This is a genomic window from Sphingomonas guangdongensis, assembly GCF_900199185.1.
Lineage (GTDB): Bacteria > Pseudomonadota > Alphaproteobacteria > Sphingomonadales > Sphingomonadaceae > Sphingomonas > Sphingomonas guangdongensis.
The window spans coordinates 1,230,914-1,456,983 of sequence record NZ_OBMI01000001.1 but is presented as its reverse complement, the minus strand read 5'-3'; the positions used below and the strand labels follow the sequence as shown (position 1 = coordinate 1,456,983).

The window sequence follows — 226,070 nt, the reverse complement described above, 5'->3', positions numbered from 1 at the left end:
GCGCCTGCAGCCGCGCGATGGCGGCGGGCGCGCGCTCGACCACGAACTCGACAACACCGCGATCGTTCAGGCCGGTGCCCGCGATCATGGTATCCTCGACATGGTTGTCGAAGGTGTCGCCCGGCTCCAGCACCGCCGCGATGCCGCCCTGTGCCCAGGCGGTCGAGCCCTCGTCGAAGCCGCCCTTCGCGAGCACGGTCACGCGGCACCGGTCGGCCAGATTGAGCGCGGCGGTGAGCCCCGCGGCACCCGACCCGATGATCAGGACGTCGGCGGTCTGCGGGTCTGACGTCGCCATCAACCGGCGCTATTCGTCATGCTGAGGAAGACGTCCTCCAGGTCTGGTTCCTTGGTCGAGACGTCGACGATGCCGTAGCCGTCGCGGGTCACGGCCGCGAGCACCTCGCCCGCGTTCGCCACGTCCTTGCGGTAGGTGATGGAGAGCACCCGCCCTCTCGCCTCGACCCGCTCGAAGCAGCTGGCCGACGGCGTGTCGGTCAGCTCGCGATCGACGGTCACGTCGACTACCTTCTCCTGCGCGCGGCCGACCAGCTCGGTGGTCGGCTCATTGGCGACCAGCCGCCCGCCGTTGATGATGGCGATCCGGTCGCAGAGCTCCTCCGCCTCCTCGAGATAGTGCGTCGTCAGCACCACCGTGGTGCCCGCGGCATTGAGTTCGCGGACATAGGCCCACAGCTGCTGGCGGAGCTGGATGTCGACGCCGGCGGTCGGCTCGTCGAGCACCAGGACCGGGGGGCGGTGGACCAACGCCTTGGCAACCATCAGCCGCCGCTTCATGCCGCCGGACAGCGTGCGAGCATAGGCGTTGGCCTTGTCCTCCAGATGCACCGCGCGCAGCAGCTCCAGGCTGCGGCGCTCCGACTTGGGCACGCCGTACAGCCCGGCCTGGATCTCCAGTGTCTCGACCGGCGTGAAAAACGGATCGAACAAAATCTCCTGATTGACGATGCCGATCGACGCCTTGGCATTGCGCGGGTGCGCGTCGATGTCGAAGCCCCAGATGCTCGCCGTTCCGCTCGTCTTGTTGACCAGCCCGGCCAGGATGTTGATCAGCGTCGACTTGCCCGCGCCGTTCGGCCCAAGCAGCCCAAAGATTGTTCCCTGCGGTACGTCGAAGCTCACCCCGTCGAGCGCGCGCTTGCCGCCCGCGTACGTCTTGCACAGGTCGCGGATGCTGATCGCGGCGTAGGTCATGGACGGTGCGATACGGCCGGTCGCCGCAAAGTCCAAGAGCAGGCGGTAACCAGGTCGCAACGGGTGCATCGGTAGGACGACGGCATGACCGTGCAGCTGCCGATCATAGCCGCCGACATCGGTCGCGCCCGCTGGGCACGGGCGAAGGCGGCGGCACATGCCTGGCGTGGAGAGATGATCGATGTGTTCGCGCAGGGCGAGCGCGCGGTGACGGACACGCTTGTGCTGATCGGACCCGCGCTGACACCGCCGCTGTCGTCGGCGCTCTTGTACGGCCAGCGACTTCAGTTGCTGTCCGCAGCCGTGGCGGCGGGTGGCTCGCATGCCGAGGTCGGTCAGCACGCCCGACATGCCCTGCAACGCTTCGCCGCGCTGACGGAACTGCGCCACGCCCTGTGTCACGGCGCAGCGACCCTGGCACTCGACGAAGCAAGTGCATGGATCCTCATCCTCGATCTGCTGGCGCTCCGGTCGGGTGGCGGTGCGAAAACGATGCACGTCGTCCGCGAGGCGGAAGCTGCCACGACGCTTGAGCGGGTGGCATCGGATGGTCGGATGCTGGCCGGGCAGCTGCGCCGCCTGCGCGAACTGGTCGCGGCGACAGGGTGACCCCGATCAAGCGTTTGCACCGGCATGGTCGCCTTGCTAGTCAGCCGGTCATGATCGCGCCGCCCGAAGTCACCCGCGTGTCCCACTCCCGCGTCGCGTGCGACGGGGCGCACGACGGCTTGCCGGCCGCACTCGGTCACCCGCGGGTGTGGCTGGAGATCGACGATCACGGCTATGTCGACTGCGGCTATTGCGATCGGCGCTTCGTGCTGATCGGTGGGGCTGCGGACGGCGCCGACCAGTCGTCCCTGCCGGACATCAGCGAGGGCGCGAGCCACTGAGCACCGTGCGCGCGCGCAGGCGGTAGCGCGACAGCCTTTGCCCTCCGCCGCCGCCCACCCTATCTTGGCGGGCATGACGCTTCAGCCCGACCCCCGCCAGTTCCTCTACCGCTCCGGGCTTGATCCCGATCAGGCGCAGGCGCTCACCATGCGCGCGCTCGCGAAGGCGGACGACGGTGAGCTCTACCTCCAGTACCGCAAGTCGGAGGCGTTCGGCTTGGACGACGGGCGGCTGAAGACCGCGAGCTACGACACGCACGCCGGCTTCGGCCTTCGTGCCGTGTCGGGCGAGACCACCGCCTTCGCCCACGCCAACGAGCTGTCGGCCGCCGCGATCGAGCGGGCGACCGCGACCATGGCGCTGATCGATCCGGCGACGGGCGTGCGCGCCGCGCCGCCGACCGGCACCAACCGCCACCTCTACACCGACGCCGATCCGCTCGACCTGGTTCCCTTCGCCGACAAGGTGAACCTGTGCCAGACGATCGACGCCGCCGCGCGCGCCCGCGACCCGCGCGTCGCGCAGGTCTCCGTCGCGCTGATGGGATCGTGGAGCGTGGTGGAGATCGTCCGCGCCGACGGCTTCGTCGCCACCGACGTGCGCCCGCTCGTCCGGCTCAATGTCACGATCGTCGTGGAAGCGAACGGCCGTCGCGAAACCGGTACCTTCGGCACCGGCGGGCGAACCACCTATGACCGGCTGCTCTCCCCTGAGACCTGGAACCGCGCGATCGACGAGGCGCTGGCCCAGGCGCTGGTCAACCTCGAGTCGGTCGACGCGCCGGCTGGCGAGATGACGGTGCTGCTCGGCCCGGGCTGGCCGGGGGTGCTGCTCCACGAGGCGATCGGTCACGGGCTGGAGGGTGACTTCAACCGCAAGGGCACGTCCGCCTTCTCCGGCCGCATCGGCGAGCGGGTGGCGGCGCCGGGCGTCACCGTCGTCGACGACGGGTCGATCCACGACCGCCGCGGGTCGCTGTCGATCGATGACGAGGGGACGCCGACGCAGGAGAACGTCCTGATCGAGGATGGCATCCTCAAGGGTTACATCCAGGACCGCCTCAACGCCCGGCTGATGGGTGTCGCGCCGACCGGCAACGGGCGCCGCGAGAGCTTCGCGCACGCGCCGATGCCGCGCATGACCAACACCTTCATGCGGGGCGGCAGCGACGATCCCGCCGAACTGCTGTCGCGCGTCAAGAAGGGCATCTTCGCCAAGTCGTTCGGCGGCGGTCAGGTCGACATCGTCTCGGGCAAGTTCGTGTTCGGCTGCACGGAGGCCTATCTGGTCGAGAACGGCCGGCTGGGCGCGCCGATCAAGGGCGCTACGCTGATCGGCGACGGGCCCTCCGTGCTGACCAAGGTCACCGGAATCGGCAACGACATGGCGCTCGACGAGGGCATCGGCATGTGCGGCAAGGGCGGACAGAGCGTGCCCGCGGGCGTCGGCCAGCCGACGCTGCTGGTTGCCGGCCTGACCGTCGGCGGCACCGCGGTCTAGGCTCGGTGGCGCTCGTCGAGGTCGGGCGGTTCGACCGAAACCTCGCCAACATCATCGTCGGGCGACTCGAGAGCGACGGCATTCCCGCGCTCGCCTTCGACGGTGGCGCCAGCATCGCCGACGGGAGCTGGCTGCTTATCCCGGTTCGCGTCATGGTGGATGAAGCGGACGAGGCGAAGGCGCGGGCGGTGATCGGCACCGCTGCCTGATTTTGCGGCAGCTGCTCGCAACTGCACAAAAAGTTACCGTTTCGTGAACCTCGGGGCGTGCGTGGGCGCATGATCCTCTAACGCCTCGCAACTGGCACGCCGCTTGCTCAGCTCTCTCGCGGGACTGCGAAGGGGGCGCGAGTGAAGCTGATCATCGCCATCATCAAGCCATTCAAGCTCGACGAGGTGCGCGAGGCGCTGACTGAGCTCGGCGTCGCGGGCATGACCGTGACCGAGGTCAAGGGCTTCGGTCGCCAGAAGGGCCAGACCGAGATCTACCGGGGGGCCGAGTACAGCACCAACATGGTGCCCAAGATCAAGATCGAGGTGGTCTGCGCATCCGATCTGGCGCCGCGGGTGGTGGAGGCGGTGCAGGCCTCCGCCAACACCGGCGCGATCGGCGACGGCAAGATCTTCGTGCTCGACGTCGGCCAGGCGGTGCGGATCCGCACCGGCGAGACCGACCAGACCGCGCTGTGAGAGGGGGACAGATGAAGCAGCTTTGCAAGTTTATCGCGGGCGCGGGCGCGGCGGCGCTGCTTTCGCACCCTGCGCTCGCGGCGGCACCGGCCGCGCCGTTCACGCCGACCGCGGAGATGGTGAACAAGGGCGATGTCGCCTGGATGCTGATCTCGTCGGCGCTGGTGCTGATGATGTCGGTGCCCGCGCTCGCGCTGTTCTACGGCGGGCTGGTCCGCACCAAGAACATGCTGTCGGTGCTGATGCAGGTGCTGACCATCGTCTGCGTCGCGGCGCTGGTCTGGTTCTGCTGGGGCTACTCGATGGCCTTCACCTCGACCGGCACGCCGTTCCCGAAGCTGTTCGGCGGGCTCGACAAGGCGTTCCTGGCCGGCGTGTCACCGACCACCTTCGCCGCGACCTTCTCCAACTCGGTGTACCTGCCGGAATACGTCTTCGTCATTTTCCAGACGACCTTTGCCTGCATCACCCCGGCGCTGATCGTCGGCGCGTTCGCGGAACGGGTGAAGTTCACGCCGCTGATCATCTTCACCGTGCTGTGGCTGACGCTCGCCTATTTCCCGATCGCGCACATGGTCTGGTACTGGGCAGGCCCGGACTTCCTTGCAGCAACCATCGTCAAGGATGCGGCCGGCAACATCGTGTCGCAGGACGCTGGCCTGCTGTGGGGCTGGGGCGCACTCGATTTCGCCGGCGGCACGGTGGTCCACATCAACGCAGGCATTGCCGGGCTGATCGGCTGCCTCGTGATCGGCCCGCGCAAGGGCTTCCTGCATGAGCCGATGCCCCCGCACAGCCTGACCATGACAATGATCGGCGCGTCGCTGCTGTGGATCGGCTGGTTCGGGTTCAACGCCGGCTCGGGGCTGGAGGCGAACGCCTTCGGAGCCCTCGCCTTCATCAACACGTTTACCGCCACCGCCGCGGCGGGCGCTACCTGGGCGATCATCGAGCAGGTCGTTCACAAGAAGCCATCGCTGCTCGGCGCCGCCTCGGGCGTCGTTGCCGGACTGGTCGCGATCACCCCGGCGGCAGGCTTCGCCCACCCGGGCACCGCGATCCTGCTCGGCGCGGTCGCGAGCCTGGTCTGCTTCGTCTTCGTGACGCGGGTGAAGACCGCGCTCAAGTACGACGACTCGCTCGACGTGTTCGGCATTCACTGCGTCGGCGGCATCATCGGCGCGATCGGAACCGGCATCGTCGCCGACCCGGCGCTCGGCGGACAGGGCTGGATCGACTACACCGCGCCGGTCGCGAAGGCGGGCGTCTACGATCTCGGCGGACAGGTCGTGACCCAGATCTGGGCGGTCGGCACCACCGTGCTGTGGACCGGCATCGTCTCCGCCGTGCTGTTCCTCGGCCTCAAGTACACGATCGGCCTGCGCCCCTCGCTCGAGGTCGAGACGGAAGGTCTCGACATTAACGAACACGGCGAGCGCGCCTACAATTATTGAGAGTTCCTCCTGCGGAAACCTGGGCCGGTGCGGCAACGCACCGGCCCATTTTTTTGTCGGCTGCGCTGAGCTTCTGAAACTGCTATGATGTGGACGCTCAAGTAGGAGATCGGCGATGATCCTTTGCTTCGCGCTTGCCGCTCTGATCGGCGCCCCCGCCCCACGCCCGCAGCAGTCGACCGCGCCCATGGCGGAGTCGCGCGCGGCCGATGAAACTGCGATCAAACGCCTCGGCTCCGCCTGGCAGGCAGCCTGGAACGCCCGTGACGCCGCCGGACTGGCGGCGATCATGGATCCGCAGATCGTCTTCGTATCGGTCCTCGGTCCCGACACGCCGGGCTTCGGCCGCGGCGGCCGCGAGGCGTTCCGCGCCGCCCACGCCGCGGTCCTGGCGAGCCCGATGTTCGCCGAGAGCCGCTGGGTGACCCGCGACGTGACGGTCGTCCGCTGGCTCACGCCCGACGTCGCGGTCGCGCACGTGGTTTGGGAAACGACCGGCGACCGCGTCCGCCATCTCGCACCCGGTACGCCGCGACGCCGGCTGTTCACCTGGGTGGTTCAGCGTCAGGCTGGCGAGTGGCGGGTCACCGCGTCGCAGAACACCGAGGCTCCGCCGCCGCTACCCGGTCGTTGATCCCGCCGAACAACCGACTTCACGCACCCGCCGCAAGCGCATCCTCGGCAAGCGCATCGATCAGCCAGCGGGGCCGCAGCGCATCGCCGAGTGCCTCGACCCGCCGGTGCGTCACCATCAGGCCGAGCTCGGGGTAACGAACCCGCGCCCGGTCGTCCTCGCCGATCCGGGCGACCACCAACCGCCGGTTTACCTTCATCCGGTGGTGCATCCGCGCGGTATTCTCCTGCCCGACGTAGCAGCCCTTGGTGAAACTCACCCCGCCGAGCTCGCGCGCATTGCATTCGAGCCACAGCGTCTGGTCCTGCCCCAGCTCCGCCACACCCTCCGCCACGCCGTAGCGCAACCGGGTCTCCAGCCAGCCGGTCGCGGGCGCCCCCGTCGCATCCCCCAGCCACCGGTAACCAAGGTCGGCGAGCCGCGGATCGGCGACGCCCCACCCGGGCTCGGGCGACCAGTGGACCCGCAGCTCCGTCGGCTCGATCGTGATCGCGCGGCGCAGGCGATAGAGCGAGAGCCGCCGCGCCAGCGCCTCCGCCTGCGCGGCCTCGCAGTCGATCAGCAGGCTACCGTCTCCGCCGTCCCACAGGATGAAGTCGAACAGCGCCTTGCCCTGTGGGGTGAGCAGCCCGGACCAGCGCGGCGCATCGGGTGCGATCGCCGAGTCCTGCGTCACCAGCCCCATCAGGAAGCCGCGGGGGTCGTCGCCGGCGACGCGCAGCACCGCGCGGTCGGCGAGCAGGGTGGCGCTGCTGGTGTCGGACATGCGCTTTGAGGTAGGGAGCGGCCATGGCAAGCGGAAGGGCAGAGATGGGCTACGACCTCAGGCTGAGCGGCGGCACGGTGCACCTGCCGAGCGGGCCCGTGCAGACCGACGTCGCAGTGTCCGGCGGGCGGATCGTCGCGATCGGATCGGTCGGTGACGCGGGCGAGACCATCGACTGCACCGGCCTCGACGTGCTCCCGGGCGTCATCGACACCCAGGTCCACTTTCGCGAGCCCGGCCTCGTCCACAAGGAGGATCTGGAGAGCGGCAGCCGCGCCGCGGTGCTGGGCGGCGTCACCGCCGTGTTCGAAATGCCGAACACCAAGCCCAACACCGACAGTGCGGAGGCGATCGCCGACAAGCTCGCGCGCGCAAAGGACCGGATGTGGTGCGACCACGCCTTCTACGTCGGCGCGACGGCGGCAAACGCCGAACAGCTCGGCGAGCTGGAGCGGCTGCCCGGGACCGCCGGCGTCAAAATCTTCATGGGTGCCTCGACCGGCGACCTGCTGGTGGCGGAGGACGCGGAGCTCGCCCGCGTGCTGGCGCATGGCAGTCGCCGGGTCGCGATCCACGCCGAGGACGAGGGGCGGATGGGGGAGCGCGCGCACCTGCGCGTGGCGGGTGACCCCTCCAGCCACCCGGTGTGGCGCGATGACGAGAGCGCGTTGCTCGCGACGACCCGCATCCTGCGGCTCGCGCGGGCGGCGCGGCGGCGGATCCACGTGCTCCATGTGACCACGCCGGCCGAGCTGGAGCTGCTCGGCCGCAACCGCGACATCGCGACCGCCGAGACGACGCCGCAGCACCTGACGCTCGCGGGCGAGGAGGCTTATCCCCGGCTCGGCAGCCACGCCCAGATGAACCCGCCGATCCGGTCGGGCGCGCACCGTGACGGGCTGTGGCACTGGCTGCGCCAGGGCGTCGTCGACGTGATCGGATCGGACCACGCGCCCCACACGCTGGAGGAGAAGGCGAAACCCTATCCCGACAGCCCGAGCGGCATGCCCGGCGTGCAGACGCTACTGCCGCTGCTGCTCGATCACGTCGCCGAGGGGCGGCTGACGATGCAGCGGCTGATCGACCTCACCAGCGCCGGGGCGCAGCGCATCTTCGGGCTGGTCGGCAAGGGCCGGATCGCGATCGGCTACGACGCCGACTTCACGGTCGTCGACCGGAATGCACGTTGGACGATTGAGGACAGCTGGCTCGCGTCGCGGGCCGGATGGTCGCCCTTCACCGGCATGATCCTGACGGGCCGGCCGGTCGGCACGGTGATCCGCGGCACGCGCGTGATGTGGGACGGCGAGCTGGCCGCCCAGGCAATCGGCGCCCCGATCCGCTTCGAGGCGACCGACTTCCCGGGCCATTGAGGACGGGCTCGCGCTATGGTGCGTCGCCACGCTGTCCTGCCGGACCCGCTCTGTCGATAGCTGCCGTTTACAGTGGCTTGACGCAAGGTCGGCGGCGCTATTCGGCGTTGTTTTCTCACTTGATGATCAGGGTTCGTCGGCATCGTGCCGCGCCACGCGCGTTGGCGACGAGCTGCTCGCCGTTTTTCTGCATCCGATGTGCTGACGTGGTTTGCGCAACGCTTTAGCTTTCAGGCACCAGATCGACACAGGCCCGAGCATCGCTCGCACGCCACATGAGCAATCGTCGCGTCTGAGTGCGCCGTTCGATTTGCCCAGCTTCAGCAACAGAGATGCTCAAGCTCCAGGGCTCGGCGCGATCATGGCGATTCCCGCCTGCAGGATTGCACACCTCCGCGAGAACTCTGGAAATGGCACGGTCGTGATGTCGTGCGGACTTGGTGACCCTGTCGCCTGAGTAGCGCCAGTGCCTCCGGGCCTATGGCACTACCGTAGCGCGCCTGCCTCGTCCGAATGCCGGATGCGCGGTAAGCCTGCGCAGCAGCGCTGATGTACCGTCACGGAGCGGGGCGACGATGACGGATCCGCTGCCAGCGACAGCGATGCCGGAAGGCGATCAGAAGCATTCGATCGGTCTAAACACCGAAGTTCAGGGGATACTCGCGTGCGAGCAGCACGGTCGGCAATGATGATACCAGAAGCTGCGAAGGCAAGAAGGCCACTTCTGGCACTTGCCGGCAGGGCCGATCATGAAGACCTTCCGGCGGCGCGTCTTTGTCTTCCGCCGGGAACTCGCCCCCATGGCTGGAGAGCAACACGTCGGGTGCAATCGCCGCCAGTCGATCCACCGATCGCGTCAGCGAAACGGCAAGCCCAAGGCTGGACAGCCAGCGCACGCCGACCCGACGACGACTCGCCAACAGCGTCCACCGCTACCCCGAACGAAAAAGGGAGGCCGGATCGCTCCGACCTCCCCAATTCTGTACGTCCAGATTGGACGCGTTGGAATTACATCCCCGAGCCAGGCCCGTAGGTGATTTCCACGCGACGGTTCTGGAGCTCGCGGACGCCATCGGCGGTCTCGACGCGCGGACGGCCTTCGCCGAACGCCTCGCTCGTGATCACGCCGTCGCCGATGCCGCGCGACGTCAGGTAGCCACGGACCGCGTCGGCACGACGCTGCGACAGACCGACGTTGTAGCTCGCCGAGCCCGACCGGTCGGCGTGGCCGGCCAGCATGACCTGCGCGTTGCCGCACGACTGGTACGCCGACACGGCGTTGTCCAGGATGCCGGCGGCCTCCGGCGTGATGTCCGAGCGATCCCACTCGAAGAACACGATGTACGGCCCGGGCGTGCAGACGACCTGCGGCGGCGGGGGCGGAGGAGGCGGCGGGGGCGGCGGCGGCGGCGGCGGCGGGGGCGGCGGTGCGGCCTCCTCCGGTGCGCCGAAGTTGTAGATCAGGCCACCCAGCAGCGAGTGCGACCGGAAGCGTGCATCCGCAGTGCGGCCGGTCACGTCAACCAGGCGAACGTCGTCCGCGTTGAAGAAGCGATACTTCAGCGAGACGTCGACGTTGTCGCCGAGCGGCGCGCGGATGCCCGCGATCGCCTGCCAGGCGAAGACCGTGTCGGAGTCGTCTAGGAACGGACCGTTGCCGTTCAGGCGATAGTCCTCGGCCTTGACGCGGGCGACACCCGCACCACCGCCGACGAAGCCCTGCACGCCGTCGTCCTCGCCGAAGTCGAGCAGGCCGTTGATCATGAAGCTGAGCGCCGACGTCGCGCCGCGCGCGCTGTCGTAGTTGCCCGGCGCGGCTGCGCCGATGGCACCGGCCGAGTTCAGCAGCGGCGTGGTCACGGCAGAGCGGAAGCCCTCCAGATACGCCTTCTTGTACCCGACCTCGGCCTCGGCGCGAAACACGCCGAAGTCATAGCCGATGATGCCGTCGAAGTCGTAACCATAGTCGTGATCGGCAGTTGCCGCGGTCGCGGTGGTCACACCGGCGGGAGTGGTGATGTCGAAGTCGATGTCCTCGACGATCATCGCGCCACCTTCGACGCCCACGTACCACGAATCATCGCGGGCCAGGGCGGGAGTGGTGAGCGCGGTTGAGGCGAGCGCCAGTGCGACGGCAAGCTTCCGCATAAATTCCCCTTTCTTCGATTGTCACTACGGACAGCGCAAACTCACTAAACTCGGCTTGGTTTCGGCGCAAGCGCACAAAAACTGGGGACTGTTGCCGAAGCGTCACAGTTTCGATCAGGCGATCAGGCGATGGTGTTGAAGAACCTCGATAATCGTGAGGAGCGTCGCGCGGCACTGTTCGTCGATTAACATGCCGCCGCTCGGCGCGGCGATCGCGGGAGCACGCGGACCTAAGATCGACTCGCCCGCAATGGCGAGCGAGCCGCCGCTCAGCGGCTCCGCCGCCCACGCACCATCGAGGAATCGGAGCGAGTGCCCCTCGTCCCGTATCCACAGCTGCATGCCCTCGCGCGGCTGGACGAAGCGCCAGCCACCGCTCGTCCAGCCGGCCAGTGCGTGCGCCTGCCCGCTCCACGCCGCGGTCGGTGCGGCGCCGACGATCCAGCACGTCCCCGGCACCGGCGCCCTGGGCGGCGTATCGAGGGGGGCGGTCTCGACCGTCGCCGCGACCATCAGGTCGAGCCGCGCCAGCGCCTCATTGTGGGTCATCTCCTTCTGCGCCTGTCCCGGAACGATCATCGGCAGCGCCCAGCGGGCGGTCTCCTCGGTCATGCATCCTCCTTTGTTGCTTGCGTCGGCCACGGCGTGATCGCCGGGCGGGACAGCCCCTGCAGGCCAACCTGCTGCACCTGCACGCCGCTCGCTCCGGCAAGGCTGGCGGCGGGCAGCGCGGCCACGGGTCCGTCGCTGGCCGTCAGTTGCGCGTTCCCATCGGCACGCAGCACGTAGCGTTCCCGCTCCTCGACCAGCGGCGCGTCGATGCCGTCGAGCCAGGCCCAGCCCGCCCGGCTCCGCCGCACCCACCGCGCCTGCGCGCCACCCGCACCATCGGCGGTGACCCTCAGGTGGACGGGCGATGGCGGCACCACCGACGCGCCGCTCACCAGCACGTCGGTTTCGATCGGCGCGTCGCCGTCGCCGACGCCGCTCGCGATCACCCGCACCCGGCTGCCGATCGCCGCCAGCGGCAGCGGCACCTCCAGCAGCGCACCGGGCTGGAGCACGACGAAGCGGTCGCCCGCCGCCTGTTGCCCGCACGCCCACTCGGTGCCGCGTCGCCCGCGCCACAGGCGCGTCAGCCGCCAGCGCGTGTCGCCCAGCCACTCGGCACGCTCCCACTGGAGCAGCTCGTCACCGACCAGTGCCAGGTTCGCGCCCGCTGCCACCGCGAGCGGGTCCGAGTTCGTGAGCGTCATGCCCTTGTGCGCCAGCACCACTTCGATGACGGCATGTCGGTCGACCAGGGTCGACGACCCGGCCCCCGGCGACATCGCAAGCGTGCCGAGCACCGCCGCCGACCGCAGCTCTGGCAGCGGGTGGAAGGACACGCCGCCGTCGGTGCTCAGCTGCGCCCGCGCGCTGCGCCACCCCGCGCCGCTCCCCGCCGCCGCGATCGAGAGCCGCGGCGACGCCAGCACCGTGTCGTCGACTGGCGGAATCTCGAACGCGTGGAGCAGCGTCCGCCCGATCGCCGCGTCGCTGTCCGACAGCACGCGCCCCGACGTCGCCGCCGCTGCCGACATCGTCGCCCGCGCGATTTGGACCAGGTCGAGCGTCAGCACCATCGCATCGAGCGTCCAGTCGACGATCCGCCAGCTGCCAGGCTCGCCCGCCAGCGCGACGCGGTCGCCCGGGCTCAGGTCGGCTTGCCGCCAGTCGAGCGTGACCTGAGCCCACAGCCGCTCGCGATCCTCGCTCAGTGCCGGCACCCGGTCGACCTCGACCCGCAGGCTTGCGTCCTCCAGCCACCCGCTCAGACCCTGCGACAGTCCGCTCAGCACCGTGTCGGTCAGCGGCAGCACCGCGAGCCGCCACAACGCTTTGTTCGCCTCGCGGTAATTGGCATAGGTCGCATCGCCCGGTAGCCCGAGCAGCATCGGCGGCACGCCGAACGCCAGCGCGATCTCGCGCGCCGCCGCCGCCTTCAGCCCGACGAAGTCCATGTCGGCAGGGGTCAGGCTCATCGCCTGCCATTTGAGCCCACCCTCCAGTAGCATCGGGCGCCCCGCGTTGGCCGCGCCCGCGAACCCCGCCTCCATCTCGGTGCGCAGCCGGGCGAACTGGTCCGCCGACAGCGCCGCTCCGTCCGGCGCGTCATAGACCAGCGCGCCCGATGGCCGCGCGGCATTGTCCAGCAGCGCCTTGTTCCACCGCGTCGCCGCATTGTGGATCGCGATCGCCCCCGCCGCCGCGCCCAGGCAGCCCAGGCCATAGTGATCGTCGAGCGGGTTGAAGCTGCGGACGTGGATGATCTCGGGCAGGGGCCCGTCCGCCGCCAGCCGTGCGGTCCGCTCCCCTACCTTGTAGCGGTACGCGACCGGCCAGCCGCGCGCGTCCGCCTCCACGCTCACCCGCTCGGGGCGCAGCGCGTAGAGCTCGGCCACCCCACCTGCCCCGTCGCCGATCACCTGGACATAGGCGTTGCCGTGCAGCAGCAGCTGCGCGGCGAGCGTCTCCAGCAGCGCCTGCCCCGCCGACCGCGCCGCCACCAGCGCCGCCGCCCCGCCCGCGATCGGCGCCGCGCCTGCATTCTGCGCGATCAGCCGCACCGCACGCTGCGCCACCGGGTTCGCCGCATAGCCCTCACGCAGCTGCGCCTCGTAGCTGCGCGGCCACTCGCCCATCACCCCGGCGCCCGCGCTCGCACGCCCCAGCGCCGGCCGCGCGTCCTCACGCGCGGACTTGCGTCCCCACAGCTTCATGTCTCGTCCTTTCTGCTGTTCCGCGGTCGCAACCAGGTGCCGCTAAGCTCGCGTACAGCCGTATCACCCGTTCTGCCGGCTGCGACACTTCGAGCCGCGGCCGATCTTCAATTCGCAAAGTCGTCCGTCTTTAGTCTGATTGCGTATTGAGCGTTTCCGCTTGTCGAATCACTTGCAGGTCTACGGCTCTGCAGTCACTCTCCCCGTTGGACGGGGGAGATCAGCAATGTCGTATCTTGATGTCATGGACGTCGATACCGGCTTCATTCGGGCGGGCGCGACACGCGACAAGGGATCGGAGCTTCAGGCGCAGTATAACGCCGCCGACCCATTTCCCTCGATCGTCATCGATGATTTTCTACCTGAGCGAGTCGCGAACGGCATCCTGGATCACTTTGGCCCGGGCTCGACCGACGAAGGCCTGAACGCCTCCTACGAGCGCGCGCAGGAGCGGCTGAAGAGCAGCTACCACCCCGACACGCTCGATGATTACGCCCCGCTCGCTGTTCTACAGCTTCAACTCGCGTCCGTTCATCAAGCTCATCGAGAACATCACCGGGATAAGGGGCCTGATACCCGATCCTTATTTCTCGGGTGCAGGGTTCCATGAGGTAAAGAATGGCGGCCATCTGTCGATCCACGCCGACTTCAACCATCACAAGATGATGAACGTGGAACGTCGCATCAACGTCCTCATCTACCTCAACAAGGACTGGAAGCCGGAGTATGGCGGACAGATCGAGCTGTGGGACACAGCCATGACCCGGCGCGCGCAATCACATGATCCGATCTTCAATCGATGCCTCATTTTCAACACCACGTCGGACAGCATGCACGGCAATCCGCAGGTCGTGAACCATCCTGACGGTGTTTCCCGGAAGTCGATCGCGTTGTATTACTACACAGCGACGTGGGATGACCTGAAGCGATCGCACACCACCCAGTTCAAGGTTCGGCCAGGGACCGAGGACCGAACCGACTGGAAGATCAAGCTGCGCGAGCTGAAGAGCGACTTGCTCCCGCCATTTGTCATCCGCAATCTGGGCAAGGCCAAGCGTCAGCTGACCGGAGCGAAGCAGCTTCCGAATCCTGTTGATGCCGAATAAGAAGGTCTTTGCACTCGGTTGAAGCCGCAGCCGCCGATATCGCTGGGCCACATGAGCTACGAGCCCTTTCCAGCAAGTCGCTCGAGCGGTCGGCCGACCGGCGGCTAACCCGCCTTCGCCGCGATCTGCTCGCTGTCCCACAGCGCGCGGAACGGCGTCGTGTCGAGCGCATAAGCCCCCATCGTCACGCCGACTTGGATGCCCGCCGTGAAGCGGACACCTGTCGATCGCTTGACGCACTCGGCGACCGCGAAGTCCTGCCCGGTCGGCCTGCTCGTCAGCTGAACGGTGTAGCCGTTGCTCCCGAGCGTGCCGATCGCCCGTCCGCCGCACCTACGGACGATCCTGGCGAAGCTGCTGGTCGACCAAGTCTTCGGCCCCATGCCGGTCCCGGTGATGATGGTGCGCGAACTGGCGAACCCCCGGCCCTTGCCGTTACGGTAGAAGGTAAACCGCAGCTCGTTCTCGGCGGTTGCGACACGCGGCGGTAGCTCCGGCGCGGCGAGAAGCATGGCGGCAAACAGCACGACGCTCATGATCCGTCTCCCTGCCGATCACGAACCAAAGAACGCCACGGCTGCACCCCATGTAGGCGTCGTCGCGAACCCGGTAAAGGAGCCCGGCCCCCGCGCGCACGGCAGTCGTCCCTCACACCGCCCGCACGCCCACCGCTCCACGCCGCCCCACCAGCAGTGCCGTCACCGCCCACACCAGCGCGTCCGCCCGGTCCGGCGAGCGGCCCGGCCCGCCATAGCCGCCCCCGACCGAGAGCCCGCACAGCTCGTCCTCCAGTTCTGGCCACGCGCCGACGTGATGCACCCGCCCGCGCTCGTACAGCGCCGCCACCGGCTCCGCCCGCGCGACCTTGCCGCGGCTGGCATGGACCAGTCGCACCAACGCCTCACACGGTCGTCACTCCGGCTGTGTTCCGGGGTCCACTAAACCGCTTGCGGTGTGTCCGGTTGCTATCGCCAGCGCCCTGCGGGGTGGGCTCGGACCATCGAGTGCGTGACAATTGGGAGCGAACGTCCGCTTTCGCCCAATAGCGGACAAGGACGCGGCGCATTAGGCTCTGAGGACTTGGAGGCTGCATGTTCGGCTGGATCAGAAAGTGGACGCAACGTCCTCAACCGGAAGCCCTGTGGACTGTGTCGATTGAGCCCGACCACGTTCGCGTGACCGACGACGCGGGCCAAACGAAGACGCTCGCAAAGTCCGACATGGCTGGGGTGGCGATCGAGACCAACGACACCGGTCCCTGGAGAGCAGACGTTTGGTGGCTCCTATTCGGATCAGACGGACAGCTCGCGTGCGTATATCCACAAGGAGCGACTGGGGAGAGCGTCATGCTCGACTAACTCACGAGCCTTCCCGCCTTCGGTAACGAGCAGATGGTGAAAGCGATGGGCTCTACCGAGAACGCCGTCTTTCCCGTGTGGACGAAAGTCCGCTAACGCCCACTTGCGGACATTCTTGACGCGTGTTGTTCTGACGTATGCGCCGTGGGCTACCAGTCCTCTTTGTTGTCCTTCTAGCCGCATGCGGCACCCTTACGGGTCTTTGGCTAACTGCGGAAAACCGCCTACGCCGACTGCAGCAAGAAGTCCGTTACTCGCCGGATGCGCCGTTAGAACAGCGCGCCTATGCGATTAAAGCTCGCGAAGAACGGAGCACGACCAAGAAAATCGAGAACTTGAACCTGCCCGTGACGGTGTCCTTCCCGGACCGCAATTGCGTCGAGCTTCGCCCGCGATGGGCGGTCGCTTGCGGCACCAGCATCACCTGCTTCTCTAATCGGACCGGCAAACTTCTGTACCACGCCAGCATCGGCGAATGAACGTCCGCTATCCACCAGTAGCGGACATTCGGTCGTTCACTGACGAGGCGAACGAGCGAACCCTGCCCCCCCCCCCCGCTAGACCGCCCGCACGCCCACCGTCCCGCGCCGCCCCACCAGCAGTGCCGTCACCGCCCACACAAGCGCATCCGCGCGGTCCGGCGAGCGCCCCGGCCCGCCATAGCCGCCGCCGACCATCAGCCCGCACAGCTCCTCCTCCAGCGCCGGCCACGCCCCCACGTGACGCACTCGCCCCCGCTCGTAGAACGCCGCCACCGGCTCCGCCCGCGCGACCTTGCCCCGGCTCGCATGGACCAGCCGCACCGGCAGCGCGGTGTCGGCGGCCTGCAGCACGCTCCTGACCATGTCGCCGCCCTGGTTCGCCTCCGCCACCACCCGGTCGGCGCCGTGCCGCGCCGCCGCCGCCGCCACGGTCCGCGCCCAGCCCTCCGGCGACTGGCCCGCCACGCTCGCGTCCTCCAGCACATAGGCATCGCCGTCCGCGCCCAGTCCCGCCACGACGATCCCGCACGCGTCGCCGCTCGCGCTCGCCGGCGGATCGACGCCCACCACCACGCGGGTGAGCGCCGGCGCCACCGCGACCCGGCAACCCTCCACCGTCGCCCGCGTCCACAGCGCGCCCTCGACATCGTCGATCAGCTCGCCGTCCAGCTCCTGCCGCCCCAGCCGGGTGCCGCCGTACTGCGCCGCCATCGCCGCGACGAAGCTTTGCGGCAGGTGCGGGTTGTCCCGCGTCGCCCCGCGCGTCTCGACCAGGTCGGGCAGCGCCAGCACCCGCCGCATCAGCGCGGTCGGCCGCGGCGTCGTCGTCACCAGCACCCGCGGCCGCTCTCCCAGCCTGAGGCCCATCAGCAGATTGTCCCAGGCCGCGTCGCCGCGCCGCCACTTGGCGAGCTCGTCGCACCACGCCAGGTGGTGCTCCGGCCCGCGCAGCGACTCGGACGCCTCCGCCGAGTAGACCCATGCCTGCGCGCCGGAGGCAAAGGTCAGCCGGCCGCTAGCGGGCGCCCAGTCGATCGCCTCGCCGTCTCTGGCAACGGCCAGCAGCCCGCTCGCGCCCTCCACCATGACGCGTCGTGCCTCGTCCCCGCTGCTGCCGATCAACGCAATTCGGGCTTGCGGCATCGTCCGTGCGCACGCGCTCAGCCACTCCGCGCCGGCCCGCGTCTTGCCGAACCCGCGACCGGCACGGATCAGCCACACGCGCCAGTCGCCCGGCGGCGCTACTTGCCCGGCGTGCGCCCACAGATGCCAAGCATCGTTGAGCGCGCGTCGCTCGACCGGCGACAGCTTGCGCAGCAGCACGCCGATCTCGTCGGCAGGCAGGATCGCCAATCGGGCAAGCAGCGCCCGGACGTCGGTGCTCATGCGGGCTCCGACGGCGGGATCAGCTTGCCCAGCTTGGCAAGCAATGCCGCATCGATCTCCTCGTTGGTCAGCAGCTTGCGCCGTGGTCCGCCGCGCCGCTGCGGCGGTGCTTTGGCGCCGTGCTGCCGCCCGAGCAGGCGCATCGCCTGATCGAAATCGATTACCGTACCCGGCCCCACGCCCCCCGTATCGATGGCGCTCTCGCCGGAGAGGGCCATCGCCAGCAGGTGCGTTTCCAGGATCTCGTACGCTTGCGCGATCGCCACGCCCCAGTCGGCGGCGAACTGCTCGTCCTTCCGCCGCAGGGTGTATGCGGAGCGCGGATCGATCCCGATCGCGTGCGCAGACGCCTTTACATTGCCCGTGGTGGTCAGGTGATTGAAGAAGCTTTCCTTCATCGCTTTCGTCCACCGCACACGCTTGTGACCGATGCGCCGCGCTGCGCTACCCGCCGTCCCCGCCTCGCCCATCCGCACCCTCCCCGAAACGCGATCGGGCCGGACAGCGCCCCCGCGCGCCGGCCCGACCCGCAATTCCTCATCGTTCCCGTTATGTGCCATATCAGCGTGACGCTGTCAAGCAAAAATAACCTATCTGGTTACCAGCGCCTGCCAGGCGGTGACCTCGTGGTCCCGCCGCCGCGTGATCTCCAGATCGTGTGCCGTTTCGGCGGCCAGGTCGACCGTGATCTCGCCCTCCCACTCGAAGGTCGCGTTGCCGGCGATCGTCACCGGCGCGTCCGGCCCGGCGGCGCTCGCGCGCACCAGCCCGCCCGGATTGTGGACGGTGATCTCGCGTCCGAACGCGACCCGTCCGGTCAGCCCCGCCGCCTGGGTTGCCGCCGCCATCGCGCTGCCGCACGCGTCGGTCAGCCCGACTCCGCGCTCGAACGTCCGGACGAACAGCCCGTCCGCGCGCTCCGCGACGAACGACACATTGGCGCGGTCGACCAGCAGCTCGGGACCCGCCTCGCACCATGAACCGAGTGCGACCAGTTCCGCCTCGTCGATCCGCTCCACGAAGCTGATCAGGTGCGGGTTGCCCATCCCCACCCCGGTGAACGCCCGTTCGCTCGGCAGTCCAGGTACCCGCGCCTCGATAACCGGCGCCGCCACCCGCAGGCCGATCGCCGCCGGATCGGTCGTCGCCGGCCCGGCCCGCGTCCGCACGGTGTAGACACCCGGCGCCAGGTCCGCGACCCGCGCCGCCTCCGCCGTTCCCGCCTTCAGCCCGATCGTCGCCGCCTCACGTCCCAGCGCCTCGAACCCCGCCCGCGCCACGCAGCGCAGCCCGTTGAGGCACGTCCCCGCCTCCGATCCGTCGGCATTGAACATCCGCTGCGCGAACGCCTGATCGCCACCACCTTCGGCGAGCAGCAGCAGCCCGTCGCTCCCGACCGGTCCGGCGCGATCCGACAGCACCCGCGCCACCACCGCCCAGTCCGCGTCGGCCAAGGCGAGCCCGCGCGCATCGATCAGCGGAAAGTCGTTTCCGCTGCCATGGCATTTGGTGAAGGAAAGCCGCACCCGCGTCACGCCGCGCCTCCGATTGTGTCAGCGGATCGCCCTATCGCATCGCGCCACCGGCGGCCACTCACCCGAATCGGGCGGCCACGGCAATGCTCAACAGGCTCGAGAACTTGCCCATCGCGCCCGCGAACAGCACCAGTGCCCGCTCAGCACCGGCCCAGTCGGTGGGAAGGATGGCCGCGGCGAACACCAGCATCGGCAGCCCGACGACCAGGCCGATCCCCAGCAGACCGTCCGCCACGCCGATCGCACCGCGCTTCCCCGGCAATCCGCCGATCGGCGCCGCCGCCACGATCGCCAGCAGCCACGCCACCAGCATCTTCGCCGCGATTGGCATCATACCGCGCAGTGCCGCACCAGCCGGGTGTGATCGAGCCGCATCGCCCGCAGCTCCTCGGTCGGCAGCCATACGGACAGCCCGTACTCATGCTCGGAATCGGTCTCGATCAGCCGGTCGGCGTGCACGCTCAGCAGGCAGTCGTGACCGCGCAGATCCTCGCCATTGTTCGGGAACTCGGGCTCGACACCGTACAGCCGGTGCCCGCGCCAGTCGGTCACCTGCGCCGCGATGAAGCCGTGCAGGGCCGCCGGCGCGGCGCGCAGCCGCGCTGCCGGGCCCTCCAGCGTGCGCCACAGCGCCGTCGGATCACCCATCAGGCTTCGCTTCGTCCCGTAGTTCTCGACCAGCCGGCCTTCCATCGCCCGCCGTCGCCGGAACAGCGCGGCGAGCAGATCCGCCTCCACCGGTACCTCCGGCGGCTGCGACAGCGCATGGTCCCGCCATTCGATCAGGTCCGCCATCATCACCGAACCGAGCTCGACGATGACCGGGTAGTGGGCCGACTTCGCCACGATCACCGCATTGGCGAGCGCGCGGTCGTCCGCGGGCAGCGCGCCCCGCCAGGCAAGGAACCGCTCCGCCTCCCGCAGCTCGTTGCCGAGCACCCGGATGACCTCCTCCGCCTCCACCGCGGCAATGCCCCAGTTGGTGATCCACTGCTCCGGCCGCGCGAACAACTCGGGAAAGGCGGCGGGGCGTTCCTTGCCTTCGTCCCAGAACGCGCGCGGATCCACCGGCCAGTACGGAAACGCGGTTCCCTCACCCCAGAAGCCGTAGGTGCGGATGGCCGGAAGCTCGTCCGGGGGCGTCACCGGCCCGGCGCTCGCCATCGCCGCGGCCGTGATCAGGTGACAGGACGCCGCACTCCCGGCGAAGATCAGCAGCGCGCCCGACTCGGGCAGACCTTCTGGTCGCAGCCCCGTTCGCGGCTCGGGTGCGATCGCGGCCAGGTCGATCTGCGCCAGGAAAAGCTGCGGCGTCCCGTCGGGGTCGCGCGGCCAGCGGAAGTCGGCGGGCGCGTGTGGCACCCCGCCCAGCCACGACGATGCCCCCGTCCAGTCCGTAAAGGGTGACCGCAGCAGCAGCGCCCAGCCGGGCCGCGGCGTCTGGTTGTGCCCGCCCCCGAACAGAATCTCATCAAGGTCGAACCAATCGTCCGACGCGACCGGCGCCGACATCGGCCCCCCGGCTGCCGCCTTGGTACCGAAGCTCCGGCGCCGCTCGGGTACGATTTCCGGCTCGGCCCGCGTTGAGGCAGCCGCGCCGTGAGGGCGCGATCCGCTACCCCGGCGCGCGACCAGTCCGATCCCCGCCAGCCCCAGCGAACCGAAGGCGATGGCCGCACCGCCGGCGCCGAGCGGCCCGGCCAGCAGGTCCGCGGCCCACGCGAGCGCGCGCAGCCCGCGCGGCATCGGCGATCCGAACCAGGCTTCCGGAAAGTCGCTCCCGGCGCTCACCGCCAGCAGGGTGAAAAGGGCACCGATGCTGACCGCGCTTAAGATCTTCGACTGCATGAGACCACTCGCCGTTTGCTGCCGGTATAGCGGCGCTGCGTTAAGAAGCTCTGTGCGCCCATCCCGCACGTGCGCCGCGCCTCACAACCGGGCATAGGAGGACCGTGACAACCGACCTCCTGCTGTTGCTGCTCGGCGCCGTCGCGGTGGCGCTGCTGACCCGACGCATCGCCGCGCTGGAGCGGACCGTGGCCGCGCTCCGGAGCGAACTGCGAATTGCCGCGCTTGATCACGAACCGTCCGCCGCCGATGCGGAGCCGCTCGCCGCCGTCGCCGAGCCCGAGCCGCTCGCTGATGCGCTGCCGCTTGTACTGGCCGAGCCCGCGCCCACCCTCGCCGAGCGGTTGGAGGCGCTCGTCGCCGGCAAGCTGCCGATCTGGACCGGGGGCGCGGCGCTGGTCGTCGCCGGGCTGTTCCTCGTCCGCTACGGGATCGAGAGCGGCCTGATCGGGCCCGCCGTCCGCGTCGCGTTCGCCGCGCTGTTCTCCGCCGCGCTGCTTGCCGGCAGCGAGGCGACCCGCCGCCTCGCCGCCACGCGCGACGATCCGCGCCTAGCGCAGGTCCTCTCGGGCGCCGCGATCGCCAGCGCCTACGGCACACTCTACGTCGCAGCCGCACAATACCACCTAATCGCCCCGACCGCCGCCTTCGCGGCCACCGCCGCGATCACCGGCGGCGCGCTGTTCCTGTCCTTGCGCCACGGCGCCCCGACCGCCGTCATGGCGCTGGTCGGCGGCTTCGCCGCGCCGCTGGTGGCCGGCGTCGACGCAGCCGGAGTCACACCGCTGCTCGGCTACCTCGCGCTCCTGATCGCGGCACTGTTCGCACTCGCCGCCGCCCGCGGCTGGACCTGGCTGGCGATGGCCGCGGTGGTCGCGGGCTTCGGCTGGGCGAACCTGCTGGTGCTGCTGCTCGGCGGCTCGGAGAGCACGGGCGTTGCCGCCTTCGTCACCGCGCTCGCGATCGGAGCGACCCTGGCGCTGCCGCGGACAGGCCCGCTCAGGACGTGGCTGCGCGCACTACCGCTCGTCGCGGGGCTGGCGCAGCTGCTGGTGCTCGCGCCGACGCTCGACTTCACGCCGCTCGCCTGGGCCTACCATCTGACCCTCGCCGCGGCGGCAGTGGTGCTCGCACGGCGGGATGCGGTGCTGGAGGGCGCGGCGCTCGCCGCGGCCGTGCTCGTCACCGTGCTGCTGGCGCTGGCCTTCTCGGCCGCGACCGGCCCGTCTCCCGCAAGCCAGGTCGCTGTGGTCCTCGCGACCGCGCTGATTGCCGGCGCTGGGCTGCGCTGGTCCGGGCTCGGTCCTCGTTGGGCGGCGGTCGCGCTCGTGGGGCTGGCCGGGCCGGTCCTCGTCGCGCATCTATCGCGTCCTTCTTTGCTCCCCACCACCACCTGGTCGATCGTCGACCTGGTCCTCGCTGCCGCCGCTGCCTGGCTGTCCTGGCGACACCGGGCGGCGCAGGGGCGGGACGTCGGCCTTGTTGGCGGAGCCGCCATCGCTGCCCTGCTCGGCGGCGTTGCGCTTGCGGCGCCGGTGCCGCTCGCCGCCGCGCCCGCGATGCTCGTTCCGGCCCTCGCGATCCTGGTCTGGTGGGGCCGGCAGCGCGACCATCCGAGATTGCAGGCATTGCCCGCCTTCGTCGCACTGGCGATGCTGCTGCTCGCCGGCGGACCGCTCCTCAACCTGCTCGGTGCCGCTGCGGCCGCGATCGGCGGCGAGACGCTGATCTATCCCTACCTGCCGGCGCAACGTCGCCTGCTGCTGTCGCTCGCGCTGCCGCTCGTCGCCGTCGCGGCCGCGCTGCGCTTCGCACCGGACAGCTTCGGCCGCTGGCGCCCTGCCGTCACGCTCGCGGGCGGCGTGGTCGCCGCCGCGACGCTCTACGCGCTCGCCAAGCAGCCGCTGGCGCTCGCGACACCGTCCCGCTTCCTCGCACTCGGCTTCAGCGAGCGCGCCGCGATCACGTTCCTATTCGCGGGTGCAGGCGTGCTCCTCGCCCGACACGCGGCAACCAAGCGCCTCGGCCACGCGCTTGTCCTCGTGGCCTTCGCGCGCGCGCTCTGGTTCGATCTCGTGCTCTTCACCCCACTCGTCGTGCCGCAGGCGGTCGGATCGCTGCCGCTCCTGAACGCCGCCGTCCTCCTGCCCGCGCTCCTCGCCCTGGTCGCCCGAACCCTCCCGGGCCGCGGCTGGCGCTGGACGATGCTCCTGTCCATCCTGCTCGCGGTCGCCGCCGCAGTGCGGCAGCTGACGCACGGCAGCCTGCTCACCGGCCCGCTCTCCGTGGCCGAGAACTGGGGCTATTCCGCGGCCTTCCTGCTGCTCGCCGTGGTGTGGCTGTGGCGCGGCCTGACCGATCCGGGCAGCGGGCTGCGCACCGCGGGCCTGCTGCTGCTGACCGCCGTTACGTTGAAGGTCTTCCTGCTCGACGTCGCGGCGCTCGGCGGCGTGCTGCGGATCCTGAGCTTTCTCGGCCTCGGGCTCGCGCTGATCGGGATTGGCTGGTTCTACCGGCGGATGGTAGCGGTGCCGCCCAGCCGGTAGTGGTCCGCCAGCCGGTCGAGCGCCAGCCCGAGCACCAGCTTGCCCGCCCGCGCCGGCCAGCCGAGCGCCCGCTCCGCCGCGCCCAGTCCCTCGCCGGCGCAGACCACCCGCCACAACACGTCGGTCAGCCCCGGCCCGACGCTCGCCACCGCGGCGTCGAACCGCCGCTTGGCCGCGATCGTCGCGAGTGCTGGGTCCAGCGCCGGCGGCGTGCCCCGTGGCGTCCGCCCGGCGGGTGCCGCATCCCACGCCATGGTGACGCGGGCGCCCAGCTGTGCCGTCTCGTAATCGGCGCGCAGCCGCTCGCCCGCCTCGAACTGCCGGGCATCGACGTGGCCGCGCGACTGCAACCAAGACAGCGGCGACTCGCCCAGGTTGACCGTGACGCTGCGTCCCTTCCCGATCGTCCGTTCCACCAGCTCGCGCTTCACGCCTGATTCCTTGTCCCGAGTCGCAGCGACGCTTGCCACGCGCACCGGGTTGTAGGACAGAGAACCAGACAGGTTAGGGAGAACGGCCGATGATTACAGCCATCAGGGAGGTTCGCCGCGCCCGTGGCCTGACGCTGGACGATGTTGCGCGCGCCTGTTCGCCCCCGACGACCGCTCAGACGATCGGGCGATTGGAGACGGGCACGCGAACCGTTTCGGTTGCCTGGCTCAATCGTATTGCCGCAGCGCTCGGCGTGACCGCCGCCGATCTCGTGACCCTGCCGGCCCGCGCCGATGTGCCCGTGGCCGCGCTGCTCGGACCGGCGGGAGCGGTGGCGCCCACCCGCTCCGCAACGGTGGTTGCGCCGCACCCCGCTCCGGGCGCGCTTGCGATCACCGTCACCGCCGGGGTGGGAGACTACCGCGCAGGCGATGAGATCTGGTGCACGCGCCTCGCGCCCGAGCAGTTCGCCAGCGCCCTCAACCGCGACGTGCTGGTGCCGCGCCCGGCGGGTCGCTTCGCCTTTGGTCGGCTGATCGGGCGCGAGGGCGACAGGGTCCAGCTGCTCCCGCTCGGCGCCGGCGCACGCCAGCAGATCATCGCCAGCCCGCCCTGGATCGCGTCGGCGACCCGCCTGATCCGCGCACTGTGACTTGTCGGGGATGGTGGGCGCTGACGGGCTCGAACCGCCGACCCTCTCGGTGTAAACGAGATGCTCTACCAACTGAGCTAAGCGCCCGCTCTCGGGAACCCGCGGAATACCGCTAATTTCTGACGACGCAAGTGGTGCGCGAAGGGAATGGAGGAGAACGAAAAGGAACCGGTCGGAACGTCGAGTCCCGAACTATTCCCGAAGTAGGGGCCGCTTGCTTGGTACGTGTTCGGCATGGCAGGCTCGCACGTGATGACGGCTCCGCTCCGCCCCCTGCCGCGCCTGAAGCAGCTGGCCCGCGAGATCAACGTCACGGTGCCCACCCTCGCCCGCGTAATTGGCCGCAGCGAGACCTACTTCCGGAAGCGCTGGAACGCCGACACCTACCTGCTCGACCTGCCAGGTGAGGAGATCGAGACGTTGGCCAGATTTTTCGGCGTGCCCGCGAGCGAGCTAGGTGGTTAGATAGGGCGCTTTCATCGGGCGATTGGCGGTGAGACGCTTCGCTCATGGCTATGCTCGAAAACTTCGACCGGAACGATCTTGCTCGCGTGCTCCGGCACCTTCGCGACGCGGCAGAGGAGCGGCGCGCGCTTGACCACGAGGAAGCCGGAACAGGCGTCACAGATCCCGAGTGGCCCCACGGTGGCAGTTATGCCGACAGACTGCGGACCAGCATCGAGAGCAGCCGCCGAGCCGTCAGCGACCAGCAGGTGCTCGCGGCGTGGCAGATGACCACCGGAGAGGCTGGCGATCCCGATGCCGATCTGTTGATCGCGGAGATCGAGCGCAGGAACCTTGACCTGTGAGCCGGGCACCCAACGGGTTGGAGCCGGTCCGCCGCGCGGAGCTGTGGTGCTACGCCACGCTGATCGCGATCGGCACGATCACCACTGTCTCGATCTGGTTCGCGTAGCCGCGATGTTCCAGCTACGTTCCGCACTCATCGAGTCGGGAGCGAGCAGGCGTGAGGCAGGTAAACCGGGACGAACTGATCTGGCAGATCACGCAGGCGCTGCGCACCCTGCCCGCCCAGGTCCGCGCCGATATCGCCTGCAACATGCCTGATCGACGTCGCATGGCGGACAGCCGCCTTGCCGCGCACGTCGCGGGGCGAGGACTGCACCGGTTTGAAGTCCTGACCAGCGCTCCGGAGGGCCCGCCCTGCCCCGTGCTGCGCGAGAAGCAGGGCGGAGGCATTGCCGGGTTCGAGGATTAGAGCGCCTTCGCCACCTTCACGGCCGCGGCGACCTGCGCGATCTTGGGTGCGACCTTTGCCGCCAGCTTGGGCGCGGCGATGCCGAGGACGATCAGCGCCAGTTCGGGGTTCTCCTTCGCCTTCTTGGCGACGGACTTGAGCAGCTTGCCGAGGTTCATGCATGTTCTCCTGGTGGATGCCGCAAAGCCGCGCGGCGGCGGGTTAGGTCAGCGCGCGAAGTCGTGCGCGACGAAAGAAACTATATTGCGTTAGCGCTCACTCGATGTTTCAATCTGGAACAGAGTGCCAACGTTGCTCATTTTAGACTTACGGCGAACACGCCGGTTGCGAGGAGAGGAAGCGAGATGTTGAGGACTAATCCTCATCTCCCTGTCAGAACGTCGGGCGGGATCAGGGCAAGTGTTTGGATTGCAAGTTTTTCGTTGTCCCTACTGCTTTGGGCCGTCATAGCCGCGGGCGTTCGGGCGGTCGTTTGAGACCTTTAACGCGCCACCCGGAAGTGGGGGGCGCGTATGAGCCTTTGGTGCAAGCTCGGCATCCATCGGTGGGTGCGCAAAGCAGCTACTCTGCGACCGGGGACGACGGTTTGCCGCTGCAAGCGCTGCGGATGGGTCTCGGTGCGGCATGCGAAGAAGCGGCCCGTTGAGTGATTTAACGGATGGCTGCCTCGAAATTCTCAGGCAGGCTTCCAGTACCTAACCCAGTAGAGGTCGGTGCCCTCGTAGGTGGACGGCTTAACTGGCGACGCCAGCGCCTCCTGCAGCGACCCACCGGCACCGCCGAGCTCCATGTTGCAGGTGAAGCCGATCGGCCAGTCACGCATATAGTCCGGCCCCTCGCCGACCAGGTAAGCCGCCTCGCCTTGGTGCTGGTCCCACAATCGGAACCATCGACGTTCGTACCCCTGCCACTCGATCGTGAGCCGCTGAAGCGTGATGGTGCGGATGCCCTCTGTGACGCGGTAGGGGAAACTGACCTGGGGCTTGCCCTCGCCGCTGCCCTGGTCGTTGCCGTGGAAGGTCGCCGCCTGCCCGCCGCGGATCATCTCCAGGATGTCGAGCTCGGGCGGCCAGGAACCGTCGGCGTGGATGCCCCACCACGGCGCACTGTCGAGGTGTGGGAAGCCGCGCACCTGCATCTTCGCCTGCCAGATGCCGTCGACATAGGCGACCTTGTTGGTCTCGAACCCGGCAGCGACGTAGTTCCAGTCGATCCCGTCGTAGCGGATCGGCGCGTTGCTCACGTCGGCGATCCTGAAGCGGCGGAACCGCTCGGGACCGTCGATGATCGGGCACAGGTCGGCGGTGATGTCGCGGCCGTTCGCCAGCACCGTGCCCGGCGGCACGATCGGCAGGCTGCCGTTCAGCCGGTAGTGGTGGTCGTGCGAGGTGTCGCGATCCTCGAACAGCTGCACCTCATCGTCGTGCCGGCCGAGCTTGGGCAGCACCGGTTCGGGCGGCAGGGCTGCGTCGTCGTAGCGGTAGCCGTCCGGCGCGGGCGTGTTGAGGTGGATGACCGCGTTGACGATGAAGATGTTCTCGTTGCTGACCACCGCCGTGTTGACGGTGCCGCTGCGCCCGACCATCTCCACCGGGGCTTGCCACACCACCCGCATGATCGAGCCCTGCGTCGGGTGAGACCGCGCGGTCGCGAACGACTGCCCCGGCACGTTGAGCGACCCGCCCTGAACCTGAAAGCGACCCTCGAAGCTGCGCTCGCACGGCTTGCCGAAGCGGGTGACGCGCACTTTCAGTACGACCTCACGCGCGCCGGGTGGCGCGTACACGTCGGGGAAGTCCACCTCTGGCGCAGGCACCCACACCTCCGTTCCCGGCTCCAGCACGGACAGCGCCGGCGCGTCCTCATAGGCCGGCCAGCCTTCGAACCGACCGATCGCGCGCCAGTGCTCATCCAGCGCGACGCCCGCCGCGATCACATCTGGTCGAACCGACGCGTAGTAGGTCGGGTTCCAGCCGTCGAGGCGGCCAGGACCGCGGCCGTAAGGCGAGGACCGGTGATTGGGCGCGGCGGCGAGGTCACCAATCGCGTCGGCCCAGTACCGGCGGACCGGCCGGCCGGAGATGCGAGCAATGTCGGGGGCAATCGTCTTGAGGGTGGGCGCTGGCATGGATCAGCCTCCATTATGAGCCGGAAAGCACCGAATTGGCGATGATCAGTGATCGACGGTGCCGCTGCAGATCGTTAGCAAGGCACCGATGCGTACCATCCTGCCGCGCTGGTTGCTGGCGCTGTTCCTGCTACCTAGCCGCGCCGTGTCACGATGGTTGTCGGCGCCCTTCCTTCTCCCAAACACCATCGTCGAGGGCTGGAAGGAAGGCGACGAGCTGCTGCGTCGGAGTGCCGCGGAGACCACCGCCTCGACAATTTGCCCGCACTGTGACGGCGAGAAGCCCGCCGGCGTTCCGCTATGCGAGCCATGCGAGTGGGAGGATCGGAAGGCGATCTGATGCCTAACCCGCTCATCAACCGAGCTGTTCAGCTATTCCTTGCACCTGGCCGCTTGCTGGAGCGCATGTCCGAGGACAACCGCGCTTACTTGGCTGGCACCAAGTGCGCGTGCGGCGAGCCGAAAGAACCTGGCCGTCAAGACTGCCCCGCCTGCACCAGCTCGGTGCCGTAAATCTTCTTCACGAGGCGAGCGCCTTGACGCACGACCAGAGACAGGCGGCGATGTCGGCGTAGTAGACGCTCCAATTCACATCGGCTGCCGCGCGGATGGCTGCGACGGTCGGCGCCGCCTTTGCCGCCAGCTTGGCGCGGCGCGCCTTGCCCTCGATCTTCATGACCTTGCCTTCGCTCGCCTGCTTACCCGTCAGCACCTCGCCGGCCACCGCGGCGAGGTTGGCGGCGCTCACCGCCATTCCGCGTTCCTCGATCTCCGCGACCAACCAAGGGAAGCGGGCGCGGCGCTTCGCGATGCTGTCGATCGTCAGCAGCAGCGTGCTGGTCAGCCCCGAATAGTCGAGCGCCTCGGCGCCTTTACCCGGAGCAGCGGACGCCCGTATCCGCTGCTCCGGAGGCCTCAGTTATGCCGACCGCGTGAGGGTCGGCCCCGAGCTTACGTGCAGTGCCGCTTGAGAGCGCCATTGAACCGCTCCCAGTCGGCAAGGAACGCCCGGTGCATCTCAGCGGGGGGATCGTCGAACACTTCGTGAACTTGGCCCCATCCACTGATCCGGTGCACGCGGGCGAGCGTCAGGATGTGGACATGCGGCGCTCGGGCTGAGCGGATGTCACCCGGCATATGCTGGACGATCAGGCTCGAGAGCCGCTTCGGATGCAGCGTGAGTGACGCATACAGATAGGCATGCTGCATCATGGTGTGCCGCGGTAGATCGGGATCGAACCGAAGCGTTTGCACAACCGCTAGCAGGTTTTGGTTCGCGCAAACGTCAGCATCGTAGCTGTCGAACAGCACCTTGGGGCTTGCGATGTCAGGGGTGCCTGCAGCCAGTAGAAGCCGGTGATCGGATGCGGTCACCGCCCAAGTTTCGTCCTTTTGCACGCCCTCGCCTTTCGGCTTGGCGGGCTGGAGCTTGGCGCAGGCAAGATCGGCCGTTTTGGCTCGCTCCCCGCGGTTTTCAGCCCAGAGGATCGCGAACCCAAAGTGGGAGCCACTGCCGAGCCGGGCCGGATCATCAAACACCATGTCGGCAGCAGCTGCCGGGCTTGTCCACTTCGCCATGCTCAACCTCCCAGCGCTTGATCGATGAAGGCGCGGGCAGCGGTGAGGCCGCGGTCCTGGTCCAGCGCATCGGTGTAGGGTGCTGCCGTGTCGCTCAGCCCCAGCAGGTCGAGGCTGAACGCGGGCTCGTCCGCTGCGAGCGCTCGCGGATCGGGCGTAAGCCAGAGCTGATCGCCCGAGGCGGAAAGCCATGGCAGGTGCGGTCCGTGCCAGCGAGCACCGTTAGACGACCAGCGGATCACTGTCGCATAGGTCTGGCGCGCGCCATCGCTCGTCTGACCAGCCGAGAGGATGATCGCGTCGCAGCGTGCCTCGCGGCATGCGCCCATAACGTCGAGCCGGACACGCCCATGGCTTGCGCCTGTCGGCACGAGCAGAAGCTCGGCTTGTGGCACATACTGGTACTCCCAGTAAGCAGGCGAGAGTGCAACCAGCATGCTGTTGTCGACGTGCCATCCAAGTTTCAGATTGATGGCAATCATAATCCCGATTGCCTCCTGATCGGCATCATTCACTTCATAATTCTTGGTCATTGTAGTCCAGTGTTTACGCGAGGTCGCCGGCTGCAGGCGCTGACGCGCGGAAACTTTCACCTCTCGGCACAGCCACTGGCTGCACCCTCAATCTTCCACTAGGTCCTCTCCCTGATTGTCGAGGCGATGCTACAGGGAAGTACGGAAGGTCCTCAGCATGGAGCGATAGAGCAACATCTCGCACGCTCTTGTAAACGACATGGTGCCACTCGACCTTACGGCCGAGCGGGCGGCCGCATAGCGCGCAGGTGAGCGGCCCGGTCACGGCAACGGGGATCGCGCCGGCGGCGAGCGCCGCCTTGCGCTTAACCCGCCCCGACGTCACGCGGCCTTCAGCGCCTCGGTGATCTTCTTGACCTCCTGGCTGCGCCCGCGCGGCAGGATCAGCACGTCGTTCCCGCTCGCGACCACGATCAGGTCCTCGACCCCGACCAGCGCCACCGCACGCCGTCGGTCTTGACGAAGCAGCCGTGGTGTCGACCGCGATCACCTCACCCGCATGGGCATTGCCGCTATCGTCGCGGTCGCTGATCGCGTGCAGCGCGTCCCAGCCGCCGAGATCGCTTCATCCCATCGAGACGGGCACCACCGCCACGCGGTTCGCCTTCTCCATGACCGCATAGTCGATCGAGTTGGAGGGCGAGCGCGCAAAGGCGTCGGCATCGGGCCGCACGCGTGCACCCTCCCGCCTGGCCTGCTCCATCGCGCTGGTCGCCGCCTCCACCATCGGTGCCAACTCGCGACCGAACACCTCCAGGTAGCGGTCGGCGCAAAACAGAAAGATGCCGCCGTTTCAGATATGGCCGCCTCGTCCAGCATCGCCTGCGCGCGGTCGAGCGGCGGCTTTTCCACAAAGCGCTCGACGCTGTGGACGCCGCCGGCGATTTCTTTCTCGATCTTGATCCAGCCATAGCCTGCTAAGTCATGCATTGTGTCTGCTCCGAACGCTTGAACTCGGCGCAATTCCATCGGGCACGCTCAAAGTTGAACGCGCGGTCGCGTAGGTAGCTGAACGACATCGCGCGCTGCTGCACCGGCGTGATCGGAAGCGTCGCAGGTGTTCCCTCCCTGCTGCTCCACGCCATGAACTTGCAGAAGATGCGCTTGCCGCATGTCTCGATGGCGAGCGCAAGGAAACTGTCGGGTGACGCTCGCTCGTCAAGAGTGACGACAAAGGTGTCCTTGTCTTGCTCCACAACCAGAGGCAGCACGGTCGCCTCGACTGTTGGAGCAATCTCGCTGAACTGTTCGGGTGAAGGAGGCTTCACGGCTTCCGCGCCGCTGCGATGCGCCTCAGACAGACGGGCGAGCTGCGGCACGATCGGCTCCGCACCCGTGTAGAGACTGCGAAACGCGGCCGGCGTGCCCCACCAGCCGCTCCAGCGGAAGAACAGGTGGGTGTGCACCTCCGTGATCTTGTCGAGGCTGGAGCTCCAGTACGGCACCACCCAGTCGGTGTGGTAGTGGGTTGCGTGGCCAACGCGCTTATCGACTGTGCCGGTCAGCGCCGCGCGGGCGATCGCACGGGCGCGTTCCCACACCTCCGGCCGCACCGCGCGCATGATCGCGCCGTCGCAAGTGAAGGTGAACTGGCAGCCGGTGCGCCGCTCCGCCCCCTGGAACACCACGGCGCAGACGCTGTTCGGGAAAGCGGGGTGGCGAACGCGGTTGAGCACCACCTGCGCGACGGCACGCTCCCCCGTGGCATCGTCACCCGCCTCGAAGAGCACGGCCGCCGCGAGGCAGTCGACCGCACGGGCACGGTTCGCCTCGTCACCGAAGATGGCGAAGGGACGCGCGGCGGGGTTGGGCGCGGTCGAGAAAGGGATCGTGGCGTTGAACGCCCGCGCGTCCTGCGGCGCCAGGTCCTGGAACGTGATCGGCTCGACCGCCGGCAGCTCCGCCTTCGGCACCACCCGTTGCGGGCGGACGACCCGCTTGGCGAGGGAAATGGCGTCCGGAGCGCGAGACATAAACGTTGCCGTGATGGCGACCGCCAACACCGCCACGAGTGGCAGGACAACGTAAATCCAGTTCGAGCGTAGGAAAGTGAGTACGTTCATGCAGATGAGGACTGCCAAGCAACGGCGAAAGTCGGGACCGCTGTGATCGCGCTCCGTTGCGTTCTACCGAAGATCCTTAGGACGCGCAGCGACCGGGTCAAGCGGTCAGAGGTCTGCGGTCAGCAGCAGCCGCGGCCCGGTGTCTCCGGGTGGCACGGTTAGCGCCGACCTTGCAGCCGCCACCTTGTCGCGCGCCACGCCACCGACCACTGCCCACCACGCCGCGGGACGCGGGGCAAGCCAGCGTAGTCCTGCCGACAGACCGCCCTCTCGCTTCGCATCCAAGAAGGCTCGCAGCGCATGCTTCGCTGCGGTATCCGCGACGCGCCGCCGCAGGCTGGCGGCCGCGGGGCTGCTGCTGGGAAGCTCAGCGAGCAGCGCCCGTTCGGCATGCCGCAGCGCGGCGAGGTCCGCGGTTCGGTGACGCGCGGTGAGTGAGTTGGACCGCTCCACCGCGACGTAGCCGACGTCCGGAGTAAGCATGAACCGCGCGCCGCGGCGCAGCAGCTCGACATAGAGCACGGTGTCCTCGCCGAGCCGCACCCCCTCATCGTAGCGCAGGCGAGGATCCTACAGCAGTGTGCGCCGAATCACCGATTTAAGGAAGCCGAGCTTGGTGCGCGTGCGGCTGCGCCCCTGAACGCTGCCGTCGATAAACGCATCCAGCCTGATCGCGCGCGGCGTGCCGGCGACCTGCGGCACCGCCGTCGCGGTCGGATCGATGGTGTTGGAGACGAACAACAGATTGTCGGCGATCATGTCCCAGTCCGGCACCGCGAACAGCCGGGCGAACCGGCCAGGGACCAGCACATCGTCGGAGTCGACGATAGCAACGGCGTCCGCCGTCGCCAGCGCCAGCGCCAGCGCGTGGTTTCGCGCCGCCGATGGTCCGCGATTGGCAGGCAGCCGCTCGACGATCAGCCGCCCACTGCCGTCGTCGGCGGCCCGCGCCGAGTTGGCGGTGTTGTCGCTCGACCCGTCATCGACGACGATCACCTGCGACACCTCGACCTGTGCGAGCGCGGACCGGACGGCGCGCGCGATCGTCGCGGCGGCGTTATAGGCGCCGACGATCACCGCGACGCTCACGAGTAGAGCTCTAAGTCGCGTTTGCCGAACGCGCGTGCCACCGCGCCCGCGTGAAGCGCGCCGCGTACCAGAGAGCGCCGCCAGCGCGGGCCCGACCACGCTGCCCCAGCCGCCAGCACAGCGCAGGCCGCCGCTTTCGCGCCCGCCCGCTCCGCCAGGGTGGCGGGAGCATCGCCGGTGGCGATGCGTACCGCGCCATAGGTCTGGCCGTTGCGGAACGCGCGGCGCAGCAGCCAGCGAAGGCGCGCGCCCCGACGGCACCAGTTCGTCGAGCACTGCCGTCGGCGCATAGGAAATGCGGTGGCCGCGACGGTGAGGCTCGGCATAAGAAGGCGTCGTCTCCGCCTCCCGTGCGTCAGCCTGCTTGAAGATCAGTAGCGTTGCACAGACATCGACGGTACGACGTCGGCGACCGTCACAACCGAAAGCGCCTATGCAGAACATACTGCTGCTGACCGCGACTATCGCGCCGAAGAGCGGAACGCAGAGCCTCACTCACGCCAATCCGATCGCCCGGCTGCAGAACTACGTCGACGCGCTGAACATCTATCTTGGCGAACTGGACCGTGGGACAATGGATCACCTCGTGTTCGCTGAGAACTCCGGTCATCCTCTTGCCGCTTTGGAGGCGCAGGTTGCGGCGAAGGGCCTGACCGAACGGGTCACCTTCCTGTCTTCCGTTTCGCCGCTCGGTCCGGACAACCCCCGGTTCTTTCTCGAACTGGATCTGCTGTGCGCCGCGTTTTCAGACGCGCGGCTACCCGCATTCCCGCCCGATGCGCGTTTTTGGAAGGTGACCGGGCGCTACGTGATCCGAAACGTGCGCGAGATCGTCCGCACGGCTCCCGCAGACGCGGATATCTACGTCAACAGCCGCACTTATCCCGTGAAATGGTCGGAATTCTTTATCGCGGCTTTCAATCAGCGGGCATTCGATCTGGTGTTCGCGCATAATCTCGAACGCTTTCGAACCATCAATAATGGTGAAGAACTGCTGTTCCATCTTCTCAATGAAGAGCCGCCAGCCGCGCTCACGATTGTTCAGCGCTTCCGCCGGGTCGTCAGCTTGTCGGGGCAGAGGGGATGGGACGGCCGGCGGTACGATGACCTGCGTGGGAGATTCGGACGCGCGGTGCGCATTGTCGCCAATCGCCTCGCTCCGGGGCTGTGGATCTAAGCACGCGTAGGCGGTACGCGATATCGTCTCTATAAGGCCCGCGTCGCTTCCACTCTTTCGCGTCGCAGCCCGAACCTTCCGACGAGAATCGTTCGAGCGCGCCGGTTGTACCAGCGTCCAGCGACTGCCGCGACGACAAAGGTCATCGGAAACGCGCCTAGCAAGAGTGCCGTATTAGGCAATCCTTCCTTCAGTCCCGCGGTCTGAACCGTCAGCAGTACCGCATAGTGCACCATGTATAGAGTATACGATAGGTCGCCGAGCCACGTGAACACCTGCGTTGCGCGCCGACCGGGGCTGGACTGCACCGCGACCCAAACAAGGAAAAAGAAGACGACAACTGCCCAGGAGGTGAGGCCCGTGGGCAACGCGAGCGTTAGGAGGAACAGAACCGGCGCGAGCAGCGTCGAAAATTGCCAGTCCGGCAAGCGTCTCATCTGCCACAGCCGATAGACGAGCACGCCGATCGCGAATGGACAGCCGGCCCTCGCCAATCCCCAGGTCAGTTCCCACCCGCCGGTCCCAAAGTTGAGGCCGCCGAAGAGCGACGCTGCGATGGCCAGCGTCACAGCCGACGCGCCGACGATCACGCCGAGCAACCGGAGCGTCAGATAGGGAAGGACCAGTACGTAGAGGGCATTCACAACGCATTCGAGAAACAGGCTCCATGCGGCCGGATTGAGCATGAATGAGTGCTCGGGTTCGGGCACCGGCTTGGGCAGCAGCAGCAGCCCCCACGGCAACAGCCATTCGACCAGCGGGATCCGCAAGCGCCAGACCCCCTCGTACCAAGCCCAGATGATGTGAGGAATCAACCCGAGCGCAACGCCCAGGATATAGAGCGGATATAGCCGGACGAAGCGGATCATCGCGAAGCGCGCGGCGGAAAGACCCGACTTCAGCTGCTCCTCGTAGGCGAACGGGATGACGAACCCGCTGATCATGAAGAACAGATCGACCGCCAGCATCGACGGGAAAGCGGGCCACCGCAACTTTGCCAGTGTGTGCGCGATCAGCACGACCACTGCCGCCACGCCGCGCAATCCATCGAGCACCACGAGCCGCGGCCTGGTCACGTAGTTCACCAGCAATCATCCTTTGCCGTGGCAAAGAATGACTCAGGTACTGCAGCAATGGCAGGCTCACCGACACACCGGATCCGGTCGGGACGCGCAGGCATCAAGAGCGTCCGCCGCTGTTCGCTGCGATCTCTGCCGCCTCGCGCAGACGCCTGACATAATCGTCGAGCGAGAACCGCGTCCGCATCAGCGCTGCGGCGGCGACGCCCATCCTAGCCGCACGGTCAGGGTCGTCGATCAGCGCCAGAATTGCGGCGCGCATCGCGTCGACGTCTCCTGGTGGCACGAGCAGACCGGTCACGCCATCCTCGATGAAATCCGACAACACGCGGCCGGCCGTGGCAATCACCGGCGTTCCCGTCGCCAGCGCCTCGGCGATCACTGCGAACCCCGCCGCATAAGGAACGTCTCGGGTTGGCACCACCACCACGCGGGCGCGACGGTAGAGCGCGCGCAGATCGTCATACCCGCTACATGCGCGTACCTCGACATGATCGGGAACCGGCACGCCGATCGCGGCCGCCGCACCTACCCAGGTGCTGTGTGCGGCGATGCGGGTGTGCAGGTCCGTTCCCGCCAGCGCCCGCACGAGCGTCTCGTAATCGCGGTTGGAGGTGCCGGCGCTCGCCACCAGCGGCTCCGTTGATCCCTCGGCGCTGCGATAATAGTCGGTGTCGACGCCGTACCCGACTGCGGAGCACCGACGCGGATCGATGCCGTGGCCGGTCGACAGCAGTGTGGCGAGCGACTGTGACAGACACGCGAACACCAGGTTCGGCATTGACTTCACGAGGGCGAGTACCACTCGAAACTTCGCTGATCCGAACTGCGGTCCGTGCGTGATCACCACGAGCGGCGTACGGCGGCGCCGCGCGCGCATAGCCAGCGCGACCAGGATGCCGATGTCCTCGCCAGAGGCGACGATCGCATCATACCGCCCCGCTCGCGCTGCCACCAACGCCGCCAGACGCGCGCGCTGAACGAGCAGCGCTTTGGCGAGACGCGCCGGAACCACTCGTTGGCCAAGTGCGAGCGTCGCCAGGCTGACGACGTCCGCGCCGGTCTCCTCGACGAAGCGATGGTATTCGAATGCCGGGCCATCGGACGGAGCGCGCAGCACGCCGTCGTCGGCGTAACCGCTCAGCACGTACAGGTATCGCATCGCCGGCTGCACCATCAGCCGCGCACGATCGTCTGCTGTTCGGGCAGCAGCAGCCGCGGCGCGGCCGGCGCGGGCACTGGTCGCCGCTCGGTAAGCGCGGCCGTAACCTTATCTCGCGCAACACCGCCGATCACCGCGCGCCAGCTTCTCGGGCGCTCCGCCAGCCACGCGAGCGCCGGCAGCAGCCCGTCCGCCCGCTTCTTGTCCAGAAACGCGCGCAGCGCGTGCTTGCCCGCCGTGTCGGCGATGCGGCTGCGCATCTTCTCGGCCGCCGGCGTCCCGCGCGGCAAACCTGCCAGGAGCGCACGCTCGGCATCGAGCAGGGCGGCAAGATCGGCGGTTCGATGCCGCGCGCTGAGCGAGGTCGCGCGCTCCACCGCGACATAGCCCACCGATCGGGTAAGCAGAAAGCATGCGCCGCGGCGCAGCAGCTCCACATAGAGCAGGAAATCTTCTCCCAACCGGATCCGCTCGTCATAGCCGAGGCCGGTCTCCGCGATCAGGCTACGTCGGATCACGGGCTTGAGGAAGCCGAGTTGCGACCGTGTGCGGCTGCGCCGCTGGACACACCCCTCGATGAAATCAGCGAGATCGAGCGCTTCGACCACCGTCGTTGGCTGTGGCACCGCAAGGGCGTCGAGATCGGTGCCGTCGGCGACAAACAGGATATTGTCGCCAATCATGTCCCACTCCGGGACGGCGAGAAGGCGCGCGAAGCGACCCGGAAGTATGATGTCGTCGCTGTCGAGTACCGCGACATAGTCGGCGGTGGCGAGCGTCAGCGCGTGGTTGCGGGCGGCCGAGGGCCCGCGGTTCTCGGCCAGCCGCTCGACGATCAGCCGACCGCTTGCGTCATCTGCGGCGCGGGCGGCGCGGGCGGTCTCGTCAGCTGATCCGTCGTCGACGACGATCACTTGGGAGACTTGTGACTCGGCAAGCGCCGAGGCGATAGAACGCCCAATTGTGGCCGCGGCGTCCTTCGCCGCGATCAGGACAGCGACGCTCATGAGTAGAGTCGAAGGTCGCGCTTGCCAAGAACGCGGGCGACGGTGCCGGCGTGAAGCGCACCCCGGACCAGCGCGCGTCGCCAGCGGGGGCCAGACCATACATTCGCCGCCGCCGCCGCCCCGCATGTCGCACCCTTTGCCCCGGCGCGCGTTGCGAGTGCGATCCGCCAGTCTCCCGCCGCCAATCGGATGGACGCATAGGTCTGCCCATTGCGAAACGCGCGGCGCAGCAGCCAGCGGAGCTGCGCGCGGTGCGGCGGCACCACCTCTTCGAGCATCGCATCGGCGGCAAAGGCGATGCGGTGTCCGCGGCGGTACAGCTGACTGAAGAAGGCGTCGTCCTCGCCACCAGTCACCCCGCGCGCAGGATCGAAACGGAGACCGTTCAGGATGTCGCGGCGGAACAGCACGTTGCAGCTGTAGCCGGTATCGATCGTGCCGTCGCGCCGGATCGCCGGGCGCGTCGAATGCAGATCTGCCGCCTTCAGCCAGGCCGGCAGGTCATCCCCGTACTGGGCGCGTACGGGACCCAACACGATCGGCGCCCCCGTCTGCTCCATCGTCGTCAGCAGCGCCCTCAGCCAGGTAGGCGGCGCGACCTCGTCGTCGTCCAGAAAGGCGATGGCCGGGGCGGTAGCGGCCTCGAGACACGCATTGCGCGCGACCGAGATGTTGCGCGCCGGCGCGTGAACGTAGTGCAGCGTAAGCCCCGCACCCGCGGCGAGCACGCGCTCCCTAGCCGACGGTTCGTCGTCATTGTCCGCGACGATGACTCGCATCGACACTCCCGTCGGTAGCACCTGCGCCGCGAGCGACTGCAGCGTCGCGGCCACGCCAGGGCGCCGATAAGTGCACAGCGCAACGTCGATTGCGAACAGGTGTAAGTCTCCTCAACGATGGGACGTCACATCGTACGTCGAGCGCCCAGCTAGCCGCTTTATTCGATAACGAGACCATTCGGACAAGATCGTCAGGGCGGCAAGCGGCAACAGCCACGATAGGCGACTTTGATAGCGATCATGCACGCCCGACAGCGTCGCGCAGACCGCAGCGTTGCAGAGGAATGCACCGAGCGCGAAGACGGGAAAAGTTGAGGAACGCCACCCAAGCGGGATCAAGCCAAATGCTACTGTCGGCACTGCCAACGTAAGGCCGATCAAGACGAGCAGATTGAACGTGCCGCGCGGAAAGGCATCGTGCATCTGCAGACTCTGCGCGAACTGCCGCCGGGTGCTCTCGCCATAGACCTCCGCGATCACGCCGCCGACCGAGGGTTTGTGCGGTACGATATCATCAGCGCTGTTGATTGCCGCCACTGCGTGAATCGTTTGCCGGGTTGCAAAGGCGATCACCTGTCCCGGGCGATGTCGCAAGGTGTCGCCGACCAAGCGGTTCGACTCGTCGCGCATCGCTGCGAACCCGCCGAGCTCATTGACGACGCCGTTTTCCCACAAGATAGCGTTCGCGTCGCGGGGCAGACTGTTACGGTACCCACATAGCCGAAACTCTTCGTTCGGACAGATCTGTCCGAGCTCTTCGCGAGCGGGGCCTGTCGCCAATAGATTAGCCAAGAAGAAGGTGGAGCCAGCTGGGCTAACCGAGAAGATACCGAAAACCGTCAAGTTATAGAACAGAAAGGCGCTTGCCGAAGCGACGCAAGCCATCAGGGCCGTCGTCAAGCCTGCGATGGCAGCCCGATGCTCACCGCGGATATACAGCAGCAGAAACGATGCTGCGACCGTGATGAGCGCCATCGTCAGATGCGACAGATGAACCGTGATTGCGACTAGGACTGCCAACCCCATCGCCGCACGCTGCCAGCGCAACAGGTCTGCCCACCGAATGATTAGAAGGTACAATGCAACGAACATCACACCGGTGAACACATCCGGCATGACAAAGCTGGCGAATACCGGCAAGCTGGAAGAAAGGCAGAGAAGCGTGACCGCAGCAAAAGAGCCGATCAGCGACAAACGCGCCTCAACCGTAAGAAAAACTCCGAGCACCCATCCGGCAATCAGCGCCTGTGAAATTACCGGCATCCAGATGCTGTACTTCATCCCGGTCAGATAGAAAAAAAGCTGATAGAACGGGCTCCGATAGAGGCGCGGTGTCAAAAGGACATAATCGACACTATCGGGGAAAATGAACGGAAAGCCGTTGATCAACGCCGGTGTCAAGAACGCTACAGCGCCAAATATCGTGAGCACTATTGAGCCAAGCGGTGCTCCATGCCTGAAAACTAAGGTCATCGCCGAGCCCCCTTGTCTTCGAGATTGAAACAAGGCGCTTGATCTGTCAATCTGACTCTACAGCTGACGTCTGCGAGCCTGAAAATACTCGCCTACGACTATTGTTGACGCGCGCGGCAGTCGTGTACCTTGCCCTCGATCGTAATGATCGTTGCCTTTCCCGGCCAGTGGGCGTCGATTAACGTCGTTGGGCCGCTCAGCCGCAGGTCGGGCCACATCCGCCTGCCTGATTGATCAATTCATGCTCCCGAAACGAGGAAGCGAACGTGCCAAAATTGTCGATTATCTTGCCCACCTACAATGGTGCGCGCTTTCTGCCCGAGCAGATCGGGTCGGTTCTGAAGCAGGACGATGAAGACTTCGAACTGCTTATCACCGATGACGGTTCGACGGACGACACCCGCTCGGTCACAGCCGAGCTGGCGGCAACCGACGCGCGAATCCGCGTGATCGCGTCGTCCGGCAACCTCGGCCAGAACAATCGGCTGGCACAGCTGATCGGCGAGGCGACGGGTGACTATGTCGCGATCTGCGATCAGGACGATCGTTGGGCGCCCGACCGAAACCGGCTGCTTTTCGCCGCCATGGGCGACCGACCGATGGCGTTCGGACGCTCCGAGTTGATCGACGGCGACGGCACTGCGATGGGCAAGTCGCTACTGGAGGCACTGCTGCTTGAGCCTGGCCCCGAGTCCAAGCTGCGCGGGCTGATCCGGCCGATGTACTCGGCGCATGCGACGATTACCGAGCGTGGACATCTGGGTGTCGCCGGTCTCTGGGCACCGCTGCCGTTTGACTGGATGATGGCGCTCGAGTGCCTGTTTTCTCGCGGCCTCGTCTACGTCGACGAAGCGGTCACGTTTCACCGCCTTCACGGCGGCAACCAAGCCAATCACCTGCAGTCGGACGAGGGTAAATACTCGGCATCGTACTTCCGATGGCTGTTTCTCTTCCGCCGGATCGGTCGGCTCAGGCTGTGGCTAGTCTTCGATTTTCTCGGCCGTTCCGCGCTGCTGGACTCAGAAACGCGACGCCTGTTCGCGCACCTTGCCAATCGCTGTCAGACGGTATGGTTTGCTGAATGGCGCGCGTTGCGGAACGACGGAGGGCTGCGCGCCGACATCAAGGAAGCGCTTCGCCCGCTGTCCGGCGGTACGGCGGACTGGAATTATTTCGCGAACGAGATCGATATCCTGACGAGCCCCAAGCTCGGACGGCCGATGCGCCAGGAGGTGCGGCGCCGCTACCAGATGTGAGGCGGCGCCGGCAGTTCCCATGGACGCGCCAGGTTCCGCGCTCGTCTCGCGATGCGGACGGCGATTCGGTAAACTAACCGGTTGACACGGTGGCCCAATCCCGGTTGCGAGCGAGCGAAGTCGCGACGGACAAATCCCTGCAGTTCGGGCCATAGAAAAGGATTGCTCTCGCTGAGCGTCGAGCGCCACTTGTGCCGCGCACCAACACCTGACTCCGCGCCGCGTACTGCCAGGTCTGCGGCGATCGCGTCGCGTAATGCGGCGTTCCGCGCGCCGACAACGGCGGGCCATTCCGCGATGTTCCCGATCCGCGCCGGGTTATCGCGCAAGAGCTGTATCTTGAGGAACGGAAGTTCGCCGCCCTCGATAAGCTCCCGCCACAGCAGATGCCCTGCATTCAGAGAATCCTGTTTCACGAGCAGGCCCTGGCGAGCCTGACTGTAAGCGGCGTGGTACGTCAGGCCGGCAGCGGCCAGCCGCCCAGTCAGACCGACTTCATAAATCTTGATAATCTCGAGCTTGCTCATGTCGGCAGGGATCGAGCTGGCAAAGAGTTCAGTGAAGGCTTCCGACCGGTAAGCGCTTGGTCGGAACAGCAGGAACCAGCTCTGCAAATGGGGTCCCCACTCGAAACTCTCGATCGCGCCGTAGAAGTCGGCCGGGACGGCGGTCAGGTTGGCGATGAACGAGGTCAGGTCACCGACTGGCGCGTACACGCTGTCGTTGGCGAACAGCAGTAATTCAGCGTTGATCGGGAAAAATCGGCGCACGGCCGAGCCCCAGCCTTCGAAATCGAGCCCGACGTTATCGCGCATGATGAGGAGCGAGCACTCGGCCGCGAGCTCGGCCTGCGCCTCGTCCGACATCGTGGCGGTGGACAGCACCACGACAGCGAAGCCAGCGCTGGCGAGTGCGCGCAGATGCAGCCGGACATGTTCCGCGACGATGCCGAGCGGATGGTAATGGGCAAAGAAGCACAGACGCGGCGCTCGCCTGATCGCCTCATCATCGACAACCATCACTTCGTGTCCTTCCGACTAGGCTTTGCCGCTCACCGGAAATGGTGAATTCAGGCCTGATTGTATCAGGGCCGGACAAGCGCGAGGCGCTGGTTTCCACCTTCTTGCTGCGCTGCGCAATCGCCGATAAAGCGCGTGAAGGCGGACGGGAGAACAGTTGTGCGCAAGGGAATAATCCTGGCCGGTGGGTCCGGAACGCGGTTATACCCGCTGACCAAGGCTGTGTCGAAGCAGCTTATGCCCGTCTACGACAAGCCGATGATCTACTACCCGCTGTCGGTGCTGATGCTTGCCCGGATCCGCGAGATCATGATCATCACCACGCCGACCGACCAGCCCGCGTTCCAGGCGCTGCTCGGCGACGGCAGCGACTGGGGCCTGTCGCTGACCTATGCGGTACAGCCGCATCCCGGCGGGCTCGCCCAGGCTTACCACATCGGCGCGGACTTCGTCGGTGACGGACCGTCCGCGCTCGTGCTCGGCGACAACATCTTCTATGGTCACGGCCTAACCGACCTGCTGGTCAACGCTGATGCTCGGCCGGACGGTGCGACCGTCTTCGGCTACTACGTCAGCGATCCGACTGCCTACGGCGTGGTTTCGTTTGACGCGAACGGTCGTGCCGAGACGATCGAGGAGAAGCCCGCGGCGCCGAAGTCGAACTATGCGGTGACCGGCCTATACTTCTACGATGGTCGCGCGGTCGAATACGCTTATGCAATATCGCAGAGTTTACGGGGCGAACTGGAGATCACCGACCTCAACCGCAAGTATCTGGAAGCGGGCAACCTGCACGTCGAAATCATGGGTCGCGGCTATGCCTGGCTCGATACCGGCACCCACGGGTCGCTGATCGACGCCGCGCAATATGTCCAGGTCACCGAAAACCGCCAGGGTCTCAAGATCTGCTGCCCGGAGGAGATCGCCTGGCGGAGCGGCTTCATCGATGACGCCGGGCTGGAGCGGGTGGCCGCGCCGCTCCGCAAGAGTGGCTATGGCGAATATCTGATGCAGCTACTCTCGGGTCAGGCGAACCCGCTGTGAACTTGGTCGAAACCGCGCTGCCCGGCGTTCTGCTGCTTGAGCCACGGGTGTTCGGTGACTATCGTGGCTTCTTCTACGAGAGCTGGAACGCGCAGACCTTCGCCGAGGCGGGACTCGATCTCACTTTCGTGCAGGACAACCATAGCAAGTCGGCCAAAGGGGTGCTGCGCGGGCTGCACTACCAGAACCCGGATCCGCAAGGTAAGCTGGTCCGCGTGGTCGCGGGCGCGGTATACGATGTCGCGGTCGACCTGCGCCGATCGTCCCACACCTTCGGTCAGTGGGTCGGCTATGAGCTGAGCGCTGCCAACAAGCGGATGCTGTGGGTGCCGCCCGGGTTCGCACACGGCTTCCTCAGCCTAACCAACGGGACCGAGTTCCTCTACAAGTGCACCGCCTTGTACGCGCCGGCGCACGAGCAATCCCTGCTATGGAACGACCCGGCGATCGGCATCGAGTGGCCACTCGATGGTGCCGAGCCCCTGCTCGCGGCGAAGGATGCAGCGGGTCACCCGCTTGCCGATGCAAAGGTGTTTGCATGAAGGCGCTCGTCACCGGGGCGAACGGCCAGCTCGGCACCGCGTTGCAGCGCGCCGTACCCGCCGACGCCCACGTCGTCGCGGTCGATATGGACGTGCTCGACATCACCGATCAGGCGGCGGTCGACGCGTTCGTTCGCGATGTGGCGCCGAACGTGATCTTCAACGCCGCGGCCTATACGGCGGTGGACCGCGCCGAACAGGACGAAGCGCTCGCGCTCGCCGTGAATGCGACCGCAGTCGGTTATCTGTCGCAGGCGGCCGCGGCGGGTGGGGCGCGACTGGTCCACGTCTCGACCGACTTCGTGTTCGAAGGCTTGCTGGGCGTGCCTTACACGCCAGAGGAGCGCCCCACGCCGCTCAGCGTCTACGGCCGCACTAAGCGCGAGGGTGAGTGGCAGGCCGGTGGCAATGCGCTGATCCTGCGCACCGCCTGGGTTTACGCGCCGACCGGCGGCAATTTCGTCCGTACGATGCTTCGCGTCATGGCCGAACGTGATGAAGTTCGCGTCGTCGCCGACCAGATCGGCACACCAACCTATGCGCCCGGGCTCGCCGATGCGATGTGGCAATTGGCGGCTCAGGATCACAACGGCATCTATCACTACACCGATTCGGGCGTCGCGAGCTGGTACGACTTCGCGATCGCGATCCAGGAGGAAGCGCTCGCGCTCGGACTGCTGAACCGCGCGGTGCCGGTGGTGCCGATCCGCACCGCCGATTACCCGACTCCGGCGAAGCGGCCGCACTACTCGGTACTCGACAAATCAAAGACCATTGCGGCGCTAGGCTACGCACCGCCCCACTGGCGCAGCAACCTGCGCGTCATGCTCAGCGAGATCAAAGCGAATGGCTAATCTGCTCATCACCGGCGGCGCCGGCTTCATCGGCGCGAACTTCGTTCACCACTGGCGGGGTAGCCATTCCGCCGACGCTATCGTCGTGCTCGATGCGCTGACCTACGCCGGCAACCGCGCGAACCTTGATGGTCTTGACAGCGTCGAGCTGGTTGAGGGTGATATCTGCGACACAGCGCTGGTCGACCGGCTGATGGTCGATCACGACATCGACACCATCGTTCACTTTGCCGCCGAGAGCCACGTCGATCGCTCGATCACCGGGCCGGACGCCTTTGTTCAAACCAACGTCGTCGGCACTCACAGCCTGCTCAAGGCGGCAAAGACGCGCTGGCTGGGCGGTAGCGGCCAACCCCACCGTTTTCACCACGTGTCCACGGACGAGGTGTACGGCTCGCTCGCTCCCGACGATCCCGCCTTCAGCGAGACGACGCCCTATCAGCCAAACTCGCCGTACTCGGCGTCGAAGGCGGGTTCGGATCACCTCGTGCGCGCCTATCACCACACCTATGGTTTGGATACGACCACGAGCAATTGTTCGAACAACTATGGACCGTATCAATTTCCGGAGAAGCTCATTCCGCTGTTCACCCTCAATGCGCTGTCCGGACGCAGCCTGCCGATCTACGGCGACGGGATGAATGTTCGCGACTGGCTGCACGTGGAGGATCACTGCCGCGGGATCGAATTGGTGATCGAGAAGGGTCGCTCGGGCGAAACATACAACATCGGTGGCGGGCAGGAACTGCTCAACCTCACGGTCGTGGAGGAGATCTGCCGCGGGGTCGATGCGGCGTTTGCGGCGGATCCCTCGCTCGCTGCGCGCTACCCCGATGCGCCGGCGGCGAAGGGCGGCAGCACGGCGGAGCTCAAGACCTATGTCACTGACCGCCCCGGTCACGATCGCCGCTACGCGATTGACGAGACAAAAGTACGCTCGGAACTCGGCTACGCGCCCGCGCGCGATTTCCCGACCGGTTTCGCCGAGACGCTCGGTTGGTACCTCGCCAACGAAGGCTGGTGGCAGCCCCTTGTCGAACGCGCGCGAACCGCGCGGGGCTGACGCAGGCAGCCGAACCGTCGATGTTACTGATCGGTCCTCGCGTCGGTGTCGTGATCGTCAACTGGAATGGGTGGCGCGATACGCTCGATGCGTTCGCGTCGCTTCAACGCGCGCACTTTTCCAACTGGACGCTGTTTGTCGTCGACAATGCCTCGAGTGATGAATCGGTCGCTCGCCTGTCCGACCTCTCTCCCCGCCTGCGGCTGATCCGCAGTACCGCCAACCTCGGTTTCGCCGGGGGCTGCAATGCCGGCATTGCCGCCGCTCGCGCCGCCGAGATGGAAGCGGTCTTTCTGCTCAACAGTGACGCGGCCGTGCGCGCGGACACGCTCGACGCTCTGGTCACGGCGCACGCCGGCGCGCCCGACGCGGTACTAGGCGCGGTGGTGCGCTATGCCGATGGCGGCAAGCTCCAGTTCTTCGGTAGCCGCACCGCGAGTGGCACCGGAGCACCAGAATGGTTTGACGCAGACGCGGACGCCCACGAACTCGACCGCTCCCTGATTCCAAGCGATTTTGCCTTTGGAGCCGCGCTGTTCGCGCCGGTTACGGTGTTCGATCGCGTCGGACCGTTCGATGAACGCTTCTTCCTGACCTATGAGGAGACAGACTGGTGCTACCGCGCACGCAGCCTTGGTCACCGCTGCTTTATTGTTCGGGATGCGGTGGTTGATCATCTCGGCAGCGCATCACTAGGGGCGGCGACATCGCCGCTTCAGGCCTATTTTCTGCAGCGGAATCGGCTGCTGTTCTGGGAAAAGCACGCTGGCACCCGGCGCCTGCTACGCGGCGCCAAGACGGATTTGCGGTGGCTGGCGCGAGGGTTCAGGGATGACGCGCGGGCACTGGTGCGCGGCCGGAGCATCGCTCCAACCCGACGCGCGCTGTTTGCGGCGTGGCGCGACTACCTACTACGCCGCTTCGGTGATTGTCCGGCGAGCGTCCGGCGGCTGCGAACGTTGCCGGGCACATGATCGAGCGCGAGGCACATCACGCCTCGGTCGCGGTGGTGATCCCCTATTATCAGCGGAAGACAGCGCTGCTCCGTCGAGCGGTGGAAAGTGTGGCATCACAGTCCGAACTTACGGCGACGCAAGTACGCGTGATCGTCGTCGACGATGGGTCACCCCTGCCGCCTGCCGGTGACCTCGCCGAGCTGCGCCTACCCGATCATCTGACGATCGAAATAGTGGCGCGAGCCAACGGCGGCGCCGGGGCCGCACGCAACACCGGCATCATCCATGCGCTGGCGCTTGGTTGTACGCATCTGGCGTTTCTCGATTCGGATGATCACTGGGCGCCTTCTCATTTGTCGGCCGCCCTCTCGGCTCTGGAGGACGCGTCCTTCTACTTCGCCAACAGCATGCACGATGAGGTGCCGTCCTTTTCTTACTTCAAGGCCATGAAGGACAGGCGCGGCGACGGATTGATCACCGGTGCCGAAGCCTTCGACCTCATCCTCGATGAGTGCGTTCCTCATACCTCGCAGGTGGTCTACCGCCTCGCTGCGTTCGCCGACATTCGCTTTGATGAGACGATGCGCCGGACTGGCGAAGACCATCTGTTCTGGCTGACGATCGCCAGCCGCGGCGCGGCGCTGGCGTACTCCAGCCAGATCATGGGCCACCGTGGTAGCGGCATCTCAATCTACCGCGAAGCGCTCGCTTGGGACTCGCCGACCTTCATTCCGCGGCTGCTCGATGCCTTTCGGTTTCGCTCGCTCGTGGCGGCGCGCTTCGGACTGACGGCTGCGCAGGCGCGCGTCAACAGTGGGCACCGGCAGCGGGCAGCCGATGAAATCGCCTTCGCGCTCGCCAGGCGAGCGCTCCACTCGCCGCACACGGTCGCGAGGGAAGTTAAGCAAGTGCTGCGCGTCGGTCCCGCACTGTGGCGGGCGATCGCTGCTGCCATACCGCGCCTGCCCCTCATCCGACGCCGAATGGTCAACGCTTGAGGATCCTGTTCGCGTCCGCCCACCCCTATCTGCCGCAACTGAGCGGCGGAACGCAGGCCAACACGCACGAGATGGCGGAACGCCTGATTGCGCGGGGGCACGAGGTAGCGGTGCTCGCCGGACTTACGAGCTGTGGCTGGATCGGGCTGCGCGGTCGCGTTCTGATGAAGGTTGGGCACGGCCGATCGGCCGTCGATACGGCGCTAGGCTACCGCGTCTACCGCGCGTGGTTCGCGTGGGACGGTGCGGCCGATTGCGTGGCACGGTTCCGCCCCGACGTTGCGGTCGTGCAATCGGGCGCGATCCTGCGCGTCGCAGACGCGCTGAGGACGTCAGGAACGCCGATCCTGATCTACAACCACAACGTCGATTTCGACGATCACGGCTCCGACATCTGCTCCTTCCGCGATGAGATCTTCATCGCGAACTCAACCTACACCGCTGCCGCCTACGAGCAGGGGTTCGGGATCAGCAGCGCCGTCATCGTGCCGCTGTTCGATCGCGCGCGCTACGTGGTCGAACCGCGCCGGCGGGAGGTGCTGTTCGTCAACCCGCATCCGCACAAGGGCGTCGACATAGCGCTGCGGCTAGCCACCGACTGTCCTCACATACCGTTCCGCTTCGTCCGCGGATGGCCCTTGTCCGAGGGTGACGCGGCTCGGCTGAACCAGGGCGTGGCAGCGTGCCCGAATGTTCGCCTGTTTCCGAAAACCGATCGTATGGCCCAGCACTATGCCGAGGCTCGGGTGCTCCTCGCGCCGAGCCGGTGGAAGGAAACCTGGGGACGCGTCGCTACCGAAGCGCAATTCAGCGGCATTCCAGTGCTCGCCAGCAACATTGGGGGCCTACCCGAAGCGGTGGGCCCGGGGGGGCTGCTGGTTGAACCGGATGCGCCAGCTTCGGCCTGGCGCGACGCGCTCGAGCAGCTTTGGGAGGATACTGAGCTCCACGATCGGCTCGCCGCAGCAGCGCTCGATCATTCTCGCCGCGCGGAGATCGACCCGGATCGACAGATCCGAGCGCTGGAGTCGATGGCCGAGCGCGCGATCGCGGATCGACGCCGCTCGCCCTGAGGGCCGTCCGCTTTTTCCCCGGCATCGCCGATGCTATGGGCGGCGACGCCTCGCTCGTCATTCAGGATATCGCGCATGACCCGCAGCATCGGCCTCGCCGCATTGGCACTGGTCCTGACCGGAGGCGTGGCGCTCGCCGCCATGCTGCCACAGGAGCCGAGCGAAGCGGTCGACACCAGCCTGCTCAAACCGCTGTTCAGCGAAGAGTTCAACAACGGTCGCCTCGACCCCAAGCGCTGGACCCAGGGAGAGCCGAACGATCCGGTGACCGAGCGGACGATCCCGACCAACGCCGAGCGCCAGGTCTATCTTAGCCCCGACTGGCTCGACCTCGGCATACAGCCGGTCTCGATCCGGAATGGCGCGCTCACCATCACCGCGCGCGCAATGACCGCAGCCGAGCGTGCCGTCGTCGCCGCGAACGTCGCCGGGCTGCCGCCTGCACAGCAAACGCCCGCGCTCGCCGAGCTCAGCTATGTCTCGGGACGGGTCATGACCCGCAACCGTTTCGCGCAGCGCTACGGCTATTTCGAAACGCGTCTTCGCTATAGCCCCGGACGCGGGATCTGGCCGGCGGTGTGGCTGCTGCCGGCGGATCGAGGCTGGCCACCGGAAATCGACATCATGGAGGGGCTCGGGCACGAACCCGCCGTGGCCTATCAGACGATCCATTCCGCCACGCAGGAGCGCCAGGGCATCAAGGTGAACCTGAAGGCGTCCGATAGCGGCTATCACCGCTTCGGCGTCATGTGGGGTCCCGAGACGATCGAGACCTTTGTCGACGGGGAAAGGACCGGAACGTTCCCCACCCCGTCGGACGCGCACAAGCCGATGTACCTGATCGTCAACCTGGCCGTCGGCGGCCACTGGCCGGGCTACCCGGATGCTGCGACCAGGTTCCCGGCAACCATGGACGTAGACTACATCAGGGTGTGGCGTCACCCCGGCCGGTAAGGAGACCGGCCCGGCGCTTTGGCGCCGAGCCGCTACCCCTTTCTCACCTGGTCCGCTCAGACGATCGGCACGAGGCTCACGTCGACGGGGTCGACCGCCATCAGCGCCACCGGCTCGGCCAGCGAAATGAGCGCCGCATCATGAGCATCGACGCCCATCAGCACGATCGACTCACCGCCGGAGAAGCGGATCATGCTCCCCGACGCCCAGTTGATGTCGGAGATCGTCGGTGCGCCATACGCCGTGATCAGGGCCGAGAGGTCGAGATGGTCTTCGCTCAATTTGAAGTCGGCGATGACCTCCACGCCCACTCCCTTGGTGAAGGTGAAGGTGTCGGCGCCATCACCGCCCGTGATCAGGCGAACCGTACCGTTTGCAATGACGAAGTGATCGTCACCGCTGGTTCCGACTAGATCCTCGCGGCCCGAACCATCGTCATACCCCATGCGCCCTTCGGTCTTGCCATGGTTCAGCCAATGGTCGAGCAGGTTCACGCCCGCGGCGACGACGTCGGCATTGTGCGCGGCATAATAGGCAGCGTTGAACCCGCCGGGCATGTCCACGATCGCGCTCCAGTCGGGGTGATTGGCGGCGCTCAGCGTGTCAGCCGGATCATAGGCGAGCCGCCCCTCTGCCTTGCCGAACGTCTGCCAGTGGAACAACAGGTCCATGCCCGAGGCGACGACGTCCGGGTTGCGCGAGGCATAATAAATGGCGTTGAAGCCCCCTGGCGTACCCAGCTCCGCGCCCATGTAGACGTCGTCTAGAACGGCGCCCGCATACGGCAGCCGCCCTTCGGAGAAGCCGTAGCGGATCCAGTGCGCGAGCAGGTCGACACCCGCGGCCACCACATGCGGATTCTGCGCGGCGTAGTAGTCGGCATTGAACCCGCCGGGCATTCCCGCCTTTGCGCCCATGTCGAGGTGCATAGGTTCTGCCCCTTCGTACGGCAGCCGCCCTTCTGCCTTGCCGTGGCGGATCCAGTGACCCAGGAGATCAAGGCCGGCGGCAACAACGTCGGGGTACGTCTTCGCGTAATAGTCCGCATTGAAACCATCCGGCATGTCGGCCCGTGCGCCCAAGTCGATGGGGTTGACCGCACCCGGCTGCGGGGCCGGAGCGACATCGGGTTTGGACGGCGCGGCTGGCGTAGGCGCGATCGGTGGAGTGGGCGCCGGTGTGGTCACGGGCGCTGACGGTTTCACGGGCGCCGGCTCAGCGGAGGGCGGTTCCACCGTCGGGGGTGGCGTGACCGGCGGCGTCGGGGCCGGCGTTGACGGCGCGGCCACTGATTCGGCCGCAATAGGCGCCGATGCCGGATCAAACGGCAGTCGGCCCTCGCGCTTGCCGTAGTTCAGATAATGCTGAACCAGATCGGTGTTCGACAGCACCACGTCAGGATTGTGCGAAGCGTAAAACGCGAGGTTGAGCCCGTCGGGCATACCCTCTGTCGCGCCCCACGCCGGGCTGCTCAGCTCGTACGCCGGATCGAACGGCAAACGTCCCTCCGCCTTGCCGTACTTTACATAGTGATAGAATGCATCAAGCCCGGTCTGCGCGAGATCGGGGTTGGTGCTGAGGTAATAGACTTCGTTGAACCCATCGAGCCGGTCGGCTGAGGGTCCTCCATAAGGTGCGCCGGCACCTTCGTAGGGCAGACGACCTTCGCTCAGCCCGAAGTAGCGATAGTGTTTGGCGAGATCGACCCCGGCCGCGACCAGATCAGGGTTCTCTGCGGCGTAGTAGGTGAGGTTCAAGCCGTTGAACATGCCCTCGACGGGGCCGAGGTACGGATCGGCTCCAACGCCTCTGCCGGCAGTGCTTTCGAGCGCCGTTTCGGCAGGGTGCACGACTCCCAGCCCCTTGGGAAGATCGCCAAGCGCATAAGCGCGCACATGGTCGACCTTCAGCTGCTCGTGGAACTCAGGATTGGTCGCCGAGGTCGTGATCGCGAGGTTGAGGATCATGTACATCGGCGAGTGCATGTCCGCCGGCGTCGACTGGGAGAAAACCTCCACGCCGTCGAGGTACCAAGTCAGCTTCTCCGCAGTCCACAGCAGGCCATAGTCGTGGAAGCTGGTGTCGCCATCGGGCACCCAGCTCCGGGCCGACGCCATTCGATGCGCGCCCTGATCCGCCGAGTGCAGCGTCTGCACCGCCGTGGTGTCGTTCCACGCCTCCATGATGTCGAGCTCGGGCGGCCACACGCCATCCTCCCGGAACAGCCAGAAAGCGGGCCAGGTACCGGCCTCTGCCGGCAGCTGCAGTCGGGCTTCGAAGTACCCGTAGGTCTGCGAGAAGGTGTCGCGGGTCGAGATATAGCCGGACGTGAAGTCGAAGCCGTGAAAAGCGCTCTCCAGCTCCTGCGGTGTGCGCTGCGCCGTGATCGACAGAACTCCGTCTTCGACGCTGAAGGGATTGATCGTGACGGCATTGCCGTGGGCGTCCTTCATGTTGACGTCCACGTAGATCTGCTGCTCGTTGTTACCGACGAGCGTCCGGGACATGACTGAATCATAACCCCGCGAGTCGCCAAGCTCGGTCGACCAGATCGCCGTGCCGTCGGTGCGGCTCGCTCGCGCGCTGAAGCTGTTGAAATCGTCGCTGAACGACAATTTGAGCGACGTCGGGTCGAACCGGTACTGAAAGTTGCCCTCGTAGAAGTTCGAGATCGTCGTGTTAAGGAACGTGACACTGTTGTTCGAGTCGAGCTTCAGAACGACGTTGCTGCCGTCCTGCGTCATCGCAGCCTTTACCTCAGCGAGGCTCTGAAAGGCGTCGTAGCTGGTGAAGCGGACCTTGTTGCCCGCACTCCAATCAGCAATCGTGTCGTGGCCCGACGCCTGGGTGAACTGGAATACGGACGAGCCGCCGCCGCCGCGCAGCAGGTCATTGCCCCAACCGCCATCGATCAGGTTGCTGCCATATCCGGTGATTACATTGTCGAGGTCGTTGCCGAAGCCTGCCGCGCCCATCCAGAGCTCGAGAGCTTCGACATTGTCGGGCAGCTTGAAACTAGAGACGGTGCGCACGGTGTCCCAGCCGCCATCGGCCAGTTCGATGACCTTCACGCCCGCGCCGACGAAATAGAAATCGTTACCCTTTCCGCCGGCGAGATTTACCTCTGTCGAGCGGATCGGGTTGATCCCGGGAGCAAGGAACGACTCGTCTGCGTCCGTTCCGACGAAGGTACCAGTTTGCTTATCAACGAAGATATCGACCATGACGCGGGGATCCTGCTTAATTCCACGTCATCGACTTTTATGCTGCGGGAGCTAACGAAAGGTGGACGCGCACGCGTCATTGACGAACTTTGTGAGATTGATTGGTTACCGTTTTGTTAGCCTTTTCAACGGGTAGCGGCTTAGGAACCCGACTCCCCAGGCCACATGCATGATCATCGCCGCGACGCCGCTTGCCCCCATGCACCCGTCTCGCGCTGCGAGGCCAAGGACTAGCCCATAGCCGAGTGACGCCAACGTCCACGCGACGGCGGGCAGGGCGGCGATCGGCAGCCACGGTGCCGCGCACGCGAGCACGAGCGCGAGCGGTGGCGCGAGCGGGAGCAGCTGGCGAAGCTTTGGACGCATGCGATGCCGCCTGATCGTTAGGGCGCGCCCCTGACCATAACGCAGATACTGGCGAAACAGCGCGGGCGGTGTGGCGCGCGGCAAATAATCGAGCGCCAGCCTGGGCTCCAGCCAGATGCGCGCGCCCGACATCGTCTGACGGTGATCGAATTCGGCATCCTCGTTGGTCGGAAAACGCTCGTCATAGCCGCCGAGCGCTTGGAACCGCTCCATTTCGAACAGGGCATGGTGGCCGTGATCTACGAAAGCACCGACTCCTACGTGGCGGTGCGGCGATCCGCCGGTGCCGAGTCGCGAGTTCTGCGCCGTCGCCGCCGCGCGCTGGAAACAGCCGCCCCCAATTGACCGCATCGGCACCACCACCGAATTGGCGCCGGTCCGCTCCGCCGCGGTGATCAACCCCGCGACATAGTTGCGGGGGTAATGGCAGTGCGCATCGACGCGCACCAACCAGCGCTTGTTCTCGCCCAGCCGGGCCGCGGCGCGATTGACCCCGGCGCTCTGCAGCCGATCCGGATTGTCGACCAGCCGGACCGCCGGGTGACGCTCGGCTGCGGCCGAAACGATCGCGCGGCTGGCATCGCTACTGCCACCATCGGCGACCGCGATGGTTGCGCCGGGCGTGTCGCGCAGCAGCACCTCTAAGAGGCCGGGCAGATGCGCTTCCTCGTTGAGGCACGGGATCACCACCAGAACGTCGGCGAAGTCGCGGGTCACGTGCTCGTTCCGGTGCCGAGCACCGCGTTTGTCAGCGCTCGGCAGTCCGCCGCGTCGGCGACCACCAGGCGCCGCGGCAGCGCGGTGACAGCGTCGCGCAGCCTGGCAAGCTTCGTACTCGTGAGCGTCGCAAGCGTAGGCGCGAGATCCGTATCGAGATCGTCGAGCAGCATGCCGACGCCGTGGTCGGCACACCAGCGTCCAGTATCCAACCCGGCGAGCGCGATCGGCACCGCCGAAAAGGCCAGGCTCTCGTAGAGGCGATTGGGCAGCAGCCAGGCGGAGTTCTGCCCTTCCTCGAAGAAGTCGATCGCCCAGGCGAAATCGACCGATCCGTACAGGGCAGGCAAGTCCCCCGCCCCGTACCGCCCGACAAACCGCAGGCCGGGGGTCGCGGCGACGTCGCGATCGAAGTCGTCGAACTCGGTGTAGGCGGGTATGCCGGCGATCGTGACCTCGACCAGGTCGGGGTGCGCGCGCGCGATCGCCGCCAGTATCGCAAGTGATCGGCGGCAGCGCAGCATCCCGAACCAGCCGATCCGCCAAGGTCGTCCGGCTGGCGTCGCCGGACAAGCTGGCGTCGGGGCGGGCGTGTCGATCTGGAGCAGCCTGTTCTCCTCCAGCCAGATCGGCCGGGTGAAGCCGCGACGCGCACGAAAGTAGCGGTCACGGAACGCGGGGGTGCTGGTCAGCACCATGTCGACCCGCGCGAGCAGCCGTCGCTCAATCGCCTGGAGCGCGCGCGCTGCCGCACCGTCCGAGAGCAGCAGCCGGTGAATGTCGAGACATTCATAGACAATCCGTTGTCGCGGACGCGCGACCCGAACGGCGATGGCCAGCATCTCCAGGTTCCGGGCAACAATCACGTCCGCACCCGCCACGATCTCGCCGACGCGCGCGGGGGCGGCGACGTGGCGCAGCACCACCGCCAGTCGGGCGAGCAGCCGCGCATCCCTGGTCTCGCCCAGGTCAACGGCCGTCACGCCCGCCACCGTGTCGGGCGGAGCGCGGCGGCGGAACCCGCCCAGCCGGACCGCCGCGCCGGCCGCACGAAACATGCGCACGCGGCGCGCCACGGCAGCATCGGTCGTGTCATGCACCAGATAACCGATCATCGCCATTCGCGCCCTCTGCCAACATCGTTGCCCCCGTGCAACGGCCGTTAACCGCGAATGACGATGGTATGGCGACGATTAAGGGCGTATGGCTCGGCTGCACTTTAGTGCAGCGCAGCATGACCGGCGCCGGAGTTGCAGATGAACGTGATGACCACAGACACGCTGGCCGACGACGACCAGCCGCCGGTGCAGGCAAAGGCGAAGACACCGCTTCTGCCCGATGCCTCGTTGCTGTGGGCGGTGTTCCGGCGGCGGTTGTGGCTGTTCCTCGCGGTTGCGGCGCTGGTCACGGCGGGAATTGCGGCGTGGACGCTGCAGAAAACACCGATCTACGCTGCGGCCGCGACGGTGCTGATCGAGCCGCAGCAGGCGAACGTCGTCGACAACGTGCGGGCGGTCAACGCGCCGATCTCCGGCGACGCCGCCGCCATCGAGACGGAAGTGCAGATCCTCAGCTCGGCCGGGCTGGCTGGGCGAGTCGCCGACGCGCTCAACCTGCAGCGCTATCCGGAGTTCGGCGGCGGCGCGGGCGCGATGATCGCCGAGCAGGACCGCGGCGGCGGTCCGGGCATGCACCCGCTGGCGCGCGCGGTGCAGTCGAAGGTTCGCATCAACCGCATCGGCCTTTCGTACCTGATCGGCATCACCGCCGAGTCGAGCAATCGCTTCCTCGCCGCGCAGATCGCCAACGAATATGCGCGACAGTACATTGCGCAGCAGGCCGAGGCGAAGAACAGCGAAGTGTCCTCGGTCAGCAGCGAGCTGCAGAAGCGGCTGAAAGATATGGAGGGCAAGGTGCTCGCCGCCGACCGCGCGGTGCAGCAGTACAAGATCGCCAACAATTTGATGAGCAGCCAGGGATCAACCCTGGCCGAGCAGGAAGTATCGAACCTCGGCGGGCAGATCGCCGGGGCGCGTGCCGAGCTCGCCAGCGCCAATGCGCGGCTGTCTGCGGCACGCACCCAGCTGTCGCGCGGCGGCGGCGGTGCCGATGTCGGCGCCGCACTCGGGTCGGGCACCGTCTCCGGACTGCGCCAGCGCGAGGCTGATACTACCCAGCGCCTCGCTGACCTCACCACCCGCTACGGCGATCGCCACCCGGACGTACAGCGCGCGCGTCAGGAGCTTGTCGACGTACGTGCCCAGCTTCAGCGCGAGATCGATCGCATCATCTCCAGCCTCTCCGCCGAGCAGCAGGCCGCGGCGTCGCGCCTGGCGTCGCTTTCAGGCAGCCAGTCGGCGGCCAAGGGGTCGCTGGCCTCGAACAACGCCGCCGCCGTCGGTCTGCTTGAATTGGAGCGCAAGGCCGATGCCGTCCGGTCGATCTACCAGTCGTTCCTCAATCGCTCCAAGGAGACGATGTCGCAGGAAGGGCTGGAGCGCGCCGATGCCCGGATCGATTCATTGTCGCGCGTGCCGCTGCTGCCGTTCACTCCCAACGTCCCGCTCGCGATTGCCTTCGCCCTGGTTTTCGCGCCCATAGCCGGGCTCGGCGCAATCGCCGTCGCCGAGTATCTTGACGGCAAGGTCAGCACCAAGCAGGATGTCGAGCACAAGCTGCGGGTTCGCTACATCGGTGCAATCCCGCAGCTCGAGTCGACTCTCGATAAGTCGCGCGTCGCGGAGGCGCCGGCCGACTATCTGCTCGAACATCCCGCCTCCGCCTTTGCCGAGGCGTTTCGGTCACTCAGGACCGCCACGTTGCTCAAGGGTCGCGTCGTCCCGCGCACCGTTGCGATAACCTCGGCACTGCCGCGCGAGGGCAAATCGACCACGTCGATCTGCCTTGCCCGGACCTTCGTCGGTGCTGGGTCGCGGACCGTGCTGGTCGATTGCGACATCCGCCGTCGCTCGACCAGCCAGGAATTCATGCCGGATAACTGGTCGGGACTGCTTGATTTTCTTGCCGGCACCAAGCCGCTCCAAGAGGCACTGTTCAAGGATCCGTACAGCGACCTCTACATCCTAGGCTCGACGGTTGCGCCGAGCTTCTCGCGTGACCTGTTCGCCGACCGGCCGATCGAGGACGTGCTCGCCGAGCTGCACCAGCACTTCGAGGTGGTCGTGCTCGACACTGCACCGGTGCTGGCAATCGCGGAAACCCGGACGATCGCCGCCGCCGCCGACTCAGTGGTGATGCTGGCACGGTGGCGTTCGACCTCGATGAAGGCAGCCGATGCAGCGGTCGAGATGCTGCTCGGCGCCCACGCCAAGCTGCGCGGCGTAGCGCTTAATCTTGTCGATATCCGGCGCTACGCCAGCACCGGCTACCAGGACGTCTACAGCTACCACAAGAAGTTTAAGGGCTATTACCAGAACTGATCGGTTCGGGCCGCGCGCGGTTCGGCGAGCCGCCTGGCGGACGCGTGCCGAACAGCGATGGTCAGCGCGCGGGCAGTCAGGGCCAAGCGAGTCGAGGTCTCGCCGGCTAGCCGTACCCAGGCCCGCACTTGGCGGTGCGCCTCTCAACGATGGGGTCGTACGACCAGCGGGCGCACGAGCTTTGATTTACCTTTGCCCGCATTGTGATTAATCCGGCGGGAAGAGAGGATTGCTGATGCTTAAGGGGCTCTTGCTCGCTGGAATTGGGATGGTGGCGCCGCACGCCGCCGAGGCGCAGGACGCCGTCTCGTCGGCAGCGCTGCCGACCAACGTCAGCATTGCGCAGCGCGCGCGACCCGATTATGACCCCATCGGTGGGCGGATCGGCAGTTTCTTCCTGTACCCGCGTCTCGATCTCACCGGCTATTACACGTCCAACCTGCGCGCGCAGGATAATAATGATGCGATCTCGGACGTGTTTCTCGACGTGCGCCCGTCGGCCCGGCTCGCGTCGGTCTGGTCGCGCCACAGCCTTCAGGCGGATGTGTATTACGCGCGCACGGTTCACGCGAATTACCCGCGCGAGGACTTCTCCCAGTATGGCGGGAATGTGACCGGCCGGTACGACATCGGCCGAAGCGGTTTTGCGAGCCTGACCGCTAATGCCGCGCGCATCGCCGAGCCGCGTACCGACATCAACAGCAATCTCGCCAGCCGGTCACCGATCACTTACTTAAACCTCAGCGCGTCGGGCCAGGTCAGCCAGGACTTCGCGCGATTCGGCGTTTCCGTCTCCGGCGGGTTGAACAAGCAGACCTTTGACAACGGCACTACCTTCAGCGGTCTCCCGCTGTCGCAGGAATTCCGCGATAACACCAACTACAATGGCCAGGTCGAGGGGCGGTATCGACTCGGCGCAAATACTCGGCTGCTGGCGCGCGTGGGCGGGGGGGGCATCCGCTACGATATCAATCCCTTCAACGGGTTCGATCGTGACTCCAACTTCTACCGTGTCGAGGGTGGCGTCGGGCTAACATTCAGCGAACTGCTTTCCGGAAGCGTCACCGCGGGCTTCTACCGCCAGGACAACGCAGATCCTCGTTTCCTCGACAGCTCCGGCCTGAGCTTCTCGGCCGACCTGCTCTACAGTCCCACGGCGCTGACGTCCGTTCGCCTTACCGCCGACCGCACCGTTGAGCCGGGTGGCTCGACGATCACCTCAGGAAACGTCCGGGGCACGGGAGCGGTCACCGTCGAGCACGAGTTGCGCCCCGACCTGATCCTGATCGGCAACGCACGCTACTCGCACGTCGAGCCGCAGGGCGCGATCCCTGGCGCGGACGAATATGGCGGCAGTGCGTCGGCGCTCTACTACCTCAGCCGTCGCTTTCGCTTCAACGCGAGCGTAGGCTACTCGGCGCGCAGCTCCGATTTCTTCCCGAAGTTTAATGCAGTGATCGCCTCGGCCGGAGTCACCGTTACCCTGTAAGTTCGACGCGGCGCGCGGCCCACCATTGTCGCTATTTGTTCACGTGTGCGGGTGTTAGCAGTTGCGGCATTTTGGGTGTAGCACAGCACCCGGGCTTCGGCGATGTGTCGAGTGGCACGGCGGTAGCGCCGCCGTCTAGGGTACGGAATCGACGCAGCTGATGGTTCGTAAGGCGCTCTTCTGGTCGTTCTCCGGCAACGGCGCGACGATGCTGGTGACGTTCGCCGGATCGATCGTCATCGCCCGTCTGCTCTCGCCCCGCGAAATGGGCGTCTATGCGGTCGCCATGGCGACGATCGGCATCATTCAATTGTTCGCCGCGTTCGGTGTCGGCTCCTACGTCATTCGCGAGATCGAGCTCACGTCGCGTAAGTTGGATGCGGCGTTCACGATCAATCTCGTCCTCAGCATCGCGCTGGCGATCGCCATCTTTTTGCTGGGTCGGTTCGGTGCGTTCCTGCTGAGCGAACCCACCGTCGCCTCGGTGCTGCAGCTGCTCGCGATCAACCCGATCCTCGGCGCATTGAGCTTCCGGTCGAGCGTCATGCTCCAGCGGGCGATGCTGTTCCGCGGCACATCGATCATCGGCGTCCTCGCCATGATGATCACGACCGGGGTGACGATCATCGCCGCCCTGCGCGGAGAGAGCTCGATGAGTCCCGCCTATGGGGCCGTGACCGGCGCGCTGTTCGGGACGCTAGGTACCATCCTGATCGCGCGCGAGCACTGGAGCATGCGTTTGTCCCTGTTCGAGTGGCGCAAGATTACCGCCTTCGGCCTCAGGATCATGTCGATCGGTGGCATCTCACAAGCGTCGGCGCGCGTCATGGACATTGTCGTCGCGCATTTCCTCGGGCTGGCGGCGCTGGGGCTCTACTCGCGCGCGCTCAACCTCAACAACCTGATCTTCGGCAACATCTATGCGCCGATGACCAGAGTGGTCTTCGCCAAGCTGTCGGAGGCGCAGCGCGAGGGTGACCGCGTGGCCGACGTATTCCTGCGCGGGCTCCGGATGATCATCGCGCTGATCGGGCCACTTGTGATCGGATTGGCGGTGCTGGCGAAGCCCGCCATCCTCCTGCTGTACGGCGAGCGGTGGATGGGCGCGGCGATCCCGCTGTCACTGATCCTGGTGTCGCATTTCATCACCCTGTCGTTCGCGATGAACTGGGAACTGTTCCTGGTCCGCGACGAGCTGAAGGTCCAAACGCGACTGGAAATCTCGCGATCGTTGTTCGGCGTGCTCACTCAGGTGATCGGCAGCCTGATTAGCCTGGTCGCCGTCGCGGCTTCGTCGATCGTGGACGCGATCTTCTCGCTCCTTCTGTACAGTCGCCACATGCCACGGCTCGCGCAGGTGGAGCAGTCCAGAATGATCGGCATCTATGCTGAGGGAACGCTGCTGACGGCGGTAGCTGCGTTACCTTGTTTCGTGCTGATGATGCTGACCGGATGGGACAGCCGGACTTCGCTACTGCCCATCGCCGGGACGATCGCGGTCGGTGTTGTCGCCTGGCTGCTGCTGCTCAAACAGATGAAGCACCCGCTGATGGACGAGATCGAGCTGCTGGTAAGCCAATTGGCAGGCAGGATCGCGAGAAGGCACAAGACGGGCGCGGCGGAACAGCAATGGCGACACTCGCCCGATGACGGAGACAGTTAGGTGATCGGATCGCGCGTCAAGACACTACTGCCGCGGCCGGTGCGCTCCGCCATCAAGCGCGCGATCGGCGTTCCGCCGCCAGGGCCGCTTGCGCCGGCAACGCCCGGCGAGATCCTGCGGCGGACCTTGTCGAATCTGGCACCGCTACGGGTACGGCGCGAGGAGGCAGCGCGACCGACGCTGTCGATGATCACCGATACGATCGCCGGCTCCCACCTGTTCGGCGGCGTCGGCACAGCCGTGCTGTTCGCCGTCGCACTCGCCGCGCGCAAGGGCATGGCGCTCAGGATCGTGACGCGGGACCGGCCCCCGGAAGAACGGGCCATCCACGGGCTGCTGAGCGTCTACAACGTCGAGTTTCCGCTAGACCTCGAGCTGCTGTTCTCCGCCGCGTCGGATGGATCGCCAGTTCCGCTAGGTCCCGACGACCTGGTGCTCACCACATCATGGTGGACCACGCACGCCGCCCTCCACGACGTACCCAAGCAGCAGATCGTCTACCTGATCCAGGAAGACGAACGCATGTTCTACCCCGGCGGCGACCAGCAGTTGCTCTGCAACGAGCTGCTACAGGAGAAGGAGCTGCGCTACGTGGTTAACACCAGTCTCCTGCTTCAGCACTTCCGGGAGAGCGGCGCAGCCGGTCCGGCCGCGAACGGCGTCGCGTTCGAGCCGGCGTTCCCCGATCACATCTACCGACCGGAGCCGGGCACTGGGCGTCGCAAGCTGCTGTTCTACGCTCGCCCGGGCCATCCGCGAAACCTGTTCCTGCGGGGATTGCAGGCGATCGCTGCAGCAACGGAGCACGGGCTATTCCCGTCCGATGCATGGGAGCTGCACTTCGCCGGTGTAGACATTCCACCGGTCGACCTGCCCGGGCGTGAGATCGCCTATCACGATTCGTTGCCCTGGCAGGACTATGCCGCACTGGTACGCGGAACCGACCTTGCGCTGTCGCTGATGTACACGCCGCATCCGTCCTACCCGCCACTTGACATCGCTGCGAGCGGGGGCGTGGTGGTGACCAACAGCTTCGGCGTGAAAAGCGACCTTAGTGGACGATCGGCCAACATCATCATCGTACCGACGACGCTCGACGGCATCCTGGATGGCCTGATGCGTGGATCGGTCCTGGCGATCGACGATGCGGCGCGTGCGCAGAACCGCAGCAGCGACACAATCGTGCGGTCATGGGACCAGAGTTTCGGGCCCGTATTCGACCGATTGTGATCGGGCGGCGTCGGCCTGCCGATGGTGTTGCTGTGGCTAACATAATCGCAGGTGCTGACGCGCGGGAAACCGCGCAGGTTCGGTCCGGCAGTCGGTCAATAAAGTTCGGTAGCGCGCGATCCCCGCTGTTGATCATTATGCCAACAGTAGAGTTATTAATCAGCAACTCCGGTGCGCAGGATCCTATCCAGGTGTTCAAGCTGAGAGACACAGCCAAGTCGATGGCGCAGCGCTTCGGCTACACTATTAGGCGAGCGCCACCTCCATTACCCTATCCGCAACTTGCCGGCGTGCCGCGCTATGTCGACGGGGAGGTGATGCTGAGTAATCACCCGTTACAGATCACCGATGCGCCCGAATTTCTTGCCAGTTACCGCGGAATCTTCCTTGAGGAAATCTACAGGTTCGTCACCCGCTCGACCGCTCCGGTGATCATCGACTGCGGTGCGAACACAGGTGTCAGCGTCGCCTATTTCAAGCGGACCTATCCCGACGCCAGCATCACAGCCGTCGAGGCCGATCCCGCCAACTCGCGGTCCTGAAGCACAATGTCGAGACTGCTGGCTATGCTGATGTCACGCTGATCAACAAGGCGGTATCGGAATCGACCGACCCGATCATGTTCCACCGGGAGGGCGCCGACGCGGGCGCCTGCACCACAACGACACGGCAGCCTGACACGTTCGCGTGGAGACGTGAGACTTGACGCGCTGATTGGCAGCGGCGCGGATCTCTTGAAGATTGACATTGAAGGCGCCGAGACCGACGTTCTTTGATCCTGTACCGGCCTCGACCGGGTGGAACAGATGTTCGTCGAAGATCATTCCTTCCGAACCTCCGAGCAACTACTCTCCATCCTGCTCGAGACGCTGAAGGCGTCCGGATACCGATACTACATCCACACGCAACTGTGCTCGCCGACGCCCCTGTCGGTCGATCAGGTGCACATGAGCATGGATCTGCAACTCAACATCTTCGCCAAGCGGCCTACAATCTGACCGAGATCAAGCGCCAGTGCGCCGGCCGGCCGAGCGCTCCCGCAGCCAGCGGGCCGTGGCAACCAGCCCGGCCTGCCAGTCGACGCTTGGTGCCCACCCCATCTCCCGACCGATGAGGTCAGGGTTGAGCACGTTGTACGGCACATCGACCGCACGACCGGGGCGGTGAACGATCCGGTCGCGCGGTAATCCTAGCAGCGCACAGACATCCTCCACGACCGCCCGAACCGTTCGGCCCTGACCCGACCCGACGTTAAACAACCACTGACCGCCATCGTACGTGCCAGCCGTAACCATGGCCGCCGCGACGTCGTCGATGTGCAGATAATCCCGCACGACAAGGCCATCGCCCCAGATCTCGATCGGCTCACCGGCGAGGGCGTGCGCCAGCGCCGTTCCGACCACCCCTTGTGCGCGGCGGGCGTGTTGAAAGGGACCATAGGGATTCGCCACGCGGAGCACGACCGCGTCGAAGCCGTGCAGGTGACGGAACAGTCCGAGGTACTTTTCCACCGCCAGCTTGTTGATGCCATAGGCGGTGATCGGGTTGGTCGGTGCGTCCTCGGTTATGCGGATGCCGGGCAGTGTCGGTCCGTAGACGGTGCCGCCCGACGATGCGAACACCAGCCGCCCGGTGCCCCCCGCCCGGCAGGCCTCGATTAGCCGCAGCGACGGCAGCAGGCTCCCGACCACGTCCGCCGCGGGTTCCGCGTTGGATTGAGCGGGAACACTGCCGCCGAGCAGATGATAGACAATGTCCTGCCCGCCGACCGCCTGCGCGATGGCAGCATGGTCGGCGAAATCGCCGTCGTACCACCTGAGATCGCTGGGAAGCGCCGAGCGGTCGTGCGGGCGGCGACCGTAGCCGGCGACCTCCGCACCGGCGGCGAGCAGCGCCCGGCACAGATTGATCCCGAGGAAGCCGCCACCGCCGAGGACGAGACACCGGGCTCCAGCGATGCTCAAGAGGCGAGGGCCGCGATGGTGTCGCGCAGCCGCGCCGCGAACACATCCTTGGAAAAGTGTCGGGCGAACACGGCGCGCCCCGCCGCAGCGATCGCCGGCCAGTCCTCGCGCCTGGCGAGCGCCTCCTTCAGCGCCGTCGCGATCGCCGCGGCCGTCGGCTCGCTCGCGACGAAGCCGCTGACTCCGTTCTCCAGATATGCCGCGGTGCCGGTCGTGCTCGTGCAAATCAGCACCCGCCCGACTCCCAAGGCATCCAGCGAAACAAGCGGCAGCGTGTCGTCACGCGACGGCACCACCACCGCATCGCAGGCCAGCACGGCCGCGCGGTACCCATCGCGATCGAGGCTGCCGGGGATTGTGACCGGCAGGCCCGCCGCCGCGGCGCACACATCGGCACCAAATTCGGGATGGGTCATGCGACCGTAGAGATCGACATGGATCGCCGCACGAACCGCCGGGGCCAGCATCGCGACCGCTGCGACCAGCAGGTCCTGCCCCTTGCGCGGCTCGATCGTTGCGAGCGAAGCAAGCCGCAAGAGCCGCTGCGACGGCGACGCGATCGGCTGAGCCGCCGCAATCGGATCGAGGCCGTATGGCACGACTTCGACATCGTCGCGCATCGGCCGCAGCAATGCCGCAGACAGCTCGCTTCCTGCCCAGAGCCGAGCCGGTAGCGCAAACGCCGCGCCGAGCGCCGGGTCTGCCGCCATCCGGTCCTGCAGCACCGACACTTCGTGAACATACCAGATCACCGGAGTACGCGGCGCCAGCGCGGTGACGGCGGCGGCGGTCACCACGGAGTTGCACAGCGCCCCGTCAACAGACCCGGCCAGCACCGACAACAGCCGCTCGGGCCGGCGCAGCAGCAGCGGGTCGACGATGACCGTCGCGCCGGCCTCCACCAGCGGAGTGCGCAAGGGTCCGTCCTCGGGGGTCATCAGCGTCACCGCCCTCCCGTCCGCCACCAGCAGCCGGGCAATTTCGAGGAGGAGCTGCGGCGCCCCGCTGAGACTGAGGTCGTGTCCGACCAGCAGGTACTGACGACCCGGCGCACCGGAACCATGCACCGTGGTCCGCGGCGGAACCCGGGCGGCCAGCCGGTGCAGGCGACCGGTCAGCGCGCCGGGCAGATGTCTCGAAAGTCGGTGACCAAGTGCCCCGTTGAGGAGCGCTGACACGCCACGCGCCGCGCGAGCCATCCAGCCGGCATCTAGTACGGCCGCAACAGCGGCGGGCGTGCGGCCATTCATGTCTTGCGCTGTCCCCATCGCGAAGCCTCCTCATCGCAAAGGACGGGCAAATCACCAACCGCCAAATACAAGAACGGAGTGCAAACATTTCGCTGTCCTACAGCGTGCCGGCGGAGGCAAAGGCCCAGCGCTGCTCGGAAAATTGGGCGACAAAGAGGTGCTTTCGAAGGGAAATGACATGGCGATCATCTGGTTGGCGGATAACAGTCCGCACTCTGCGCTTCCATGTCGACCGGTGCGGGGGCACGCGTGATGCTTGATCTCTCGCTGAGCTTCGCCACGCTTAATCAATCCGATCGGGATCTGGACGCGTCCGCTCCGCCGCCTCCCTTGCCGACCTATCTTCCCGTCCTCGCCACGCAGGATGCGAGCTACCACCTCGTCACATCGACCGAGCGGTTGATGCCGGGCTATGCGGGACCGCTGGTGAACGCGGGCGGGCTGGACCTGGGCGGGGAGCGTGTGTCGCCCGCCGCCGTGCAGGCTGCGCGCGGCGAAGCGGAGGCGATCCGCATCGCGACGCTCTACGACCAGACCGGGAGCGGGCGGAACTACACGCAATTGACCGCGCCGCAGCAGTTCGCCCTGTCCGATCTGGTCCGAATCGGCATCGCGCTGCCCGTGATTGTGGATGGTCGGCGGTCGGATGGTGCCGGTGGCGTGTTCCGGGCCATGTCGGCACCGGCTGCCCTGACAGGTCGCGGCTTCACCCGCGCGCTGGTGATGGAACCGACCGCCTCGATCATACCGCAACTACTCGGCGCTGTCGGCGGGCACCTGCTCTACACCTACTCGCTCGGACCCACCGATTCGCCCGGGTACGGATCGGTCGAGGGGGGCAAGGTCCAGCTTACCGCCGGTGGCGCGGTGTTCGACAAGATGCCGGCAAGCCCATGCGTCCTGATGCTACGCGAACGGGCGGACGGGTGCGACCTGTTCTTCAATGGCGCGAGGGTCGCATCGGCCGCTGTACCCTCGGCGGAAGCGCTGACGACGCTCAGTCTCGGCGCGAACACCGGACTGGAGACGTTCAACCCCAACGTGCGGGTGCTGGCCGACGTGGTGGTCGCCGGCACGCTGTCCGATGCAGACTGCATTGCCGTCGACGGTGCCTTGCGCGACCGTTTCGACATCGCGCCGTGGGGCACGAACGCGCGCGTGCTGCTGATCGGCGACAGCATCGCGGAGGGCGTGGCGACCACGCTGACCCGCGGCATCGGCCATTACGCCCGGCCGCTGATCGACGAAGCGACCGACTGGTACGTGTTTGCCAACGCCCGCAAGTTCCTGGCGCACTGCTATCGGGATAGTGTCGCCTATGAAGGGCAGGTCGACCTGCCCAGTTCCGGGCGGCCGATCGTCTCGGTCATTCAGGGCGGGATCAACGACATTCACGCGGGCGGTTCCGGTGGCGCTACGCTCTACACCGACACGACCATACCCTATGTCGCTTATCTGAAGTCGCTGGGGCACAAAGTGGTCGTATGCACACTGCTACCGCAGACTGCGAACGTGTCACCCGCGATCGAGGCCGAGCGGCAGGCGTACAACACCGCGGTCCGCGCGAATGGCGCTGGCGCGACCGCAGCCTGCGACCTGGCGTCCAACGCGGCGATGGGATCCTATCCGGCCGCGACCGGTGATCCGACGCTCTACCCGAACGGCATCCATCCGTCGTCACTGGGGTACAGCCATCTGGCGGCTACCTACGCCGCGGCGATCAACGCCGTCCTGCTCTGATTGAGGCAGTCCTGAGCCCGACAGCGACGATCAGGACGATCGTCGCTGTCTGCGCCCGCGCTGTTGTGAGTCGATCGCCGGTGGTGTATCCATTACGAACCCATAACGGATGCGCCTGCGAGCGACGGTGCGTCATGCCAACAGCCTCGATTTGCTCAGACTGATCGCCGCGTCTGCGGTGATCGTCGGTCACTCGTGGCCGATCCTCGGCCAGCCGGATCCGCCTCTGCTCGGCACCAGTGTCAACGCACTCGGCGTCTTCGCCTTCTTCGCGATCTCCGGCTACCTCATTACCAAGAGCTGGAGCGCGGACCGGAACCTCGCCCGCTTCTGGGCAAGCGCGCGCTCAGGATCTTCCCTGCGCTGGCGGTTGTCGTGGTGTTTGTCGGGCTTGTCGCCGGACCGATGCTCTCGACGCTTCCGGCGGGTGACTATTACGCTTCTGCGAAAACCTGGTCCTACGTCGGCCTGAACATGGTCCTGTTCACCGTCCACAAGCTTCCGGGCGTCTTCACGATCCTTCCCTATTCTCACTCGGTCAACTCGAGCTTGTGGACGCTGCCGATCGAAGTGACCATGTACGCCTCCACGCTCGTTCTGGTGCCCGCCGTCCTGTGGCGACCCAGGCTGGTCATGCCGGCTATGGTGGTCGCAGTTTTCGCCGCCCTGTTCGTGGTCGTGCGCCACCCCTGGGCGCTCCGGCCGATCAGCGAGATGCAACTATACAGTTTTCGCCTGTATGGCGGGCTGAGCTACATGTCCTGCTATCTGATCGGCATGTTGTTCGCCTTCACGGGTGCGGACAGGATGACGCAGCACGCAAAGGCGATGGCCGTAAAGCTGTGTGTCGTTGCGCTACTCTGCTCTCAGTTCATCTCAAGCAGGTACAATCTGCTGATCTCGACGGTTCCGTTCTGTGTGCTGACGCTGCTGGTGGGGCTGTCCAGCCGCTTCAGCCTGAAGCTGCTCTCCCGATTGGGCGACGTTTCCTACGGCACCTATCTGTGGGGGTTCTTTGTTCAGCAGCTTATCGTGTGGTCCCTCAATGGTGCCATCACGCCGATCGTGCTGGCAGCAGTCAGCCTGCCGGTCAGTTGGCTCCTGGGTGCGCTGTCGTGGCATCTGGTCGAGCAGCCGGCCTTGCGGCTGAAACCGCGCTCCGCCTCCGCGCTGCCACCGCAGCAGGTACCGATCGACCGTCGGGCAACGATGCGTCCTTCGGAACCGCCGATGCCGCCGCCTTCTAGGCTGGCGCAGCAGTGACATTCGCTGGCGTCGTTGCGAGCGACCGCATGCCGCTCCGTCGATCAGGATAGAGGCGAAGCCCGGGTTAGTCCCCTGAGTTCTGCACCCGGCCTGGCTTCAGGACGTACCAGATATAGGCAAGCGTCGCGAGGAATAGGGTGACGGCCGGCACAGGCCAGTCATTGTTTCCGAGCTGGTTGCCAATCGCGCAACCGAGCGCCGGCGGCAGGTAGTGCCAGATGCTGTCCACCTCGGTTTCCGCGATCGAACGCTGCAGGAACAAGGTGACGAGGCCGGCGAAGATCAGGATCGACACCCAGTCGTAGACGGTTTCCATCACACCCCCAACGATTGCGACCGGCCGTCGGCCCACCAGTTGCCCATGGGGAACACGCCGCGCGGACGCAACTGCCTTGCGGTGCAACCCTGTTCCGGTGCGTCATGCTCCGGGACAAGCGCGGACCTGCGAGGCCGAGGCTTCTCACCGAAGCATTTACGATCCGTTGACGTTTTTTCACCAGAACAGGAGGCGTCAGGAGACGGTCGATGTCAGCTCAATGGCGTTTTACCTCAGGGTCGGTGGATCACAACCATGTCGCGCGGGGCGCGCCGCATCTCGTGCCAGCCAGCGCCCGCCACGAGAGCGTCGACTCGCCCGCTGCGGCACTCCAGGCGCGAATCGATGCGGCGATGACCAGCGGCGCCTGGACAAGCGCTGCCATCGAGCCACATGTCGACCGCTGGCCGGGTGCCGCACGTGTCGCCGTGATTCTTATCGGTGCCGGAGCGAGCTGGGTTCTCGCCTGGCAGCTGTTCCGGCTCATCCTCCGAGGGTGAGCGATATGCGTCCGTCCAGACCGACCTGACGGGCAACAGGATCACTCTACCGAGCGGATCATTACGTTCTCGCAAGAAGAGATCAATCGGGCTGCAAGCGGGCGTCGACGGGTCCATCCACCTGAATGGCGCAGGGCGACGCTGTTGTTCCGGACTGCCAGCGGTTCTCGCCCGTTGCTCGGTCAAGAGCGCCATTCAGGCAGCCATAGCTTCTGCATCGCTCGTGCCCTCAAACCATCCTCTTCGGCTGCCGACCGGGGTTGACGGGGCATGGCACCTGTTGAGGCAGGGATAGGCGCCGCGGCTATCCAGTTGCCTCCCAGAAAAAATGCCTAGGGTCGCCTTAACCAGGACGCGCAATCCGGTGGTGAGAGCGCCGCTGGCATATTTCGGCATCAACTGCCGGACCTTGCCGCATGTCGCTTTCTCGTCTGATATCGTCGCGCTGCCTGAAAGGGCGCTTAGCTGCTGCCCTGGTCGCGCCCGCCCTACTCGGCGCGACTGACCTGACAGTCAATCTGGATGCACGCCTGCTTGCCGCGCACAACCGCGAACGAACGGCATCCGGGCTGCCGCCGCTCGACTGGAACCCTGCACTGGCGGCGTCAGCCACACGCTGGGCCGACCGGCTGGCCGCCACTGGCGCCTTTCACCACTACAGCCCTGATCCGCGTGATCGCGACCCGCAGGGCGAGAACCTCTGGGCGGGAACCCGTGGCGCTTTTGCTCCCGAGGCGATGGTGGCGGCCTGGGCGGCCGAGAAGCGGCACTATCGGCCCGCCGCGATCCCTTTTGCCAGCAAGACAGGCAATTTCGACGATGTCGGTCATTATACGCAGCTGATGTGGCGGCGCTCGACCGCAGTAGGCTGCGCGCTGGCGCGTGGGCGAGTGGAAGATGTGCTGGTGTGCCGATACAGTGAAGGCGGCAACGTGGTCGGTGAGCTCGCCTTCTAGTACGGCATCAACGTCCGCCGTAGCGCATAATCAGACCGGCGCGCTTCCGCCGAGCTGATCGCGCCGGCATCGAGCTGACGCGGGTACGCGGCGCCACCGAATGACTGCGCAACAGACGCTCGGATTTCTGGTGTGCTGCTAAACGGCCGGAACGGGATCGCCAGATATGACTTATTAGCAAGCACTTAAGACTTGCAAGCCGGTATGGCGAAGAGACGCCGTCCAGTTGCGATACAACAGGCGCTGGCAACGTCTATAAGCGCCTCACTCCGACAAGGTAGCGGTAGCCTCGTTGAGCCTACCCGACCCGCTTGAATTGGAAGGGGCGCGATGCGCCGCTCTGATGCTCGCCGGCGATCACGCGGCTCGCAGCCGTGCCGCTGCGAGTCGCTTCGGTTACGATTCTAAGGTCGTCGCAGGAGGGTCGCCCCTGGCAGGCGCCGCGGCGTTGCCCGAACTCGGTGCGAATTCGGGCAGGTAGTTGAGATCGGCGTTCTCGCGCAGCCGCTTCAACTCGTCCGCGATCGTCTTGTTCTGCACTTGCTGCGCGATCGCCTGCTCCGCCACCTTGTTCCACTGGTTCGACGGCAATGGCATCGGGCGCACGCTGCGCGGGGCCATGATGGTGAACGCGCTGCCGTCGTTGAGCGCCACCGGCTCTCCGCTTCCCGCCTGAGACAGCAGCTGGCGGACGAACGGCTTGGGCAGGGTTGCGGTGTCGACCGGACGATTAACGCGCCGGAACTGCTTCTTGTTGCTCGTCAGCCACGCTGCGATCGCGTCGTTGCTCTTGAGAGGCGCCAGCTGTTGCGCGGTGATGCTGTTCGCTGGAGTGACGATCGCATCGACCAGCACCGCCTTGCGTTCGCCGAACATCTGCGGGTTGTCTGCGATAAAGGCACGCACCGCTGCGGCCTCAGGTTTGGTCTGGCGGCCCATCCACGACTGCGCCAGCATGCGGACGAGCAGCAGATCGTTCGCGCGTTGCTGTTCGGCGAGAAACTGTGGATTTTTGTCAAGGTTCGATCGCTTGGCTTCCTGGACCAGCAACTTGCGATCGACGAGGCCCTGGACCAGCGCCGGCTGCGCAGCCTTGAGTTGCTCCTCGTTCAGATTGCCTCCGCCGATCGCGTTAACTTCGGAGACGAGCTCGCGGCGGGTGACTTCCTCGCCGTTCACCGTCGCGACCACCTGACCCACTGGCTTCCTGTCGCATCCCGTCAGCACCGCGCTGCCCAGCGTCGCAGCCAATGCCGCGCCAACGAAGCGCACCCCCGTTCTCATTGAACCGTCCTCTCTGATTTTGCTTCTGCCGACATTCATTGCGATGTCGGGCCGAAGAACAGCCTGCGACCCAAAGGATTGATGCTGCTGATCAACTCTCGGTTGAACGACTGCAATTGCGGCAACGCTTCCCGGCGGCTCGGCGAAATCGTCGACACGCGCACGAGTATACCGTCCGGTAGGGTGCGCGCCACATTTGCGCGGAATACGGCGAGTCGCTCACCAGTGAGGGTAGAGGGGTACTGCGCGCCGATCCGAACCCAGTAGAGCACCTGCTCGACAGTTCCGGCACGCTCAGCTGCTAGGAAGGTGGCGGTTTGAAGCGTGTCCCCAAGCTGGACAGGAACTCGGTCGAGGTCGGTCAGCGTGTAGCCTGACGAAGGGTAGCAAATCTCCGGCAGATGGGCCTGAAGCGTATAATCCTGTGCACTGCCATAGGCGATCAGGAGCATCAGCGGCAGCAGCCCGTCGGCCGCGTACACGCGGGTCAGCACCTGGTCGTAGATCTGTTCGGTAATCTCGTCCTGCGGCGGCAGAACAAGCCCGCTCGCGGTCAGGAAGCTGTACGGACCGATCCGCTTGGGCACGGCCGCATTCAGCAAGCCAGGTTCAAGCGGCGCGACGACCCGCTTCGGCTTCAGCACCACCGTCGCGGCGGCAGCGGCGAGCAGCGTCCCGCCGAGCACAAATTGCCGTCGGTCGAGCGCAGCGTCGGGCAGCGGGCGCGCAGCGTCCGTCATGCGGTCAACGCCGTGCGACCGAGTCGTCGGCGCAGCGGATCGAGCGCGGCGTCGATCGCGATCAGCAGCAGGAGCGCCAGCATGAACATGCTGAGCCCGGCCGCGTCGTGGAGGATGCCCTGTGCCACCTGATTGCCAAGATACTTGGTAATGAGCAGCAGCAGGATGACGCGCAACAGGTTGGCCGCGATCGCGATCGGGATCACCAACGCCGCGAGTACCACCGCGTAGCGCCACTCGCTGCGGTGGCGCAGGTAGATGTAGAACAGCCCGATCGCGAGCAGGCTGAACAGCGAGTTCATCCCGGCGCACGCGGCGGCTACCAAGAGTTCATATTGATCGATGAACAGGGTCGTGCCGCTGCTCGCTACATTGTAGCCGAACAACGTCAGGATCTCGACCGCGGCGGAGGAAATCCACAGCTTCAGCGCGCGGGTCAGCGCCAACATTACGCTGTAGGGCGGCGGGATCAGAAACAGCAGGTAGAAGAGCGGAAACCAAAGGCGTTTGAGCACCTGCCCGCCGGCGTAGGCATAACCGACCGCGACCAGCGCGCTGTAGGTAGCGGCCCATTGCAGCCACACCACGCCCAGCATGCTGGCGATCGCGTATGGCAGAAGGGAGGCGACGAGCCACGCGGCGACCAGACCGCGGCGACCAGGCTGCGGAATGCCGGATCGTAGCACCGGGATTGCCTCGATCGTGAGCAACCACAGGCCAGTCATCAGGATGATCGGTCCCTGCGCGCCCTGTTCCGTCGACCAGACGACGCGAGCGAGCGCCGCGAGCGGCGGGCCGGCGAAGGCGGCCGCAGCAAGCGCCAGGAACCATCCGTTTCTGATCAAGCCGAGCCAGCGCTGATCGAGCGCCATCGCACCCGCACGAGTTGCCATCGTATCCGGTCCTATATTCCACACAAGCGGCGCTAATCCGTCCGCGTACGCGTCGCCATGCGCCGGCGAGACATAGTCGAATAAGATTAAGGCCGCATCAACTTCCGACCGTTATCCCCTCACAACGTCCCGAGAGGCGGGCGGGAGGCGCGCGATGAACATGATGGCAACGACGGCGGAGGTCGCGGGACGTCCCGTGACGCCGTGCCCGTGGTGCGGGTCGGCCGCCAATCTCGAGCTCCGCGGTGACGGCATGGGGCGGATCGCGCTACATTGTGCGAACTGCGGCGCCTGCGGTCCAAGTGCGGCGCTCGCTAACGGCTTCGATGAGGCGGATGCCCGCGCCGTCGCGCTGTGGTGCGGACGACGGGTCGGGCGACCGGTTTCGCGCGAACTGCTGAACCGCGTCGGCACCGCGGTGCGGCTGCACTGCCTGGTCGGTCGACCTGACTCAGAGGCGATGATTGGAGTGGCGTGGGGCGATCTAGATAGCCTGCTGCGGTCGGTCGAACCGGCCGAGTCGCCCGTCCGCGATTGACGGTCCCGAGTTGACGCTTCGCGGCGTCCATGCATTGGTTCGGACATGATCCGGCGCCTCCTGAACCGCGGCGTGCCGCGTGTGCCGTCCGGCCACCGCATCTATGCCATTGGCGACATCCACGGCCGCTTCGACCTGTTGGCCGATCTGATCACGAAGATCGCCGACGAACAGAGCGCCTTGCTCCCGATGCGCACGCACATCGTCTTCCTCGGCGACCTGATCGATCGCGGACCGGACTCGCAGCAGGTGATCCAACTCGTCCGTTGGAACGAGCGCAACAAGGCGCGGATCATCGCCCTGAAGGGCAATCACGAGGAGATCATGGTGGACGCCTGGCGCGGCAATGCCGAGGCGTTGACGGGATGGCTCGCCTACGGCGGCATAGACACGCTGGTCAGCTTCGGCGCGGAGCGAGACGCCATCGATCCCGACCGAACCGAAGATATGCTCGCGCTTGTACGCCGGACGGTGCCCAAGGATCTCATCGACTGGGTCGATAGGCTGCCGCTGATATGGCAGTGCGGCGACTACGCGTTCGTTCATGCAGGGATCCGGCCTGGCCTGCCGCTTGACCGGCAGGAAGCGGCCGACCTGCTGTGGATTCGCAACGAGTTCCTTGACTTTGCCGACCGCCACGAACGCGTCATTGTTCACGGCCACACGGTCACCAAGAATGTCGAGATTCGCGTCAACCGGATCGGCATCGATACGGGTGCCTACGCGAGCGGGCGACTGTCGGCGCTGTGCCTGTGCGGCAGCGAGCAACGCGTGATCTGCACCGGACGGCCTGTTCTACCCGGTGAGGTGCGCGCGTGACCGGGGCGAGCGCGGCGCTGGCCGAGCCCATCGTTTCGGTAATCATCGCCAACTACAATGCAGCACCGTTCATAGAGGCCTGCCTGCGATCGGTCCTGGCGAGCGATCTGGCCGACATCGAAGTCGTGCTCGTCGACGACCTCTCCTCCGATGAGGGGCTAGCGCTTGCCCGCGCCATTGCCGCGACCGACCCCCGACTTCGCGTGATTGCCCGTGACACGAACGGCGGCCCGGCCGCAGTGCGCAACCAGGCGCTGGCTCAGGCGCGCGGACACTGGGTGGCAATCGTCGATAGCGACGATCTGGTCCATCCGCGCCGGTTCACCACCCTGGTTGCGGCGGGCGAGGCGTCGGGGGCCGCCATTGTCGCGGACGATCAGCTGGTCTTCGACGATGGGGTTGCGTCACCGCCGCGGCGATTCCTGAAGCCTGCCGACCGCACTGAACCCATTCGGCTTGATCTCGACAGTTATCTGAACCGCGCCGTCCTTTATGGGCCTGAACCTGATCCCGGCTTCCTGAAACCACTGATCCGCCGCGACCGGCTGATGAGCGCGCGGGTGCTGTATGACGAGACGCTGCGGATCGCCGAGGACACCGATTTCGCTATACGCCTGCTGCTCGCGGGACTCGACTATCTCGTGGTGCCCGAGCCGCTCTATTTCTATCGCAAGCACGGACGATCGATCTCGCACCGCTTGAGCCTTGCGGCGGTGGAGGCGATGCGCGCGGCCGATCGAGCCTTGTCCGCCCGCGTAATGTCGGCGTACCCGGCGCTTGCGAAACGCTGCCGCGCCCGCGCCCGCGCGCTGGACCGGGTGGCCGCGTTGGAGCGTCTGATCGCCGCGCTTAAACAACGCCGCCCGATCGCAGCGGCGGCAGAACTCGTTCGAAATCCGGCGGTAATCCCGCTGCTCCGCATGCCGATCATGGGGCTAGCCGGAAAGCTGCGAGGGAGCGCGCCTCCCGCAACGCTGTCACCCGCGGACCAGTTCAAGCACCTGCTGGCTGACGCTGACGCTGCCTAGTTGCGAAAGGCTGGCCGCGCGGGCCGACGCGACCGTGCCTCGACGGTCGGACGCTTCTGGCCGACTTCACGCCCGCGCATCGCCACGGACAAGAACATCAACAGGATGATGCTGTCGACCGACAGCGGGCCCACGCCCGTCGACTCTACCGGCATACGAACGAGGAAGTACGTTGTGTAGCCGAGCCCGACCGCCAGCAGCGGATCCCCGCTCACCAGACTCCGCCAGGCAAGACGGATGTAGGGGATACCGTTCGACGCGAAAAACAGGGCGAGACCAATCGCACCCGTGCCAATCAACGCTTCACGAAACGTATTGTGGAAGTTGAACCCGCTCATCGGAGCCACGCCCATCATCCGCCACAGCGTCCAGGCGTCGGGGTTCATCCAGTGCCAAAAGGCGCCCGAGCCGTAGCCGAGCCAGAAGCGCGTCTCGATCATGCGATCGGCATAGGCCCACAGGACTGTTCGCCCGGTCAGCGTTGTTTCCTTGTTGAAGGTTCGCAACACCTTCGCGAACACCTCGTCCTGCAAAGTCTGACCGAAGATCAGGAACAGTGCAAGCATACCTAGAACGGCGGCGAGCAGCACGACGCGGAACTGCCACGACAAACGGGGGAAGGAAACGGCCGAAACCATCACGACAAAAGCGATGGCGGCCGCCAAGATCGACCCGGTAGCGTGCGACTTGTACAGGGCAAATCCGGCGAGGAGCATGGTCGCGCCGGTGAACGCCAACCCCGGTCCTCGCCAACGTCCGGTAGCCAGCAACAGAAAGACTGGCGTCATCATCAGCGCGTTGGCGGCAAGGTGACCGAAGTAATTCTTGCCGCCCGTAACCCCCGCCAGCGCATCTCCGCCGCTTCCCGTATCCGCGAAGCCGACCATCCCACCCGAGCCGATCGAGTAGATGATATAAGCCGTGAGGGCGAGGGCTAGTCCGACACTCGCCCCCCGGCGGTCCAGCATGCCGCCAATCGCGATCCCAGCTGCGACCGTCGGCATAAAGAGCCTGAAACTGTGCAGCGTCTGCTCGGGGTTGATTGACCAGACGGCTGAGAACAAACCCCAGAATGGGAAGAGCCACAACAGCCAGTTCCGGAAGTTGCTGTGCAGAAAGCCGTGCGGGAAGAGGAGGGCAAGCACGACTGTCACGCCCAGGAACCCGACTGCACCGCTGCGACCGATCAGGTAAGCGGTTGGGCCCGCCGCCGACGACGCCAGCAGGCACAACCCCATAGCCAGCGCGAAGCCGAACGACAGCCAGACGCCCGGCAGGCGCGGCGCGAGATAGAGGAAATGCCGTTCGACCTTGAGCGCAACAGCCGGAAGGCGATCCATCTCGAAGGCAGCAACCGGATAAGCCCTGTTCACGTCACCGTCCTGACTTCGAAGAGCGTGAACGCGCTACCATATCGCAGCGGGTGCGAACAGTCATGCTGCACCCGCGCTGGAGCCCTGCAGTATATGCGGATCGCGTCTTGGCTGTGCCCTTACCGGACAATAGCGTCCCTTGCCTCGCTGAAGGGTGGCGCTTACTGCTGAGGCGGCGACGTGCGTGTTCAGGCAAGGGGAATTTCGATGGTGCAGCGCTTGGCGCAACTCTGGCTCGGGCTGCTCCTGGTGATGCTGGCAAGCGCTTGCGCAAACGATCCTCCGCCAGCTCCTCCCGCGCCGGTCGCCGGCGCAAGCGAGACCGTCCGGTCGAGCTATGTGCTGGCGCCGGGCGATCGCTTGCGGATCACCGTATTCAGCGAGGATCGGCTGAGCGGCGAATTCGGCGTTACCACGACTGGGCAGATCTCGTTTCCGCTGATCGGCAACCTGGATGTTGCGGGAAAGACGCTGGCCGATGTGCAATCAATGATTCGCACTCGGTTGGCCGACGGCTACGTCAACGACCCACGCGTCACGGCCGAGTTCGTGACCTTTCGGCCGTTCTTCGTCCTCGGCGAAGTCGCGCGGCCGGGCCAATTTCCCTACGCCGACGGCCTGACGCTGCGACAGGCGATCGCTTCGGCCGGAGGCTTCACCTATCGCGCCAAGCGCGACCGCGTCTTCATCCAGCTGCCCGGCGACACCAAGGAATACACGGTCGACCTGGAAGCGGAGTCGAACCGGCTGGTTAAACCCGGTGAGATCATTCGCGTCGGTGAGCGGTTCTTCTGACGACCGGACATCGGCTGCGGGTCAGCGGAACCACGATCGGCAGATCGCACCGGATGTCAGGTTCCTGATCGGGTGGCGCAGTTTGGGCGGCGACGTCCGACGACCTGCCAGGTGACCTAAGCACTTCTCTCGGCCGGCGCCAATGCGCCTCGGGACGGAGATGTGCCTTGGTGATCCGTTGGCCGAGTCGCACGACAGGCCGCTCGGTCTCGACGAACGACGTCGCGCGCCCTTCTGCACCAAGGGCGGCCTGCAACAGGAGGACCGGTCGGCAGCCTGTCGCCGACCAGCCACTAAAGCTTAGTTCGCCGGGTAGATGACGGGAAGGCTGGCTTGATCGCGTCCCGCGGTGCGCCGCCGACGGAGCACGTCGGCGCCGATGGCGAGCGCAAAAAAGGGAACGAGCCACGTCAATCGTGCCTGGTAGCGCTGGGCGTTTCCTGAGATGGCGCCGCAAATTATCGCGTTGAGGGCAATGCCGGCGAGTAGGACCGTGATCGCCCTGCCCCACTGCTCTCGAGCGACCGGCGACGCCAGCAGCACAGCCAGTGCAAGCCAGGACGTGAACAATACCGTACCGATCACTCGGTCGAGCGTCACGAGATCGAGCCGCGAGGCACAGCTCGCCGTGCCGGCGGCGCAGTCCTGCGTTCCCGGCACGATGCTTTTGAAGATCCTGAACTCCGGATCCTGAAATCGATCGCTCGGGTCACCCAACATCTCGTCGGTACCATATTGTAGAAACAGGTTGGCGACGTTGCGAACTGTGTTTGCGGCCACTTGCCCCGGGTAACGGGACAGCACCGCCAGCACGAATCGTGGCTGCTCGCGGATCATGCGGACGCGCAGATGGTAATCTGCGGCCTGAAAGGTCGCGACGGTAGGATCCGAGTCCCACAAGATCACGTTGACGTCCCGGAGCGGACGGTCGCGGTACGCGCACCAGCCCCATTCATCCCCGCGCTGGCAAGTTTGACGCAACAGCGCTCGGCCGGGCCCGTCGGCAATCAGCCGGGCGGACAGAAAAGGGGGAGCGTAGACCGGCTCGCCGCGGATGATCTGCACCGCCACGGGAAAGGCGATCGCGCCGGCTACGCCGACGATGGCCGCCGAGAAAACGGCCAACGCGGGGACAAACAGCTTACGATAGCGCCGCACGAGGCCGGCAATGACCGCTGTTCCGCCGCCCAGCGCGGCGAGCAGGAGCATATGCGAGGTGTGGAACAGCGCGCCTGCCGCCATCACGCTCAATGATATCGCCATCTCCGCGCGCGTGATCGCCACGCGCCGCCCGACGAGCGCGCCCGCTGCCACGATCGCCAGTCCGGCAAACAGGTCCGGCATCAGGAACATGACAGTCACCGGCAGGCTGGTGGCAAGCGCCAGCACCGCAACGATCGGAAGGTACGCGTGGGCGACACCGAATGCGCGTGCGGCCACCCACACCGTCGCGGCCGCCGTTAATGCCTGGAGTGCGACAACGAGCCATGCGGTGCCGAGTTCGACCGCAAGGTAGAATAGCCCGCTCCAGTATGGCGAGCGGGACGCGGCAACGGTGTATGCGAGCCGAGTCTCCGCCCGTGTCTCCGCTGCCGTCATCGATCGGCCGCGAAGCGACACGATCGTTTCGTCCATTTCGGCCGACGGGCGATGGGGGAGCAAGCCCCCGACCGCCCCCTGCCCCAATGCGTAATAGGCTTTGGTATCGGAGAACACCTGAGGTCGCCCTGATACGAAGCAGAGCAGCATAAGAAGGACCGAGCCAACGATTATGTTGCGGATCGCTGACCAGTTCATTCCGTCGTCATCCACTTAGCGCAACGCCGCATCACCAGGCTTCGGCGAACCATCATGACTGGTCACGATCCGAGGTGCATGCACGAGGCGCCATGACACGTTCATGCTGCTTCGCACAACGCGGTGGTCGTGGCAAACGGGTGAACAGCGGCGACCGTCTGTTCATCGTCTCGTCGAAGATGCGGGGAACACCGGTGCGCTGATTGCCGCAGCGCTAACCCCCCTGAATGATGCGCGATGATCGGGAACCGAACTTGCCTCCAAGCGTCTCACGCTCCGGCGGCATCGGACTCTTTGATCGTCGGTGACGCGTGAGTTTATCCTCGATAACTCTAGTGATATTTAGAAAATGTCTTGCAAGGCGCTGTAATGCTCGAATCTACGGCTGGTAAGTTCGAGTCGCCGCAGGTGCTTCGCCGCAGGTGCTTCGCCGCAGAAACTCTTTCCTCATCGGGCGGACGTCTCTCGTGCGACTCAAATGTCTAGAAGCGCAACTTGTACCATTTCGAACCATTACGGGTCCGGCAGCGGCGTGATCACGCGAGATTCCTAATTTTCGGTTTACAACGAAGCGTCGTTGTGTTTTTAGTGCACCTGCGAAGGAGCCGTGGTGGCTCACATCAACTAGGCAAAGGGGTAGAGACGATGCGCAAGCTATTGACTACCGCACTTCTGTCGGCGGCCGCGACGTTCGCGGTTCCGGCTGTGGCGGCTCCGACCATCATCTACAACCCGGGCAGCGCAGCGCTGCCGGGCTACGTCCAGTCTCCGACTGTGTTCCAGACCTTTTCGGGTGGCACAGACGGTGCACAGTACACGCCGACAGGCGCGCTGCTTGGGCCGTTCGGGGCGGTTGAGACCGTCACACCTCCGGCTGGTTCGGGATGTAACACTGGCAACGCGTTTGACGCGAGTTTGTGCACCTTCTCCGGCACCACGCCGAGCGTTACGGTCGATCCGGCTAATGCCGATGGCCTTTACCTGAACGTGACCGGGACGGGTGCGAGCTACACCGTGGTTTTCACTACTCCGGTGCAGTTCTTCTCCTTCGTGTTCGGCTCGCTCGACACGTACAACAAGCTGGTGCTCACCGACGCACTCGGTGGCGTCTTCGAGTACGCCGGTGCCGCGATCGTCGGTCAGGCCGTGTCGTTCCCGAACGGGCTGAACTCCAATGAGGGCGGTCGCGTCAGCTACGACTTCGGCGGCGCTGCCGGTCTTAGGAGTGCGACGTTTACGTCGAGCCAGTCGGCGTTCGAGATCGACTCGCTCGCAGCTGCGGTGCCTGAGCCGGCAAGCTGGGCGATGATGATCTTCGGGTTCGGTGCGGTTGGCGGTGCGCTGCGCAGCAACCGTCGTCGCAAGAGCGTCCTCGCGGCCGCCTGAAGTATCATAGCTAGTGAATTGGCGCCGCCGGGCTTCGCTCGGCGGCGCTCTCTTTTTGTCTAAACAACAAGCAAGACCAGCCTCGCGCAACGAAGTTGTTGGTCAAGTCGCGTTGAAAGCGGCTGCTCGAGGAAACGCAGACGTAGGATAGCCGCCGATGGCCTCTACGTGGCAACCGTGACCAGAGAATCTTTCCTGTGACGTCTGTCTCGCCAGCTACTACAGGGATTGAGAATTCCGAGCGGCACCCGACTATGTCCTTACCCTACGCTTTCTTCGATTTTCTAGTCCTCTGTCAAAGGTAAGTCCGTCCGGATCGACTCTAAGCTTTAGCCTGACTGTTTCTGAAGCTAAACATGCCGACCGCCTCCTGCGTCTGACGAGACGCTGCACTAGGGTGAGATGCGCCAATCAGCATCGCACAGAATACGTATCAGCGATCCGTCGTTGTCATTTCTCGGTTCACGGGTTGCAGTTACGGCAGTCGTCGATCCCGACGACAGCCCAAACGCCTGGTTGTCCAACTGCTGCGGTATTTGCCAACTGTTGTAGTTGGAGTGCGCCGCTGCTGACAAGCGATCATTTCACGTCAGTCGCGTGGCGAACTACGCCACGTTGTACCCAAAGTCCTGCAAACATAAGAGAGAAAGCTATCGCCCAGCGAGGTTACTCTTACGCAGTCGTTCCAGCATGCGGCGCTAAACTCGATCTGTGCGAAGATGGACCGCACGTCGATGTGGAGTCGACTGCTCGATCAGTAAGCGCCCTTCTGCAAGGCTACACTTGGTAAGGTTAGCGCCAAAATTTTGAAGTCCAAAAGTACCGATCGACGCCTGCTGTACACGACATCGAACGCCACCCGGCGACGGTAGCTCACGTCATTCCGGCCGCTGATCTGCCACAAGCCGGTAATTCCCGGCCGAACAGAACAATAGGCTTGGAAGTACCGCCCGTAGCGTTCGCATTCGGCAAGCACAATCGGGCGAGGACCAACCAGGCTCATTCGTCCCTGCAGAACGTTGATCAGCTGCGGCAGCTCATCAAGGCTAGTCTTTCGAAGAAGATAACCAACGCGCGTGATCCGCGGGTCGAATCGCAGCTTGTGGTCTCGAGCCCATTCGGCGCGTGCTGTTGCGTTACGGCTGAGCAGGTCGGTGAGTCGTTCCTCGGCATCGACCTGCATGGTGCGAAACTTCCAGCATTGGAATGGCACTCCGTCGCGCCCGATCCGCCGTTGTCTGAACACGATGGGGCCGCGGCTGGTAAGAGCTACTGTCACTGCGATCAGCGCGAGAAACGGAAGCAGCGCCAACACGATTACCGACGCTGCGATCAGATCGAATGCCCGTTGACCGAGATCGGAGGAGGTCGGCCGCTCAGGGTGCTTCATGTCCCGTCTAGCCAGCGTTCCAACCCCGATAATCGACCACTGCTGCGCACCCGACTCAATCAGTGTATGGGACATACCCCTCCGTCCTCGTCATCTACACTGCAGTGCAACATATAGAGCAGACCGCACCCGATGCACAGGTCCAAATCTCCCGTCGCAGCCGCGAAGGGACGTCCCGATCTGGGAGCAGGCACGCTTTACCTCTGACCCCTTAACATTTCCGACCCGGACGAGCTTTGAGGCGTTAGTTTCTTTCAGAAAGAGCTACTGAGTATCCTCACGTTCACAGCCATTAAGCGTCGACAACGCCGCTACCGTCTCGGATCGGAACGGGTCGCCGGCGGCCATTGCGCCAGTGCAACAATAGTACGCCTTGGTCGTTCAGTTCTGGTGAGCAACGGAAACCGTTGGTTTTCATTGCAGTAGTTTGCGCGTATGCACGGAAGCAGATTTGCACCTGGTGAGGCATACGGGAAGGATCTCGTGGACCGCGGATCGATGATGAAGGATGATACAGGACGTGCGGAGGGGGTTTTTCAGCAAGCGTAAAACCGTGCGCCACAGGGTGGCAGCTTGTGCGGTTACCTGTGCCCTTTCTTTGGGAGTTTTGGTCGGGCCTGGGCGGGAAATCGTCGGTCAGGTGCTGCGTGGCGAATCACTGAGCAAAATTCTCGCCGGCCGGTCGCCCGGCTTTCGCAGCGAGGCTGGCTTGATCAAGGTCAAAGGCAAGGATTTGGCTTTGCGGCGCACACCGCGTCAGCAGCGCGTGCTGCCGCTGCTCCGCACGAGAGACCCCATTTTTCCAGTCGAGGATGTGGATCTTTCCGGAAGCTCCTTCCTGCCAGTGACGGCTCCGATCGACCTGCCGGGTGGCACATTCACGGACTCGCCGGTCAATCCGGTCTACCCGGGCGGGCCGATCTTCCCGGGACCGTCCGGCTTTCCGATCTTGCCCCCGGGCATCCCCATGCCGCCGCCAAATACAGAACCGGCGATCCCGCAGCCAACGCCACCTATTCCGGAACCGGCCACGTGGGCGATGATGGTCATCGGGTTCGGCTCAATCGGTGCTGCACTTCGCCGAGCGCGAGCGCGCAAGACTGACGCTCATCGGTCGGTCTGATGCGACGGGCGTTGTCCGTGATTGCGGTCGCGTCGTCGATCGCCGTGGGCGTGGGAGCCGCGATCGGAGTCGGCGCCGCCGCGTTCAAGCTTGATCAGTCATTAGAAGCGTCGCGGCCCGATGGTCGAGCGGCTCTCTACCTACCGTCGGATACGGGACGTACATTTTTCGCCGGCGCTGCCCGGCCCGTCGCGGTGCTGCCAAGCGGTGAGCGCCGGCTGATCGACAGCGTGCTGAACGTCAGGGGCACGATGCACTATGGCGAGTTTGTCTGGAACGATGACAAGGTGCCGGCCGGACGTAGGTGGGTGCGAATCGACTTGGACGCCCAAATTATGTCGGTCTTCCGCGGCAATCACGAGGTCGGCACCGCCGTGGTGCTGTATGGTGCCGATCACAAGCCGACCCCACTAGGGTCTTTCCCGATCCTTGCAAAGTTTCGCGATCACGTCTCCAGCATTTATGATGCACCGATGCCCTACACGCTTCGGCTGACCGGAGACGGTGTGGCAATCCATGGCAGCAATGTACGCGCCGGCGCTGCCACGCACGGATGCATCGGCATCCCAACAGCCTTTGCTGCTCGCGTGTTCAAGGAGATGCGGTTGGGTGACCTAGTCGTGATCGTACGGGGAAGTCAGATTGGCGCCTTGAGGCCGCAAGAAAGCTGGACGGATTAAGCAGTCTTTCACGCAAGCTCCGTCGCTTTGTCATTGGCGTCGAATAAAATTGAGCATAGCTTAAGCCTCAAAGTATCTCATTTTATGCGTCTTTAGTGTGGAGCAGCAGTTGCGATCCACTGAGACTCCTACCAGCTTTCGCACCCGGTTCAGTTCGGACAAGCTGAGACAACTTTGCGGCATCAATCTCGTAGGTTCTGACGTGCTCCCCAAAGCTCTACCGGTCATAACTGGAGTCCGGGGTTGGTATGGTGCCGCTCGGGGCGGTGTTGCACAACCCGCTTGGCAGCATCGGCGGGCGTCAGCCCGCCAACACCACTATGTGGCCGCACATGGTTGTAGTCGTCGCGCCAGAGCCGCAGCACCGAGCGGGCATGGCCGAGCGACACGAACAGGGTCTCGTTGAGGCATTCGTCACGCAGACGACCGTTGAAGCTCTCGACGTAGCCGTTCTGCTGCGGCTTGCCCGGCGCGATGTAGTGCCATTCGACAGGGCGCTCCTGCGCCCAACTCAGGATCGCCAGACTGGTCAGCTCGGTGCCGTTGTCGCTGACGATCATCAGCGGCAGGCCGCACACAGCGATGACGGCGTCCAGCTCGCGAGCGACACGTGCGCCTGACAGCGAGGTGTCGGCTACCAACGCCAGGCACTCGCGCGTGAAGTCGTCGACCACCGCCAGGATGCGGATGCGACGGCCGCTGATCAGCGTGTCGCTGACGAAGTCGAGGCTCCAGCGCTGGTTCGGACCTTGCGGCAAGGCCATAGGCGCTCGCGTGCCCATGGCTCGCTTGCGGCCACGCCGGCGTCTGACCCGCAGGTTTTCCTCGCGGTACAGCCGCAGCAGCTTCTTGTGGTTCATGACCAGCCCCTCGCGGGCCAGCATGATCCCCAGCCGCCGGTAGCCAAAGCGCCGACGTTCCGCCGCGATCTCGCGCAGCCGCGACCGCAGGTCGCCATCATCACCACGCCGGGGCGCGTAGCGCACCGACGTCCGATCCACGCTGAAGATGGTACAGGCCCGACGCTCGCTGATGCCGAACAGCTGCCGAGCATGCTCGACAGCCTTCCGCTGAGCGGCAGGCCTCACCAGTTTTTTGCCGCGACTTCCTTCAGCACGGCATTGTCGAGCATGGCGTCCGCCAGCAGCCGTTTGAGCCGGCCGTTCTCCTCCTCGAGCACCTTTAGCTTGCGCGCCTGCGACACGTCCATGCCGCCGTATTTCGCCTTCCATGCATACAGCGTCGCGCTGCTGATGCCGTGCTTGCGGCATACGTCAGCGGTCTTGATCCCGCCCTCCTGCTCGCGCAGCACCGCGATGATCTGCTCCTCGCTGAACCTGGTCTTCTTCACGTCCATCTCCTCACGAAGGCGGACTCTAGCTCAAACTGGCAGCGTTCCAGGGGAGCACGTCAAGGTGCTTAAGTTCCGCAGCATGCGCGCGGAGAGCAGCGACGCGACCGGCACGCGCTCCGCGTCGCGCGATGACGATCGCATCACCCGGGTCGGCCGCATCATCCGCAAGACCAGCATCGACGAGCTGCCGCAGCTGTTTAACGTCCTGCTCGGCGACATGAGCCTGGTCGGCCCGCGCCCGCATGCGCTCGGCTCGCTCGCGGGCGACCAGCTGTTCTGGCAGGTCGACGAAACCTATTGGCTACGCCACCAGCTGAAGCCCGGCATCACCGGCCTGGCACAGGTCCGGGGCCACCGCGGCGCGACGCTCGAGCGCGTCGATCTGGTCGCTCGGCTCCAGTCGGACATGGAATATATTCACCGCTGGGACATCTGGCGCGACATCGTCATCCTGGCCAACACGCTGAAGGTCGTGCTCCACCGCAACGCCTTCTGAGCAGCGGGTCCTTTCCGCTACCCGCAGCGCTGCACGGCCAGTCCGCGCCGCTCAGTCGTCAGCCGTGACCTGAACGCTTCACCGCGTCGAGGATCGCGCGGCCGTAGCTGGTCTTGCGGAAGCGCTCGCCCGCCTCCCGAGCCTGATCCGGCGTGATGAAGCCCTGCAACAGCGCGATTTCCTCCAGACAGGCGATCTGCACGCCCTGGCGATGCTGGATGGTGCGGACGAACTCGGAAGCTTCGAGCAGGCTGTCATGGGTGCCGGTGTCGAGCCAGGCGTAGCCGCGCCCCATCTGCTCGACGAACAGGTCACCCGCGTCCATGTACAGCCGGTTGATGTCGGTGATCTCGAGCTCGCCGCGGGCGGAGGGCTGGAGGTTGCGCGCCATCTCGACCACGCGGTTGTCGTAGAAGTAGAGGCCGGTGACGGCGTGATTGGACTTTGGCGCCGCCGGCTTCTCCTCCAGGCTGATCGCGCGACCGTCGCCCGCCAGCTCGACCACGCCGTAGCGTTCCGGATCCTCGACCTGGTAGCTGAACACGGTGGCGCCGCTGGTCCGCGCGACAGCGCTCGCCAGCAGATCGGTCAGGTGCGCACCGAAGAAGATGTTGTCGCCCAGCACCAGCGCGACATGGTCGTCGCCGATGAAGTCCGCGCCAATCGTGAACGCCTGCGCCAGCCCCTCCGGCCGCGGCTGCTCGGCATAGCTGATCGCCAAGCCGATCGCCTCGCCCGACCCGAACAGTCGCTGGTAGTTGCCGAGGAACTCGGGTGACGAGATGATCAGCACGTCGCGGATGCCGGCCAGCATCAGCACCGACAGCGGATAGTAGATCATCGGCTTGTCGTAGACCGGCAGCAACTGCTTGTTGACCGCCAGCGTCGCGGGGTGGAGCCGCGTGCCCGATCCACCGGCCAGGATGATGCCCTTCACGTCGCTGCTCCGATCAGTTCGTCGAGGATGTCGCCGAGCGCCTGGCTCCAGGGCCGCGGCGTGATGCCGAACGCCGCCAGGCCGTCCGTTGCCAGCAGCGAGTTGGCCGGGCGGCGCGCCGGGGTCGGGTAGTCGGCCGTGGCGATCGGTTCGATCCGTGCGGTCGGTCCGCCACGCAACCCCGATTGCCGGAAGATCTCGCTTGCGAAGCCCGCCCAGCTGGTCGCGCCGGCGTTGGCGAAGTGAAAGGTGCCGGTTGGCGCATCCGGGTTCTCGGCTAGCCGCACCGCGATCGTGCGCAGCGCCGCGGCCAGGTCAGCCGCCCCGGTCGGGCTGCCGCGCTGATCGTCGACGACGCGCAGCACGTCGCGCTCGGCACCGACCCGCAGCATCGTCTTGACGAAATTGCTGCCGTGCGCGGATACCACCCAGGCGGTCCGAACGATCGCGTGGCGCGCGCCCGATGTCCGCACCGCGAGCTCGCCACCGAGCTTCGATGCGCCATAGACGCCGAGCGGGGCGACCGGATCGTCGACCGTCCACGCGGCGTCCTTGCTGCCGTCGAAGACGTAATCGGTGGAAACCTGGACCAGTGGCACGCCCGCTTCTTTGCACGCGGCGGCAAAGGCGGCGGGGGCGAGCGCGTTGACCTGCCACGCGGCGACCTGGTCGCCCTCGGCGCGGTCGACCGCGGTGTAGGCGGCCCCGTTGATGACCGCGGCCCAGTCGCGTGACGCAACGATTGTCGCGATCGCGGCGGGGTTGGTCAGGTCGAGTGCGGCACGGTCGAGAGCCACGACTTCATAGCCCGCCGGCCAGTCCGCGCGGGCGAGCTCGGTCCCGAGCTGTCCGGCCGCACCGGTAACGAGGACCGCGCCCGCCATGGCTCAGGCGATGCCGCGCCGCTCGGAAGCCTTGGCGGCGACCAGCGGCCGCCACCAGTCCTGGTGGTCGAGGTACCAGCGCACGGTCTTCTCGATCCCGCTCTCGAACGTCTCCTGCGGGCGCCAGCCGAGCTCCTCGCCGATCCGCGTCGCGTCAATCGCATAGCGCTTGTCGTGCCCGGGTCGGTCGGCGACGTGGGTGATCTGCGCGGCGTAGGGTCGCCCGTCGGCGCGTGGCGCGAGCCGGTCGAGGATGGCGCAGATCGTCTGCACCACCTGGATGTTCTGCTTCTCGTTATGGCCGCCGACATTGTAGGTGCGGCCGATCGCGCCGCGCTCGAACACCGCCTGCAGCGCGCGGACGTGATCCTCCACGAACAGCCAGTCGCGCACCTGATCTCCCGCACCGTAGACCGGCAGCGGCTCGCCATCGAGCGCCTTGGCGATCATCAGCGGGATCAGCTTTTCCGGAAAGTGGTACGGTCCGTAATTGTTCGAGCAATTGGTGATCAGGACCGGCAGACCATAGGTGTGCCCCCAGGCGGAGACGAGGTGGTCGGACCCGGCCTTCGACGCAGAATAGGGCGAACGCGGATCGTACGGCGTCTCCTCCGTGAACAGCCCGTCCTCACCCAGCGAACCGTACACCTCGTCGGTCGAGATGTGGTGAAAGCGGAACGGGTCCCGCGCGCCCTCGTCCAGGCCCTGCCAGTAGCTGCGTGCTTCGGACAGCATCACAAAGGTGCCGACCAGATTGGTCTGCACGAACGCGCCGGGCCCGTCGATCGAGCGATCGACGTGGCTCTCCGCCGCCAGATGGGTGATGACGTCCGGCCTGAACTCGGCGAGCGCGGCGCGCACCGCCGCCGCGTCGCAGATATCGCCCTGGACGAAGCCGTAGCGGTTCGATTCCGCTACTTCCTCGACCGTCGACAGCGTCCCCGCATAGGTCAGCTTGTCGAAGTTCAGCACCTCGTGGCTGGTGTTCGCGATCAGGTGACGGACCAGCGCCGAGCCGATGAAGCCGGCCCCGCCGGTGACGAGGATGCGCATCGCGATTCCTTCAGGCAAGCGGGCCGAGCGGGCGGCCGTCATAGGGGAAGGGGCTGTCGAACCCGACCAGTGACGGCTGCCTGCCGTCCTTTGCGCTCAGCTCCGGCGTTCGACCCGGCGGGAGCGGCCAGTCGACCGCGATGTCGGGATCGTCCCAGCTAAGCCCGCCATCCGCGTCAGGAGCATAAGTGTCCGAGCATTTGTAGGTCACCTCGCAGTCGGGCTCCAGCGTCACGAAGCCGTGAGCGAAGCCGACCGGGATGAACAGCTGGTCGCCATTCTCCGCCGACAGCTCGGCCCCGACCCACCGACCATAAGTAGGCGAGCCGCGTCGGACGTCGACCGCAACGTCAAAGATGCGCCCGCGGATGCAGCGGACCAGCTTGTCCTGCGCGCGCGGCGGCGCCTGGAAGTGCAGCCCGCGCAAGGTGAACGCCGGTCCCGAAAGCGAATGATTATCCTGCACGAACACGCAAGAGATGCCGAGCGCGGCAAAGGTGTCGCGGTTGTACGTCTCGGTGAACCAGCCGCGCGCATCGCCGTGGCGCTTGGGCCGGACGAGCTTGACGGGATTGTCGGTCATTGCGGTCGCATGCTCCAGCTTCACCCCGGGAATGCTGCTGTGCAGCAATTCCGCCGTCACCCTTACCAACGCGGAACTAACGGAAGCAAACGCTTTCAAGCGCGCGGCTCTGCGCTCATTCGGGACAAGGCCCGATGCTCAACCTCTTCCGTAAGCATCGAGGAACGGCTGCAAGTGCTTCCGGAAGGGTTGTGCTGCGCCGATCGCCCGCGTGTTGATCGGTGTCCGGACCTGCGTCACGCTCGCCGTGGTGACGGTTCGCCCGCTTCGCTCCGGTCGGAGCTGCTGCTGCTCCAGTGCTAACCCGCAGTGCTCGACGATCCGGGGAATCTGCTTTGCAGGATCGCTGACCAGTGCCGCATAGTCGACTGTCAGAATACGCTCCGGCCGCAGCGCGCGCCAGTGAGCATGTAGTGCATCCTCCAACCGCATCTGCTCGGCGATCTCTGCCAGGTCGAAGGTCCAGCTCAGGTTTGCCTGAAAGTAGGTGTGAAAGATCGACCAGGCGTTATCGAGCGGGTCGCGACGAACCCAGATGATCGGAGCGTCTGGCATCAAGGCAGCAATCACGCCCATGTGCCGGCCGCCAAGCAGCGTCTTGTCGACGACGCGGCCGGCATTTCCGAAGCGTTGTGCAAGAAGATGATCATACAGCGTCCGCGCCTCCGTCAGGCGAGAGGCATTGGCAACGCCGATCGTATCCGGTCCGCTGCCACCAAGCATGCTGACGGATTGCCGCAGGATCGACAGCTCTTCTCCGCCCACAACGGCGCTGTGGGCCGCTAGGATCTGCTCGATCAGCGTGGTGCCGGAGCGAGGCAGCCCGGTCACGATGATCGTGCGCGTAGAGGCAGCACCAGTTGATGGCAGCGCGGCGAGTTGCGCGGACGTCCAAGCCAGTCCTCCCGCCGCGCCGTCGCGATCGATCCCACCCGCACCGCCTCGTGCCACCCGCTCTGCGGACGCCCCCGTCGCGTAAGCGGTGAAGGCGCGATCAGCATCCCCTTGCTCAGCCAAGGACTTGCCCAGGGCGTAGAAGAAGGCGCCCCGGTCGGCGAGCGGCGCAGATGCCATCACGTCCTCTAGGGCCAGCATCGCAGCGCCATCCTCTTCCGGAACCGGGCCGATCATCGCGAGCGTCAGCCAGCTGCGACCTGACGTAGGCGCCACCGTGACGGCCCGCTTGAGATGGGATCGAGCGCTTTCTAGGTCACCCTGGTTGAGGGCCAGCGTACCGCACAGATAGGCGTGGCGCAGTGGGTCGGGCACGTCAGCCGGCACGCTCGCGAGAATGGATTGCGCATCCGCCAGCCGGCCGGTCTGGGCGTACACCTCGGCCTGTGCAAAGCGGCCGAGCGCGCTGTGACCGGTGGCGGCGGCGAGGAGGTCGATGGCACGGCGCGCATCGCTAAGTTCGCCGTTCTCTATCAGAACGGTAGCAATTGCACGCCATTGCCCGCCGAGCGGTGCACGCAGGCGGATGAGGTCGCGGGCGGCGCGGTTCACGCCCGATCGGTCGCGAGTGGCAAGCGCCGCCTTGAGCCCGGAGAGTGCGGCTGGAATACTGGTCATGCCGTCGCTCGTACAAAAGAAAGGGGCGACGCCAAAGGCGCCGCCCCATGCTTGGCCTAATCAAGCTGATCAGTTGGTGTTCGAATCGCCACCACGTGATGCTGAACCACCACCGAAGCGGAGGCCGAGCGTAAACCGGACTGCTCGCGGAGCCTGGTAACCGATCGGCTGACCGAAGCGGGAGTTAATCTCGCCGTCCGCATTCTCGCCGAATTCATTGTAGTCGATCTTGGATTTGAAGTTGAAGACGTTGAAAACGTCGATGCTGACAAAGCTGCCTGGCAATGCGGCGATGTCATAGCCGAGGTTGACGTCAATCTGCTTACGCCAGTTGCTCTGGAACGCGCTACCGCGCTGAACGGGATAGCGCACCTGTCCGTTGAGGCCGAAATAGTCCGGATCGCCGAAAAGCGGCAGATTGGTGGTTACTCCGCCGTTGCTGGAGAACTGCGGCTGACGGCAGTAGTAGCTCGCCTCACCGTAGATCGCGGCGAATGCATCGGTCGGGTGATAACCGTAGCAGGAGAACTTACGGGGCGACTCGAAGAACAGGTTCGCACCGAATCGCACGCCCTCAAACAGCTTGACCGCCCCGAACAACTTGAACGCGTGCTCGCGACCGTTTGCCAGCGGGCCGTAAGAGTTGTCGAGTAGACCCGGCTGGTCGAAGTCCTGCGTCAGACCCGCATCGTCTTGGCCAATATCCGACTTGACCGCACCTTCGTAGTTGCCGCGCAAACGGGTCCACACATAAGAGCCGCCTACCTGCCATCCATCACGGAACGGCTTGTTGAACTGAAATTGTACGGAGTCATAGTTGCGGCTCGCCGCGGGAAAGCCGAGATCGTTCGCCGTCAGCGTTGCCACTTCGCACTGACGTGCGCTTACCGCGCAGTCTCCGTCGAGTCGTACTGTGATGTCGTCGCCCGGATTGGCGAGCACATACTGGTGGAAGCCGCTCCAAACGTCATCGCAGCCTGCGATGCCATTGGCAGCGCAATACTTCAGTACTGCCGCGTCGATGGCCACGTCATCCAAAGTGCGACCGAGGCGACGGTTGAGGTAGGTTAACGAGAAGTCCCAGTCGCCGATGCGGTGCTGAACACCCACCGACCACTCGTCCGTGTAACTTGGCGCAAGCGACGACGACACCAGAGTGTCGGTCGGTCCCTGCACGCCGTCGGAGGTAATCGAGAAGCAGGCCTGGCCGGCGTTCGGACCTCCCGCCGGACAAACACGCGATCCGGTGAGAGCGCCGAGACTAGTGATGTTGCCGTCCGCGCCGATCGTGAGACCCGCGGGCAAACCGTTGGCATCCCGGACGTCTGGACTCGCACCGGCCGGAAAGGCGAAGCGCTGCCGGTAATAAAGTTCGGCACCGCCAAGGCGGATGTTGGTGTTCGTCGCCACCGGCAGGAAGTAGCGGCTCCACGTCCCCCTGATGCTGGTCCGCTTGTCGCCGAAGACGTCGAACGAAGCGCCGAGACGCGGTCCCCACTGATCACCTGACTTGAAGTAGGTGGTGCCATCCAGCGCATCGTTGCTGAACTTGTCATTGCGAATGCCAAGTTGCAGCGTCAAGCGATCATCAAGGAGCGACCAGCTGTCCTGAATGTAGAAGCTCTCGTTCAGGCTTTTGAAGGTCCCGATGTTTTCGTAGAAATACCGATCGATAAAGGGAAACCGTGGGGCGGTGGTTGTCGCGGCTACGACACCGATCTCGTAGCGGTAGTCACCCGCGTACCGCGTGTCGGTGACAGAGGTGAGTTCCTCACGCTCGTATCCAGCGCGGAAATGGTGCGACCCGAGCAGGTTGACGTACACGTCTGCGTCCGCCCGGTAAAACTTGCGGGTGTCGTCGTCACGGTTGTTCGCCGAGTTAAACCCGCTCGCCGTCGTGGTAGTTCCGGTAAGAAAGCTTTGAGCAAACGCTCGGATCGGCGCGGGTTGCTGAACGCGCTCGTCATGATTTTCGCCATAAGCACCTGACAGGCTCAGCCAATCGGTAAACTGGCCCGTGTAGGTGACAACAAAATTGTCACCGCCCTGCTTCTCAATCAACGTTCCCTGGGGCGCGCCGATCGCTTGCGTGGTCCCGTTGAACGCGTCGTAGTTGGTGCGGAACGTCTGCTTGTTGCGGAAATATGTTCCTTCCAGGCGGTGCCCATCAGCGATGATGAAGTCAAGCTTTCCACCGAAAAACGGAGAACTGTTGACGGTCGTCAGCCGGTTACCCCCAGTTATGCTGCTGTCCTGCGTTCGCGTGTAATTAGGATTGTACAGAGCATAGAAAAACAGCCGATCCTTGATGATAGGACCGCTTAGGTAAAAGTTAGCCTCAACGTCCTCGGAGTAATCATTCTGATTGAAGGCGGCATAGGTGTTGGGCGAGTCGTCGCGTAGCGCATCGGGAGAGTAGGCGATGACCGCGCCCGCCTCCCAATCATTTGAGCCGGATTTGGTGACTACCGTAGTGAAGCCGCCGAGCGCCCGGCCAAATTCGGCCGACAGACCGAACGATTTAACGTCGATAGAGCGATAAAACTCAATCGGCGGGTTGTTCGCACCGACGAAGTTCCGGAAGTTAGTGACGTTCAGGCCGTTTACATAATAAGCATTCTCGGCGACCGTCGCTCCTCCGATTGAGGGCAGGTTGCCAAACGCGGTATCGCCAAGACTGACGCCCGGCGACAGGGCGATCAGCGCTGTCTGATTACGTGCGATCGGCGTGTTGTTGAGCAACTGACTTACGTCACCGATGTTGAGGCCACCGGTGTTGCTACCGAAGTCGTTGCCGCGCTGGACTGATCCAGTGACGACGATATCGTCGCCCGTTTCCGTGGTGGCGGTGCCCACGGACCCGCCCACGGTGAAGGTGTAGGTGTTGTTCGCGCCCGGATTGATCGACACCTGATCGGTCAGCGGGGGATTACCGCCGGCGGTTACCGTCACCGTGTACTGGCCCGTCGGCAGCGTCTGCACGCGGAACGAGCCGTCGCTGTTGATGCTGACCGTGCGGGTGAAGCCCTGCGCATTGGAGCGAACGGTAACAGTGCCTTCGGTCACGCGCGCACCAGACGCGTCCGTGACCGACCCGACGAGCGCGCCGGTCGTGAAATCCTGTGCCGCGGCCGGCGCTGCCGCAAGACCGCCTGCCGTCAGGCCAGCGCCGAGCAGCGCCAGTGCCTGCAGGGCCGCGCTTGCGCGCAGGCCGGAGCGCATGTTGTTGAAGTTGCTGATCACGAATGGTCCCTTTTCTGCGGCCTACCGCCTCCCTGAGGCGCGGCGTTGGCGGCCAGTGCGCGCGCCCGACGCGCAACAATTGTACGCGCGGGCGTCATAAGAGCGGGATGGAACCGAGCGAAAACGCTGTAAAGCTATCGTTTCAGGGAGATTGCTGGTTTTTTCGAACTGTAGCTGAAATGCCACAGGAATGTCACAGCTTCGATAGCTTGCAATTGATCCCGAGCAAGCCCGCAGTCGAACTCAGCGGCTCATCTCACCGGCGACCAGCAGCGGATCGATCCGCGCCTCGTTCCACTTCATGCCCCAGTGGAGGTGCGGTCCGGTGGCCCGGCCGGTTGCGCCGACCGCGCCGATCGACTGGCCCTGGCGGACCCGCTGGCCGACCGCCACATCGATGCGCGACAGGTGCAGGAACGCGCTGTTCAGTCCGTAACCGTGGTCGATCATCAGCAGATTGCCCTCCAGCGTGAAGGGCGTGTCCGCGGCGAGGATGACGACGCCGTCCGCTGGCGCGACCACCGGGGTGCCGGTCGGCACGGCGACGTCGACGCCCGAGTGGTAGCTGCCAGGCTCGCCGCGGTAGATGCGCTGCGCCCCGAACAGGCCGGAGATGTGGCCGGTCGCCGGCCAGACGAAGCGCTGCCGCCAGCCGTCAGCGTCGCCATCGATCCGCCGGGCGGCGGCGATCTGCGCGAGTTCGGCCGGACGGCGGCGCGCGAACTCGGCGGACGGCTGGCTAATCCGGGGCAGGCTGTCGAGCCGCTCGATCCGCCACCCACGCGAGGCGACGGTGAGCGTCCGCGTTACCGTTCGCCCGTCGGCGAGCGTCGCCACGAGCGCGGCGGACGCGCCCGCGTCACGATCGAAGCCGAGCAGGAAGCGACCATCGCCAGCCACCCGCACGGCCACGCCGTTCAGCGTCAGCGCGCGGGTGCCCGCAGGCGCCGTGCCGAGCACTACGCCGCCTTGAACCGCCGGCCCGTCCAGCACCACCGCGGCGGGCTGGTCGGCGTTCGACGGCTGGGGCAGAGGGGCCGCGGCGACCGCGGTCGGCGACCGCTCCTGCTCTCCTGCTGGGATCGCCGCGCAACCGCCGAGCAGCGGGACCAGCGGCAGTACGCCGGCGACGCGTGCGAGCCGCGCGGCCCGTCGCCTCATCGCGGCGCCATCGCCTCGCTCGCCGCCTGCGCGGTTGCGAAGGGCTGCTGTCGGAGCACGTCCCAGTAGCGCAGCTGGTCGAGCGGGATGCGCACGCCCGTCACGCCGCAGACGACGTGATCGCCGGGGGTCAGTACGCGAAAGCCGTTGGCCATGTAGTGCAGCCGGGCGGGCCGGTCGGTGTTGTTGACGAGCATGGGCCTGGTTCCGTCGGCTGTCAGAGGGTGTCTAGCAGGCTTGGCTGCTCGGGTCGGCCGCGATACGCCTTGCCGCCGCTGCGCTCAAGGCGCGCGTCAACCGCGCCGTCGTGGAAGTGGAGCGTGACGGCGCCCGCCGCCTGCGCCGCAGCCACGCCCGTCACGACGCGCCCGGTCGCGCGCGCCTCGATCCGGGCATAGCCGCGCTCCAGCGGCTTGTTAGGGTGCGCCGCCTCCAGCAGCCGGGCGAGCCCGTCGAGCCGGGTGCGCGCGGTGGCGAGCCGCTGGTCGAGCATGGCGGGCCGCAGCGCGCCACCCGCCCGATCCAGCGCCCGCCGGCCGACCGCCACCCGCCGCTCGAGCGCGAGGTTGAGCCGCTGTACCAGTTCATCGGTCCGCTGGCGCTGCGGCCCCAGGATCGCGTCGCGACGTGGCAGCACGCGAACCAGCGCCGCCAGCCGCTCGCGCGCGCGCTCGGCATAGCGGCGCGCGCAGCGCTCGGTGCGGAGCGACAGCGCGGCGACCGCGCTCTGCAGCTCGGCCCGGACCGGAACCGCGAGCTCGGCCGCCGCGGTGGGGGTCGGCGCGCGCAGGTCGGCGGCATGGTCGCACAGCGACGTGTCGGTTTCATGCCCGACCGCGGAGATGATCGGGATAGAGCAGGCGGCAACCGCGCGCACCACCGCCTCCTCGTTGAAGGCCCAGAGATCCTCGATCGAGCCGCCGCCGCGCGCGACGATCACCAGGTCGGGGCGCGGCACCGGACCGCCGGCCTCGATCGCGTCGAAGCCGCGCACGGCGCGCGCGACCTCCTGCGCAGCGCCCTCTCCCTGCACCTTCACGGGCCAGACCAGCACGTGGGTCGGACAGCGATCGGCCAGGCGGTGGAGGATGTCGCGGATCACCGCGCCGGTCGGTGAGGTCACCACGCCGATCGTCCGCGGCAGGAACGGCAGCGACTGCTTTCTCACCGGATCGAACAGCCCCTCGGCCGCGAGCCGCGCCTTGAGCTTCTCGAGCAGCGCCATCAGCGCGCCCTCGCCCGCCAGCTCCATGCGCTCGATGACGATCTGGTATTTGGAGCGGCCGGGGAAGGTGGTGAGCTTGCCGGTGGCGACCACCTCCACCCCGTCGGCCGGCGCGAAGGCGAGCTGCGACGCCTGGCCGCGCCAGATCACGCCGTCGATAACCGCCGCGTCGTCCTTCAGGCAAAGATAGGCGTGGCCCGAGGCCGCGCGCTTCCAGCCCGAAATCTCCCCGCGCAGCCGGACATGACCGAACTCGCCCTCCACCATGCGCTTCAGCTGACCCGACAGCTCGCTGACCGACAGCTCGGGCGCGTTGCTGCCCGGCACCGCCTCCGCTACCAGCCGGGCCGGTCGGAAGTCGTCGGAAAAGGGATCGGGCATGAACGTCCTGCTACTCGGGTCGGGAGGACGGGAACATGCGCTCGCCTGGAAGCTGGCGCAATCGCCCGGGCTCACCCGGTTGTTCGCCGCACCCGGCAATCCGGGCATCGCGGCGCACGCGACGCTGGTCGACTTGGCCGTCGGCGACCACCGCGCGGTGATCGATTTCTGCCGACGCGAGCACATCGGCTTCGTCGTGATCGGGCCGGAGGCGCCGCTGGTCGCGGGGCTCGCCGACAATCTGCGCGCCTGCCGGATCGGCGTGTTCGGCCCCGGCAAGGCGGCGGCACAGCTGGAGGGATCGAAGGGCTTCACCAAGGACCTGTGCGCGCGCGAGAACATCCCGACGGCGCGCTACGAGCGGGTCCATGCGCTCGACGGGGCCCGGGCCGTGGTGGGCGAGTTCGGGCTGCCGGTCGTGATCAAGGCCGACGGGCTCGCTGCCGGCAAGGGCGTCACCATCGCAACCAGCGCCGACGAAGCCGACGCCGCGCTCGTGTCGCTGTTCCGCGAGGGCGGTGCAGAGGCAGTGATCGAGGAGTTTCTGGAGGGCGAGGAAGCGAGCCTGTTCGTGCTGACCGACGGCACCCACCTGCTGCCCTTCGGCACCGCGCAGGACCACAAGCGCGTCGGCGACGGCGACACGGGCCCGAATACCGGCGGCATGGGCGCCTACAGCCCCGCGCGCGTCCTCACCCCCGCGCTGGAGCAGCGCGCGCTGGACGAGATCGTCGCGCCGACGGTGCGGGCGCTCGCGCGGATCGGCGCGCCGTTCCAGGGCGTGCTCTATGCCGGACTGATGCTGACGCCGGAGGGTCCCAAGCTGATCGAGTACAACGCGCGCTTCGGCGATCCGGAGTGTGAGGTGCTGATGCCGCGGCTCGACGGCGACCTGCTGGAAATACTGGTCGCGACCGATCGCGGCACGCTCGACCAGGTCACGGCGAACTGGCGAATTGACACGGCGCTCACCGTTGTGATGGCGGCTGACGGCTATCCGGGCGCGCCGGCGAGCGGCGGCGCGATCGCCGGGCTCGAGGCGGCCGCGGCGACCGGGGCTCTGATCTTTCACGCGGGTACCGCTACCCGCGGCGATGCGCTGGTGGCGAGCGGCGGGCGCGTGCTCGCCGTCACCGCGCTCGGCGTTAGCGTCGCGGAAGCACAGGGCACCGCCTATGCCGCCATCGACGCAATCGACTTTCCGACCGGCTTCGCCCGCCGCGACATCGGCTGGCGCGAGGTGGCGCGGGAGAAAAGCGCACGCTAACGGACCGGGGCGGTGGCGGCGCAGGACCCCGCCCGCTATCCTCCCCCACCTCGCGTAACCGGAGCAGCGTCCCCATGACCAACGCCACACCCGCCCCGACCGGCGGCGCGATCGCGTCGATGGAGGGGGTGACGACCACGACCCTGATCCTTATCGCGATCGGCGCGGTGATCGTGATCATGCTGATGATCGCGGGCGCGCGGATGAAGCGCCGGCGCAAGGCCGCCGAGCAGGAACTGCGCAACCAGGCGGAGACGGGCGTGGCCCCCGGCACGCTCACCGACGCCGACGCGCGGCCGGTTGTCGGCGCTCCAGCTGCCTCGGCTGTTGAGCCCGCACTCACTCCGGAGCATCCGGCGAACAGCGAGACCAGCGCTGCCCCGCCGCCGTCTGTCGAGCGTGCGAAGCCTATCGACAACGCGCCGGTCGCACCGGCGCCGCCGCCGCTTGCCGGCGACGACACACCCGTGGTCGCTGCCGCTCCCTTCGACGCCTCCCCGGCGAGCGTCGCCGCCGATCTCGCGACGCCGCCGGCCGCGCCGAACGCCGATCAGGACGACCTCACCGTGATGAAGGGCGTCGGGCCGCGTCTGGCGGTGCGGCTGGGGGAGCTCGGCGTGAGCCGCTACGCCGACCTCGCCGCACTCACCCCGGAACAGGCCGACGCGCTCGATGCGCAACTCGGCAACTTCCGTGGGCGTCTGGCCCGCGACCGCTGGATCGAGCAGGCAGCCTATCTCGCCCGTGGCGACCGAGCCGGCTTCGAAGCGGCGTTCGGCAAATTGTGAGCGGCCGGTTCTGAAGCGCTCGTGCTGAGTGGCGGCAGAGGGTCTTGGACAAGCTCAGCGGCCACTTACGACGAACGGAGGATATTTATCCCACGCGGCTGACGAGCAGCTTGTCGATCTTCCGCCCGTCCAGGTCGACGATCTCGAAGCGCCAGCCCTGCTCCTCGAAGGACTCGCCCTCGTCCGGCAGGTGCTTGAGCACCGCGAGCGCCAGGCCCGCGACGGTCGCATAGTCGCGGTCCTCCGGCAGCTCCAGGTCGAGCCGCTCGGCCAGCGCATCCGCGGCCATGCTGCCGGCGACCAGCAGCGATCCGTCGTCGCGCACGGTAATCGGCGGGTTGTCGAAGTCGTCGACGTCCGACACGAAATCGCCCGCGATCGCGGCGAGCAGATTGGCCGGTGTCACGACTCCCTCGAAATGGCCGTACTCGTCATGAACCAGGCCCATCGGTACTTCCGCGCGGCGGAGCACACCCAGCGCGTCCATCGCATCGAGCTGGTCGGGGAGCACCGGCGCCGGCCGCATCAGCTGGCGGAGCGACAGGGCCTGCCCGCGCACCAGCGCCTCCACGATGTCGCGCGCCTGGACTACGCCGACTACCGCGTCGACCGAGCCCTCCGCCACCGGCAGCCGGGTGTGCGGCGTTTCGAGCAGCTTGGCGCGCAGGTCGGCCTCGCTCAGGTCTACGTCCAGCCACTCGATGTCGGTGCGCGGCGTCATGACCTCGCGCACTGGTCGGTCGGCCAGGCGCACCACGCCCGAGATGATCGAGCGCTCATGCTCCTCGATCACCCCTGAGTTGCGCGCCTCCGCGACGATCAGATGCAGCTCTTCCGCCGTGACCTGGTTCTCCGAGTCGCGGCTGAGCCGAAGCAGGCGGAAGATCAGGGCGCTCGACGAGTCGAGCAGCCACACCAGCGGCGCGGTGATCCGCGCAAGCCAGATCATCGGCACCGCGACAATCGACGCGATCGTCTCCGGCACCCGCAATGCGAATTGCTTGGGCACCAGCTCGCCGACGATCAGCGAGGCGTAGGTGGTGAGCCCGATGACGATCGCGAACCCGACGTTTTCCGCCACTGCCGGCGACAAGCCAAACGCCTCCAGCCGCGCGGCGGTCGGTGTGCCGAGGCTCGCGCCCGAATAGGCGCCGTTGATGATGCCGATCAGCGTAATCCCGATCTGCACGGTTGACAGGAACTTGCCCGGATCCTCGCCCAACCGCAGCGCGGCGGATGCGCCGCGGTGCCCCGCCTTCACCATCGCCTCCAGCCGCGCCTTGCGCGAGGAAACGACCGCGAGCTCGCTCATCGCAAAGACGCCGTTCAGCGCGACCAGCATCAGGATGATGAGGACATCGATCCACGGAAAAGGGGGGAGCGGGGGCATGGTGGTCCCCTGCCCATATCCGCTGTGCCACCGCTTCCACAACTGCCCGCGTCATCAGGCGTTCAGTTCGCTGGCGGAACAAGGGCGCGGACGGGTGGGTTTAGGTCCAAACGAAAGGGAGTTACCGATGATTCGATCGAAACTGCTGCTCGCCGCCGGGCTGGCGTCGATGACGCTGACATCTGCGTGCGTCACCGATCCGGAAACGGGCGAGCGGACGATTTCGAAGGCGGCAATCGGCGGCCTGGGCGGCGCGGTCGGCGGCTATCTGCTGGGCGACCTGGTAGGCGGGCGACGCGACCGGACGGAGAAGATTCTGGGCGCCGGTATCGGCGCGATCGCCGGCGCGGGCATCGGCGCCTATATGGACCAGCAGGAGCGCGAGCTGCGGGCCCGGACCGCGGGCACGGACGTACAGGTGATCCGCCAGGGCGACGAGCTGGTCCTCAACATGCCGTCCGGCATTACCTTCGCGCTCGATCAGGCATCGATCCAGCCGCAATTCCGCCCGACGCTGGACGAGGTCGCGCGGGTGCTGTCGCAGTACGAGCAGACCTATGTCGACGTCTACGGTCACACCGATTCGAGCGGGTCGGACGCCTACAACCAGGGCCTGTCCGAGCGTCGGGCGACCGCGGTCGCCGATTACCTGTCGAGCCACGGCGTGCAGTCCGCCCGCCTCGGCACTCGCGGCTTCGGCGAGACCCAGCCGGTCGCGTCGAACGACACGGAGGACGGCCGTGCGGCCAATCGCCGCGTCGAGATAAAGATCGTTCCGGTGACGCGCGAGGGGTGAGCTTAATGGCCCGGCGATGCAGGGTCGTTACCGCCGCCCTGCAAAGAACCCGCGCAGCAGCGCCGCCGCTTCCGCCTCACCGATCCCGCCGTACACCTCCGGCCGGTGGTGGCAGGTCGGCTGGGTGAAGAAGCGCGGGCCATGCTCGACCGCTCCACCCTTCGGGTCGGCGGCACCATAGTAGAGCCGGGCGAGCCGCGCGTGACTGATCGCGCCGGCGCACATCGCGCAGGGCTCCAGCGTCACCCACAGGTCGCATCCCTCAAGCCGATCCCGCCCCAGCACCGCGGCGGCTTCCCGGATCGCGACGATCTCGGCGTGCGCGGTCGGATCGTGGCGCGCACGCGGCGCATTGCCGCCGGTCCCCACGATCCGGTCGCCCAGCGTCACCACCGCGCCTACCGGGACTTCGCCCTGCGCGGCAGCCGCTTCAGCCGCGACGAGTGCGGCACGCATCGGGGCGGGGAAGCGGAACATCGGCCGCGGCTTAGCCGCGAGCCGGCGATGCGTCACCCTCCCGACGTAGCACGGTCCACAGCGCGAAGACGACGCCGGGCACCCAAGCGAGCAGCGTCAGCGCGGCCGCGGTCCAGAACGGTCGGCCGCCGCCGCGGCGCAGATAAACGCCGAGCGGCGGCACCAGCATCGCGGCTGCGACCTGGCCTCCGGTCGCGCTCACTTAGGCGCGGCGGCGTTGTCCGCCTTCTGCACGTCGACGACCGGAACCTGGACCGTCTTGTTGACCGTGCCGACATCGATCGTGCCGACATCGACCTTGGGTGCGGCGCCGCCCTTCACGCTGACCTCGGGCAAGCGTCCGCCGTCGATGGAGATCATGCCGAGCGAGAGCAGGACGATCAGCACGAGCGCGGCGAGGCCGAGCAGCACGAGAAGAGCACGCATCGACGATCCTTTCGAGATGGAGGGGAGTTCGGTTCGCTTGTGAAACCAACGCCGGCTGGTGCCGGAGGTTGCATCCGCCGCCACGTGAATCGGTTGACGTCGTCGCCTGCCTCCGCTAGGGGCGCGACCTTTCCGGATAGACCCGAGAGACAGGATTTAGAGCAATGTCGCGCATTTGCGAGCTGACCGGCAAGGGCCGGCAGGTGGGCCACAACGTGTCGCACGCCAACAACAAGACCAAGCGCACGTTCCTGCCCAACCTGCAGAACGTGACGCTCCTCTCCGACGCGCTCGGCACCAGCGTGCGGCTGCGCGTGTCGACGCACGGCCTGCGCTCGGTGGAGCATGTCGGCGGGCTGGACAACTGGCTGCTGAAGACCAGCAACGACGACCTGTCGCTGCGCGCGCGTCGCCTGAAGCGCGACGTCGCCAAGAAGCTCGCGAGCACGCAGGCGGCCTGAGCCCGCTCGCTCCCGCCTCGATTGCTACCGTGACGTGCCGCGCGGGAACACCGGTTCCCGCGCGGCGCTTCGTTCAGGCGCCGGCACGCAGGCGAAACTTGAGCAGCAGGGTGCGCTGCCACCGGCTGGTGTTGTCGTCGCTGGCGATCCAGACGATGGTGTTGCCCCCCTCGCGAGTGATGGCGAGCCCCTCCAGATTGTCGTGGAGTACGGGCGGCGCGAACGTTGCGATCTCCCGGCCCTCGACCCGCGCCCCCGCCCGGATCGCGGCGCGCTCGACCACCATCAGCTTGGCAGTGAAGAGCGGCGGAAAGCGCTGCAGCCGGCGGGTGAGCACCACCACCCGGCCGTCGGGCAGTTCGGCGGCGTCGGTCGCCTCGTAGCCGGCGGGCGGCACCAGCGTGAACGCCGCCACCCGCGCGTCCGGTTCGGTCGGGTCGCTATCGAAGCGGAGTGCGGGCGATCCGCCGTCCCCGCGAACACTCTCGGCGAACACCAGGAAGCTGCCGTCGCGCAGCCGCACCAGCGCCTCCGCCCCGCCGTTCGCATCCCAGCGCCGCATCTGCAGCGGCCGGCGCGACGCCTCGGCGCGGCGGAAGTCGCCGCTGTAGCGCCACACCGCATTGTCCCGCTCGAACCCCACCCAGGCGTGGCGGCCATCTGGACCGAGCGCCAGTGACTCGCTGTCGCGCTCGCGCTTTGACCAGCCGCGGCCCGGCCCGCGGGGCAGCACGCCGAACCAAGGATTGCGGGGGTTGAGGTCGGGTCCCATGCTGAAGCCGAACAACAGGCCGCCGTCGCTCAGCAGCGTGAAGCGACGGCCGCTCACCGCCAGCGCGGAGAAGCCGCCGAACGCCCTGTCGCCGCTGCGGAACTGTAGGCTTCCAAGGAAGTCGAGCGCGCCGAGCCGGGTCCGCGCGGGATCGCGCTCGTCCAGCGCGAGCCGCCGCACCCGGACCTCCGGCGTTCCCGCGTAGCGCGGCATGTGCTCCTCGTCGGTCCAGGTCGGCAGGAGCACGAGGACGAGAAGGACGACGAGCAGCAGGCGCACGCCGCCGCTCTTAGTCGCGGGCCTGTCCGGCGCCACCCCAATTCGCTGAACGCCGGCTGACAGCCACATTCAGGCTGCGGGAAGCGCCGATGTGCGAATCACATCCTTGTCGAAGCGGTTGATTCGCAGCCGCCTGAGAAGTTTGAAGCGAGGAGTGTACCCCATGTTCAAGAAGCTGACCCTTGCCGGTGCCGCGTTCGCGATGGGTGCCGTCAGCCTGGTTCCTGCGACCCCCGCGATGGCGCAGCGCTACGACCGCGGCTACTCCTATGATCGCGGTGACCGCTACGGCTACAACGATCGCCGCGTGTATCGCGGTGGCGACCGTCGCTACTACAACAACTACCGCGCGCGCCAGAAGTGCAACGACGGCGACGGCGGCACGATCATCGGCGGTGTCGCGGGCGGCCTGCTCGGCAACCAGATCGCCGGCCGCGGCGACCGGACGCTCGGCGCGATCCTGGGTGCGGCTGCCGGTGCGCTGGCCGGCCGGGCGATCGACCGCTCCGACCGCCCGAACTACTGCCGCTGACGATCGCAGGCGGCGAGGCCGACGCCTCGCCGCCGGTGACCCAGCGGGTCAGCGATCGGCACGGGCGGCGGGCGCTTAGCCCGGCCGACGGCAGCGGCTCTGCCGCTGTCCGCCGCACAAGCCCACACCCTTCACCAGTTTCCTCCCGGTAGCGTACCGGAGGAGCGATCCCCCGCGTGGCGTATCGGGGGCACGGGTCGGTCCTGAAAAGGGCCGGCCCGTGTTCGTTGGCGCGCAGGCGCGGCCACGACCGCGCCGATGCGGCGGCGAAGCCGCACGCAGCGCGCCAACCGCCCGGCGGGCCGCAGGCCCGACCGACGACGACGCGGGCTTTGCCCGCGGCGGGTTAAAGGTTGAACTTGGCAGGACTAGGCGGCCCCGCCGCGGGCGAAGCCCGCGTCGTCGGTCGCGCTGCGCGCGCCGGCCGTGCCGGGCCGTGCGCCGTCGGCACACCGCGCCGCGGCACGCGGCGCTCGGCCCGTCAGTACATATGCTGCCCGCCGTTGATGCTGAGCGTCGAACCCGTCACGAACCCGCCGTCCTCCGAGCACAGGAACGCCACCCCCCGCGCGATCTCGTTGGCCTGGCCGAGGCGCCCAACCGGGATCTTGGCGACGATCTTCTCCAGCACGTCGGCCGGTACCGCCGCGACCATGTCGGTGTCGATGTAGCCGGGCGCGATCGCGTTGACGGTGACACCGGCGCGCGCGCCCTCCTGCGCCAGTGCCTTGGTGAAGCCGTGGATGCCGCTCTTGGCCGCGGCATAGTTGACCTGACCGTATTGGCCCGCCTGGCCGTTGATCGATCCGATGTTGACGATCCGCCCCCACTTGCGATCGCGCATGCCCGGGAACACCGCCTTGGCCATGTTGAAGCAGCCGCCCAGATTGGTGTCGATTACCTCCTTCCACGCCTGGTACGTCAGCTTCAGGATGGTGCCATCGCGGGTGATGCCGGCGTTGTTGACCAGCACGTCGACCGGGCCGAGCTGCTCGGCGACCTGCTGCACCCCCGTCTGGCACGCGTCATAATCGGCGACGTCCCACTGGTACGCGGCAATTCCGGTTCGATCGGTAAAGGCGCGCGCGCGCTCCTCATTGCCGGCAAAGTTGGCGGCGACGGTCATGCCTGCCTCCTGGAGCGCCAGGCTGATCGCCTCGCCGATGCCGCGCGTACCTCCGGTGACGATCGCTACCCGTGCCATCCATGCCTCTCCTGTGTTGTGCGTTTACGCTACGGAACGTCCACCCAGCCGGCAAGCTCCCGGCTGAGGATGCTGCGCAACATTTCGATACCGCCGGTACTGTCGTTCAGGCACGGCAGATAGGCGAAATCGGTCCCGCCCGCCGCCTCGAAGGTCTCGCGGCCGCGGATCGCGAGCTCCTCCAGCGTCTCGAGGCAATCGGCGGAGAAACCCGGCGCCAGGATCGCGACGCGGCGCGTACCGCTCGCCGCCAGCTCGGCAAGCACCGTGTCGGTCGCGGGCCCGAGCCACTTGGCCGGGCCGAAGCGGGACTGGAAGGTGACGGTGAGCGGCCGTCCGAGCGCCTCCGACAACAGGCGCGCGGTCTTCTGGCAGTGGCAGTGATAGGGGTCGCCTAGCGGCAGCGTGCGCGCCGGCATGCCGTGGAAGCTCGCGATCACCACCTCCGGCGCGAAGGGGAGCGCCGCCAGGCCGGCCTCCACCGCCGCCCGCAGCGCGGCGATATAGGCCGGGTCGTCGTGGTAGGGCGGCAGCGTCCGGATCGCCGGCTGCCAGCGCATGCCCGCGAGCGCCAGGAATGCCTTGTCATTGGCGGTGGCGGTCGTCGCCGCGCAATATTGCGGGTAGAGCGGCGCCAGCAGGATCCGCTCGCAACCCGCTTGTTTCAGCGCGGCGAGCCGGTCGGCGATCGCGGGCCGGCCATAGCGCATCGCATAGTCGACGATCACCCCCGGTCCGAACGCATCGGCGAGCGCGACCGTCTGCGCCCGCGTGATCGCGGCGAGCGGAGAGCCGTCCTCGCGCCACACCTGGCGATAGGCGTGGGCCGACTTCTTCGGCCGGGTGGTCAGCACCGCGCCGCGCAGGATCGGCTGCCAGACGAGCTGAGGTATCTCGACCACCCGGCGGTCGGACAGGAACTCGCGCAGGTAGCGGCGCACCGCGCGGGTATCCGGCGCGTCGGGGGTGCCGAGGTTGATCAGCAGGACGCCGACCTTGCGTGGCGGAATCGGCGGGTGGTCGGGGGGCATCATCACAAGGGTAGACTCCGCAGCCGCCGTCCGGTTGCGGCGACGATGGCATTGGCGAGCGCGGGCGCGACCACCGGTTGCGCCAGCTCGCTCGCACCGCCGGGCGCGGCGTCGCTCTCGATTAGTTCGACGGTGATGTCGGGCGTGGTGGCGAGCCGCGGCAGCGCGAGGTCGCGGAAACCGCGGACGTCGAGCAGCCCGCTCACCAGCGACGCCGACGCGCCGGTCGCGCCCGCCAGCCCCTGGATCAGCCCGCCCTCGATCACCTGGCGCACCAGGTCGGGGTTGATCACGCGGCCGACGTCGACCGCCGCCACCATCCGCTCGACGCGCGGAACGCCGCCGTCGCCGAGCCCACCCTCCACCATCAGTGCGATGTGGCTGCCCCACAGCGCGGCACAGGCGATCCCCTGTCCGCTGCCCGCGACACCGCCCTGCCAGCCACCAAGCGAGGCGACCGTCGAGAGGCAGCGGGCGAGCCGCGGCGCGCCGCCCAACATGCCGATCCGGTAGGACAGCGGCTCCGCTCCGCCCGCCCGGGCGAGTTCGTCGACGAAGCTCTCGGTTGCGAAGACATTGGCGATCGCGGCGCCGCCGGGCAGCCGCCCGGTCTTCATCGGCAACGTCGCGACGTGGTGGTCGATCGCGACCGCCGGCAGGCGATACGGCGTGGTCGCCCCCTCCCCCGCCGGACGATCGCCGGCCCCCTCCAGCAGCGCGCGGCGTCCGGTCTGCCGCGCCCGGAGCGCCGCCCCGATCGGCACTGCGGCGAGCTGCGCCCGCCAGCCGAGGATCGCGCCGCCGCCGATCGCCCGCGCGGTCATGCGGATCAGCGCGGGAGCGGCGGGCGGCGTCTGGATCAGGCTCTCGGCGCGCGACCAGCTGAGCTGCACCGGGCGCTCCAGCAGCTTGGCGAGCAGCGCCGCCTGCTCGATCGCGCGCACCTCCAGGTTCGCGCCGAACGATCCGCCGGCCATCAGCGGGTGGAGTACGACATCGTCCTCCGCCAGTCCGGTGATCCGCGCTGCCGCCGCGCGCGCCAGCCCCGGCGCCTGGGTTGCCGCCCAGACGATCAGCCGCCCCGCGTCCCAGGTCGCGGTGGCGGCGACCGGCTCGATTGCGGCGGGGAGCGACAGCCCGGTGCGATAGTCGGCCCGGGTCAGCGTGCCCGCGGCGAGGATGTTCGCAACGTCGCCGACTGCGGCGAGCGGCTGGCCGGGCTGGCCGAGCGCCGCCATCAGCGCGCGGGCGATCGCGGCATCGTCGAGCGCCGGCTCGGGCCGCGCGAAGCGGGGCGACAGCGCCGCCAGCCCGCGGTTCGCCGCCCACCAGTTGCTTCCGATCGCCGCGACCCAGCCGGGGTTCTCGACGACGCGCAGCATGCCCGGCACCGCCTCCGCCGCAGCGCGATCGACCCCGGCGAGCGTGCCGCCGACGGGGCCCTGGCGGATGCTGGCGAAGACCATGCCCGGCAGGCGCACGTCGGCGGCGAAGTTGACGCTGCCGTCGACCTTGGCGGGCGCGTCCAGCCGCGGCACGACCGTGCCCGCCAGCCGACGGTCGCCACCGGTCCGGAACGCGGCCTCGTCGCCCGACGCCGTCTCGGCTGCGGCATCGGCGGCGAGCTCGCCGAAGCGGGCGCGGTTGCCGCCCAGCGTCACCAGCCCGTCGGCGGCGGTGCACGCGGCCCAGTCGCCGCCCCAGCGCCTGACCGCCGCCTTGCACAGCAACACCCGGGTGACCGCTGCCGCGCGCCGCATTGGCTCCTCGAAGTGGCGAACCGAGCTTGCCCCGCCGGTCAACATCGGGGCGCCCGGCGCGATCGCGCGGGTGACCGCATCCGCTTCGCCCCACAGCGCCGCGGCGGCGAGCGGGTTGGCGTAGAGCGCGTTCGGCACCGCCGCTTCCACCCCCACCGTGCGCCAGTCGGCCCCCATCTCGTCCGCGACGATCTGCGGCAGCGCGGTGTAGGCGCCCTGCCCGTACTCGAGGGCCGGCACCGCGACCACCACGTGGCCGTCCGTGCCGATCTTGATCCACCCGCCGAAGCCTGTCTCGCCGTCGGCCAGCGGCAGCTGCACGACGCCCGCGTCCGGCCACCGCCGCCAGGCGACGACCAGCCCGGCCGCCACTCCGCCGACGATCAGCGCGCGACGGGTGATCAGCATGGGGTGCGGGACCGGCGCAGCATCGCGCCCGCTCTATCGTCGCGCCGCGGGGCGGGCTAGAGGGGCAGCCGCAACTGACCGGGGATCACCATTGCTGCTGCCCATGATCGCCGCCGCGGCCGGCCACATCAGGTTCGAGGAGCTGGGGCTCGATCCGGTCGCCTACGACTTCGGCTTCTTCACGCTCAAATGGTACTCGCTGGCCTACATCTTCGGCATCGTCGGCGGCTGGTGGTACCTGCTGAAGCTGATCGACCAGCCTGGTGCCCCGATGGCGCGGCGTCACGTCGACGACCTGGTGTTCTACGCGACGCTCGGCATCATCCTCGGCGGGCGGATCGGCTATGTCCTCTTCTACCAGCCGAAGCTGCTCACCCAGCCGCTCGCAGCGCTGCGGCTGTGGGACGGGGGCATGTCCTTTCACGGCGGGTTGGTCGGGCTGATGCTCGCGATCGCCTATCTGTGCCGACGCGAGGACCTGCGGCTGCTGCGCGTCCTCGACTACGTCGGCTGTGTCGCTTCGATCGGGCAGTTTCTGGGGCGTCTCGCCAACTTCACCAACGGCGAGCTGTGGGGCAAGCCGAGCGACGTGCCTTGGGCGATCGTCTTCCCGAACACGGTGGCGTTCGGCGCCGATCCAGCGCGTCACCCGAGCCAGCTCTACGAGGCGATCGGGGAGGGGCTGATCCCCTTTCTCATCATGGCCTGGCTCTTCTGGCGCACCGATGCCCGCTACAAGCCCGGCTTCCTGACCGGCTTCGGGCTCGCCTTCTTCGGCACCGCACGCTTCTTCATCGAGTTCTTTCGTGAGCCCGACCAGCAGTTCGAGGGGACGTTCTTCGCCAACGTCCTCCACATGGGCCAGCTGCTCTGCCTGCCGATGATCGCGATCGGCGCGTACCTGATGTGGACCGCCAAGCGCCGCCGTCAGCGGGTCGAGCCGATCGCGGGCACGCAGAGCATCGCCTGAGGCAGGCCCACGTGACGGAGACCAGCACCGCGGCCGAGCCGCTGCTGCCCGAGCGGCTGGCGCGGGCGATCACGCTCGGCGGCGCCATTCCGCTGTCGCAGTTCATGGGCGCGGCGAACGCGCACTATTACGCAACTCGCGACCCGCTTGGGAGCCGCGGCGATTTCACCACCGCGCCCGAGATCAGCCAGATGTTCGGCGAGCTGATCGGCGCCTGGATCGCCGACCTTTGGGCCCGCGCGGATCGCCCGGCGCTCGACTTTGTCGAGCTGGGCCCGGGGCGCGGCACGCTCGCCGCCGACGCCCTCCGCGTGATGGCGCGCGCCGGGCTCGACCCCCGCGTCAACTTCGTCGAGACATCGCCCGTGCTGCGCGCCGAGCAGCGCACCCGCGTCGCGCGAGCGGAGTGGTGCGTCGACTTGGTCGGCCTGCCCGACGACCGCCCGCTGATCGCGGTCGCCAACGAGTTCTTCGACGCGCTGCCGATCCGCCAGTTGGTGAAGACCGCCGACGGCTGGCGCGAGCGCTTGGTCGCCTGCCAGGACACGCTGTTCGTGCCCGTTGTGGGCAACACCGTCTTCGATCCCGTGATCCCGACCGATCTGCGCGACTCGGACGACGGCGCCATTCTGGAGACGTCTCCCGCGGCTGTCGCGTTGATGCGCGCCCTCGCCCGGCGGGTGGTGGCGCAGGGCGGCGCGGCCCTTGTGATCGACTACGGCTACGCCGGCCCCGCGATCGGGGAGACGCTGCAGGCGGTGAAGGACCATGCGCCGGCCAATCCGTTCGACACGCCGGGCGAGGCCGACCTGACCGCCCATGTTGACTTCGCAACGCTGGCGGAGGCGGCGCGCGCCGAGGGGGCAGCGGTGCACGGGCCGGTCGCGCAGGGCAGCTTCCTGCGCGCGCTCGGCATCGACGCGCGCGCCGCGACGCTGTCGGTAAAGGGTGGCGAGCCGGTGATCGTCGCCCGCAACCGGCTGGTGAACGACGGGGAGATGGGCGACCTGTTCGCCGCGATGGCGATCACCGCGCCGACCTGGCCGAGCCCGGCGGGCTTTGCATGATCACGTACCGCGATGCCGTGACACAGGATGGCCCACAGCTCGCGCAGATGGCGCGGCGCTGTTTCACCGAGACCTTCGGCACGCTCTATCGCCAGAGCGATCTCGCCGCCTTCCTCGATCAGGCGTTCGGCGCAACCGGGCTGCCCGGCCAGATCGACGATCCCGCCTTCACCATCCGCCAGGCGTTCGATGGCGACCGCATCGTCGGCTTCGCGAAGCTCGGCCCCAACGCGCTCCCGCTCCCGTCCGACGCCGCGCGCGGCCACGTGGCCGAGCTATACCAGCTCTACGTGACGGGCGACCAGCACGGCGCCGGAGTCGGTCCGACGCTGCTCGAATGGGCCATCGCCACCGCGCGCTACGGCGGTGCCGACACGCTCGCGCTGTCGGTCTACGTCGATAATCACCGCGCCAAGCGCTTCTACGCGCGCTACGGCTTCGTCGATGTCGGTCGCTACGACTTCCCGGTCGGCGAGACGATCGACGAGGATCGGCTGATGGTGCTGGCGCTGTGAGCGGGGTTGAGGCGATTCGCGCGGTTGAGCTCGACGGCGTTCGCCACGGCTTCCTCGGTCGGCGCGGCGGCGTCTCGACGGGTATAATGGCGGGCCTCGACATGGGTCGACGCGGGCAGGAGGTGACGCCCGAACTGGTGGAGAACCGCCGGCGGGCGATCGCCGCGACCGTCCCCGGCGCGCGGCTGATCACCCTCTATCAGGTCCACTCGTCGGATTGCGTGACGGTGGTGGAGCCGTTCGACGACGCGCTGCGCCCCCGCGCCGACGCGCTGGTCACCGCGCGTCCCGGCCTGGCGCTCGGCATCCTCACCGCCGATTGTGCCCCCGTCCTGCTCGTCGACCGGGCGGCCGGCGTCGTCGGTGCGGCGCATGCCGGGTGGAAGGGTGCGCTCGGCGGCGTGACCGACGCAACCGTCGTCGCGATGGAAGCGCTGGGTGCGCGGCGTGAGGCGATCGTCGCCGCTGTCGGCCCCTGCATCGCGCAGCCGAGCTACGAGGTGGATGCCGCGTTCCGCGACCGTTTCGCCGTCGCCGATCCCGGCAACGACCGCTTCTTTCGCGACGGACGGGCCGGCCACGCCCACTTCGACCTGGAAGGTTATGTCGCCGCGCGCCTCGCCGCGTCCGGGGTCGGACGCGTCGCCTGCCTGGGCATGGACACCTATGCCGACGAGGCGCGTTTCTTCAGCTACCGGCGCAGCACTCACCGCGGCGAGCCCGACTATGGCCGCCAGATCGCGATCATCGGCCTTGGTGGTAACGACTGATACGATCGGCTAGGCGGCGTCCGACCCTTTTCAAGCGCGGAGACACCCGATGGCCGACCCTACCGAAGCCGAGATGAGCGGTGTTCCCGCGCCCGACGGGGCGGGCGACCCCGGCCCCACGTCGATCGGCGGTCGCAAGCTGAAGCCGTCCACGCTGATGATGGGCCACGGCTACGATCCGATGCTGTCGGAAGGGTCGCTCAAGCCGCCGATCTTCCTCACCTCCACCTTCGTCTTCCCGAACGCCGCCGCCGGCAAGCGCCACTTCGAGGGCGTGACCGGCAAGCGCCCGGGCGGGGCGGAGGGGCTGGTCTACTCCCGCTTTAACGGCCCCAACCAGGAGATACTGGAGGATCGCCTGGCGGTCTGGGAAGAGGCGGAGGACGCGCTCGCCTTCTCCAGCGGCATGTCGGCGATCGCGACCTTGTTCCTCTCGATGGTCAAGCCCGGCGACACGATTGTCCACTCCGGCCCGCTCTACGCCGCGACGGAGACGCTGATCGGGCGGATCCTCGGCAAGTTCGGGGTCAACTGGCTCGACTTCCCGGCCGGCGCCACGCGCGAGGAGATCGATGCCGTGCTGCGGCAGGCCGCGTCGGCGGGCACGGTTGCGCTGATCTACCTGGAAAGCCCGGCCAACCCGACCAACGCACTGGTCGACGTCGAGGCTGTGGCGGCCGCCCGCGACGCGATCTTCACCGGCGACAACAAGCCGCCGATCGCGATCGACAACACCTTCCTCGGACCACTTTGGGCGCAGCCGCTGAAGCAGGGCGCGGACCTGGTCGTCTACTCGCTGACCAAGTACGCGGGCGGCCATTCCGATCTGGTCGCGGGCGGCGTGCTGGGCACAAGCGCGCACATCAACACCATTCGCCTGATGCGCAACACCATCGGCACGATCTGCGACCCGAACACCGCGTGGATGCTGCTACGCAGCCTGGAAACGCTGGAGCTTCGGATGAGCCGCGCGGGCGAGAATGCCGCCAGGGTCTGCGAGTTCCTGGCCGCGCATCCGAAAGTGGAGAAGGTCGGCTATCTCGGCTTCCTCGAGCGCGGCGACGACGCCCGTCAGGCCGACATCTACCGTCGCCACTGCACCGGTGCCGGCTCCACCTTCTCGCTCTATCTCAGGGGCGGCGAGCGCGAAGCGTTCGCCTTCCTCGATCACCTGAAGATCGCCAAGCTCGCGGTCAGCCTGGGCGGGACGGAGACGCTCGCCTCCCACCCCGCCGGCATGACCCACCTGTCAGTGCCGGACGCGCGCAAGCAAGCGCTTGCCATCACCGACAACCTGGTGCGGATCTCGATCGGCGTGGAGGATGCCGACGACCTGATCGCGGACTTCGCCGCGGCGCTCGACGCGATCTGATCAGCGCCCGCGCGCGGGCCTCAGAGCTATAGCCCGCGCAGGTCGAGGGTGGCGCGCTGGCGCCCCGTGATCTCCGGGCGGGCATGCCCCAGCCGTCGCTCGCGGATGCGGGCGACCGCCAGGTCGGCGCCGCCGCGCAGCGCCGCTCGCTCGGCGATGTCGAGGCCGTCGCGCTGGCGCGGGTCGAAAGCGCAAAGGACGCCGATCGGCTGCCCGTTCTCGATTAGCGGTGCGGCGACGTAGAAACGGACGCGCGGGCCCTCGGTCACCACAGGATTGCCGGCGAAGCGGCGATCCCGGCGGGCGTCGGGCACGACGAACACCTCCTCGTCGCTCGCCACCGCGTGCCCGCAGAAGGATGTGCGCCGGCTGTCCACGCCGGGCGCCAGCCCGCACGCGGCGACCAGATACTGCCAGTCGCTGTGGATGATCGTGACCGCCGCCATCTGCGTGCGGAGCCCGCGGCGGACGTCCTCGGCGATCCGGGCGAGCACGGGATCGCCCATCAGCTCCAGAGCGCCGGAGGCGAGCACCGCTGCCTCGCGGACCCGCTCGTCCGGCCGCAGCGTGGGAGCTTCATAATAGGTCAGCGTCATGACAGAAGCCTCAATGCACAGGCTAACGCACGCCACCGCCCGTGGCCGAATCGTTACACGGCTATCGATCTCCAGCTATAAGTACTTGCACCACTTCGGTTCTTTGCTCTGGATCAATCAGTCGCCGACCCGTTCGATATCTGCGCCGACCGCCTGCAGCTTCTCTTCCAGCCGCTCGTAGCCGCGGTCGAGGTGATAGACCCGGCTGACCGCCGTCTCGCCCTCCGCCGCCAGCCCGGCGATGATCAGGCTCATCGACGCACGCAGGTCGGTCGCCATCACCGGCGCACCGGTCAGCCGGTCCATCCCGCGCACCACCGCCGAGCGTCCCGCAACGCTGATGTCCGCCCCCATCCGCGCGAGCTCGGGCACGTGCATGTAGCGGTTCTCGAAGATCGTCTCGGTCAGCATCGATGCACCGTCGGCGCGGGTCAGCATCGCCATGAACTGCGCCTGCATGTCGGTCGCGAAGCCAGGGAACGGCGCGGTCGATAGCGTCAGCGGCTGCAACCGCTCGGGCGCGGTCACGCCGATCGATCCCTTGCGCAGCTCCACGACCACGCCGGCGTCGGCCAGCGCGGAGAGCGTCGCGCCCATCGCGGCCGCGTCCGCCCCGACCAGCTCCACCGACCCGCCGGTGATCGCCGCCGCGCAGGCATAGCTGCCCGCCTCGATCCGGTCGGGCATCACGGCGTAGGTCGCGCCGTGCAGCCGCTCGCGCCCTTCGATCTCCAGCGTTTCCGTGCCGATCCCGTCGATCGACGCGCCCATCGCGACCAGCATCCGGCACAGGTCGACGATCTCCGGCTCGCGAGCGGCATTCTCCAGCCGGCTGCTGCCCTTCGCCGTGGCGGCGGCCATCAGCGCGTTCTCCGTCGCGCCGACCGACACCACCGGGAAGCGGAAGCGCCCGCCCGCCAGCCGCCCGCCGGGCGCGCGCGCCGTGACATAGCCCGCCGTCATCTCCAGCTCCGCGCCGAGCGCCTCCAGCGCCTTCAGGTGGAGGTCGATCGGGCGATTGCCGATCGCGCAGCCGCCGGGGAGCGACACCCGTGCCTCGCCGGCGCGTGCCAGGATCGGCCCCAGCACCAGGATCGACGCGCGCATCTTGCGCACGATGTCGTACGGTGCCTCCGTGGAGGTCAGCTGCCCGGCGCGGATCGTCATGACCCGCCCGAAGTCCTCCGGCCGCGATCCCTCGATCGCGGTCGACGCACCGAGCTGGTTGAGCAGGTGGCCGAAGCCGTCGACGTCGGCGAGCCGCGGCAGGTTGCGCAGCGTCAGCGGCTCGTCGGTGAGCAGCGCGCAGGGCATCAGCGTCAGCGCGGAGTTCTTGGCGCCCGAGATCGGGATGCGGCCCGACAGCTTGTTGCCGCCGCGAATGAGGATACGGTCCATGCGCGAGCTTCTACCGTGCTCGCCGCCGCTCGCAAGCGGTGCCGCCTGCATGCGGTTGATCGACTTTAATGCATTGATTCCGGGGCAATGCTTTGGGTCGCGTCGGCTGGGGGGAAGCGAGTACGTGCCTGCGAGTTATTTCGCCGAGGTGTTGGGCGAGCATGTCGAGCTGAGCGAGGGGGAGCGAAGCGCGCTCACCCGGCTCGAGGAGCGTACCCGCAGCCTGCGTCGCGGCGCGATCCTCCAGCGCGAGAACGAGGCAGGCGGAGAGCTCTATATCGTCCGCTCGGGCACGGTGATGAGCTACGTCCTGCTCGACGACGGCAGCCGCCAGATCCTCCGCTTCCACTACGCCGGCGCGATGCTGGGCGTGCCTGGCCTGATCTACCGCACCGCGCCGGAGACCATCGCGGCGCTGACCGACGCGGTCGTCTGCGTGTTCGACAAGGCGACCTTCAGCCGGCTGATCGCGGATCACCCGCGGATCGGGGCGCTGGTGCTCGCGCTTGCGCAGATCGAGCGCGTCGCGCTGACCGACCGGCTGGCCGCGATCGGCCGCACCTCCGCCAAGGCGCGGGTGGCGGCGCTGCTGCTCGACCTGCGCAACCGGATGCGCGCGGCCGACCGCTCGATCACGGACAGCTACCAGCTCGGGCTGACGCAGGAGGAGATCGGCGACGCGACCGGGCTGACCGCGGTGCACGTCAACCGCATGCTCCGCCAGGTGGAGGAGGACGGGCTGATCCGCCGCGAGGCGGGCCGCGTCACGATCCTGGACGAACGCGGGCTGACCCGCGCCGCCAACTACATCGACCGGTACGAGGACCTCGACCTCAGCTGGCTGCCGCCCCGCGATTGATCGGCCGCGGCGCCGCTCAGGCGGCGGCGACCGCCGCTTCACGCACCGGCCGAACGCCCAGCAGGTGGCAGATCGCGTAGCTCAGCTCGGCGCGGTTGAGCGTGTAGAAGTGGAAGGCGCGCTCGCCGCCCGCGTACAGCCGCCGGCACAGCTCGGCCGCGACCGTCACCGCTACCAGCTGGCGCATCTGCGGCTGGTCGTCCAGCCCCTCGAACAGCCGCTTCAGCCAGGCCGGCACCGCCGTGCCGCACATCGCCGACATGCGCGCGACGCTCGCGTAGTTGGTCACGGGCATGATGCCCGGCACGATCTCCGCCCCGATCCCGGCCGCCGCCGCCGCGTCGCGAAAGCGGAAGAAGGTGTCGGGCTCGAAGAAGAACTGGGTGATCGCCCGCGTCGCGCCGGCGTCGAGCTTGCGCTTGAGATTGTCGAGGTCGGCGACCGCGTGCTCGGAGTCCGGGTGGCACTCGGGATACGCCGCTACCGAGATCTCGAACGGGTGCAGCCGCCGCAGCCCCGCGACCAGCGCGGCGGCGTTCTCGTAACCGTCGGCGGGCGGGTGGTAGCGCTCGCCCGGCTGCGGCGAGTCACCGCGCAGCGCGACGATGTGGCGCACGCCGCTCGCCCAATATTCCTCCGCCACTGCCGCGATCTCATCGCGAGACGCCTCGACGCAGGTGAGGTGCGCCGCGGCGGGGATGCCGGTCTCGCGCACGATGCGTGCGACGGTGGCGTGCGTGCGCTCGCGGGTCGATCCGCCGGCACCATAGGTGACCGAGACGAAGCGCGGGTCCAGCGGGCGCAGGGTGGAAACCGCCTCCCACAGCGCGCCGTCGAGCTTGTCGGTCTTGGGCGGGAAGAACTCGAAGCTGACCGCGACATCGCCGGCTAGGTCGGCGAACAACGGCGCGGCGAGCGCGCGGTGCGCCTCGCTCAGCGTATAGGTGGGCGTAGTCATGCGGCACGCACCTTCTGCTCGGTCGCGGGGCGCTTGCCCGCGAGCCATAATTTGACGGTCAGCTCGCCGCCTTCCAGCGTCTCGATCCGCTCGGGCGCGAGCCCGGCCTCGGCAAACCAGCCGAGCACGGCGTCGTCGGCGAAGCCGAGCCGGACGTGCCCCTCGCTCGCGCGCAGCTCCTCCCGGTCGTGCGGCGCGAAGTCGGCGATCAGCAACCGGCCGGCGGGTGCGAGCACGCGCCCCGCCTCCGCGATCGCCGCCGCAGGCTGCTGCGCGAAGTGGAGCACGTGGTGGATGACTGCGACGTCCGCGGCATCGTCGGGCAGCGGCAGCGCGTAGAGATCGGCCTGGCGCAGGTCCGCCTCCACCCGCCCGTCGAGCTTCGCACGCGCGAGCCGCAACATCTCGGAACTGCGATCGATGCCGAGTGCCGTGTCCGCCGCCGGACCGAACAGCTCCAGCATCCGTCCGGTGCCGGTCCCGATATCAAGCAGGCGGCCGAGCCGCGCCGGCGCGTGGCCGCCGATACCGAGCACCCGCGCCATCGCCGCCTCCACCTCGGCATCGGCGACGTGGAGCGACCGGATCGCGTCCCACTCCGGGGCACGGGCCTGGAACCACTCGGCCGCGGCGGCGGCACGATCGGCCCGCACCGCCGCCAGCCGCGCGGTGTCGGCAACCGCCCAGTGATCCGGCGCGCCGCCGTTCCACGCATCGAGCGCCTGGAGCAGCGGCCGGACCCGCTCGCGCGCGCCCAGCACCACGAACACCCAGCTGCCCTCCTTGCGGCGCTCAACCAGGCCGGCATCGCCGAGGATCCTCACGTGGCGGCTGACCCGCGGCTGGCTCTGTCCCAGCACCTGCGCGAGCTCTCCCACCGACAGTTCCATCGCGCGCAGCAGCGCGAGGATGCGCAGCCGGGTCGGGTCGGCACCGGCACGCAGGATGTCGAGGGCAGCGCTCATACGAGCTCATATAAAGATATCTTTATATGGGTCAACGCGGCCGTCGATGCACCCTTCCTGCTTCGTTCGCGTTGTGCAACGGTTCTGACACCCAAACAGAGGGAGTGACTGATGAAGAAGACGCTGATGCTGCCGCTGGCCCTCGCCGCCGGCCTGACCCTCGCCGCCTGCGGCGAGCGGACCGAAAATGCCGCGGAGAACACCGGCGACGCCATCGCCGCCGACGCGAACGCGACCTTTGGTGAGGCCGCGAACGACGTCGATGCCGCGACCGACGATGCGCTGACCTCCGCCGAGAATGCGACCGATGCGGCGGGCGCCGCGCTCAGCAACGCCGGCGACGCGGTCGGCAACGCCGCAGACGCGACTGCTGACGCGACCGGCAATGCGCTGATCAGCGCGGGCAAGTCCGTCCGCGACTGACGATGATCCGGCGTCTCGCCCCGCTCACCGCTGTGCTCCTCCTTGCTGCCTGCGGCCGTGCGGAGGACACCGATCCGGGCGGGATCAGCGCGGGCGAGGCGCAGGAACTGAACGAGGCCGCGGCAATGCTTGATGCGAACGCCGTCGAGCTGAACCAGGTCACCGGCAACGAGGTGACGCCGTGACCCCGCGGCGGCTCGGCGCGACCGAGCTGGAGATTGCGCCGCTGGTGCTCGGCGGCAACGTCTTCGGCTGGACCGCGGACGAGGCGGCGAGCTTCGCGGTCCTCGACGCCTTTGTCGACGCGGGCGGCACCATGATCGACACCGCCGACGTCTACTCGGCCTGGGTGCCCGGGCATCAGGGCGGCGAGTCGGAGAGCGTGATCGGCCGCTGGCTGAAGGCGAGCGGCAAGCGCGACGCCGTGCTGATCGCAACCAAGGTCGGCATGCTGCCGGGCGAGGGCGGCGAGAAGCTGGCGCCAGCGCGGATCGCCGCCGCGGCGGAGGCGTCGCTCCGGCGGCTCGGAACCGACCGCATCGACCTCTACTACGCGCACCAGGACGACGACAGCGTTCCACAGGACGCGGTGCTGGAGGCGTTCGGCCGGCTGGTCGATGCCGGCAAGGTCCGCGTGGTCGGCGCGTCCAACTTCCACGCACGCCGGCTCAAATCGGCGAACGACATCGCGCGCACGGCCGGCTTGCCGCATTTTCACGTCCTGCAGCCCGAGTACAATCTCGTAAGCCGCACCGGCTTCGAGGGCGAGCTGCAGAGCTACTGTGTCGAGCACAACATCGCCGCCCTGCCCTATTACGGGCTCGCTTCGGGCTTCCTGACGGGCAAGTATCGGTCGACCGCGGACCTGGGAAAGAGCGTCCGCGGCGGGCGCATGGCGGAACTGCTGAACGGTCAGGGGACAGCCGTGCTCAGCGCGATGGACGCGGTTGCCGCCGAGACTGGCGCGACGCTCCCGCAGATCGCGCTGGCCTGGCTGATGGCGCAGCCCGGCGTCGTCGCTCCGATCGCAAGCGCGACCACTGCGGCGCAGCTCCACGACCTGATCGGCGCCTGGGACCTGGAGCTCAGCCCCGACCAGCTGGATCGATTGACGGCCGCCGGAAGCTGAAAACAGCATCCGGTTGGTTCGCCCACCACACCGGCGATTGATGCGGCGACGTATCGCTCGATGCTCACATACGTTGCTCATCAAGCGTGCTTGCGGCGTTTGTCGAAGCAGCCCGGCGACGGACACCTCGCGTAAGGGGATCGTGGTACACGCTTTCAGTTGCGCCCGTCGCTAATCGGCCTGAAGGCTTATAAGGGCTATTCGAAGTTCTGGTATGGCGTGGCAATACAGTTTTGCTATGCTGGAAGGACCAGTTCGGAAGATCACGCATGCCGCTCGACCCTGACACCTTCGATGCGCTCATCGATCACGTCCGCCGCTTCGTGACCGAGCGGCTGCGCCCGCTCGAGGCGCAGGTGGAGGCGGATGATGCGATCCCCGACGATGTCGTCGCCGAGATGAAGGCGATGGGGCTGTTCGGCCTGTCGATCGCGGAGGAGTATGGCGGCCTCGCGCTGTCGATGAGCGAGGAGGTGCGCCTCGCGATCGAGTTCGGGCGGACCACGCCCGCGTTCCGATCCGCCTTCGGCACCAATGTTGGGATCGGCAGCCAGGGGCTCGTGATCGCGGGCACGCCCGAGCAGAAGGCCGCGTGGCTGCCGCGGATCGCGAGCGGCGAGGTCATCACCAGCTTCGCCCTCACCGAGCCCGATGTCGGCTCCGACAGCGGCAGCGTGGGGACGCGCGCAGTGCGCGACGGCGACGGCTATCGCCTCTCCGGCACCAAGCGCTACATCACCAACGCGGACCGCGCCGACCTGTTCACGGTCATGGCGCGAACCGGCGACGAGCCCGGTGGGCGTGGCGTCTCCGCGTTCCTGGTCCCGCGCGACCTGCCCGGGATCAGCGTCGGCGAGCCCGAGCAGAAGATGGGGCAGAAGGGCGCCAAGGTCGCCGACGTCCACTTCGACGATGTGCGGGTCCCCGCCGCCAACCGGCTCGGGGCGGAAGGCGAAGGGTTCAAGATCGCGATGCGCGTGCTCGACCGCGGCCGCCTCCACATCGCCGCGGTCTGCGTCGGCGTCGCCGAGCGGCTCCTGGCCGACTGCGTCGCCTACGCGAGCGAGCGCCGCCAGTTCGGCAAGCCGATTGCCGAACACCAGCTGATCCAGGCGATGATCGCCGATTCGAAGACGGAGGCGCTTGCCGCGCGGGCCCTGGTGCTCGACGCTGCCGTGGCCAAGGATGCCGGACGCGACGTGGTGCTCGAGAGCGCCGCCGCCAAGTATTTCGCGTCCGAGATGGTCGGGCGGGTCGCCGACCGCGCGGTGCAGATCTACGGCGGGGCGGGCTACATCGCCGATTACGGGGTCGAGCGGTTGTACCGCGACGTGCGGCTGTTCCGCATCTATGAGGGGACCAGCCAAATCCAGCAGCTGATCATCGCGCGCGAGACGCTGAAGCGCGGCGGCTGAAACCGGAGGACGCGATCATGCCGCTACCCGTCGTGCTTGCCCTGCTCGCCGCTGTGCCCGCCCAGGCCGTGCCGCCGCCCCCTCCCCCCGCGCGCGCGGATCACCTGTCGTTGTCGGTCGCGGACGTCGACGCGAGTACTGCCTGGTATCAGCGGATCTTCGGCCTCGCGGAGTTGCCTGCGCCGGTGAAAGGGCCGCGCTGGCTCGATCTCGGTGGCGGAGTCGCGCTGCACCTGTCTCCGGGACGCACCGCGCCGGTCTCGCCCGACCGGCGCAACCATCTGGCGCTGCGCGTCAGCGACTTCGCCGCGTTCGTCCAGCGGCTGGAGCGCGAGGGCGTGGCGTTCACCGACTTCGAGGGTCGTCCCGCGACGGTGCAACGGGTTTGAAGCGACGGCGTGCGCCAGCTCTTCCTGCGCGACCCGACGGTTACTGGTTAGAAGTTAACGACATGGCCCGGTGAGCGGGCTGACCAAACAGGAGAGCATGCCCGTGGACACATCGACCCTTTTCCGCCTGGACGGCCGTGTCGCGCTCGTCACGGGGGGATCGCGCGGGATCGGCCGAATGATTGCGGCCGGCTTCGTCGCGCAGGGGGCGACCGTTTACATCTCCTCACGCAAGGCCGCAGCGTGCGAGGAGGCCGCCGCCGCGCTCGGGCCGAGCGCCCACGCGCTGCCGCACGACGTGTCGAGCGTCGAGGGATGCCGCGCGCTCGCCGCCGATCTCGCCGGCCGGACCGACCGGCTCGACATTCTCGTCAACAACGCGGGCGCCGCCTGGGGCGTGCCGTTCGAAGAGTTCCCGGAGAGCGGCTGGGACAAGGTCATGGACCTGAACGTCAAGTCGCCGTTCTTCCTGACCCAGGCGCTCCACGGCCTGCTGAGGGCAGCGGGCAGTCGCGAACGGCCGGCCAAGGTCATCAACATCACCTCGATCGACGGGATGCGGCTGAACGCCTGGGAAACCTACAGCTACCAGGCATCGAAGGCAGCGCTGATCCAGCTGACCAAGCGGATGGCGGCACGGCTGGTGCGCGACGGCATCAACGTCACCTCCATCGCGCCGGGCGCCTTCGCGAGCGACATGAACAAGGCCGCACGCGACCACGGCGACGTCGTCGCCCACACCATCCCCGCCGGCCGGATCGGCGCGGACGAGGACATGGCCGGCGCCGCCATCTACCTGGCGAGCCGCGCGGGCGATTACGTGATCGGGGAAACGATCACCGTCGACGGCGGGCTGGTCCACGCGGCGCTGGGGAACAGCATCGATCGCTAGCCAGCCCGCCGCCTTCCGGTTTGCGGTGCCGCTCCCCCCGGTGCGGCAGCGCACGCCGGATCAGAAGCGGTAGCCGATCCCGAACTGGAGGATCGGGTAGACCTTCACCTTGTCGACGTCGTCCTGCAGGCTTTGGCGCTCCCGCTCCAGGTCGGCGCGGAAAGTCGCGTTGTTCGCGGCGGTTCCGGTCGCGGTGAACTCGCGTATCCGCACCGTCCCCTGAAACAACACGCCCCCCTCCGTCATGAAGAAGAAGCCGCGACGCTTGCTGCCTGCCCAGCCGAGCGTCAGCGCCGGTGCAAAGTCCTTCACCTCGGCGCGGCCGCTCAGCGTGCCGACCTGGGCCTGGGTATAGGTCGCGTCGCCGAGCTCGAAGGTACCGGTCGGGGTTGCCCGCACCTCCGCCCGGTTTTTGTTGATGCGCGCACCACCGGAAATGCGGAAGGCGCCACCGAAGGGATAGACGTCGATCATCGCACCGAAGGAACGCAGCTTCAGGTCGCCGTCATACTCGATGTCGTCGGAGTCGAAGTCCGCGCCCACGCTCAGAAAGTTGGCGTTGGCGCGGATGCCGAGGTTGTCCGAGAAGCGCACGCCCACGTCTGGCCCGATCCCGAGCGTCCCCGCAGTCACTGCTGCGGTAATCACCGCGCCATCATCGGCTGAGGCATCCTGCGCCAGTGCCGGCGTGGCAAGGGCAAGGAATGCCGGAACCATCAGTGCCGCGTATATCTTCATGTACTGCCCCCGTTATTGTCGCGACAAGCGCTTCATCCCGCCCGTTCGCACCGCATGCGTCCGCCCCCTGCGGATGCCGCCGGGCTATTGTTATAGGCTGCGACTTACTGCATCCCCCTCTTGGGGGACGGAGCATGATTAGTAGCGATGATTCGCGCGTGGTTGTTGAGCACTTCCGCGATGCGGCACTTGGTCTATCTGACTGGAGCACCGCGCTCGTTCAACTGGGTGCCAGGCTTGACTCTCCGATCGTCCAGCTTGCCGGTACTGTCAAAGTCGGCACCGCCTCGCTGAACATCAGTTGCGGCGTGGATGAGGAGATGATGGGGATGTTCCTGTCGGCGCGTGGTTTCGATCCGACCGTCAATCCCCGCACGCACCGGCTGATCAACTCCGCCGCTTGGCAGAGCGTGACGGACGCCGACATCACTACTCCTGAGCGCGAGCGGTTGCCCATCTACGGTATTTTCGAGCGCGCTGAGTCCGATCATGCCGCGCTTGTTCGGATGCGGAACGTGGACGGTATTCTCGCCGGCCTGATCATGATGCGGAGCCGCCGCGCCGGGCCGCACGACGATCAGGCGATGCGGTTCCTGTCGGCGGTGACGCCGGGGGTTGAGGGCGCGGTGCGTGCCGGGCTGGCACTCGGCGGGATCGAGAACCGGGCCATGCTCGACACCGCGGAGCGGCTCGACACGGCTTGCATCCTGGTAAGTGCCGACAAAGTTATCGTCTCCTTGTCGCCGTCTGCCGAGCGGGAGCTGCGGCGCGGCACGCATTTCCACACTCACGCCGGCTGCCTGCACGCAGCCACCCCGCAGAGTGACGCGTGGCTCGATCAGGCCATTCGCGCGGCCGCGTTCCATGCACCTACCGGACAGGCCGGGCAGAGCGTCTCCGTGGTTGGCGCGGCCGGTGCCCCGCTAAGAACGGACGTGTTCGCGCTTCCGCGACGACTGTCCGGTGCACTGTCGCTCGCGCAGGCCATGGTGATTATCCGCACGGCGCGATCGACCGACCCGATGAGCCCCGCGGCGCTGCGGCACCGGTACGGGTTGACGGAGGCGGAGGCGGCGATTGCCGCGCTCATCGCCGCCGGTAAGACCCCGGCTGCCATCGCGGTGCAGCGCGGGAGCAGCGTGCAGACGGTGCGATCGCAGCTGAAGATGATCTTCGAGAAGACCGGCACCCATCGTCAGGCGGAGCTGGCGGTGCTGCTGCGCCAGCTCGGCTGACCGACCGGGATTTGACGACCGCGGCGGCGGGTGAGAACCTGCCCTCGATCACCATCTCGGGGGGCCGAGTCGATGCGTGTGACCATCAGCCTGCTGGCGAGCGCCCTGCTCGCGACCGTTGCCGCTCCAGCACAGACCGGCGCGCCGCAGCGCACGCCCGGGCCGGACGAGCAGCGCACGATCGATGCAGATCGAACGGCTCCACCGCCGACCGCCACGGTGCGCTACGGCGCGGACGCGCTCCGCTCGGGCGAGCTGCGGCTGCCCAAAGGTAAGGGGCCGTTCCCGGTCGCGATCCTGATCCACGGCGGCTGCTTCGTCGCGGAGATGGGCGGCACCGGGATGCAGGGTTTCGCCGAGATGCTGCGCGCCCGCGGTTTCGCGACCTGGGACATCGACTATCGCCGGGTCGGCCACGCCGGCGGCGGCTGGCCGGGCAGCTTTGAGGATGTAGCGGCCGGGGTCGACTATTTGCCGACCTTGGCGAAGCGCTACCCGCTCGACCTGTCGCGCGTGACAACGGTTGGCCACTCGGCAGGCGCGCTCTTCGCGCTCTGGGCGGCCTCTCGTCCCAAGCTGCCCGCACCTTGGACCCCCAGGGCCGGCAGACCGCCGATCCGGTCCGCCGTCGCGATCGACGGGCCGGGCACACTGGCCTCATTGGTCGGGCCGGACGTGCAGGTGTGCGGCAAGCCGGTGATCGTGCCCCTGATGGGCGGCACGCCGGCCGAGCGGCCGAAGCCGTACCGCATTGCGAGCGCGATGGACCACCTGCCGCTTGGCGTTACTCAGCTGCTGGTCTTCAGCGAGCTCGGGCCGTTCATGCAGCCCTATGCCGCCCGCGCCCGTGCCGCCGGCGATCCGGTGCTGACGCTTTCGCCGCCGAACGCCGATCACTTCGACATCGTGACCCGCGGTACCCCGAACGGCGAGGCGGTGGCTGATTGGGTCGCCGCCAACGCGTTCAAGACCACGCGCTGAACCGGATCGCAAGGCTGACGTTGAAGCGCCATGCCCCAGTTGCCAGCCATGCGCGGAGCGCAGCGCACCGCCCTCTCGCTTGAGGTGGGTGGCAGCCACTTCGACGCGGAGGTGATGGTCACGCCGGCGGGACTGCTTGCGATCGGCGCGCTGGTATCGTCGATCCTGCTCGCCAGCGCGGTCATCGTCCGCGCCGCGCGCGCCTCCCGCTAGCGCGCGATCCCGCCGGCGGCGAGCACGGCGAGCGTCACCAGCTCGCTCGCCGTCGACACCATGGGCGCGATCTGGACCGGCTTCTCCATCCCGATCAGCATCGGCCCGATCACCGAATCGCCACCCAGCTCGCGCAGCAGCTTGGCGGAGATGTGGGCCGACTGGAGCCCCGGCATGATCAGGATGTTGGCCGGGCCCGAGAGCCTGGCAAACGGATAGTTGGCGAGCTGGCGCGGGTTGAGCGCGACGTCGGGCGGCATCTCCCCCTCATATTCGAAGCCGGGCTGGCGACCGTCGAGCACGTCCACCGCGTCGCGGATGTTGTCCAGGAACGCGCCCTTCGGGTTGCCGAAGGTCGAGTAGCTGAGGAAGGCGACCCGCGGCTCATGCCCCATCCGCCGCGCGACCGCCGCTGTCTGCTCCGCGATGTCGGCGAGCTGTTCGGCGGTCGGCCGCTCGTTCACCGTCGTGTCGGCGATGAAGACGGTGTGGCTCTGCCCGACCATCACGTGGATGCCGAACGGCGTGCGGCCCGGCTCGGCGTCGATCACGCGCTTAACCTCGCGCATCGACATCGCCCAGGTCCGGGTGATGCCGGTGATCATCGCGTCGGCCTCGCCGAGCTGAAGCATCGCCGCGCCGAAGATGTTGCGGTCCTGGTTGACCATCCGCTCCACCTCACGGCGCAGATAGCCGCGACGCTGGAGCCGACCGTAGAGGAAGTCGACCATCTTGGGCACGAGCGGCGAATTGCGGCTGTTGTGCAGCTCATATTCGCTCGGATCGTTGACCCCCAGCGCCGCCAGCCGCTCGTAGACTTCCTCGCGCCCGACCAGCACGGGCGTGCCGTAGCCTCCTTCCTTGAAGGCGATGGCGGCGCGCAGCACCACCTCCTCCTCGCCCTCGGCGAACAGCACCCGCTTGGGATGTGCGCGCGCGCCCTCGTAGGCGAGCGAGAGGACGGAGGTGGTCGGGTTGAGCCGGGCCCGCAGCGACGTGCGGTACGCCGCCATGTCCATGATCGGCTTGGTTGCGACGCCCGAATCCATTGCCGCCTGGGCGACGGCTGCCGGCACCACCTCCATCAGGCGGGGGTCGAAGGGTGCGGGGATGATGTATTCGGGGCCGAAGACGTGCTGCGTGCCATAGGCCGCGGCGACCTCCTCCGGCACGCGCTCGCGCGCGAGCTCGGCGATCGCGTTGGCGGCGGCGATCTTCATTTCGTCGTTGATGCCGGTCGCGCGCACGTCGAGCGCGCCGCGGAAGATGAAGGGGAAGCCGAGCACGTTGTTGACCTGGTTCGGATAGTCCGACCGACCGGTCGCGATGATCGCGTCGGGGCGCGCCGCCTTGGCGAGCTCCGGGCGGATCTCCGGCTCCGGGTTCGCCATCGCGAAGATGATCGGGGCGGGCGCCATGTCCTTCACCATCTCGGGCTTCAGCGCGCCGGCGGCCGACAGCCCGAGGAACACATCGGCGCCGTGCAGCGCCTCCGTCAGCGTGCGGCGGTCGGTCGCGACCGCGTGCGCCGACTGCCACTGGTTGATGCCCTCGCGGTCCGGCGTGATCACGCCCGTGCGGTCGCACATCAGAACGTGGTCGTGGCGCACACCCATCGCCTTGATCAGCTCGGTGCAGGCGATCGCCGCCGCGCCCGCGCCGTTCACGACGATCCGGATGTCCTCCAGCCGCCGCCCGGTCACGCGGCAGGCGTTGATCAGCCCGGCCGCGGTGATAATCGCGGTGCCGTGCTGGTCGTCGTGGAAGACGGGAATGTTCATCCGCTCGCGCAGGGTCTGCTCGATGATGAAGCACTCGGGCGCCTTGATGTCCTCCAGGTTGATGCCGCCGAAGGTCGGTTCCATCAGCTCGACCGCGTCGATGAAGCGGTCGACGTCCTCCGTCTTCAGCTCGATGTCGATCGAATCGACGTCGGCGAAGCGCTTGAACAGCACCGCCTTGCCTTCCATCACCGGCTTGGACGCGAGCGCGCCGAGGTTGCCGAGCCCGAGAATAGCGGTGCCGTTCGAGATGACCGCGACCAGATTGCCCTTGGCGGTATAGTCGTAGGCGGTGGCGGGATCGTCGGCGATCGCCTGCACCGGCACCGCGACGCCCGGCGAATAGGCAAGCGCCAGGTCGCGCTGCGTCGCCATCGGCTTGGACGCGATAATCTCGATCTTGCCCGGACGCCCCTCCGAGTGGAACAGGAGCGCCTCGCGCTCGGAAAACTGGACACTCGCTTCGTCGGACATGCGTCTCTCCGGATACCGCTACCACCTTTAGGGAGCGGGGGCGGGATTGGGAACCGCTACGGCGCGCTTGGGTACGAGAAGAACAGCGGGGTCCAGCGAAGGCGCTGAGCGGTAGGACCGCGATCGAACACCGCCTTGCGCTCAACCTGCTGATCTGGCCATCTCACGCCGGGAGGAACGATGATGTGGATCGCGCTCGCGCTCTGGGTGCAGGCTGCCGCGATAGAGTGCCAGCCGGCGTCCGGCACCGCCGACGGAGCCGCGCTTGCCGCCACCAGCGTCGGCATCCGTGAGGCGTTCGCGCGGAGCGACGTGGCGGCGATCGCTCGTTACCATCATCCCGACATCACCAAATCGCTTGCCCCGGATCGCTTCTTCTCCGGTCAAGCAGCACTCGTCGCCGATCTTCGCGCGACCTTCGCCACCGTCCGCCTGCGCTTTGTCACGAACGACGTCGAGCGGCTCGACGTGTGCGGCGATACGGCGGTGGAAATGACCCGTTATGCGGTCGAGGTCACGCCCCGCGCGGGGGGCGCGGCTGCGACGGTCCGCGGCCGCGCGATGATCGTCTACGTCCGCTCGGCCACCGCCCCGAACGGCTGGCTCAGCCTCCGCGAGCTCGTCCAGCCGCACGGCTGAGCCGCGCCAGGCGCAGCCTTGTCTCGCCGCCACGGTGGGGTATGCGCGGTCGGATGGCGGATGCCCAGCCCACCCCGATGATGGCCCAGTACCTCAGCCTCAAGGCCGAGGCGCAGGACTGCCTGCTGTTCTACCGAATGGGCGACTTTTTCGAGCTGTTCTTCGACGATGCCCGGATCGCGAGCGGAGTGCTCGACATTGCGCTGACTGCGCGGGGCGAGCATGACGGTGCGAAGATCCCGATGTGCGGCGTCCCCGTCCACGCCGCGACGGGCTATCTCCAGCGGCTGATCAAGGTCGGTCACCGGGTCGCCATCGCCGAGCAGACCGAGAGCCCGGAGGCCGCGCGCAAGGCGCGTGGATCGAAGGCGCTGGTCGGCCGCGCGATCGTCCGGGTGGTGACCGCGGGCACGCTGACCGAGGAAGCGCTGCTCGATTCCCGCGCCGCCAATTGGTGCGCCGCGATTGCCGAAGCAGGCGGCGGCACGGCGATCGCCGCCGCCGACATCTCGACCGGCGAGTTCCTGGTGATCGAGACGAGCCGCGCGGGCCTCGCCGCCGAGCTCGCCCGACTGGGCGCGGCGGAGGTGATCGCGCCTGAGGACGCCGCGATCGCCGAGCATGCGACCGGCAGCCGCCCGCGCGCCGATTTCGACAGCGCGCGCGGCGAGGCGCGGCTGAAGGCGCTTCACGGCGTCGCGACGCTGGACGCGTTCGGCACCCTCTCGCGCGCCGGCCTGGCGGCGGCGGGCGGGCTGATCGCGTATCTCGACCACACCGCCAAGGGAGCGCTGCCCTTCCTTCGGCCGCCGCGTGTGGCCGCAAGCGCGCAGGTGATGGCGATCGACGCCGCCACCCGCGAGAGCCTGGAGCTGTGCGTCGCGAGCGGCGGCGCTCGCGCGGGATCGCTGCTCGACGCGGTCGACCGTACGGTCACGGGCGCGGGCGCGCGGCTGCTCGGGCAGGACATCGCGGCACCGCTGATGGACCGTGCCGCCATCGACGAGCGCTTGGCGCTCGTGCAGCACTTCTACGACGATGCCGGCGCACGCGAGCGGCTCCGCGGCGCGCTTCGCGCGCTGCCCGACATCGGCCGCGCGCTCGGGCGGCTGGCGGCGGGTCGCGGCAGCCCGCGCGATCTGGGGCAGCTGCGTGACGGACTCGACGGCGCGTGGCGGCTGGCGGAGGCACTGGCGCACACGCCGGAGCCGCCCGCGCTTCTTGCCGCGCTGCTCCCCACCCTGCGCGGTCACGGCGCGCTCATCGACCTGCTCACCCGCGCGCTGGTGCCCGCGCCACCGATCGACGCGAGTGCCGGCGGCTACATCGCCGCCGGCTACGACGCAGCGCTTGACGATCTGCGCGATGCAGGCGCGGGCGGCCGGCGCGCGATCGCCGCGCTGGAGGCCGAGTACCGCACCCGGACCGGCACGCCGACGCTCAAAATCCGCCACAACGGCGTGCTCGGCTACCATATCGAGGTGCCGGCCCGCGCCGCCGACGCGCTCCTGGCGGCGGACAGCGGCTTCACCCACCGGCAGACGCTCGCCGGCGTCGTCCGCTTCAACGCGCCCGAGCTGCACGAGGTCGCCGCCAAGGTCGCCCATGCCGGCGCCCACGCGCTCGCCGCCGAAGCCGCCCACCTGGAAGAGCTGGTCGCGGCGGCCCTCGCGCAGCGCGAGGTGATCGCGCGGACGGCCGACGCGCTCGCACGGATCGACGTGGCGGCGGGTCTGGCCGAGCGCGCGGCGGAGAGCGGCTGGGCGCGTCCCCGCCTGGTCGATCACGCCTGCTTCGAGGTGGAGGGCGGACGCCATCCTGTGGTCGAGGCGGCGGTTGCGAAGAGCGGCGGCCGGTTCGTCGCCAATGACTGCCGGCTGTCGGAGGATGCGCGCCTCTGGCTCGTGACCGGCCCCAACATGGGCGGCAAGTCGACCTTTCTGCGCCAGAACGCGTTGATCGCGGTGCTCGCGCAGGCCGGCAGCTTCGTTCCCGCGACCAGCGCGACGCTGGGGCTGGTCGACCGGCTGTTCAGCCGGGTCGGCGCGTCCGACAATCTCGCGCGCGGGCGATCGACCTTCATGGTCGAGATGGTGGAAACCGCCGCGATCCTCGCCCAGGCGACGCCCCGCTCGTTCGTGATCCTCGACGAGGTCGGGCGCGGCACCTCCACCTACGACGGGCTCGCGATCGCCTGGGCGGTGGTGGAGGCGATCCACGAGGACAATCGCTGCCGCTGCCTGTTCGCGACCCACTATCACGAGCTGACGCGCCTCGCCGAGCGCTGCGACGCGCTCTCGCTCCACCACGTCCGCGCGCGCGAGTGGAAGGGCGAGCTGGTGCTGCTCCACGAGGTGGCGGACGGACCCGCCGACCGCAGCTACGGCTTGGCGGTCGCGCGGCTCGCCGGGCTGCCGCCCGCGACGATCCGCCGCGCCAAGTCGGTGCTCGACCGGCTGGAGTCAGGGCGCGCCAAGACCGGCGGACTCGCGGCGGGCCTCGACGACCTGCCCCTCTTCGCCGCCGCTGCCCAGGCGGAGGAGGCGAAGGCGGTTGATGCGCTGCGCGAGGAGCTCGCACGTACCGACGTTGATGCACTGAGCCCGCGGGAGGCGCTGGAGCTGGTCTATCGGCTGAAGGGATTGGCGGCGGAGAGCTGACCGGACGCGAGGCCCTCCTGCCTTGTCAATTGCAGACCCGGGCGGCGGAGTACCGATCCGTTCGTGCTGAGTAGAGACTGAGTAGCTGCGCAGCAGCGTAGCGAAGGCTCGTATTGAAGCACCGACCGAACAATACCGTGCTGCGTCCAACACCCCAGAAATGAAAGAGGCCGCCGGGGCGTCTTCGCGACGACCCCGACGACCTCCGACATGGTCAGCGGCCGAAGAGCTCCAGCCCGGGAGACCATGCGGACCGCATCATGTGCTGACCTGCGTCTTCACGCAGACCCGGGCACGATCAGCGGCGCGTCTCCCGAACGAACTGAACCGACCCCACTGCTGAACCATGAGACATCGGATCACCTCCTTTCGCTTGTTGAACACGAGCGTACCGTGGCCGGTACAGCTTCTATGTGAATCGGCGAGTCGCACTATTCAAGTCTTGTAATATCGCCGGATCTCGTCAGAATTGATCACTCGGCCGCACGCAGCCGGTCCGCGCCGCCGAGGTCAACCGAGACCAGCCGGCTCACCCCCTGCTCGATCATGGTGACGCCAAACAGTCGGTGCATCCGGCTCATCGTCGCGGCATTGTGGGTGACGATCAGGTAGCGGGTCGCCGTCTCCGCCACCATCCGGTCGAGCAGGTCGCAGAACCGGTCGATATTCGCATCGTCAAGCGGCGCGTCGACCTCGTCCAGCACGCAGATCGGCGCGGGCGCGGTGAGGAACAGTGCAAAGATCAGCGCGACCGCGGTCAGCGCCTGCTCGCCGCCCGACAGCAGGGTCAGCGACTGGAGCCGCTTGCCCGGCGGCTGGGCCATGATCTCCAGCCCCGCCTCCAGCGGATCGTCGCTGTCGACGAGCGCCAAGTGCGCCTGCCCGCCGTTGAACAGCGTCCCGAACAGTCGGCGGAAGTGCTCGTCAACCGCGGCAAACGCGGCCGCCAGCCGCTCGCGCCCCTCGCGGTTCAGAGCCCCGATCGAGCCGCGCAGCCGGTGAACCGCCTGCACCAGCTCGTCGCGGTCGGCTGCCAGGGTGGAGGCGGAAGCCTCCAGCGCGGCCAGTTCCGCCTCGGCGACCAGGTTGACCGGGCCGATTCGCTCGCGGTCCGCCATCAGCCGCTCGTGCCTGGACGATTCCGCCGCGGGTACGCCGACCTCCTCGGCCGCGAAGCCCGCACGCTCAGGCAGCAGCGTTGGCGGGCACTGGAAGCGTTCGCCCGATAGCCGCCCCATCTCGATCCGCCGCGCCTCGCCGGCCTCGGCGCGCGCCACCGCGCCCGCCCGCGCCTCGCGCGCGGTGGCCAGCGCTTCCGCCGTTGCCCGTCCGGTGGCCTCGGCCTGGCGGAGCGTTTGCTCGGCCGCCTGCTCGCCACCGGCGGCCTCGTCCGCCGTCCGGCGAAGCGTGCGCGCCTCCGCCTCCGCCGACTCGATCGTCGCGGCAAGCGCCGCCGGACGCCCGGCTAGCGCGGCCGTCTCCGCCGCCAGCACGGCCTCGCGAGCGTCGAGATCGGTGATCCGACGCGCCGCCTCGCCCGCGCGCGCGCGCCAGCCCTTTGCCTCCGCCGCTGCCCCCGCCGCCCGCTCCCGCGCCGCGGCGAGCGTCCGCTCCAGCGCGAGCCGCTCGGCACGCAGCGTCGCCACCCTGGCTCGGGCCGCGTCCGCCGCGTGCGAGAACTCCGCGACTCGCCTGCCCGTCGCGTCTCCATCGGGCAGCGCCGCGGCGGCGGCGGTCGCCGCCTCCAGCTCCGCCGCAGCCTGGGCCAGCTCGGCATCGATCCGGGCGCGACGGACCGCCAGATCACGGCGCAGCCCGGCGAGCCGCTCGAGCTGTGCCGCCGCGCGATCCTCTGCCCGGAGCGCCTCGCGGACCGCCGTCTCGGCCGCCTGCAGCGCCTGCTCGGCCGCCGCCGCGGCGCGGCGCGCGGCCGTGATCCGCGCGTCGAGGTCGGCGAGCGCCGCATCGGCATCTGCCACCGCCGCGGCGGCCGTCGGCCGGGCCGCCGCGAGCGCCGCCTGCCGGTTGACCCGCTCCAGCCGCTCGGCCGCCGCGGCGCCACTGCCCCGCGCCCGGAAGCCGTCCCAGCGCCGCAGCACGCCGCAGGTGGTTACCAGCCGCTGCCCGGCGGCGAGCGCGACGCCGTCGTCCTGCTCGACCACGAACACCTGCACCAGCCGTCGGCCGAGCACCGCCGGCGCCTGGACATGCGCGGCAAGTGGAATCGTGCCGGCAGGCGGCGGCGGATCGCCTGCATCAATCGCCGCACCCGCCCAGTGGCGATCGGCCATGGAGTCGAGCCCCGCCTCGAGCTCGTCGCCCAGCGCCGCGGCGAGTGCGCGCTCGTAGCCCGGATCGGGGCGCACCCGCTCGAGCAGCCGGTCCTTGCCCGATGGCGCGGTGGAACGGGCGAGCGCTCGCGCCTCGCTGTCGATCGCGGCCAGTTCGGCATGCGCCGCCGCACGCGCCGACTGTGCGCCGTCGCGCGCGCCGCTCGCGCCTGCCTCACCCGAGCGCGCCTGCTCCAGCGCAGCGCGGGCGTCGACGGCCTCGCTTCGCGCCTTATCCGCCGCTGCCGCCGCGGCTTGGCGCGCAGCTTCGAGGGGCGCGGCGTCGCCCGCTGCTGCCTCCTCGCGCGCCAGCGTCGCACGATCAACCGCCAGGCGATCCGCCCGGGCGCGAGCCGCACTCACCGCTGCGGCGGCGACTCGCGCGTCGGCGAGCTCGCCTGCCTGCGCGGTCAGCGCCTGCGCGAGCGCGACCTCCGCATCGCGCGCCGCCGCCTCCGCATTGGCAAGGGTCGCGGCGAGTGCGGGCATTCGCTCGCCCTCGCCCGTGATCTGCGCCTGGAGCGCACCCGCTTCCGCCGCCAGCCGCTGAAGCGCGGCGGCGGCATCCTGCGCCAGCGTCCCCTCGCGCGCACGGTCCTCCGCCACGCGGCGGACCTGCTGGCCGAGCTCGGCCAGCCGCCGCGCCGCCGCCACCGCCTCGCTGCGGAGCGCGGCGACCTGGTGCCCGGCCGCCGACGCCGCCTCGCGAGCGGTGGCCGCAATGCTGCGCGCGTCCGCGAGCGCCGCGGTCGCGCCGTCCTGCGCCGCGATCGCCGCCGCATGCGCCTCCGCGCGGGTCGCGACCGTGGCCTCCGCCGCCTGCGCCTCGACCTGTGCCGCATCGGATGCGGCGGCCGCGTCGCGCCAGCGCGCGAAGATCATCCGCGCTTCCGCCACCTGGATCGCGGCGGAGAGCGTCCGGTAGCGTTCGGCTTGGCGCGCCTGGCGCCTAAGCGCTGCGGCTCGCGCCTCCTGATCGCCGATCAGCGTCGCGATCCGCTCCAAGTTCGCCTCCGTCGCGCGCAGCTTCGCCTCCGCATCGCGGCGGCGGACGTGGAGGCCGGCGATCCCTGCCGCTTCCTCCAGCATCGCCCGGCGCTCGGCCGGCTTGGCGGCGATGATCGCGCCGATCCGCCCCTGGCTGACCAGCGCCGGCGAGTGTGCGCCGGTCGCGGCATCGGCAAAGGCGAGCGCCACGTCCTTCGCCCGCACATCGCGGCCGTTGATGCGGTACGCGGAACCGGCACCCCGCTCGATCCGGCGCACCACCTCCAGTACGTCGTCACCTTCGACGCCGTCGGCCAGAACCGACACCTCGGCGAAGTCCCGCGCCGGCCGCGCCTGGGTGCCGGCAAAGATCACGTCCTCCATGCCGGCACCGCGCAGCGACTTGGCAGAGGTCTCGCCCATGACCCAGCGCAGCGCCTCCAGCAGGTTCGACTTGCCGCAGCCGTTCGGCCCGACCACGCCGGTCAGCCCCGGCTCGATGTGGAGCTCGGCCGGATCGACGAAGCTCTTGAACCCCGTCAGGCGCAGGCGCTTGATGCGCATGGGCGAGTTATGATGAGGAAGGGAGGCGTGGGAGCGGTGTCATGCCCGACTTTAACGCGATCGTTCCCCAGATCTACAACCGTCACCAGGCCCCGAGCCGAGGCCCACTAAGCCGCTCGCTTCGTTTTGGACCTCCGGCCTCAGCGCCTGCCGAGCCGTGAACCCCGGCTCAAGGCCGGGGTGACGGTTGAGTAGATCAGGCCCCGGCCGCCTTCAACGCCGTCTCGACCTGGCGCCAGTTGACCGTGTTCTCCAGCATCTTGCCGTTGAGCAGGAAGGTCGGCGTGCCCGGGATCGGATAGTCGTTGTTAGCCTTCTCGTTCATCTTGGTGAGCGCTTCCGCCGCCTTCGTGTCAGCGAGGCACGCGCGCGCCTGCGCTTCCGGAATGCCGCGCTGCTTGACGAAGTCGAGGTAGCCGGCCGCCTCGGCAAAGCGCTGCGTCTGCTGCGCGGGCGGCAGGCCGCCGAGCTGCTCGTAATAGCTCTGAGGCAGCTTCTGCAGGACGTCCAGCACGCGGTTCTGGTCGGCGTACATCTGGTTCAGCAGCGTGAAGAACGGCCCCGGTCCGCCGCAACCGCCGACCAGCGCCGCCGACAGATCCGCCCCGTTGCGGAGGAAGTCGCGGAACTCGTAGGAAACCTTGCCGGTCGCGACATAGTTGGCCGTGAGCGGCTGATAGCCCTGTTCGTCGAACTCGCGGCAGACATGGCAGGTGCGGCTGCCGAACTCGACCAGCTTGATCGGCGCAGCGGGATTGCCCATCAGCCAACCGCCCTCCGGCGTCCGGGTCACTGTCTCCACCCACGTCGTGCCGGCGGGCGCGGGCACCGCCGCGACCTTCTCGGCGGACGCGCTGACGTTGTTGACACTGGTGGTGTTGCCGCCTTCGCCGCAGGCGGCGAGCGCGAAAAGGGCAACGAGCGCGAGGGTGGAACGCATCGAAACACTAGCTCCTGTCATGATGGGATCAGCGCGCCCCCGCGGCACGCAGCTTGGGCTCCAGCGTCGCCCAGTCATAGCCGTCGACCAGCGTGCCGTTGACCTCGAACCCCGGCGTGCCGGGGATGCGGGCGAACGCCGCCTCCGTCATCTTGAGCAGCTGCGCCACCTGCGCGTCGGTCGCGAGGCACTTGGTAAGCGCCGCCGGCGTCACGCCCGCGCGCGCGCCGATTGCGGACAGGCCGGACTGGTCGGCGATCACGCGGATCTGCTGACGCTGCGGCAGCGACCGTACCTTGGCGAGGTTGGCGCTGGCGTACGCCTCCCCCTTCTTCATCCAGGCGGCCTGATCGGCGAAGATCGCGCGCGACAGGCCGGCGAACCGCGTCGGGCCGCCGCAGCGAGCGACCGACCAGGCGGCGAGGTCGTACGGATCGCGCACGGCGGCGCGGGTCTCGACCTGCACGCTGCCGCCGCGCACCATCTGGTCGACCAGCACCGGCTTCGACTGTTCGACGAAGTGGCCACAGTGCGGACAGGTGAAGCTCAGATACTCGACCAGCTTCACGCCCGCTGCCGGGTTGCCGTGGGTGAACGCACCCGCCGGCGTCGTCGCGGCGGTCAACCGCCAGTCCTTGACCGGAGGCGTCGCGGCGAGGGTCAGGAGCGCGGCGAGAGTGAGAAGGATACGCACGGGCGGGATACTCGTCAGGAGATCTTGCCGATGACCGGAATGTCGCGGACCGCCTCAACACCCGCGGCGAGCGAGGCGAGCACGGCCTTCAGCTCCGGATCGGCGATGGTGCGGAGCGACTCGCCGAGCTCGTGGCTGACCGGGCGGACGGCGGGCGGGGCAGTGCGGCCGGCGCTCCGCTTCACCTCACCTTGGCGGATGACGAGCTTGGCGACCGCGGCGTAGCCGAAGAAGCGGTTCACCCGCTCGACGATCTCGGGCGCGATGTGCTGCATCATCGGCGCGTGCGCACCCGCGACGGTCAGCGTCAGCGTGCCGTTCGCGCGCTCGCCCATCGGAAAGCGGATCGATTCGGGCGCGGATACCCGGGCGTAGCGCTCGCCGACGATCTCCGCCCAGCGCGTCACCACCGACGACTGGACGAAGCCGAAGCGCCGGAACGCCGCGCGGCCCACGTCGGGCAGCAGTTCCGCCACCTGGCGCGCGCGGTTGGCGCGCACCGGCTCGGGCGGCGGAACCTTGCCTGTCGATTTCGGCTGCTTCGGCATCGCGGGCTTCCATGCCATAGCGCGGGCGTGTCCGCCAAGCCGTTCGACATACCCCTGATCGCGCCTCGCCTGCTTGCCTGGTACGATGCGCATGCTCGAGCGCTGCCGTGGCGCGCGCCGCCGGGGGCGAACCGTACCGATCCGTACCGGGTGTGGTTGTCGGAGGTGATGCTCCAGCAGACCACCGTCGCCACCGTCCGCCCGCGGTTCGAGGCGTGGGTGGCGCGGTGGGACAGCGTCGCCGCGCTTGCCGCCGCCGACGAGGCGGAGGTGATGGCGGCCTGGGCGGGTCTCGGTTACTATGCCCGCGCCAGAAACCTCCACGCCTGCGCGCGGGCGATCATCGCGGAGCACGACGGCCGCTTCCCGGAGGAGGAAGCCGCGCTTCGGCGCTTGCCGGGGCTGGGCGACTATACTGCCGCCGCGATCGCCGCGATCGCGTTCGGCAAGCGCGCCGTCGTGATCGATTCGAACATCAAGCGGGTGGCGGCGCGACTCGCCGCACGCCCGACCGGCGAGGTGCGCGACGTCGTCGACGCGATCACGCCCGACGCCCGGGCGGGCGACTTCGCCCAAGCGCTGATGGACCTGGCAAACGCGCTCTGCACCGTGCGGGCGCCGAAATGCCTCGCCTGCCCGCTTCGCGAGAACTGCGCGGGGTTCGCGACCGGCGATCCGGCCGCCTTTCCCGCACGCAAGCCGAAGAAGGAGCGGCCGGTCCGCCACGGCACCCTCTTTTGGCTCCGCCGCGGCGACGACGTGCTGCTGGTTCGCCGCCCTACCAAAGGCCTGCTCGGCGGCATGCGCGCGCTGCCGACAGGACCGTGGAGCGAGGCGCCGCCCGACCTCTCGGACGCGCCTGCCGTCGCCGACTGGCGGATGCTGGATGAGGGCGTGAGCCACGGCTTCACCCACTTCCAGCTCGACCTCAGTCTTGCCTGCGCCACATATCGCGGACAGGAAGCACCGGACGGCGAATGGTGGCCGGTCGCCGATCTGGCGCGGGCCGGGCTGCCGACCGTCTTTGCCAAGGCTGCGGCCGTGTTCGGGAGAGTGGAATGCGCGTGAAACTGGTGACCGCCGCCCTGCTGATGATCGGCAGCACGATGGCGGCGCACGCCTGGGAACCGCAGGCTGCGCCCCAGCCCCGGCCCGCCCTGCCGGGCCCGTCCGCGACCAGTCTCCAGTCGCTGTTCGACAGCTACGTCGCGCAAAAGAAGATGCCGGGCATCGTCGCCGCGATCGGCCGCGGCGATGCCGAGCCGGTGATCACCACCGCCGGCCGTATCGCCGCCGAACCTACCGCAGCCGCCGCCAACGCCGACAGCTTGTGGCGGATCTATTCGATGACCAAGCCGATCACTGCCATGGCGGCGATGGCGCTGATCGAGGACGGCAAGCTCCGGCTCGACCAGCCGGTCAGCGACTTCATTCCGGCGTTCCGGACGATGCGGGTCGCCGTGAACCCGGAGGCATCGCTGGAGAGCGTGCCCGCGGTTCGCCCGATCACGATCCGAAACTTGCTGACCCACACCAGCGGGCTCAGCTACAACATCATCGCCAAGGGTGCGCTGCTGAAGGAGTACGAGCGTCTGGGGCTCATCCCCGCCGCGGTCAGCGCCGCGACCGAGCCGCAGATCCGCGCCGCCCGCCCGGCCACCCTCGCCGCCTTTGCAGAGCGCGCGGCCCAGGCACCGCTGATCGCACAGCCCGGGACGGCGTGGAACTATTCGATCAGCCTCGACGTGCTCGGCCGCGTGATCGAGGTCGCCTCGGGCATGCCGTTCGACCGTTTCGTGCAGACGCGGCTCCTAGACCCGCTCGGCATGCGATCGACCTACTGGACCGTGCCGGGGAGCGAGGTGAAGCGCTTCGCGACCAACTACGCCTTTGTCGGCGACGCGATGGTGCCGCTTGACCCGGCAGCCGGTTCGGCGTGGCTCACGCCGCCGAGCTTCTTCTATGGCGGCGCGGGACTCGTGTCGTCGGCGCGCGACTATGACCGCTTCCTGCGCATGTTGCTGAACGGCGGGACGCTCGCCGGGCGCCGGGTTCTGAAGGCGGAGACGGTGCGGCTTGCCATGTCGAACCTGCTGCCGGCCGGCGTCAGCTTCGGCGGTGTCGGCGCGGGGACCGGCGGCGATCGGAACGCCGTGCCGATGGGCTACGGCGCGGGCGGCTCCGTCTACCTGGCCGACGCGCCGGGCGGGGCGAGCAAGGGTACCTACGGCTGGGGCGGCGCGGCGGGCACGATCGCCTGGGTCGATCCGGTGCGGCGTATCCGCGGAACGGTGATGGTGAACTATTTTCCGGGCGAGAAGTGGCCGGTTCGCGCCGACGTCGTCCGCGCGCTCTACGCCGACGCTCGCTCGCGGTGATCGCGACCGGCTTCACCGGCAGCTGGCTCGACCGCGCCGACGCGGTGCGGCACGACGACGCGGCGCTCGCGGCGCTCGGCGCTGATCCGGGGGCGCGGCTGCTGGTGCTGGACGCGGGCGATCCGCAGGTCGGCGCCGACGGACGGCTCGCCTGGCAGCCCGTCGCGGAGTTGGGCGAACTGCTGTTCCTCGGCCTGCACGACGGCGTGCCCCACTTCGCGCCGCTCCTGGCGGCACACGGTACTGGTGCGGCACGCTCGCCCGCGCTCTTCGCGCTCCTCGACCGGCTCGCGCCCGGCGACGCCGCCGTGTTCGGGACGGCGCGCGCGCTGCTCTCCTGGCACACGCGACACCGTTTCTGCGCCAATTGTGGGGGCGTGACCGCGCCGATCCGCGGCGGCTGGGCACGGCGCTGCGCCGTGTGCGGGACCGAGCATTTCCCCCGCACCGACCCGGTCGTCATCATGGTGGTCGAGCACGACGGGCGCGCGCTGCTCGGGCGGCAGACAGCGTGGCCGCCGCGCCGCTACTCGGCGCTGGCGGGCTTCGTGGAGCCGGGCGAGTCGGTGGAGGAGGCGGTCGCGCGCGAGGTGCAGGAGGAGGCCGGCGTCCGCGTCCGCGACGTTCGCTACCTCGCCAGCCAGCCCTGGCCGTTCCCCGGCCAGCTGATGATCGGCGCGGTCGCGCAGGCCGACGATCCGACGCTCACCGTCGACACCCGCGAGCTGGAGGACGCGATCTGGGTCACCCGCGCCGAGCTGGCGGCGGCGCTCCGCGGCGACGCCGACGCCCGCTTCCTCCCGCCGCCCGCCTACGCGATCGCGCGGACGCTGCTGGAGGCGTGGGTCACCGACGCTCCCGCGCAGGCGGGAGCCTAGAGCCCGGAACGCCGCACTTCGCGGCCCTGGGCTCCCGCCTGCGCGGGAGCACGGTTACCCCCGCTCCATTGCCTGCCGGTACGTCCCCAGCAGCCGCACCCACTTGCTGTGAAAGCCCAGCTCCTCCAGCGCGCGGTCGGTGGCGGGATCGCCCGGCCGCCCGACGATGTCGGCGTAGAACTCGGTTGCGGCAAAGCTCGCGCCGCGCTGGTAGCTTTCCAGCTTGGTCATGTTGACCCCGTTGGTCGCGAACCCGCCCAGCGCCTTGTAGAGCGCGGCGGGTACGTTGCGTACCTCGAAGATCAGCGTGGTCATGAACGGACCGTCACCGCTCACCGGCTGGCTGCCGCGCGCCAGCGTCACGAAGCGGGTGACGTTGTGGGCGGCATCCGACACGTCCTCCTCCAAGAGGTCGAGCCCGTACAGCGCGGCCGCGGCAGGCGGCGCCAGCGCCGCGATCGCGGGGTCGCGCGCCTCTGCGACCATCGCCGCCGCCCCTGCCGTATCGGGATAGGCGACCGCGGCAATCCCCTGCGCACGCAGCCAGTGGCGGCACTGCCCGAGCGCCTGAGGATGGCTCATCACCTCGCGCACCTCCTCCTTCGGCCCGCAGGCGAGGAGCGCGTGGCGGATCGGCAGGAAGTGCTCGCCGGTGATCACCAGCCCCGATTCCGGCAGCAGGAAGTGGATATCGGCGACCCGGCCGTGAAGCGAGTTCTCGATCGGGATGATCGCACAGTCGGCGGCACCGGTCTGCACCGCCTCGATCGCGTCGGCGAAGTCGAAACAGGGCAGCGGCAGCCCGTCCGGGAACGCCTGTTCCGCCGCGACATGGCTGTTGGCGCCGGGCGCGCCCTGAAACGCGACCGCGCGCTCTGGCGCGGCGTCGGCGGCCTCCGTCATGCGCTGAACAATCGGGCGGGCGGGGGCGGCGAAGTTTTCCATCGGGGTTCGCCGCCTAATCGGCGTGCTTGCGATGGGCAATGCAGCACCTTATGGAACCCCGACTTTCTATCCTTCGAACAGCGGACACCCATGGACAATCGGAGCAACACCATCGCGGGCTGGGTGCTGGCAGGCTGCGTCGCGGCGCTGGGCCTGACAATCGCGAGCAGCATGGCGTTCAAGTCCGAGCGGCCGGAAAAGATGGGCTATCCGATCGAGGGCGTCGAGGAAGCGGGGGCCGGCGGCGGCGCCGCGGAGGAGCCGATCGCGGTGCGCCTGGCCGCGGCCGATGTCGCCAAGGGGCAGGCGAGCTTCGCCAAATGCGCGGCGTGCCACTCGATCAACGCGGGCGGCGCGAACGGCGTCGGTCCCAACCTCCACGGCGTGGTCGGCGAGCCGATCGGCAAGGGCCACGGCGGCTACGCCTTTTCCGCGGCGCTGTCGGGCAAGGGCGGCAACTGGACCTTTGACCAGCTCGATGCGTGGCTGAAGAGCCCGCGCAAGTTCGCTGACGGCACCAAGATGACCTTTGCCGGCCTCGGCAACGCGCAGGAGCGCGCGAACGTAATCGCGTACCTGAACAGCGAGGGCTCGAACCTGCCGCTGCCGGCCGCTCCGGCACCAGGCGCGGCCCCGGCTGCGGCTGGCGACGCCGCGGCCAACAAGGAGGGCACGGCCGTGCTCGGCAACACCGCCGATGTCCAGAACGCCGCCACGCCGGCGTCCGGCGCCCCCTCTATCGATCCCGCCGCCAAGAGCCGCGCGCCGAGCGAAGCGCCGAAGTAAGGCGACCGGGTTCGAGCTGGGCGGCACTTCACCGCCGCTGCGAAGCGACGCTACCGACACCTCACCCCGGCGATGTCCTGAGTTCGATCGCTCCTCACTCACGACCGTCACCCAACTGGCCCCCGGCTTTGCCGGGGTGGTAACGTACGAGTTGCGCGATGCTCCCGCACAGGCGGGAGGCCGGAGCCAAATAGCATGTCACTCGCGACCGTGAGCTTCCGCCGCCGCGGGGCGATGCCGCGCACACGTCACCCCGGCGAAGGCAGGGGTTCAATAGCGGTGTTGTTCGTCGCGGAGCGCTCCGTCTCGCCAACATCAGCGGCCCGCGATGCCGACCAGACCCGAACGACGGGTCGGAGTGCGCCTCACCCCTTCGCGCGGCCGAGCTCCTTGTTGATGCCAAGCGCCGCGAGCGTGCAGATCACGCCGGAGGCGAGGTACACGCCGACCGACCACAACCCGAACCGGCTCGCGAGCCCCAGCGCCACGAGCGGCGCGAACCCCGCGCCGATCAGCCACGCCATGTTCGCCACCGTCGCCGCGCCCGTGTAGCGGCGCTGGGGCGAGAAATTGCCGTTCACCACGCCCGAAGACTGTCCAAAGGCAAGGCCGAGCAGCACGAAGCCGCTCATCATGTATACCGTTTCGCCGAGCGGTCCGGCATCGAGCAGTTGCGGTGCGAAGCCGCTGTACACGCCGATCAGCACCGCCGACACGCCCAGCACCGCGCGCCGTCCGACCCGGTCGGCGATGAGGCCGGAGGCAAGCATGGCGGCGACGCACACCCCCGCCCCTATCATCTCGATGATGAGGAAACGCTCCGGCGCCTCCCCGCTCTTCAGCGTCACCCAGGAAAGCGGGAACACCGTTACGAGATGGAACAGCGCGAAGCTGGCGAGCGGCGCGAAAGACCCGAGCGCGATGGTGCGCCCCTCCGTGCGAACCGTCTCCCAGAACGGTGCGGGCTGCAATTCGCGGCTCTCGAACAAGCGGGTGAACTCTGGCGTAGCGACCAGTCGCAGCCGTGCGAACAGCGCGACCACGTTGATGGCAAAGGCGACAAAGAAGGGATAGCGCCAGCCCCAGCTGAGAAAGTCCGCCTGCGACAGCGTTGATAGGAAGAAGGCGAATAGCCCGCCTGCAACGATCAGGCCGAGTGGGGCGCCAAGCTGCGGTATCATCGCGTACCAGCCGCGGCGATCCTCCGGCACGTTGAGCGAGAGCAGCGAAGGCAACCCGTCCCACGTTCCACCGAGCGCGACACCCTGGCCGATCCGGAACAGCGCCAGCAGCCATACCGCCAGCATCCCGACCTGGCCGTAGCCGGGCAGGAAGGCGAGCGCCATGGTGGAGCCGCCGAGCAGGAACAGCGCGATCGTGAGCTTGACCCCACGGCCGTAGTTGCGGTCGACCTCGATGAAGATCGCCGATCCGAGCGGGCGGACGATGAAGGCGAGCGAGAAGACGGCGAACGAGAACAGCGTTCCCGTCACAGCGTCGACGAACGGAAAGACCAGCGCCGGGAACACCAGCACCGACGCGATCGCGTAGACGAAGAAGTCGAAGAATTCGGATGTCCGCCCGACAATGACCCCGATCGCGATCTCGCCCGGTGCGATCTTGTGGTCGCGCGCGTTGACCAGCCGCGCGTCGCGCTCGAGGGGCGTCGAACTCGACGCGGCGATCGGTGCAGTCATGGCGCTTCGCTCCACAGGCCAGTCCGGGTACAATCCCACCCAACGCCTGTGCACCAGAATCAGGGTGGTGCGGGATAGGACAAAATGTCCAATGTCGGCGACGGCGGGACTCGGACTAGGCGGACAACATGCGCGATCACCCTACCCTTGTCAGTTTCCGTCGCCTAGCCGCCCCGGCCGCGCTGCTGCTCGGTGCGGGGCTGCTCGCCGGGTGCAGCGGCGCGGTGCTCGATCCCGCGGGCGACGTCGCGCGGCAGCAGCGCGACATCATCTACATCTCGACCGCACTCATGCTGGTCATCATCGTGCCGGTGATGGCGCTGACCGCGATGTTCGCGTGGCGCTATCGCCGCAGCAACCAGGACGCGACCTACGATCCCGACTTCGATCATTCGACCGGGCTGGAGCTGGTGATCTGGTCGGCGCCGCTCCTGATCGTCATCGCGCTCGGCGCGCTCACCTGGTGGAGCACGCACCTGCTCGATCCCTACCGCCCGCTCGGCCGGGTGTCGGCGGAGAAGCCGATCGATCCCAAGGCTCGCCCGCTCGTCGTCCAGGTCGTCGCGCTCGACTGGAAGTGGCTGTTCATCTACCCCGAGCAGGGCGTTGCCAGCGTCAACGAGCTGGCGCTGCCGGTCGACCGGCAGGTCCGCTTCGACCTCACTTCTACCAACATGATGAACACCTTCTACGCGCCGACGCTTGCGGGGATGATCTACGTCATGCCGGGAATGCGCAGCACCATGCACGCGGTGCTGAACCGGCCGGGCAGCTACAAGGGCTATTCGGCGAACTACAGCGGGGCGGGCTTCTCGGGCATGCGCTTCCGCCTGCAGGGTGTCGATCAGGCCGGGTTCGACGGCTGGGTGGCCAAGGTGAAGTCGGCGCCGCGCGTGCTCGACTCCGGCACCTTCCTGAAGCTGGAGCAGCCGAGCGAGAAGGTGCCTGTCACCTATTTCGGCCGGGTTGCGCCCGCGCTGTTCGACCGCGCCTATCAGCGCTGCGTGAAGCCGGGCACGACCTGCATGGGAGAAGTGATGCTGCGCGACCAGCAGGCGGGTGGCGGTGGCGGCGGCGATCCGCGGCTCGGCACCGGCATGCCCGCCGGGCGTACTTCCGTGCCTCCGCCCGGGCAGAAGCCGGAGGGCGGCCTGTTCAAGGACGATGCCGGCCCGACCGGCACCCACAACACCGTGCCCAAGAAGAAGCCGTCGGGCAGCACCGCGCCTTCCGATTCCAACAACCGCGACATGTCCTTCCTTCCGTCCCGCCCCGCGGCGCCCGTCCGCGCGGCCGTCTGACGCTGGAGCCTCCTAATGTCCCACGCTCCCACCGAGACCTCCGCCATCTTCGGCCGGCTGTCCCTGCAGTCGTTCCCGATCCACGAACCGATCCTGATCGTCACCTTCGCGGTGGTAGTCCTGCTCGGCACCGGCATCCTCGCCGCCGTCACCAAGTATCGGCTGTGGGGCTGGCTGTGGCGCGAGTGGTTCACCAGCGTCGATCACAAGAAGATCGGGATCATGTACCTGATCCTCGGCATCATCATGCTGCTGCGCGGCTTCGCCGATGCGATCATGATGCGGTTGCAGCAGGCGCTCGCCTTCGGCGGCAGTGAGGGTTATCTCGACGCGCACCATTATGATCAGGTCTTCTCCGCGCACGGAACGATCATGATCTTCTTCGTGGCCATTCCGCTGGTCGCGGGCATCATCAACTACGTCCTCCCGCTTCAGATCGGCGCGCGCGACGTGGCCTTCCCCTTCCTCAACAACCTCAGCTTCTGGATGACGGCCGCGGGCGCGCTTCTCGTCATGATGTCGCTCTTCATCGGCGAGTTCACCCGCGCGGGCTGGCTGAACTACGTGCCCGTCTCCAATCTGCAGAACGCGCCCGATACCGGGCCGGACTATTACCTCTGGGCGCTCCAGATCGCGGGCATCGGCACGACGCTGTCGGGCATCAACATGGTGGTGACCGTCATCAAGATGCGCGCGCCCGGCATGACCATGATGAAGCTGCCGATCTTCGTGTGGACCGCGTTCTGCTCGAACATCCTGGTCACCGCGATCTTCCCGGTCCTGACCGCCGCCTTCGCCATGCTGATGCTCGATCGCTACGCCGGGTTCAACTTCTTCACCAACGACCTCGGCGGCAACCCGATGATGTACTGGAACCTGGTGTGGATCTGGGGCCATCCGGAGGTGTACGTCCTGATCCTCCCCGCCTTCGGCATCTATTCGGAAATCACCTCGACCTTCACCGGCAAGCGGCTGTTCGGCTACTCGTCGATGGTCTACGCGACCGTGGTCATCACGATCCTGTCGTGGCTGGTGTGGCTCCACCACTTCTTCACCATGGGGTCGGGCGCCAGCGTCAACAGCTTCTTCGGCATCGCCACCATGGTGATCTCGATCCCCACGGGGGCCAAGATCTTCAACTGGCTGTTCACCATGTACCGCGGCCGCATCCGCTACGAGCTGCCGATGATGTGGGTCGTCGCGTTCATGCTGACCTTCACGGTGGGGGGCATGACGGGCGTGCTGCTGGCGGTGCCGCCAGCCGACTTCGTGCTCCACAACTCGCTGTTCCTGGTCGCCCACTTCCACAACGTCATCATCGGCGGCGTGATCTTCGGGCTGTTCGCCGGCATCGACTACTGGTGGCCGAAGGCCTTCGGGTTCAAGCTTGACCGCTTCTGGGGCAAGATCCACTTTTGGGGTTGGGTGGTCGGTTACTGGGTCGCCTGGACGCCGATGTACGTCGTCGGGCTGATGGGCACCACGCGCCGCACCCGCTACTTCGAGGATCCGGAGCTGCAGATCTGGTTCGTGATCGCCGCGATCGGCGTCGCGATCATCGCGGTCGGCATCGCCGCCTTCCTGATCCAGATCTTTGTCAGCATCCGCAACCGCGAGCAGCTGCGCGACACCACCGGCGATCCGTGGAACGCCCGCACGTTGGAGTGGTCGACGTCGTCGCCGCCACCACCGTACAACTTCGCGCAGACGCCGGTCGTCCACGACCTGGATGCCTGGTACGACATGAAGGCGCAGCACGCCGAGCGGCCGGTGAGCGGGTTCCGCCCGATCCACATGCCCAAGAACACCGGCACGGGTGTGATCCTCTCGGCGCTCGCCCTCGTGCTCGGCTTCGCGATGGTGTGGTACATCTGGTGGCTGGCGATCGTCGCGGCGGTCGGGTTGCTCGCGGTCGGGATCGGCCACACCTTCAACTACGACCGTGACTACCACATCCCGGCCGAGGAGGTGACCGCGCTGGAGGACACGCGCACCCGCCTGCTCGCCCAGCCGGCAGGAGCAACGGCATGACCGATCACCCCCGCGGCGACGCGACCCGGCCGTCCTTCTACCTGGTGGAGGAGGACGGCCACGACCACGGCGACGATCACGCCGGCGGCGGCACGATCGTCGGCTTCTGGATCTACCTGATGAGCGACGCGCTCATCTTCGCGACGCTGTTCGCGACCTACGGCGTGATGAGCACCAGCTATGCCGGGGGGCCGACCCCACGCGAGATCTTCGAGCTGCCGCTGGTCGCGCTCAACACCGCAATCCTGCTCGTGTCGTCGATCACCTACGGCTTCGCGATGATCGCGATGCAGGAAGGGCGATTGAACGCCGTCCGGCTGTGGCTGGTGGTGACCGCGCTGCTCGGCATCGGCTTCGTCGGAGTCGAGCTGTTCGAGTTTGCGACGCTGGCGCACGAGGGCGCGGTGCCGCAGCGCAGCGGCTTCCTCTCCGCCTTCTTCACGCTGGTCGGTACCCACGGCCTCCACGTCACCGCCGGCATCGTCTGGATCGGGGTCATGCTGGTCCAGCTCGCCCAGCGCGGGCTGGTGGCGGAGAACCAGCGCCGGCTGATGTGCCTCAGCATGTTCTGGCACTTTCTGGACGTCATCTGGATCGGCGTCTTCACCTTTGTCTACCTGCTCGGGGTCGTGCGATGAGCGATGCAACCCACACCCATGCCTCTGCCCACGTCGACGCGGCGCATGACGGCGGCGACGCGCACGGCCACGGCACGCGGCGCGGCTACCTGATCGGCTTCGCGCTGTCGGTCGTGCTGACCGCCATTCCGTTCTGGCTGGTGATGACCGGCGTGCTGGCAAGCGCGACCGCGACCACCGCCGCGATCGTCGGCTTTGCGGTCGTGCAGATCGTGGTGCACACGGTCGCCTTCCTTCACGTCAATCCGCGCAGCGAAGGCGGGTGGACGCTGATGGCCTATGTTTTCACCGCCGTGCTGGTGGTCATCGTCCTCGCCGGGTCGCTGTGGATCATGTACCATCTCAACACCAACATGATGCCGATGCCGGGCCATGTGGAGGCCGCGTCGGGAACGCCGTGACGCGGCGGCGTCCGCTCCTCGTCGCGCTCGCGCTGCTCGCCGCGGCGGGGTTCGCGTGGCTCGGCGCGTGGCAGGTCGAGCGGCGCGCGTGGAAGCATGAGCTGATCGCCCGCGTCGCGGAACGCGTGGCGGCCGCACCCGCCCCGCTGCCCACGGACTGGAGCGATCCCGACGCGATCGAGTACCGTCGCGTCCGCGTCACCGGCCGCTTCCGCCACGACCGCGAGACCTTCGTCCAGGCGCTGACCGAGCGGGGTGCCGGCTTCTGGGTCATCACGCCGCTCCAGACCGCGCAGGGCTGGCTGCTGGTCAACCGCGGCTTCGTGCCGCCCGAGCGGCGTCGCCCGGTGACGCGCCAGGCGGCGCAGCTGCCCGGCGCGGTGACGATCACCGGGCTGCTCCGCCTGAGCGAGCCCGGCGGCGGGTTCCTGCGCCGCAACAATCCCGCCAACGACCGCTGGTACTCGCGCGACGTCGGCGCGATCGCGGCGGTCCGCGACGTCGCCCCCGTCCTGCCCTTCTTCCTCGACGCCGACGCGACGCCCAATTCGGGCGGCCTGCCGGTCGGGGGGCTGACCGTGATCCGGTTCGCCGACAACCACCTCGCCTACGCGCTCACCTGGTTCACGCTCGCGGCGATGAGCATCGCGGCCGCCGTGCTCCTGCTGCGGCAGCGCCGCTGATGGACTCGCCGCTCCTTGCGCTCACCCGGCGCGGCGCGGCAACGCTTGCCGACGGCACCGCGGCAGAGAACATGCGCCAACTCGTCCAGCTCCGCTGGATCGCGGTCGTCGGGCAGACCCTGGCCATCCTGTTCGTCCATTACGGCCTCGCCGTGCGGCTCCCGCTCGCGCAGATGCTCGGCATCGCTGGCACGCTCGGCGTCGCCAACCTGCTCACCACCTATGCCCTGTCGCGACATGAGGTGCGCAGCGCGGAGGTGATGGTTGCGCTGCTGATCGACATGGCGGTGCTGACGCTGCTGCTGTACTTCAGCGGCGGCGCGAGCAACCCGTTCATCTCGCTCTATCTGCTCCAGGTCGTGCTCGGCGCGATCCTGCTCCCGCCCGCCGCCGCCGCGCTGCTGCTGGGGGCGAGCGCGCTTGCCTACGCGCTGCTCTCCATCCGCTTCGTGCCACTGGTACTGCCGCCGACGCTCGACCCCGAACCGCTCTTCGCGCTCGGCCGCTGGATCGGCTTCGTCATGGTCGCGACCCTGCTGGTCATGTTCTCGACGCGGATCAGCAGCAACCTGCGCGCGCGCGATGCGTATCTCGCCGACCTGCGTCAGCGCGCGGTGGAGGAGGAAGGGATCGTGCGGATGGGGCTGTTCGCGTCCGGCGCCGCGCACGAGCTCGGCACGCCGCTCGGCACCCTGTCGGTCATCCTCGCCGACTGGCGGCGCGTGCCGGCGATCGCCAGCGACCCGGACCTGTCGGCCGAGCGCGCGGAAATGGAAGGGGAGGTCGCGCGCTGCAAGGCGATCGTGTCCGACATCCTCCAGTCCGCCGGCCAGCCGCGCGGCGAGGCGATGGAGCGCGCCGCACCCGAGCCGTTCCTGCGCGCGGTCGCCGATGCATGGGCACCGACCCACCCGCAGGTGCCGCTCGATTATCGCGCAACCGGCCTGGAGGGCGCGGTGCTCGCCGTCGAGCCGGCACTCCGCCAGGCGATCTGGAACCTGCTCGACAACGCCGCCGCCGCCTCCCCGGCGGGAATCGCGCTCACCGCTGGGATCGAGGACGGTCACGTCGCGATCGCGGTGCAGGACTGGGGCGACGGCTTCGCGGCCGCGGACCTTGCCCACGTCGGCGAGCGGATGCGCTCCAGCAAGGGTCCAGGCCACGGCGTCGGCCTGTTCCTCGCCGCGAGCGTCGCCCGACGGCTGGGCGGGCGGCTGGAGGCGCGCAACCGGACGGGCGGCGGGGCGGAGGTTCGCCTGCTGCTGCCGCTCGCTGGTGGAGGAGCATGATGGATAGCCCGAGCCTGGTGATTGTCGAGGACGACGAAACCTTTGCCCGCACGCTCCAGCGCTCGTTCGAGCGGCGCGGCTACCGCGTCCGCGTGGCGAGCAGCCCGGAGGCGCTCGACACCCTGCTCGCCGAGGAGGTGCCGACCCACGCGGTGGTCGACCTGAAGCTCGGCCAGGCGTCCGGGCTCACCTGCGTCCAGACGCTTCACGCGCGTTCACCGGCTACGCTGATCGTCGTCCTGACCGGCTTCGCCTCGATCGTGACGGCGGTGGAGGCGATCAAGCTCGGGGCGTCCCACTACCTCGTCAAACCGTCCAACACCGACGACATCGAGGCCGCGTTCACCCACACGAGCGGCGACCCCGACGTCCCCCTCGCCGTCCGCGCCGCGACGCCCAGAGTGCGCGAGTGGGAGCTGATCAACGAGACGCTGGCCAAGACCGGCTTCAACATTTCCGAGACCGCTCGCCAACTCGGCATGCACCGCCGCACGCTTGCGCGGAAACTGGAGAAGCGGCCGGTGAAGTGAGGGAGGCGAGCGACCTGCACCGTTCGTGTCGAGCGAAAGTCGAGACACCGCGTGCGGCGCTCCCGACAGGTGCCTCGACTACGCTCGCGACGAACGGCGCCGGGGTGGGCAGACGAGCAAACGGGCCTAAAGACCACCCATGCCCACCACCGACCGCATCCTGCCCGCCATCGCCTGCCGCCTGGGATCGGTGGTCGCGTTCGCGGCAATGGGCGCGCTGATCAAGCTGGCCAACACGCGCGGGGCGAGCATCCCCGAGTTGCTGTTCTTCCGTCAGGCGGCCTCCATACCCGTCGTGCTGCTGTGGGTCGCGGCCGGGCCGGGGCTGGCGAGTCTCAGGACCCGCAACATCGGCGCGCACGCGACACGCGCCGCGGTTGGGCTCACCTCCATGTCGTTCATGTTCCTGACGCTGTCGCTGCTGCCGCTGGCGGAGGCGACGACGCTCAACTTCACCGTGCCGATCTTCGCGACGATCCTGGGCGCGCTGGTGCTGGGCGAGCGGACCGGCATCCATCGCTGGAGCGCGGTTGTCGCCGGCTTCGTGGGCGTGCTGGTGGTGGCGCAGCCGGGCTCCGGGCACATTCCCGTGCTCGGCGCGACCGTGGGATTGGTCGCTTCGCTGCTCAATGCGCTGGTCTCGATCCTGGTGCGGCGAATGGGGGCGAGCGAGAAGGCGCCGACCATCGTCTTCTACTTCGCAACGCTGTCGATGGTGCCGCTGCTGCCCTTGTTCGTGTGGAGCGTGCGCCCGCACGACCCGGCGACCTGGGCGATGCTGGTCGCCACCGGCGTCACCGGCGCGGCGGGGCAGCTGCTGATGACCAGCGCGCTCAGGATGGCGCCGGTCTCCGTCGTGCTGCCGATGGACTATTCGGGGCTGCTGTGGGCGACGCTGTTCGGCTGGGCGCTGTTCGACGTGCTGCCAGGCACATCGACCTGGCTAGGCGCGCCGCTGATCGTCGGGAGCGGCCTCTACATCGTCTGGCGCGAGCACCGGCTCGCCCGCGGGATTGCGCGCAGTGCCCCGGCCGTCAGCGACTGACCAGTCCCACTGCCACGCGAACAGCCCAACCGTGAGCGGCAGCGTCGCATAGAGCCACGGCGCGATCAGTTGCGTCGCGGCGAACAGCGCGAGGATGGTCGAGAGCGCACCCGTCCAGGCGAGGATCGACCAGATCCACACCTGCCCGAGCGCCGCCTGCCGGGTCGCGGCGGGCAGGTCACGCGCGCGCAGCACGTCGCGGAACAGGAACGCCGTCACCACCGACATCGCGCAGAAGCCGATGCCGTAGATCACGAAAAGCTCGCCGATCGCCGTCGCGGTATCGGTCGGGTTGCCGCGCAGGAAATCGGCGAAGGCCGTCGCCATGGCGCGGAGCGGCACGACGTAGATCAGCGTCACGAACACGAGCAGCAGCGTCAGCACGGTCGCGCGACCGTCGCCCGGCCCGCGCAGCCGGCGCCACGCGACGTGCGCCAGCCAGAACATGGCGATGATCGCGAAGCCGATCGCGAACGCGGGGATCGCCGCCACCGTCTGGCGCAGCACGTCGCCGCCCGCCCCGCCGCCCGCGCCGACCACCAGCAGCGACACCGCAAAGGCGAACGCCGCGTCGGTGAAGGCGTCGATGCGGTGCGCAGGCTCCATCGTTGCCGAGCCTACCCCCTATTCGGCCGCATCCGCCAGCGGCGCCTTGTCCTTCCACACCAGCACGGGCTTGCGCGCGGCCAGCGTCTCGTCGAGGCGGCGGCGCGGGGCGAAGTGGGGCGCGGCCTTGAGGCTCGGATCACCCGCCTTGGCGCGCGTGGCAACGGAGCGCAGCGCGTCGATGAACTGGTCGAGCGTCGCCTTGGACTCGGTCTCGGTCGGCTCGACCAGCATCGCGCCGTGCACCACCAGCGGGAAATAGATCGTCATCGGATGAAAGCCCTCGTCGATCAGCCCCTTGGCGACGTCCAGCGTCGAGAAGCCGTCGGGGAAGCCGGCGTCGCTGAAGATCGCCTCGTGCATGCACGGCCCCGACGCGGCAAACGGCGCGTCGAGCACGTCCTCCAGCCGGCGCAACACGTAGTTGGCGTTGAGCACCGCGTCCTCCGCGACCTGGCGCAGGCCGTCGGCACCGTGGCTGAGAATGTAGGTCAGCGCGCGGGTGAACATCCCCATCTGGCCGTGGAACGCGGTCATGCGGCCGAAGCTGTCGTGCTTGCCACCGAAATGCTCGTCCGAGAACTCCTGCGCCCGCTCCTCCTCGATCAGGTGGATGTGCCCGTCCGCCGTTCGTGCGGTGTACGGCAGCGGGCCGTAGGGGGAGAGCGCTTCCGACAACACCACCGGCCCAGACCCCGGCCCGCCGCCCCCGTGGGGCGTGGAGAAGGTCTTGTGCAGATTGATGTGCATCGCGTCGATGCCGAGGTCGCCCGGCCGCACCCGCCCGACGATCGCGTTGAAGTTCGCCCCGTCGCAGTAGACGTAGCCGCCGGCCGCGTGAACCGCGTCGGAAATCTCCTTCAGCTCGGGCTCGAACAGGCCGCAGGTGTTCGGGTTGGTGATCATCACGCCGGCGACGTCCGGCCCGAGCCGCGCCTTGAGTGCCGCAAGGTCGACGCGGCCCGCCGCGGTCGCGGGAATGTCCTCCACCGTGAAGCCGGCGAAGGCGGCGGTCGCGGGGTTGGTCCCGTGCGCACTTTCCGGCACCAGCATCACGCGCCGCTCGGTGTCGCCGCGCGCCTCGAGCGCCGCCTTGATGCATAGCACGCCGCACAACTCGCCATGCGCCCCCGCCTTGGGGCTCATCGCGACGCCGTGCATGCCGGTCAGGTCGATCAGCCAGAAGGCAAGCTGGTTGATGACGCCGAGCGCGCCCTGCACCGTGTCGACAGGTTGGAGCGGGTGGACGTCGGCGAACCCCGGCAGCCGCGCGATCCGCTCGTTCAGCCGAGGATTGTGCTTCATGGTGCAGCTGCCGAGCGGGAACAGCCCCAGGTCGATCGCGTAGTTCTGCCGGCTGAGCCGCGTGTAGTGGCGCACCGTCTCCGGTTCCGACAGTCCGGGCAGGCCAATCGGCGTCTTGCGGGTGAGATCGCCCAAGCGGTCGTGACGCACGTCGCCGTCGGCGAAATCGACGCCGGTCGTCCTGGTGGAGCCGATTTCGAAGATCAGCGGCTCCTCCAGCATCAGCGCACGGTTGCCGGTGGCGGTGGCCGCACCCGCGTCCGCTGCCGAGGGGCGCTCCGGGCGCCAGCCGCTCTGGTTCACGCTCATGCCGCCATCTCCAGCTTCGCCGTTCGTCCTGAGTAGCCATTGAGCCTGTCGAGTTGGCGTACCGAAGGACAGTTCGCATGTGACGGTGCTTCGATACGAGCCCTCGATACGCTGCCGATAGCAGCTACTCGGTCTCTACTCAGCATGAACGGAAAGGTGCTCACGACAACACCTCCGTAAGTCCGTCCGCCAGCACGGCGACATCCTCTGGCGTCGTCGTCTCGGTCACCGCGACGACCAGCCCGTTCGCCAGCTCCGCCTCGCCCGGATAAAGCCGCCCGAGCGACACGCCCGCCAGGATCCCGCGGTCGGCGAGCTGCCGCACCACCGGCCGCGCTTCCTTGGACAGCTTCAACGTGAACTCGTTGAAGAAGCGGGACGTTATCAGCTCCACCCCCGGCACCGTCGCCAGCCGATCGGCGGCGTGGCATGCGCCGGCGTGGTTCAGCCCGGCGAGCCGCCGCAAGCCCGCCTCGCCCAGCAGGGTCATGTGGATCGAGAAGGCAAGCGCGCACAGCCCGGAGTTGGTGCAGATGTTCGACGTCGCCTTCTCGCGCCGGATATGCTGCTCGCGGGTCGAGAGCGTCAGCACGAAGCCGCGCTTGCCGTCGGCGTCCACCGTCTCGCCGCACAGCCGCCCCGGCATCTGGCGAACCAGCTTGTCCGAGCAGCCGAACAGCCCGACGTAGGGCCCACCGAACTGCAGCCCGACACCCAGCGACTGGCCCTCGCCGACCACGATGTCGGCGCCCATCTCGCCCGGTGCGCGCAGCGCGCCGAGCGCCACCGGCTCCGTGACCACGGCGATCAGCAGCGCCTTCTTCGCGTGGCACGCGTCGGCCAGCGCCGACAGGTCGCCGATCCGGCCGAGGATGTCCGGGTACTGGACGACGACGCAGGAGGTGTCGTCGTCGACCTGCGCGATCAGCGTGTCGGTATCCGGCTCACCGGTGAGCGTCGGCAGCGCGGTCTGGAGCTGGTCGCCGGTGAACCGCGCCATCGTCTTCGCGACCGACACATAATGCGGGTGGAGCCCGGCGGAGAGCACCGCCTTGCCGCGGCGCGTCACCCGCCTGGCCATGGTGATCGCTTCCCAGCACGCGGTCGAGCCGTCGTACATGCTGGCATTGGCGACATCGGTCCCGAACAGGCGCGCGACCTGCGTCTGGAACTCGAACAGCATCTGGAGCGTGCCCTGCGCGATTTCCGGCTGATAGGGCGTGTAGGCGGTCAGGAACTCGCCGCGCTGGATCAGGTGGTCGACGCTCGCCGGCACATGGTGGCGGTACGCGCCGCAGCCGAGAAAGAACGGCACCTCGCCCGCAACCGTGTTCTGCCGGGCGAGCGCCGTCATGTGGCGCTCGACCGCCAGCTCGGTCGCATGGAGCGGCAGTCCTTCGATCGGGCCGGGCAGGCGCGCATGCTCGGGCACGTCGGCGAACAGCGCGTCGATATGCGGCACGCCGATCGTGGCCAGCATTTCCTGGCGGTCGGACGGGGTGAGGGGCAGGTAGCGCATTCGATATACTCCCCCCCTCCCTTCTAGGGAGGGGTCGTGGGTGGGTACCATCCTGGAGATATGGTCGGTTCAGTGCCTGGCGGATTCGTACCACCAAGTCTCCATCCACCCCCAGCCCCTCCCTTCCAGGGAAGGGACTTTGTTCAAAGGCTCGCGACAAAGCTCTTGTAGGCGTCCTCGTCCATCAGCGTCGCGACCGCGTCGGGGTCGCTGAGCGTCAGGCGGAAGAACCAGCCCGCGCCCTCGGGATCGCTGTTGACCAGGTCGGGCTCCTCGGTGAGCGCGGCATTGCCCTCCGTCACCGTACCACCGACCGGCGCATAGACGTCCGACGCGGCCTTGACCGATTCGACCACTGCGGCCTCGTCCCCCTTCGCCAGCGTGCGGCCTTCGGCCGGCACCTCCACGAACACGATGTCGCCGAGCTGGCCCTGCGCATAGTCGGTGATGCCAACGGTGCCGGTCGTGCCGTCGACCTCAATCCACTCATGATCCTGTGTGAAGAAACGCGGCATCGTCAGCCTCCCTTGCGGACGTAGCGGTGGGGAACGAAGGGCAGCGGGGTGACCGTCGCCCGGTGGAGCTTGCCGCGCTGGACCAGCGTGACGGTGGTGCCCGGCACGGCGAGCGCGCTCGGCAGATAAGCCATGGCGATCGGCGCTCCGACGCTGGGCGCGAAGCCGCCGGAGGTCACCCGGCCGATCGTCGCGCCGGCGTCGTCGACCACCGACGCGCCCTCCCGCACCGGCTGACGACCCTCGACCAGCAGACCGACGCGCTTCGCCGCCGCGCCAGCGTCACGCTCGGCCATGATCCGGGCATGTCCTGGAAAGCCGCCTTCCTCTCGCCGACGCTTTGATAGCGCGAAGCCGAGATCGGCCATGATCGGCGTCGTCTCGGGATCGAGGTCATGTCCATAAAGCGGCAGACCCGCCTCCAGCCGCAGCGAATCGCGCGCGCCGAGCCCAATCGGCTTGATCAGCGGGCTGGCGCACAGCGCATCGACGACAGCTGCGGCGGCTTCCGCCGGGATCGAAATCTCGAACCCGTCCTCGCCCGTGTAGCCCGACCGGCTGATGTACGCCTCGACCCCGGCAAGGATGAATCGGCCGCCGCGCATGAACACCAGCCCATCCAGCGGGTATTCACCGGTGACCAGCGGCCACAGCGCGTCAACCGCACGAGGGCCTTGCAGCGCCAGCAGCGCGCGATCTTCCAGATGGTTGATCGTCGCTTCGTCCGGCAGGTGTTCGCGCAGATGAGCGATGTCGTCCCACTTGGTTGCACCGTTCACGACCATGTAGAAGCCGCTGGGCCAACGCGACACCATCACGTCGTCCAGGATGCCGCCGTTCTCTCCCAGCAGAAGCGAATAGCGGTGCTGCCCGACCGACAGTTCCGTCAGGTCGCCGGGCAGCAGGGCCTCCAGCGCGATGTCGATGCCATCGCCCGATAGCAGAAGCTGCCCCATATGGCTCACGTCGAACAGCCCGGCGGACTGCCGCACCCACAGGTGCTCGGCCATGATCCCTTCGTACTGGACCGGCATGATATGGCCTGCGAACGGCACCATGCGGGCGCCCCGCGCGCGATGCCACGCATCGAGCGGCAGCAGCAGCGGCTCGACCGCCTCCGCCTCGTCGACGGCGAGCGGATCGGCGGCAAGCTCCATCGCCTGCGGCGGCACGTCGATGTCGGGGGTCGTGATCGGGTCGGGGTCGCTCAACGGCCAGGCCTTTCCGCACCAAAGGTCACAACGGCAACGCCCGCCAGCGCGGTCGTATCCGTTGCCCCCTCTGTCACGGAACCTGAGAGCTTTCGCCTGCGGCACAGGCCGCACGCTTACCCCTTCGGTGGCATCCGCCGCACCGGCGGACGCGCTTTCCAGAGTGTCGTGGCCCCGCGCGGTCCTGGGTGCCTGAGAGATTCCGGGGCGGTTGCTCCTTCGGCGGTTCCGGTTGCCCGAAACACTCTCCCGCGCGTGCCTCGGCCCGGTTGCCCGGCCTTCGACGAAGAACGCTCTGGCTCCGCGCCGCGCTCAAGTCAATCGGCGAACGCCCGATGAATGAGGTCGCGGGTGGACGCGTCGAAGTCGCCGCCACCCTCGCCCGCCGCCTTGGCCATCTCCTTGCCGAGTTCGACCCCGAACTGGTCAAAGGGGTTGATGCCGAGCAGCGCGCCGCTGACAAAGGTGCGGTGCTCGTAGAAGGCGATCAGCGCGCCGAGTGTCCGCGGATCGAGCTGATCGAGCAGCAGCGTGGTCGACGGGCGGTCGCCGGGGTAGGCGCGCTGCGGATCGTCCGGGTTGGCGCGGCCGGCCATCAGCGCCGCACCCTGCGCAAACGCGTTGAGCAGCAGCGCGGAGTGGTGCGCCTCCGCCAGCGCGTCGCCGCCCTCCACCACCGCGACGAACTCGACGGGGACGAGGTGCGTGCCCTGATGGAGCAGCTGGAACACCGCGTGCTGCGCGTCCGTGCCGACGCCGCCCCAGGTGATCGGCGCCGACGGCCGGTCGAGCGCCACGCCGTCGCTCGTCACGCCCTTGCCGTTCGACTCCATCTCCAGCTGCTGGAGGTAGCTCGGCAGCAGCCGCAGCCGCTCGTCATAGGCAAAGGTCGCGCGCGTCTCGGCGTGTCGGACCTGCGTGTAGAACAGGTCGGCGAACGCGGCGAGCACCGGCGCGTTCTCATGGGAAGCCGTCAGCTTGAAGTGGCGGTCCATCTCGGCCGCGCCCTCCAGCAGCTCGGCGAACGCGTCCCAGCCGAGTGCGATCGCCGCGGGGAAGCCGATTGACGACCAAAGCGAGTAGCGCCCGCCGACCGAGTCGGCGAAGGGAAGCACCCGCGTCTCGTCCACGCCCCACTCGATCGCCTTCTCGGGCGCGGCGGTCAGCGCGATGACGCGGCCGTACGGGTCCTCGACGCCGTCCTCGGCCAGCCAGGCGAGCGCGCTTCCCGCGTTCTGGAGCGTCTCGGTCGTAGTGAAGGTCTTGGACGCGACCACCACCAGCGTCGCCTGCGGGTCGAACGCGTCGAACACCTCCTCCAACGCGACCCCATCGATGTTCGAAACGACCGCCACGTCGTAGCGGTCGGTGTCGCGGCCGAGCGCGTCAACCAGCAGCTCCGGCCCGAGCGCGGAGCCGCCGATCCCGATGTGGAGGATGTGGCGGACGGGCCCCAGCGCCTCGCCCTCGATCGCGTCGATCAGCGCGCGCATGCGGGCGTGGAGCTGCGCCGCCTTGGCTGAATCTTCCTCCGCGCCCTCGCCGCGCTCGGCGACGTGGGTGACCGCGCGGTCCTCGCTGGTGTTGACCTTGTCGCCCGCGAACAGCGCGTCGCGCTTGGCCGCCATGTTGGCCGACTTCGCGAGCGCGTCGAAGGCGGCGAGCGCCTCGGCGTCGAGGTGGGTCTTGCTGAAATCGAAGTGGATGCCGGCGACATCGACGGAGAAGCGCGAGACCCGTTCCGGATCGGCCGCGAACAGTTCCGTGAGCTTGGGGGGCGACAATGCCTCGACCCGCGACCAGTCCGTCATTCGCCACCTCGTCCGCTGTGTGCGTTGCCCCTCTAGCTGCTGGCGCTTGACGCGCAAGTCGCGCCGCCACATGCCCGGCGCATGGCAAGCACGATCAAACCTGCCGACACCGCGAAGACGTCGGAATGGCGCGAAACGCTGCGCTTCCTGCTGAAGCTCGCGATCGTCGTGTTCATCTTCCGCAGCTTCATCCTGTCGCCCTTCTCCATCCCGAGCGAGTCGATGCTGCCGCGGCTGATGATCGGCGACTTCCTGTTCGTTTCCAAATGGAACTACGGCTACTCGCGCCATTCGCTGCCGTGGAGCCTGCCGCTGATCCCCGGCCGCGTCTTCCCCAGCACCCCCGCGCGCGGCGACGTGGTGGTGTTCAAGGCGCCCCCGTCGGCGACCGCCGATTATATCAAGCGCGTGATCGGCATTCCGGGCGATCGCATCCAGGTACAGGACGGCCAGCTGCTCCTGAACGGCCGCCCCGTGCCGCGCCAGCGGGTCGCCGACTTCGTGATCCCGGTATCGCCGAACTACGCCTGCGAGGCGCAGTTCCGGGATTCGGTGAACGGCCGCCCTGTCTGCCGCTACGTCCAGTACCGGGAAACGCTGCCGGGCGGGCGCAGCTACAACGTGCTCGATCGTGGCAATTTTCCGGAGGCCGACGATACGCAGGTCTACACCGTTCCCGCGGGCCAGCTGTTCCTGATGGGCGACAACCGCGATGCGTCCGCCGACAGCCGCTTTCCGGCGAGCGAGGGCGGCGCGATCGGGCTCGTTCCGGTCGAGAATGTGGAGGGACGGGCGCTGGTCGGATTCTGGTCGACCGACGGCTCGGCCAGCTGGCTGCTGCCGTGGACCTGGTTCTCGGCCGCGCGGTGGGAGCGGATCGGGGAAGGCTTCTGAGCAGCGATCTCGACCCGTGGCTCGCCGCGACCTTTGGTGAGCCACCTGCCGATCGCGCACCGTTCGAGCGCGCGCTGACCCACGGCAGCCAGGCGGCGGACAATTACGAACGGCTGGAGTTCTTAGGGGACCGGGTGCTCGGCCTGGCGATGGCCGAGTGGCTGTACGAGCAATTCGGGAACGAGCCAGAGGGCCAGCTATCCAAGCGACTCAACGCGCTGGTGACCGGGCCGGTCTGCGCGGCGGTCGCGCGGGAGATCGGCGTGCCGCAACACCTCCGGCTGGGCAAGCAGGCGCGCGACGATGGCGCCGGCGACAGCGACAATGTGCTGGGCGACGTGCTGGAAGCGCTGCTGGGGGCACTCTACCTTCAGCGCGGCTACGCACCCGCGCGCGCGTTCGTGCGGGAACGCTGGGCAAGCCGGATCGACCACCGAGGCAAGGCTCCGCAGCACCCCAAATCGGCGCTCCAGGAATGGGCAGCCGCCAAGGGGCGGCGCGCGCCCGAGTACACGATCCTCGACCGCTCCGGGCCGCCGCACGCCCCGCGCTTCACGATTCGGGTCGCGATCGGCAGCTTCGCGGAAGCAACCGGCACCGGCACGTCGAAACACAATGCGGAGACCGCGGCAGCCGCGGCGCTGCTACAGCAGGTCTCGGGAGGCAGGTCATGAGCGATGAACAGCGCTGCGGGCTTATCGCAGTCGTCGGGGCGCCCAACGCGGGCAAGTCGACGCTGGTCAATGCGCTGGTCGGGCAGAAGGTCGCGATCGTCAGCCCCAAGGCGCAGACGACGCGTGCGCGGCTGATGGGGATCGCGCTGGAGGGGAGTGCGCAGCTGCTGCTGGTCGATACCCCCGGCATCTTCGAGCCCAAGCGCCGGCTCGACCGGGCGATGGTCTCGGCCGCTTGGGGCGGGACGGAAGGGGCCGACCTGATCGCGATGATGGTGGACGGCAGGGGCGGCGTGTCGTCGAAGGCGACCGGCATCATCGAGAGCCTGGCCGCGCGACCCGAGCCCAAGCTGCTGATCCTCAACAAGGTCGACATCGCCGACAAGCCGCGCCTGCTCGTCACCGCCGAGAAGCTGAACGCGCTTGCCGATTTCACCGAAACGTTCTTCGTGAGCGCCGCGACGGGGGACGGGATCTCGGAACTGAAGGCGGCACTTGCCGCGCGGTTGCCGGCGGGGCCGTGGCACTACCCGGACGACCAGGTCGCCGACGTGACCGACCGGATGCTGGCAGCCGAGGTGACGCGCGAGCAGCTCTACCTCCAGCTCCACGCCGAACTGCCGTACGACAGCGCGGTCGAGACCGAGCGCTACCAGGAGCGCGACGACGGCTCCGTCGAGATCCACCAGCAGATCCTGGTCGCGCGCGACACCCAACGCGCAATCGTGCTCGGCAAGGGCGGTGCCCGGATCAAGGAGATCGGCGCACGTGCGCGGGCCGAGCTGAAGGAGCTGCTCGGCGTACCGGTCCACCTCTACCTCCATGTCAAGGTCAACCCGCGCTGGGAAGAGGACCGCAGCCTCTACCGCGACATCGGGCTGGAATGGGTGGAGTAGAGCGCTTTACGCCTTACCCCGCCAACAACGTTCGTGCTGAGTAGTGACTGAGCGAAGGCGAAGGCGCGTGTCGAAGTACGGGTCGAGGGCATGTCCTTCGATACGCCACTTCGACTTTGCTCAGCGACTACTCAGGACGAACGGAGTGCTCTTAACCGTTCGTGCCGAGTAGCGACCGAGTAGCTGCTGCAAGCAGCGTATCGAGGTAGCGCGACGCCGCTTTCTCAATCGCTAAGCGCCACCACCTCAAACCGGCCCCGCTTCCACTGCGCCGCGAACAGCGACGCCTCGCGCGTTCCGAACCCCACCACCGGCCGCGCGAAGCGGACCCGCTTGACCGTGCAGTCCTTCACGTCGCCCGCACCCCGCGCGCAGGCGGTGGTGTACTCGCCCGCCGCGATCGGCTCGACGAACAGGTCCTCGTCCGGCGCAATCTGAGTGATGCGAATAGGCTTTGCCGGCGCCTTGGCGCGGTAGCCGACCAGCCAGCCGTTCTCCGCCACCACGCGGTCGGGGCGGCGGTCGCCGTCAAAGTCGATGGTGAGCGGGGCCGGCAGATCGGCGGCACCGAGCAGCGCGGCGACGAGCAGGGACAGGGTCATGAGCATACCTCCGTTCCCGCTCAACGTCTGGCCGCCCGTTTGGATCAGTAGGCGAGCGCCACCCCGTCCGCACGCATGTCGGTGGCGGCGGCGTAGACGCGGTCGGCGCCGTCCATCCGGTGCTCGATGCAGTGATACCGCCCGAACCCGCCGTCCGGCCCGGCGAGCTTCCAGCCGATCTCCGCCAGCCGCGCCTTGGTCGCGGAGGGCACGCCCGTCTCCAGCCGCAGGATGCCGGTCGGCCCGAGCCCGGCCGCATCCTCGCCCATCTGCTGGCTCGACCCCTCATGGTGCCAGCGCGGGCTGTCGCCCGCCGACTGGATCTCCAGCCCGTAGTCGACACGGTTGACGATGATCTGCGTCTGCCCCTGCGGCTGCATATCGCCGCCCATCACGCCGAAGCTCATCCAGGGCGCGCCGTTCCGCGTCGCAAAGCCCGGAATGATCGTCTGGAACGGCCGCTTGCCCGGCGCATAGCTGTTCGGGTGGCCGTCCTTCAGCACGAACAGCTGGCCGCGATCCTGGAACATGAAGCCGAGATCATCCGCCACCAGCCCCGATCCCATGCCGCGGAAGTTCGACTGAATCCACGACACCATCATCCCATCCTTGTCGGAGACGGTGAAGTAGGTAGTATCGCCCTTCGACGGCGCATCGCCGGGGCGCACGGGGGAGATGCGATCGGGGCGGATCAGCCTCGCTCGCTCGCGCGCATACTCCTTGGATACCAGCCACGCGGCCGGGACGCGCGCCATGCTCGAGTCTGCATAGTAGCGGGCGCGATCCTCGTAGGCGAGGCGCTTGGCCTCGGCCTGGAGGTGGATCGACAGCGCCGATTGAAAGGGTGCCGACGCGAGATCGAGCTCGTTCAGGATGCCGAGCATCTGCAAGGTCGCGATCCCTTGCGTGTTCTCGCCCAGACCGTGAACGGTGACGCCCTTGTAGTCGACGCTGAACGGGTCGGACCACACCCCCTGGTGCGCGGCGAGATCGGCCTTCGACAACCAGCCGCCGATCCGCTTGAAGTAGCGGTCGATGACGTCCGCGATCTCACCCTTGTAGAAGGCGTCGCGGCCGCCGCGCGCGATCAGGCGGTAGGTGCGGGCGAGATCGGGGTTGCGGAACACGCTCCCTGCGCTCGGCAGCTTGCCGCCCGGGGCGTAGGTCGCGAGCGCGTTCTCCGTTTCCTCGATCCCGCTGCCCGGCCGCTGGAATGCGGCAAGGCTGCGGCCGATGTACCAGGCCACCATGTCCGGGGTCGGCGCGCCCGCCTCCGCATGGTGGATCGCCGGCTCGAACAGCGCCTCCCACTTCAGCTTGCCGTAGCGCTGGTGCAGCATCCACCATGCGTCGACGGCTCCCGGGACCGACACGGTGACCGCGCCGAGCGGCGGTAGGAAGCCGTTCCGCGCGCGCGACCGCGCGATCTCCAAGCTCAGGGCCCGTGGCGACCGGCCGGAGCTCGCCAGCCCCACCACCTTCCGCGCCTTCGGGTCCCACAGCATCGCGTAAGCGTCGCCGCCGATCCCGCAGCTGGTCGGCTCCAGCAGTCCCAGGCACGCATTGACCGCGATCGCCGCGTCCGCCGCCGATCCTCCGCGGCGCAGGATGTCGATGCCCGCTTGAGTCGCGAGCGGATGCGCAGTCGCGCAGGCGCCGTTCAGGCCATAGGCGGCGGTCCGCGTCGCGAAGCTCGCGCCGACCGGCCGGTCGCCGGCGTGAACGTCCGGGCGATTGAAGCGCGCGTCACCCGCCGCCCAGCGCGGGGTCGGTGGCGGAGTGGCGGGCGCACCACCCTGTCCGGGGCCGGGTGCCGGATCATTCTGCTGCGCGAGGAGCGGCGCGGCGGCGCTGGCGGGAACGGCGGCAAGAAAGGTGCGACGGCGCATGCGGACTCCTGTGACGGGCGCATGGTCGATGACGGTTCAGGCGAATGCAACGCCTTATCGGGCTTGCGCGAACAGCCAGGAGCGGAGCGCGCTCGCAAGGTTGGGCGCGTCCGGTGCCGCGATCCGCAGCGCATCTACCTCCGCGATGAGCGCGCTGAGCGGCAGGCCGTGGGTGGCGGCGGCCTCCTCCAGCGCGCGCCAGAACAGCGGCTCTAGGCTGATCGAGGTGGCGTGACCGGCAATCGTCACCGAGCGCTTGACCGGCCCGACGAAGCCGCCGGGCGGTTGCTCGATCACTGCTGGTCGTCGAACAGCCCGGCGAGCTGCTCGATCATCGTGCCCGCCAGCTGTTCCACGTCCATGATCGTGACCGCGCGGCTGTAGTAGCGGGTGACGTCGTGGCCGATCCCGATCGCGACCAGCTCGATCGGTGACCGCGCCTCGATCCAGCCGATCACCTGGCGCAGGTGCCGCTCCAGGTAGGAGCCCGAGTTGACGCTGAGGGTCGAGTCGTCGACCGGCGCACCGTCGGAGATCACCATCAGGATGCGGCGATCCTCCGGGCGCGCGATCAGCCGACCGTGCGCCCACAGCAGCGCCTCGCCGTCGATATTCTCCTTCAGCAGCCCCTCGCGCATCATCAGCCCGAGCGACTTCTTGGCGCGCCGCCACGGCTCGTCCGCCTGCTTGTAGACGATGTGCCGAATGTCGTTGAGGCGGCCGGGCTGCGGCGGGCGGCCGGCGGCGAGCCACGCCTCGCGCGCCTGTCCGCCCTTCCACGCGCGGGTCGTGAAGCCGAGGATCTCGACCTTGACGCCGACCCGCTCCAGCGTGCGGGCGAGGATGTCGGCGCTGATCGCGGCGATGGAGATCGGCCGACCGCGCATCGACCCCGAGTTGTCGAGCAGCAGCGTGACCACCGTGTCCTTGAACTCGGTGTCGCGCTCGCGCTTGTACGACAGCGACTGCATCGGGTTGACGACCACGCGCGCCAGCCGGGCGGCGTCGAGCAGCCCTTCCTCCTGGTCGAAGTCCCACGAGCGCGACTGCTGCGCCATCAGCCGCCGCTGGAGCCGGTTGGCGAGCTTGGTGACGACCCCCTGCAAGTGGACGAGCTGCTGGTCCAGATAGGCGCGCAGGCGATCGAGTTCCTCCTCGTCGCAAAGGTCGGTCGCCGCCACCACCTCGTCGAAGCGGGTGGTAAAGGGCTTGTACTCGAACTGCGGCGGCAGGTCGGAGAGCGGGCGATTGGGCCGGGCCGGCACCGCGCCGGTGTCCTCGCCGTCACCGGGTTCACCGTCGAGGTCGTCGGGCGCATCATCGCCGTCCTCCGTGCCTTCGCCGTCCTCGTCCTCGCTCTCGCGCGCCTCGCCGCGTGCCTCCACCTGGCCCTCGCCGGTGTCGCCCGACTCCTCGCCCTCTTCGCCTTCCTCCTGCTGCTGCTCGTCCTCGGTGCCTTCGTCCTCGCTGCCGCCGTCGTCGTCCTCCTGCGGCAGCACCTCGCCCTCGACGAGCTCCAGATCCTCGAGCAGCTTGGTGGTGAGCCGCGCGAAGGCGCCCTGGTCATCGATCGCGAGCGCGAGTGCGTCGAGATCGCTGCCGGCCTTCTCCTCGACCCACTCGCGCACCAATGCGACACCCGCCGCCGCACTCGCCGGCGCCTCGCGCCCGGTCAGTCGCTCGCGCACCATCAGCCCGACCGCAGTGGAGAGCGGCACCTCGCCGGCGTTGCGCGCCCGTGCGATCGGATCCGACTTCATTCTTAGCCGGAGCGCTTGGTCTAGGTTTGCGGCGATGCCCGCGAAGCCCTTCGAGCCCAGCGCCTCGACCCGCGCCGTCTCCACCGCGTCGAACACGGCGCGCGCGACCGCTTCTCCCGGCGCGCCGCGGGCGTGGAGCGCGGTGTCGTGGTGGCGCAGGCGAAGCGCGAACGAGTCGGCGTAGCCCCGCGCCTCCGCAACCTGCTCGGCCGGCAGCGTCCGGGCGGGCATCGGCACCTTCAGGTGTCGCCCGGCCTGCATCGGCGCGTCGGAGGTGAAGGCAAGCTCCACGTCGTCCCGCGCCGAAAGGGCACGGGCCGTGCCGGCGAGAACTCCCTTGAGGCGATCGAGCGGCGTTTCGGCGGCCATACGTCAGGCCCTTGCGGCGATGCTCTCGGGCAGGTCCTTGCCGAACACGCGCTGGTAGTATTCCGCGACCATCGCCCGCTCGGCGTCGTCGCACTTGTTGAGGAACGACAGGCGGAACGCGAAGCCGATGTCACCGAAGATCAGCGCGTTCTGGGCCCAGGTGATGACGGTACGCGGGCTCATCACGGTCGAGATGTCGCCGTTGATGAAGCCGCGGCGGGTCAACTCCGCCACGCGGACCATGTTCTCCACGGCTTCCTTGCCGCCCGGCTTGTCATACTCGCCCGACTTGGCGAGCACGATCTGCGCCTCGGTCGCGGCGGGCAGGTAGTTGAGCGTGACCACGATGTTCCAGCGGTCCATCTGACCCTGGTTGATCTGCTGCGTGCCGTGGTAGAGCCCGCTGGTGTCGCCCAGCCCGATCGTGTTGGCGGTCGCGAACAGGCGAAAGAACGAGTTCGGGCGGATGACGCGGTTCTGGTCGAGCAGCGTCAGCTTGCCCTCCGTCTCCAGCACGCGCTGGATCACGAACATGACGTCCGGGCGACCGGCGTCGTACTCGTCGAAGACCAGCGCGGTCGGGGTCTGCAGCGCCCAGGGCAGCAGTCCTTCGCGGAATTCGGTCACCTGCTGCCCGTCCTTCAGCACGATCGCGTCGCGCCCGATCAGGTCGATGCGGCTGATGTGCGCGTCCAGGTTGATGCGGATGCACGGCCAGTTGAGCCGCGCGGCGACCTGCTCGATATGCGTCGACTTGCCGGTGCCGTGATAGCCCTGCACCATCACCCGCCGATTGTGCGCGAACCCCGCCAGGATCGCGAGCGTCGTGTCCGCGTCGAACACGTATGCCGGGTCGAGGTCTGGCACCCGTTCATCCGCCTCGCTGAAGGCTGGCACGTCCATGTCGACGTCGATCCCGAACAGGTCGCGGACGCTCACCCGCTTGTCGGGGGCGTCGAGGATGGTGGTTTCGCGGCTGTCGGGTTGCGTGTTCGGGAGGTCGGTCATGTTGAGAGCCTTAGGGCAAGCGCGTCGCCCTACTCAACTCCCGGTGCGGTGATCGTCTCCGGCAATTCGAACATCTCGACGAAGGCGTGCGCGGCCGCCGTATCACCGGCGAGCGCAAGACCGCCATTCGCGCCATCGGCGGTGAACGGTGCCTTGCCGTAGACGGTGACCCTCAGCGCCATCGTGTCGCCGGTGAATGTCACGTCGGCGTCCGCGCGCTCGCCGCGTTCGACGTGAAGGCGCCCGTTCTCCACCGACACCATGAAGCGGTCGTCGGGGAAGCGCAGTGCCACGGTCATCGCCTTGCCGGCGAGCCGCTCGGGCACCACCAGGGTTTCCAGCGACATGACCGCCGAGGCCGGCGACATGAAGGCGAACTTGTCATGGCGGGGCGAGCGCGCCGCCCAGGCGCCGAGCTGGCGCATCAGCGGAGCCGCCTCGCGTCCCCAATCGGTCAGGTCATAGACCTGGACGTTGGCCGGCGACGGCAGCCTGCGACGGACCACCACGCCCGCAGCTTCCAGCGATTCGAGCCGCTGCGTCAGGACGTTGGCGCTGATCCCGGGCAGGTTGGCGCGGACCTCGCCGAAGCGCCGGGGCCCGTAGACCAGCTCGCGCATGATGAGCAGTGCCCAGCGCTCGCCCACAATCTCCAGCGCGAGCGCCGTGCCGCACGCATCGTCGTACCACCGCTTCGCCCGGCCACTCTCAGTTACCTTTTCTAACTTCACGGTTGTCTTTCCTAACTAACTGCCGCATGTACGCCTTCATCGAGTCGCCTTCAAGGGAGCGTCCGTCATGCCGAGGGCCATCTTCGTGAACCTTCCTGTCCGTGACCTGGCGGCGGCGACCAGCTTCTACGAGGCGATCGGCTTCACCAAGGACCCGCTGTTCTCGAACGCGCAGGCGTCGGCGATGGCGTGGTCGGACACGATCATCGTGATGCTGCTCGACTGCGCCTTCTATGCGACGTTCACGGACAAGCGGATCATCGATGCCCGGGTCGACTCGGGCGCGTTGCTCGCCTTGTCATTCGACAACCGCGCCGACGTGGATGCGTTTGTGGAGGCCGGGATTGCAGCCGGCGGGCGTGACCTGCATCTGCCGGAGGATCTCGGCTTCATGTACAGCCGCGCGCTTGAGGACCTCGACGGCCACGGCTGGGGGCCGTTCTACATGGACCTGGCCGAAGCGGAACAGCACTTCTCGGCATCCGCCACGCAGCCCGCCTGAGCGCGCGGCATCGTGCTGCTACGCCACCGCCACACCATCGCGGGGCTGACAGCCTTTGTCGCGACCGCAATCGTCATCGCCGCCCGTGCCCTGGGCTGAGCAGCAGGAGAGGAACATGAAGCCGACCATCACCGCCTTCGACTGGGTGCCCGATTTTGCCAAGGGCCAGGTGCGCGATTTGCGCGTTCGCTGGGCGCTCGAGGAGGTCGGTCAGGACTATGACGTCCTCTACCTCTCGCAAGGCGCGCAGAAGGAGCCGCTTCACCGCACCCGCCAGCCGTTCGGACAGGTCCCGACCTATGAGGAGGGCGACCTGATCCTGTTCGAATCGGGCGCGATCGTGCACCATGTCGCGAGCACGCGCGCCGGGCTGCTCCCCGCCGATCCGGCCGCACGCGCCCGTGCGGTGGAGTGGATGTTCGCCGCGCTGAACACGGTGGAGCCGCCGATGATGGACCACGCCATTGCAACTCTGTTCGAGGCGGGCGACCCCTGGTCGAAGCCGCGGCTGCCCGCGATCATGGCCCGCATCGACGAGCGACTGAGCGAGCTCTCCGACCGACTCGGCGACAAGCAGTGGCTGGACGGCGACACCTTCACGGCGGGTGATCTGCTGATGATCGCGGTGCTGCGGATGTTCGAGGGGCAGGAGCCGCTGCTCAGCTATCCGAACCTCATCGCCTATGTGGAGCGCGGCGTCTCCCGCCCCGCGTTCGGGCGCGCGCTGGAGGCGCAGATGACCGGGTTCACCGGCAGCCCGCCGCCGCAGTTCGCGGCGTGGCTGGAGAAGCAGAAGGCCAGGCAGGCCCAGGTAGAAGGAGAGGCTGAGTGAGCTACATAGACGGCTTCCTGCTCGCGGTCCCGACCGCCAACAAGGACACCTATCGCCAGCATGCCGAGGCGGCGCTGCCGCTCTTCAAGGAGTTCGGCGCCACCCGAATGGTCGAGGGCTGGGGGGACGACGTGCCCCGCGGCAAGCTGAACGACCTCTACGGCGCGGTGCAGGCGACTGCCGACGAGACGGTGGTGTTCAGCTGGATCGAGTACCCGGACAAGGCGACCCGCGACGCGGCGGGGCAGAAGATGATGAGCGATCCGCGCATGGAGCAGCTCGGCGAGATGCCGTTCGACGGCAAGCGGATGATCTACTCAGGCTTTGAGCAGGCGTTCGAGGTCGGACCGGGCGGCACGCCGGGCTACGTCGACGGCATCGTGCTACCGGTGCCCGCGGGCAAGCGCGACGCGTACGTCGATTATGCTCGGCATGTGAACGACATCTTCGTCGAGCACGGCGCGCTGCGGGTGGTCGAGGGCTGGGGTGACGACCTGATGGAGGGCTCGCAGACCGACTTCCACAAGGCCAGCCACCGCACGCAGGACGAGACGGTCGTCTTCTCCTGGATCGAGTGGCCGTCCAAGGACGTGCGCGACGCCGCCTGGGGCAAGCTGATGGGTGATGAGCGGCTTACCGACACCAGCAAGCGCCCGTTCGACGGCGCACGGATGATGTTCGGCGGCTTCGTGCCGATCGTGAACGGCTGAGGAGAGGATCACGCGATGACCAACCCGCACGGTACACCGATCTGGTACGAGTTGCTGTCCGCCGACGCCGACGCCTCAAGCGATTTCTACGCAAAGGTCCTCGGCTGGACCGTTCATGACGCCGATGCGGGCGGCATGGATTACCGGATGATCGACACCGGCGGCGGCGACTTCGCGGGCGGACTGATGCAGCTGACGTCCGAGATGCAGGCCGGCGGGGCAAAGCCGGCCTGGCTGTTCTACATCGGGGTCGACGACGTCGATGCCGCGGTTGAGCAGGTCACGACGCTGGGCGGCGCGGTGCAGATGCCCGCGATCACGATGGAGGGTGTCGGGCGGATGGCGATGGTCACCGATCCGCACGGCATCCCGTTCTACGTCATGCGCGGCGCGAGCCCCGAAGCGAGCCGCGCGTTCGACTACAAGGGCGTCGGCAAGTGCAGCTGGAACGAGCTGGCGACGCCCGACCAGGCGGCGGCGCACGCCTTCTACGGCGCGGTCTTCGGTTGGACCTTCCCGGACAAGATGCCGATGGGACCGGCCGGGGATTATGTCTTCGTCCAGGCCGCCGATCAGACGATCGGTGCGATCATGCCGGCGAGCATGGGACCCGCGCCGGGCTGGCAGTTCTACTTCCGTGCAACCGACATCGATGCCGCTGCCGAGGCGGTGCGGGCCAATGGCGGCACCGTCCACGACGGACCGATGGAGGTGCCGGGCGGCGACTGGGCGCTGAACGCGAGCGATCCGGCGGGCGTCCGCTTCGGCGTGGTCGCGGCGGCACGAGGGGAGGGCTGATGCCGACCAACAAGATCGCCGCCTGCCTGTGGTACGACAGGGAAGCTGAGGAGGCCGCACGCTTCTACGCCGAGACGTTCGGAGGAGAGGTCACCGGCGTTCATCGCGCGCCCGCCGACTACCCGTCGGGCAAGGCCGGTGACGTCCTCACCGTCGAGTGGACGCTGTTCGGCCTCCAGTTCATCGGCCTGAACGGCGGCGATACCTTTCGCCCCAACGAGGCGACTTCGTTTCAGATCATGACCGAGGATCAGGCGGAGACCGACCGCTACTGGGACGCGATCGTCAGGAATGGGGGGCAGGAGAGCGCCTGCGGCTGGTGCAAGGACAAGTGGGGCCACTCGTGGCAGATCACCCCGCGCACGCTGACCGAGGCGATGGCCGCAGGCGGCGAGGAGGCGGCGCGCGCCTTTGCGGCGATGATGACGATGGGGCGGATCGACGTTGCCGCGATCGACGCCGCCCGACAGGTACCGGCATGAGCGATCTTCATGAGCTCCGCATCGAACGGCACATCGCCGCGCCGGTCGACGTCGTCTGGCGCGCCTGGGTCGACCATCAGGCCGAGTGGTTCTGCCCGCGGCCGTGGCGGGCGAGCGTGGAGGTCAGCGAGCTTCGCCCCGGCGGCCGCTCGGTCGTGGTGATGCACGGGCCGGCGGGCGAGGAGATGCGCCACGAGGGCGTGTATCTGGAGGTCGTGACGGGCGAGCGGATCGTCTCCACCGACGCCTTCACCGCCGGCTGGCGGCCGGCCGGGCCCTTCCTGGTCCGCATCGACGAGTTCGCCGCCGATGGCGCGGGCACCCGCTACGCCGCGGTCGCGCGCCATTGGACGGCCGAGGCGCGCGACCAGCACGCGGCGATGGGGTTCGAGGCCGGCTGGGGCGCCGCGGCGGACCAGTTGGAGGAGGTGGTGCGGCGGTTGGTGGCGGGCGGGTAGTCTTTCGATACGCGCCTTCGCCAGCGCTCAGTCGCTATTCAGGACGAACGGAGTGGCGGCGCAGGCGCCGAGCCGTTACCCACCCCCTTCCGTTTTTCCTGAGTAGGGGCTGAGCCCGGCGAAGACCCGTATCGAAGGACGGATAGCCGCTCAGGCAAACGCCGGTGCCGTCCGCAGGTGCTGGTACGCCTCCACCACCGCCTGAAGCGCGCTCTCGTGGCGGCGGTCGCCGCCGTTGCGGTCCGGGTGGAATTTGCGGACCAGCTCCGAGTAGCGCGCGCGCAGCGCGCGCCGGTCGGCGTCCGGCTTCAGATCAAGCGTCTTCAGCGCCTTGCGGTCCGCCGCCGACAGTGGCTTGCCGTCGGCGCGGCCCGCTTCCGCCGCCATGCGCTCGCGGAACCGGGCACCGATCGCGTCAAGCGGATCGCTGAAGTCGGCCCAACGCGGCGGCTGGTCGGCGCCGTTCGCGGCAAAGGCGCGCGTCTCCCGCTCCCAGCCGGCATAGGGGCGCTGCGCGGCGTGGATCTCCTCCGGCGTCATGCCGGTGAAGAAGTTGTAGCCGGCGTTGAACGCGCGGACATGCTCCAGGCACAGCCAGCGGAAGGTACCCGGCCCGTCGCCACCGGCCTGACCGGGGGCGAATGGCGCCCGGAACTCGCCGGGCTCGTCGCATCCGGGCTCCGCGCATAGCCGACCGTGCGCCTCCACGCGGCCGTGGAAGCGGGTGTTCGATCGATCCTTGCCGGTCGCTCGCGCCACATGAACTCCTGCGCAAACATGGCTATATAGGCGCCATGACCAGCCCCGCTACCGTCACCCTGGCCAATCAGATCACGGCTCGCCTCACCGCCACGCTCGCGCCGACGCGGCTGGAGGTGGTGAACGACAGCCACCACCACGCCGGCCACATGGGCGACGACGGCACCGGCGAAACGCACTTCACCGTGGGTGTCGAGAGCGCGGCGTTCGCAGGACTGAACCGCGTCGCACGCCAGCGGCTGGTGAACACCGCGCTGGCCGACCTGCTGGCGACCCGCATCCACGCGCTCGCGATCCGCGCCCGCGCACCCGGCGAGGCGTGAGCGTGCCCGCCTACCATCTCTGGTACTGGCCGACGATACAGGGCCGTGGCGAGTTCATTCGCCTCCCGCTTGAGGCCGCCGGCATCCGCTACCGCGACCGCGCCCGCGAGGACGGAGTGGAGGCGCTGCTCGCCGACATGGACTGGCGGCAGGGCCGCGCACCCTTCGCCCCGCCCTATCTCGCGCTTGATGGGCTGGTAGTGGCGCAGGTCGCCAACATCCTCGCCTATCTCGCGCAGATGCACGACCTCGCACCCACCACCCTCGCCGATCGGCTGTGGCTCCAGCAAGTGCAGCTGACGGTCGCGGATCTGGTGGCGGAGGTCCACAACGTCCATCATCCGGTGGCGGCGGGCGAGTATTACGAGGACCAGAAGGCCGAGGCTGCCCGCGCCGCCGCGCAGTTCCGCGCCGAGCGCATCCCTAAGTTCCTCGCCTATTTCGACGTCGCCGCCGCTGCGAACCCGCGCTCGCCGTGGCTGGTCGATGAGCGCTGGACCTATGCCGACTGCTCGCTGTTCCAGCTGGTGGAGGGGCTCCGCTACATGTTCCCGCGGCGGATGGCGGCGATCGAGGGCGATTACCCGCACCTCCTCGCGGTTCACGACGCGGTCGCCGCCCTGCCAGGGATCAAGGCGTATCGCGCGAGCGACCGGCGCCTGCCCTTCAATCAGGAAGGCATCTTCCGCCATTATCCGGAGCTCGACGCCGCATGACCAACGAAGACCTATTCGAGACGGTACTGACCCCGGTCTCCCATGACCTGGGCGGCTTCAAGGTGCACCGTACGCTTCCCGCCAAGTCGCGGACGATGGTCGGCCCCTTCCTGTTCTTCGACCAGATGGGCCCGGCGATCCTCGATGCCGGCACCGGTGTGGACGTCCGCCCTCACCCGCACATCAACCTGGCCACGGTCACCTACCTGTTCGGCGGTGCTCTCAACCACCGCGACTCGCTTGGCACGCAGGCGCGGATCGAGCCGGGTGCGGTGAACCTGATGACGGCCGGCCACGGCATCGTCCATTCCGAACGCACCCCTGGCGACGAGCGAATCAAAGGGCCGGAGCTGTCCGGCATCCAGACCTGGATCGCGCTGCCTGAGCACGTGGAGGAGATGGACCCGGCGTTCGAGCACGTCACCCGCGGTCAGCTGCCGGTGATCGAGGACGGCCGCGCCCAGGCGCGCGTCATCATGGGCGAGCTGTGGGGCCGGCGCTCCCCGACCACCACCTATGCGGGCACGATCTACGCAGACATTGTGCTGGGCGCCGGCGGATCGATCCCGATCGACGCGGACGCGGACGAGCGCGCGCTGTACCTGTGCTCGGGCGAGGCGAGCGTCGACGGCGTGGCGCTCGACGCCACCCACCTCTACGTCCTGCGTCCCGGCACCGCGGCAACGCTCACCACCACCCATGGAGCGCGCGTGATGCTGTGCGGGGGCGAGGCGATGACGCCGCGTCACGTCTGGTGGAACTTCGTGTCGTCGAGCCGCGAACGGATCAACGAGGCCAAGCGCGCGTGGAAGGCGGGCGAGTTTCCGGTCGTCCCCGGTGATGACAGGGAATGGATCCCGATTCCTGAAGTGCCAAAGACCGTGAGCTATCCGTGACCGAGGCGTTCCAGCGGGTCGCACTGCCGACCGGAGTCGAGCTCGACGTGAAGGTCGCGGGCGACTCGCGCGACCCGGCGGTGATCCTGCTCCACGGCTTTCCCGAGTCGCATCGCACCTGGCGCGACGTGCAGCCCGATCTCGCCCGAGACCATTTCGTGCTGGCGCCCGACCAGCGCGGCTACGCGCGCTCGTCCAAGCCGCCGCGGGTCGAGGATTATGCGGCGGATAAGATCGTCGCCGACCTGCTGGCACTCGCCGACCACTTCGGCTTGGACCGCTTCACGCTGGTCGGGCACGACTGGGGCGGCGCGGTTGCGTGGATGGCGGCGCTCCAGCACCCCACCCGCGTCGAGCGGCTGGTAATCGTCAACGCGCCCCACCCGCTCGTCTTTCAGCGCAGCCTGTTCGACGATGCCGAGCAGCGCCGCGCCAGCCAGTACATCACCCGCTTCCGCGACACCTCGATTGACCAGGGCCTGACCGGCAAGGGGCTGGAGGCGTTCTTCGCATCAGGCTTTGCGCGGCTGCTGACGCGCGCCGTGGGCGGTGAGGACAAGGCCGCCTACCTCGACGAGTGGAGCCAGTCGGGCGCGATGACCGCCATGCTCAACTGGTATCGCGCGTCCGCCATCATCGTCCCCGCGCCCGACGAGGACCCGCCCCGCCCCGCCTTCCTCGATGCGCCCTTTCCGCCGGTGACGCAGCCGACGCTGGTGATCTGGGGCATGGGCGACGAGGCGCTCCGCCCGGTGCAGCTCGACGGATTGGCGGCGTATGTGCCGGACCTGACGATCGCCCGGATCGAGGGCGCCGGCCACTTCGTGACCTGGGAGGACGCGCCCGCGGTCGTGCAGGCGGTGCGGGACTGGGGCATCTAGCTCGCCACGCTGCAAGGGAGGGAGGCTATAGCGGCGCGACCCCGCTCAGCGCGTAGTCCGTTGCTGGCTCCGGTGACGCCAGCCCCTCAACCCACGCCCCGTGCGCATGGGCGCGCGCGACCACCTCCATCGCTCCGCCAGGCCAGCCGCGCACCCGCACCTCATGCGCGGCAAGATCACGGTTGGGCTCCATCATTACCCAGCCGAATGGGCGCTCGCTGGTCGCGGCGGCACCGGCGGCGTGGAGGAGGTCGCGGATGCGCGCCTGTCGCGCGCGGCCGAGATATTGCCAGACGACCGAGTGTACCACGACGCGCATCGTGCCCGCTGCCTGCGTCTCGGCGAGCTGCGCTTCCACCCAGTCGGCGGCATCGCCGCGGTCGAGCCTGACCCCATGCGCGCGGACCAGCGCGATGGCGGCGGCGAGGCGGGCCTGCCGCTCGGCGGCGTCGACCCAGACATAGGCGGCGAGACGCTCGGCCGCAGCCGCGTCGGCGAGATCGATCGGCGCTACATCGCCTCCGCGGGTCGACGCGATCGTCACGGGCACGTCGGGCGGCGGCGTTCCGCGCCACGCGGGCGTGATCCGCACGGTCGCTGCTGCGGGTCCGACGAACACGCCGCCGAGATCGAAGCGATAATGCCCGAGCAGCAGGTTGAGTCCCGCGCTCGATCCGATCTCCAGCAGCTCGAACGGCAGGCCGTGCGCAGCGGCCAGGTGGAGCAGCCCGGTCATCAGCGCCGCCGAGCGTCCCGCTTCGTTGGTCTGCGGCGGTCCCGCAAGCCACGGCAGCAGCGCCGCATCGTGCCTCGCGAGCACCGCCGCCACGCTGCCCCGGCCAGCGAGCAGGGCGCGCACGTCCGCCGCGCCGCTCCGGTACAGCGCGTGGAGCCCGCCGATCAGCCGCAGCGGCAGTGCGTCGGCGACTGCGTCACCCGGCCAATCGAGCACGGCGCGCCCGGTCGCGCTGCTCCGGTCGACCCCGTCCGCCAGCGCCTCCGACAGCGCCGCGGTCACCGGCGCATTCATCGCGCGGCAGAACCCGGCCTGCTGCCGAAAGGCGTCGCGCACGTCCATCGCCGCCACGTTGCACCCCCTGCCCCCCTCCCGTAAAGCCGCGCGCGACATGGCCGAACCGATTATCATCGCGGTGCCGAAGGGCCGCATCCTTGACGAAGCGCTGCCGCTGCTCGCCCGCGTCGGGATCGAGCCGGAGCCCGCCTTTGCCGATCCGGACAGCCGGGCGCTCCGCTTCGCGACCAACCGCGCCGACATCGACCTGATCCGGGTTCGCGCCTTCGATGTCGCGACCTTTGTCGCGCACGGCGCCGCGCAGTTCGGCATCGTCGGATCGGACGTGCTGATGGAGTTCGACTATTCGGAGCTCTACGCTCCCGTCGACCTCGGCATCGGCCACTGCCGCCTGTCGGTCGCGGAGCCGGCGGCGCTCGCCGCCAAGGACGATCCGCGCGGCTGGAGCCATGTCCGGATTGCGACCAAATACCCGCACGTCACCCGCAGCCATTTCGCGCGGCGCGGGGTGGGCGCCGAGTGCGTCAAGCTGAACGGCGCGATGGAGCTGGCACCCGTGCTGGGCCTCGCGCCGCGGATCGTCGACCTCGTCTCCTCCGGGCGGACGCTCAAGGAAAACGGGCTGGTGGAAGTCGAGGTGATCGCCGAAGTGTCGAGTCGGCTGGTGGTCAACCGCGCGGCGTTCAAGACCCGCTCGGCGGTTGTGCCGCTGGTGGACGCCTTCCGCCGCGCGGTGGAGGCTCCCGCACCGGCGGGAGCCTGATGCCCGCGATCAGTCGCGGTCCGCCGAGAACGCGATGTCGCGCTGTGCCCGCAACTCGGCCAACCGCGCGGTGAGCGCCCGCTCGATGCTCTGATAGGCGGTGCTGCCGAGCGCCACCCGCCGGGTCGGCTCCGCCGCGTCGCCGGCCGCGATCATCGCGGCGACCGTGCGATCGGCATCGCCGACCAGCTCAAACGCCCCGCTCGTCACCGCGTGGCGCAGCGCCCCGGCCGGAGTCGCGTCATAGGCCGCCTGCGCCGGTGCCATATCGACCGCGCTGGCGAAACCGGTTCCGGTCGGACCCGGCTCGATCAGCGTAAAGCTGATCCCGAAGGGCGCGACCTCCTGCGCCACCGCCTCCACAAAGCCTTCGATCCCCCACTTGGTGGCGTGATAGAGCCCGAACGACGGGTAGGCGATCTGCCCGCCCTCCGACGACACCTGCAGCACCCGGCCGCCCCCCTGCGCGCGCAGGTGCGGCAGCACGGCGCGGATCAGCTGGATGGAGCCGGTGAGGTTGGTCGCGATCTGCCGGTCGATCTGCGTGTCCGACACCTCCTCCGCCGCGCCGAACAGGCCGTAGCCGGCGTTGCTGACCACCACATCAATGCGGTGGACGGCGAACGCCTCGTCGACCACCCGCCGCACCGCAGCCGTGTCGGTCACGTCAAGCGGCACGAGCTGGAGCCGATCGGCATATTGCTCGCTGAGCGCCACCAGCGGCTCCATCCGCCGCGCGGTCGCGATCACCGCGTCGCCGCGCGCCAGCAGCCGTTCCGTCATGCCGAGCCCCAGGCCCGAGGACGCACCAGTGATGAACCAGGTCTTCATGTCTCGTCTCCTTCGCCGAGCCAGATAGCGCCGGGCGACAGGTGCGATAAGGTCGTTCAATTGCACATGGTTGGTGTATGAGGCGAACCAATGATCGACGTGAGCCTTGCCGAACTCCGCGCCTTCGCCCTGGTCGCGCAGCATCGCAGCTTCCGCCGCGCGGCCGACGTCGCCGGCGTCGCGCGCCCGACGCTCAGCCACGCGCTGCGCGCGCTGGAGACGCGGCTCGGCACCCGCCTGCTTCACCGCACCACCCGCAGCGTCGCGCTGACAGAAGCGGGCGAGCGGCTGCTTCAGCGGCTCGCCCCGACTTTGCGCGACCTCGAAGACATGATCGCCGGCGTGGGCGCGGGCGGCGACGAGGTCGGCGGGACGCTGCGCATCAACGCGCCGGAGGGCGGCGCCCGCTGGCTGCTGCGTCGCGCCATCCCGCTCCTGCTCGAGCGGCACCCGCGTGTTGCCGTCGAACTGCTGACGGAGGGGCGACTGGTCGATATTGTTGCAGAGGGCTTCGACGCCGGCGTGCGGCTGCGCGAGGCGGTGCCGCAGGACATGGTGGCGGTGCCGCTCGGCGGCGACACCCGCTTCATCGCGGTCGCGGCACCCGCCTACCTCGCGCAGCACGGCGCGCCGGTGACGCCCGCCGACCTCGCCGTGCACCGCTGCATCCGCCAGCGGCTGCCGAGCGGCAAGGCGTACCGCTGGGAGTTCGAGCGTGACGGTGAGGAGGTGCTGGTCGACGTGCCGGGTGCGCTGACGCTCGACAACAGCGCGCTGATGGTCGAGGCAGCGGTCGGCGGGCTCGGCATCGCCTTCGTGGGCGAGCCCTATGCCGCCGACGCGCTGGGTGACGGGCGGCTGGTGACGCTGCTCGCCGACTGGTCACCGCCGTTCCCGGGCATCTGCCTCTATTACGCGAGGAACCGGCAGACGCCGCCCGCACTCCGCGCACTGATCGATATCGTCCGCGGCGGCTGAGGCTGTCGTCCGGACAGTTGGTTGGCTTTGCGCGGCCACCCGCGTAAGCGCGCCCCCATGCTGAAACTCGACGCCACCGACCCGCGCTTCGACGCGGACTTCACCCGGCTGGTCAACGCCCGGCGCGAAGCGGATGCCGATGTCGCGCGCGACGTCCGCACCATCGTCGCCGCGGTTCGTGACGAGGGCGACGCCGCACTTGCCGCCTATACGAAGCGGCTCGACGGGCACGACCTGCACGAGAGCGGCTGGCGGATCGAGCCCGCAGCCTGCCGCACGGCGTGGGAGGAGCTGGAGCCCGCCCTGCGCGACGCGCTGCAGCTCGCCGCCGACCGGATCGCTGCCTTTCACGCCAAGCAGGTGCCCGCCGACCGCGATGAGACCGACGCGGCGGGCGTGCGGATGGGCGCGCGCTGGCGGCCGGTCGATGCGGCCGGCATCTACGTGCCCGGCGGGCGCGCGGCCTACCCCTCCTCCGTGCTGATGAACGCGCTCCCCGCCAAGGCGGCGGGGGTTGAGCGGCTGGTGATGGTGACGCCGACACCCGGCGGCGAGGTCAACCCGCTGGTGCTCGCCGCCGCCCACCTGGCCGGGGTGGACGAAATGTGGCGCATCGGCGGCGCACAGGCGATCGCCGCGCTCGCCTATGGCACCGAGCGGATCCGGCCGGTCGACGTGGTCACCGGACCCGGCAACGCCTGGGTCGCGGAGGCCAAGCGCCAGCTCTACGGCGTGGTCGGGATCGACATGGTGGCGGGGCCGAGCGAGATCGTCGTGGTCGCCGACGGCCGCAACGATCCCGACTGGATCGCCGCCGACCTGCTCAGCCAGTCGGAACATGATCCGACTAGCCAGTCGATCCTGTTCACCGACGACGCCGCCTTCGCCGACGCGGTGGCGGCGACGGTCGATCAGCAGATCGGAACGCTCGCGACCGCGACGGTGGCGCGCGCCGCCTGGGACACGAATGGCGCGGTGGTGGTGGTGGAGACGCTGGACGACGCAGTGCCGCTCATCGACCGGCTCGCGCCTGAGCATCTGGAGCTCGCCTGCGACGGGCCGCTCGCCGACGCGCTGTTCGCGGCGGTCCGCCACGCCGGCTCGGTGTTCCTCGGCCGGCACACGCCCGAAGCCGTCGGCGACTATGTCGCAGGGCCGAACCACGTGCTCCCGACCGGCCGGCGCGCGCGCTTCGCCTCCGGGCTGTCGGTGCTCGACTTCATGAAGCGGACGAGTTTCCTCGCGTGCGACCCGGGCGCGCTCGCCGCGATCGGGCCGGCGGCGGTCGCGCTGGCAGAGGCGGAGGGGCTGCCCGCCCACGCGCGCTCGGTGGCGCTGCGGCTCGGCCGCTAGCTCGGTATGCGAGGGGCGGGCTGCGACCCTCGTGCGCCAAATTGACTGGTGACGAAGCGCCCGGGCGCACCTACATGGCGCGTCCCATGCCCCGCACCAAAGCCCGCTCCACCGCCCGCGCCGCCGCGCGGCTCGCCGCCGTTCAGGCGCTCTACCAGCACGACATGGAGGGGACGCCCGTCCCTACCCTCCTGCACGAATTCCACCACCACCGCCTCGGCGCGACGATCGAGGATGTCGAGTACGCCGAGGCCGACGTCGACTTCTTCGACGACGTGGTGAAGGGCGCCACCACCCGGCTGGAGGAGATCGACCGCCGCATCGCCGAGAAGCTGTCGAGCGGGTGGACGCTGGACCGCCTCGACAAGCCGATGCGCGGTATCCTGCGGGCCGGCGCCTATGAGCTGATCGCCCGTCCCGACGTGCCGGCGGGCGCGGTGATCAGCGAGTATCTGGACGTCGCCGACGCCTTCTACGAGAAGCGCGAGAAGGGCTTCGTCAACGGCTTGCTCGACGCCATCGCCAAGGAGGTGCGGCGCTGAGCGGTGACGATCGTCGGCAAATCGTCTAGCGTCCGCCAAGCCGATTTCGCGTAGGAATTGACGGCTATGTCCTGGATCCTCGCTACCCTGCTCCTCGCCGCGCCGCTGCCCGTCCAGGCGGCAGGTCAACCGCTCGCCGCCGCCGAGGCAGAGGCAGAACTCGCCGTCTACGCCGACTGCGTCGTCGCCAAGAAGGCCCACCGCGCGGCGGTCGCCGCCTTTCTCCGTACCCTGCCCGACAGCGCCGGCTTCTATACCGCCAGCATGAAGGCCGCGGACATGACCTGCCTCAACGAGGTGGCGGTGCGGCGGCGCGCGGCCAAGCTGGAGATGCGACTGCAACCCGCCAGCTTCCGCGACGCGCTCTACCCGGCACTCTACCGCCGTGCCTTCGCTCGCCGCGGCGCGCCGGCCGGGGTCGCGGGCCTGTCGCCGCTCGACCTCGGCCGCGAGTTTGACGGCGACAGTGCGCAGCTTTCCACCCAGTACCGGGCGCAGCGCGCGCTCGGCGACTGTGTCGCGCGCCAGGCGCCCGCGGCGGCGCACGCGCTGCTGCTGAGTGTCCCGCGCTCGGCTGAGGAGCGCGCGGCGACCATCCAGCTGACGCCGGCGATCGGCGGCTGCGTGGCGGACGGGCGCACCGTCCAGCTCAACCGGTCGGACCTGCGCGCGGCGGTTGGCGAGGCGCTGTACAAGCTGGCGGTGCAGGCCGGCGGCACCCCCGCGGCCTGACCCCGCCGGTGCTGCGGTGACCGAGGCGGAGCTGCTCGCCGCGCTGCGTCGGCTGCCGCTACACCCCGGTGCGCTCGAGCTTTCGGACGACGCCGCGCGGCTCGGCGAGCTGGTGCTCACGACCGACCTGCTGGTCGAGGGCGTGCATTTCCTCCCCGACGATCCGCCGGACGATGTCGCATGGAAGCTGGTCGCGACCAACCTGTCCGATCTCGCCGCCAAGGGTGCGGTGCCGGAAGGCGTGCTGCTCGGCATGCCGCTCCACGACGATGGCTGGGATCGTCCGTTCCTGGTCGGCCTGGCCGAGGTGCTCGCCGCTTATGCCTGCCCGCTGCTCGGCGGTGATACCGTGTCGGGCGGGCGGACCTATGCGCTGACCGCGATCGGGCGCGCCGCCGCAGCGCCGACCCGCGGCGGCGCGCGGGCAGGCGAGGCGCTCTGGGTCACCGGTACGATCGGTGACTCGGGCGCCGGCCTGGCGATCGCGCAGGGGCAGCCGGGCCCGGCGACGCTGCTCGCCCGTTATCGCCGACCGGAGCCGCGCCTGGCCGAAGGGCAGGCGCTCGCGGGCCTGGTGTCCGCCATGATGGACGTGTCCGACGGCCTCCTCATCGACGCGCAGCGGCTCGCCGCGGCGAGCGGGTGCGCAGTGGCCATCGACCTGGATGCGATCCCGCTCTCCGCCGATTACCTGGCGTGGAGCGGAGACCGTATGGCCGCGGCCACCGCCGGCGACGACTACGAGCTGCTCTTCACCCTGCCGGGCGCAATCCTTCCACCGGTCGCTGCCACCCGCATCGGCCGCTGCGACAGTGGTGCGGGATTAACCCTGATCAGCAACGGCGCACTCGTGCCGCTTCCCGCGACGCTCGGCTTCACGCACGGGTGACCAACGTGCTTGCGCCGCTCCTCCCGCGCCGATAGCCTTCGCTGACAAGCGCACCCGCCGCCAAGATGCGGGGCGCAGGGCCGATCAAGACGGCCGACAGGGGAAGGATCGCTTGATGACGATCGTCTATCTCGCTCTCGCGTGCGGCGTGATCGCCGTGCTCTACGGGCTGTTCACCAGCGGCCAGGTACTGCGCGCGCCCGCGGGCGACGCCCGCATGGCCGACATCGCCGCCGCCATTCAGGAGGGTGCGAAGGCCTATCTCGGGCGGCAGTACACCACCATCGCGATCGTCGGCGCGGCCGTCGCAATTATTCTGTTCCTGACGCTCGGCACGCTCTCGACCGTCGCCTTCCTCATCGGCGCGATCCTGTCGGGGGTCGCGGGCTACGTCGGCATGAACATCTCCGTTCGCGCCAACGTCCGCACGGCGGAGGCCGCGCGCGCGTCGCTGCAGGGTGGGCTCACCCTCGCGTTCCGGTCGGGGGCGATCACCGGCATGCTGGTCGCGGGGCTCGGCCTGCTCTCGATCGCGGGGCTGTTCTGGTACCTGGCCGGTCCGGCCGGCTACGCGCCCAACGCGCGGCCGATCATCGATGCGCTGACCGCGCTCGCGTTCGGCGCGTCGCTGATCTCGATCTTCGCGCGACTGGGCGGCGGCATCTTCACCAAGGCCGCCGACGTCGGCGCCGACCTCGTCGGGAAGGTGGAGGCCGGCATCCCGGAGGACGATCCCCGCAACCCGGCGGTGATCGCGGATAATGTCGGCGACAACGTCGGCGACTGCGCAGGAATGGCCGCCGACCTGTTCGAGACCTATGTGGTAACGATCGGCCTGACCATGGTGTCGATCGCGCTGCTGGTGAAGGCGCCATCAGCCGAGCTCCTGAACCTCATGGCTGTGCCGCTGCTCGTCGGCGGCGTGTGCATCATCACCTCCATCATCGGCACCTACTTCGTCCGGCTGGGCGCGAAGGGCTCGATCATGGGCGCGCTCTACAAGGGGTTCTGGGTCACCGTCGGCCTGTCGGTGCTCGCGATCTACGGCGTGCTCCAATGGGTCTTCGGCGACCTCAATGCCGTGATCGGCGGCGCCGGCTTCCTGGAGGGCGCGACCGACACGCTTACGACGGAGGCGGTGCTCGGCACGGAGGCGACGGCGGGCGCGCAGTTCACCGCGCTAGACCTGTTCTGGTGCATGATGATCGGCCTGGCGGTGACGGGCCTGCTGGTGTGGATCACCGAATACTACACCGGCACCAACTACCGCCCGGTCAAGTCGATCGCGCGAGCGTCGGCGACCGGTCACGGCACCAACGTCATCCAGGGCCTGGCGATCAGCCTGGAATCGACCGCGCTGCCTACCCTCGTCATCGTCGTCGCGGTGATCGCGACCTATCAGCTCGCCGGGATCATCGGCGTCGCCTTTGCCGCCACCGCGCTGCTGGCGCTCGCTGGTATGGTGGTGGCGCTCGACGCCTATGGACCGGTGACCGACAACGCCGGCGGCATCGCCGAGATGGCGGGGCTGCCGGACGAGGTGCGGCACAAGACCGACGCGCTCGACGCCGTCGGCAACACCACCAAGGCGGTGACCAAGGGTTACGCCATCGGCTCCGCCGCGCTCGCCGCGCTGGTGCTGTTCGGCGCCTACACCACCGACCTGAAGGAGTTCTTCCCCGACACGATCGTCGATTTCTCGCTCTCCAATCCGTACGTCATCGTCGGGCTGCTGCTCGGCGCGCTGCTTCCATACCTGTTCGGCGCGTTCGGGATGACCGCGGTCGGCCGCGCGGCGGGCCACGTCGTCACCGACGTGCGCGAGCAGTTTGCCGCCGACCAGGGCATCATGGCGGGCACCAGCCGCCCCAACTACGCCCGCACCGTCGACATCGTCACCCGCGCCGCGATCAAGGAGATGATCGTGCCGTCGCTGCTGCCGGTGGTGAGCCCGATCGCGGTCTACTTCATCATCACCGCGGTCGCCGGCCAGGGCGAGGGGTTCGCGGCGCTGGGCGCGATGCTGCTCGGCGTCATCGTCTCCGGCCTGTTCGTCGCGATCTCCATGACGAGCGGGGGCGGTGCCTGGGACAATGCCAAGAAGTACATCGAGGACGGCAACTACGGCGGCAAGGGGAGCGAGGCGCACAAGGCCGCGGTGACCGGCGACACGGTGGGCGATCCGTACAAGGACACCGCCGGCCCTGCGGTCAACCCGATGATCAAGATCACCAATATCGTCGCGCTGCTGCTGCTGGCGGCGCTGGCCGGCGGGTGAGCGGCAGGCCTGCAGGACGTCCGATCCGGAGAGCGTCAATCGGTTGACGCGGCCGCCGCTCGTCGCGAACATCCTCGCCGTCGTGTTGTCGGGGGACGTCGGAACATGAGCACCAAGGGCTGGATCGCCGTTGCGCTGGCGGCTGCGCAAGCCGCGTCGCCGGCCCCGGCGCAGGACCGTGGCACCAACCCCGCTGCCGCATGGGCCACCAAGCCGGTGCCGATCGAGGTCTCCGCGCAGTTCCCGCAACTCGCCGGACCCCGCCTGTCACCTGACGGAAAGATCGTCGCTGCCAAGGTCCGGGCCGGTGGCGGCCAGGTGCTGGCGCTGTTCCCGCTTGGCAACGACAGCAAGCCGGTGATCGTCGGCCGCGATGGAGCGGAAGGGCAGGACCGGCAAGGCGACCGTCAGATACGGGCGTGGCGCTGGGTCGACGACGACCATCTGCTGCTCACCATCACCTACCGCGACAACTACCTGGGCGATTGGTTCGACAACCTGCGCTACGTGATGGTGAACCGGGCGACCGGCCGCTCGGTGCCGCTGGGCTGGACAGACTCGCTCGGGCCGACCCAGCTGCTGTGGCCCTCACCCTCCGGCCCGCCGCGCGTCCTACTCCAGCGCGTGCCGACCACGACCAGCAGCGAACGCTTCGGCAACCCGGAAGTGATCGCCGTGGATGGCGAGACCGGCCGATCAAGCGTGGTCGTCCGCTCCAACCCGATCGTCTCGCGCTGGACGGCTGACTCCGCCGGCATCGTTCGGATCGGCAGCTCCTACAACCGCGAGAATGGCCGTCTGCGGCTGCTCTACCGCGCACGCGAGGACGAGCCATTCCGCACCTTCACCAACGAGACCGGCGACCGCTACGACGGAAGCCCTGCGCCCGACATGATCCTCGCGGGCCCGAACGCAAAGGCTTATTCCTACAGCCGAAAGGACGGGTTCCGCGCCCTGTACGAATATAACCTCGAGACCATGGCTCTTGGCAGCAAGGTCTACGGCGTCGCCGGGTACGACATCGGAAACGGCTTCCTCAACGCGGCGCGCGATCGGCTGGCGGGGGTGGTGGTGACGACCGATCGTGAGCGGACCACGTACTTCGATCCGCGCATGAAGGAGATCCAGGCGCTTTTGGAGAAGGCGGCGGGCGCCGGGAACATCTCGATCATCTCGAGCGACAAGGCGCAGGAAAAGATCATCTACGCGCAGGCGCGCTCCGGCCAGGCGCCCGGCTACTACCTGTTCGATACCGTGTCCGGCGACATCAAGCTGATCGGATGGGAGAACCGCACACTCGGCAACGCACAGCTGAACGCCGTCACCACCATCCGCTACCCGACGTCGGACGGGCGGCAGGTAGAGGCGGTGCTGACGATGCCGCGCCACCATGCCGGACGAAAGGCACTGCCGTTGGTCGTCATGCCGCACGGCGGTCCGCGGGCGCGCGACAGCGCCGACTGGGACCCGTACAACTGGTCGCAAGCGGTGGCCGAACTCGGGTATGTGGTAGTACAGCCCAATTTCCTCGGCTCGTCCGGCTATGGCCGCGAGTGGGAGAAGGGCGCGGAGGGCAAGTGGGGCTACCGCATGTCGGACGACCTGAACGAGGCTGTCGCCTTCCTGGCGCGACAGGGCACCGTTGATCCGGCGCGCACCTGCATCATGGGCTGGTCGTACGGCGGCTATGCCGCCGCGCGTGCCGCGCAGCGCGACGGCAAGACGTACCGCTGCGCGATCGCGGGGGCGGCTCCCGTCGACATGGCAGCGATGGTCGCCTACGACCGCGGGTACCTTGGCAGCTACGGTGCCAAGGCGGCGCTCGGCAGCGCAAGCAGCAACCTCGCCGATATCTCCGGCGCTCCACGCCGACCAGATCTCCATCCCACTGCTGATCGTCCACGGGGCCAAGGACGAACGCGTGCCGGTGGCGCAGGCGCGCGGCTTCGTTGCTCGGCTCAAGAAGGCGGGCAAGGTCGAGGGCCGCGACTTCACCTACCTCGAGCAGTCGGAGAACACGCACAATCTGCTGCGCGAAGAGGATCGCCGCGGGTTGCTGAACGCCATGAAGTCGTTCCTTGGGCGGCACAATCCGGTGTGAGGGCTTGCAGCTTTTTGCAGTGCAGCGCGTTGGATCGGCACCGTATCTATCTCGGATGACCGATGCCGCCCGCCGAACTGCTCGATCTGCGCCCGCCGCCCGCGCTCGACGGTGACGAAAGCCTGTTTCTCGACTTCGACGGCACGCTGGTCGAGCTGGCGGGGGCGCCCGACGCGATCGTCGTCGACGATGCGCTTCGCGACCTGCTGATCCGCCTCGGCGAGCGGCTCGACGGGCGCGTGGCGATCGTCAGTGGTCGCTCGGTCGAACAACTCGACGCGTTCCTGGGCGATGCGCTCGCCGGCGTCGCGGTGGTCGGCAGCCACGGCGCGGAAACCCGCGCGGCCGGCGGCGCACTGGTCGTGCCCGATCGTCCGGACGCGCTCGCCGCCGCGGAACGGGCGCTCGTCGACCATTTCGCGGATCGCGGCGGGGTGGTGATCGAGCGCAAGTCGCTGGGCGTGGCGGTACACTACCGCCACCAACCGGAGGCGGAGGCGGAGGCGAACGACCTGGTCGCCCGCTACGCCGGCCGCGCGGGCCTGGTCGCGCAGCCGGGCAAGATGATGGCGGAGCTGCGGTTGGGCGGTGCTGACAAGGGCAGCGCGATCGCGGCCCTGTTGCAGCAGCCGCCGTTCGCGGCCGGGCGTCCGGTCTTTCTCGGCGACGACGTGACGGACGAGGACGGTTTCCGCGCCGTGGCTGCGGCGGGTGGCGCGGGCGTGCTGGTCGGGGAAGCGCGCGCCACCGCCGCAACCCACCGGCTGGACGGTGTCGCCGCCGTCCGGCGCTGGCTCGCGGCGGCGGCATGACCGCGACGATGGATCTGTGGCCGGTCGGCAATTGCCAGGTCTCCGCGCTGGTTGACCGTTCAGGCCGCTTTGTCTGGGGCTGCGTGCCGCGGGTCGACGGCACGCCTGCCTTCTCCTCGCTGCTCGACAGCCGCCCCGCTGCCGGCGAGGGCGCGTTCGGCTTCTGGGAGATCGACCTGGAGGGCGCGACCCGCGTCACCCAGTCGTACCAGCGCAACACCCCAATCCTCGTCACCCGGCAGGAGGACGATGCCGGAAACGCGGTGGAGGTGATCGACTTCTGCCCCCGCTTCCACCGGCAGGGCCGCATGTACCGTCCCGTCGCCTTCGTCCGCATCGTTCGCCCGGTCGCGGGCGCGCCCCGCATCCGGGTGCGACTACGACCCGCACGCAACTGGGGCGAACGGATGGCGGACCGGACGGAGGGATCCAACCACATCCGCTACCTGCTCGGGAACATGACGCTGCGGCTCTCCACCACCGCCCCGGTCGGCTGGATCGCGGACGAGCGGCTGTTCCGGGTCGAGCGCCCGCTGCACTTCTTCCTTGGCCCGGACGAGAGCTTCTCCGACGACATCGCGGCATCGCTGGAGACGATGCTCGCGCGTACCGCCGACCACTGGCGGCACTGGGTGCGCGGGCTCGCCACCCCGGTCGAGTGGCAGGAGGCGGTGATCCGCGCCGCGATCACGCTGAAGCTCTGTCAGCACGAGGAGACGGGCGCGATCGTCGCCGCGCTCACCACCTCGCTCCCCGAGCATGCCGATTCGGGCCGCAACTGGGACTATCGCTACTGCTGGATTCGCGATGCGTACTACACGGTGCAGGCGCTCAACCGGTTGGGCGCACTCGACGTGCTGGAGAGCTATCTCGAGTATCTGCGCAACATCGTCGACAACGCGCGCGGCGGCCACATTCAACCGCTCTACGGTGTCGGTGGCGAGGCGACGCTGACGGAGGAAGTAGCCGAGTACCTCGACGGCTATCGCGGGATGGGTCCGGTGCGGGTCGGCAACCAGGCGTACGAGCAGGTCCAGCACGACGCCTACGGCCAGATCGTGCTGTCCAACACACAGGCCTTCTTCGACCAGCGGCTGCTCCGCGTCGCGACTCCGGCCGACTTCGCCGCGCTGGAGCCGATCGGCGACCGCGCCTTCGCCGTCTACGATCAGGCGGACGCCGGGCTGTGGGAACTCAGGACCAAGAGCCACATCCACACCTACTCGGCCGCGATGTGCTGGGCGGCGTGCGACCGGCTGGCGAACGCCGCGGAGGCACTCGGACTGGCGGAGCGCGCGACCTTCTGGCGCACCCGCGCCGACACGATGCGCGCGCGGATCGAGACGGCGGCGTGGCGCCCCGAAACGCGGCGCGTGTCGGCGACCTTCAACGGCGACGATCTCGACGCGAGCATCCTCCAGCTGCTCGAACTCCGCTTCCTCGCTCCCGACGATCCCCGCTTCACCGGTACGCTGACCGCGGTGGAGGAGGGTCTGCGCCGCGGCAGCCACATGCTGCGCTACGCGACGGAGGACGATTTCGGTCTGCCGCACACCGCCTTCAACGTCTGCACCTTCTGGCTGATCGAGGCGCTGCACTTCACCGGCCGCGACGCGGAGGCGCGGGAGCTATTCGAGGAGATGCTCAGCCGGCGCACGCCCGCCGGGCTTTTGTCGGAGGACATTGATCCAGGTACGGGCGAGCTGTGGGGAAACTATCCACAGACCTATTCGCTGGTCGGCCTCATCAACTGTGCCGTGCTGCTGAGCAAACCCTGGAGTGCCGTCCGATAGCCCGCCTGATCGTCATCTCGAACCGCGTGTCCGCGCCCTCCAAGGACGGCGGCGCCCAGGGCGGGCTCGCGGTCGCGCTGACCGCGGCGCTGCGCGAGGCGGACGGCATCTGGTTCGGCTGGTCGGGGGAGACGAGCGCGTCCCGTGAGCTCCGCTTCACGACCTTCGATGGCGTGACCTCGGGCGTGGTCGACCTGTCCGAACAGGACGTGGAGGAATATTACGACGGCTACGCCAACCGGACGCTGTGGCCGCTGTTCCACTACTTCCTTAGTCTCGCCGAATTCGAGCGGGACTTCCAAGGTGGCTATGAGCGGGTCAACCGCTTCTTCGCCGATGTCATCGACCCGCACCTGCGCGACGACGACCTCATCTGGGTCCACGACTATCACCTGATCCCGCTCGGCTGGCTGCTGCGCCAGCACGGCCGCACCAACCGGATCGGCTTCTTCCTCCACATCCCCTGGCCGCCGACCAACCTGCTGGTCGCGCTGCCCGATCACCAGCGGCTGGTCGACTCGCTGTTCGCCTATGATGTGGTTGGCTTCCAGACGCAGGAGTCGCTCGACAGCTTCCGCCACTATGTGGAGACACAGATGGCCGGCAGCTTCGACGCGGACGGGCACGTCACGGTCGGGGGTCGGACCATGTGCGCGATCGCCTGCCCAATCGGGGTCGATGCCGAACCGTTCATGGCCGCCGCCGCGAGCGAGGAAGCGCGCACCGTGCGCGAACGCGTGATCTACGGCGGCGCGGGCCGCCAGCTGATCGTCGGGGTCGACCGGCTCGACTATTCGAAGGGCCTGGAGGAGCGGTTCGCCGGCTACGAGCGCTTCTTGCAAAGCTACGCCGATCGCCGCGCGCTCGTCTACCTGCTCCAGATCGCGCCGCCGTCGCGGACCAGCGTCCAGAGCTACCGCGACATCCGCGCGAGCCTGGATGCCATGTCGGGGCGAATCAACGGCGAGTACGCCGACGTCGACTGGACGCCGATCCGCTACGTCAACCAGGGCTATCCCCGCGCGATGCTCGCCGGCATCTACCGCGCTGCGCGGATCGGACTGGTCACTCCCTTGCGCGACGGCATGAACCTGGTCGCGAAGGAGTATGTCGCCGCGCAGAACCCGGAGGACCCGGGCGTGCTGATCCTGTCCCGCTTCGCGGGCGCCGCCCAGCAGCTGACCGACGCGATCCTCATCAATCCCTACAGCGCCGACGAGATCGCCGACGCGATCGACGAGGCGCTCCGCATGCCGCGCGCCGAGCGCAAGCGCCGCTGGGAGAGGTTGATCGACAATGTCGTGCGCGAGGACGTGCAGTGGTGGCGCCGCCGCTTCACGGAAGCGCTCGCCGGCACCGACACGCTGGTCGACGCCTGACGCTTGCGCCGGTGCTTGTGCGCCCCTAAGTTTTCAGGGCGCGGTCGCTTCGGCACGCCGCTTCCCTTTACCGTGTCCGTCCGCTAAGGGCCGCGCCTGCGGCCGGGGGCGCCGCCTTGCACCAGAAAGAGGTTTGTTTGGCCAAGGAAGAACTGCTGGAAATGCGCGGCCAGGTGGTCGAGCTGCTGCCGAACGCCATGTTCCGCGTCCGGCTGGAGAATGATCACGAGATCCTGGGCCACACCGCAGGCAAGATGCGCAAGAACCGCATTCGCGTGCTGGTCGGCGACGAGGTGCTGGTGGAACTCACCCCTTATGACCTGACCAAGGGCCGCATCACCTATCGCTTCATGCCGGGTCGCGGCGGACCGGGGCCGCAGTCCTGACGACCGCCGGTGAGCCCCGGCTCGCTCCCGCGCTCGTCCTCGCCTCTACCTCGCCACGCCGCCGCGAGCTGCTCGGGCGGCTCGGGCTGACGCCCGCGCGCGTCGCCGCTCCCGACATCGACGAAACGCCGCTGACCGGCGAGCAGCCCGTCGCCTATGTCCGCCGCCTTGCCGAGCACAAGGCGCGTGCCGTCGAGCGGGCGTCGGACGAGGTCGTGCTCGCCGGCGACACGACGGTCGCGGTCGGCCGCCGCATCCTCGAGAAGCCAGCTGACGAGGCGGACCTGCGCCGCATGCTGGCGCTGCTCTCCGGGCGCCGTCACCAGTGCGTCTCCGGCGTCTGCGTGATCGACCGTGCAGGTACCGTTCGCGTCCGCCACGCCGCCACTACTGTGGCCTTCAAGCGGCTGAGCGCGGCCGAGGTCGACTGGTACGTCGCCAGCGGCGAGGGGATGGGCAAGGCCGGCGGCTACGCCATCCAGGGCCGCGCGGAGGCGTTCGTCCGCTTCCTGTCCGGCAGCCACTCCGCCGTGGTCGGCCTGCCACTGTTCGAGACGCGCGCGATGCTTGCGACCGCCGGGTTCGCGCTTGGCTGAGTGGTGGGTCGAGCACGGCATCGGGGAGACCCGCGCCGCGCTGATCGAAGGCGACCGCATCCTTGAGGCCCGAGTCCTGCCCGACGGAGACCTTCGTGCGGGCACGCTGATCGACGCGCGGCTGGTCGTCCGCTGGCCCGATCGCAATCAAGGCATCGTCGCGTGGGACGGCGGCGAGGCCATCGTCGCGCCTCTGCCCGCTGGCGTCACGCAGGGCGCGCTCACCCGCGTCGAGATCGTCCGCCCGGCGATCGGCGAGACCGGCAAGCCCAAGCGCGCGCGTGCCCGGCCGCCACGGGGCGAGGCCTCGCCGGACCCGGCAGTACCCGCCGACGCGCGCGTGCTGCGGCACACCGACACCGACGTTCTGGAAGCGGCCGGCTGGTCGGAGCTGCTGGAGCAGGCTGCGACCGGGCACGTCGACTTCACCGGCGGCAGCCTCGACGTCGCGCTCACCTCGGCAATGACGCTAATCGACGTCGACGGCACGCTCGCGCCGGCCGCTCTGGCACTCGCCGGCGCACGTGCGGGCGCGGAGGCGATCCGGCGGCTCGACCTCGCCGGGTCGATCGGCATGGACCTGCCCGACGCAGGCGACAAGGCGACGCGGCTCGCCGTCGCAGCCGTAGTCGATGCCGCCATGCCGCTCCCGTTCGAGCGGACCGCGGTTAACGGCTTCGGCTTCCTCCAGATCGTGCGACCGCGCCGCCGCCGCTCGCTGCCCGAGCTCTATGCGATGGAGCGTCCGCTTGCCGAAGCCCGCGCGCTGCTGCGCCAGGCCGAGCGCGCGACCGGCGCGGGCGAGCGGACGCTGGTTGCCGCGCCGGCGGTGATCGCGGCGCTGGAGGAAAGGCCGGCTTGGCTGCAGACGCTCGCCGCGCGGATCGGCGCTCCGGTCGCCTTGCGAGCCGATCCGGCGCGCGCCATATCGGCCGGGCATGTCCAGGCCCGCTACCCGTAACCGCTGCCCCGTCTGTAGCGCCGCCACCGCCGCAGCCCACGCCCCGTTCTGCAGCCAGGGCTGCCGCGATCGCGACCTGCTCCAGTGGCTCGGCGAGGGGTACAAGATTCCCGGGCCCGCCGCCGATCCGGGGCTGGACAGCGCCGGCGACCGCGACTAAGGCCCGCCTTCCGCTTCGCCGGAAACGCCTAGGTAGCTCAGTTGGTAGAGCATGCGACTGAAAATCGCAGTGTCGGCGGTTCGATCCCGTCCCTAGGCACCACCGCTCAATCCGGCTCGCACGTGACCGATCCCGTCCTCCCGATCCGTGTCGCCGCGCTGTACCGCTTCACCCCGCTTGATCCCGATGCGGTCCGCGCGCCGCTGCTCGCCGTCTGCCGCGCCCACGCGGTCCACGGCACGCTGCTGCTGGCGACGGAGGGGATCAACGGCACGATCGCGGGAAGTGACCGCGGGATCGACGCGGTGCTCGGTCACATCCGCTCGCTGCCGGGCTGTGCCGATCTGGACGTGCGGGAGTCGCGCACAGCGGCGCTGCCCTTTCACCGCATGAAGGTGCGGGTGAAGGCGGAGATCGTGACGATAGGCATGCCCGCGCTCGATCCTGCAACGGTCGGCACCCACGTCGCGCCAAGCGAGTGGAACGCGCTGATCGCCGATTCCGACACGGTCGTGATCGATACCCGCAACGCCTATGAGACGCGGATCGGCAGCTTCGCCGGCGCAATCGATCCAGAGCTCGCGACCTTTCGCGACTTCCCGGCCTGGCTTGAGGACCATCGCACGGCGCTGGAGGGCAAGCGGATCGCGATGTTCTGCACCGGCGGCATCCGCTGCGAGAAGGCGACTGCGCTTGCCCGAGCGGTGGGTCACGACCAGGTCTATCACCTGAAAGGCGGCATCCTGTCGTACCTGGAGCAGGTTCCCCCGCCCGAGAGCCGGTGGCAGGGCGAGTGCTTCGTGTTCGACGAGCGGGTCGCGCTCGGCCACGGGCTCACGCCCGGCACCCACAGCCAGTGCCGCGCCTGCCGCGAGCCGCTCGGCCCCGACGATCGCGCCTCACCCTTCTATGAGGAGGGCGTCGCCTGTCCCCACTGCCACGCCGATCGCGACGTACGCCAGCGCGCCGCGGCGGCCGAGCGGGCGCGCCAGTCCGCGCTCGCCGACGCGCGCGGTGAGCGCCACGTCGGCGCGACGATGGTCAGACGGTGAAGCTCTCGCCGCAGCCGCACGCGCCCTTGGCGTTGGGGTTGTCGAAGGTGAAGCCGGCGGTGAAGTCGTCCTCCACCCAGTCCATCGTCGATCCGATCAGGTAGAGGATCGACCCGCCGTCCACGTAGAAGGTGCCGGCCGGGGTTGCGATCGCCTCGTCGAAGGGCTTTGCTTCCGTCACATAGTCGACCGAGTAGGCGAGCCCCGAGCAGCCGCGGCGCGGCGTCGACAGCTTGACGCCGACGGCGCCCTCCGGTGCCTTCGCCATCAGGTCGGCAATGCGCGCCTCGGCCCGCGGGGTGAGCGTCAGCGCGGCGGGACGGACGCGGGTGGCGGTGGTCATAGCATCCCCAGTTCGAGCTTGGCCTCGTCCGACATCTTGGACGGGTCCCACGGCGGGTCCCACACCAGGTTGACGTCGACCGTGCCGACCCCCGGCACCGCGCCGACGCGCAGCTCGACCTCGGCCGGCATCGATTCCGCGACCGGGCAGTGCGGCGTGGTCAGCGTCATGGTGACCGCGGCATGGCCGTCCGCCGCCACCTCGACCCCGTAGATCAGGCCGAGTTCGTAGATGTTCACCGGGATCTCGGGATCGTAGATCTCGCGCAGCGCGGCGATGATCGCCTCGTAGGTCTCGCCCCCTGGCTCGCCCGCGGAGAGCTCGGCAGGCTTCTGGGCGAGGAAACCGGCGAGGTAATCCCGCTTGCGCTCCTGCGGCTCGACCGCGTCCTCGACGCGCGCGCGCGGCGGCGGGGCGACGCCCTCCACTTCCTCCACCACGATCCGATCACTCATCCGAAAATCCTCGTCACACGCTCGATACCCGCCACCAGCGCCGCGACATCGGCCGGGCCGTTGTAGACGCCGAAGCTCGCCCGCGCAGTCGCGGGGACGTCCAGCGTTTCCATCAGCGGCTGCGCGCAGTGGTGGCCGGCGCGGATCGCGACCCGCGCCTCGTCCAAGATGGTGCCGACGTCGTGCGGATGCACCCCCTCGACCGCGAAGGAAACGATCCCGGCCGCGTCCTCCGGCCCGAACAGCCGCACCGAGTTGAGCCCGGCAAGCGCCGCGCGCGTCTCCCGCACCAGGGCCGTCTCGTGCGCGTGGATGCGGTCGAGTCCGATCGCGTCGACGTAATTGATCGCGGCGTGGAGCCCGAGCGCGCCGACGATGTGCGGCGTGCCCGCCTCGAACCGGGTCGGCGGCGGCGCATAGGTCGTCCGCTCGAACGAGACGCGATCGATCATCGATCCGCCGCCCTGGTAAGGCGGCATCCGCTCCAGCAGCTCCGCGCGCCCCCACAGCACGCCGATCCCGGTCGGGCCGTAGAGCTTGTGGCCGGAGAAGACGTAGAAGTCGCAGCCGATGTCGGCGACATCGACCGGCAGGCGCGGCACGGCCTGGCACCCGTCGATCAGGATCGTCGCACCGACCCCGTGCGCCAGTTCGGTCGCGCGCTTCGCATCGAGCACCGAGCCGAGCACGTTGGAGACATGGGCGAGCGCGACCAGCTTGTGCCGGTCGGTCAGGATGCGCGCCATCGCGTCGAGGTCGATGCGGTGGTCGGGGGTGAGCGGCACGACGTCGATCGCCGCGCCGACCCGCTCGGCGGCCATCTGCCACGGCACGATGTTGCTGTGGTGCTCCAGCTGCGACAGCAGGATGCGGTCGCCCGCCTGGAGCCGCGTCGCGGCCCAGCACTCGGCGACCAGGTTGATCCCCTCCGTCGCGCCGCGGACGAAGACGATCTCCTCCGGCCTGCCGCCGATAAAGCGCGCGACGCGGGTACGCGCGGCCTCGTACGCCAGGGTCATGTCGGCCGAGCGCTGGTACACGCCGCGGTGGACGGTCGCGTAGGTTTCACCGTAGCCGCGGGTGATCGCGTCGATGACGGCCTGCGGCTTCTGCGAGGTGGCGGCGGTGTCGAGGTACGACCAGCCGGCCGGGATCGCCGGGAAGTCGGCGAGCAGATCGAGCGGCGCAGCGGCCGAAAGGTGAGGCAAAGGTGAGGCCAAGTTCGCCGGGCTCACAGCGCCTGCTCCAACCAGCGGTCGGCATCCTCGGCAAAGGCGTCGCGGATCGTTTCGTTTCCGATACGATCAAGCGCATCGGCGACGAATGCGCGCGTCAGCAGCGCCTTGGCGCGGGCCGGCGCGATGCCGCGCGAGGCCAGGTAGAACAGTGCGCGTGCGTCCAGTTCACCCACCGTTGCGCCATGCGCGCACTTCACGTCGTCGGCGAAGATCTCCAGCTCGGGCTTGAGGTTCACCGTCGCGGTGCGCTGGAGCAGCAGGCCGCGCAGGCTCTGCTCGCCATCGGTCTTCTGCGCGTGACGCGCGACCTCGACCGCGGCGGCAAGGCTCGCGACGCTGGTGTCGGCGGCGACCGCGCGCCAGGTCTGGTGCGACTGGCCGTTGGGGGCCGCGTGGCGGACGCGCACCGCGCACTCGTGCCGCTCCTCCTCGCGGGTCAGCAGCACGCCGCCCATCTCTCCATAAGCCTCATCACCGCCAAGCGTGATCGCCGCGTCGAACCGCACGCCGCTGCACCCGGCGGCGAGGGCGCAGGCGACATAGCTGCCACCCTGCCCGACCTGCACCTCGTCGCGGGTGGTCACGAAGCCGTCGCCGCCCAGCACGCGTACCGCGCGCTGCAGCCGCGCCGAGCGCGCTAGCTCGACCTGAAGCAGCCGGTTGGTCCAGCCAGGGCCGACGAAGGTTTCCACCACGCTCGCGACCGCATCCTCGCCGAGCACGATGCGCGCGGGCAGGTGGTTGGCGCCGCCGGTCGCGACGTGAACGATCTCGATCGGCGTCTCCGCCTGCGCCGCATCCAGCGTCAGCGACCAGCCGGTGCCCGTCGCCTGTCGGCCGAGCGGATGATCGGTGGCGAGCGACAGCGACGACACGCTGACGCGGCCGGGCGTGCTGGCCGCCTCGTCGAGCACGCCGTCGACGAACACGAGGCGCGCGCCGCCCAGATCGAGCAGCGGCACCGCCGGCGGCGCACCTGCGGGCGATGCCGCGACCGCGCGCAGCCGATCGAGCGCCGACCAGCGCCACGCCTCGCCGCGCGGGGCAGGCAATTCGAGCACGTCAGCCATTGGTCGCCTTTCGTGCGGCAGCGAGCGCCGCGATGCCGCGGCGGTGCTCGCCGTCGACGCAGTTCGTCAGCTCACCATTGAGCGCCGCGCGCATGACCTTCCTGGTCGACGCCTTCAGCCGCCGCTCACCGGTCGCCTGGTAGCGCGACTGGTACTGCGGGAAGCAGGTCTGCATCGCCTCGCACCCGATCCGATCGAGCGCGGCGTCCCCGGTCGACGTGCGGACCTTACAGCCGTTCGCCGTCAGCGACGCCTTGAAGCGCTCCAGACGCCCGGCCGTGACGACGATGTCGTCACTCGGCGCGGTCTGAAGCAGGAGGAGCGCGGCGAGGATCACGCCATCTGTTCCTCGGCGACCGCCCCGTAGCCTTCGCGCTCCAGCTCGTGCGCGAGCTCCGGTCCGCCCGAGCGCGTGATCCGCCCGTCGGCCAGCACGTGAACCACGTCCGGCTTCACGTAATCGAGCAGCCGCTGATAGTGGGTGATCAGCAGCACCGCCTTGGTGTGGGCGCGCATGATCCGGTTGATGCCGTCGCCGACGATGCGGAGCGCATCGATGTCGAGACCCGAGTCGGTCTCGTCCAGAATCGCGAAGGCGGGATCGATGATCCCCATCTGCACCATCTCGTTGCGCTTCTTCTCGCCGCCCGAGAAGCCGACGTTGACCGGGCGCTTCAGCATCTCGGCATCCATGCCGAGCTTGTCCGCCTCACCGCGCGCGAGCTTCAGGAACTCAGCCCCGGAGAGCGGCTTCTCGCCGCGCGCGCTGCGCTGGGCGTTTAGGGACTCGCGCAGGAACTGGACGTTCGACACGCCCGGGATTTCGACCGGGTACTGGAAGCCGAGAAACACGCCCGCGGCCGCACGCTCGTGCGGTTCGAGGGCGAGGAGGTCGATCCACTCGCCTTCTCCCCTCCCTGACAGGGAGGGGCCGGGGGTGGGTCGGTTCTTCGAGGAGCCGTCGTGAGTCTCACCACCCACCCCCGGCCCCTCCCTTGAAGGGAGGGGAGACAGGAAGTGCACGCTCCCATCCGTCACCTCATACCCCGGCCGCCCGCCGAGCACATAGCCGAGCGTCGACTTGCCCGCGCCGTTCGGGCCCATGATCGCATGCACCTCGCCCGCGTTCACGGTGAGCGAGAGGCCCTTGAGGATCGGCTTGCCGTCAATCTCGGCGTGGAGGTTTTCAATCTTGAGCATCATTCTGTATCCAGAGAGAAGACGCGTCCGGCCCGGTCGGTGTAACTGGTCGAGCGCAGTTGCGCTTGTCGTTCGTCAGTGCGCTGGATCAAGCAATCGCGCACGTCGGCGATCGCCAGCTTGCAGTCGGCATCGCGAAAGGTCAGCCAGACACGCTGCGCGGCGCGCAACGTCTGCCGGTCCTCGTCGCGCAGCCGAGCGAGCACGCGCTGGTAGTCGCTGTTCAGCCTGTCATTGGCGTCCGCCAGCTCAAACGGGCGTGTGTCCTGCGGCTCAAGAGGCGAAGGAGATGAGACCGGCGCGATTGCGATCGCGAAGGTGGACCAGAGCCCCAGGGTCACCCCACGCTCCCCTCAAGCGAAATCCCCAATAGCTTCTGTGCCTCGACCGCGAACTCCATCGGGAGCTGCTGAAGCACCTCGCGCGCGAAGCCGTTGACGATCAGGGCGACCGCCGCCTCCTGATCGAGGCCGCGGGACATGGCGTAGAACAGCTGGTCCTCGCTGATCTTGGACGTGGTCGCCTCGTGCTCGATCTGCGCGGAGGGGTTGCGGACCTCGATGTACGGCACGGTGTGGGCGCCGCACTGGTCGCCGAGCAGCAGCGAGTCGCACTGGGTGAAGTTGCGCACGCCCTCCGCGCCCGGCGCGACGCGGACGAGCCCGCGATAAGTGTTGTCGCTGCGGCCGGCGCTGATCCCCTTCGACACGATCGTCGAGCGGCTACCCTTGCCGTTGTGGATCATCTTGGTGCCGGTGTCGGCCTGCTGGCGGTTGTTGGTGACCGCAACCGAGTAGAATTCGCCGACCGAATCCTCGCCGTTCAGCACGCACGACGGATATTTCCACGTGATCGCGCTGCCGGTCTCGACCTGAGTCCACGACACCTTGCTCCGCGCGCCCTGGCACAGCGCGCGCTTGGTGACGAAATTGTAGATGCCGCCGACGCCGTTCTCGTCGCCCGGATACCAATTCTGGACCGTGCTGTACTTGATCTCGGCGTCGTCGAGCGCGACCAGCTCGACCACGGCCGCGTGGAGCTGGTTCTCGTCGCGCATCGGGGCGGTGCAGCCCTCCAGGTACGACACGTACGCACCCTTGTCGGCGACGATCAGCGTGCGTTCGAACTGGCCGGTGTTCTCCGCGTTGATGCGGAAGTAGGTGGACAGCTCCATCGGGCAGCGCACGCCCTCGGGAATGTAGACGAAGGTGCCGTCGGAGAAGACCGCGCTATTGAGCGTCGCGAAATAGTTGTCGCGCTGCGGCACCACCTTGCCGAGCCACTTGCGGACCAGATCCGGATACTCGCGGATCGCCTCGCTGATCGACAGGAAGATGACGCCCGCCGCCTTCAGCTCCTCGCGGAAGGTGGTCGCGACCGAGACGCTATCGAACACCGCGTCGACCGCGACTTTCCTTGCCCCCTCGACGCCGGCGAGCACTTCCTGCTCGGCGATCGGGATGCCGAGCTTCTCGTAGGTCCGGCGGATCTCGGGATCGAGCTCGTCGAGGCTCGCGATCGTCTTCTTCTGCTTGGGCTCGGCGTAGTAATAGGCGTCCTGATAGTCGATCGGGGGCACGTTCAGCTTCGACCAGTCGGGCGCCTCCAGCGTCTGCCACAGGCGGAACGCCTTCAGCCGCCAGTCTAGCATCCATTCCGGCTCGCCCTTCTTGGCGGAAATGTAGCGGACCGTGTCCTCGTTCAGCCCCTTGGGCGCGAAGTCCTGCTCGATCTCGGTGGCGAAGCCCCACTCGTACTTCTTGGATACGGCCGCATAGGCCTCGGCATTCTTGGTGGCCATTACGCGGGCACTCCGGCGGAAAGGGAAGCGAGGCTGACGCCCGCCAGCGCGCCGCGAACGGCGCCGTTGATCTGCGGCATGTGCGGCCGGACGCCGCAGCTGCCCTCCACCGCGCATTCGTGACGGTCGGCGTCGACGCAGGTGGTGAGGCCGATCGGCCCCTCGATCGCCTCGATGATGTCGGCGAGGGTGATGGACGCGGGCGGGCGCGCGAGGCGGAAGCCGCCGCCGGTCCCGCGCGACGATTCGATCAGCCCGGCCGCGGACAAGCGGCTCACCAGCTTCTGCACGGTGGGGAGCGGCAGCCCCGTCTCACCGGCGAGCGTCGTCGCGTTCAGCCGCGCCGCGCCGCCGCAATGGCGCGCGGCGGCCGACATCATCACGACGGCATAGTCTGCCTGGGCGGTGAGGCGCATGTTGCGAGACGTTCTCAAAATCGGACCAATATCGTCCGATTGGGCAGATGGGGGTTTCGCCGCGTGCCGTCAACCGGCAAGAGGCGCCTCCATGAAGTGGTACCATTCGCTGCTGTTCACGCTTGATGCCGAACGCGCGCACCGCCTGACGATCCGTGCGCTGTCGGCCGCGGGCAGCCGCACCGGCCGTGTCCACACCACCCCGCGGCTGGCGCAGGTCGTCGCCGGGCTGCACTTCCCCAACCCGGTCGGGCTCGCGGCCGGCGTCGACAAGGATGGCGAGGCGGTCGCCGGCTTCTTCGGCCTGGGCTTCGGCAGCGTCGAGGTCGGCACGCTCACCCCCAAGCCGCAGGCGGGCAACCCGCGCCCGCGGCTGTTCCGGCTGGTCGAGGATCGCGGCGTCATCAACCGCATGGGGTTCAACAACGGCGGGCTCGACGCCGCCATCCCGCGGCTCGGGAAGCGCTGGCCCGGGGTGCTTGGCGTCAACGTCGGCGCGAACAAGGACTCCGGCGACCGGGTCGCCGACTACGCCCACGGCGTCGCCTGCGCGGCCAAGGTCGCCGACTACGTCACCATCAATATCAGCTCGCCCAACACGCCGGGCCTGCGCGACCTGCAGAAGGGCGCGGCGCTGCGCGAGCTGCTGGTCGCGGCCACCGGCGCGCGCGGGCTGGTGCCCTTGTTCCTGAAGGTCGCGCCGGACCTGGAACCGGCGGAGATCGACGACATCGCGCGCGCGGCGGCGGACGCGCACATCGATGCGCTGATCGTCAGCAACACAACGGTATCGCGTCCGAAGCTCAGGTCGGCGAACGCGAAGGAAGGTGGCGGCCTGTCCGGTGCCCCGCTCGCGCCGCTCGCTCGCCAGCGACTGGTCGACTTCCGCCACGCGACCGGCGGCGCGATCCCGCTCGTCTCCGCCGGCGGGATCGGCAGCGCGGAGGAAGCGTACGCCCGCATCCGCGCGGGCGCGAGCCTGGTCCAGCTCTACTCGGCGCTGGTGTACGAGGGGCCGGGCCTTGCGCGGCGGATCGCGGAAGGGCTCGACCGGCTGCTCGCCCGCGACGGGTTCGCCCACGTCGCCGATGCAGTGGGAACAGCGTAGCGCGTTGACGTGCGGGAGCGCGGGCCTAGGGTCCCGCGCATGAGAGCTCTTGTTCTAGCGGCGGCCCTGCTCGCCGCCGCCTGCGCCCCCGTCGCCGATCGGGCAGCCCCCGTCGCTCCTGCGCCGCTGCCCACGCCCGCGGTGTCGCCGGCGCCCGCGCCCGCGAGCGCTCCCGGGATGGTCAGCGCCGCCGACCCGCGCGCCGTCGCGGCCGGAGTCGAGATCCTGCGCGCGGGCGGCAGCGCGACCGACGCCGCAATCGCGACCATGCTGGCGCTCGGCGTCGTCGAACCGCAAAGCTCGGGTCTGGGCGGCGGCAGCTTCTGGGTGCGGCAGGCGGCGGGCGGCGCGCTCGACACGATCGACGCGCGCGAGGCGGCGCCGATGGCGGCGGGGCCACGCCTGTTCTACGGCGCCGACGGCCGGCCGCTCGATCACCGCACCGCGGTCGCGGGCGGCACCAGCGTCGGCGTGCCGGGCGCGCTGCGCGGCATGGCTATGGCGCACGCGAGCGGCGGCAAGCTTCCCTGGGCACGGCTGTTCGCTCCCGCGATCCGGCTGGCGCAAGGGGGCTGGCAGCTCTCGCCCCGCTTCGTCGCCGGGCTCGCCCGCAACGGCACCCACATCGTGCCCGAACTGCGCGCGATCTTCTCGCCCGGCGGCACGCCGCTCCCGGCCGGCGCGACCGTCCGCAACCCCGCGCAGGCCGCGCTGCTGGAGCGGCTTGCGCAGCGCGGGGCCGACAGCTTCTACGTGGGGCCGGATGCGCAGGCGCTCGTCACTGCGGTCACCACCGCGCCGCGCAACCCGTCGAGCATGACGGCGGGCGACCTCGCGAGCTATGCCGCCAAGCCGCGTGACCCGGTCTGCGTGCCGTACCGCAGCTTCCGGATCTGCGGCATGGGCCCGCCGTCGTCGGGCGGCCTCACCGTGCTGATGATCCTGAAGCAGCTCGAGCGGTTCGACCTCGCACGGCTGGGCCGCGGCAGCGCGACCGCGTGGCACCTGTTCGCCGAATCGTCCCGCCTCGCCTATGCCGACCGCAACCTCTACATCGGCGATCCCGACCATGTGCAGGTGCCCGTCGCGGAACTGCTCGATCCCGCCTACCTCGCCAGCCGCTCCGCGCTGATCTCCCCCACCGCGACCATGGCGACGATCGCGGCCGGCACGCCGCCCGGTGCGCCGCCGCGGGTGCGTGCCGCGCCCGCCGAGACGCCCGGCACCACCAGCCTGTCGGTCGCGGACCGCGCCGGCAACGTGGTCGCGGTCACCACCACGATCGAGGGGGTGTTCGGCTCGGGGCTGACCGTGAACGGCATTGTCCTCAACAACGAACTGACCGACTTCGACACGGTGCCGGTCAAGGACGGCTACCTCGTCGCCAACCGGGTGGAGGGCGGCAAGCGGCCGCGCAGCTCGATGGCGCCGACCATCGTCTACGACGCGGACGGACGCGTACGGCTGGCGGTCGGCGCGGCCGGCGGCCCGACGATCATCGCGCAGATCGCCAAGGCGGTGATGGGCGTGGTCGATTTCGGCCTGACTGCGCAGGATGCGATCGCGATGGGCCTGCTCTACGCGCCGGGGCCGGGCGGCGTCGCGGAGGCGGGAACCGAGCGCGCGGCGATGGTGCCTGCGCTGGCGGCACTCGGCGAGCGGGTCACGGTCGCGCCGCTCGGGCTGAAGGCGAATGCGGTCGAGTGGGTCGGCGGGCGCTGGGTCGGCGGTGCCGATCCGCGCAGCGAAGGCGTGGCGGGTGACGAGACCGGGTTCGTCACGCGGATCACGCGCTTCGCCAAGGACCCGAACGCACCGCCGGAGTGACGGTCCCCATCGTTCGTGCTGAGTAGAGACTGAGCGAAGGCGAAGAGTGTCAGGTCGGATCGTCCCCCGGACGATCCTGAAACATGCGGGGCATGTTTCACCTGACACTGTATCGAAGCATCCTTCGATACGCCGCTTCGACAGGCTCAGCGGCTACTCAGGACGAACGGAGATGCTACAACAGGCGCAGGAGAGACAATGCCGCCACGCCAGCTCGAACACTTCCCCAACCTGGTCACGATGTTCTTTACGCGAGCGCGCGAGAAGGGCGACGCGCCGTTCCTGTGGGCGAAGTCGGGCGGCCGGTGGCAGTCGACGAGCTGGGCGGAAGCGGCGAAAGCGGTCGCGAGCCTCGCCGCCGCGCTCCGCGCGCTCGGTTTGCGCGCCGGCGACCGCGTCATGCTGGTCAGCGAGAACCGCCCGGAATGGTGCATCTCCGACCTCGGGATCATGGCCGCGGGCTGCGTCACCGTTCCCACCTACATCACCAATACCGAGCGCGATCACCAGCATGTGCTTGAGAATTCCGGCGCCTGCGCCGTGATCGTATCGACCGCGAAGCTCGCGCGGGTGCTGATGCCCGCGGTGCTGCGCGCGTCCAATGCCCGGATCGTGATCGGCATCGACGAGCAGAAGCCGCCACAGTCGGGCAGCACCGACTTTCACGACTGGCGGACGCTGATCGCCGAGCACACCGCCGATGTCGCTGCGGCCGAGGCGGCGGCGACGGCCACGCGCGACGACCTTGCCTGCATCATCTACACCAGCGGCACCGGTGGATCCCCGCGCGGCGTCATGCAGCACCACGGTGCGATCCTCCACAACGTCAACGGCTGCTGCACCGTGATCTCGGAGGATTTCGGCTGGGACGACGAGATCTTCCTGTCGTTCCTGCCGCTTTCCCACGCCTATGAGCACACCGGCGGACAGCATTTTCCGATCGGGCTCGGCGGGCAGATCTACTACAGCGAAGGCCTCGACAAGCTCGCCGCCAACATCGAGGAGGTGCGCCCCACCATCATGGTCGTGGTGCCGCGCCTGTTCGAGGTGCTGCGCACCCGCATCACCAAGGGCATCGAGAAGCAGGGGCGCCTCGCGACCTTCCTGCTCGACCGCGCGGTGGCGGTCGGGACCAGGCAGGCGGCGGGCACCGCGGGGCTGCTCGACTGGCCGTCGCGCCTGCTGGTCGATCGGTTGTTCAAGCCCAAGATCGGCAAGCGCTTCGGCGGGCGGCTGAAGGCGATGGTGTCGGGGGGCGCGCCGCTCAACCCGGAGGTCGGCACCTTCTTCTCCTCGCTCGGCCTCTGCTTCCTACAGGGCTATGGGCAGACGGAGGCCGCGCCCGTCATCTCGTGCAATCGCCCGGCCGCCGGCCTCAAGCACGACACGGTCGGCCCGCCGCTCGCCAACACGGAGGTCAGGATCGCCGACGACGGCGAGATCCTGGTGCGCGGCGAACTCGTCATGCACGGCTACTGGCGGAACGAGGAGGAGACGGCCCGCGTCCTCAAGGACGGCTGGCTCCACACCGGCGACATCGGGCTGATCGACGAGTGCGGGCGGATCAGGATAACGGACCGCAAGAAGGACATCATCGTCAACGACAAGGGCGACAATGTCGCGCCCCAGAAGATCGAGGGGATGCTGACCCTCCAGCCCGAGATCGCGCAGGCGATGATCGCGGGCGACCGCAAGCCGTACATGACCGCGGTGATCGTCCCCGATCCCGAGTGGACCGCGGAATGGTGTGCGAAGAACGGCGCCACCTGCAATTTCGCCGGGCTGGCCGGCAGCCACGACTACAAGGCCGCGATCGGCCAGGCGGTCGAGCGGGTCAACAAGGACCTGTCGGTGACCGAGCGGGTGCGCCGCTTCATCCTGGCGGACGAGCCCTTCTCCATCGAGAACCAGCAGCTGACCCCCAGCTTGAAGATCCGCCGCCACATCCTGCGCGAGACTTATGGCGGACGGCTGGACGCGCTCTACAAGTCATGATGATGCGACTGCTGCCTCTCCTCCTCGCCGCGCTGCTGGCGGCGCCCGCGGCGGCGCAGTCGCCGATCCGCGCGGACGCGATCCGCGCCGACGTCCGCACGCTGTCGAGTGATGCGTTCGAAGGCCGTGGCCCCGGCACGCGGGGCGAAACGCGGACGCTGGAACATCTGCGCCGCGCGTTCGCCGCTGCCGGGCTGAAGCCCGGCGGACCGAACGGCAGCTGGTTCCAGGACGTGCCGCTGACCCGCGTCGACACGCAGCGTACAGCGGTGGTCGCGCGCGCCGCGGGCAAGCCGGTCGCGCTCGTCACCTCGCGCGACTGGGTCGCCTCGCTCGGCCAGGCGGGCAGCGTCGCGCTCACCGACCTGCCGGTCGTGTTCGGCGGCTTCGGCATCCGCGCGCCCGAGCTCGGCTGGGACGACTTCGCCGGCGTCGACCTGACCGGCAAGGTGGTCCTGCTGCTCGCCAACGACCCCGACTACGACCAGCCGAGCGGCCCATTCGGGGGACCGGCGCGCAGCCCGCTTGCGCGAGCCAAGGCAGCCAACGCCTATGCCGCGGGCGCGGCGGCGGTGGTCCAGGTCCACCAGCAGGCGGCGACCAGGCGGCTGTGGTCGGCGACGGTCTTCTACGCCGCCGAGCCGCGCTACCGGCTGGCGGAGGCACCGGCGCCGACCGGACCGGCGCGGCTGGCGGTGACGCTGAGCGAAGCCGCGACCCGGCGGCTGGTCTCGGCCGCGGGACTCGACTTCGCCGCGCTGGAGGCGGCGGCGAAGCGCCCCGGATTTCGCGCGACGCCGCTCCCGGGCGTGACCCTGTCGCTGTCGGGCAGGGCGGCCGAGCGGCCTTTCCGCACCCGCAACATCCTCGCTCGCCTCGACGGAACGACGCGGGCCGCCGAGACGGTGGTGATCGGCGCGCATTGGGATGCCTATGGCACCGGCGTGCCCGACGAGCGCGGCGACACGATCCGCAACGGCGCGGTCGACAATGCGATCGGCACCGCGACGATGGTGGAGGTCGCCCGCGCCTTTGCCCGCGGACCGCGGCCGCAGCGCAGCCTGTTGTTCATCGGCTACACATCGGAAGAGGACGGGCTGCTCGGCGCTTATCACTACGCCGCGCATCCGGTCCGCCCGCTCGCCACCACCGCGGCGGTGTTCAACCTCGATCCGCACCTGGCGCTGTCCGCAACCCGGAGCATGGAGCTGATCGGTGCCGGGCGGACCGACCTGGAGGACCTGTTCGCAGAAGTGGTCCGGGGCGAGGGGCTGGCGGTCGAGCCCGAGCAGCTGCCGGACGAGAACTGGTACAGCCGTTCCGACCACCTCGCCTTTGCCGAGGCGGGCGTGCCGGCGATCTACTTCCGCGCCGGACGCGACCTGATCGACGGCGGCGCCGCGCGCGGGACCGCCTGGGTCGCGGACTATGACCTCAACCGCTATCATCAGCGCAGCGACGCGTTCGACCCCGCCTGGGACCTTGCCGCTGCCGCGCAGGAGGGGACAATCGTCTACCGCATGGCGCGCCGGGTGGCCGATGGCGGCGGCTGGCCGGCCTGGCGCGGCACGCTGGCGGCGGGCTATGCGGCCCGGCGAAGCGAGAGCGCGGCCGAGCGGCGGTGATTGCTGCGGCGCAATAATCGCGGCTCGACGCGAGGGTAGCGCGCCCCTACATCGCCCGCCATGGCCAGCGTCACTCCTTCTGTCGCCGACGACGGCGCCAACCAGGCGCCGATCGGGTTCGCCGAGTTCGTGTCGCTGATCGCGGCGATGATGGCGCTGACCGCACTCGGGATCGACTCGATGCTCCCGGCGCTGCCCGCGATCAGCGCGACGCTGGGCGTCGCGCACGCCAACGACCGGCAGTTCATCATCACCGCCTTCATGGTCGGCTTCGCCTGCGCGATGCTGGTGTACGGGCCGCTGACCGATCGCTTCGGCCGGCGACCGGTGCTGGCGGTGGCGCTGGTCGGCTATGTCGTCACCAACCTGCTGGCCGCCGTGTCCGGCAGCTTCGAACTGTTGCTGATCGCCCGCGCGGCGTCGGGCGCGATGGTGGCGGGGGCGCGCACCGTCACGATCGCGCTGGTGCGAGACTGCTACTCCGGGCGCGCCATGGCGCGGGTGATGAGCCTCGCCTTCATCGTCTTCATGGCGGCGCCCGTGCTCGCCCCGACCTTCGGCCAGATGGTGCTGCTGTTCGCCAACTGGCGCTGGATCTTTGCCGGGATCGCGCTGGTCACCGCCGTTATCCTGCTCTGGTTCCTCGTCCGCATGCCGGAAACGCTGCCGGTCGCCGAGCGCCGGCCGCTGCGGCTCAGCCTGCTCGTCGACGGCGCAGGCCGGGTCGTGCGCGACCGCTACGCCGTCGGCTACACGCTCGCGGCGACCGCGCTTCAGGGCGGGCTATTCGGGTTCATCGGATCGATCCAGCAGATCGTGACCGACGTGTTCGGCGTGCCGCACCTGCTCGCGCTGGTCTTCGCGGCGGTGGCGGGCACCATGGCGGTCGGCTCGTTCCTGAACTCGCGCATCGTCCTGCGCTACGGTACCCGCCTCATCTCGCACTCGGCGCTGGTCGGCTTCATCCTGCTCGCCGCGCTGCACCTCGTCATCGGGCTGTCGGGGTGGGAGAACCTCGCCAACTTCATCGTCGTGCAGGCGCTGATGATGGCGTGCTTCGCGCTCGCGACCTCCAACTTCTCGTCCATGGCGATGGAGAACATGGGCGACATCGCCGGCACCGCGGCGAGCCTGCAGGGCTTCGTCGCGACACTGGGGGCGGCGCTGATCGGCGCCTATGTCGGCCAGCAGTACAACGGCACCACCGTCCCGCTCTACATCGGCTTCACCGTCATGGGTGTGCTCGCGCTGATCGTCGTGCTGGTCGCCGAGAAGGGGCGCCTGTTCCGTCCCGCGCATGAGCCGGCGATTTCTGCCGGCTGAGCGGAACGCCGGCGCGCCGCCGCCGTTCGGTCCGTTGAACCGCCGCACCTGCGCGGCGCGAGCGTGAGGAACGATGATGGGCGGCTATCAGGTAGGCGAACAAGGTCCGAACGACGACGGGTTCGAAGAAGACGGCTTCGACGAGAGCCAGCGCGCCGAGATCCTGGAGGCGACGCGCGACGGGCCGAGTGACGGGACGCTGCTGACCGACATCGCGCCCGATCTGGGCGGTGATGCGCTGGACGACGACGACAGCGACGCGCTCCCGCTGCTCTCCGACGAGGTCGGCGAGGAGGATGAGGACGCCGATGCCGACGAGGAAGACCTGGACGAGGATGCGCTCCAGGAGGACTTCGAGGACGACGCCGAGGACCTGGACGAGGAGCTCGACGACGGCGACGAGGTCGCGCTCAATCCGTGATGCTTGACGCGGGTCGGTCGCCGCGGGCAGCCTTGCCCACGTGACCGACCCGCTCGTCGATGCCTATATCGCCGCGGCAGCACCGTTCGCGCGGCCGATCCTCGGCTGGCTCCGGGCACGCGTTCACGCCGCCTGTTTCGACGTCACCGAGTCGATCAAGTGGGGACGCCCCTTCTTCTCGGTGGCCGGCCGTCCGCTCGCCGGCATGGCCGCGTTCAGCGCGCACGCGAGTTTCCGCCTCTGGAACGGTGACGGCCAGTTCGGCCGGCTGATCACTCTGGGCGACCTGCCGGACGCGGCGACGATGGAGGCCATGATCGCGGCGGCGGCCGCTGCGGCGCCCAGGCCTCGTGTGAACCGAGTCGCCGACGGCGCCGCGGCGGACGCGGCGGTTCCGCCCGCCCTCGCCGCAGCGCTCGCCGACGATGCCGTCGCCCGCGCGACCTTTGACGCCTTCCCGCCCGGCCAGCGGCGCGAGTACTGCGAGTGGATCGGCGAGGCGAAGCGGCCGGAAACGCGCGACAAGCGGGTGGTCGAGGCGATCGCGTGGCTGCGCGAGGGCAAGCGCCGCAACTGGAAGTACGAGCGGCGCTGAGCCACCCGGATCAGTAACGCCGTGAATCGTATGACTTGAGCGGTAGACGTGGTGCGTCCGCCAAGCCATGCCGCTGCCATGACCGCCCGCACCCCCGCCGACCAGCCGCCGCCAGCCCTGGCGCCCCGCGACGTCGGCGTCGTCAAGCGGATCGGCAACGGCGTGGTGACCGGCGCCGCGGACGACGATCCTTCCGCGATCGGCACCTACGCCAGCGCCGGGGCCGCCTACGGGCTGTCGTTCCTCCCGATCGCGCCCGTCCTGCTGCCGATGATGTATGTCGTGACCTACCTCTCGGCGAAGATCGGGCAGGTCTACGGCAAGGGGCTGTTCGCCTGCATCCGCGAGCAGTTCCCGCGCTGGGTGCTGGTGCCAACGGTGGTGTTCGCAACCGTGGGCAACCTGATCGAGGCGGCGGCCGACCTGGGCGGCATGGGTGCCGCGCTCAACCTGCTGGTGCCGCTGCCGGTGCCCGCGATCGTGGTGGCGAGCGCCGCCATCGTCTTCGCGGTCCAGTACTGGGGGTCCTACGCGGCAATCCACCGGCTGTTCCGGTGGCTGGCGCTGTTCCTGTTCGCCTATGTGGTCGCGGCGGTGCTGGCCCGACCCGATCCGCTGGCGGTGCTCCGTGCGACCGTCATCCCGGACGTCAGCTGGAGCCCCGAGTTCCTGGCGCTGGTCGTCGCGTGCATCGGCACGTCGCTGTCGGCCTATGTCTACACCTGGCAGTCGAACCAGGAGGTGGAGGAACAGATCGCCGCCGGGCGCCGCCACCCGCGCCAGCGCCGCGGGGCGACCGCGCGCGAGATGAAGCGGACCAGCCGCGACGTGCTGATCGGGATGCTGTTCTCCAACGTCATCCTCTACTTCATCATCCTGTCGACCGCGCTGACGCTGCATCCGGCCGGGCAGCGGGAGATCGCATCGGCCGCCGACGCCGCATCGGCGCTGGAGCCGCTCGCCGGGGCCGCCGCCAAATATCTGTTCGCGGCCGGCGTGGTCGGCGTCGGCTTCCTGGCGGTGCCGATCATGACGACGGGGGCGGCCTACAACATCACCCAGGCGCTCGGCCGCGACGGCAGCCTGCACCAGGCGCCGAACGAGAACCGGCTGTTCTACGCCGTCATCGCCGCGACGACGGCGTTGGCGGCGGGGGCCAACTTCCTCGGCTTCAATCCGATGCGCATGCTGGTGTGGGCGGGCGTGGTGCAGGGCCTGCTGGTGCCGCCGCTCCTCCTCATGATGATGCTGCTCACCAACAGCCGCCGGGTGGTCGGCGCGCGCACCAACGGGTGGCGGACCAACACGCTCGGCTGGATCACCGTCGCGGTGACCGCCGCCTGCGCGGTCGCGCTGGTGGTCAGCTGGCTGCGCTGATTGCGTCGAATCGGCCGCAGGCTTATGGGGCGCGCATGGTCGAGGACCCCCACGCGCTGTTCGACGCCTGGCTCCACGAAGCGGAAGCCGGCGAACCGAACGACCCCAACGCCGTCGCGCTCGCGACCGCCGACGCGGCCGGCCGCCCATCGGTGCGGATGGTGCTGCTGAAGGGGCACGACGAGCGCGGCTTCGTCTTCTACACCAATCGCGAGAGCCGCAAGGGCGAGGAACTCGCCGCCAACCGGCACGCGTCGCTGCTCTTCCACTGGAAGTCGCTACGCCGGCAGGTCCGGATCGAGGGACCGGTGAGCCCGGTCAGCGACGCCGAGTCGGACGCCTATTTCGCCTCGCGCAGCCGGGCGTCGCAGCTGGGCGCCGTCGCCTCCGACCAGTCGCGCCCGCTCGATAGCCGTGAGACCTTCGAGGAGCGCTACGCCGCCGCCGACGCGCGCTTCCCGGACGTCGTGCCGCGCCCGGCGCACTGGGGCGGCTACCGCGTCAGCCCTGAGCGGATCGAGTTCTGGGAGGATCGACCCGGCCGGCTCCATCACCGCCGCCTGTTCGTGGCGGAAGGCGACGGCTGGCGCGAAGGGATGCTCTACCCGTGACGGAGAACGAGCGCCGCCGCGCCATTCCGCTCGCGATCCGCGCGGCGCTGCTCAGCGTCGCGACCGCCTGCTTCCTGCTCGCGCTGAAGGGGTTCGCGGCCTGGCACACCGGCTCGGTCGCGATGCTCGGCAGCCTCGCCGACACCGGGCTCGACCTGCTGGCGAGCCTCGTCACGCTCTACGGCGTCAAGGTCGCGGCCGAACCCGCCGACCATGACCACCGCTTCGGCCACGGCAAGGCGGAGGCGCTGGCCGCGCTGTTCCAGGTCGCGCTGATCACCGCCTCCGCGCTCGGGATCGGCTGGCGGGCGGTGGTCGCGTTCGGCGATCCGGCCCGCACGCAGGACGCCGATCTCGGCATCGGCGTCTCCGTCATCGCCATCGCCTGCACCGCGCTGCTGCTGATCTACCAGCGTCGCGTGATCCGCCACACCGGATCGGTCGCGATTGTCGCCGACAACATCCACTACCAGTCGGACGTGCTGCTCAACGCCGCCGTCATCGTCGCGCTGGTGCTCGACCAGGTGCTCGGCTGGCGCGGTGCCGACCCGCTGTTCGGAGTCGCGATCGCGCTGTGGCTGCTGTGGGGCGCGTTCAAGGCGTCGTCCAACGCCATCGACCAGCTGATGGACAAGGAGTGGCCGGAAGCGCAGCGCCGGGCGTTCATCGACGTCGCGGCGCAGCAGCCCGGCCTGCGGGGCATTCACGACTTCCGCACCCGCCGCTCGGGCGCGCACGACTTCGCGCAGTTCCACATGGAGGTCGACCCCCGCCTTTCCGTCTTCGCCGCGCATGAGATCGTCGAGCGGGTGGAGGACGCGCTGAAGCGCGCCTATCCGAAGGTCGAGGTGCTGATCCATCTCGACCCGGAAGGGCACGTCGACACCGACAACGAACTGGTCGAGGCCGACGTGACGCCACACTGGTTCGGGAAACGCATGTGACCATCCCCTTTGTCCAGATCGACGCCTTCGCCGACCGGCCGTTCACCGGCAATCCGGCGGCGGTGATGCCGCTCACCGCCTGGCTGGACGACGACGTGCTCCAGCGGATCGCGCAGGAGAACAACCTGAGCGAAACCGCCTTCCTGGTGCCGATCGCCGGCAGCGAGGACGACGGCGGCGACGGCGCGGACTTCGAGCTGCGCTGGTTCACGCCCGCGGCGGAGGTTGCGCTGTGCGGTCATGCTACGCTCGCGAGCGGGCACTACGTGCTCTCAGCCGATCCCCCGCGCGATCGGGTCCAGTTCCGCACGCGACGGGCGGGCGTGCTGGAGGTCGCGCGGGAAGGAAGCGGGTATGCGATGGCGCTCCCGGCGTGGCGGCCGCAGCCTGCCGACCTGCCGGAGATCGTCGCCGCGCTGGGCGTCACGCCGGTCGAGACGCTGTGGTACGACACCGGTTATGCACTGGTGGTGGTCGTCGGCGAGGCCGCGGTGCGCGCCGCCGCGCCGGACGGGCGCGCGGTCGCGGCACTCGGCCCTTACGTCCTGATCGTCGCGGCGCAGGGCGAGACCGCCGACGTCGTGAGCCGCGTCTTCACCCACGCCTTCGACATTCCCGAGGACCCGGTCACCGGCTCCGCCCACGCGGTCATGGTGCCCTATTTCGCCGAGAAGCTCGGTCGCACCCGCTTCACCGCCTATCAGGCGAGCGCGCGCGGCGGGCACGTCGGGTGCGAGCTCGCCGGCGAGCGGGTGATTCTGCGCGGCGATTGCGTCACGGTGATCGAGGGCAGCTTCCGATTGTAGCCGGGATCAACGTAGCGTAACCTGCGTTTACGATCCGGTGATCAGGAGGCGTACATGCTGTCCTTGTTGCTGATGCCGATGCTGGCGGCTGCGGCCGAGCCGGTCCAGGTCACGTTGAACTCGCAGGACCGCTGGGCACTGCTGCGCGGCCTGCACCGGGAGCTGGGTTCGCGCTACCTCATCCACAATCTCGCGAACGCCAAGGGCGATTGCGCCGCACTGAGCGTGTGCGAGACGGTTGCCGAGAGCGTCGCGCGCGGCGCCGCAACTACCGATCCGCGCGCGCTGATCGCGTCCAGCCGGGTGGGCGATCAGGCGCCGGCAACGATCGTCAGCATGCGCGGCGCCTATGGCCAGTATCGGTTCACCGGCCGAGTATTCGTCTCCGTCTACCACGCCGACGCCGCCAGCTGGCGTAACTACGTCGGCACACTGGCGACGGTCGCCGGCGGCCCTGGCGCTGATGGGTCGCGTCGCCTGATCAACTGGCGAGAGGTAGACCGCTTCCCCCTGCCCTCCAGGTAGGTCAGGCCGCGAGCGGCACCCGCGCCCGCTCAGTCGCCGCGATCCAGCCGCCGCCGAGCACGCGCTCCCCGGCGTAGAGTACCGCCGCCTGGCCCGGAGCGACGCCATATTCGGGCGCTTCGAACACCAGCCGGTCGCCGGCGAGCCGCGCCGCAACCGGCTTCGCCAGGCTGCGGACCTTGGCGGTGAGCGGTCCGCGGTGATCGCCACCCACCCAGTTGATGTCCGAGAGCCGCGCCGCCTCCACCGCGAGCGCAGCCTTGGGTCCCACCACCACCTGCCGCGCGGCCGCGTCGATGCGCACGACGTAGAGCGGATCGTGCCCCCCGCCGATCTCCAGGCCGCGGCGCTGCCCGACGGTGTAGTGGATCAGCCCGCGGTGACGCCCGAGCACGCGCCCGCCCTCGTCAACGATGTCGCCCGCGGTGTCGGCGTCCGGGCGGACCTTTCGCACGACGTCGGCGTAGTTGCCCTCCGGCACGAAGCAGATGTCCTGGCTGTCCGGCTTGGCCGCGACGCCGAGGCCGAGCTCAGCGGCGAGCGCGCGCACCTGCGCCTTTTCCATGCCGCCGAGCGGAAAGCGGAGATAGTCGAGCTGCGCGGCGGTGGTCGCGAAAAGGAAATAGCTCTGGTCGCGCGCCGGATCGATCGCGCGGTGCAGCTCCGCACCGTCCGCACCCTCCACCCGGCGGACATAATGACCGGTGGCGAGGCAATCCGCGCCGAGATCACGGGCGAGCGCGAACAGGTCGGTGAACTTTGGGCCCATGTTGCACTTGACGCACGGGATGGGGGTACGCCCCGCGAGGTACTCGTCGGCGAAGTCGTCGATCACCTGGGCCCGGAACGACGAGGCGTGATCGAAGACGTAGTGGGCGATCCCGAGTGCGTCGCAGACGGCGCGCGCGTCGCGGATGTCGCGCCCCGCGCAGCACGCGCCCGCACGCCCCACCGCCTCGCCGTGGTCGTAGAGCTGGAGGGTGACGCCGATCGTCTCTGCCCCTGTCCGCGCGGCGAGCGCGGCGACGACCGACGAGTCGACGCCGCCCGACATCGCCACGACGATCCGCCGCGCCCTGGCCGGGCCGGATAGCTGAAAGCCACTGATCTCCATGCGCCGCGTCCCTTAGCGGGACAGGCGCGCGCACGCAAAGTGCTCGCCCCTTTACCCCGCTTTCAGACGTGCTGCGCCACAGCGACGCCTCACCGTTCCCGCGTTGAAAGGCTTTTCTCCTGGATCTCAGCTTCGCCCGTGCCGACGCGCACCCGGTCACCGCGCTGCCGGTCCGGCTCGCGGTGCTGCTGGTCGGCGTCGCCGCGCGCCAGGCGGGAAGCAGCACTGCGCGCGCGCAAGCGTCGATCGGGCGTGCAGGCGCCGGAGCCGACCCGCTGGCACCCGCCGACGGGGCGTTCTGCGGCGCGACGGCGGCGGCGCTAAGACGATGGAAACACTCGTGAAGGCGGCGTTTACCGCACCGATTGAGGTAAGGTTCAAGCTCCCGCTCTAACGGTCGTTACACAGGGTTGTGTGTCGGAGTTGCCCCGCTCCGGATGAAGGGTTTGGAATGATCGAAAACCAGAAAATCCGTCCAGCCAAGGTGATCGGTCCGCTCGGCGAGCCGCTGACCCTGGACTCGCTTCCGCCGCCGTCGACGACCCGCTGGGTCGTGCGGCGCAAGGCGGAAGTCGTGGCGGCGGTCAACGGGGGCCTGCTGAGCGTGGACGAGGTGTGCAGTCGTTACGGCCTCACCGCCGAGGAGTTCGCCGGCTGGCAGCGCGCGATCGATCGTTCGGGGATGCCGGGGCTGCGCGTCACCCGCATCCAGCACTATCGTTCGCTCTACGAGCGGCAGCAGAAATACTGAGATCGGACGCCAGCTCCCCTGGCCTCTGACCGCAGGAACGGCCCGTCGTCCACCCGGACGGCGGGCCGTTTCGCAATCGGCTACCGAAACGCGCCCGGAACAAAGCGGCCGGTCTGCGAGTCATGCATTCCGACGGGTCCGGCATGTACGCCGGGCGTCTTGACAACGGAGGGACGGACCATGGGCATCATCATCTGGTTGGTCGTTGGCGGCGTGGTGGGCTGGCTGGCGAGCATCATCATGCGGACCGACGCGCAGCAGGGCATCATCCTGAACATCGTGGTCGGCATCGTCGGCGCGGTGATCGCGGGCTTCGTGACCGGCGCGAACATCAACAACGGCATCACGGTGATGAGCTTCCTCTACTCGCTGCTGGGCGCGATCGTCCTGCTCGCGATCGTGAACCTCGTCCGCCGCGGCTCGGTCCGCTAAGCCGACAAGGGTCTGATGCGACACAGGGGCCGCCGGGCGACCGGCGGCCCCTTTTCGTCGTCACCTGAGCAGGAAGCGGACCTGGACGGTGACGCTGACGTCCTGCTCCCCCGGCGCGATCTGCGTCTCTGGCCGGTCCGACTGGATCCGCGCCATCATCACGATCGGGGGCGGGGCGGGAACGTAGCCGTCGCCGCTCTCGGTGATCGACACGATGCGCGCGACACGCAGCCCCGCCGCCCGGGCGTAGAGCTCCGCCCGGGCGCGCGCCGTGGCGATCGCCTGGGTCCGCGCCTCGTCGAGCGCCGCGTCGGGCTGGTCGATCGACAGCGTCGGCCCGTCGATCTGGTTCGCGCCCGCCCCGACCAGCGCATCGAGCACGCGCCCGCCACGCGCGATGTCGCGCAGGCGGACCGACACGCTGTTGGTCGCCTGGTAGCCGGTGATCACCGGCGGCACATTCTCCCCGTAGCGATACTGCGGCTGGAGCTGCACCGCGGCGCTCTGCAGGTCGCGCGGCGCAACCCCCGCGCCCTTCAAGGCGGCGAGCACGCCGCTCATCCGGGTGGCGTTCGCCGCCAGCGCCTCGTTTGCGCTCGCCGCTTGGGTCACCACACCGGCGCGGATCGTCGCGACGTCGGGCACCCGCGCGACCCGTCCCGCCGCGCTCACCTCCAGCAGCGTTCCGTCGATGGGCGGCGGGGGCGGCGGCGGCACTTGCGCGGCGGCCACAACCGGCGAGGCGAGCATCAGGGCGGCGGCAAGCGGGCGGAACATGGGTCGATCTCCTCCTGTGACGCGTCAGCGCTACCGGGACGCGGCGCAACCGATCATGAACGGCGGCAACGTTGCGTTCACGCCGCAGCAGACAAGCATTAACATTGACGTGCGCCGCCGTGACGGTGGCGCCGGTGGGTCTAAGCGTCTAGGTGCCCGCGCGAGGCGCACCGGGGTTGAGCCGAGTGCACTATTACTATAACACAGTGATACACGCTCCGCCATTGCGGCGAGCCGCTGAGGCAACAAGATGAATTTTGACAGCAGGATGACCGGCGGCGGAACGCTCCTTCTCAAGGGAGAGACGCCCTCCCCGCGACGCAAGTGGGTGATCGCGGGCGTCGTGGTCGCGGCGCTGGCGCTGGTGGCTGCTGCAATGATGCTGATGCGCGGCGGCGACGACGCGCCAAAGGCCGGTGGTGCCGCGCGCGGCGCGGAGCAGGTGCCGGTCGTCAGCGTGGTCGTGCCCGGCCGCTCGGCGGTGGCGAGCGTCGTGACCGGCACCGGCCAGATCGCCGCGCGCCGCGAGATGCCGGTCGGAATCGCCGGCGAAGGCGGGATCGTCACCCGCGTGCTGGTGGAGGCGGGCAGCTGGGTCAAGTCCGGCCAAGTGCTCGCCACCGTCGACCGCTCGGTCCAGGCGCAGACCGCCGATTCGCTCGCGGCGCAGGTCCGCGTCGCGCAGGCCGATGCCGAGCTCGCCAAGGCGGAGCTCGACCGCGCGCGCCAGCTGGTCGACCGCGGCTTCATCTCCAAGGCGGATGTCCAGCGCCGCGAGGCAACGCTGGCGCAGACCACCGCACGCGTCCGCGTCGCGCAGGCACAACTCGGCGAGACCCGCGCGCGCAATCAGCGGCTCGACATCCGCGCACCGGCCGAGGGGCTGGTGCTGACTCGCGGGGTCGAACCCGGGCAGATCGTCAGCTCGGGCAGCGGCCAGCTGTTCCGGATCGCGATGGGCGGGCAAATGGAGATGCGCGCGCAACTGGCGGAAAGCGACCTGGTCCGCGTGCGCACCGGCATGATCGCCCAGGTCACGCCGGTCGGCAGCAGCGAGTCCTTCGCGGGCGAGGTGTGGCAGGTCGCACCGATCATCGACCCGCAGAATCGACAAGGCATCGCGCGCGTAGCGCTCCGCTTCAATCCGGCGCTACGCCCGGGCGGCTTCGCGAGCGCCAGCATCAACGTCGGTGGCGAGCAGGCGCCGCTGCTGCCCGAATCGGCAGTATTGAGCGACGGCCGCGGCAACTTCGTGTACATCGTCGACGGCGCGAACAAGGCGGTGCGCCGCGACGTCCGCGTCGGCGAGGTTTCGGACGCCGGCGTCTCGATCGTGAGCGGGCTGACGGGAACGGAGCGCGTCGTGCTCTCGGCCGGAGCCTTCCTGAATCCCGGCCAGACCGTGAAGCCGCAGGCACAAAAGGCTAGGTAAGCACATGGGCTTCCGCAACATTTCCGCCTGGTCGATCCGGAACCCGGTTCCGCCGCTGGTGCTGTTCGCCGCGCTGACGCTGATGGGGCTGGTCAGCTTCATGCGGATGGACGTGAACAACCAGCCGGACATCGACTTCCCGGTCGCGTTCATCTCGATCAGCCAGCCCGGCGCCGCGCCGAGCGAGCTGGAGGGACAGATCACCCAGCGGGTGGAGGCGGCGGTTCGCTCGCTCCAGGGCATCGACGAGATCAACTCGACGGTGACGGAGGGCAATTCGCAAACGGTGGTGCAGCTCGACATCGGCACCCCGATCGACCGCACCGTGAACGACATCCGCGACGCCATCCAGCAAATCCGCGGCGACCTGCCCGACGGCATCCTGGAGCCGCAGATCGGGCGCATCAATACAAGCGGCAACGACGTCGCCAGCTTCAGCGCCGAGACCACGGCGATGACGCTGGAGCAGCTTTCCTGGTACATCGACAACACGGTTGCCAAGGAACTGCTGAGCGTGCCCGGCATGGCGACGGTCGACCGCAACGGCGGGCTCGACCGCGAGATCCGGGTGATCCTCAATCCGCTGAAGCTCCAGTCGCAGGGGCTGACGGCGAGCCAGGTCAATCAGGCGCTGCGCCAGGTGAACCTCAACGCCGCGGGCGGGCGGGCGGAGATCGCCGGTTCCGAACAGTCGGTCCGCGTGCTCGGAAATGCGCGCGATGCCTACACGCTTGGCCAGACCCAGATCGCGGTCGGTGGGCGCAGCGTGCGGCTCGCCGACGTCGCCGACGTCCGCGATCTCTACGCCGAGCAGCGCTCGCTCTCGACGTCGGAGGGCCGGCAGGTCCTCACCTTCGACTTCCAGCGTGCGAAGGGCGCATCGGACGTCACCGTCTTCAAGGCGGCGCAGAAGAAGCTGGAGGAGCTGCAGAAGCGCAATCCGGAGGTCCGCTTCCAGCTGCTCTTCAACTATTCCAAATACGCCGAGACCCAGTTCCACGTCGCGATCGACGCGATGATCGAGGGCGCGATCCTGGCGGTGATCGTCGTCTTCCTGTTCCTGCGCGACTGGCGGGCGACCTTCATCTCCGCGCTCGCCATCCCGCTCTCGGCGATCCCGTCCTTCTGGTTCATGGAGCTGCTCGGCTTCGACCTGAACCAGATGACGCTGCTCGCGCTCAGCCTGGTCGCGGGCGTGCTGGTCGACGATGCGATCGTGGAGATCGAGAACATCGTCCGCCACATGCGGATGGGCAAGTCGGCCTACCAGGCGTCGATCGACGCCGCGGACGAGATCGGGATCGCGGTGCTCGCGACCACCATGTCGATCGTCGCGGTGTTCCTCCCGGTCGGGCTGATGCCGGGCGTGTCGGGCCAGTTCTTCAAGAACTTCGGGCTGACGGTGGTCGCCTCCGTGCTGATGAGCCTGCTGGTCGCACGCATGGTCACGCCGATGATCGCGGCCTATTTCCTGAAGTCCAAGGGGCATGCCGAGCACGGCGGCGGCTGGCTGATGGACCAGTACATGAAGGTGCTGCGCTGGACGCTGATGCATCGCTGGTCGGCCATCGTCGGCGGGGTCGGCGCGCTGGTCGCGACCGTGCTGATGTTCATGGCGCTGCCCAACACCTTCAACCCGGAGGAGGACCGCGACTCGATCACCGCCAACGTCGCGCTGGTGCCGGGATCCACGCTGCTCCAGACCGAGGCGGTGGTTCAGCAAGCGGCGGCCGTGCTGCGCGCCCATCCGGACGTGGAGGAAGTCTACACCCGCACCTTCGTCGGCAACGGCCGGGCGACCGCCAAGCTGCGCGAGGACCGCTCCATGAAGAGCGCCGAGTTGCAGCGGCTGCTCGGGCCGAAGCTGACGCAGATCGCCGACGCGCGCGTCTCCTTTGCGGCTGGCGGCTGGGGCAATGGCGGATCTGGCCGAGCGCTCACCATCACGCTCGGCGGTGACGATCCGGAGAAGTTGAACCAGGCGGCGGTGGCGATCGTCGATGGGATGCGCTCGCTGCCGACGATCCGCTCGCCGCTGATCACCGGCGACCTCCAGCGGCCGGAGATCACGATCCGCCCGCGGCTCGACCTCGCCGCCAACCTGGGCGTGACCACCGCCGCGCTCTCCAGCGCGATCCGGATCGCGACGCTCGGCGACATCGACCAGAACTCCGCCCGCTTCTCGCTCAGCGATCGCCAGATCCCGATCCGGGTCGCGCTCGACCAGTCGGCGCGGCAGCGGCTGTCGACGATCGCCGACCTGCCGGTCCAGACCAGCACCGGCGGTTCGGTGCCGCTGAAGGTCGTCGCCGATATCGGCTTCGGCGCGGGGCCGACCCGGATCGACCGGTCGAACCAGCAGCGCCGCATCACCATCGGCGCCGATCTGGCGCCCGGTGAAGTGTCCGGCGAGGCGATGAAGAAGGTTCGCACGCTGCCCGCGATGCAGAACCTGCCGGTCGGGGTGAACGAGCTGCGCCTCGGCGAATCGAAGTTCCAGGCGGAGATGATCCGCAACTTCATCGGCGCGGTGCTCGCCGGGATCTTCCTGGTCTTCTCGGTACTGGTGCTGCTCTACCGCCGGGTCATGCCGCCGTTCGTCAACATGGGCTCGCTGATGCTGGCGCCCCTGGGCGGCCTCATCGGGCTGTGGATCTGCGGCATGCCGATCTCGATGCCGGTCTATATCGGGCTCCTCATGCTGCTCGGGATCGTCGCCAAGAACTCGATCCTGCTGATCGACTTCGCGCTGGAGGAGATGGGGAAGGGAGTCGATGCCTTCTCCGCGATCCTCGATGCCGGGCACAAGCGCGCGCAGCCGATCGTGATGACCACGGTCGCGATGGTCGCGGGCATGATCCCGACCGCGCTCGCGCTGTCGGGCGACGGATCGTCGCGCCAGCCGATGGGCGTGGTGGTGATCGGCGGGCTCGTCCTCTCGACCCTGCTGACGCTGCTGATCGTCCCGGCGAGCTTCAGCCTGGCGGTCGGGCTGGAGCGCTGGCTCGGGCCGAAGCTCAGCCGCCGCCTGCTTACCTATCGCCCGGGCGACGACGGGCAGCCGGTGATCGACGGCCCGGTGGCGGGCCCGGCGCTCGGCGCGCCGCACGGTCGGATCACGCATCGCGCCGGCGACGAGGGCGCGCAACCCGCGGAATAAGCCGCCGTGACTTGAACAATCCCCGGTTTCGGGGATTGTTTCGGTTATGGCATCCGCCGCACTGGCGCTCCGCGGCGCGGGCGCCCCCCCACCCGCGCTCCGCCGGATGCGCCTCCTCGCCACCGGGCTGCTGGTGGTGATGGCATGCGTGTACGCGTTTGCACGCAGCCAGGAGGCGCGTCACCCGGCGATCGGCTTCGTCCGCGCCTTTGCCGAAGCCGCGATGGTCGGCGGCCTCGCCGACTGGTTCGCGGTCAGCGCGCTGTTCCGCCACCCGCTCGGGCTGCCGATCCCGCACACCGCGATCGTGCCGCGCAACAAGGAGCGGATCGCGACGACGCTCGCCGGCTTCCTGCGTGAGAACTTCCTGATCCCGCGCGTGGTCGCCCGCCGGATGGGCCGGATCGACATCGCGGGTGCGGTCGGCGGCTGGCTGGCCAACCCGTCCGGACTCGGCAGCGGGCGGCTGCGGCGCGGCGCCTCCCGGCTGTTCGCCAACATCTTGGAATCGCTCGATCAGGAGCGGCTGGGCGGCATGGTGCGCTCGGCACTCGCCGGGCAGCTCCGCCGGGTCCAGGTCGCGCCGCTGATCGGCCGCGGGTTGCAGAGCGCGATCGCCGACAACCGCCACGTGCCGCTGATCGACGGCGTGGTGCGCTGGGCCGGCCGCACGATCGAGGCGAACGAGCCGATCCTGCGTGGCATGATCTCCAGCAAGGCCGGCTCCATCCTGCGCTGGACCGGGCTGGACGAAACGCTCGCCAACGCGATCCTCGACGGGCTCTACAAGCTGCTGCTCGAGATGGCGGACGATCCCGAGCACCCGCTGCGCGCCAAGGCCGAGGAGGGGCTGGCGACCTTCGCGCTCGACCTCCAGAACGAGCCCGCTGCGCAAGCCAAGGTGGAGGCGTTCAAGAACGACCTGCTCGACAATCCCGCGCTCGGCGACTGGTGGCAGGGCGTATGGGAAAGCATGCGCGCCGCCATGCTGCGCGCCGCGCACGACCCCGACCGGCTGCTCGCCGGGCAGCTCGGCGTCGCGCTGCGCCAGCTCGGCGAGACGCTTCAGAACGAGCCGCGCCTCGCCCGCACCATCAACCGCTTCGTGCGCCGCGCGGCCGTCGGCGCCGCGACCGATTACGGTGACGCGATCGTCCGGCTGGTGTCTGACACCATCCGCGGCTGGGATACGCAGACCATCACCGGCCGGCTGGAGAACGCGGTTGGCAAGGACCTGCAATACATCCGCATTAACGGCACGCTGGTCGGCGGGCTGGTCGGCTGCGCGATCCACGCGATCGACGTCGCCACGTGACGTATCGCCGCGCGCAACCCGCGCTACCGCCGCCAGTCGAGGATCGGCCAGCCCCGCTGCCTGGCCAGCTGGCGCAGCGGTCCGTGCGCGTTGACGGCGAACGCCTCGTCCGCGAACTCCAGCACCGGCGCGTCCGAGACATGGTCGCTGTAGAAGCGGATCGTCGCCGCCTCCCGCGCGATCCCCTCCCGCGCGAGCCACGCCTGCACCGCGCGCAGCTTGGCCGGGCCGTAGACGTTCTCGCCCTTGATCCGCGAGAGCAGCGCGCCGGCCGGATCGCTCTCGCTCTCCGTTGCGATCACGTCGTCGAAGCCCAGCCGCTCGGCGATCGCGCGAGCGTAGAAGGCGTAGGAGGCGGTCGCCATGACCAGGCGGTAGCCGGCCGCGCGGTCCGCCGCGATCCGCGCGCGCGCGCCGTCGAGCACGCCGGTTGCCACGACATGGTCGGCGAAGGCGGCGGTGATCGTCGCGACGTGCTCCTTCGCCAGCGACCCGCCGAGCAGCAGCCGCTGCATCCCCTGCTTCAGCCGGGCGCGATCGATCAGCTTCGCCGTGTACGCGAGTGCCATCAGCACCACCGCCGGCCACAGCGCGAGGCGCCAGCGCGCCCGGCCGCGCATGGCAAAGGCGAGGAACGGCGTCCAGGTCGGCAGCCGGGTGATGGTCCGGTCCATGTCGTAAATGGCAAGGTAACAGTGCATTGCGGCATCGTATCGCCCGATTGCCTTGCCGTTGCCACACGAATCGGGGAAGGGTGGCGCCGATGAACGCCGACTTTACCGATGAGGGGGGCACGCTGCGCTTCCGCGGCAGCCTGTCGTTGGCGCAGCTCGGCAACCTTCCGGAACGACTCGACCAGCAGGCGGGCGCGCGGACGCTCGATCTGTCAGGGATCGAGCGCATCGACACCGTCGGCGCCTGGGTGGTGCATCGTCACGCCACGCGGACCGGGGCCGAGATCACCGGGCTGTCGGACGACGGCCGGCACCTGATGGAGCAGGTCCAGCACGCCGACGAGCCGGTCGCGGTGCCGGCAAAGCCGGCCTCCCCGCTCCGCCGCGTGGTCGGCGAGATCGGCGACGCGACGGCGACTGCCGGGCGAACCATGCTGGGGCTCCTCGCCTTCATGGGCGCGACCACCATCGCCTTCGGCTCGATCATCCGCCACCCCGCGCGCTTCCGCTTCAACGCGACCGTGCACCGGTTCGAGGTGGTCGGGGTGTCCGCGCTCGGCATCGTCGGGCTGATGAGCTTCCTGATCGGCATCGTCATCGCGCAACAGGGCGCGGTGCAGCTCCGCCAGTTCGGCGCGGAGGTGTTCACGATCAACCTGGTTGGCCGCATCACGCTGCGTGAACTCGGCGTGCTGATGACCGCGATCATGGTCGCCGGCCGCTCCGGCTCGGCCTTTGCCGCGCAGCTCGGCACCATGAAGCTGACCGAAGAGATCGACGCCATGCGCACGATTGGCGTGTCGCCGATGGAGTCGCTGGTGGTGCCGCGCACGCTCGCCGCGATCCTGCTGATGCCGCTGCTCGGCTTCTACTCGTCGCTGATCGCGATCATCGGCGGCGGGCTGCTCTGCTGGCTCCAGCTCGACATCCCGCCCGTCACCTTCATGCAGCGCATCCGCGAAGTGGTGCCGATCACCGACCTGTACGTCGGGCTGGTCAAGGCGCCGGTGTTCGGCGCGATCATCGCGATCGCCGGCTGTTTCCAGGGCATGCAGGTGGAAGGCGATGCCGAGCAGGTCGGCAGCCGCACCACCGCCGCGGTCGTCCAGGCGATCTTCCTGGTCATCGTGCTCGACGCCTTCTTCGCGGTGTTCTTCACCTGGATCGGGTGGATCTGATGGCAGCCGACAACGACCCGATCATCAAGGTCCGCGGCCTCAAGAACGCGTTCGGCGAGCAGGTTGTCCACGACAACCTCGACCTCGACGTGCGCCGCGGCGAGATCCTGGGCGTGGTCGGCGGGTCGGGCACCGGCAAATCGGTGCTGCTCCGCTCGATCATCGGATTGCAGCCCCCCGTCGCCGGCGAGGTGGAGGTGTTCGGCGAGCCGACGCTCGACCGCGAAGAGACCGAGACGGTCGACATCCGCAAGCGCTGGGGCGTGCTGTTCCAGGGCGGCGCGCTGTTCTCCACGCTGACGGTGTCGGAGAACGTCCAGGTCCCGCTGCGCGAGTTCTACAAGGACCTAGATCCCGTGCTGATGGCGGAGATCGCGGCCTACAAGGTGGTGATGACCGGGCTGCCGGCGGAGGCTGGCCCCAAATACCCGGCCGAGCTGTCGGGCGGCATGAAGAAGCGCGCCGGCCTCGCCCGCGCGCTCGCGCTCGACCCCGAGCTCCTCTTCCTCGACGAGCCGACCGCCGGCCTCGATCCGATCGGCGCGGCGGCCTTCGACGAATTGACCAGGTCGCTCCAGCGGACGATGGGGCTGACGGTGTTCCTGATCACCCACGATCTCGACACGCTTTACGCCATCTGCGACCGGGTGGCGGTGCTCGCCGACAAGCGCGTGATCGCGGTCGGCACGATCCCGGAGCTGCTCGCGCTCGACCACCCGTGGATACAGGAATATTTCAACGGCCCGCGCGGACGCGCCGCGACGGCCAGCATCGAGCGCCAGGAGCGCTCATCGGCCGAGATGGTGAGGTAAGGCATGGAAACGCGGTCCAACCACGTGCTCGTCGGATCGGTGGTGCTGATCCTGCTCGCCGTGCTCGCCATCTTCATGGTGTGGCTGGCGCGGCTGGGCGTTGCCGAGAACAAGGAATATGACATCCTGTTCAAGCAGTCGGTCGACGGCCTCGCCAACGGGTCGGCGGTCAACTTCTCGGGCGTGCCGATCGGGCAGGTCAAGGAAATTGCGCTCTACCCGCCCGACCCGCAGCTGGTGAAGGTCCGCGTCAGCGTGCGGCCGGAAACCCCGGTGCTGCAGGGCACGACCGCGACCATCCAGGGCAGCTTCACCGGCACCAGCACCGTCCAGCTGGATGGCGCGAGGAAGGGCGCGCCGCCGATCGAGTGCCCGGCCACCAATACCCAGGCCGCCTGCCCGTTCGGCGTGCCGCTGATCCCGACCCGCGCGGGCGGCATCGGCGCCCTGCTCAGCTCCGCCCCGCAGCTGCTGGAGCGGCTGACGACGCTGACCGAGCGGCTGACCGGCCTGCTCTCCGACCGCAACCAGGCGTCGATCGCGGGCATCCTGGAGAACACCAACCGCCTGACCGACGCGCTCGCCGATCGCGGGCCGGAGATCGCGGCGACACTCGCCGAAACGCAGATCACCATCCAGAAGGCGGGGATCGCCGCGCAGCAGATCGGCAACCTCGCCGACACCACCAACGGCATCCTGGCGCAGGACGTGAAGCCCGCCATGGCGAACCTCAACCGCACGATCGGCGCGGCGCAGCAGAGCATGGAAACGCTGAACGAGGTGCTGACCGCCGCCAAGCCCGGGGTGCAGGGCTTCACCCGCCAGACCCTGCCGGAAGTCAACCAACTGGTGTTCGACCTGCGCCAGATGGCAGCCGCGCTCTCCAACGTTGCCGAGAAGGTCGATCGCGGGGGCGCGAGCTCGCTGCTCGGATCGTCGCGCCTGCCCGACTATGAGCCCAAGAAGTGAGGCCCCCGATGTTGAAGCTCGCCCGCCTGTCCGTCCTTCTGCCCGCCCTCGCGCTCGGCGGGTGCCTCAGCTTCGGGGAGAAGACCCCGCCCTCGCTGCTGACCCTGACTCCCGCCGCGACACTGCAGCCGGGCGCCACCCAGACCGCCTCGGCCGAGAGCGTGACCGTGGCGGTGCCGGTGGTGCCACAGGAGATCGCGACGCTGCGCATCCCCGTGCGATCGAGTGAGACCAACGTCGCCTACCTGAAGGACGCGCGCTGGGTGGAGCCGGTCAACCGTCAGTTCGCACGCGTCCTGTCCGACAC

General features: G+C 68.4%; 227 protein-coding genes, 2 tRNA genes, 4 pseudogenes and 1 riboswitch (2 of these 234 running past the window's edge). Of the genes and pseudogenes, 130 read left to right on the top strand and 103 right to left on the bottom strand.

All coding sequences use genetic code 11. From position 1 onward, the window contains the following. Positions 1-298: the beginning of an L-aspartate oxidase gene (gene nadB, locus CRO12_RS07140; RefSeq protein ID WP_097063224.1), read on the bottom strand. 1,298 nt of this gene lie to the left of the window's left edge; the window shows 298 of its 1,596 coding nt (coding positions 1-298); its start codon is at positions 296-298; the stop codon falls past the left edge of the window. Next, positions 298-1,215: an ABC transporter ATP-binding protein gene (locus tag CRO12_RS07135; protein ID WP_097063405.1), complete on the bottom strand. Its 918-nt coding sequence runs from the start codon at positions 1,213-1,215 to the stop codon at positions 298-300. Before CRO12_RS07135 ends, nadB begins: the two co-directional genes overlap by 1 nt. Positions 1,216-1,299: 84 nt before the next feature. On the opposite strand from CRO12_RS07135, the gene CRO12_RS07130 reads away from it, so the two are divergent. From CRO12_RS07130 to CRO12_RS07100, 7 genes are all read left to right on the top strand, one after another. Next, positions 1,300-1,824 carry a hypothetical protein gene (locus CRO12_RS07130; protein ID WP_097063223.1) on the top strand — a complete coding sequence of 175 codons (525 nt, stop codon included), beginning with the start codon at positions 1,300-1,302 and terminating at the stop codon, positions 1,822-1,824. 50 nt (positions 1,825-1,874) lie between these two features. Next, positions 1,875-2,105, top strand: a complete 231-nt coding sequence (locus tag CRO12_RS07125; protein ID WP_097063222.1) for a zinc-finger domain-containing protein — start codon at positions 1,875-1,877, stop codon at positions 2,103-2,105. Positions 2,106-2,178: 73 nt separating this feature from the next. After that, positions 2,179-3,606, top strand: coding sequence for a metalloprotease TldD (gene tldD / locus CRO12_RS07120; protein ID WP_097063221.1), 1,428 nt, complete (start codon positions 2,179-2,181; stop codon positions 3,604-3,606). A gap of 5 nt (positions 3,607-3,611) precedes the next feature. Beyond that, positions 3,612-3,815 (top strand): putative signal transducing protein, encoded by a 204-nt coding sequence (locus CRO12_RS07115; protein ID WP_097063220.1) that lies wholly within the window; start codon positions 3,612-3,614, stop codon positions 3,813-3,815. 141 nt (positions 3,816-3,956) lie between these two features. Beyond that, on the top strand, positions 3,957-4,295 hold the full coding sequence (locus CRO12_RS07110; RefSeq protein WP_097063219.1) for a P-II family nitrogen regulator: 339 nt from the start codon (positions 3,957-3,959) through the stop codon (positions 4,293-4,295). A gap of 11 nt (positions 4,296-4,306) precedes the next feature. Continuing rightward, positions 4,307-5,749: an ammonium transporter gene (locus tag CRO12_RS07105; protein WP_097063218.1), complete on the top strand. Its 1,443-nt coding sequence runs from the start codon at positions 4,307-4,309 to the stop codon at positions 5,747-5,749. A gap of 115 nt (positions 5,750-5,864) precedes the next feature. Then, entirely contained in the window at positions 5,865-6,383 is a 519-nt protein-coding gene (locus CRO12_RS07100; protein ID WP_097063217.1) for an SgcJ/EcaC family oxidoreductase, read from the top strand. 19 nt (positions 6,384-6,402) lie between these two features. Here the strand turns inward: CRO12_RS07100 and ygfZ are convergent, their stop codons facing one another. Further along, complete coding sequence (ygfZ, locus tag CRO12_RS07095) at positions 6,403-7,149, bottom strand: CAF17-like 4Fe-4S cluster assembly/insertion protein YgfZ (protein WP_097063216.1); 747 nt, start codon at positions 7,147-7,149, stop codon at positions 6,403-6,405. Positions 7,150-7,172: 23 nt separating this feature from the next. Between ygfZ and CRO12_RS07090 the strand changes: the two genes are divergently transcribed. Beyond that, a complete protein-coding gene (locus tag CRO12_RS07090) occupies positions 7,173-8,522 on the top strand; it encodes a dihydroorotase (RefSeq protein WP_425442992.1) in 1,350 nt (449 codons plus the stop codon). 635 nt (positions 8,523-9,157) lie between these two features. On the opposite strand, the gene CRO12_RS17685 is transcribed toward CRO12_RS07090, so the two are convergent. The 5 genes and pseudogenes from CRO12_RS17685 to CRO12_RS18335 form a co-directional block, all read right to left on the bottom strand. Continuing rightward, positions 9,158-9,418: a hypothetical protein gene (locus tag CRO12_RS17685; protein WP_144033548.1), complete on the bottom strand. Its 261-nt coding sequence runs from the start codon at positions 9,416-9,418 to the stop codon at positions 9,158-9,160. Positions 9,419-9,530: 112 nt separating this feature from the next. Beyond that, positions 9,531-10,670, bottom strand: a complete 1,140-nt coding sequence (locus CRO12_RS07085; protein ID WP_097063214.1) for an OmpA family protein — start codon at positions 10,668-10,670, stop codon at positions 9,531-9,533. Between the two features lie 114 nt (positions 10,671-10,784). Further along, a complete protein-coding gene (locus CRO12_RS07080; RefSeq protein ID WP_097063213.1) occupies positions 10,785-11,282 on the bottom strand; it encodes a DUF2793 domain-containing protein in 498 nt (165 codons plus the stop codon). Continuing rightward, positions 11,279-12,253 carry a GTA baseplate fiber-binding domain-containing protein gene (locus CRO12_RS18570; protein WP_425443000.1) on the bottom strand — a complete coding sequence of 325 codons (975 nt, stop codon included), beginning with the start codon at positions 12,251-12,253 and terminating at the stop codon, positions 11,279-11,281. Before CRO12_RS18570 ends, CRO12_RS07080 begins: the two co-directional genes overlap by 4 nt. A 138-nt stretch (positions 12,254-12,391) precedes the next feature. Beyond that, positions 12,392-13,432 (bottom strand): annotated as a pseudogene (locus CRO12_RS18335) (phage portal protein); the annotation flags it as partial. A 244-nt stretch (positions 13,433-13,676) separates the two neighbouring features. Here CRO12_RS18335 and CRO12_RS18330 point away from each other — a divergent pair. Together CRO12_RS18330 and CRO12_RS07070 are read left to right on the top strand one after the other, a co-directional pair. After that, positions 13,677-14,042 (top strand): hypothetical protein, encoded by a 366-nt coding sequence (locus tag CRO12_RS18330; protein WP_245858239.1) that lies wholly within the window; start codon positions 13,677-13,679, stop codon positions 14,040-14,042. Next, positions 13,936-14,538, top strand: coding sequence for a 2OG-Fe(II) oxygenase (locus tag CRO12_RS07070; RefSeq protein WP_342747210.1), 603 nt, complete (start codon positions 13,936-13,938; stop codon positions 14,536-14,538). The genes CRO12_RS18330 and CRO12_RS07070 overlap by 107 nt, the downstream gene beginning before the upstream one ends. 104 nt (positions 14,539-14,642) lie before the next feature. On the opposite strand, the gene CRO12_RS07065 is transcribed toward CRO12_RS07070, so the two are convergent. The 7 genes and pseudogenes from CRO12_RS07065 to CRO12_RS07025 all read right to left on the bottom strand — a co-directional run bounded on the left by CRO12_RS07065 (position 14,643) and on the right by CRO12_RS07025 (position 21,147). Then, positions 14,643-15,074 (bottom strand): hypothetical protein, encoded by a 432-nt coding sequence (locus CRO12_RS07065; protein ID WP_097063211.1) that lies wholly within the window; start codon positions 15,072-15,074, stop codon positions 14,643-14,645. Positions 15,075-15,186: 112 nt separating this feature from the next. Beyond that, positions 15,187-15,432 (bottom strand): annotated as a pseudogene (locus CRO12_RS07060) (phage terminase large subunit family protein); the annotation flags it as partial. Between the two features lie 1,021 nt (positions 15,433-16,453). Further along, positions 16,454-17,764, bottom strand: a complete 1,311-nt coding sequence (locus CRO12_RS07045) for a DNA-packaging protein (RefSeq protein WP_097063209.1) — start codon at positions 17,762-17,764, stop codon at positions 16,454-16,456. Next, positions 17,761-18,162: a hypothetical protein gene (locus CRO12_RS07040; protein WP_144033547.1), complete on the bottom strand. Its 402-nt coding sequence runs from the start codon at positions 18,160-18,162 to the stop codon at positions 17,761-17,763. The genes CRO12_RS07045 and CRO12_RS07040 overlap by 4 nt, the downstream gene beginning before the upstream one ends. 192 nt (positions 18,163-18,354) lie before the next feature. Next, the gene (gene dapF, locus CRO12_RS07035; protein WP_179640917.1) at positions 18,355-19,290 is read right to left on the bottom strand and encodes a diaminopimelate epimerase; all 936 of its coding nucleotides are present in this window, start codon (positions 19,288-19,290) and stop codon (positions 18,355-18,357) included. Between the two features lie 67 nt (positions 19,291-19,357). Continuing rightward, entirely contained in the window at positions 19,358-19,630 is a 273-nt protein-coding gene (locus tag CRO12_RS07030) for a hypothetical protein (protein WP_144033546.1), read from the bottom strand. Then, the gene (locus tag CRO12_RS07025) at positions 19,630-21,147 is read right to left on the bottom strand and encodes a DUF1963 domain-containing protein (RefSeq protein ID WP_097063205.1); all 1,518 of its coding nucleotides are present in this window, start codon (positions 21,145-21,147) and stop codon (positions 19,630-19,632) included. Before CRO12_RS07025 ends, CRO12_RS07030 begins: the two co-directional genes overlap by 1 nt. A gap of 104 nt (positions 21,148-21,251) precedes the next feature. On the opposite strand from CRO12_RS07025, the gene CRO12_RS07020 reads away from it, so the two are divergent. Further along, entirely contained in the window at positions 21,252-23,693 is a 2,442-nt protein-coding gene (locus tag CRO12_RS07020) for a DUF2339 domain-containing protein (protein ID WP_097063204.1), read from the top strand. Here CRO12_RS07020 and CRO12_RS07015 read toward each other — a convergent pair. After that, on the bottom strand, positions 23,657-24,124 hold the full coding sequence (locus tag CRO12_RS07015) for a DUF6456 domain-containing protein (protein ID WP_097063203.1): 468 nt from the start codon (positions 24,122-24,124) through the stop codon (positions 23,657-23,659). The two genes, CRO12_RS07020 and CRO12_RS07015, sit on opposite strands and share 37 nt — an antisense overlap. Positions 24,125-24,213: 89 nt before the next feature. Between CRO12_RS07015 and CRO12_RS07010 the strand changes: the two genes are divergently transcribed. Further along, positions 24,214-24,777 (top strand): helix-turn-helix domain-containing protein, encoded by a 564-nt coding sequence (locus tag CRO12_RS07010; RefSeq protein ID WP_097063202.1) that lies wholly within the window; start codon positions 24,214-24,216, stop codon positions 24,775-24,777. A gap of 11 nt (positions 24,778-24,788) precedes the next feature. On the opposite strand, the gene CRO12_RS07005 is transcribed toward CRO12_RS07010, so the two are convergent. Next, positions 24,789-24,864, bottom strand: a tRNA-Val gene (locus tag CRO12_RS07005). Positions 24,865-25,011: 147 nt separating this feature from the next. Between CRO12_RS07005 and CRO12_RS07000 the strand changes: the two genes are divergently transcribed. From CRO12_RS07000 to CRO12_RS06990, 3 genes are all read left to right on the top strand, one after another. Further along, positions 25,012-25,242 carry a hypothetical protein gene (locus tag CRO12_RS07000; protein ID WP_179640904.1) on the top strand — a complete coding sequence of 77 codons (231 nt, stop codon included), beginning with the start codon at positions 25,012-25,014 and terminating at the stop codon, positions 25,240-25,242. 86 nt (positions 25,243-25,328) lie between these two features. Next, a complete protein-coding gene (locus tag CRO12_RS06995) occupies positions 25,329-25,586 on the top strand; it encodes a hypothetical protein (protein WP_179640903.1) in 258 nt (85 codons plus the stop codon). 158 nt (positions 25,587-25,744) lie between these two features. Further along, positions 25,745-25,996 carry a hypothetical protein gene (locus CRO12_RS06990; RefSeq protein WP_097063199.1) on the top strand — a complete coding sequence of 84 codons (252 nt, stop codon included), beginning with the start codon at positions 25,745-25,747 and terminating at the stop codon, positions 25,994-25,996. On the opposite strand, the gene CRO12_RS17930 is transcribed toward CRO12_RS06990, so the two are convergent. Then, positions 25,993-26,154 carry a hypothetical protein gene (locus CRO12_RS17930; RefSeq protein ID WP_179640902.1) on the bottom strand — a complete coding sequence of 54 codons (162 nt, stop codon included), beginning with the start codon at positions 26,152-26,154 and terminating at the stop codon, positions 25,993-25,995. The genes CRO12_RS06990 and CRO12_RS17930 overlap by 4 nt on opposite strands. Positions 26,155-26,672: 518 nt before the next feature. Then, positions 26,673-28,124 carry a hypothetical protein gene (locus tag CRO12_RS06985; RefSeq protein WP_097063198.1) on the bottom strand — a complete coding sequence of 484 codons (1,452 nt, stop codon included), beginning with the start codon at positions 28,122-28,124 and terminating at the stop codon, positions 26,673-26,675. An 88-nt stretch (positions 28,125-28,212) separates the two neighbouring features. On the opposite strand from CRO12_RS06985, the gene CRO12_RS06980 reads away from it, so the two are divergent. Further along, entirely contained in the window at positions 28,213-28,464 is a 252-nt protein-coding gene (locus CRO12_RS06980; protein ID WP_144033543.1) for a hypothetical protein, read from the top strand. Positions 28,465-28,644: 180 nt separating this feature from the next. Here CRO12_RS06980 and CRO12_RS06975 read toward each other — a convergent pair whose 3' ends face one another. The 9 genes from CRO12_RS06975 to CRO12_RS18115 form a co-directional block, all read right to left on the bottom strand. Then, positions 28,645-28,872: a hypothetical protein gene (locus CRO12_RS06975; RefSeq protein WP_179640901.1), complete on the bottom strand. Its 228-nt coding sequence runs from the start codon at positions 28,870-28,872 to the stop codon at positions 28,645-28,647. A gap of 203 nt (positions 28,873-29,075) precedes the next feature. After that, positions 29,076-29,702 (bottom strand): hypothetical protein, encoded by a 627-nt coding sequence (locus CRO12_RS06970; RefSeq protein WP_097063195.1) that lies wholly within the window; start codon positions 29,700-29,702, stop codon positions 29,076-29,078. A gap of 2 nt (positions 29,703-29,704) precedes the next feature. After that, positions 29,705-30,235 carry a hypothetical protein gene (locus CRO12_RS06965; protein ID WP_097063194.1) on the bottom strand — a complete coding sequence of 177 codons (531 nt, stop codon included), beginning with the start codon at positions 30,233-30,235 and terminating at the stop codon, positions 29,705-29,707. A gap of 321 nt (positions 30,236-30,556) precedes the next feature. Next, positions 30,557-30,676, bottom strand: coding sequence for a hypothetical protein (locus CRO12_RS18565; RefSeq protein ID WP_425442991.1), 120 nt, complete (start codon positions 30,674-30,676; stop codon positions 30,557-30,559). A 124-nt stretch (positions 30,677-30,800) separates the two neighbouring features. Next, positions 30,801-30,986 (bottom strand): hypothetical protein, encoded by a 186-nt coding sequence (locus CRO12_RS18560; protein WP_144033542.1) that lies wholly within the window; start codon positions 30,984-30,986, stop codon positions 30,801-30,803. A 166-nt stretch (positions 30,987-31,152) separates the two neighbouring features. Further along, positions 31,153-32,208 (bottom strand): cell wall hydrolase, encoded by a 1,056-nt coding sequence (locus CRO12_RS06960; RefSeq protein ID WP_245858236.1) that lies wholly within the window; start codon positions 32,206-32,208, stop codon positions 31,153-31,155. Positions 32,209-32,403: 195 nt separating this feature from the next. Continuing rightward, complete coding sequence (locus CRO12_RS18125; protein WP_218838863.1) at positions 32,404-32,841, bottom strand: hypothetical protein; 438 nt, start codon at positions 32,839-32,841, stop codon at positions 32,404-32,406. 27 nt (positions 32,842-32,868) lie between these two features. Beyond that, entirely contained in the window at positions 32,869-33,387 is a 519-nt protein-coding gene (locus tag CRO12_RS18120; protein ID WP_218838862.1) for a glycosyltransferase family 2 protein, read from the bottom strand. Beyond that, positions 33,384-33,713, bottom strand: a complete 330-nt coding sequence (locus CRO12_RS18115; protein WP_218838861.1) for a hypothetical protein — start codon at positions 33,711-33,713, stop codon at positions 33,384-33,386. The genes CRO12_RS18120 and CRO12_RS18115 overlap by 4 nt, the downstream gene beginning before the upstream one ends. A gap of 107 nt (positions 33,714-33,820) precedes the next feature. Here CRO12_RS18115 and CRO12_RS06950 point away from each other — a divergent pair, with 107 nt between their 5' ends. After that, positions 33,821-34,564, top strand: coding sequence for a hypothetical protein (locus CRO12_RS06950; protein ID WP_144033541.1), 744 nt, complete (start codon positions 33,821-33,823; stop codon positions 34,562-34,564). Between the two features lie 29 nt (positions 34,565-34,593). Here CRO12_RS06950 and CRO12_RS06945 read toward each other — a convergent pair whose 3' ends face one another. From CRO12_RS06945 to CRO12_RS06925, 5 genes are all read right to left on the bottom strand, one after another. Continuing rightward, on the bottom strand, positions 34,594-35,649 hold the full coding sequence (locus tag CRO12_RS06945) for an acyltransferase family protein (RefSeq protein WP_179640900.1): 1,056 nt from the start codon (positions 35,647-35,649) through the stop codon (positions 34,594-34,596). A gap of 94 nt (positions 35,650-35,743) precedes the next feature. Then, positions 35,744-36,820, bottom strand: a complete 1,077-nt coding sequence (locus tag CRO12_RS06940; protein ID WP_097063191.1) for a glycosyltransferase family 4 protein — start codon at positions 36,818-36,820, stop codon at positions 35,744-35,746. Continuing rightward, entirely contained in the window at positions 36,820-37,812 is a 993-nt protein-coding gene (locus CRO12_RS06935) for a glycosyltransferase family 2 protein (RefSeq protein WP_179640899.1), read from the bottom strand. The genes CRO12_RS06940 and CRO12_RS06935 overlap by 1 nt, the downstream gene beginning before the upstream one ends. Next, entirely contained in the window at positions 37,809-38,669 is an 861-nt protein-coding gene (locus tag CRO12_RS06930; RefSeq protein ID WP_281253392.1) for a glycosyltransferase family 2 protein, read from the bottom strand. The genes CRO12_RS06935 and CRO12_RS06930 overlap by 4 nt, the downstream gene beginning before the upstream one ends. Positions 38,670-38,702: 33 nt before the next feature. Next, positions 38,703-40,064 (bottom strand): hypothetical protein, encoded by a 1,362-nt coding sequence (locus CRO12_RS06925; RefSeq protein WP_144033540.1) that lies wholly within the window; start codon positions 40,062-40,064, stop codon positions 38,703-38,705. Positions 40,065-40,339: 275 nt separating this feature from the next. Between CRO12_RS06925 and CRO12_RS06920 the strand changes: the two genes are divergently transcribed. After that, complete coding sequence (locus CRO12_RS06920) at positions 40,340-41,320, top strand: glycosyltransferase (RefSeq protein WP_179640898.1); 981 nt, start codon at positions 40,340-40,342, stop codon at positions 41,318-41,320. Here CRO12_RS06920 and CRO12_RS06915 read toward each other — a convergent pair. Next, entirely contained in the window at positions 41,308-42,339 is a 1,032-nt protein-coding gene (locus tag CRO12_RS06915) for a rhamnan synthesis F family protein (RefSeq protein WP_097063186.1), read from the bottom strand. The two genes, CRO12_RS06920 and CRO12_RS06915, sit on opposite strands and share 13 nt — an antisense overlap. Positions 42,340-42,498: 159 nt before the next feature. On the opposite strand from CRO12_RS06915, the gene rfbA (CRO12_RS06910) reads away from it, so the two are divergent. From rfbA (CRO12_RS06910) to CRO12_RS06875, 8 genes are all read left to right on the top strand, one after another. Then, positions 42,499-43,383, top strand: coding sequence for a glucose-1-phosphate thymidylyltransferase RfbA (gene rfbA / locus CRO12_RS06910; protein WP_097063185.1), 885 nt, complete (start codon positions 42,499-42,501; stop codon positions 43,381-43,383). Next, positions 43,380-43,925, top strand: coding sequence for a dTDP-4-dehydrorhamnose 3,5-epimerase (gene rfbC / locus CRO12_RS06905; protein ID WP_097063184.1), 546 nt, complete (start codon positions 43,380-43,382; stop codon positions 43,923-43,925). The genes rfbA (CRO12_RS06910) and rfbC (CRO12_RS06905) overlap by 4 nt, the downstream gene beginning before the upstream one ends. Beyond that, the gene (gene rfbD, locus CRO12_RS06900) at positions 43,922-44,779 is read left to right on the top strand and encodes a dTDP-4-dehydrorhamnose reductase (RefSeq protein WP_097063183.1); all 858 of its coding nucleotides are present in this window, start codon (positions 43,922-43,924) and stop codon (positions 44,777-44,779) included. The genes rfbC (CRO12_RS06905) and rfbD (CRO12_RS06900) overlap by 4 nt, the downstream gene beginning before the upstream one ends. Beyond that, positions 44,772-45,842, top strand: coding sequence for a dTDP-glucose 4,6-dehydratase (rfbB, locus tag CRO12_RS06895; protein WP_097063182.1), 1,071 nt, complete (start codon positions 44,772-44,774; stop codon positions 45,840-45,842). Before rfbD (CRO12_RS06900) ends, rfbB (CRO12_RS06895) begins: the two co-directional genes overlap by 8 nt. Before the next feature lie 20 nt (positions 45,843-45,862). After that, on the top strand, positions 45,863-46,816 hold the full coding sequence (locus CRO12_RS06890; RefSeq protein WP_097063181.1) for a glycosyltransferase family 2 protein: 954 nt from the start codon (positions 45,863-45,865) through the stop codon (positions 46,814-46,816). Next, a complete protein-coding gene (locus CRO12_RS06885; RefSeq protein WP_097063180.1) occupies positions 46,813-47,796 on the top strand; it encodes a glycosyltransferase family 2 protein in 984 nt (327 codons plus the stop codon). The genes CRO12_RS06890 and CRO12_RS06885 overlap by 4 nt, the downstream gene beginning before the upstream one ends. Next, positions 47,793-48,869, top strand: coding sequence for a glycosyltransferase (locus CRO12_RS06880; protein ID WP_097063179.1), 1,077 nt, complete (start codon positions 47,793-47,795; stop codon positions 48,867-48,869). Before CRO12_RS06885 ends, CRO12_RS06880 begins: the two co-directional genes overlap by 4 nt. 75 nt (positions 48,870-48,944) lie before the next feature. Next, complete coding sequence (locus tag CRO12_RS06875) at positions 48,945-49,823, top strand: glycoside hydrolase family 16 protein (protein WP_179640897.1); 879 nt, start codon at positions 48,945-48,947, stop codon at positions 49,821-49,823. A gap of 56 nt (positions 49,824-49,879) precedes the next feature. Here CRO12_RS06875 and CRO12_RS18460 read toward each other — a convergent pair whose 3' ends face one another. From CRO12_RS18460 to CRO12_RS06860, 3 genes are all read right to left on the bottom strand, one after another. Continuing rightward, the gene (locus tag CRO12_RS18460; RefSeq protein ID WP_097063177.1) at positions 49,880-53,047 is read right to left on the bottom strand and encodes a family 16 glycosylhydrolase; all 3,168 of its coding nucleotides are present in this window, start codon (positions 53,045-53,047) and stop codon (positions 49,880-49,882) included. Between the two features lie 105 nt (positions 53,048-53,152). Further along, positions 53,153-54,130, bottom strand: a complete 978-nt coding sequence (locus tag CRO12_RS06865) for a glycosyltransferase family 2 protein (RefSeq protein WP_097063176.1) — start codon at positions 54,128-54,130, stop codon at positions 53,153-53,155. Further along, positions 54,127-55,251 (bottom strand): glycosyltransferase family protein, encoded by a 1,125-nt coding sequence (locus tag CRO12_RS06860; RefSeq protein ID WP_097063175.1) that lies wholly within the window; start codon positions 55,249-55,251, stop codon positions 54,127-54,129. The genes CRO12_RS06865 and CRO12_RS06860 overlap by 4 nt, the downstream gene beginning before the upstream one ends. 135 nt (positions 55,252-55,386) lie before the next feature. Between CRO12_RS06860 and CRO12_RS06855 the strand changes: the two genes are divergently transcribed. From CRO12_RS06855 to CRO12_RS06830, 6 genes are all read left to right on the top strand, one after another. Continuing rightward, positions 55,387-57,570, top strand: coding sequence for a GumC family protein (locus CRO12_RS06855; RefSeq protein ID WP_097063174.1), 2,184 nt, complete (start codon positions 55,387-55,389; stop codon positions 57,568-57,570). A gap of 235 nt (positions 57,571-57,805) precedes the next feature. Continuing rightward, positions 57,806-59,059 carry an outer membrane beta-barrel protein gene (locus CRO12_RS06850; protein WP_179640896.1) on the top strand — a complete coding sequence of 418 codons (1,254 nt, stop codon included), beginning with the start codon at positions 57,806-57,808 and terminating at the stop codon, positions 59,057-59,059. A gap of 160 nt (positions 59,060-59,219) precedes the next feature. Beyond that, positions 59,220-60,722, top strand: a complete 1,503-nt coding sequence (locus CRO12_RS06845) for a lipopolysaccharide biosynthesis protein (protein WP_097063172.1) — start codon at positions 59,220-59,222, stop codon at positions 60,720-60,722. Beyond that, positions 60,723-61,952, top strand: a complete 1,230-nt coding sequence (locus CRO12_RS06840) for a rhamnosyltransferase WsaF family glycosyltransferase (protein WP_097063171.1) — start codon at positions 60,723-60,725, stop codon at positions 61,950-61,952. Between the two features lie 191 nt (positions 61,953-62,143). Then, a complete protein-coding gene (locus CRO12_RS06835; RefSeq protein ID WP_144033539.1) occupies positions 62,144-62,494 on the top strand; it encodes a class I SAM-dependent methyltransferase in 351 nt (116 codons plus the stop codon). A gap of 264 nt (positions 62,495-62,758) precedes the next feature. Next, positions 62,759-62,950: a hypothetical protein gene (locus tag CRO12_RS06830; protein WP_097063169.1), complete on the top strand. Its 192-nt coding sequence runs from the start codon at positions 62,759-62,761 to the stop codon at positions 62,948-62,950. Between the two features lie 6 nt (positions 62,951-62,956). Here the strand turns inward: CRO12_RS06830 and CRO12_RS06825 are convergent, their stop codons facing one another. Together CRO12_RS06825 and CRO12_RS06820 are read right to left on the bottom strand one after the other, a co-directional pair. Further along, positions 62,957-63,916, bottom strand: a complete 960-nt coding sequence (locus tag CRO12_RS06825; protein WP_097063168.1) for an NAD-dependent epimerase/dehydratase family protein — start codon at positions 63,914-63,916, stop codon at positions 62,957-62,959. Continuing rightward, complete coding sequence (locus CRO12_RS06820) at positions 63,913-65,184, bottom strand: glycosyltransferase family 4 protein (RefSeq protein ID WP_097063167.1); 1,272 nt, start codon at positions 65,182-65,184, stop codon at positions 63,913-63,915. Before CRO12_RS06820 ends, CRO12_RS06825 begins: the two co-directional genes overlap by 4 nt. A 234-nt stretch (positions 65,185-65,418) precedes the next feature. Between CRO12_RS06820 and CRO12_RS06815 the strand changes: the two genes are divergently transcribed. Together CRO12_RS06815 and CRO12_RS06810 are read left to right on the top strand one after the other, a co-directional pair. Then, positions 65,419-66,906 carry an SGNH/GDSL hydrolase family protein gene (locus tag CRO12_RS06815; RefSeq protein ID WP_179640894.1) on the top strand — a complete coding sequence of 496 codons (1,488 nt, stop codon included), beginning with the start codon at positions 65,419-65,421 and terminating at the stop codon, positions 66,904-66,906. A gap of 109 nt (positions 66,907-67,015) precedes the next feature. Next, positions 67,016-68,169 (top strand): annotated as a pseudogene (locus CRO12_RS06810) (acyltransferase family protein). Between the two features lie 67 nt (positions 68,170-68,236). Here CRO12_RS06810 and CRO12_RS06805 read toward each other — a convergent pair. After that, the gene (locus CRO12_RS06805) at positions 68,237-68,488 is read right to left on the bottom strand and encodes an XrtV sorting system accessory protein (RefSeq protein ID WP_097063164.1); all 252 of its coding nucleotides are present in this window, start codon (positions 68,486-68,488) and stop codon (positions 68,237-68,239) included. Positions 68,489-68,730: 242 nt separating this feature from the next. Between CRO12_RS06805 and CRO12_RS17925 the strand changes: the two genes are divergently transcribed. Further along, positions 68,731-68,988, top strand: coding sequence for a hypothetical protein (locus CRO12_RS17925; RefSeq protein ID WP_097063163.1), 258 nt, complete (start codon positions 68,731-68,733; stop codon positions 68,986-68,988). A gap of 416 nt (positions 68,989-69,404) precedes the next feature. Next, positions 69,405-69,944: a CAP domain-containing protein gene (locus CRO12_RS06795; protein WP_097063162.1), complete on the top strand. Its 540-nt coding sequence runs from the start codon at positions 69,405-69,407 to the stop codon at positions 69,942-69,944. 396 nt (positions 69,945-70,340) lie between these two features. On the opposite strand, the gene CRO12_RS06790 is transcribed toward CRO12_RS06795, so the two are convergent. Genes CRO12_RS06790 through xrtV form a run of 3 tightly spaced genes read right to left on the bottom strand, consistent with a single transcriptional unit; the run spans position 70,341 to position 72,861 of the window. Further along, positions 70,341-71,216, bottom strand: coding sequence for a hypothetical protein (locus CRO12_RS06790; protein ID WP_097063161.1), 876 nt, complete (start codon positions 71,214-71,216; stop codon positions 70,341-70,343). Positions 71,217-71,263: 47 nt separating this feature from the next. Next, positions 71,264-71,968, bottom strand: coding sequence for an exosortase-associated protein EpsI, V-type (epsI, locus tag CRO12_RS06785; protein WP_097063160.1), 705 nt, complete (start codon positions 71,966-71,968; stop codon positions 71,264-71,266). Beyond that, on the bottom strand, positions 71,965-72,861 hold the full coding sequence (gene xrtV / locus CRO12_RS06780) for an exosortase V (RefSeq protein WP_097063159.1): 897 nt from the start codon (positions 72,859-72,861) through the stop codon (positions 71,965-71,967). Before xrtV ends, epsI begins: the two co-directional genes overlap by 4 nt. Before the next feature lie 154 nt (positions 72,862-73,015). Between xrtV and CRO12_RS06775 the strand changes: the two genes are divergently transcribed. From CRO12_RS06775 to CRO12_RS06765, 3 genes are read left to right on the top strand one after another with little or no spacing between them, the layout of a single operon-like run. Continuing rightward, positions 73,016-73,399 carry a Lar family restriction alleviation protein gene (locus tag CRO12_RS06775; protein WP_097063158.1) on the top strand — a complete coding sequence of 128 codons (384 nt, stop codon included), beginning with the start codon at positions 73,016-73,018 and terminating at the stop codon, positions 73,397-73,399. 45 nt (positions 73,400-73,444) lie between these two features. Further along, the gene (locus tag CRO12_RS06770; protein WP_097063157.1) at positions 73,445-74,218 is read left to right on the top strand and encodes a metallophosphoesterase family protein; all 774 of its coding nucleotides are present in this window, start codon (positions 73,445-73,447) and stop codon (positions 74,216-74,218) included. Beyond that, a complete protein-coding gene (locus tag CRO12_RS06765) occupies positions 74,215-75,246 on the top strand; it encodes a glycosyltransferase family 2 protein (protein WP_097063156.1) in 1,032 nt (343 codons plus the stop codon). The genes CRO12_RS06770 and CRO12_RS06765 overlap by 4 nt, the downstream gene beginning before the upstream one ends. Here CRO12_RS06765 and CRO12_RS06760 read toward each other — a convergent pair. Beyond that, positions 75,243-76,619 carry an O-antigen ligase family protein gene (locus CRO12_RS06760; RefSeq protein WP_144033537.1) on the bottom strand — a complete coding sequence of 459 codons (1,377 nt, stop codon included), beginning with the start codon at positions 76,617-76,619 and terminating at the stop codon, positions 75,243-75,245. The two genes, CRO12_RS06765 and CRO12_RS06760, sit on opposite strands and share 4 nt — an antisense overlap. Before the next feature lie 207 nt (positions 76,620-76,826). On the opposite strand from CRO12_RS06760, the gene CRO12_RS06755 reads away from it, so the two are divergent. Continuing rightward, positions 76,827-77,414 (top strand): polysaccharide biosynthesis/export family protein, encoded by a 588-nt coding sequence (locus CRO12_RS06755; RefSeq protein ID WP_097063154.1) that lies wholly within the window; start codon positions 76,827-76,829, stop codon positions 77,412-77,414. A 300-nt stretch (positions 77,415-77,714) separates the two neighbouring features. Here CRO12_RS06755 and CRO12_RS06750 read toward each other — a convergent pair whose 3' ends face one another. Beyond that, positions 77,715-79,130 (bottom strand): hypothetical protein, encoded by a 1,416-nt coding sequence (locus CRO12_RS06750; protein ID WP_144033536.1) that lies wholly within the window; start codon positions 79,128-79,130, stop codon positions 77,715-77,717. A gap of 726 nt (positions 79,131-79,856) precedes the next feature. Here CRO12_RS06750 and CRO12_RS06745 point away from each other — a divergent pair. Beyond that, positions 79,857-80,597: a PEPxxWA-CTERM sorting domain-containing protein gene (locus CRO12_RS06745; protein ID WP_097063152.1), complete on the top strand. Its 741-nt coding sequence runs from the start codon at positions 79,857-79,859 to the stop codon at positions 80,595-80,597. Between the two features lie 754 nt (positions 80,598-81,351). On the opposite strand, the gene CRO12_RS06740 is transcribed toward CRO12_RS06745, so the two are convergent. After that, positions 81,352-81,987 (bottom strand): sugar transferase, encoded by a 636-nt coding sequence (locus tag CRO12_RS06740; RefSeq protein ID WP_097063403.1) that lies wholly within the window; start codon positions 81,985-81,987, stop codon positions 81,352-81,354. 508 nt (positions 81,988-82,495) lie between these two features. Between CRO12_RS06740 and CRO12_RS06735 the strand changes: the two genes are divergently transcribed. Then, positions 82,496-83,110, top strand: a complete 615-nt coding sequence (locus tag CRO12_RS06735; protein ID WP_097063151.1) for a PEPxxWA-CTERM sorting domain-containing protein — start codon at positions 82,496-82,498, stop codon at positions 83,108-83,110. Between the two features lie 17 nt (positions 83,111-83,127). Further along, positions 83,128-83,790: a L,D-transpeptidase family protein gene (locus CRO12_RS06730; protein ID WP_245858233.1), complete on the top strand. Its 663-nt coding sequence runs from the start codon at positions 83,128-83,130 to the stop codon at positions 83,788-83,790. 224 nt (positions 83,791-84,014) lie between these two features. On the opposite strand, the gene CRO12_RS06725 is transcribed toward CRO12_RS06730, so the two are convergent. Then, a protein-coding gene (locus CRO12_RS06725; RefSeq protein ID WP_245858232.1) for an IS3 family transposase occupies positions 84,015-85,141 on the bottom strand; the annotation gives its coding sequence in 2 pieces (ribosomal slippage) (positions 84,015-84,892 and positions 84,892-85,141; 1,128 coding nt in all). Here CRO12_RS06725 and CRO12_RS06720 point away from each other — a divergent pair. Next, entirely contained in the window at positions 85,044-85,640 is a 597-nt protein-coding gene (locus tag CRO12_RS06720; protein ID WP_097063401.1) for a sugar transferase, read from the top strand. The genes CRO12_RS06725 and CRO12_RS06720 overlap by 98 nt on opposite strands. Before the next feature lie 58 nt (positions 85,641-85,698). On the opposite strand, the gene rfbA (CRO12_RS06715) is transcribed toward CRO12_RS06720, so the two are convergent. The 9 genes from rfbA (CRO12_RS06715) to xseA form a co-directional block, all read right to left on the bottom strand. Further along, positions 85,699-86,577, bottom strand: a complete 879-nt coding sequence (gene rfbA, locus CRO12_RS06715; RefSeq protein ID WP_097063149.1) for a glucose-1-phosphate thymidylyltransferase RfbA — start codon at positions 86,575-86,577, stop codon at positions 85,699-85,701. Beyond that, positions 86,574-87,461 carry a dTDP-4-dehydrorhamnose reductase gene (gene rfbD, locus CRO12_RS06710; protein ID WP_097063148.1) on the bottom strand — a complete coding sequence of 296 codons (888 nt, stop codon included), beginning with the start codon at positions 87,459-87,461 and terminating at the stop codon, positions 86,574-86,576. Before rfbD (CRO12_RS06710) ends, rfbA (CRO12_RS06715) begins: the two co-directional genes overlap by 4 nt. A gap of 3 nt (positions 87,462-87,464) precedes the next feature. Then, complete coding sequence (gene rfbB / locus CRO12_RS06705) at positions 87,465-88,514, bottom strand: dTDP-glucose 4,6-dehydratase (RefSeq protein ID WP_097063147.1); 1,050 nt, start codon at positions 88,512-88,514, stop codon at positions 87,465-87,467. Between the two features lie 10 nt (positions 88,515-88,524). Then, entirely contained in the window at positions 88,525-89,097 is a 573-nt protein-coding gene (gene rfbC / locus CRO12_RS06700) for a dTDP-4-dehydrorhamnose 3,5-epimerase (RefSeq protein WP_097063400.1), read from the bottom strand. 138 nt (positions 89,098-89,235) lie between these two features. Continuing rightward, positions 89,236-90,669, bottom strand: a complete 1,434-nt coding sequence (locus CRO12_RS06695) for a tetratricopeptide repeat-containing sulfotransferase family protein (protein WP_097063146.1) — start codon at positions 90,667-90,669, stop codon at positions 89,236-89,238. Between the two features lie 69 nt (positions 90,670-90,738). Beyond that, positions 90,739-93,912: a TonB-dependent receptor gene (locus CRO12_RS06690; protein WP_245858231.1), complete on the bottom strand. Its 3,174-nt coding sequence runs from the start codon at positions 93,910-93,912 to the stop codon at positions 90,739-90,741. Between the two features lie 243 nt (positions 93,913-94,155). Then, positions 94,156-95,073 carry a M23 family metallopeptidase gene (locus tag CRO12_RS06685; protein WP_097063145.1) on the bottom strand — a complete coding sequence of 306 codons (918 nt, stop codon included), beginning with the start codon at positions 95,071-95,073 and terminating at the stop codon, positions 94,156-94,158. Continuing rightward, positions 95,070-95,270 (bottom strand): DUF2093 domain-containing protein, encoded by a 201-nt coding sequence (locus CRO12_RS06680; RefSeq protein WP_097063144.1) that lies wholly within the window; start codon positions 95,268-95,270, stop codon positions 95,070-95,072. The genes CRO12_RS06685 and CRO12_RS06680 overlap by 4 nt, the downstream gene beginning before the upstream one ends. Positions 95,271-95,290: 20 nt before the next feature. Further along, complete coding sequence (gene xseA / locus CRO12_RS06675; protein ID WP_097063143.1) at positions 95,291-96,679, bottom strand: exodeoxyribonuclease VII large subunit; 1,389 nt, start codon at positions 96,677-96,679, stop codon at positions 95,291-95,293. Between xseA and purD the strand changes: the two genes are divergently transcribed. Together purD and CRO12_RS06665 are read left to right on the top strand one after the other, a co-directional pair. Then, positions 96,678-97,946: a phosphoribosylamine--glycine ligase gene (purD, locus tag CRO12_RS06670; RefSeq protein WP_097063142.1), complete on the top strand. Its 1,269-nt coding sequence runs from the start codon at positions 96,678-96,680 to the stop codon at positions 97,944-97,946. The two genes, xseA and purD, sit on opposite strands and share 2 nt — an antisense overlap. A 74-nt stretch (positions 97,947-98,020) precedes the next feature. After that, the gene (locus tag CRO12_RS06665; protein ID WP_097063141.1) at positions 98,021-98,734 is read left to right on the top strand and encodes a hypothetical protein; all 714 of its coding nucleotides are present in this window, start codon (positions 98,021-98,023) and stop codon (positions 98,732-98,734) included. A gap of 85 nt (positions 98,735-98,819) precedes the next feature. Here the strand turns inward: CRO12_RS06665 and CRO12_RS06660 are convergent, their stop codons facing one another. Further along, positions 98,820-100,124 carry a hemolysin family protein gene (locus CRO12_RS06660; RefSeq protein WP_097063140.1) on the bottom strand — a complete coding sequence of 435 codons (1,305 nt, stop codon included), beginning with the start codon at positions 100,122-100,124 and terminating at the stop codon, positions 98,820-98,822. A 127-nt stretch (positions 100,125-100,251) separates the two neighbouring features. On the opposite strand from CRO12_RS06660, the gene CRO12_RS06655 reads away from it, so the two are divergent. Further along, entirely contained in the window at positions 100,252-100,920 is a 669-nt protein-coding gene (locus CRO12_RS06655; protein ID WP_179640890.1) for a YiaD family glycine zipper/OmpA-like lipoprotein, read from the top strand. Between the two features lie 27 nt (positions 100,921-100,947). On the opposite strand, the gene CRO12_RS06650 is transcribed toward CRO12_RS06655, so the two are convergent. Genes CRO12_RS06650 through CRO12_RS06640 form a run of 3 tightly spaced genes read right to left on the bottom strand, consistent with a single transcriptional unit; the run spans position 100,948 to position 101,823 of the window. Then, positions 100,948-101,376: a nucleoside deaminase gene (locus tag CRO12_RS06650; protein ID WP_097063397.1), complete on the bottom strand. Its 429-nt coding sequence runs from the start codon at positions 101,374-101,376 to the stop codon at positions 100,948-100,950. Positions 101,377-101,407: 31 nt separating this feature from the next. Then, entirely contained in the window at positions 101,408-101,599 is a 192-nt protein-coding gene (locus tag CRO12_RS06645; RefSeq protein WP_245858230.1) for a YqaE/Pmp3 family membrane protein, read from the bottom strand. Then, positions 101,596-101,823, bottom strand: coding sequence for a hypothetical protein (locus CRO12_RS06640; protein ID WP_097063139.1), 228 nt, complete (start codon positions 101,821-101,823; stop codon positions 101,596-101,598). Before CRO12_RS06640 ends, CRO12_RS06645 begins: the two co-directional genes overlap by 4 nt. A 164-nt stretch (positions 101,824-101,987) precedes the next feature. Between CRO12_RS06640 and rpmB the strand changes: the two genes are divergently transcribed. Continuing rightward, positions 101,988-102,284, top strand: a complete 297-nt coding sequence (gene rpmB / locus CRO12_RS06635) for a 50S ribosomal protein L28 (RefSeq protein ID WP_097063138.1) — start codon at positions 101,988-101,990, stop codon at positions 102,282-102,284. Positions 102,285-102,357: 73 nt separating this feature from the next. Here the strand turns inward: rpmB and CRO12_RS06630 are convergent, their stop codons facing one another. After that, positions 102,358-103,335 (bottom strand): esterase-like activity of phytase family protein, encoded by a 978-nt coding sequence (locus CRO12_RS06630; protein WP_179640889.1) that lies wholly within the window; start codon positions 103,333-103,335, stop codon positions 102,358-102,360. Between the two features lie 163 nt (positions 103,336-103,498). Here CRO12_RS06630 and CRO12_RS06625 point away from each other — a divergent pair, with 163 nt between their 5' ends. Next, on the top strand, positions 103,499-103,867 hold the full coding sequence (locus CRO12_RS06625) for a glycine zipper 2TM domain-containing protein (RefSeq protein WP_097063136.1): 369 nt from the start codon (positions 103,499-103,501) through the stop codon (positions 103,865-103,867). Positions 103,868-104,348: 481 nt separating this feature from the next. Here CRO12_RS06625 and phbB read toward each other — a convergent pair whose 3' ends face one another. Genes phbB through CRO12_RS06610 form a run of 3 tightly spaced genes read right to left on the bottom strand, consistent with a single transcriptional unit; the run spans position 104,349 to position 108,270 of the window. Then, the gene (gene phbB, locus CRO12_RS06620) at positions 104,349-105,071 is read right to left on the bottom strand and encodes an acetoacetyl-CoA reductase (protein WP_097063135.1); all 723 of its coding nucleotides are present in this window, start codon (positions 105,069-105,071) and stop codon (positions 104,349-104,351) included. A 29-nt stretch (positions 105,072-105,100) separates the two neighbouring features. Further along, a complete protein-coding gene (hemH, locus tag CRO12_RS06615; protein ID WP_179640888.1) occupies positions 105,101-106,105 on the bottom strand; it encodes a ferrochelatase in 1,005 nt (334 codons plus the stop codon). After that, complete coding sequence (locus CRO12_RS06610) at positions 106,105-108,270, bottom strand: xanthine dehydrogenase family protein molybdopterin-binding subunit (RefSeq protein ID WP_097063133.1); 2,166 nt, start codon at positions 108,268-108,270, stop codon at positions 106,105-106,107. The genes hemH and CRO12_RS06610 overlap by 1 nt, the downstream gene beginning before the upstream one ends. A gap of 103 nt (positions 108,271-108,373) precedes the next feature. Between CRO12_RS06610 and lgt the strand changes: the two genes are divergently transcribed. Genes lgt through CRO12_RS06585 form a run of 5 tightly spaced genes read left to right on the top strand, consistent with a single transcriptional unit; the run spans position 108,374 to position 112,964 of the window. Further along, positions 108,374-109,240, top strand: coding sequence for a prolipoprotein diacylglyceryl transferase (lgt, locus tag CRO12_RS06605; protein WP_097063395.1), 867 nt, complete (start codon positions 108,374-108,376; stop codon positions 109,238-109,240). An 11-nt stretch (positions 109,241-109,251) separates the two neighbouring features. Continuing rightward, positions 109,252-110,307, top strand: coding sequence for a class I SAM-dependent methyltransferase (locus CRO12_RS06600; protein ID WP_425442989.1), 1,056 nt, complete (start codon positions 109,252-109,254; stop codon positions 110,305-110,307). Next, positions 110,304-110,822 (top strand): GNAT family N-acetyltransferase, encoded by a 519-nt coding sequence (locus CRO12_RS06595; protein WP_097063132.1) that lies wholly within the window; start codon positions 110,304-110,306, stop codon positions 110,820-110,822. Before CRO12_RS06600 ends, CRO12_RS06595 begins: the two co-directional genes overlap by 4 nt. Then, a complete protein-coding gene (gene pgeF, locus CRO12_RS06590) occupies positions 110,819-111,592 on the top strand; it encodes a peptidoglycan editing factor PgeF (protein ID WP_097063131.1) in 774 nt (257 codons plus the stop codon). Before CRO12_RS06595 ends, pgeF begins: the two co-directional genes overlap by 4 nt. 49 nt (positions 111,593-111,641) lie before the next feature. Then, positions 111,642-112,964, top strand: coding sequence for a cystathionine gamma-synthase family protein (locus CRO12_RS06585; protein ID WP_097063130.1), 1,323 nt, complete (start codon positions 111,642-111,644; stop codon positions 112,962-112,964). Between the two features lie 26 nt (positions 112,965-112,990). Here CRO12_RS06585 and CRO12_RS06580 read toward each other — a convergent pair whose 3' ends face one another. Next, the gene (locus CRO12_RS06580) at positions 112,991-113,560 is read right to left on the bottom strand and encodes a GAF domain-containing protein (protein ID WP_097063129.1); all 570 of its coding nucleotides are present in this window, start codon (positions 113,558-113,560) and stop codon (positions 112,991-112,993) included. 117 nt (positions 113,561-113,677) lie between these two features. Continuing rightward, on the bottom strand, positions 113,678-114,958 hold the full coding sequence (gene murA, locus CRO12_RS06575; protein WP_097063128.1) for a UDP-N-acetylglucosamine 1-carboxyvinyltransferase: 1,281 nt from the start codon (positions 114,956-114,958) through the stop codon (positions 113,678-113,680). Positions 114,959-115,082: 124 nt separating this feature from the next. Here murA and CRO12_RS06570 point away from each other — a divergent pair, with 124 nt between their 5' ends. After that, a complete protein-coding gene (locus CRO12_RS06570; RefSeq protein WP_245858229.1) occupies positions 115,083-115,817 on the top strand; it encodes a Crp/Fnr family transcriptional regulator in 735 nt (244 codons plus the stop codon). Positions 115,818-115,833: 16 nt separating this feature from the next. Here CRO12_RS06570 and metF read toward each other — a convergent pair whose 3' ends face one another. After that, positions 115,834-116,775, bottom strand: coding sequence for a methylenetetrahydrofolate reductase [NAD(P)H] (metF, locus tag CRO12_RS06565; protein WP_097063127.1), 942 nt, complete (start codon positions 116,773-116,775; stop codon positions 115,834-115,836). Next, on the bottom strand, positions 116,772-117,740 hold the full coding sequence (locus CRO12_RS06560; protein WP_097063126.1) for an ArsR/SmtB family transcription factor: 969 nt from the start codon (positions 117,738-117,740) through the stop codon (positions 116,772-116,774). Before CRO12_RS06560 ends, metF begins: the two co-directional genes overlap by 4 nt. 111 nt (positions 117,741-117,851) lie before the next feature. Between CRO12_RS06560 and CRO12_RS06555 the strand changes: the two genes are divergently transcribed. From CRO12_RS06555 to CRO12_RS06530, 6 genes are all read left to right on the top strand, one after another. Then, positions 117,852-118,163 carry a hypothetical protein gene (locus CRO12_RS06555; protein WP_097063125.1) on the top strand — a complete coding sequence of 104 codons (312 nt, stop codon included), beginning with the start codon at positions 117,852-117,854 and terminating at the stop codon, positions 118,161-118,163. A gap of 2 nt (positions 118,164-118,165) precedes the next feature. After that, on the top strand, positions 118,166-118,348 hold the full coding sequence (locus tag CRO12_RS06550) for a hypothetical protein (protein WP_097063124.1): 183 nt from the start codon (positions 118,166-118,168) through the stop codon (positions 118,346-118,348). Then, on the top strand, positions 118,345-119,292 hold the full coding sequence (locus CRO12_RS06545; protein WP_097063123.1) for an aldo/keto reductase: 948 nt from the start codon (positions 118,345-118,347) through the stop codon (positions 119,290-119,292). Before CRO12_RS06550 ends, CRO12_RS06545 begins: the two co-directional genes overlap by 4 nt. A 269-nt stretch (positions 119,293-119,561) precedes the next feature. Beyond that, the gene (locus tag CRO12_RS06540; protein WP_097063122.1) at positions 119,562-120,707 is read left to right on the top strand and encodes an acyl-CoA dehydrogenase family protein; all 1,146 of its coding nucleotides are present in this window, start codon (positions 119,562-119,564) and stop codon (positions 120,705-120,707) included. Positions 120,708-120,724: 17 nt separating this feature from the next. Further along, the gene (locus tag CRO12_RS06535) at positions 120,725-121,096 is read left to right on the top strand and encodes a VOC family protein (protein ID WP_097063121.1); all 372 of its coding nucleotides are present in this window, start codon (positions 120,725-120,727) and stop codon (positions 121,094-121,096) included. A gap of 103 nt (positions 121,097-121,199) precedes the next feature. Next, positions 121,200-121,988 (top strand): SDR family oxidoreductase, encoded by a 789-nt coding sequence (locus tag CRO12_RS06530; RefSeq protein WP_097063392.1) that lies wholly within the window; start codon positions 121,200-121,202, stop codon positions 121,986-121,988. Positions 121,989-122,048: 60 nt separating this feature from the next. On the opposite strand, the gene CRO12_RS06525 is transcribed toward CRO12_RS06530, so the two are convergent. Further along, entirely contained in the window at positions 122,049-122,726 is a 678-nt protein-coding gene (locus tag CRO12_RS06525) for a hypothetical protein (protein WP_097063120.1), read from the bottom strand. On the opposite strand from CRO12_RS06525, the gene CRO12_RS06520 reads away from it, so the two are divergent. From CRO12_RS06520 to CRO12_RS17670, 3 genes are all read left to right on the top strand, one after another. Beyond that, positions 122,708-123,961, top strand: coding sequence for a helix-turn-helix transcriptional regulator (locus CRO12_RS06520; RefSeq protein WP_179640887.1), 1,254 nt, complete (start codon positions 122,708-122,710; stop codon positions 123,959-123,961). The genes CRO12_RS06525 and CRO12_RS06520 overlap by 19 nt on opposite strands. A gap of 72 nt (positions 123,962-124,033) precedes the next feature. Beyond that, entirely contained in the window at positions 124,034-124,942 is a 909-nt protein-coding gene (locus CRO12_RS06515; RefSeq protein WP_097063119.1) for an alpha/beta hydrolase family protein, read from the top strand. A gap of 48 nt (positions 124,943-124,990) precedes the next feature. Continuing rightward, entirely contained in the window at positions 124,991-125,155 is a 165-nt protein-coding gene (locus tag CRO12_RS17670) for a hypothetical protein (RefSeq protein WP_179640886.1), read from the top strand. Here CRO12_RS17670 and CRO12_RS06510 read toward each other — a convergent pair. Further along, entirely contained in the window at positions 125,152-127,410 is a 2,259-nt protein-coding gene (locus CRO12_RS06510; protein ID WP_097063118.1) for an NADP-dependent malic enzyme, read from the bottom strand. The two genes, CRO12_RS17670 and CRO12_RS06510, sit on opposite strands and share 4 nt — an antisense overlap. Before the next feature lie 180 nt (positions 127,411-127,590). On the opposite strand from CRO12_RS06510, the gene CRO12_RS06505 reads away from it, so the two are divergent. Beyond that, a complete protein-coding gene (locus tag CRO12_RS06505) occupies positions 127,591-128,049 on the top strand; it encodes a YybH family protein (RefSeq protein WP_097063117.1) in 459 nt (152 codons plus the stop codon). A gap of 77 nt (positions 128,050-128,126) precedes the next feature. Then, a complete protein-coding gene (mutS, locus tag CRO12_RS06500; protein ID WP_097063390.1) occupies positions 128,127-130,709 on the top strand; it encodes a DNA mismatch repair protein MutS in 2,583 nt (860 codons plus the stop codon). A gap of 473 nt (positions 130,710-131,182) precedes the next feature. Here mutS and CRO12_RS06495 read toward each other — a convergent pair whose 3' ends face one another. From CRO12_RS06495 to CRO12_RS06480, 4 genes are all read right to left on the bottom strand, one after another. Continuing rightward, the gene (locus tag CRO12_RS06495) at positions 131,183-134,590 is read right to left on the bottom strand and encodes a chromosome segregation SMC family protein (RefSeq protein WP_097063116.1); all 3,408 of its coding nucleotides are present in this window, start codon (positions 134,588-134,590) and stop codon (positions 131,183-131,185) included. Between the two features lie 196 nt (positions 134,591-134,786). Next, a complete protein-coding gene (locus tag CRO12_RS06490; RefSeq protein WP_097063115.1) occupies positions 134,787-135,530 on the bottom strand; it encodes a thioredoxin domain-containing protein in 744 nt (247 codons plus the stop codon). A 28-nt stretch (positions 135,531-135,558) separates the two neighbouring features. Further along, complete coding sequence (locus tag CRO12_RS06485; protein ID WP_179640885.1) at positions 135,559-136,224, bottom strand: DsbA family protein; 666 nt, start codon at positions 136,222-136,224, stop codon at positions 135,559-135,561. Positions 136,225-136,238: 14 nt separating this feature from the next. Further along, complete coding sequence (locus tag CRO12_RS06480) at positions 136,239-136,772, bottom strand: DUF721 domain-containing protein (RefSeq protein ID WP_097063389.1); 534 nt, start codon at positions 136,770-136,772, stop codon at positions 136,239-136,241. A gap of 27 nt (positions 136,773-136,799) precedes the next feature. On the opposite strand from CRO12_RS06480, the gene CRO12_RS06475 reads away from it, so the two are divergent. From CRO12_RS06475 to nudC, 3 genes are read left to right on the top strand one after another with little or no spacing between them, the layout of a single operon-like run. Next, complete coding sequence (locus CRO12_RS06475) at positions 136,800-137,840, top strand: A/G-specific adenine glycosylase (protein WP_245858228.1); 1,041 nt, start codon at positions 136,800-136,802, stop codon at positions 137,838-137,840. After that, positions 137,831-139,150, top strand: a complete 1,320-nt coding sequence (locus CRO12_RS06470) for a serine hydrolase domain-containing protein (RefSeq protein WP_097063113.1) — start codon at positions 137,831-137,833, stop codon at positions 139,148-139,150. Before CRO12_RS06475 ends, CRO12_RS06470 begins: the two co-directional genes overlap by 10 nt. Further along, entirely contained in the window at positions 139,147-140,028 is an 882-nt protein-coding gene (gene nudC, locus CRO12_RS06465) for an NAD(+) diphosphatase (protein WP_097063112.1), read from the top strand. Before CRO12_RS06470 ends, nudC begins: the two co-directional genes overlap by 4 nt. 54 nt (positions 140,029-140,082) lie before the next feature. On the opposite strand, the gene CRO12_RS06460 is transcribed toward nudC, so the two are convergent. Continuing rightward, the gene (locus CRO12_RS06460) at positions 140,083-140,973 is read right to left on the bottom strand and encodes a prephenate dehydratase (RefSeq protein WP_097063111.1); all 891 of its coding nucleotides are present in this window, start codon (positions 140,971-140,973) and stop codon (positions 140,083-140,085) included. 90 nt (positions 140,974-141,063) lie between these two features. Between CRO12_RS06460 and CRO12_RS06455 the strand changes: the two genes are divergently transcribed. After that, on the top strand, positions 141,064-141,759 hold the full coding sequence (locus tag CRO12_RS06455) for a c-type cytochrome (RefSeq protein WP_097063110.1): 696 nt from the start codon (positions 141,064-141,066) through the stop codon (positions 141,757-141,759). 365 nt (positions 141,760-142,124) lie between these two features. Here CRO12_RS06455 and CRO12_RS06450 read toward each other — a convergent pair whose 3' ends face one another. After that, positions 142,125-143,456: an MFS transporter gene (locus CRO12_RS06450; RefSeq protein WP_097063109.1), complete on the bottom strand. Its 1,332-nt coding sequence runs from the start codon at positions 143,454-143,456 to the stop codon at positions 142,125-142,127. 128 nt (positions 143,457-143,584) lie between these two features. Here CRO12_RS06450 and cyoA point away from each other — a divergent pair, with 128 nt between their 5' ends. The 8 genes from cyoA (at position 143,585) to CRO12_RS06410 (ending at position 151,374) form a co-directional block, all read left to right on the top strand. After that, positions 143,585-144,757: a ubiquinol oxidase subunit II gene (cyoA, locus tag CRO12_RS06445; RefSeq protein WP_097063108.1), complete on the top strand. Its 1,173-nt coding sequence runs from the start codon at positions 143,585-143,587 to the stop codon at positions 144,755-144,757. Between the two features lie 15 nt (positions 144,758-144,772). Further along, positions 144,773-146,788 carry a cytochrome o ubiquinol oxidase subunit I gene (gene cyoB, locus CRO12_RS06440; protein ID WP_097063107.1) on the top strand — a complete coding sequence of 672 codons (2,016 nt, stop codon included), beginning with the start codon at positions 144,773-144,775 and terminating at the stop codon, positions 146,786-146,788. Continuing rightward, entirely contained in the window at positions 146,785-147,426 is a 642-nt protein-coding gene (gene cyoC / locus CRO12_RS06435) for a cytochrome o ubiquinol oxidase subunit III (RefSeq protein ID WP_097063106.1), read from the top strand. The genes cyoB and cyoC overlap by 4 nt, the downstream gene beginning before the upstream one ends. Then, positions 147,423-147,827 (top strand): cytochrome o ubiquinol oxidase subunit IV, encoded by a 405-nt coding sequence (cyoD, locus tag CRO12_RS06430; RefSeq protein ID WP_097063105.1) that lies wholly within the window; start codon positions 147,423-147,425, stop codon positions 147,825-147,827. Before cyoC ends, cyoD begins: the two co-directional genes overlap by 4 nt. Next, positions 147,824-148,510: an SURF1 family protein gene (locus tag CRO12_RS06425; protein WP_097063104.1), complete on the top strand. Its 687-nt coding sequence runs from the start codon at positions 147,824-147,826 to the stop codon at positions 148,508-148,510. Before cyoD ends, CRO12_RS06425 begins: the two co-directional genes overlap by 4 nt. Then, a complete protein-coding gene (locus CRO12_RS06420) occupies positions 148,510-149,799 on the top strand; it encodes an ATP-binding protein (RefSeq protein ID WP_097063103.1) in 1,290 nt (429 codons plus the stop codon). The genes CRO12_RS06425 and CRO12_RS06420 overlap by 1 nt, the downstream gene beginning before the upstream one ends. Beyond that, entirely contained in the window at positions 149,796-150,329 is a 534-nt protein-coding gene (locus CRO12_RS06415; protein WP_097063102.1) for a response regulator transcription factor, read from the top strand. The genes CRO12_RS06420 and CRO12_RS06415 overlap by 4 nt, the downstream gene beginning before the upstream one ends. Positions 150,330-150,468: 139 nt before the next feature. Further along, positions 150,469-151,374 (top strand): DMT family transporter, encoded by a 906-nt coding sequence (locus CRO12_RS06410; protein ID WP_097063101.1) that lies wholly within the window; start codon positions 150,469-150,471, stop codon positions 151,372-151,374. Here the strand turns inward: CRO12_RS06410 and CRO12_RS06405 are convergent. The 6 genes from CRO12_RS06405 to pgi form a co-directional block, all read right to left on the bottom strand. Further along, positions 151,273-151,980 carry a TMEM175 family protein gene (locus tag CRO12_RS06405; RefSeq protein WP_097063100.1) on the bottom strand — a complete coding sequence of 236 codons (708 nt, stop codon included), beginning with the start codon at positions 151,978-151,980 and terminating at the stop codon, positions 151,273-151,275. The genes CRO12_RS06410 and CRO12_RS06405 overlap by 102 nt on opposite strands. An 18-nt stretch (positions 151,981-151,998) precedes the next feature. Then, the gene (gene gcvPB / locus CRO12_RS06400) at positions 151,999-153,594 is read right to left on the bottom strand and encodes an aminomethyl-transferring glycine dehydrogenase subunit GcvPB (RefSeq protein ID WP_097063099.1); all 1,596 of its coding nucleotides are present in this window, start codon (positions 153,592-153,594) and stop codon (positions 151,999-152,001) included. Between the two features lie 160 nt (positions 153,595-153,754). Beyond that, the gene (gcvPA, locus tag CRO12_RS06395) at positions 153,755-155,113 is read right to left on the bottom strand and encodes an aminomethyl-transferring glycine dehydrogenase subunit GcvPA (protein WP_097063098.1); all 1,359 of its coding nucleotides are present in this window, start codon (positions 155,111-155,113) and stop codon (positions 153,755-153,757) included. 143 nt (positions 155,114-155,256) lie between these two features. After that, complete coding sequence (gene gcvH / locus CRO12_RS06390; protein WP_097063097.1) at positions 155,257-155,628, bottom strand: glycine cleavage system protein GcvH; 372 nt, start codon at positions 155,626-155,628, stop codon at positions 155,257-155,259. Positions 155,629-155,630: 2 nt separating this feature from the next. After that, positions 155,631-156,785, bottom strand: coding sequence for a glycine cleavage system aminomethyltransferase GcvT (gcvT, locus tag CRO12_RS06385; protein WP_097063387.1), 1,155 nt, complete (start codon positions 156,783-156,785; stop codon positions 155,631-155,633). A gap of 223 nt (positions 156,786-157,008) precedes the next feature. After that, a riboswitch (glycine riboswitch) is annotated at positions 157,009-157,101 on the bottom strand. Between the two features lie 55 nt (positions 157,102-157,156). Then, positions 157,157-158,650, bottom strand: a complete 1,494-nt coding sequence (gene pgi / locus CRO12_RS06380) for a glucose-6-phosphate isomerase (protein ID WP_097063096.1) — start codon at positions 158,648-158,650, stop codon at positions 157,157-157,159. Between the two features lie 81 nt (positions 158,651-158,731). Between pgi and lepB the strand changes: the two genes are divergently transcribed. Genes lepB through era form a run of 3 tightly spaced genes read left to right on the top strand, consistent with a single transcriptional unit; the run spans position 158,732 to position 161,114 of the window. Beyond that, a complete protein-coding gene (lepB, locus tag CRO12_RS18310) occupies positions 158,732-159,544 on the top strand; it encodes a signal peptidase I (protein ID WP_245858227.1) in 813 nt (270 codons plus the stop codon). Beyond that, a complete protein-coding gene (gene rnc, locus CRO12_RS18305; protein ID WP_245858292.1) occupies positions 159,541-160,218 on the top strand; it encodes a ribonuclease III in 678 nt (225 codons plus the stop codon). The genes lepB and rnc overlap by 4 nt, the downstream gene beginning before the upstream one ends. Next, the gene (gene era, locus CRO12_RS06370) at positions 160,215-161,114 is read left to right on the top strand and encodes a GTPase Era (protein ID WP_097063095.1); all 900 of its coding nucleotides are present in this window, start codon (positions 160,215-160,217) and stop codon (positions 161,112-161,114) included. Before rnc ends, era begins: the two co-directional genes overlap by 4 nt. 224 nt (positions 161,115-161,338) lie before the next feature. Here the strand turns inward: era and CRO12_RS06365 are convergent, their stop codons facing one another. The 6 genes from CRO12_RS06365 to CRO12_RS06340 are packed head-to-tail and all read right to left on the bottom strand — an operon-like array spanning position 161,339 to position 167,473. After that, positions 161,339-161,716: a hypothetical protein gene (locus tag CRO12_RS06365; protein WP_144033534.1), complete on the bottom strand. Its 378-nt coding sequence runs from the start codon at positions 161,714-161,716 to the stop codon at positions 161,339-161,341. A 44-nt stretch (positions 161,717-161,760) separates the two neighbouring features. Next, a complete protein-coding gene (locus CRO12_RS06360) occupies positions 161,761-163,605 on the bottom strand; it encodes a gamma-glutamyltransferase family protein (RefSeq protein ID WP_097063093.1) in 1,845 nt (614 codons plus the stop codon). Between the two features lie 54 nt (positions 163,606-163,659). Next, the gene (locus CRO12_RS06355; protein WP_097063092.1) at positions 163,660-163,902 is read right to left on the bottom strand and encodes a ribbon-helix-helix domain-containing protein; all 243 of its coding nucleotides are present in this window, start codon (positions 163,900-163,902) and stop codon (positions 163,660-163,662) included. Beyond that, complete coding sequence (gene cobT / locus CRO12_RS06350) at positions 163,899-165,734, bottom strand: cobaltochelatase subunit CobT (RefSeq protein ID WP_097063091.1); 1,836 nt, start codon at positions 165,732-165,734, stop codon at positions 163,899-163,901. Before cobT ends, CRO12_RS06355 begins: the two co-directional genes overlap by 4 nt. A gap of 3 nt (positions 165,735-165,737) precedes the next feature. Further along, complete coding sequence (cobS, locus tag CRO12_RS06345) at positions 165,738-166,742, bottom strand: cobaltochelatase subunit CobS (RefSeq protein WP_097063090.1); 1,005 nt, start codon at positions 166,740-166,742, stop codon at positions 165,738-165,740. A 29-nt stretch (positions 166,743-166,771) separates the two neighbouring features. Further along, positions 166,772-167,473 carry a winged helix-turn-helix transcriptional regulator gene (locus CRO12_RS06340; RefSeq protein ID WP_097063089.1) on the bottom strand — a complete coding sequence of 234 codons (702 nt, stop codon included), beginning with the start codon at positions 167,471-167,473 and terminating at the stop codon, positions 166,772-166,774. 67 nt (positions 167,474-167,540) lie between these two features. Between CRO12_RS06340 and CRO12_RS06335 the strand changes: the two genes are divergently transcribed. From CRO12_RS06335 to CRO12_RS06310, 6 genes are all read left to right on the top strand, one after another. Continuing rightward, positions 167,541-167,975 (top strand): VOC family protein, encoded by a 435-nt coding sequence (locus CRO12_RS06335; RefSeq protein ID WP_097063088.1) that lies wholly within the window; start codon positions 167,541-167,543, stop codon positions 167,973-167,975. A 115-nt stretch (positions 167,976-168,090) separates the two neighbouring features. After that, positions 168,091-168,807, top strand: coding sequence for a glutathione S-transferase family protein (locus CRO12_RS06330; protein ID WP_097063087.1), 717 nt, complete (start codon positions 168,091-168,093; stop codon positions 168,805-168,807). Continuing rightward, positions 168,804-169,517, top strand: a complete 714-nt coding sequence (locus CRO12_RS18555; RefSeq protein WP_097063086.1) for a DUF1428 domain-containing protein — start codon at positions 168,804-168,806, stop codon at positions 169,515-169,517. Before CRO12_RS06330 ends, CRO12_RS18555 begins: the two co-directional genes overlap by 4 nt. Positions 169,518-169,532: 15 nt before the next feature. Continuing rightward, positions 169,533-170,315 (top strand): VOC family protein, encoded by a 783-nt coding sequence (locus CRO12_RS06320; protein ID WP_097063085.1) that lies wholly within the window; start codon positions 169,533-169,535, stop codon positions 170,313-170,315. Beyond that, positions 170,315-170,797, top strand: coding sequence for a VOC family protein (locus tag CRO12_RS06315; RefSeq protein WP_097063084.1), 483 nt, complete (start codon positions 170,315-170,317; stop codon positions 170,795-170,797). Before CRO12_RS06320 ends, CRO12_RS06315 begins: the two co-directional genes overlap by 1 nt. Continuing rightward, positions 170,794-171,255, top strand: a complete 462-nt coding sequence (locus CRO12_RS06310) for an SRPBCC family protein (protein WP_097063083.1) — start codon at positions 170,794-170,796, stop codon at positions 171,253-171,255. The genes CRO12_RS06315 and CRO12_RS06310 overlap by 4 nt, the downstream gene beginning before the upstream one ends. Positions 171,256-171,405: 150 nt before the next feature. On the opposite strand, the gene CRO12_RS06305 is transcribed toward CRO12_RS06310, so the two are convergent. Further along, complete coding sequence (locus CRO12_RS06305; RefSeq protein ID WP_097063082.1) at positions 171,406-172,014, bottom strand: J domain-containing protein; 609 nt, start codon at positions 172,012-172,014, stop codon at positions 171,406-171,408. A gap of 35 nt (positions 172,015-172,049) precedes the next feature. Between CRO12_RS06305 and CRO12_RS06300 the strand changes: the two genes are divergently transcribed. From CRO12_RS06300 to CRO12_RS06285, 4 genes are read left to right on the top strand one after another with little or no spacing between them, the layout of a single operon-like run. After that, positions 172,050-172,337, top strand: a complete 288-nt coding sequence (locus CRO12_RS06300) for a BolA family protein (RefSeq protein WP_097063081.1) — start codon at positions 172,050-172,052, stop codon at positions 172,335-172,337. Beyond that, positions 172,334-173,053: a glutathione S-transferase gene (locus tag CRO12_RS06295; RefSeq protein ID WP_245858226.1), complete on the top strand. Its 720-nt coding sequence runs from the start codon at positions 172,334-172,336 to the stop codon at positions 173,051-173,053. Before CRO12_RS06300 ends, CRO12_RS06295 begins: the two co-directional genes overlap by 4 nt. Next, positions 173,050-173,949, top strand: a complete 900-nt coding sequence (locus CRO12_RS06290; RefSeq protein WP_097063079.1) for a pirin family protein — start codon at positions 173,050-173,052, stop codon at positions 173,947-173,949. Before CRO12_RS06295 ends, CRO12_RS06290 begins: the two co-directional genes overlap by 4 nt. Beyond that, entirely contained in the window at positions 173,946-174,830 is an 885-nt protein-coding gene (locus CRO12_RS06285; RefSeq protein WP_097063078.1) for an alpha/beta fold hydrolase, read from the top strand. Before CRO12_RS06290 ends, CRO12_RS06285 begins: the two co-directional genes overlap by 4 nt. Before the next feature lie 25 nt (positions 174,831-174,855). Here the strand turns inward: CRO12_RS06285 and CRO12_RS06280 are convergent, their stop codons facing one another. Then, entirely contained in the window at positions 174,856-175,908 is a 1,053-nt protein-coding gene (locus tag CRO12_RS06280; RefSeq protein ID WP_097063077.1) for a DUF2332 domain-containing protein, read from the bottom strand. 49 nt (positions 175,909-175,957) lie between these two features. Between CRO12_RS06280 and hisG the strand changes: the two genes are divergently transcribed. Then, positions 175,958-176,626, top strand: a complete 669-nt coding sequence (hisG, locus tag CRO12_RS06275; RefSeq protein WP_097063076.1) for an ATP phosphoribosyltransferase — start codon at positions 175,958-175,960, stop codon at positions 176,624-176,626. Between the two features lie 9 nt (positions 176,627-176,635). Here the strand turns inward: hisG and CRO12_RS06270 are convergent, their stop codons facing one another. Then, positions 176,636-177,457, bottom strand: coding sequence for an SDR family oxidoreductase (locus CRO12_RS06270; protein ID WP_097063075.1), 822 nt, complete (start codon positions 177,455-177,457; stop codon positions 176,636-176,638). Between the two features lie 90 nt (positions 177,458-177,547). On the opposite strand from CRO12_RS06270, the gene CRO12_RS06265 reads away from it, so the two are divergent. The 17 genes and pseudogenes from CRO12_RS06265 (at position 177,548) to trhO (ending at position 193,469) form a co-directional block, all read left to right on the top strand. Next, on the top strand, positions 177,548-178,435 hold the full coding sequence (locus CRO12_RS06265) for a LysR family transcriptional regulator (protein ID WP_097063074.1): 888 nt from the start codon (positions 177,548-177,550) through the stop codon (positions 178,433-178,435). Positions 178,436-178,492: 57 nt separating this feature from the next. Beyond that, positions 178,493-179,788 carry a histidinol dehydrogenase gene (gene hisD / locus CRO12_RS06260; RefSeq protein WP_097063073.1) on the top strand — a complete coding sequence of 432 codons (1,296 nt, stop codon included), beginning with the start codon at positions 178,493-178,495 and terminating at the stop codon, positions 179,786-179,788. An 86-nt stretch (positions 179,789-179,874) separates the two neighbouring features. Continuing rightward, entirely contained in the window at positions 179,875-180,330 is a 456-nt protein-coding gene (gene nusB / locus CRO12_RS06255; RefSeq protein WP_097063385.1) for a transcription antitermination factor NusB, read from the top strand. A gap of 66 nt (positions 180,331-180,396) precedes the next feature. Continuing rightward, the gene (locus CRO12_RS06250; protein ID WP_097063072.1) at positions 180,397-181,062 is read left to right on the top strand and encodes a hypothetical protein; all 666 of its coding nucleotides are present in this window, start codon (positions 180,397-180,399) and stop codon (positions 181,060-181,062) included. Between the two features lie 16 nt (positions 181,063-181,078). Beyond that, on the top strand, positions 181,079-181,951 hold the full coding sequence (thiL, locus tag CRO12_RS06245) for a thiamine-phosphate kinase (protein WP_097063071.1): 873 nt from the start codon (positions 181,079-181,081) through the stop codon (positions 181,949-181,951). Between the two features lie 115 nt (positions 181,952-182,066). Beyond that, positions 182,067-184,229, top strand: a complete 2,163-nt coding sequence (locus CRO12_RS06240; RefSeq protein ID WP_097063070.1) for a sodium-translocating pyrophosphatase — start codon at positions 182,067-182,069, stop codon at positions 184,227-184,229. A 105-nt stretch (positions 184,230-184,334) separates the two neighbouring features. Then, a pseudogene (locus CRO12_RS06235) lies at positions 184,335-186,038 on the top strand (alpha/beta hydrolase family protein); the annotation flags it as partial. Then, on the top strand, positions 185,929-186,330 hold the full coding sequence (locus tag CRO12_RS18550) for an alpha/beta hydrolase family protein (protein ID WP_425442999.1): 402 nt from the start codon (positions 185,929-185,931) through the stop codon (positions 186,328-186,330). The pseudogene CRO12_RS06235 and the gene CRO12_RS18550, both read left to right, overlap by 110 nt. Before the next feature lie 62 nt (positions 186,331-186,392). Next, positions 186,393-187,142 (top strand): trehalose-phosphatase, encoded by a 750-nt coding sequence (gene otsB / locus CRO12_RS06230; protein WP_097063068.1) that lies wholly within the window; start codon positions 186,393-186,395, stop codon positions 187,140-187,142. After that, complete coding sequence (locus tag CRO12_RS06225; protein WP_097063067.1) at positions 187,139-188,935, top strand: glycoside hydrolase family 15 protein; 1,797 nt, start codon at positions 187,139-187,141, stop codon at positions 188,933-188,935. The genes otsB and CRO12_RS06225 overlap by 4 nt, the downstream gene beginning before the upstream one ends. Then, positions 188,932-190,314 carry an alpha,alpha-trehalose-phosphate synthase (UDP-forming) gene (locus CRO12_RS06220; protein ID WP_097063384.1) on the top strand — a complete coding sequence of 461 codons (1,383 nt, stop codon included), beginning with the start codon at positions 188,932-188,934 and terminating at the stop codon, positions 190,312-190,314. Before CRO12_RS06225 ends, CRO12_RS06220 begins: the two co-directional genes overlap by 4 nt. Before the next feature lie 137 nt (positions 190,315-190,451). Continuing rightward, the gene (gene infA, locus CRO12_RS06215) at positions 190,452-190,700 is read left to right on the top strand and encodes a translation initiation factor IF-1 (protein ID WP_097063066.1); all 249 of its coding nucleotides are present in this window, start codon (positions 190,452-190,454) and stop codon (positions 190,698-190,700) included. Continuing rightward, a complete protein-coding gene (locus CRO12_RS06210) occupies positions 190,697-191,296 on the top strand; it encodes a Maf family protein (protein ID WP_097063065.1) in 600 nt (199 codons plus the stop codon). Before infA ends, CRO12_RS06210 begins: the two co-directional genes overlap by 4 nt. Then, on the top strand, positions 191,289-192,257 hold the full coding sequence (locus CRO12_RS06205) for a ribonuclease (protein ID WP_097063064.1): 969 nt from the start codon (positions 191,289-191,291) through the stop codon (positions 192,255-192,257). Before CRO12_RS06210 ends, CRO12_RS06205 begins: the two co-directional genes overlap by 8 nt. Next, positions 192,235-192,417, top strand: coding sequence for a DNA gyrase inhibitor YacG (yacG, locus tag CRO12_RS06200; RefSeq protein ID WP_097063063.1), 183 nt, complete (start codon positions 192,235-192,237; stop codon positions 192,415-192,417). The genes CRO12_RS06205 and yacG overlap by 23 nt, the downstream gene beginning before the upstream one ends. Before the next feature lie 26 nt (positions 192,418-192,443). Next, positions 192,444-192,519: transfer RNA gene (locus tag CRO12_RS06195), tRNA-Phe, on the top strand. 20 nt (positions 192,520-192,539) lie between these two features. Next, entirely contained in the window at positions 192,540-193,469 is a 930-nt protein-coding gene (trhO, locus tag CRO12_RS06190) for an oxygen-dependent tRNA uridine(34) hydroxylase TrhO (protein WP_179640884.1), read from the top strand. Here trhO and CRO12_RS06185 read toward each other — a convergent pair. The 9 genes from CRO12_RS06185 to CRO12_RS06145 are packed head-to-tail and all read right to left on the bottom strand — an operon-like array spanning position 193,459 to position 199,992. Further along, positions 193,459-193,812: a HesB/IscA family protein gene (locus CRO12_RS06185; protein ID WP_097063061.1), complete on the bottom strand. Its 354-nt coding sequence runs from the start codon at positions 193,810-193,812 to the stop codon at positions 193,459-193,461. The genes trhO and CRO12_RS06185 overlap by 11 nt on opposite strands. Next, on the bottom strand, positions 193,809-194,267 hold the full coding sequence (locus CRO12_RS06180) for an SUF system Fe-S cluster assembly protein (RefSeq protein ID WP_097063060.1): 459 nt from the start codon (positions 194,265-194,267) through the stop codon (positions 193,809-193,811). The genes CRO12_RS06185 and CRO12_RS06180 overlap by 4 nt, the downstream gene beginning before the upstream one ends. Then, a complete protein-coding gene (locus tag CRO12_RS06175; protein WP_097063059.1) occupies positions 194,264-195,475 on the bottom strand; it encodes a cysteine desulfurase in 1,212 nt (403 codons plus the stop codon). Before CRO12_RS06175 ends, CRO12_RS06180 begins: the two co-directional genes overlap by 4 nt. A gap of 23 nt (positions 195,476-195,498) precedes the next feature. Further along, complete coding sequence (locus tag CRO12_RS06170) at positions 195,499-196,575, bottom strand: SufD family Fe-S cluster assembly protein (protein WP_097063058.1); 1,077 nt, start codon at positions 196,573-196,575, stop codon at positions 195,499-195,501. Then, positions 196,568-196,912: a hypothetical protein gene (locus CRO12_RS06165; protein WP_097063057.1), complete on the bottom strand. Its 345-nt coding sequence runs from the start codon at positions 196,910-196,912 to the stop codon at positions 196,568-196,570. The genes CRO12_RS06170 and CRO12_RS06165 overlap by 8 nt, the downstream gene beginning before the upstream one ends. Then, complete coding sequence (gene sufC, locus CRO12_RS06160; protein WP_097063383.1) at positions 196,909-197,775, bottom strand: Fe-S cluster assembly ATPase SufC; 867 nt, start codon at positions 197,773-197,775, stop codon at positions 196,909-196,911. Before sufC ends, CRO12_RS06165 begins: the two co-directional genes overlap by 4 nt. After that, the gene (locus CRO12_RS06155; RefSeq protein WP_097063056.1) at positions 197,775-198,116 is read right to left on the bottom strand and encodes a lysozyme inhibitor LprI family protein; all 342 of its coding nucleotides are present in this window, start codon (positions 198,114-198,116) and stop codon (positions 197,775-197,777) included. Before CRO12_RS06155 ends, sufC begins: the two co-directional genes overlap by 1 nt. After that, entirely contained in the window at positions 198,113-199,576 is a 1,464-nt protein-coding gene (sufB, locus tag CRO12_RS06150; protein WP_097063055.1) for a Fe-S cluster assembly protein SufB, read from the bottom strand. The genes CRO12_RS06155 and sufB overlap by 4 nt, the downstream gene beginning before the upstream one ends. Further along, complete coding sequence (locus CRO12_RS06145) at positions 199,576-199,992, bottom strand: RrF2 family transcriptional regulator (protein ID WP_097063054.1); 417 nt, start codon at positions 199,990-199,992, stop codon at positions 199,576-199,578. The genes sufB and CRO12_RS06145 overlap by 1 nt, the downstream gene beginning before the upstream one ends. A 91-nt stretch (positions 199,993-200,083) precedes the next feature. On the opposite strand from CRO12_RS06145, the gene CRO12_RS06140 reads away from it, so the two are divergent. The 12 genes from CRO12_RS06140 to CRO12_RS06085 all read left to right on the top strand — a co-directional run bounded on the left by CRO12_RS06140 (position 200,084) and on the right by CRO12_RS06085 (position 213,149). Further along, positions 200,084-201,100, top strand: coding sequence for a quinone-dependent dihydroorotate dehydrogenase (locus CRO12_RS06140; protein ID WP_097063053.1), 1,017 nt, complete (start codon positions 200,084-200,086; stop codon positions 201,098-201,100). A 39-nt stretch (positions 201,101-201,139) separates the two neighbouring features. Continuing rightward, on the top strand, positions 201,140-202,927 hold the full coding sequence (ggt, locus tag CRO12_RS06135) for a gamma-glutamyltransferase (RefSeq protein WP_179640883.1): 1,788 nt from the start codon (positions 201,140-201,142) through the stop codon (positions 202,925-202,927). Positions 202,928-203,125: 198 nt separating this feature from the next. Beyond that, on the top strand, positions 203,126-204,922 hold the full coding sequence (locus CRO12_RS06130) for an AMP-dependent synthetase/ligase (RefSeq protein WP_097063051.1): 1,797 nt from the start codon (positions 203,126-203,128) through the stop codon (positions 204,920-204,922). 2 nt (positions 204,923-204,924) lie between these two features. Next, positions 204,925-206,547: a M28 family peptidase gene (locus tag CRO12_RS06125; protein ID WP_179640882.1), complete on the top strand. Its 1,623-nt coding sequence runs from the start codon at positions 204,925-204,927 to the stop codon at positions 206,545-206,547. A gap of 60 nt (positions 206,548-206,607) precedes the next feature. Beyond that, complete coding sequence (locus tag CRO12_RS06120; protein WP_097063049.1) at positions 206,608-207,870, top strand: multidrug effflux MFS transporter; 1,263 nt, start codon at positions 206,608-206,610, stop codon at positions 207,868-207,870. A 76-nt stretch (positions 207,871-207,946) separates the two neighbouring features. Further along, a complete protein-coding gene (locus tag CRO12_RS06115) occupies positions 207,947-208,291 on the top strand; it encodes a DNA primase (RefSeq protein ID WP_097063048.1) in 345 nt (114 codons plus the stop codon). A gap of 40 nt (positions 208,292-208,331) precedes the next feature. Continuing rightward, positions 208,332-208,886, top strand: coding sequence for a YdeI/OmpD-associated family protein (locus CRO12_RS06110; RefSeq protein ID WP_097063047.1), 555 nt, complete (start codon positions 208,332-208,334; stop codon positions 208,884-208,886). A gap of 78 nt (positions 208,887-208,964) precedes the next feature. Next, the gene (locus CRO12_RS06105; RefSeq protein ID WP_097063046.1) at positions 208,965-210,263 is read left to right on the top strand and encodes an NRAMP family divalent metal transporter; all 1,299 of its coding nucleotides are present in this window, start codon (positions 208,965-208,967) and stop codon (positions 210,261-210,263) included. A gap of 35 nt (positions 210,264-210,298) precedes the next feature. Next, positions 210,299-210,874, top strand: coding sequence for a pyridoxamine 5'-phosphate oxidase (gene pdxH / locus CRO12_RS06100; RefSeq protein WP_097063045.1), 576 nt, complete (start codon positions 210,299-210,301; stop codon positions 210,872-210,874). After that, a complete protein-coding gene (locus tag CRO12_RS06095) occupies positions 210,871-211,818 on the top strand; it encodes a cation diffusion facilitator family transporter (protein ID WP_097063044.1) in 948 nt (315 codons plus the stop codon). The genes pdxH and CRO12_RS06095 overlap by 4 nt, the downstream gene beginning before the upstream one ends. Further along, the gene (locus CRO12_RS06090; protein WP_097063043.1) at positions 211,815-212,624 is read left to right on the top strand and encodes a PhzF family phenazine biosynthesis protein; all 810 of its coding nucleotides are present in this window, start codon (positions 211,815-211,817) and stop codon (positions 212,622-212,624) included. Before CRO12_RS06095 ends, CRO12_RS06090 begins: the two co-directional genes overlap by 4 nt. Positions 212,625-212,678: 54 nt before the next feature. Then, entirely contained in the window at positions 212,679-213,149 is a 471-nt protein-coding gene (locus tag CRO12_RS06085; RefSeq protein WP_097063042.1) for a hypothetical protein, read from the top strand. 1 nt (position 213,150) lies between these two features. Here the strand turns inward: CRO12_RS06085 and mnmA are convergent, their stop codons facing one another. Then, on the bottom strand, positions 213,151-214,263 hold the full coding sequence (gene mnmA / locus CRO12_RS06080; protein ID WP_097063041.1) for a tRNA 2-thiouridine(34) synthase MnmA: 1,113 nt from the start codon (positions 214,261-214,263) through the stop codon (positions 213,151-213,153). Between the two features lie 451 nt (positions 214,264-214,714). On the opposite strand from mnmA, the gene sciP reads away from it, so the two are divergent. Both sciP and CRO12_RS06065 read left to right on the top strand, forming a co-directional pair. Further along, entirely contained in the window at positions 214,715-215,014 is a 300-nt protein-coding gene (gene sciP, locus CRO12_RS06070; protein ID WP_097063039.1) for a CtrA inhibitor SciP, read from the top strand. 180 nt (positions 215,015-215,194) lie between these two features. After that, positions 215,195-215,446: a GlsB/YeaQ/YmgE family stress response membrane protein gene (locus CRO12_RS06065; RefSeq protein ID WP_097063038.1), complete on the top strand. Its 252-nt coding sequence runs from the start codon at positions 215,195-215,197 to the stop codon at positions 215,444-215,446. 60 nt (positions 215,447-215,506) lie between these two features. Here the strand turns inward: CRO12_RS06065 and CRO12_RS06060 are convergent, their stop codons facing one another. Continuing rightward, entirely contained in the window at positions 215,507-216,223 is a 717-nt protein-coding gene (locus CRO12_RS06060) for an SIMPL domain-containing protein (RefSeq protein ID WP_097063037.1), read from the bottom strand. Positions 216,224-216,473: 250 nt separating this feature from the next. Here CRO12_RS06060 and CRO12_RS06055 point away from each other — a divergent pair, with 250 nt between their 5' ends. The 3 genes from CRO12_RS06055 to CRO12_RS06045 are packed head-to-tail and all read left to right on the top strand — an operon-like array spanning position 216,474 to position 222,130. Next, the gene (locus CRO12_RS06055; RefSeq protein ID WP_097063036.1) at positions 216,474-217,655 is read left to right on the top strand and encodes an efflux RND transporter periplasmic adaptor subunit; all 1,182 of its coding nucleotides are present in this window, start codon (positions 216,474-216,476) and stop codon (positions 217,653-217,655) included. Positions 217,656-217,659: 4 nt separating this feature from the next. Further along, positions 217,660-220,815 carry an efflux RND transporter permease subunit gene (locus CRO12_RS06050; protein WP_097063035.1) on the top strand — a complete coding sequence of 1,052 codons (3,156 nt, stop codon included), beginning with the start codon at positions 217,660-217,662 and terminating at the stop codon, positions 220,813-220,815. 46 nt (positions 220,816-220,861) lie between these two features. Next, positions 220,862-222,130 carry a DUF445 domain-containing protein gene (locus CRO12_RS06045; RefSeq protein WP_245858225.1) on the top strand — a complete coding sequence of 423 codons (1,269 nt, stop codon included), beginning with the start codon at positions 220,862-220,864 and terminating at the stop codon, positions 222,128-222,130. Positions 222,131-222,153: 23 nt separating this feature from the next. On the opposite strand, the gene CRO12_RS06040 is transcribed toward CRO12_RS06045, so the two are convergent. Beyond that, positions 222,154-222,831 (bottom strand): HAD family hydrolase, encoded by a 678-nt coding sequence (locus tag CRO12_RS06040; protein WP_097063034.1) that lies wholly within the window; start codon positions 222,829-222,831, stop codon positions 222,154-222,156. A 62-nt stretch (positions 222,832-222,893) separates the two neighbouring features. Between CRO12_RS06040 and CRO12_RS06035 the strand changes: the two genes are divergently transcribed. The 4 genes in view from CRO12_RS06035 to CRO12_RS06020 are tightly spaced (at most 8 nt apart) and all read left to right on the top strand, a layout consistent with a single transcriptional unit that may run on beyond the window. Beyond that, entirely contained in the window at positions 222,894-223,982 is a 1,089-nt protein-coding gene (locus tag CRO12_RS06035; protein ID WP_097063033.1) for an ABC transporter permease, read from the top strand. Next, positions 223,982-224,794 (top strand): ABC transporter ATP-binding protein, encoded by an 813-nt coding sequence (locus CRO12_RS06030; protein WP_097063032.1) that lies wholly within the window; start codon positions 223,982-223,984, stop codon positions 224,792-224,794. The genes CRO12_RS06035 and CRO12_RS06030 overlap by 1 nt, the downstream gene beginning before the upstream one ends. 3 nt (positions 224,795-224,797) lie before the next feature. Next, positions 224,798-225,763, top strand: a complete 966-nt coding sequence (locus CRO12_RS06025; protein ID WP_097063031.1) for an MlaD family protein — start codon at positions 224,798-224,800, stop codon at positions 225,761-225,763. Between the two features lie 8 nt (positions 225,764-225,771). After that, a protein-coding gene (locus tag CRO12_RS06020) for an ABC-type transport auxiliary lipoprotein family protein (protein WP_097063030.1) crosses the window boundary here: on the top strand, positions 225,772-226,070 show its 5' portion. The gene runs 286 nt beyond the window's last position; 299 of the gene's 585 nt are visible here — the first part of the coding sequence; its start codon is at positions 225,772-225,774; its stop codon lies off the right edge, out of view.

Coding starts and splice junctions, on each gene's coding strand:
- CRO12_RS07135 (WP_097063405.1), bottom strand. CDS start 1,215: ATGACCTACGCCGCGATCAGCATCCGCGACCTGTGCAAGACGTACGCG.
- CRO12_RS07130 (WP_097063223.1), top strand. CDS start 1,300: ATGACCGTGCAGCTGCCGATCATAGCCGCCGACATCGGTCGCGCCCGC.
- CRO12_RS07125 (WP_097063222.1), top strand. CDS start 1,875: ATGATCGCGCCGCCCGAAGTCACCCGCGTGTCCCACTCCCGCGTCGCG.
- tldD (WP_097063221.1), top strand. CDS start 2,179: ATGACGCTTCAGCCCGACCCCCGCCAGTTCCTCTACCGCTCCGGGCTT.
- CRO12_RS07105 (WP_097063218.1), top strand. CDS start 4,307: ATGAAGCAGCTTTGCAAGTTTATCGCGGGCGCGGGCGCGGCGGCGCTG.
- CRO12_RS07100 (WP_097063217.1), top strand. CDS start 5,865: ATGATCCTTTGCTTCGCGCTTGCCGCTCTGATCGGCGCCCCCGCCCCA.
- ygfZ (WP_097063216.1), bottom strand. CDS start 7,149: ATGTCCGACACCAGCAGCGCCACCCTGCTCGCCGACCGCGCGGTGCTG.
- CRO12_RS07090 (WP_425442992.1), top strand. CDS start 7,173: ATGGCAAGCGGAAGGGCAGAGATGGGCTACGACCTCAGGCTGAGCGGC.
- CRO12_RS07085 (WP_097063214.1), bottom strand. CDS start 10,670: ATGCGGAAGCTTGCCGTCGCACTGGCGCTCGCCTCAACCGCGCTCACC.
- CRO12_RS07080 (WP_097063213.1), bottom strand. CDS start 11,282: ATGACCGAGGAGACCGCCCGCTGGGCGCTGCCGATGATCGTTCCGGGA.
- CRO12_RS18570 (WP_425443000.1), bottom strand. CDS start 12,253: ATGTCGGCAGCGGCGGCGACGTCGGGGCGCGTGCTGTCGGACAGCGAC.
- CRO12_RS18330 (WP_245858239.1), top strand. CDS start 13,677: ATGGACGTCGATACCGGCTTCATTCGGGCGGGCGCGACACGCGACAAG.
- CRO12_RS07065 (WP_097063211.1), bottom strand. CDS start 15,074: ATGAGCGTCGTGCTGTTTGCCGCCATGCTTCTCGCCGCGCCGGAGCTA.
- CRO12_RS07045 (WP_097063209.1), bottom strand. CDS start 17,764: ATGAGCACCGACGTCCGGGCGCTGCTTGCCCGATTGGCGATCCTGCCT.
- CRO12_RS07040 (WP_144033547.1), bottom strand. CDS start 18,162: ATGAAGGAAAGCTTCTTCAATCACCTGACCACCACGGGCAATGTAAAG.
- CRO12_RS07030 (WP_144033546.1), bottom strand. CDS start 19,630: ATGCCAATCGCGGCGAAGATGCTGGTGGCGTGGCTGCTGGCGATCGTG.
- CRO12_RS07025 (WP_097063205.1), bottom strand. CDS start 21,147: ATGCAGTCGAAGATCTTAAGCGCGGTCAGCATCGGTGCCCTTTTCACC.
- CRO12_RS07010 (WP_097063202.1), top strand. CDS start 24,214: ATGATTACAGCCATCAGGGAGGTTCGCCGCGCCCGTGGCCTGACGCTG.
- CRO12_RS07000 (WP_179640904.1), top strand. CDS start 25,012: ATGGCAGGCTCGCACGTGATGACGGCTCCGCTCCGCCCCCTGCCGCGC.
- CRO12_RS17930 (WP_179640902.1), bottom strand. CDS start 26,154: ATGAACCTCGGCAAGCTGCTCAAGTCCGTCGCCAAGAAGGCGAAGGAG.
- CRO12_RS06985 (WP_097063198.1), bottom strand. CDS start 28,124: ATGCCAGCGCCCACCCTCAAGACGATTGCCCCCGACATTGCTCGCATC.
- CRO12_RS06980 (WP_144033543.1), top strand. CDS start 28,213: ATGCGTACCATCCTGCCGCGCTGGTTGCTGGCGCTGTTCCTGCTACCT.
- CRO12_RS06970 (WP_097063195.1), bottom strand. CDS start 29,702: ATGGCGAAGTGGACAAGCCCGGCAGCTGCTGCCGACATGGTGTTTGAT.
- CRO12_RS06965 (WP_097063194.1), bottom strand. CDS start 30,235: ATGACCAAGAATTATGAAGTGAATGATGCCGATCAGGAGGCAATCGGG.
- CRO12_RS06960 (WP_245858236.1), bottom strand. CDS start 32,208: ATGTCTCGCGCTCCGGACGCCATTTCCCTCGCCAAGCGGGTCGTCCGC.
- CRO12_RS18115 (WP_218838861.1), bottom strand. CDS start 33,713: ATGCCGAGCCTCACCGTCGCGGCCACCGCATTTCCTATGCGCCGACGG.
- CRO12_RS06950 (WP_144033541.1), top strand. CDS start 33,821: ATGCAGAACATACTGCTGCTGACCGCGACTATCGCGCCGAAGAGCGGA.
- CRO12_RS06940 (WP_097063191.1), bottom strand. CDS start 36,820: ATGGTGCAGCCGGCGATGCGATACCTGTACGTGCTGAGCGGTTACGCC.
- CRO12_RS06935 (WP_179640899.1), bottom strand. CDS start 37,812: ATGAGCGTCGCTGTCCTGATCGCGGCGAAGGACGCCGCGGCCACAATT.
- CRO12_RS06925 (WP_144033540.1), bottom strand. CDS start 40,064: ATGACCTTAGTTTTCAGGCATGGAGCACCGCTTGGCTCAATAGTGCTC.
- CRO12_RS06915 (WP_097063186.1), bottom strand. CDS start 42,339: ATGGTTGTCGATGATGAGGCGATCAGGCGAGCGCCGCGTCTGTGCTTC.
- rfbD (WP_097063183.1), top strand. CDS start 43,922: ATGAAGGCGCTCGTCACCGGGGCGAACGGCCAGCTCGGCACCGCGTTG.
- rfbB (WP_097063182.1), top strand. CDS start 44,772: ATGGCTAATCTGCTCATCACCGGCGGCGCCGGCTTCATCGGCGCGAAC.
- CRO12_RS06890 (WP_097063181.1), top strand. CDS start 45,863: ATGTTACTGATCGGTCCTCGCGTCGGTGTCGTGATCGTCAACTGGAAT.
- CRO12_RS06885 (WP_097063180.1), top strand. CDS start 46,813: ATGATCGAGCGCGAGGCACATCACGCCTCGGTCGCGGTGGTGATCCCC.
- CRO12_RS06875 (WP_179640897.1), top strand. CDS start 48,945: ATGACCCGCAGCATCGGCCTCGCCGCATTGGCACTGGTCCTGACCGGA.
- CRO12_RS18460 (WP_097063177.1), bottom strand. CDS start 53,047: ATGGTCGATATCTTCGTTGATAAGCAAACTGGTACCTTCGTCGGAACG.
- CRO12_RS06860 (WP_097063175.1), bottom strand. CDS start 55,251: ATGGCGATGATCGGTTATCTGGTGCATGACACGACCGATGCTGCCGTG.
- CRO12_RS06855 (WP_097063174.1), top strand. CDS start 55,387: ATGAACGTGATGACCACAGACACGCTGGCCGACGACGACCAGCCGCCG.
- CRO12_RS06850 (WP_179640896.1), top strand. CDS start 57,806: ATGCTTAAGGGGCTCTTGCTCGCTGGAATTGGGATGGTGGCGCCGCAC.
- CRO12_RS06845 (WP_097063172.1), top strand. CDS start 59,220: ATGGTTCGTAAGGCGCTCTTCTGGTCGTTCTCCGGCAACGGCGCGACG.
- CRO12_RS06830 (WP_097063169.1), top strand. CDS start 62,759: ATGTTCGTCGAAGATCATTCCTTCCGAACCTCCGAGCAACTACTCTCC.
- CRO12_RS06820 (WP_097063167.1), bottom strand. CDS start 65,184: ATGGGGACAGCGCAAGACATGAATGGCCGCACGCCCGCCGCTGTTGCG.
- CRO12_RS06815 (WP_179640894.1), top strand. CDS start 65,419: ATGCTTGATCTCTCGCTGAGCTTCGCCACGCTTAATCAATCCGATCGG.
- CRO12_RS06805 (WP_097063164.1), bottom strand. CDS start 68,488: ATGGAAACCGTCTACGACTGGGTGTCGATCCTGATCTTCGCCGGCCTC.
- CRO12_RS06795 (WP_097063162.1), top strand. CDS start 69,405: ATGTCGCTTTCTCGTCTGATATCGTCGCGCTGCCTGAAAGGGCGCTTA.
- epsI (WP_097063160.1), bottom strand. CDS start 71,968: ATGACGGACGCTGCGCGCCCGCTGCCCGACGCTGCGCTCGACCGACGG.
- xrtV (WP_097063159.1), bottom strand. CDS start 72,861: ATGGCAACTCGTGCGGGTGCGATGGCGCTCGATCAGCGCTGGCTCGGC.
- CRO12_RS06775 (WP_097063158.1), top strand. CDS start 73,016: ATGAACATGATGGCAACGACGGCGGAGGTCGCGGGACGTCCCGTGACG.
- CRO12_RS06770 (WP_097063157.1), top strand. CDS start 73,445: ATGATCCGGCGCCTCCTGAACCGCGGCGTGCCGCGTGTGCCGTCCGGC.
- CRO12_RS06755 (WP_097063154.1), top strand. CDS start 76,827: ATGGTGCAGCGCTTGGCGCAACTCTGGCTCGGGCTGCTCCTGGTGATG.
- CRO12_RS06745 (WP_097063152.1), top strand. CDS start 79,857: ATGCGCAAGCTATTGACTACCGCACTTCTGTCGGCGGCCGCGACGTTC.
- CRO12_RS06740 (WP_097063403.1), bottom strand. CDS start 81,987: ATGAAGCACCCTGAGCGGCCGACCTCCTCCGATCTCGGTCAACGGGCA.
- CRO12_RS06735 (WP_097063151.1), top strand. CDS start 82,496: ATGATACAGGACGTGCGGAGGGGGTTTTTCAGCAAGCGTAAAACCGTG.
- CRO12_RS06720 (WP_097063401.1), top strand. CDS start 85,044: ATGCCGTGCTTGCGGCATACGTCAGCGGTCTTGATCCCGCCCTCCTGC.
- rfbD (WP_097063148.1), bottom strand. CDS start 87,461: ATGGCGGGCGCGGTCCTCGTTACCGGTGCGGCCGGACAGCTCGGGACC.
- rfbB (WP_097063147.1), bottom strand. CDS start 88,514: ATGCGCATCCTCGTCACCGGCGGGGCCGGCTTCATCGGCTCGGCGCTG.
- rfbC (WP_097063400.1), bottom strand. CDS start 89,097: ATGACCGACAATCCCGTCAAGCTCGTCCGGCCCAAGCGCCACGGCGAT.
- CRO12_RS06695 (WP_097063146.1), bottom strand. CDS start 90,669: ATGACCAGTATTCCAGCCGCACTCTCCGGGCTCAAGGCGGCGCTTGCC.
- CRO12_RS06685 (WP_097063145.1), bottom strand. CDS start 95,073: ATGAGGCGACGGGCCGCGCGGCTCGCACGCGTCGCCGGCGTACTGCCG.
- CRO12_RS06680 (WP_097063144.1), bottom strand. CDS start 95,270: ATGCTCGTCAACAACACCGACCGGCCCGCCCGGCTGCACTACATGGCC.
- purD (WP_097063142.1), top strand. CDS start 96,678: ATGAACGTCCTGCTACTCGGGTCGGGAGGACGGGAACATGCGCTCGCC.
- xseA (WP_097063143.1), bottom strand. CDS start 96,679: ATGCCCGATCCCTTTTCCGACGACTTCCGACCGGCCCGGCTGGTAGCG.
- CRO12_RS06665 (WP_097063141.1), top strand. CDS start 98,021: ATGACCAACGCCACACCCGCCCCGACCGGCGGCGCGATCGCGTCGATG.
- CRO12_RS06660 (WP_097063140.1), bottom strand. CDS start 100,124: ATGCCCCCGCTCCCCCCTTTTCCGTGGATCGATGTCCTCATCATCCTG.
- CRO12_RS06655 (WP_179640890.1), top strand. CDS start 100,252: ATGATTCGATCGAAACTGCTGCTCGCCGCCGGGCTGGCGTCGATGACG.
- CRO12_RS06650 (WP_097063397.1), bottom strand. CDS start 101,376: ATGCGTGCCGCACTCGTCGCGGCTGAAGCGGCTGCCGCGCAGGGCGAA.
- CRO12_RS06640 (WP_097063139.1), bottom strand. CDS start 101,823: ATGCGTGCTCTTCTCGTGCTGCTCGGCCTCGCCGCGCTCGTGCTGATC.
- rpmB (WP_097063138.1), top strand. CDS start 101,988: ATGTCGCGCATTTGCGAGCTGACCGGCAAGGGCCGGCAGGTGGGCCAC.
- CRO12_RS06625 (WP_097063136.1), top strand. CDS start 103,499: ATGTTCAAGAAGCTGACCCTTGCCGGTGCCGCGTTCGCGATGGGTGCC.
- phbB (WP_097063135.1), bottom strand. CDS start 105,071: ATGGCACGGGTAGCGATCGTCACCGGAGGTACGCGCGGCATCGGCGAG.
- hemH (WP_179640888.1), bottom strand. CDS start 106,105: ATGATGCCCCCCGACCACCCGCCGATTCCGCCACGCAAGGTCGGCGTC.
- CRO12_RS06610 (WP_097063133.1), bottom strand. CDS start 108,270: ATGCTGATCACCCGTCGCGCGCTGATCGTCGGCGGAGTGGCGGCCGGG.
- lgt (WP_097063395.1), top strand. CDS start 108,374: ATGATCGCCGCCGCGGCCGGCCACATCAGGTTCGAGGAGCTGGGGCTC.
- CRO12_RS06595 (WP_097063132.1), top strand. CDS start 110,304: ATGATCACGTACCGCGATGCCGTGACACAGGATGGCCCACAGCTCGCG.
- CRO12_RS06585 (WP_097063130.1), top strand. CDS start 111,642: ATGGCCGACCCTACCGAAGCCGAGATGAGCGGTGTTCCCGCGCCCGAC.
- CRO12_RS06580 (WP_097063129.1), bottom strand. CDS start 113,560: ATGACGCTGACCTATTATGAAGCTCCCACGCTGCGGCCGGACGAGCGG.
- murA (WP_097063128.1), bottom strand. CDS start 114,958: ATGGACCGTATCCTCATTCGCGGCGGCAACAAGCTGTCGGGCCGCATC.
- metF (WP_097063127.1), bottom strand. CDS start 116,775: ATGACTACGCCCACCTATACGCTGAGCGAGGCGCACCGCGCGCTCGCC.
- CRO12_RS06560 (WP_097063126.1), bottom strand. CDS start 117,740: ATGAGCGCTGCCCTCGACATCCTGCGTGCCGGTGCCGACCCGACCCGG.
- CRO12_RS06555 (WP_097063125.1), top strand. CDS start 117,852: ATGAAGAAGACGCTGATGCTGCCGCTGGCCCTCGCCGCCGGCCTGACC.
- CRO12_RS06550 (WP_097063124.1), top strand. CDS start 118,166: ATGATCCGGCGTCTCGCCCCGCTCACCGCTGTGCTCCTCCTTGCTGCC.
- CRO12_RS06540 (WP_097063122.1), top strand. CDS start 119,562: ATGCCGCTCGACCCTGACACCTTCGATGCGCTCATCGATCACGTCCGC.
- CRO12_RS06535 (WP_097063121.1), top strand. CDS start 120,725: ATGCCGCTACCCGTCGTGCTTGCCCTGCTCGCCGCTGTGCCCGCCCAG.
- CRO12_RS06525 (WP_097063120.1), bottom strand. CDS start 122,726: ATGAAGATATACGCGGCACTGATGGTTCCGGCATTCCTTGCCCTTGCC.
- CRO12_RS06515 (WP_097063119.1), top strand. CDS start 124,034: ATGCGTGTGACCATCAGCCTGCTGGCGAGCGCCCTGCTCGCGACCGTT.
- CRO12_RS17670 (WP_179640886.1), top strand. CDS start 124,991: ATGCGCGGAGCGCAGCGCACCGCCCTCTCGCTTGAGGTGGGTGGCAGC.
- CRO12_RS06510 (WP_097063118.1), bottom strand. CDS start 127,410: ATGTCCGACGAAGCGAGTGTCCAGTTTTCCGAGCGCGAGGCGCTCCTG.
- CRO12_RS06505 (WP_097063117.1), top strand. CDS start 127,591: ATGATGTGGATCGCGCTCGCGCTCTGGGTGCAGGCTGCCGCGATAGAG.
- mutS (WP_097063390.1), top strand. CDS start 128,127: ATGATGGCCCAGTACCTCAGCCTCAAGGCCGAGGCGCAGGACTGCCTG.
- CRO12_RS06495 (WP_097063116.1), bottom strand. CDS start 134,590: ATGCGCATCAAGCGCCTGCGCCTGACGGGGTTCAAGAGCTTCGTCGAT.
- CRO12_RS06490 (WP_097063115.1), bottom strand. CDS start 135,530: ATGCGTTCCACCCTCGCGCTCGTTGCCCTTTTCGCGCTCGCCGCCTGC.
- CRO12_RS06480 (WP_097063389.1), bottom strand. CDS start 136,772: ATGCCGAAGCAGCCGAAATCGACAGGCAAGGTTCCGCCGCCCGAGCCG.
- CRO12_RS06470 (WP_097063113.1), top strand. CDS start 137,831: ATGCGCGTGAAACTGGTGACCGCCGCCCTGCTGATGATCGGCAGCACG.
- CRO12_RS06460 (WP_097063111.1), bottom strand. CDS start 140,973: ATGGAAAACTTCGCCGCCCCCGCCCGCCCGATTGTTCAGCGCATGACG.
- CRO12_RS06455 (WP_097063110.1), top strand. CDS start 141,064: ATGGACAATCGGAGCAACACCATCGCGGGCTGGGTGCTGGCAGGCTGC.
- CRO12_RS06450 (WP_097063109.1), bottom strand. CDS start 143,456: ATGACTGCACCGATCGCCGCGTCGAGTTCGACGCCCCTCGAGCGCGAC.
- cyoA (WP_097063108.1), top strand. CDS start 143,585: ATGCGCGATCACCCTACCCTTGTCAGTTTCCGTCGCCTAGCCGCCCCG.
- cyoB (WP_097063107.1), top strand. CDS start 144,773: ATGTCCCACGCTCCCACCGAGACCTCCGCCATCTTCGGCCGGCTGTCC.
- cyoC (WP_097063106.1), top strand. CDS start 146,785: ATGACCGATCACCCCCGCGGCGACGCGACCCGGCCGTCCTTCTACCTG.
- cyoD (WP_097063105.1), top strand. CDS start 147,423: ATGAGCGATGCAACCCACACCCATGCCTCTGCCCACGTCGACGCGGCG.
- CRO12_RS06420 (WP_097063103.1), top strand. CDS start 148,510: ATGGACTCGCCGCTCCTTGCGCTCACCCGGCGCGGCGCGGCAACGCTT.
- CRO12_RS06415 (WP_097063102.1), top strand. CDS start 149,796: ATGATGGATAGCCCGAGCCTGGTGATTGTCGAGGACGACGAAACCTTT.
- CRO12_RS06410 (WP_097063101.1), top strand. CDS start 150,469: ATGCCCACCACCGACCGCATCCTGCCCGCCATCGCCTGCCGCCTGGGA.
- CRO12_RS06405 (WP_097063100.1), bottom strand. CDS start 151,980: ATGGAGCCTGCGCACCGCATCGACGCCTTCACCGACGCGGCGTTCGCC.
- gcvPB (WP_097063099.1), bottom strand. CDS start 153,594: ATGAGCGTGAACCAGAGCGGCTGGCGCCCGGAGCGCCCCTCGGCAGCG.
- gcvPA (WP_097063098.1), bottom strand. CDS start 155,113: ATGCGCTACCTGCCCCTCACCCCGTCCGACCGCCAGGAAATGCTGGCC.
- gcvH (WP_097063097.1), bottom strand. CDS start 155,628: ATGCCGCGTTTCTTCACACAGGATCATGAGTGGATTGAGGTCGACGGC.
- gcvT (WP_097063387.1), bottom strand. CDS start 156,785: ATGGAGCTTGCCGCCGATCCGCTCGCCGTCGACGAGGCGGAGGCGGTC.
- pgi (WP_097063096.1), bottom strand. CDS start 158,650: ATGACGGACTGGTCGCGGGTCGAGGCATTGTCGCCCCCCAAGCTCACG.
- lepB (WP_245858227.1), top strand. CDS start 158,732: ATGGCAAGCACGATCAAACCTGCCGACACCGCGAAGACGTCGGAATGG.
- era (WP_097063095.1), top strand. CDS start 160,215: ATGAGCGATGAACAGCGCTGCGGGCTTATCGCAGTCGTCGGGGCGCCC.
- CRO12_RS06365 (WP_144033534.1), bottom strand. CDS start 161,716: ATGACCCTGTCCCTGCTCGTCGCCGCGCTGCTCGGTGCCGCCGATCTG.
- CRO12_RS06360 (WP_097063093.1), bottom strand. CDS start 163,605: ATGCGCCGTCGCACCTTTCTTGCCGCCGTTCCCGCCAGCGCCGCCGCG.
- cobT (WP_097063091.1), bottom strand. CDS start 165,734: ATGGCCGCCGAAACGCCGCTCGATCGCCTCAAGGGAGTTCTCGCCGGC.
- cobS (WP_097063090.1), bottom strand. CDS start 166,742: ATGACCGACCTCCCGAACACGCAACCCGACAGCCGCGAAACCACCATC.
- CRO12_RS06335 (WP_097063088.1), top strand. CDS start 167,541: ATGCCGAGGGCCATCTTCGTGAACCTTCCTGTCCGTGACCTGGCGGCG.
- CRO12_RS06330 (WP_097063087.1), top strand. CDS start 168,091: ATGAAGCCGACCATCACCGCCTTCGACTGGGTGCCCGATTTTGCCAAG.
- CRO12_RS06320 (WP_097063085.1), top strand. CDS start 169,533: ATGACCAACCCGCACGGTACACCGATCTGGTACGAGTTGCTGTCCGCC.
- CRO12_RS06315 (WP_097063084.1), top strand. CDS start 170,315: ATGCCGACCAACAAGATCGCCGCCTGCCTGTGGTACGACAGGGAAGCT.
- CRO12_RS06310 (WP_097063083.1), top strand. CDS start 170,794: ATGAGCGATCTTCATGAGCTCCGCATCGAACGGCACATCGCCGCGCCG.
- CRO12_RS06300 (WP_097063081.1), top strand. CDS start 172,050: ATGACCAGCCCCGCTACCGTCACCCTGGCCAATCAGATCACGGCTCGC.
- CRO12_RS06290 (WP_097063079.1), top strand. CDS start 173,050: ATGACCAACGAAGACCTATTCGAGACGGTACTGACCCCGGTCTCCCAT.
- CRO12_RS06280 (WP_097063077.1), bottom strand. CDS start 175,908: ATGGACGTGCGCGACGCCTTTCGGCAGCAGGCCGGGTTCTGCCGCGCG.
- hisG (WP_097063076.1), top strand. CDS start 175,958: ATGGCCGAACCGATTATCATCGCGGTGCCGAAGGGCCGCATCCTTGAC.
- CRO12_RS06270 (WP_097063075.1), bottom strand. CDS start 177,457: ATGAAGACCTGGTTCATCACTGGTGCGTCCTCGGGCCTGGGGCTCGGC.
- CRO12_RS06265 (WP_097063074.1), top strand. CDS start 177,548: ATGATCGACGTGAGCCTTGCCGAACTCCGCGCCTTCGCCCTGGTCGCG.
- hisD (WP_097063073.1), top strand. CDS start 178,493: ATGCTGAAACTCGACGCCACCGACCCGCGCTTCGACGCGGACTTCACC.
- nusB (WP_097063385.1), top strand. CDS start 179,875: ATGCCCCGCACCAAAGCCCGCTCCACCGCCCGCGCCGCCGCGCGGCTC.
- CRO12_RS06250 (WP_097063072.1), top strand. CDS start 180,397: ATGTCCTGGATCCTCGCTACCCTGCTCCTCGCCGCGCCGCTGCCCGTC.
- CRO12_RS06240 (WP_097063070.1), top strand. CDS start 182,067: ATGACGATCGTCTATCTCGCTCTCGCGTGCGGCGTGATCGCCGTGCTC.
- otsB (WP_097063068.1), top strand. CDS start 186,393: ATGCCGCCCGCCGAACTGCTCGATCTGCGCCCGCCGCCCGCGCTCGAC.
- CRO12_RS06225 (WP_097063067.1), top strand. CDS start 187,139: ATGACCGCGACGATGGATCTGTGGCCGGTCGGCAATTGCCAGGTCTCC.
- yacG (WP_097063063.1), top strand. CDS start 192,235: ATGTCCAGGCCCGCTACCCGTAACCGCTGCCCCGTCTGTAGCGCCGCC.
- CRO12_RS06185 (WP_097063061.1), bottom strand. CDS start 193,812: ATGACCACCGCCACCCGCGTCCGTCCCGCCGCGCTGACGCTCACCCCG.
- CRO12_RS06180 (WP_097063060.1), bottom strand. CDS start 194,267: ATGAGTGATCGGATCGTGGTGGAGGAAGTGGAGGGCGTCGCCCCGCCG.
- CRO12_RS06170 (WP_097063058.1), bottom strand. CDS start 196,575: ATGGCTGACGTGCTCGAATTGCCTGCCCCGCGCGGCGAGGCGTGGCGC.
- sufC (WP_097063383.1), bottom strand. CDS start 197,775: ATGCTCAAGATTGAAAACCTCCACGCCGAGATTGACGGCAAGCCGATC.
- sufB (WP_097063055.1), bottom strand. CDS start 199,576: ATGGCCACCAAGAATGCCGAGGCCTATGCGGCCGTATCCAAGAAGTAC.
- CRO12_RS06145 (WP_097063054.1), bottom strand. CDS start 199,992: ATGCGCCTCACCGCCCAGGCAGACTATGCCGTCGTGATGATGTCGGCC.
- CRO12_RS06140 (WP_097063053.1), top strand. CDS start 200,084: ATGAAGTGGTACCATTCGCTGCTGTTCACGCTTGATGCCGAACGCGCG.
- ggt (WP_179640883.1), top strand. CDS start 201,140: ATGAGAGCTCTTGTTCTAGCGGCGGCCCTGCTCGCCGCCGCCTGCGCC.
- CRO12_RS06130 (WP_097063051.1), top strand. CDS start 203,126: ATGCCGCCACGCCAGCTCGAACACTTCCCCAACCTGGTCACGATGTTC.
- CRO12_RS06125 (WP_179640882.1), top strand. CDS start 204,925: ATGCGACTGCTGCCTCTCCTCCTCGCCGCGCTGCTGGCGGCGCCCGCG.
- CRO12_RS06120 (WP_097063049.1), top strand. CDS start 206,608: ATGGCCAGCGTCACTCCTTCTGTCGCCGACGACGGCGCCAACCAGGCG.
- CRO12_RS06115 (WP_097063048.1), top strand. CDS start 207,947: ATGGGCGGCTATCAGGTAGGCGAACAAGGTCCGAACGACGACGGGTTC.
- CRO12_RS06105 (WP_097063046.1), top strand. CDS start 208,965: ATGACCGCCCGCACCCCCGCCGACCAGCCGCCGCCAGCCCTGGCGCCC.
- pdxH (WP_097063045.1), top strand. CDS start 210,299: ATGGTCGAGGACCCCCACGCGCTGTTCGACGCCTGGCTCCACGAAGCG.
- CRO12_RS06085 (WP_097063042.1), top strand. CDS start 212,679: ATGCTGTCCTTGTTGCTGATGCCGATGCTGGCGGCTGCGGCCGAGCCG.
- mnmA (WP_097063041.1), bottom strand. CDS start 214,263: ATGGAGATCAGTGGCTTTCAGCTATCCGGCCCGGCCAGGGCGCGGCGG.
- sciP (WP_097063039.1), top strand. CDS start 214,715: ATGATCGAAAACCAGAAAATCCGTCCAGCCAAGGTGATCGGTCCGCTC.
- CRO12_RS06065 (WP_097063038.1), top strand. CDS start 215,195: ATGGGCATCATCATCTGGTTGGTCGTTGGCGGCGTGGTGGGCTGGCTG.
- CRO12_RS06060 (WP_097063037.1), bottom strand. CDS start 216,223: ATGTTCCGCCCGCTTGCCGCCGCCCTGATGCTCGCCTCGCCGGTTGTG.
- CRO12_RS06055 (WP_097063036.1), top strand. CDS start 216,474: ATGAATTTTGACAGCAGGATGACCGGCGGCGGAACGCTCCTTCTCAAG.
- CRO12_RS06050 (WP_097063035.1), top strand. CDS start 217,660: ATGGGCTTCCGCAACATTTCCGCCTGGTCGATCCGGAACCCGGTTCCG.
- CRO12_RS06045 (WP_245858225.1), top strand. CDS start 220,862: ATGGCATCCGCCGCACTGGCGCTCCGCGGCGCGGGCGCCCCCCCACCC.
- CRO12_RS06040 (WP_097063034.1), bottom strand. CDS start 222,831: ATGCACTGTTACCTTGCCATTTACGACATGGACCGGACCATCACCCGG.
- CRO12_RS06035 (WP_097063033.1), top strand. CDS start 222,894: ATGAACGCCGACTTTACCGATGAGGGGGGCACGCTGCGCTTCCGCGGC.
- CRO12_RS06030 (WP_097063032.1), top strand. CDS start 223,982: ATGGCAGCCGACAACGACCCGATCATCAAGGTCCGCGGCCTCAAGAAC.
- CRO12_RS06025 (WP_097063031.1), top strand. CDS start 224,798: ATGGAAACGCGGTCCAACCACGTGCTCGTCGGATCGGTGGTGCTGATC.